Raw genomic sequence first — 222,434 nt, 5'->3', positions numbered from 1 at the left:
AAGGCTACGACCCGGCTGACCGGACGACGCTGGTGCTGGGCGCGGCGGGCGGGGTCGGCGGTGCGGTGGTCCCATTGCTGGCGGCCGCCGGTGCGCACGTGATCGCGACGGCGATCGCCGAGGACGAGCGTTACGTGCGCGAGTTGGGCGCCACCGAAGTGATCGACTACCGCGCTGTGGACACGGTGGCCGAGACCCTGCGGCGCCACCCGGACGGCGTCGACACGCTGATCAACCTCGTTCTGCCCGGCCCGGCCCTGGTCCAGGCAAGCCGGGTGCTCCGCCCCGGAGGGCAGCTACTGAACGCCGCCTTCCCCAGCCCCGAGCTCTCTGCTTTCGGCGGGGCGGACCTGACCGTTGAAACGGTCTACTGTGCCGCCCGCCCCGGCAACCTCGAACAACTCGCCAGGTATGCCTTGGACGAGGTATTGCCCTGCACGATCAGTCGACGGTACCCCCTGGCACGGGCACCCCAGGCCTACTCCGACCTGGTGGACACCCACGTGCGCGGCAAACTCGTCGTCACCATCCCGTCGATCACCTGACGGTGATCCCGCCGCCGGCCCGAACGCTTCCCAGCCTCCGGCAGCAGCGGCGCGATCACCGGCCGGCGCAGGCGCTCAGTCGTCGGTCTCCTGGGTGATGGACAGGGTGTTGCCGGACGGGTCGTTGAACCAGGCCGCGTAGTGCCCCGGCGCGTGGTGGATCGACTGGTCGTCCAGCTCCAGCCCGTCGGGGCGCTCGAACCGGACGCCGCGCGCGACCAGCTCGGTCACCAGGGCCCGGATGTCCTCGACGGTGAAGGTGAGCACCGTGAAGGACGCGGGCGTATGGTCCTCCTTGCCGTACAGCATGACCTCCACGCCGCCGGCGAGGTTCATCCGCAGCAGCCCGCCGTTGTACTCCTCGGTCACGTCGAGGCCGAGGGTCTCGCCGTAGAACTTCTTCGCCTGCGCGATGTCGAAGACCGAGTAGGTGGCCTTCGCGGGACTCTTGCCCAACATGGTGTGCTCCATTCCTCGGTGGTTCCCTAATGACTCAGCGTTGAACGCTTCTCGGCGGGCGCATCGGGGGCGGTGGCGCGCTCGCGCAGGGCCAGCGCGGCCAGCACGGCCAGGCCGAGCACCAGCACCGCACTCACGAGCGCGGTCAGGTGCAGGCCGTCGGTGAAGGCGACCCGCGCGGCCTCCATCAGCGTGCGGCCGGCCGGATCCGGCAGGCTCCCGGCCACGACGGCGGCGTCGGTGATGCTGGTGCGCGCCTTGTCCAGCGCCTCGGCCGGCACGTCGCCGCCGGTGGTCAGCTGCCGGGCATACCAGCCGGTCCCGACGCTGCCGAGCACCGCGATCCCGAGCGCGATGCCCAGGTCTCCGCTGGTCTGCACGATCGCGGCGGCGGAGCCGGCCCGCTCGGGCGGCACCGCGCCGAGGACGACGTTGTTGGCCAGCGCGCCGACCAGGCCGATGCCGAAGAACACGACCGTGGCGCCGCCGATCAGCAGCCCCAGGCCGTTGACGGGGGTCTGGGTCATGGTGGCGTAGCCGGCCGCGGCGATGATCAGGCCCGCGGTGATCACGGTGCCCGGCTGCACCTTCTGGGCCAGTGCCGGCGCGGCCATCGACCCCACGACCATGCCCATCGCGGGCGCGATGCCCCACAGCCCGGCCGACAGGGGGCTGAGCCCCTGCACGACCTGCAGGTCCAGGTTGGTCAGCAGCATGACGCCGCCCTGGGTGCCGACCGCGAACAGCAGGACCACCAGGGCCGCGCTGAACGCGGGCTTACGGAACAGCGTGAGATCCAGCAGCGGGTCGGACAGCCGGCCCTGCCGGCGGATGAACAACGCGCCCAGGACCACACCGACCACAATGGACAGCATCGGCACGACGGAGAGTCCCACGCGCACGGATTCCTTGATGCCGTAGATGATCGGCAGCACCGCGCCGAGCGAGAGCACCACGCTGAGCGGATCCAGGGTGCTGGCGTGCTCGTCGCGGAACTCCGGCAGCAGGAACGGTCCGGCGATCAGCAGCAGCACCATGACCGGCACGCCGAGCAGGAACACCGAGCCCCACCAGAACGACTGCAGCATGAGGCCGCCGACCACGGGCCCGAACGCGGCGCCGCCCATGAAGCAGCTGACATACACCGCCACGCCGACCGCGCGCTGCTTCGTGTCGGTGAAGATGTTGCTGATCAGGGCCAGCGTCGACGGTGCCAGGGTCGCCCCGGCGACGCCCATCAGCGCCCGTGCCGCGATCAGCATCCAGACCGTCGTGGAGAACGCGGCCAGCGCCGAGGCGACGGCGAAGCCGAACGCGCCGATGAACAGCAGCTTGCGGCGGCCGATCCGGTCGCCCAGCCGGCCGGCGGTGATGAGGAACCCGGAGACCAGGAAGCCGTAGATGTCGCTGATCCACAGCTGCTCGGTGCTGGTCGCGGAGAGGTCCTCGCTGAGCCGCGGGAGCGCGAGGCTCAGCACGCTCAGATCGATGGCCAGCAGCAGCGCGGGCAGCGCCAGCACCGCCAGCCCGAGCCATTTCCGCCGGTCGGCGGTCTCGTGATCGTTCATGAGGTGCCTCGCAATCTGCTCGGTCGGATCAACCTGCTCTGCGCACCCGTACCCCAATACTTAAGCACTTACTTGACTATTGGTGCAACCGGACCTACCCTCGAACGTGTGACCAGCGCTCCCGAGCCGTCGCTGGACCAGGTGTTCCAGGCGATCTCGGACCCGACCCGCCGGGGACTGGTGGAGATCCTGATCCGTGGTCCGGCCAGCGTCAGCAGCCTCGCCCGGCCGTTCGACATGACGTTGTCCGCGGTGATGCAGCACCTGCAGGTTCTGATCGACAGCGGACTGGTGACAACCGAGAAGGTCGGCCGGGTCCGCACCTGCCGGATCGACGTCACCGCGTTGCGGCGCGCCGAGGCCTGGCTCTCCGGTCAGCGCACGGTCTGGGAGCACCGGCTGGATCGTCTCGACCTGCTGCTCTCCACACCCGCACCATCCGATCGCGCTGGGAGGTCTGACATGACCGATCGATCCGTGCTCGTCTCGTCGTTCTCCATCGAGCGGACGTATCCCGCTGCCCCGGACCGGGTGTTCGCCGCCTGGGCCGACCCGCGGGCCAAGGCGCGCTGGTTCGCCGGGGCGAATGCCGAGCACCACCAACTCGATTTCCGTCCCGGCGGCGTGGAAGTGACCCGCGGGAAGAATCCCGAGGGCAAGCCGCTGACCTTCGAATCGCGCTATCACGACATAGTGCCCGCGGAGCGCATCGTCTACTCCTCGGCCCTGCTGGTCGAGCAGAACCCGGTGACCATCTCGGTCACCACCGTGCAGTTCCAGCCCGCCGACGGCGGCACGACGCTGCTGCTCACCGAGCAGGACACCTACCTCGACGGCCATGAGCAGCCCGAGTGGCGCGAGAGCGGCACGAACGGCTGGCTCACCGCACTCATGCACGAGCTGGCCGCCACGGTCACCGAAAAGCTCCCGAGAAGCCCCTGACTTCAGCCATGGGGAGGTAAGGGAGTGCTTGAAACGTTGCGTTGGTTCTCGACATAGTGTTTGACGATCTCCAGGGTCGCGCCGCCCGTTGTGGCGACGAAGTACGAGTTGGTCCACAGGGTCGGCAGCCTGGACTTGAGGTGGGGAAACTCGGCGCGGAGGAGTCGTGAAGACCGACCCTTGATCTGCTTGACGAGGCGATGGATGCCGAACTGCGGATCGCAGACGACGAGCAGGTGCACGTGATCGGGCATGGTCTCGATCGCTTCGATGGGCAAGTCCCGTTCGGCGCGCACCTCGCGGATGATTTTCTTTGAGTCGGCCATCGACCGCGCCGGTGGTGATCGGCCGCCGGTATTTCGGCACCAGACCTCGTGGAAGTTGCGGCGGTAGACGACGTTGTTGTTCGATCGGACCTCGTCCACGGCGACACCGTGTGGCCACATGTTGTACGGTGTTTGTCGTGGAGGAGACGTTGCGCTACACCTACCGTCTGCGCCCCGGCGCGACGGCGGAAGCCGCACTGCTCGCCGAATGGGGACGCTGCCGCTGGCTGTGGAACGAGGCCGTCCACCAACAGAAGATCGGCCGGAAACCCACCTTCGCCAAGCTCTGCCCGCCTACAACGTGCCGTACCACGGCTACCGCAGAAGGTGCGCGGCCGAACTCGCGAAGGCGCAGCGCAAGATGGCCCGCCGCCGCCCACCGCGAGGTCACGCCGCCTCCACGGGCTACTCGAAGGGCTACCTGCGCGCGAAACGGCAGGCCGCGAAGCTGCACAAGAAGGCCGCCCGGCAGAACCAGCACACCGCCCGCATCTGGGCCAAGGCCGTCGTCGACAACCATCAGACGATCGCCGTCGAGGACTTCAAACCGACGTTCCTCGCCAAGTCGACGATGGCGCGTAAGGCCGCCGACGCCGCGATCGGTGCGGCGAAGCGAGAACTGATCGAACGTGGCACGCGGGCGGGCCGGAGGGTGGTGCTGGTACCGCCCGCCTACACGACCATGACCTGTTCCGGGTGTTTGACGAGAGCCAAGCAAAGACTCGGGATGGGTGTACGGATCTTCGTCTGCGAGTCCTGCGGCTACACCGCTGGGCGCGACGAGAACGCTGCGAGGCTCATCCTCGCCACGGTGGAGCGTGACCGTGCTGGCGTTGATGGCGCAAGACATGCAATCACCTCCTCCGGGAGCGGGTTGCGTGCAGCCTGAGTCAGAAATCCCCCGGATTCATCCGTGGGGAAGCGTTAATCCGTGACCTTGACGGTGACCGTCTTCGGGCGCTGATATTCGTGCAGCGCCAGCACGCTGAGGTCGGTCCCGGTCCCGGAGTCGCCCCGGCCGCCGTGCGGAAGCTCGGCGGTCTGGGCGAGGTGGCAGTTCACCCAGACCTCACCCGCGTCGATCCTGGCGGCGACCCGCAGGGCCCGGCGCACGTCGCGGCTCCACACGCTGGCCGCGAGTGCCTGCGGCACGCTGTTGGCCATGGCGACTGCCTGCCCGACGTCCTCGGCGCACTGCACGGTCAGGACCGGGCCGAAGAGCTCCTCCAGCACGGCCGGGTCGTCCTCGGGCAGATCGGACAGCACGGCCGCCGCCCGCCAGTAACCGTCGCGCTCGCCGGTGCCGACCTCCACCCTGCCCTCGGTGACGTGACCGGCCCGGCTCTCCGACCGGATCCGGTCCAGCCGCCCGGCCTGCTCGGCGCTGTTCATCGGCCCGAAGTCCACGCCGGCGACCCGCCCGGCCATCGCCGCACCGAGCCGGTCCACGGCCTCGGCGTAGTTCTCCCGCAGGGTGATCACCCGGGCCGGGGCCGCGCAGCTCTGACCGGCGTTGTAGACCGCCGCCGCGGCCAGCGCCGCCCAGGTGTCCTCGGGCGCGTCCGGCAGCAGCACCACCGGGCAGTTGCCGCCCAGTTCGAGGCTCACGCGACGGACGCCGGAGCGGGCCGACACGTCCAGGCCGCCGCGGAGACTGCCGGTGAAGGCCACCGCGTCCACATCGGACCCGACCAGCAGCTGCCCGGTCGACCGGTCGCCGGGCACGACCTGCAGCACCGCGTCGCCCAGCGCCTCGGCGGCGTCCTCGGCCAGCCGCAGCGCGGAGTCCGGGGTGGTCTCGGCCGGCTTCAGCACCACGACGTTGCCGGTGGCCAGCGCCGGGGCGCACCGCCAGGCGGCCATCATCAGCGGATAGTTCCACGGCACGACCACCCCGACGACGCCGACGGGTTCCCACCGGACCCAGCTCTCGTGCCCGTCGATCAGGTGCCCGCCGGCCGGTGCCAGCGCGGCCCGGGCGGCCTGGGCGAAGTACCGGAAGAGGTCCACGACCTCGTCGACCTCGCCGGCCGCCTCGGCCAGGGGCTTGCCGGTGCCGGCCCGCTCCCGGGCCACGTAGTCGTCGTGGTGGGCGGCGATGAGGTCGGCCAGCCGGTCCAGGCGGCGGGCCCGGTCCCGGCCCGGCAGTGCCCGCCAGGCCGGTGCGGCCGTCGCCGCGGCGGCGACGGCCTTGTCGACCTCGGGCGCGCGGGAGAGGGTCGCCTCACCTCGGCGGGCCCCGGTGCGGGGATCGGTCAGCGGCGAGGTCACCTCTCGTCACCGCCGCCGACGCAGTCGTCGCACGGACAGTGCTCGCAGTCCACGTCGTGCAGCCGCGCCGGCGCCACGGCGTGCAGGTCACAGATCATGCAGGTGAGGTCGCCGAACGGGGTGACGACCTCCTCGTAGGGCACCGGGGCCATCCGGTCCTCGGCGTCGATCGCCTTGTGCGGGGAGCCGACCGCGAGGATCACATGGTCGGTGATCGCGCCGACGGCATGCGGGACGTCGCCCTCGATCAGGTAGGTCTGGCCCGCGTGGGTCTCGTGGACGCGCCCCGCGTAGGTGATGGTGCCGGACCCGGCGACGACGGTCAGGACGTGGTGGCCGGGATGGGTGTGCGGCTGGAAGCCGGCCCCGGCCGGGAGGCGGATGATGTCGGCGCCGACCGCACCGTTGGTGACCAGAGCCTCCCCGGTCGCGTCGTGGGCGCCGTGCAGCGAGACCGGTCGTTCCGAGTGTTCGAGCCGCAGGTCCGTGTGATCGTCGTGCACCTCGGCCTTGGCCCAGGTGACGATGTCCAGGTCCGGCGTCGTGTGGTCGTCCATGTCGCCCTCCGGGTTGACTCCAGAATGGGGTGGCTACGAGCGGGAGTGGGTCGGTCTATCGGCGGGCCCAGACGACGCCGCCGAGGTCGTGGCGCCCGGCGCGCAGGACGGACAGCCCGCGGTCGCGCAGGCCGGCCCCGGCCAGCAGCGCCAGCCACTGCCAGCGGCTGCGGAAGCCGCCGCGGTCCCACCAGCCGTCCCAGAGCGAGAACAGGTGATCCAGTGCCCAGGGGGTCTCGTCGGCCAGCGTCGGGCCGGCGCCCTCGGCGAGGAAGATCCGCCCGCCGTCGGCCAGCAGGGAGCGCAGCGTGGCCAGCGTCCGCGCGGGATCGTCGACGCAGTGCAGCACGTTGGTCGCGAAGATGGTGTCGAAGCGGCCCAGGCCGGCCGGCGGTGCCGCGTCGAGGTCGTAGACGACGCCCCGGCCCGGCCACTGCCCCCGCTCGACCATCTCGGGCAGCCGGTCCGACCACACGAACTCGCCGTCGACCCGGTCAGCGACCAGCGACGTGGTGTTGCCGACGCCGGTGCCCAGCTCCAGCACCCGCCCGGTCAGGGCGCCGCCGGCCTGCAGGACCTCGGCCATCAGCTGGGCGTAGTCCCCCATCGGCCACTCGGTCATCAGCCGCCGCCACAGCCCGCGGTGCTCCCGCATGAGCGCCTCTCCCCCGGTGGTGCCGTCGGCGATCGACGGCCACGCCTCGACCAGCGCGTCCAGCGCGTCGTGGGCGGCGGTCCGCAGGAACGACCGGGTGGTCACCGGTGTGGTGTGGGCGGCGACCAGCGCCTCGATCTGCTCGTAGATGTGCTTGGCCTGCGGGCAGGTGGGGTGGTGCGGGCCGGCCAGCACCGCCTGCGCGGAGGTGGCCGCGTAGTCGAGCAGTTCCTCGTAGCGGCGGCCGCTGTCGCGGCGCACCGCGAGCCGGCGCCCCATCAGGGTGCGCCGCGGCTTGCCGACCGACGTGGTCACCAGCCCGCCCGACTGCACGACCGCCGGGCGGATGCCGCCCCCGGACAGCAACGGCCGGATCGCCTCGATGTCCTGGCCGGCCAGGACGAGCCCGATCTCCTGCCCCAGCGACGGCTCGGCCACCGGCACCGCCGTGCCCACTCGCCGCCAGCGTTCTTCGAGGTCGGCCGGCTGATACTTCTCGCCGCCCCGGTTGATCGTCTCGGCCCGGCGACCGCGCAGGACGAGGTAGCCGTCGCGCAGGTCGCCGAGGTCGCCGGTGCGCAGCCAGCCGTCGCGGGTGAGCGTCCGCGACGTGGTCTTCGGGTCCTCCCAATAGCCGTCCATGAGCTCCGGCGAGCGCAGCCAGACCTCGCCGCGTTCGATGCGGACCTCGGTCTCCGGCACCGGCACGCCCACCGGGGGCACCTGCTCGACGCACTCGCGGACGAAGTCGGCGTCGTCGAGCAACGGCATCAGGGTGCTGAAGTTGATCGACTCGGTGAGCCCGAAACCCTGCCGGATCCGGGGTCCGTACCGGCGGTGGAACCGGGCCGCCACGTCGCGCGACAGCGGCGCGGCGGCGGTGATGAGGTAGTCGAGGGACTCCGGCCACTCGGGACCGGTCTCCACCAGATCGGACAGCAGCGCCGGCACGATCGATGCGGTCCGCGCGCCGCCCGCGCGCAGGGCGTCGAAGTAGGCGGCCGGGTCGGACCACTCGTGCAGCACCAGCGGACTGCCGGTGAGATGGGTGCCGTACAGCGACATCACCAGCGCGTTGCAGTGGAACAGCGGCAGGCAGGTGCCGTGCGGCCGCTGCGGCGTGATGCCGTGCAGTTCCGCGGTCTTGCGGGCGTTGCCGAGCACAGCGCGCCGGCTGAGCTTCACGCCCTTCGGCCGGCCGGTCGACCCGGACGTGAACATGATCAGGGCGAGGCCGGCGGCTTCGGGATGCTCCGGGCGGCCCGGCAGGTCGGTCACCTCGGGCGGCCGTCCCGGCCGGCCGGAGATGATCCGCGACGCCGAGACGCGCCGGGCCAGCTCGGCCACCTCCCGGTCGTCCGCCCCGGGGTGGACCGGGACGGCGACCAGTTCGGCGTCCAGGCAGTCGAGGAGCAGCTCGGCGAGCGGCTCGCTGCCGGTCTGGCGGATGACGACGCGGGCGCCCTTGTCCAGGCCCGCGAGGGCGTCGGTCTCAGGCACGTCGACCACCGTCTTTCCCCGCTGCCACGCCGACCGGCTCGGCGCGGGTTGCGGGCGCGGGCCGCCCGTACTGGTCGACTTCCTTGACGGACTCGCGCTCGGCGGACTCGCGCCCGGACAGGTCCGCTTCCGGTGCGGGGGTGCGCCCGGTGGGGTCCGACGGCGAGAACTTCCGGACCAGGGGTCGCTCGACGAGCGCGAACAGTGCCCACGACAGCCCGACGGTCAGGGCCAGCATCAGCAGGATCATCCCGGTGGCGCTCAGCGCGTTCCACTGGATGTTCTTGGCGAACCCCGGGATGAACACCTCGAGGATGATGCGATGCAGCAGATAGAAGGCGTATGCGATGGCGCCCAGCCAGAGCATCCACGGATGGCCGAGGAACGACCGCTGCCCTTCGACGTCGCGCTGGGTCAGCGCCACCGTCACCAGGATCATCGGCACGGCCGAGATCGCGACGATGCCGTACCAGTTGATCGGCAGGAAGATGCTGATCGTGTACGTGACGGCGAGGAACGGCAGGACGGCCTTCAGGCTCATCTTCGGCCACAGTCCATGCAGGACGATCCGGGCGGCCAGGCTGCCGGCGAGGCACTCCAGCGCCCGGGTGGCCGGCGAGTTGTAGACGAACCACCACTGCCAGGCCGAGGTCGGCGCGCCGATGAGCTGCGGCGGCAGCATCGGCTCGTAGGGCAGCAGCTTCGCGATGAACGGCACGGCGATCATCAGCGCGACCACGCCGGCCAGCCAGAACCACAGCCGGTCGACCCGGATCCGGTTCAGCAGCCACAACCACGCCGGGAACAGCAGCAGGAAGAACGCGTCGACCGACAGCGACCAGCTGACCGCGTTGATGCCGATGTTGATGTACGGGTTGGGCGACCACGACTGCACGAGGAACAGCGAGGGCAGCACACCGGTCGCGCCGTCCCGGAACGACCAGAGGTTCGTGAAGTCCAGCAGGACCAACATGATGAGGAACGTGACGAGGTGGTTCGGGTACAGCTTCACGATGCGCCGGAACCAGAACCGTCCCGGGCCGTCGGCCGGCCGGGCCGACCAGGTCAGCACGAAACCGGTGAGGATGAAGAAGAACGACAGGGCCAGGGCACCGACGTTGCGCGTCGCGAACGGCACGCGCTGGTCGAAGGTGCCCGGAGGAAACATGAAGGGTCCGGTGGCGTGGTAGAGGAACACCCCGAACGCGCCGATGAAGCGCATGCCCGTCAGTGATGGGAGCCGCTCCCGTGACAGCCTGAAGCTTCCGGATCGATCATCACTCGCTATCGACATCGTCGGCCTTTCCAGAAAGGGCCTCCTGCCGGGGACCGGAGTACTGGCGAATTCATCCTCACGACACCCGCCCCGCACGCGCATCTTCGGTATTGCCGTGCGCCGGTCACGACGCAGCAATCCGGAAGACGCTCCCGTCGTGGCGTGCGTGAAACGCTGAACGGCGAAGTCCGACCCGCCAACCGGGAATCGATGGGAGTCGACTCGTGACACAGCATGCAGAGATCACCCGAGTGGCCGAAGGACGGCCCGGAGTCGACGCCGAGCCGGCACCGCCCAGCAACCGCGACCGCCGGCGGCGGGTGCGCCCGGGCGTGCTCCTGGTCGCACTGTTCGTCGCGGCGTTCCTCATCGACACGCTGCCGCCATATCTCGGGCTCGACCCCGCCAAGTCACGGATCGTGCTGCGCCCCGACTTCGCCGGGCACTACACGCTGCTGATCCTGCACATCGCCGCCGGCACGATCGCGCTGTCGACGCTGTGCCTGCAGCTGTGGCCCTGGCTGCGCCGGACCCATCCGAAGGTGCACCGCACCGTCGGGCGCATCTACGTGTTCGGCGGCGCGCTGCCGTCGGCGCTGCTGGCGCTGGCCATCATGCCGCTGACCCACGGCTGGAGCGCCAACATGGGCATCACCTTCCACGCCGTGCTCTGGTTCGCGGTCACCGCCATCGGCTTCTGGCACGCCAAGCACCACCGCTACGCCCTGCACCGCCGGTTCATGCTCTACAGCGTCGCGCTGGCGCTGGGCATCCTCTGGGGCCGCGCCACGGTGAACCTGTACCTGTTGCTGCCGGTCAAGTTCGACGTCGGCTACGTCTTCGAGATGGCCCGCTGGGGCGGCTGGTTCATCAACCTGCTCGTCGTGCAGTGGTGGCTGGAGCGCACCGACAGGCGCAACGGCGTGCAGCACACGCTGCCCGCCGAGGAGCAGCGCGCCATCGACGAGCGGGCCGTGCCCGTCGGGGACCGGTGAGGTGGCGCCGTGCGCATCCTCTTCGTCACCGCGCCGTTCCGCTCGCACCTGTACGTCCAGGTCCCGCTCGCCTCGGCCCTGTACACCGCCGGGCACGACGTCAGGGTGGCCGCGTCGCCGGAGATGGCCGCGAACATCGCCGCCACCGGACTGACCGGGGTGCCGATCGGGCCGGTCGTCCCGCTGGACACCGAGATGAACGCCGCCGCGCAGGACCTCGCGGTGCTGCACCTGACCCCGGACCGCAAGAAGGCCCACCAGCGCGAGTACGCGCAGGACGATCCGGCCGCCGAACTGGCCGCCAGCATCGCGGGGATCCGGCGGCTGTTCAACCCCGACGGCGCGATCCACGACCTGGTCGCCTTCGCCGATCGCTGGCGGCCCGATCTGGTGGTCTGGGACCCGTTCGTGTACTCCGGGTCGGTGGCCGCCGCGACCAGCGGCGCCGCCAGCGCCCGCCTGCTGTTCGGCTCGGACGGCTACGGCCAGCTCCGCACCGCCTGCCGCGGGCCGGCACCGGGACCGCTGCAGGACGACCCCGTGCGCGACTGGCTGGAGCCCATCCTGCACGGCTACGGCCGCGACTACGACGAACGCACCGCGATCGGTGACTGCACCATCTTCCCGATGCCGCCGTGGGTCTGGCGCCCGGAGGGCGTCAACCACCTCACGATGCGGCACGTGCCCTACCACGGCCCGTCGATCGTCGAGCCCTGGCTCTCCGAGGACATCGGCCGGCGGCGGATCTGCGTGTCGCTCGGCCTGTCGCACCGCGACACCGCGTTCGGCTTCGAGCTGCAGGCCAGTGTCATGTTCGACGCCGTCGCCGACCTGGACGTCGAGGTCGTGGCCACGCTCAGCGCGAAGCAGGTGGCCGGGCTGCCGCGCCTGCCCGACAACGTGCGGGTCGTCGAGTTCGCGCCGCTGAACGTCCTGCTGCCCACCTGCTCGGCAATCGTCCACAGTGGAGGCGCGGGCACGTTCGCGGCCGCCGTCAAGCACGCGGTCCCGCAGCTCATCGTGCCCAACACCTACTTCAGCGAGAAGTGGTGGGGGCCCCTCGCCATGGCCAACGGCGTCGAGGAGCAGGGCGCCGGCATCTACGCCGGCGACGCCGACCAGCTCACCGCCGACGGGCTACGGGCGGATCTGCTGCGGGTGCTCGACGACGAGTCGTTCGCGGCCAACGCCCTCCGGCTGAGCGCCGGCATTCGCAGCCTGCCCACCCCCAACGAGGTGGTGCCGCTGCTGCAGGACCTGGTGCTGCGGCACCGGGAACGCTGAACCGGCCCCGTCGCCCCCAGCGGGGCGGCGGGGCCGCTGCGCGGACTCACTGCAGCCGCACCGGCACGGTGTCGAGGCCGTTCATGATGAACGTGCCCTGCGGGCGCAGGTCCTCGGCGTCGACCGCCAGGGTGATCCCCGGGAACCGCTCGAACAGCGCCGGCAGCGCCACCTGCGCCTCCAGCCGGGCCAGCGACTGGCCGATGCACCGGTAGATGCCGGCCCCGAAGGACAGGTTGTCCTTGTCCGGCCGGGTGACGTCGAACTCGCCCGGGCCCTCGTGCGCGGCCGGGTCACGGCCCACCGCCGCGAAGTTGATGAGCACCGGCTCCCCCTTGGCGATGGTGACCCCGCCCACCGTGACGTCCTCCACCGCGAAGCGGAACGGCAGGTGCGCCACGGGCGCCTCGGCGCGGAGGGTCTCGTCGATGAGGTCGTCCCAGGACGCCGAACCGTCCTCGACCAGCTTGCGCTGATCGGGCTTGGTCAGCAGCGCGGCGACCGCGTTGCCGATGAGGTTCTTCACCGGTTCGGTGCCGGTGGCCAGCATGATGTGCAACGTCCCGACGATCTCGTCCGGGCTCAGGCCGTCCGGCTGGTCCATGGTGGCGATCAGGTCCGAGGTCAGGTCGGTGCCGGGATCGCGGCGCTTGGCCTCGACGAAGTCGAGCATCTGCTGGTGCCAGCGGGCGAAGTTGGCCGCCGACTCCTCGGGGCTGATCGTGGTGTCGGAGTTGACCTCGCCGCCGCGCAGCATCTCCAGCCGGTCCTGCTCGGGCACGCCGAACAGCTCGCAGATGACCCGCGACGGCAGCGTGTGCGCGAAGCGGGACTTGATGTCGACGACCTCACCGGGGGCGGTCGCGGCCAGCTCGTCCAGCAGTGCGGCGGTGTGCTGCTCGACCCGGGGCCGCATGGCCTCGACCCGGCGCGGGGTGAACGCGTTGGCGCACGGCTTGCGCAGCCGGCTGTGGTCGTTGCCGTAGGCGGTGGTCAGGTTCTCCATCAGCACCCAGCCGATCAGCGGGAAGTCCTCGCCGACCTTCCCGGCCAGGAAGTCGTCCCAGTGCTTGCGCGGGTCCTTGGAGAAGCGCCGATCGGTGAGCACGGCCGACGCCGCGTCGTGACCGGTGACCGACCAGGCGAGGACCCCGCCCGGCAGCTCGATCCGGCTGATCGGCCCGTTGGCGTGGATCCGGCTTCCCTCGGCGTGGATGTCGTGCCCGTTGGGGTCGATGACGACAGGACATCTCGGTTCCATCAGCTACCTCCATGCACAGGCGTAATTGCCCGAGCGTATCGACGGGACCCGCTGCGCCGGTACCTTGAACGTGCGGCGTTGCCCGCCACAACTGGGCACGTTTGAAGTGGAGCCCGATCGCATTCGCGGCAATGATTGCGTCGAGTGACTCCGATCATCAGTGAGGGAGAGCCTCCGATATGGACCGGCGTAAACTTCTGGCCGGAGCGGCGCTCAGCGGCGTCGCTCTCGGTTCGTCCGGCCTGGCGACGGGGACCAGCGTGGCGGGCGCCGCCGTGCCGGCATCGTCCGACCCGCCCTTCGGCCCGGCCACCATCTCACCTGGTGACCCGCGGTACGACAGCTTCCGCACGGCATTCAACACCCGGTTCGTCGGCAGCCCAGGCAAGGTCGTCGTCATCGACGATCCGGCCCAGGTGGCCACGGTCCTCACCGGCGCGGCGGGCCGCACCTTCGCCGTCCGCGGCGGCGGGCACTGCCTGGAGAACTTCACCGCGGCGCCCGGCATCGACCTGCTGCTCGACCTGTCGGAGATGAACGCCATCTCCTACGACCCGTCGATGGGTGCTTTCGCGGTCGAGGCCGGCGCGACCCTGGGCGAGGTGTACGCGACCCTGTTCAAGGGGTGGGGCGTCACCCTGCCCGGCGGGTCCTGCCCGGACGTCGGCGTCGGCGGGCACCTGGCCGGCGGCGGCTGGGGCTTCCTGTCCCGCCGCTACGGCCTGGCCTGCGATCACCTGTACGCCGTCGAGGTCACTGTCGTCGACGCGAGCGGGCGGCCGCGGACCGTGGTGGCCACCCGGGAACCCGACGACCCGAACCGGGACCTGTGGTGGGCGCACACCGGTGGCGGAGGCGGCAACTTCGGCGTGGTGACCCGGTACTGGCTGCGGTCCGCCGGACCGGCCGCCAAGGACCCGCGCGCGCTGCTGCCGAAGGCGCCACGGGCGATGCGGCGGCGGATCCGGATGTGGTCCTGGGACACCATGACGCCGGCCGCGTTCACGAAGCTGCTGCACAACCACGCCGACTGGTTCGCGGCGAACCGCGCCCCCGGCGGCCCCGCCGCCACGGTCTGGGGCGCGCTGTTCGTCGGCCACCGCTCGGCGGGGACACTCGGCATCGTCTGCGGCATCGACGACGACATGCCGGGCGCCGCGCAACTGCTCGACGCGCACCTGTCGGCGGTCTCGGCCGGGGTGGGCCTCACGCCGGTGCTCGAGACGACCGAACAGCTGCCCTGGCTCGACCCCGCCAACTGGGTCGTCGAGCCTGCCGGCCGGCAGAAGGTGAAGAACGCGGATCTGGCCCAGGGCTTCACCGACGCGCAGATCGCCGCGCTGTGGAAGCACCTCGGCTCGACGGACTACACCAACCCGGCGGCGCTGCTGAGCCTCACCGGCTGCGGCGGCGAGATCGGCCGCCCGGCGCCCGGGTCGACCGCGACGGCCGGCCGGGACGTGCTGCTGCGCGCCTACTTCACCACCGGCAACTACACCGGCGCCGACGACCCCCACCTGAAATGGATCCGCACCATGTATCGCGACGTCTTCGCCGCCACCGGCGGCGTCCCGGTGCCGAACGGGCAGACCGCCGGGACGTACATCAACTACCCGGACGTCGACCTGGCCGACCCGGCCTGGAACACCTCGGGCGTGCCGTGGTCGACGCTCTACTACCGGGACAACTACGCGCGCCTGCAACGGGTGAAGCGGCGGTACGACCCGCGGAACCTGTTCCACCACGCCCTGTCGATCGATGGAGGCGCCTGATGGAACCGTTCAAGATCGACGTCGACCCGGCGGAACTGGCCGACCTGCACCGGCGCATCGCCGGCACCCGATGGGTGCGGCAGGCCGGTGGGGACGACTGGGACCGCGGCGTGCCCGAGTCCTACCTGCGCGAGCTCGCCGAGCACTGGCAGCGCGGATACGACTGGCCCGCCGCCCAGGACGAGCTCAACCGGATCCCCCAGTACCTGACCGGGATCGACGGCGCGACCGTCCACTTCGCACACTCCCCCTCGTCGGCGCCCGACGCCGTGCCGATCCTCATCACGTCGGGCTGGCCCGGCTCCCTCGCCGAGTTCGTCGACGTGGTCGGGCCGCTCAACGCCGAAGGCTTCCACGTCGTGATCGCGTCGATCCCGGGGTACGGGTTCTCCACGCCCCTGACCGAACCGGGCTGGGACATCCCACGGGTCGCGCGGGCCTGGCTCGAGCTGATGGACCGACTCGGCTACGACCGGTTCGTGGTCCAGGGCGGCGACTGGGGTTCGTTCGTCTCCCTGGACATCGCCCGCCTCGCACCGGAACGGGTGCTCGGCGCGCACGTCAACTTCCTGGCCGTGTTCCCGTCCGGGGATCTGGACGAGCTGGCCGGGCTCGACGACGAGGATCGGCAGCGGCTGGCCGGCCTCGGGCGGTTCGACGCCGACGGCATGGGCTATCTCAAGCTGCTGTCGACGCGGCCGCGGACCCCGGCGTACGGCCTGAACGACTCACCGGTCGGGCTGCTGGCCTGGATCGCCGAGAAGTACGAGGAGTGGTCCGGGCCGGGCGCCGGGACGATCGACAGGGATCGGCTGCTGACCACCGTGATGCTGTACTGGCTGCCCGGTGCCATCGGCTCCTCGGTGCAGATGTACTACGAGGTCGAGCGGTTGCAACGGGCGGCCGACGGACCACCGCCGCCGGTCACCGTCCCGATCGGGGTCGCGGTGTTCCCCGCCGACTGCTTCCTGCCCGTGCGGAGGCTGGCCGAGCGGGCGTATCCGAGCATCACCCGCTGGGACGAACACGACCGCGGCGGCCATTTCCCCGCGCTCGAGGTCCCGGAACTGTACGTGCGGTCGGTCGTCGACTTCGCCCGCACCCTAGGAGGGCAGACCGGTAATGAACACACACGTGGGTGAGCAGGCCGTCGTGCTCGGCGGCGGCATCGCCGGGCTCCTGGCGGCCAAGGTGCTCGCACCGGCGTTCACCAGCGTCGTGCTGGTGGACCGCGACGACCTGATCGGTGCGAGTGCGGCACGCCGCGGCGTCCCGCACGGCCGGCACGCGCACGGGCTCGTGGCGCGGGGCCACCAGATCCTGGAGGCGCAGTTCCCGGGGCTCACCGACCAGATGGTCGCCGCGGGTGTGAAACCGGGCGACTTCAACGGCGACATCCGCTGGTACATCAACGGCGCCCGGCTGCAGCCGTCGACGTCGGGGCTGCTGTCCGTCCCGGCGACGCGTCCCGTGCTCGAGAAACAGCTCCGGCTGCGGGTCCAGCAGATCCCCAACCTGACCTTCCTCCAGCGGCACGACATCCTCGGCCTGGCCACGACCGCGGACAGTGCCCGCGTGACCGGGGTGCGCGTGCAACCCCGCGACGACGCCCAGGAGCCGCGCACGCTGCGGGCCGACCTGGTGATCGACACGACCGGGCGGGGCTCACGCACGCCGGCGTGGCTCGAGGAACTCGGGTACGGCCGGCCGCCGGAGGAACGGGTCAGGATCGACCTGGCGTACACCACCCGGCACTTCCGGCTCGACCACGATCCCTTCGGCGACGACCTGGCCATCATCCCGGCGCCGACGCCGCAGCATCCCCGGGGCGCGTTCTTCTACCGGGTCCCGGGCGAGGGCAAGGTCGAGCTCTCGCTGACCGGGATGCTCGGTGACCACCCGCCGACGGACCCCGAGGGGTTCCTGGAGTTCGCCCGCTCGCTGCCGGTGCCGCAGATCTACGAGGCCGTCCGGGACGCGGAGCCGGTCGACGAGCCGGTGATGTTCCGCTTCCCGGCCAGTGTCTGGCGGCACTACGAGCGGATGTCGCGTTTCCCGGCCGGCCTGCTGGTCATGGGTGACGCCGTGTGCAGCTTCAACCCGTTGTACGCGCAGGGCATGACCGTGGCGGCGATCGAGTCGCTCACCCTCGGCAGGCACCTGGAACGCGGCCTGCCGCAGCCGCTGGCGTTCCTGCGCGACATCGCCCGGGACATCGGCCAACCGTGGGCGTTGTCGGCCGGCGCCGACCTCGCCTACCCGGGCGTCGAGGGGCGACGGACCCTCAAGACGAAGGTCATCAACGCCTACGTGGCCCGCCTCCAGCTCGCCGCGGTGCACGACGCGGTGCTCACCAACGCCTTCATCCGGGCGGCCGGCCTCATCGACCCGCCCCAGGCGCTGCTGCACCCCCGCAACCTTGTGCGCGTGCTGCGCTCGTTCTTCAGCGGCACCGCCGGCAGTTCGTCCCCCGCCGCGCCGCCGGTGCCCGTCCGGTCCGCAAGCAACTGACCTGCGGACGCACGATCGCCGGGCCCGAAACTTGGGCCCGGCGATCGTGTATTCGCGGCGTCAGTTGTCGAGTGAGCGGGCGAACGCCCGCAGGTCCTCCGCCAGCTCCCCGGGGTGTTCGAGCGCGGCGAAGTGGCCGCCCCGCTCGAACTCCGTCCAGCGGTGCAGCGTCGGCAGGATCCCTTCGGCGAAGCGGCGGATCGGGCGCACCACGTCGCCGGGGAAGACCGCGACGCCGACCGGCATGCGCAGCGGCCACGGGCCGCCCCAGGTGCGGACGAAGTCGGCGTCACGGTGGTTGTTCTCGTAGTAGATCTGCGCCGACGACCCGGCCGTGGCGGTCAGCCAGTAGATCATCACGTTGGTCAGCAGGCGGTCCCGGTCGGCGGTGTCCTCCGGCGTCTTCGACGACGCCGTCCACTCCTGGAACTTCTCCACGATCCAGGCGAGCTGCCCGACGGGGGAATCGGTCAACGCGTAGGCGACGGTCTGCGGCCTCGTCGACTGCAGCTTGCGCCACCCGGTGCCGTCCTCCTCGAACTGCATCGCGTGGGCGAGCCGGCCCTGATCGGCCTCGTCCAGGCCCTCGAACAGGGCCGGATCCTCGGGCGGGAACGTGGCCAGCATGTTGACGTGCACGCCGGCGACGCGCTCCGGGTCGGCCAGGCCGACCTGCAGCGAGATGGGCATCCCCCAGTCCCCGCCCTGGGCGATGTAGCGGTCGTAGCCCAGCTGCCGCATCAGTTCGGCCCAGGTGCGGGCCACCCGGCGCACGTCGTAGCCGGGTGTGGTCGGCGGCTCGGAGAAGCCGAACCCGGGGATGCTCGGGACGACGACGTGGAACGCGTCGGCCGGGTCGCCGCCGTGGGCCGCCGGGTCGCTCAACGGCCCGATGAGGTCCAGGAACTCCACGAACGAGCCCGGCCACCCGTGGGTCAGGATGATGGGCGTCGCGTCCGGCTCCGGCGAGCGCACGTGCAGGAAGTGCACGTTCATGCCGTCGATCTCGGTGGTGTACTGGGGGTGCCGGTTCAGTTCGGCCTCGGCGGCCCGCCAGTCGTAGCCGGTCCGCCAGTATCCGGTCAGGTCGCGCAGATAGCTCAGCGGGACGCCGCGGTCCCAGCCGACGCCGGCGATCTCCGTCGGCCAGCGGACCGCGTCGAGCCGCCGGTGCAGTTCGTCGAGCTCGGCTTGCGGGACATCGATGCGGAAGGGACGCATACGGCAGCCTCTCAGAGGTAGAGGGTGTTGGGTCCGAGGCCGCACACGAGCCGGCCGTAGAGCTCCAGGTTGGTGTTGGGGTGCATGATGGCGTGCAGGTTGACCGTCTGGACGTCGCGTTCGATGCGCTGGATCGGCACGTTGGTGTAGATGGACGAGCCGCCGCTGGCCGTGTTCAATAGGTCGACCGCCTCCTTGGCCCGCTGGCAGACCGCACCCAGGTCGAGCCGGACGCGGGCCCGCTCCTCGAGCGTCATCGGCTCGCCGGCCTCGCCGTGCGCGTCGACCAGGTCCGCCGCCCGGTAGGCGTGGAAGCCGGCCTCGTCGATCTTCACGGTCGCGTCGGCCACCTGCAGGTGGGTGATCGGCGCCTCGCTCTGGTTGGCGTAGTCGGTGTAGGTGATCTTCCGGCCGGGGAGCCGTTCCAGGAACGCCTCCTTGGCGCCCTGGGCCAGTCCCAGCGCGGGGGCGCTCACCGTCACGCACGCGGCCGACATGAACGGCACGCGGTAGATCGGCGCGTCGGCGTTGGCCAACGAGGCGTGCCGCCCCTCCTGCAGGATCGGGACCATCGGCAGGACGCGGGCCTGCGGGACGAACAGGTTCTCCGCGATCGTGGTCACGCTGCCCGAGCCGCGCAGGCCGGCGGTGTGCCAGTCGTCGACGATCTTCAGGTCGGCCAGCGGCAGGGCGACCATGACCGGCTGGGGGCCGTCCGGGCCGTCCAGCACCGCGGCGTTGGTGTTCCAGGTGCTCTGCAGCGCGCCCGTGTTGAAGGACCACTTGCCGTTGAGGATCACCCCGCCGTCGGTCGGCACGGCCATCGCACCGGGGCTGAGGATGCCGCTGATGCGCACGTCCGACCCCTCGAAGATCTCGTCCTGCACCTCGTCGGGGAACAGCCCCGCCATCCAGCTGCTGATCATCCAGACGCCGGCCGTCCACGCGGTCGAGCCGTCGGCCCGGCCGAGTTCGGACAGCACGTCGACGACGGTGCGCAGGTCGGACTCGAAGCCGCCGTAGCGGTGCGGGCGGCGCATCCGCAGGATGCCGGCGGCAGTCAGCGCCTCGATGGTCTCGTCGTGCAGTCGGCGGTTCTCCTCCTGCCACTCGGCGTTGCGGCGCAACACCGGGGCCAGGTCCCGCGCCCGCTGCAGCAGCTCCGCACGGGCCGGGATGGTGGTGGTGGTGGTCCCCATCGGTCCTCCATCGGTTGGTTTGTGGACGCATGTCCGCGCCCGGAGTCCGCCTCGGGTGACGGATTCCAGGCGCGGTGTTCTAGAGGCTCGCGATGACCTCGTGCAGGGCGGCGATCGTGCGGTCCTGCTCGTCGGTGGACAGCGCCGGGTACATCGGCAGTGAGAAGATCTCCGCGGCGAGGCGCTCGGTCACCGGCAGGGAGCCGGGGCCGTACCCGAGGTGCTGGAAGCCACTCATCGTGTGCACCGGCCAGGGGTAGCTGATGTTCAGCTCGATGTCGCGCGTCTTGAGCCGGTCGATGATGTCGTCGCGGCGCGGGTGACGCACGACGTAGAGGTAGTAGACGTGGTCGTTGCCCGCGGTGGTGGCCGGCAGGACGAGCCCGCCGGAGGTGGCGAGGTCGGACAGGCCCTTCGCGTACCGCTCGGCGACGGCGTTGCGGGCCGCGATGTAGTCGTCGAGGCGTTCCAGCTTGCGCCGCAGGATCTCCGCCTGGACCTCGTCGAGGCGGCTGTTGTGCCCCGGCGTGCGGACCACGTAGTAGACCTCCCCCATCCCGTAGTACCGCAGCTGACGCAGGTGGCGATCGGTCTCCGCGTCGTGGGTGAGGACCGCGCCGCCGTCGCCGTAGGCGCCGAGCACCTTGGTCGGGTAGAAGGAGAACGCGGCGGCGTCGCCCATCGTGCCGGCCGGGCGGCCGTGGTGGCGCGCGCCGTGCGCCTGGGCACAGTCCTCCAGGATCTTCAGGTCCCGCTCGTCGGCCAGCCGCCGCAGCGGCGCCATGTCGACGCACTGGCCGTACAGGTGCACGGGCACGATCGCCTTGGTCCGGTCGGTGACCACCGCCGCGACCTGATCGGTGTCCATGAGGTAGTCGTCCTCGCGGACGTCCACGAAGACCGGGGTCGCACCGGTCCCGTCGATCGCCACCACGGTCGGCGCCGCGGTGTTGGACACGGTGATCACCTCGTCGCCGGGGCCGACGCCGAGGGCCTGCAGGCCGAGCTTGACCGCGTTGGTGCCGTTGTCGACGCCGGTGCAGAGCCCGCCGCCGTGATATCGGGCGAACTCCTCCTCGAACTGCCGCACGCTCGCGCCGAGCACGAGCTGACCGGACCGGAACACGGTCTCGACCGCGTCCAGAATGTCGTCCCGCTCGGCCTCGAACTCCGGCAGGTAACTCCATACACGAGTGGTCATCGATGCTTCTCCCAACGATCGGGGCACCTCCTCAGATTCACATCTGCGGATCGACCGGGGCACCTTCTGCCGTGCGGTAGAGGGCCTGCCAGTAGTAGCTCCACGGCGGCGCCCACTCGTCGGCGACCGTGCGCCAGCCCGCCGCCGGGCGGTAGGCCTCGAGGAAGCGGGCCGACTGGGTGCGGACCGCCTCGCTGTCGTGGATGTCGATCACGTCGCGCACCGGGCCGGTCCGCAGCGCCATGGCCACCAGGTCCTGACCTTCGGCGTGTCCGTCGAGGCTCGGGTCGAGGTACTTGCCGACCGGGTTCTTGACGTAGAAACCGCCGCACCGCCCGGCGATGAAGGCCAGGTAATTGCCGACCACGTCGGGGTCCATCTCGGCGAACGAGTCGATGTTGAGGCACAGGTCGAAGCGGTGTCCGGCCAGTGCGTGCTCGACGTCCTCGGCCCGGACGAACGTCACCTTCGCGAACTGGCCGTCGTCGAGCACCGCATGCAGGTACGCGCGGGCCAGGTCGAGGGAGTTCTCCAGGTCGACGACGACGTAGGCGGCGACGTCGTGATTGGCCAGCACGGCGTGGCAGGTCCGCCCGTACCCGGCGCCGATCTCCAGCACCGAGGCCCCGTCCAGCGTGGCGTGGCGGCCCAGGAAGTCCAGCTCCAGCACCGCCTGCAGGTAGTCCATGTCGACGAGTTCGCCGTGCGTGCGGACCGCGATCGGGGCGCCCGTCTCGCGGCCGCGGATGCGCCGCAGCCGCTTCCAGCCTTCGTCGTCGAGCTGCTCGGCGACGTTGTGGATGAGTGCCTTGAGGTAGCGGACCCCGTTGGTCTGCGGGTTCCAGAGCGCGAGCTTGAAGTTGACGCCGCTGGACTTGAAGCCGGTGAGGGCGACGCTCGCCTCCTTGGTGACGCGGGTCCGGTGGTACGTCTGCCACAGCGGGCTGCCGCCGTACCGCTCCGTGTGCATGTTCGCCTCCTTGGTCAGTCCAGGGCGTACGCGATGTCGGTCAGGTACCGGCCGTAGTCCGACTGGCGCATCTGCTCGCCCAGCCGGTAGCACGCGTCGGCGTCGATGAAGCCCATCCGCAGCGCGATCTCCTCCAGGCACGCCACCCGCACGCCCTGCCGCTGCTCGATGACCTGGACGTACTGGCCGGCCGCGAGCAGCGAGTCGTGGGTGCCGCAGTCGAACCACGTGTTGCCGCGGCTCAGCCGGATCAGCCGGGCCCGGCCCTGCTTGAGGTATTCGCGGTTGACGTCGGTGATCTCCAGTTCGCCGCGGGCCGACGGGGTGATCCGGCGGCTGATGTCGACGACCTCGTTGTCGTAGAAGTAGAGCCCGGTGATGGCGTTGTTGGCCCGTGGCCGCAGCGGCTTCTCCTCGATGGACACGAGCATGCCGTCGCCGTCGACCTCGCCGATGCCGTAGCGCTCGGGGTCGGACACCGGGTAGCCGAACAGCGTGCACCCGTCCGGCGCCGCCGCGCACTCCTGCAGCCGCCGGGCGAATCCGGCGCCGTGGAACAGGTTGTCGCCCAGGATCAGCGCGACGTCGTCGTCGCCCACGTGCCCGGCGCCGATGCGGAAGGCGTCGGCGATGCCGCGCGGCTCGTCCTGCGCGGCGTAGGAGAGCTCGATGCCGAGCTGGTTCCCGTCGCCGAGCAGCGCGCGCAGCAGCGGCACCGTGGACGGCGTCGAGATGACGAGGATCTCGCGGATCCCGGCCAGCATCAGCACGGACAGCGGGTAGTAGACGAGCGGCTTGTTGTAGACCGACAGCAGTTGCTTGGACATGGCCCGGGTCAACGGCAGCAGTCGGCTGCCGGTGCCGCCGGCCAGCACGATCCCTTTCATGCCAGCTCCGTTCCTCGGCTCCTCTGGTTTCAGTCTCTTCGGCGCCGGCCCACCGGCGATCTCCGGTATTGCGGTGTTGCCGGCACCGGGTGCGCAATCCGGGAGATGCCGGCGCCGGCCCGGACCGGCACAGTGGGGCCGATGAACGTCACTGTGCTGGGCGCGTCCGGATTTGTCGGCTCGGCGGTGACGGCGGCGCTGGCCCGCCGTCCGATCCGGCTGCGCGCGGTCGCCCGACGACCGGCGGCGGTCCCGCCCGGCGCGCTCGCCGAGGTCGAGACCGTTGCGGCCGACCTCACCGAGCCGGGAGTCGTCGAGGCGGCAGTCGCCGGCGCGGACGCCGTCGTCCACCTGGTCCTGCACGAGTCGGGCTGGCGCGGCGCGGACGACGATCCGGACAGCGGGCGCACCAACGTGGGCATCCTGGGCGACGTCGTCCGGGCGCGGCGCGACGGATCGCGGCCGGTGGTGGTGTTCGCCGGCTCCACCTCGCAGGTCGGCCCGCCCCCGCGGGTGCCGATCGACGGCACCGAGCCCGACCGGCCAGCGACCGCCTACGACCGGCAGAAGCTCGCCGCCGAGGAACTGCTCCGCGCGGCCACCGCCGACGGTCTCGTCCGCGGCGTCACCCTGCGCCTGCCGACGATCTTCGGCGGGTCCGCGCAGGATCGCGGCGTCGTGGCGGCGATGATGCGCCGGGCGCTTGCCGGTGAGCCGCTCACGGTGTGGGCCGACGGCGCCGTCCAGCGCGACCTGCTCTACGTGGACGACACCGCCGACGCGTTCGTGGCCGCCCTCGACCACGCCGACGTGCTGGCCGGCCGGCGCTACCTGCTCGGCACCGGGGTCGGCGTGAGCCTGCGGGAGCTCTTCGGCGCCATCGCGGGGGTCGTCGCCGGGCACACCGGCCGGCCCGCGGTGCCGGTCGTGTCCGTGCCGCCGCCGCCGGGCACGGCGGCGACGGACGGGCACAGCATGGTGGTCGACGCGTCCGCGTTCCGCTCGGCCACCGGGTGGCGGCCGCTCGTGCCGCTGCCCGAAGCGCTGCGGCGCACCGTCACCGTGCTCGGCTGAGCTCGTAGTCCGGCAGGATCCCGGCGGCCAGGGCCTCGGCCAGCGTGGGTGCCTCGCGGTCCCGCTCGGACAGCACCGGCGTGATGTCCGGCGGCACCGGCAGTCCCAGCGCCGGATCCAGGGCGGACACGGCGAGCTCGTTCTCCCGCCGGTACTCGGTCGACAGCAGGTAGGTCATCACCGAGTCGTCCTCGAGCGCGACGAACGTGTGCCCGACACCGACCGGCAGGTACAGCGCGCCGGTGTCCACGTCGCCCAGCGTCACCGCGTCGTGGGCGCCGAACGTGGGACTGCCCACGCGCAGGTCCACGACGATGTCGAGCACCTTGCCGCGCGCGCAGTAGACGTATTTGGCCGTGCCCGGCGGGGTGGCCGTGAAGTGCACGCCCCGGACCACGCCGCGACGGGACACGCTGTAGCTGCACTGGGCCACCGGGAAGAGCGGCCGGCCGAGCGCCCCGACGAACACCGCCTGCTGGTACGGCGACAGGAAGACGCCGCGATCGTCCGGGAAGGCGGCGGTGGTGAACGCGAACGCACCGCCGACCCCGAGTTCCCGCACCTGCTCCGACATGAGCGATCCCATCAGCTGACGTGGACATCGGGCACGTACTGGATCCAGCGGCCGCCCGACTCCCGGAACCCCTGCTCCTTGGCCATGATCTCGTCCGCGTGGTTCCAGGCGAACAGCAGCGCGTACGGCGGGTACGGGTCGGCGAACGCCTCCGCCGGCCGGACCGGGATGTGAGTGCCGGGCGTCAGGCGTCCCTGTTTCGCCGGCGTCGTGTCGCACACGAACGAGACCAGGTCGCGGTCGATGCCGCAGAAGTTGGTCACCGTCGCGCTCTTGGCCGTGGCGCCGTAGCCGACGACCTGCTGGCCCTCCTCCCGCAGCCGCCGCAGCAGCGCCTGCAGATCGGCCAGGACCCGGGCGGTGTCGGCCGCGAACCGCCGCAGCGTCGGCAGGTCCGACAGTCCCTGGGCCCGTTCCGCCTCGATCAGGGCGCTGACCGCGTCCGACGGTGGCCGGGCGCCGGCCCGGGCGATCGTGTAGCGGACCTCGCCGCCGTGCACCGGCAGCCGCTCGACGTCGACGAGTTCCAGGCCGAAGCCGGCCACCATCGCCTGCACGGACCGGGCGGTGAAGAAGAAGAAATGCTCGTCGTAGATCTGGTCGAACGACGTCTTGGCCACGATGTCGCCGAAGTAGGGGTCCTCGAAGACGAAGATCCCGTCGTCGGCGAGGAGCCGGTCCACGCCCTCGAGGATCGAGCGCATGTACGGGATGTGGCAGATGGTGTTGGCGGCGAAGATGACGTCGGCGGGACCGTCGTTGTGCTGTGCCGCCGCCGCGCTCTCCGCGTCGAAGAAGTCGGTGAGCACGCGGACCCCGTGCTCCATCGCGGCCGCGGCCACCTTGCCCGACGGCTCGAACCCCAGATGGCGCACGCCCGCGGCCTTGACCGTCCGCAGCAGCACGCCGTCGTTGCTGCCGATCTCGACCACGAACGGATCGGGCTCGTCGGCGCAGCGGGCCAGCAGGGCGCGCGCGGTCGTCTCGAAGTGCTCCCGCATCACCGACGAGCCGGACGAGTAGTACGGGTAGTCCTCGTGGAACATCAGATCGCGCGGCACCTGCTCGACCAGCTGCACCATCGTGCACGACCGGCAGACGCCGACCGCGAGCCGGTAGAAGAACTCGACGGCGAGGTCCTGCTCGGTCAGGAACGCGTCGGACAGCGGCTGGCGGCCGAGGTCCAGGAACTCCTCGACCGCACCGTCGCAGATCTGGCAGATGGGGGGCATGGGCACTCCTAGGTCTGGTCGGTGACGGCCCGGGCGCTGACGTAGTCGTTGTCGCGCCGGCGTTGCAACGCCTGGGCGGTGAGGTAGCTGACGCCGTCGGGGTACGAGTACGGCTGCATGAACCAGCCCGCGCGCACGTCCCGGACGAGGCGGGCGAGCGGATGCGTGGCGGTGTAGGCCGCGCCGCCGACGATCGTGACGCTGTCGTTGACGATGCCGAGGGACAGCTGGTTGACCGTCATCTTGGCGCACTGGAACGGGGTCATCATCCGCCGTCCCCGTTCGGCCGGGTCGCTCTCGCCGGTGCCGTCATCCTGGGCGGCGGTCAGCGCGGCACCGGCGGTGGCGCGCATCGCGTACAGCCGGGCCTCGATCTCGGCCAGGAGCGTGGCTGCCGCGGCCGGGGGTTCGCCGGAGCCGGCGGCGAACCGGCCCACCGCGATGTCCCGGGCCTCCTGCGCGATCCCGCAGTAGATGCCCAGCATGGTGACCGAGCTGACCGTCTGACCGGCCAGGACCGCGTCGTTGTGGCCGCCGACCGGCCGGCGGGACAGGATGGCGTCCTCGGCCACCGGGCAGTCGCCGAACGCGACGTCGCACGTGCCGGAGGCGCGCATGCCCAGGCCGTTCCAGTCCTCCAGCACGGCGAGGCCGGGCGTGTCCCGGGGCAGGACGACCACGGTGAGCGCCGGTTCGCCGTCGACCCGGGTCTGGGCGTGCACGACGAAGTGGGTCGCGACCGGCGCCATGCTGACCAGCATCTTGCGCCCCGACAGCGCCCACCGGCCGGCGGCGTCCCGGCTGAGCGTGGTGACGCTGCGGGGGTGGTCCTTCACGGCGCCGCAGATCGCGGCCTCGCCGCCCGCCATGGCCCGCAGCAGCGACTCGGCCAGCCGCCGGACCGGCGGCTCGCCGTGGCGCCACTCCCAGGTGAGCGTGAGGCCCCGGCTGAGCTGGACGTGCCACGCCAGCGCGGTCGCCGCGTCGGCGGCGGCGACGGCGGCCAGCCCGGCCGCCACGTCGTGCAGCCGGGTGACGCCCAGCCCGCCGAGTTCGGCCGGCACCGTCGCTCCCATCAACCCGTCCTTGGCGAACGCGGCGAACGTCTCGACGGGGAACGCCGACCGCTCGTCGTGCTCCCGCGCCTCGGCCCGGATTCTGGCCAGGTGCGGCTCGATCAGGTCGAGCAGCGCGCGTCCCTCCTTGGTGCGCGGCACCCGCACCGCATGCTCAGTCGACATCGCGTGTCCCTCCGTGATGGCGGTCAGAACCGCACGGCACCGGTGTTGATCACCGCAAGCAGGGTCCGGGCCTGCACGTTGACGTATCGGCTGTACCGGGCGAGGGAGGCCAGCTGCCCGGGGGTGACCCAGCGGTAGCCGGCCGGCGGCTCCGTCGGGGCCTCGTGCTCGTCGGCGTTCACGACCATGTACCGGCTCTCGGCCCGCAGGAACCGGCCGCCCTCCTCGCAGTGCCGGGCCTCGTAGCGGATCCGCTCCGGTCCGGCCCGCAGCACGGTGTCCAGGAACGGCGAGCGCTGCCCGGTGAGCGGATCCACGTGATAAGCGGGCTGGTTCTGCACCGTCGGGCCGAGCTCGACGGCGTCCAGCAGCCCGCCCTCGGCCCGCGCCTTGACCAGCAGGTGCGGCACCCCACCGAACGAGCGGCACAGGAACGCGTGCACCCCCGGACCGTCCGGCTCGATCAGCGGCTGCGTCCAGGCCGTCACCTCGCGGTTGCCGGCCTCGACCGCCACCGCCACCACCCGGAAATAGTGTTCACGGTGGTGGTCCAGCTCGGTGTCGCTGCGGGTCCACCCGTCCAGCCCGTCCAGCGGCACGAGCGCCGCGCGGATGCGCTGCCGGGACCGCTCGGTGGTCAGCCACGACAGCAGGCCGGTGTCGGAGTCCAGCGCGCCGGCCTCGTCGTGGACGGTGGGCGCGCAGGCGAGCACGGTGCGGGCGTCCATGTTGACGACGTTGTCCTGCCGGAACAGCTCCCCGATCTGGCCCAGTGTCAGCCAGCGGAAGTCGTCGTCCAGCGGCACGTCGTCGTCCGTCTCGACGATCATGTTGCGGTTGGACTTCTGGAAGAACCACGAGCCGTGCTCGGACTGCAGGACGTCGGCCAGCACCCGGTGCCGGTGGAGCTGGGTGAAGTAGTCGAGGTACCGGACCGGGGCGCCGTCGTGCACCCCGGTGTAGTTGCTGTGCGTGGCCTGCACCGTCGGCGAGAGCTGGAGCAGGTTGGTGTTGCCGGGCTCCATCTTCGCCTGCATCAGGAAGTGCAGGATGCCGTCGAACTCCTTGGCCAGGATGCCGAGGATCCCGATCTCCGGCTGCACGATGATCGGCTGCTGCCAGATGGGGGTCGGGTCGTCGGCGGCGCTGACCGCCAGCCCTTCGATGGTGAAGAAGCGGCCGGTGCGGTGCCGGAGGTTTCCGGTCTCCTGGTCGAAGTCCCAGCGGTCGAGTTGGGCGAACGGGATCCGCCGGACCCGGAACTCGTGGGCCCGGCGGCGTTGCGCGAACCACGCCGGCACGTCGGCGGTCCGCAGGGACACGCCGGACGTGGCGGCGGCCGAGCGGGCGAACCGGCCGGGAAGCTCGCCGTCCTCGCGCGCCTCAAGCAGGATCTCGGTGGCCATCGGACCGCCCTCAGTTGGCCGGGCTGTTCTGGTACGCGGCCAGGCGCCATTGCCCGTCGTCCTCCTTGACGACGACCCAGGTCGCACGGATGGCCTGCGCGTCGCTCACCTGGGTGTCGCCCGAGGCGAGCACGCCGCCGTAGGTGACGATGACCGCGAGGTTGTCGCGGACGCGCAGGTCGAGTGGCTCCCCGGTGACCCGGGTGCCGAGGTAGGGACCGGCGAAGGCCTTGCTCATGAAGGCGTTGATGTCGTCGCGCCCCTTGAGGAACTGGCCCGGCAGGATCATCGTGCCGTCGGCGGTGAAGACGTCGGCGAAGGCGTCCGCATCCTGCGCCGCCCACGCGGTGACAACGCGTTGCGGGACGGCGGCGACGGCGGCGGCCTGGTTGGCCTGGTCGGCCTGGTTGGACTGGTTGGTCTGGTCGGTCGAAACTTCGGTGGTCATGCGTGGACTCTCCTCAGTGGAGTAAGGACACGGCAGTGCCTTCAGTCTGCACAGCCGCAGTCCGCGTGGGCTTCTTCCGTTGTGCGGCGAGCGCACCGCAACGTCGAAGTGGGCGCCCGTGCGGGACCGCCGGGAGAATCGATCCGGGAAGGAGCAGCCGATGTCTGCCTATGACGTTGATCCAGCCACGATGGAACCCCGCCAGTTCGCGCGACTGGTGAAGGAGACGCCGAACTCCGAGCTGCAGCAGATCATGCGGGGCGATCATCGCACCCTGTACCTCGACGGCATCTTCACCCGGATGGCGACGCTGTTCCGGCCGGACCGCGCCGGTGCACTCGACGCCGTCATCCACTGGAACATCGGCGACCGCCCGGGCGGTGGTGCCGACACCTACGAGATCGTGATCGCCGACGGCACCTGCGCGCTGTCGGAGGCACCGCGCGGCAAGCCGCGGCTGACGCTGACCGTCGGATCGATGGACTTCCTCAGGCTCATCAGTGGCAACGCCCACCCGATCGCGATGTTCATGATGGGCAAGATGAAGGCGTCGGGAGACATCCCCCTGGCCACCAAGATTCCCAGCCTGTTCGACATCCCCAAGCCCTGACGTATCGCGGCACGGCTGGAGCCGGCATCGGGTAACCGGTGCCGGCTCATGCCGTTGGGTCGCGCGAAGCGCGATGCCGGAGCGCGTCAGCCGTGGCGGTAGCGCAGGGCCGCGTGGTGCGTGTAGGCCAGGTGACGCATCGCGGTGAAGGCCACGCCGAGCATCACGCTGCGCACCACGGCCGCGGCCCGGTCGGTCCGTTCGGCGTCGGCGCCTGCGTCGTGGTGCGGCAGCAGGTCGAGGTCCTGGACCGCCAGGCGGTCGGCTGCCTCCGCGTAGGCCAGGAAGAAGTCGCTGTCGCAGGCGCCGCCGAGCTGGCGCAGGACGCCCAGGGCCTGCCCGAGCCGTTCCCGGCTCGGCGCGTCCGGCCCGACCTGCCAGCCGAGCCGGCCGACCAGATCATCCACTGTGGACCCGGTGGCCGGCTGGGCGGCCATCTCGTCCACTGTGGACTCCGTGGCCGGCTGGGCGGCGGGATCGGGCTCGGGCTCCCGGCCCAGCAGAACCCGGGCCACCTGTTCGTACAGCTCCGGCACCGGCAGCGTGTCGTCCTCCAGGACGCCCAGAATCTCCCGCACCGTGGACAGGTCCAGCCGGCTGATGGTGGTGAACGCCTTGATGAGCCGTAGCCGCCGCAGGTGCGCCGGCCCGTATTGCGCCTGGTTGCGCCCGGTCGCCCGGCCCGGCGGGAGGAGCCCCTCGCGCAGGTAGAACTTGATGGTCGGGACCGGCACGGCCGAGCTACGGCTGAGCTCCGAGATCCGCATCGCGCTCCTCGATTCCCGTCAGGCTGCGCGCCGCTCCCCGGGCACCAGCGCCGCCGCGCGGTCGCTGGACTGCGCGGCCGCTCCGGCCCGGGCCACCGCCGCCTCGCGCGAGTTGAGCAGGGCGAGCAGGACCGGCGGGTCGATGACCTGGATCGGCTTCAGCGCCAGGTCGATCTGGACCGCGGTGTCCCGGCGGATGGTCAGCGGGCCCTCGGTGCCGACGCACACGGTCGGCACCTGCGCGCGGGCCTCCGGGCAGACGCTCGTGGACTGGGCCAGCAGGTACCAGGCACCGACCGGCACCGTCTCGAAGCAGAACGGCCCCGGACGGTTGAGCACCACACAGCGAGCCGGCAGGCCCTCCGGGATCCGGTCCGGGAACAGCCCGACGAAGATCTGGTCGTCGGCCTCGGCGCACGGCGCGTCGATGTCGCCGTACACCCGGGCGTTGGACACGGCGGCGAGCTGGGTGGGCGGGTTGGTGGGGATGCGGCCGCCGAAGCCGATCTGCCGGCGGTACGTCGTCGGGGACATGCCGACGCTGCGGCTGAACCGGGAGCTGAACGTGCCGATGCTGTTGTACCCGACCCGCAGGCTGATGTCCGCGACGTTCAACGACGTGGACACCAGCAGCTGCTTGGCCCGTTGCAGGCGCAGGGCGGACAGGAAACGCCCGGGCGAGACGCCGGTGGATCGCTGGAAGATACGGGTGAAGTGGAATTTGCTGAACATGGCGGCACGTGCGATGTCGTCGATGGTCAGCTGTTCGCCGAGGTTCTCCTGCATGGTGTCGATTGCCCGCCGTACCGCCTGCTCTGCCGGATCCACAATGCCTCCGCTCACTACCGATGCGCCCGCTTCCATACATCGAGTGATGTCATCACTCCGTTTGGACGCTATCGACAGCGGCACACCCGCAGCAACTCTGTGGACTGGGTCTGGCAGATGTTCGCAATCGTGAAGATGTCCTGGTTCGGCAGATGAACGGTTGGGTAGCACCTGGACGAACGGACGATGTCCGAGATGTATCGAAGGGCTCACGCCCTCGCGGCCACCGCCCGCAACGACGAGCTTGTGCCTTCCGGCAGGTCGCCGATGTAGGTGACGGCGACACCCCGCTCCTGCGCCGTCCGGACGATGCCGGCGACGGCCCGCTCGGCGAGCGCGGCGATGGTGAGCGCGGGATTCACGGTGAGCGCGCCCGGCACCGCCGAACCGTCGGTGACGAAGATGCCGGGGTGCCCGCGCAGCTCGTGCCGGTCGTCCAGGGCCGACGTATCCGGGTCGTCACCGATGCGGCAGGACGCCAGCGGATGCACGGTGTAGGCGCCGACGAGGTCGTTGGTCCACGGCGCCACCTTGGCCAGCCCGTCGCGCTCCAGGATGTCCTTCACCGCCGCGTCGGCGAGGTTCCAGCCGCGCCAGGTGTTGGCCGTCGGCCGGTACCGCAGTGGCCCGTGGCCGAGCATCTGCTGCGAGAACCGGTGGGCGTTGCCGGTCTCCGGCGGCGGGCCGAACACGCCCTCGTTGTCGTCCTCGGACATCGTGAAGATCGTCAGCCAGGACTGCCAGCGCCGCAGCATCTCCTTCTTGCCCACGCCGAACCATCGCGGGTCGCTCTCGTCCGGCGTCTGGGCCAGGATCGTGCCGAGCCCCGGCGGGAAGTACAGCTGCTCGAGGGAGAACCGCTCGAACTCCGGAAGCGCTCCGTCCAGGCGGTCCCAGCTGGCGACGGTGGGACCCCGCCCGATCTGGTTGGCCGCGTAGGCCTGCCCGTCGCCGCGCGTGAGCCCGAGCACCTCGCGCACCCGGTCCTCGTCGAACACCGCGGTGTTGAGCCGTTCGCCGTTGCCGGAGAAGTACCGCCCGGTCGCGTGCGGCATCGCGCCCAGCGTGTCTGCGGAGCGTTGCAGGATCACCGGTGTCGCCCCGGCGCCGGCCGCGACGATGACCACCTTGGCGTCGATGGCACCGGCCTCGTGCAGGATGCGGTAGTCCGAGTCGTCCACGACGCGGAAGTGCACCCGGTAGCCGCCGTCCTCGTTGCGCGTCAGGTGCTGCACCTCGTGCAGCGGCCGGACCTGAGCGCCGTGCGCCACCGCGGCCGGCAGGTAGTTCAGCAGCAGTGAGCGCTTGGCGTCGAACCGGCAGCCCGCCATCATCCAGTTGCAGTTGGTGCACCGGTCCACGTCGACGGCCGCCGGCGAGGGGTTCGCGGTGTGTCCGGCGTGCGCGCAGGCGGCGGCGAACAGCCCACCGGCGTAGGGCACCCGGTCCCATGTCTGCATCGAGACCGGCAGCGCCTCGGACACCCGGTCGTACCACGGGTCCAGCGCGTCGCGGGTGATGGACGCCGGCCACATCCGGCGGCCGATGCTGCCGTGGCGCTCGAACACGAACCCGGGCGCCCGCGGCATCGTGGCGAAGTACACGACACTGCCGCCGCCGACGCAGTTGCCGCCGAGCACGCTCATCCCGTCGCCGACGACGAAGTCGAACACCCGCGTGTAGGACGAGCCGAGCTTGAAGTCGTGCTCGAACTCCTCGCCGGACAGATGCGGGCCACGCTCCAGCACGACCACGCGGGCCCCGCCGGCGGACAGGTGGTAGGCGGGGATCGCGCCGCCGAAGCCGCTGCCGATCACCACCACGTCAGTCGATTCGATACTGCTCATGCGGGACTCCCGGTGGCGGTCGTGTCGGGGTGCAGGTCGGCGAGCGGGCGGCCGTAGGAGTACTCGGGGAAGCGGTTCAGCCCGTCCTCCCCCGGCGGCTCGAAGCCGATGGTCAGCAGTCCTGGGTGCCCGGCGGCGAAGGCCTCGGCGGTGCCGAGGTGGCTGGCGCTGTCGAAGGCCATGTTGCTGAACAGGGCGAGCCCCACCCAGACCTGCTTCTCCGGGTGACCCGGCGTGGTGAGCTGCTGCACCAGCGCGGCCCGATGCTCGTACGGCAGCGACACGAACGCCGGCACGCCGTCGTCCAGCGCCACGCCGTTCGCCTCGGCGTAGTCGGTCGCGTGCTCGTTGAGCCCGAGGACCAGCGCGTCGAGCGCCTCGGAGATCCCGCCGGCCGGCTCCTCGAGCAGCTGCAGGGCGCCCGAGGCGACGGCGCCGCCACCGGACGCGACGCCCGCGACCGCCCGGTCGTCGGGCGAGCGCTTCTCGCCCGGGACGATCGTGTCGGCGAATGCCTCCAAGGTGGCGACCCTCGCCGGATCCTGGTTCTGCGCTTCGGTTTCCACAGCATCGCCTCCTGTACAGGGTCCTCCCATCGTCACGGCGTCCCGACAGTGGCGGCATCTTCTGCCTTGCGGTCGCGGGGGTTCTGTGCCGGTATTCCCTCTTGCGGTTCTTGCATTGTGCGCACTCGCCCGCGGCGCGTTGCAAGACTTCGACATCGATAAATACTTGAACGGCGTCGCGCCGGACGACGGAGGCGGGAAACCCGCACTGCCGAAGAAGACTGCGCACCGGCACCGGGGAAACACTTGGGTGCAGCCAACCTACGCATCGAGGAGTTCGCATGAGTATGTGGCGGTCACTGCGGCGGCGGGTGCTCACCCCGGACGTCAGCGAAACCAGCCTCGCGGTACGCGGCTTCCACGTGAAGAACGCCGAGGCACGCGACCGGCTGGAAACCGTCGGCCGATCGTTCCTCACCGGATACGCATACGCGGCCGAGGCCGCGCATGACCTCGACGCGGAGGTGGGCCTGGAAGGCGTGCCGGCACCGTTCCGCGGGTTCGCCTACGAAGGCGCCGCGATGGGCTTCGGCGTGCGCGACGGCCTGCCCCTCGGCGGGACCCGGCACGTCGAGACGTTCCTGACCGGCCGCGCCGCCCGGCATGTGTACATGGCCTACGTCGGTGTCGGCTGGGCGATGGCACGGCTGCCACGGTTGCGCTGGTCCACCCTGCACGCACCGGACCCGCTGCTGCGCTGGCTCGTGCTGGACGGCTACGGCTTCCACCAGGCGTACTTCAAGACGGACCGGTACGTGCACCAGCACTACCGCGAGGTGGACTTCCCGTGGCCCGTCGGCGGGCCGGCCGGGTACGCCGCCCGGGTCATCGACCAGGGTGTCGGCCGGGCGATGTGGTTCGTCGGCGGCACCGACGCCGAGCGCGTCCACGAGATGATCCAGCGGTTCCCGGCCGACCGGCACGCCGACCTCTACAGCGGCGCCGGGCTCGCGGCCACCTACGCCGGCGGCGCGGACGGCGCCGAGCTGGAATGGTTCCGCGACGCCGCCGGTCCGCACCGCGCCGATGTCGCGCAGGGCGCCGCGTTCGCCGCCGGCGCCCGGGTGCTCGCCGACCTCGTGGTGCCGCACAACGAGGTCGCCACGAAGGTGTTCTGCGGCATGTCCCCGGCCGAGGCGTCGCAGGTCAACGACGAGGCGCGGATTGCAACGACCGGGCTGCGCGGCGACCAGCCGGACTACGAGGCGTGGCGGCAGCGGATCCGGGGCGTGTTCGAACGGGAGGGCGACACAGTATGACCAGAATCGCAGTGGTGGGTATGGCATGCCAGTACCCGGACGCACGGTCCCCGCGCGACCTGTGGGAGAACGCGCTCGCCGGGCGGCGGGCGTTCCGGCGGCTGCCCGACGAGCGGATGCGCCTGGAGGACTACTGGGACGCGGATCCGGCCACCCCGGACCGGTTCTACGCGCGCAACGCCGCGGTCATCGACGGCTACGAGTTCGACCGGATCGCGTACAAGATCGCCGGGAGCACGTACCGCTCCACGGACCTGACGCACTGGCTCGCGCTGGACACCGCGGCGAAGGCCCTCGCCGACGCCGGGTTCCCGATGGCCGAGGGGCTGTCCCGGCAGCGCACCAGCGTCGTGGTCGGCAACAGCCTCACCGGCGAGTTCACCCGCGCCAACCAGATGCGGCTGCGCTGGCCGTACGTGCGGCGGACGCTGGCGGGCGCGCTGCGGGAGCAGGGCTGGGACGACGATCGGCTCGCCACGTTCCTGGCGGGCTTCGAGGCGACGTACAAGAGCCCGTTCCCCGAGATCGGCGAGGACTCCCTCGCCGGCGCCCTGTCCAACACCATCGCCGGGCGCATCTGCAACTACTTCGACCTCAAGGGCGGCGGCTACACCGTCGACGGCGCCTGCTCCTCGTCGCTGCTGTCGGTCGCCACGGCCTGCAAGGCGCTCCTGGACGGCGAGGTCGACACCGCCGTCGCCGGTGGCGTGGACCTGTCCATCGACCCCTTCGAAATCATCGGGTTCGCCAAGACCGGCGCGCTGGCCACCAGCGAGATGCGCGTGTACGACCGGGCGTCCAACGGCTTCTGGCCCGGCGAGGGATGCGGCATGGTCGTGCTCATGCGCGAGCCGGAGGCGGTGGCCGCCGGGCACCGCATCTACGCCTCGGTCGCTGGCTGGGGCATCTCCTCCGACGGCAAGGGCGGCATCACCCGCCCGGAGGTGAGCGGCTACCAGCTCGCGCTGCGCCGGGCGTACGGCCGCAGCGGTTTCGGCATCGAGACGGTGGGCCTGTTCGAGGGCCACGGCACCGGCACCCGCGTCGGCGACACCACCGAGCTCACCGCGCTGTCGCAGGCCAGGTCCGCCGCGGACCCCGATGCCGCGCCGGCCGCGATCGGCTCGATCAAGGGCATGATCGGCCACACCAAGGCGGCCGCAGGGGTCGCCGGGCTGATCAAGGCGGCGATGGCGGTGCACCACGAGGTGCTGCCGCCCAGCGTCGGCTGCTTCGAACCGCACGAACTGCTCGGCGGCGAGTCGTCGCTGCGGATGCTGCGCAAGGCCGAGCCGTGGCCGTCCGGCGGGCCCGTGCGGGCCGGGATCACCGCCATGGGTTTCGGCGGCATCAACGCGCACGTCGTGCTGGAGAGCCCCAAACCGCGCCGCCGCGTGCCGTTCGACAGCCGCACCAGGGCGCTGGCCGCCTCGGTCCAGGACATGGAGCTGCTGCTCGTCGACGCGGACTCCGACGGTGAACTGGTCGAGCGGCTGCACCGGCTCATCGACTTCGTGTCCGGCCTGTCCTACGCACAGCTGGCCGACCTCGCCTTCACGCTGCACCGGGAACTGCGCGACCGGCCGGTGCGGGCCGCGGTCGTGGTCTCCTCCCCCGACGACGCCGCGGAACGGCTCCGCAAGGTCTGCGAGGCCGTCGAGGCCGGTGAGACGCGCATGTTCTCCCCCGACGGGCGCTGCCTGCTCGGCCACGTCAGCGGCCCGCGCCGGATCGGCTTCCTGTTCCCGGGCCAGGGCTCCGGCCGCGGCACCAGCGGCGGTGCGCTGCGCCGCCGGTTCGCCGAGGCCGAGGAGGTCTACCTGCGCGCCGCCCTGCCGACCGGCGGGGACGTCGTGGCGACCGAGGTGGCTCAGCCGCGCATCGTCACCGGCTCGATGGCAGGCCTGCGGGTGCTGAACACGCTCGGCATCGAGGCGTCCGTCGCGGTCGGTCACAGCCTCGGCGAGATCGCCGCCCTGCACTGGGCCGGCAGCCTGGACGAGGACGAACTGCTGCGGATCGCCGCCGTGCGCGGCCGCACCATGGCCGAGCACAGTTCGTCCGGCACGATGGCGAGCATCGCCGCCTCCCCGGAGGTCGTCGAGCCGCTCATCGCCGCCGTGCCGGTCGTCGTCGCCAGCTACAACGGCCCCACCCAGACCGTCGTCGCGGGCACCGCCGACGCCGTCGCGGCCGCCTGCGACAAGGCCCGCACCGCCGGGCTCGGCACCACGCCCCTACCGGTCTCGCACGCCTTCCACTCCCCGCTCGTGGCGCCCGCCGCCGACGCGTTCGGCGCGATCCTGCGCGAGGAGCACTTCGCGCCGGTCGACCGGCAGATCGTGTCCACGATCACCGGCGACGTGCTCGCCCCGGACACCGACGTAGCCGCGCTGCTGCACCAGCAGATCACCGACCCGGTGCTGTTCAACCAGGCGGTCACCCTGGCCGCCAAGGACGTCGACCTGTTCGTCGAGGTCGGCCCGGGCCGGGTGCTCAGCACACTGGCCGAACAGTCGACCAACGTGCCCGCCGTCGCGCTGGACACCGACGACGAGTCGGCCGCCGGCCTGCTCGGCGTCGTCGGGGCCGCCTACGCCATCGGCGCCGCGAGCGTCGACGCCGCGCTGTTCCACGGCCGGCTGGTCCGGCCCCTGGAGGTCGGCGCCGAGTTCCGGTTCTTCGAGAGCCCGTGCGAGCAGGCGCCGTCGGTGACGCTGCCGCAGCACACCGGCCCGGCCGGCGCGACGCCGCCGGCGGCACCCGGCCAGGAGCGGGCCGAGTCCGGTGAACCGGTCGTCGAGCAGCTGCGCCGCATGGCCGCCGAACGCGCCGAGCTGCCGCTGGACCTGGTCCAGCCGGACAGCCGGCTCCTGGACGACCTGCACCTGAGCTCGATCACCGTCGGCCAGGTGGTCAACCAGCTCACCCAGCAGCTCAACGTGCCGGCCACCCAGCTGCCGACGAACTTCGCCATGGCGACGATCAGCGAGCTGGCCGAGGCGCTGGACACACTGGCCACGACCGACGGCACGGAGGCGGCCGCCGGGACCGACGGCGGTGCGGCCGCGGCCGAGGTGGCCGGCGCCGCGCCGTGGGTCCGCGCCTGGCGGATCGACCTCGACGTGACCGACCGGCCCGCACCGGGCGCGGCCGGGGAGCGAGGACAGTGGCAGGTGTTCGCCGAGAGCGACCACCCGTTCGCGGAACGGCTCGGCGCGGCCCTGGACCACGCCCGGCTCGGCGACGGGGTGCTGGTCTGCCTCCCGCCGCAGTCCAGCGAGGCGGTGCTGCCCTCGGTCCTGTCCGCCGCCAAGGCGGCCCTGCGCGGCGGACCCGGCACCCGGTTCGTGCTCGTCCAGCACGATCGGGGCGCGGCCGGCCTGGCCAAGACGCTGTCGCTGGAGGCGCCGCAGGTGCGCACCACCGTCATCCACACCGGCACCGACGTGGATGTCGACGTTCTTGTCGCCGAGGTGTCCGCCACCGAACGCTTCGCCGAGGTGCACCTCGACGCCGACGGCAGCCGCCGCGTGCCCACGTTGCGGGCGCTGCCGGTGCAGGCCGACCGCACCGAGGCCTACCTCGACACCGGCGACGTGCTGCTGGTGACCGGCGGCGGCAAGGGCATCTCCGCCGAGTGCGCGCTGGCGATGGCCGTGGACAGCGGCGCCGGCCTGGCGCTGCTCGGCCGCTCCGACCCGGCCGAGGACCGGGAGCTGGCCGCCAACCTCGAGCGCATCGCCGCCGCCGGCGTGACCGTGCACTACGCCCGCGCCGACGTCACCGACCCCGGGCAGGTCCGCCGCGCTGTCGACGAGCTCACCGGGGCGCTGGGCGGGATCACCGCGATCCTGCACGGCGCCGGGCGCAACGAGCCGGCCGGCATCACCGACCTCGACACCGACGCCTTCCGGGCCACGTTCGCGCCCAAGGTCGACGGCCTGCGCACCGTCGTCGACGCGGTCGGCGGGGACCAGCTGAAGCTCCTGGTGACGCTCGGCAGCATCATCGGCCGGTCCGGCCTGCGCGGCGAGGCGCACTACGCGACCGCCAACGAGTGGCTGGCCGACCTGACCACCGAGATCGGGCGACGCCACCCCGGCTGCCGCAGCCTGTGCCTGGAGTGGTCGGTCTGGTCCGGGGTCGGGATGGGCGAGCGGCTGTCGGTCGTGGAGGGCCTCACCCGCGACGGCATCACGCCGGTCACACCGGACCAGGGCGTCGCCGTCCTTCGCCGGCTGCTGGTCGACCCGGCCACCCCGCCGGTCGTGGTCATCAGCGGGCGCACCGAGGGCATCGACACGATCCGGCGCGACCTGCCCGACCTGCCGCTGCTGCGGTTCCTGGGGCGGCCGCTCGTGCGCTACCACGGCGTCGAGCTGGTCACCGAGGTCGAACTGAGCGTCGGCACCGACGTCTACCTCGCCGATCACTTCCTCGACGACAACCTGCTCTTCCCCGCGGTGTTCGGGATGGAGGCGATGGCGCAGGTCGCCGCCGCCGTCACCGGCACCGACCCGGACGAGCCCGGCGCCGCGGTGCCGGTCATCGAGGACATCCGCTTCGAACGGCCGATCGTCGTGCCGCCGCACGGCCGGACCACCATGCGCATCGCCGCGGTGGTGACCGACGACGACACGGTCACGGTCGCCATCCGCAGCTCGGAGACGGCCTTCGCGGTCGACCACTTCACCGCCCGCCTGGGTCTGCACCGCGGCGGCGCCCCGGACGGGCCGCCCGCGCAGGCCGCCGACGGACTCGCCCCGGTCCCGCTCGACCCGGCCACCGACCTCTACGGCGGGGTGATGTTCCAGGGCAAGCGGTTCCAGCGGGTGCGGCAGTACCACCGTGCCGCGGCCCGCGACGTCGACGCCGCCGTGGCGCCGGTGCCGGGGACCGACTGGTTCGCCGGGTTCGTGCCCGACGGGCTGCTGCTCGGCGACCCGGGCGTGCGGGACGCGCTCATGCACGGCAACCAGGTCTGCGTGCCGGACGCCACCCTGCTGCCCGCCGGCGTCGACCGCATCTACCCGGCCGGCGACCGGATCGCCGGGGACGAGCCGCTGCGCTACTGCGCCACCGAACGCAGCCGCGACGGCGACACCTACGTCTACGACATCGCGCTGCGCGACGACGAGGGCACGGTCGTGGAGCGCTGGGAGGGCCTGCGGCTGCGGGCGGTGCGCAAGACCGACGCGGGCGGGCCGTGGGTGCCGGCGCTGCTCGGCCCCTACCTGGAGCGGGCCTTCGAGGACGTGGCCGGCGCCCGGGTGTCGGTCGTCGTGGAACCCGACGGCCCCTCCCCCGACGCCGCTGACGGCAGCGACGGCGAACGCGGTGAGCACGTGGCCCGGCGGCGCGAACGCACCCGCCAGGCGGCGAGCCGCGTCTTCGGCCCCGGCGTCGAGCTGGCCTACCGGCCGGACGGGCGCCCCGAGGTGCCCGGAGGCCGCACGGTGTCGGCGTCGCACGCCGCCGGGCTCACGTACTTCGTGGCCGGCGACGGCGTGATCGGCTGTGATGCCGAGACCGTGACCCACCAGCCGCCCGACGCGTGGAACCGCATGCTCAACGGGCACGCCGAGGTCCTCCCGGCGATCGAGGAGGCCACCGGCGACAACACCGACACCGCCGCGACGCGGGTGTGGACGGCGATGGAGTGCCTGCACAAGGCCGGCCTGACGACGGCACAGGGCCCGCTGATGCTGCGCGACACCGGCCGGCCCGGCTGGGTCGTGTTCAACGCCGGCGACGCGGTGGTGGCGACGTTCGTCACGACCGTGTGCGATGGGACCGACCCGGTCGTGTTCGCAGTGCTCGCGCAGGGACGGCGGTGATCACCGTGGGCGACTATTACGAGCTGCGCCACACCGTCGGCTTCGAGGAGACGAACCTCGTCGGCAACGTGTACTACGTCAACTACCTGCGCTGGCAGGGCCGGTGCCGGGAGCTGTTCCTCAAGGAGCACGCGCCGGAGGTGCTGGCCGAGCTCCGGGACGACCTGAAGCTCTTCACGCTGCGCGTGGATTGCGAGTTCTTCGCCGAGATCACCGCCTTCGACGAGCTCGCAGTCCGGATGCGGTTGGTGGAGCTCGCCCAGACCCAGCTCGAATTCGGCTTCGACTACGTGCGGCTGGACCCGGGCGGCGGCGAGACGCTCGTCGCCCGGGGCTCCCAGCGGGTGGCGTGCATGCGCGGGCCGAACACCCGCACGGCACCGACCCGCGTGCCGCAATCCCTCACCGACGCGCTCAAGCCCTACCAGTGACACCGTTGCGGTCCAGCAGGAGGTCAAACGTGAAAGTGCACCCCGACCCGGCCGACACGTCGACGCTACGTCAGGTCTTCGGCACGTTCGCCACCGGCGTCACGGTCCTGACCGTCGGCGGCCAGTCCCCGCACGGGATGACGGCGAACTCGTTCACCACCGTGTCGATGGACCCGCCACTCGTCCTGGTGTGCGTCAAACGCGACGCCATCATGCATGACTCGCTCGCCGAGGCCGGCGGGTTCGCGGTCAACGTGCTGGCGTCGCAGCAGGAACCGGTCGCACGGTACTTCGCCGACCACAGCCGCCCGCTCGGGCGCGCACAGTTCGACGCCGTCGAGTGGGCGCCCGGCGAGTGCACCGGCGCGCCGCTCATCGCCGACGCCTTTGCGCACATCGAATGCGACCTGTGGCGCACCTACGACGGCGGCGACCACTCGATCTTCCTTGGGGTGCCGGTGCAGGTGCAGCGCCGCTCCGAGGAGGACGCCCTGCTGTTCCTGTGCGGCCGGTTCTGCCAACTGAACCCGACATCGACGGGATGAACCCATGACCCCAACGACCACAATGGACACCGCCCGGCGCACACCGCCCGGCCCGCCGCGCTCCGCCGCGATGCGGATGCTCATGGTGATGTCCCGCGACCGGATCGGGATGATGACGTCGGCCGTGGACAGCTACGGCGACGCGTCCCGGCTGCCGGTCGGCCCGAAGGAGCTGTACTTCTTCAACCATCCCGACACTGCCAAGCACGTGCTGGCCGACAACGCCGCCAACTACCACAAGGGCATCGGCCTGGTGCACGCCAAGAAGGCGCTCGGCGACGGCCTGCTCACCAGCGAGGGCGAGCTGTGGCGCAAGCAGCGCAAGGTGATCCAGCCGGCGTTCCAGAGCCGCCGCATCGCCGAGCAGGCCGGCGTCATCGCCGCGGAGGCGGGCGCGCTGGCCGACCGGCTGCGGGCGCGCGCCGCGGCCGGGCCGGTGGACGTCCCGCAGGAGATGACCGGGCTGACGCTCGGCGTGCTCGGCCGGACCCTGCTCGACGCCGACCTCGGCACGTTCCGCGGCATCGGCGCGGACTTCGCCGCGGTCCAGGACCAGGCGATGTTCGAGCTGGAGTCGCTCAGCGCGGTGCCGACGTGGGTGCCGCTGCCGCGCCAGCTGCGCTTCCGGCGGGCCCGCCGCCACCTGCAGGGCATCGTCGACCGGCTGGTCGCCGACCGGACCGCGGACCCGGCCGCCGCCGACCGCGTGGACGTGCTGTCGCGGCTCATCGAGTCCGCCGGCCGGGAGAGCGACCCGCGGGTCGGCCGGGAGCGGCTGCGCGACGAGCTGGTCACGCTGCTGCTCGCCGGTCATGAGACCACCGCGAGCACGCTGAGCTGGACGCTGTACCTCATCGACCGCCATCCGGAGGTGCGGGAGCGGTTGCGCGCCGAGGCGCAGGAGGTGCTCGGCGACCGCCTGCCGGTGTACGAGGACCTGACCCGGCTGCGGTACACCTCGATGGTCCTTGAGGAGGTCATGCGGCTCTACCCGCCGGTGTGGCTGCTGCCCCGCAAGGCCCTCGCCGACGACGTCGTCGGCGGCTACCACGTGCCAGCGGGCGCCGACCTGCTCGTCTGCCCGTTCACGCTGCACCGGCACCCGCGCTTCTGGGAGGACCCCGAACGGTTCGACCCGGAACGGTTCAACCCGGACGTCTCGTCGGGCCGCCCGCGGTACGCCTACATTCCGTTCGGCGCCGGGCCGCGGTTCTGCGTCGGCAACCATCTCGGGATGATGGAGGCCGCGTTCGTGATCGCGGTGCTGGCCCGCGACCTGGAGCTGACGAAGCTGCCCTCGCACGAGGTCGTGCCTGAGCCGATGCTGTCGCTGCGGATCCGCGGCGGCCTGCCGATGACGGTGCGCGCCCTGCGATGAGGCGCGGTTCAGGTGGCGTCCGGACTTCTGGTGGCTTCCGGGCTTCTGGTGGCCTCTGGGTGGCCCGGCCCGGCGTCGCAGGCGCCGGGCCGGTTCACGCCGAGGCGGCCTGCATGTCCAGCCGGCGGATCGCCCAGCGCGCGTCGAGCATCGGCAGCAGGACCGGCGGGTCGGTCAACCGCGCCGGGTTGAGCCGCACATCGGCGCCGGTGACGCAGGCGCCCGGACGGACCGTGACCGGACCGCAGGCGCCGACGCGGAGCCCTTCCGCTGGCGGGTGGTCCGCGTCCTGCTCCGGCCCGGCGGCCACGGCGTGCGTCAGCACGTGCCACCGGCCCTCCGGCACCCCGTCGATGCGGTAGGGCCCGGGCGCGGCGAGCACGACGCACCGCACCGGCCGGCCCTGCGGGATCCGATCGCTGAACAGCCCGAGGAAGGTCAGTTCCGAGCGCCGGGTGGGCCGGAACGGTCCGGTCGGACCGCGCAGGACGCAGCCCGTCACCGTGCCACCGGGCTCGCGCGGGTCGTCGCCGGGCTGCTCGACGACCCCGGCGTAGCCGCGCATCCGGCGGTACCTCGAGGGGCACACCCCGACGCTCCGGCTGAACGTGGTGCTGAAGGTCCCGACGCTCGTGTACCCGACCCGGTGGCTGACCTCGGCCACATTCAGCGACGTGGTGATCAGCAGGCGTTTGGCCTCCTGTATCCGCACCGCCGACAGGAACCGGCCCGGGGAGACCCCGGTGACCTGTTCGAAGATTCGAGTGAAATGAAATTTGCTGAACAGCGCGGTGCGCGCTATGTCCTCCACCGTGAGTGGTTCACCGAGACTCGACCGCATGGTAAGGATCGCCCGCCGGACCGCGAGCTCGTTCTGGTTCACTCCGGATGCCCCTAATCCGTTTGACGCGCACGATTCAGCGCAACCTGTGCCGAGAATCACCCGACACCGCAACATTGTCAGCGCAGCCCGCCCTGGACCCACCGCGGACCAGGCCAAGCGATCACACCGACGGCACCGCCGGGTGATCTCCACTGATACTTCTCGATGCTAACGGAGCCCCCCTCGGAGGGGCAAACGCTCAACAGACTGCATCGTCAATCTTCACTATCTGAAATGCCACTGAGCAATATTCGAGATGACGCGGCGACCCGCCCGCAACGACGATTGCTAAGGCCAAGAAATGCGTGTCGCGGTGCGCCGTGCGCCGTGCGCCACCATTCACAAATTGCCCGAGGGGGACTGTTGTCATCACAACCCGTCGGCGTGCTGCGCCGCCTCCTACCCGCGCTCTTCGTCCTCGTCCTCGTCGGTGGGCTCTACGCCTTCGCGCGACTGCCGTCCGCGTCGGCCGAGGACCGCGCGACGATGGCGTCACGGTTCCGCTTCACCGAACTGCCGATCGCGCTGCCGCCAGGGCTACCGCAGCAGAGCGTCCGCAAGGTCAACCCGAAGTACGAACACATCCAGTCATGGATCTCCTCCGTCGGCGCCGCCATCGCGGTCAACGACATCGATGACGACGGCACCGCCAACGACCTGTGCCTGGTGGACACCCGCAGCGACGAGGCCATCGTCACACCCGCGCCGGACAGCGGCGCCACCTACCAGCCCTTCGTGCTCAACCCCGCGCCGCTGCCGATGGGCCCGGCCATCGCGCCGATGGGCTGCACGCCCGGCGACTTCAACAGCGACGGGCGGATGGACCTGCTGGTCAACTACTGGGGCCGCACGCCGGTGCTGTACCTGCACCGCCAGGATGCGGACACGCTCAACCTGGCGGCGTTCCAGCCGGTCGAGCTGGTGCCCCAGGCCGCGACGGCCGACGGGATCTACACCGGTCCACTGTGGAACACCAACGCCGTGGCGGTCGCCGACTTCGACGGTGACGGGCACCCGGACATCGGCGTGTTCAACTACTTCCCGGACACCCAGGTGCTCGACACCCAGGGCCTGCCGAACGTGCAGATGAACCACTCGATGTCCCGCGCCAAGAACGCCGGCGGCGCGCACGTGCTGCGCTTCAAGTCCGCCACCGGCGGCGCCACGCCGTCAGTGACCTACGAGGAGCAGGTGGCCCTCGACCCGCGCTACGCCAGCGGCTGGACCCTCGCCGCGGCCTCCGCGGACCTCGACGGTGACCTGCTGCCCGAGCTGTACCTGGCCAACGACTTCGGCAACGACCGCTTCTTCCACAACACCTCCAAGCCCGGGCGCATCAGCTTCGAGCTCGCCGAGGGCAAGCGAGGACCGCTGACCCCGAAGTCGCTCGTGGTGGGCCACGACTCGTTCAAGGGCATGGCGATCGACTTCGCCGACCTCGAGGGCACCGGCCGCTTCGACATGTTCGTCTCCAACATCACCCAGTCCTGGGGCCTGGAGGAGAGCAACATGGTCTGGCACAACAACGCGGCCACCCCCGCCGACGCCCGCAAGAAGCTGGAGGACGGCGTGGCGCCGTTCGACAACAAGGCCGCGTCGATGAACCTGGCCTGGGTCGGCTGGGGCTGGGACGCCAAGATGGCCGACTTCGACAACAGCGGCCGGCTGTCCATCGTGCAGACGTGCGGCTTCGTCAAGGGCGACATCAACCGGTTCAACTGGCTGCAGGAGCTCGCGATGAGCAACGACCTGATGCTGCAGGAGCCGGACATGTGGCCGAAGGCGGTGCCCGGCGACGACATCTCCGGCTCCAACCCGATGGCGTTCTGGGTCCGCGAGGACAACGGCCGCTACGTCGACCTGAGCCCGGAGCTCGGCTTCGGCATCGACACGCCCACCCGCGGCGTGGCCGTGGCCGACACCAACGCCGACGGCGGGCAGGACTTCGCCGTCGCCCGGCAGTGGGGCGCGCCGGCGTACTACCGCAACGGCAAGGCCGGCAACGACAACTTCCTCGGCCTGCGCCTGTACCGGCCGGCTGAGACCACCACCACCGGGAACACCACCACCGGCACGACCGGCACGGCCACCGACACCACCGGCGCGGCTGAGGGCACGGCCACCGACACCACCGGCGCGGCTGAGGGCACGGCCACCGGCGACGCCGGAAGTCCCGGCACCCCCGCCTACGGCGCGCAGGTCCGGATCGTCACCTCCGACGGCCGCACCCAGGTCGCGCAGGTCGACGGCGGCGGCGGCCACGCCGGCCGGCGCAGCTTCGACGTCTTCTTCGGCCTCGGCACCGCCGGCACGAAGCCCGTCTCGGCCGAGCTGAGCTGGCGCGACACCAGCGGCGCCACCCACCGGCAGACGCTCGACCTGGCCGCCGGCTGGCACGACCTCATGCTGACCGATCAAGCCCGGAAGGTGCAGGCGTCATGACCGACGTGCAAGAGATCCGGACGACCGTCGACACACCGGTCGAACGGCCCACGGAACGACCCGTCGAGAAGGCCGAGCGGCCCGCGCCGCCGCGCGTGGACAAGCGCGACCCGCGGTACCTGGCGCTGCGCAACTTCGCCATCTCGATGAGCATCTTCAACATCCTGGGGTACACCGTCTTCGGCTTCGAGCAGCCGTGGACCTGGCCGCTCTTCGCGTTGGCGGTCGGCTACACCACGGAGATCACCGTCGAGCTGATCGCCGCCTGGGCCAACAAACGGCGACCCGGCTTCGCGGGCAACGGCGCCTGGGGCATGTACACGTTCCTGCTGCCCACGCACATCACCGCACTGGCGGCGAACATGCTGCTCTACGCCAACGACCTCTTCTGGCCGATCGCGTTCGCAGTCGTCGTCTCGGTGGGCCAGAAGGCCGTCCTGCAGGCGCCAATCAAGGGCCGCCTGCGCCACTTCATGAACCCGTCGAACTTCGGCATCACGGTGACGCTGCTCGCCTTCTCCTGGGTGAACATCGCCCCGCCGTACCACTTCACGGAGAACGTGCCGGACGTGATCCGGATCGTCATCCCGGTGGTCATCCTCACCGCCGGCACGATCCTCAACGCGATGCTGACGAAGAAGGTGGCGCTCATCGTCGGCTGGGTCGGATCGTTCGTCATCCAGGCCCTGATCCGGCACTACGTGTGGGACGTCGCGCTCTGGGCGGCGCTGGTGCCGATGACGGGGGTGGCCTTCATCCTCTTCACCAACTACATGATCACCGATCCGGGCACCACCCCGACCAACGCACGCGACCAGTTCATGTTCGGCTCCAGCGTCGGCATGGTGTACGGCGCACTGATGGTCTTCAACGTGGTGTACACCCTGTTCTTCGCGGTGACGATCGTCTGCCTCGCCCGGGGCCTGTTCTGGTGGGGCCGGTGGCTGCTCGAACGGCGCCGCGAACGCCAGACAGCAAAGGACGACGGCACCCTGGAACCGGCGTCCCCGCCGGCCGCGGTCGCCCTGCCCGCCACCCCCTGACCCGTCCCCCAACAGCCCGGCACGGCCGCCCCACAGGCCGTGCCGGGCTTCTCGCGTGCGCCACCCCCAACGGACAAGGTGTTGTCGGTTGCCCCGGCATAATGCGGTGATGTCGTCGTGGACGTTGGCTGCGATCGAACAGGCCTTTTTCGAAGCGTGGAGCGCCGACACGTGCATGCCCGAGGAACTTCCGGCGTGGAGCGTCCGCAACCCGGCACGCGGTCAGTGCGGTCCGACGTCCCTGGTCCTGTGCGAAATCCTCGGCGGTGACCTCGTGCGCGCCGATGTTCACCACACCGGTGTGCGCATCGGCGGCCACTACTGGAACCGCCTGCCGACCGGCCTCGACATCGACCTCACCCGTTGCCAGTTCGACGCGGATGAGGTGGTGGGTGTCGGCTGGGTCGTTGCACCACCGGAGGGCATGCGTCCTGGCCGCTGCGTTGAGCAGTGGGAACTGCTGCGGTATCGAGTCTTCACAGCACTCGGACTGCCGCTCACCCCATCCACGTCGGCGCTCACCTGACCTTGAGCTGGCTGTTCCGGTGCTCTGGATGAGGCTCAGGCCTCGGCATCGCCCGACGTCAGGTCGTACTCGTCGACGTCCAGGACTGCTCCAGTGGCCTGCAGGAAGTCGAGGACCTCGCGGTCGAGATGCCAACCGAACAGGTTCGGGGCATCAGCGGTGGCATCGCTACGGCGGTGCTGCTCGGCCTCCCGGTCGTTGAAGTAGCGCACGACTTCCAGAACGGCGGCAGGCCCTGGCTCCTCGTTGTCCAAGCGAGTGGCGAGTGCGGCGATCGCCGCAGTGTGCGGCGCGAGTCGTGCCAGGACGCGCGCAATCTGCTCGTCAACGCAGAGCCCCGGCTCGCGGCAGACAATCTTCCAACGGTGAAGGACGGGGACGGCGTTGGGCTCGGCGATGCGGCTGCCGCGGACGGTGGTCTCGTCGGGTTCGAGCCCGAGGATGGTTGCCATCTCTGCTGCGGAAGTGCTGCGGCTCGACAGCGCAAAGTAGGCATACTGGTTGACCGGCACGGGTGAAGGATAGGGGCTGTCCTGGTCCGAGGTACCTCATTATCGGACGGGACCTCGCAGGCTCACCCAGCACAGTAGAACCTACCGGGGCCGAGCGCGTTCCGGTATCGGGTGTGAAACCGACTGCGCAGCTCAACACCTGTCGGCTAACTTCGCCGGATGCGTTCCGACGACATCACGGCGTCAGCCGCGGATACCTGGACGCTCGGCGACCGCACCGTCAACCGGATGGGCTTCGGCTCGATGCGCATCACCGCGAACCCCGACCGGGAGCTCGCGATCAGGGTGCTGCGCCGGGCGGTCGAACTCGGCGTGAACCACATCGACACCGCCGCCTTCTACCTCTCCCCTGGCGGCACCCTCAACGTCGGAACCGGCCCGGTCCGTTACGCGACCGATCTGATCCGCCGAGCGCTCGCGCCATACCCGGACGACCTCGTCATCGCGACCAAGGTCGGGCCCGGCGATGACCCCTCGACCGGCTTCTACGAGGCAACCACCGCTGCCCAGTTGCGACGCCAGGTCGAAGAGAACCTCCGCCGCCTCGGCCGCGACCACCTCGACGTGGTGAATCTGCGGATCATGAAGCGATCGGGCCGGGATTCGCTCGCGGAGCGTTTCGGCGCCCTCGCACAGCTGCGTGACGCCGGGCTGATCCGCCACCTCGGGCTGTCCAACGTCCATCTGGACCATCTCGACGAGGCGCAGGCCATCGCGCCTGTCGTGGGTGTCCAGAACAGCTACGCGATCGACATCAACCGGACCGATGACGAGCTCCTCAAGATTTGCGGACAGCGAGGAGTCGCGTTCGTGCCGTTCTTCGCGATCGCCGGCGCGCAGCGCGAGGGCGGCGCGACCCGCGACCACAGCGAAGCCATCCGCGCCGTCGCCGCCGCCCATGCGGCGACGGCGCACCAGATCCGCCTGGCCTGGTCCCTGCACCAGGGACCGCACGTGCTGGCCATCCCCGGCACCGGCGACCCTGACCACCTCGTGGAGAACATCGCTGCCGGCGCGCTGAGACTGTCCGCCGACGAGTTGGCCAGGCTCGGCTGATAATCACCTGCCCACCGTCAGAGATGAGGAACGTTGAACGAGGACGCAGGTCGCGGCGGACCGATCCGGGACCTCGACGGCTGGACCATCGAACGCCTCGAAGCCTTCGCCGCCACCACGCACGGCGAGGTGCTGAATCAGGTCCGAGAGATCGCTCAAGTTCACGCCTACTACGACGACGAACCACGGCACGTGCGCCTGCGGTGGGCCAAGCTGTCCCTGCGTGCCAACGAACGGCTGCCCTGCGACGGCCCATCGGACCGCACCCGGATCGCCAACAATGCTTTCATGCTCCGCACCTGGGTCATCGAGCATCTCGGCCCTGATGCGGACCCGGACTGGGACCCCGAGGTCCTCGCCGCCGACACCCTCGCGGCGCTCACCACCGATCCCGACGACGCCCGCACGAGATCCGCGGGCTGGCACAACCTCCCGATCGAACAGATCCGCGAGCTACGCTGGCACAAGAACCTGACGGCCCACGTGGAAAGGTTCGTCGACATCCTGCAGCCCGGCCCGGTCAAGGACCGACTCGTCGTCTGGATGGAAGTGCGCAAACTGCTGCCGTGAGGCACGAAACGGACCGACGACTGAGGTCGTCGGTCCGTTCGCGGTCGAGCTTTCTACGCGCCGGTCGGGACCGGTTCGCGGAATCCTCGTGACCCCACCGGGAGGCCGGTGCACGAGCAGTCCATCGCTCGCAGTTCGCGCGGGTTGGGGCGCAGGTGCAGGTACATCGCGATCACCATCGGGACGAAGACGATCGAGTTGTAGAACAGGTGCAGCTCGACCCGCTGGAAGGCCAGCTGCAGCACGCTGGTCGGCACCGGCTGGCCCCAGAAGTTGTGATGCGTTTGCACCTGGATGAGCAGCAGGAGGTGCTCGATGTGGTGCCAGAACTGGATCGCCAGCGCCACCGTCCACCAGGTGCGGGCGCGGCCGACGAAGCCGGGTCGCAGCAGGAACAGCCCGATGAGCATGACCAGGGCATACCCGTAGTGCATCCATTCGGACGTCACGAGCCACGGGAACGGTTCGCCGAGCAGGCCGCGTGCCTTGGGCCGGGGCCAGTGCAACACCCAGATCTGCCAGGCCTGCACGAGGTGCTCGGCCCAGTGTGCGAGCACGACCACCATGAACGTGTTGAGCGCGGCCTGGTGATGCCTGCCGTTGAGCGCCGCTGTGAGACGCACAGGTCAACCTCCTTCCTCAGGGATGGGTGACTACCACCGAAGCTAAGGCCGCGTGCCCGCGCGGGGCCTCTTCGAGCGTGCGGTGTGCAGCCGCGCCGCGTCGCAGAGCAAGGCAGGAGAACCGGGATCGCCGCCGGGCGGGGTGCAATGGGCACAGAGTCGCTGGCTCTGCCGGGCGCAGAACCGCGACAACCACGGTTTCCTGCCAGAAGGAGTTCCACCGTGACGCAGACGCGCCAAGTCCCGACCCCGGTCGTCGCCCACGACCGGTCCACCGACCCGTTTCCCCCGGGCCAGACCTCGTTGTTCGTCAACGGCATCCTGCCCCGGCGGCGCTGGCTGGTGCTGCTGGTCAGCGTGGCGGTCGGCCTGTTCATCGCCTACGCCTGGTCCTCCGAGCTCGTGGACCGCGAGATCGGGTTCAACGTCGCCAACGGCATCCTCGGCCACGACGCCAGCACCACCCCGATCGACGGCATCGGCGCCGGGATCCTGTTCGCGTTCGTAACCGGGCTGGCCGGCTCGTTCACCGCCTGCAACATCGCCGTCTTCGGTGCGGTCACGCCCATGGTCGGCCACACCGCGAGCCGCTCGCAGCGGCTGCTGCAGACGCTGCGGCCGCTGGGCTGGCTGGCGGTCGGCATGATCCCGGTGTCCGCGGTGTACGGCGCGATCGTCGGCCTCGTCGGCACGCGCATGCCGCAGTTCTCCACCGCGTCCTTCGGCAGCGTCAGCCCGCGCATCCTGCAGGCGATGATCGTGTTCGGGATCATCGGGCTGGTCATGCTGATCATGGGTCTGTCGTCGCTGAAGTACATCCCGGACCCGCTCGGCCCGGTGTCGCGCCGCTTCCCGAACGCGCCGCTGGTGCTGATGGGCGTGCTCATCGGCGGGTTGCTGATCGGGCGCCCGTACCCGCTGTTCCGGACGATGTTCCGGCACGCGGCGGAGACCCACGACCCGCTGTACGGCGCGTTCGCGTTCACGCTGCAGTCCATCGGCAACATCGTGGTCATGGCATTGCTGTTCGTGGCCCTGTCGTACCTGATCGGCGGGCGGCTGCGCCGCTGGCTGGCGACGCGTCCGGCGCGCATCACGGCGTTGACCGCCGGGGCGTTCCTGATCGCGGCGGTGTTCATGCTCGGGTACTGGGAGCTGCGGCTGCTGGGCCGTTTCGGCTATGTGTGGTTCCCCACCGCACCGTGGAACGCCTGACCCGACCAATCAACGGGCTCGCGGCCTCGCGAGCCACCGGAGGTGAGCACGACATGGCTTACATCGACCTCGGCGTCGACGAGAAGACGGCGCCCGGCATCACCGGCCCGATGCGGTACCGCCCGGAGACCGCGAAGCCGCTCAATGAGCTCGCGGAGGTCCTGCTCCGGGCGCCGAACTCGTTGCCGCCCGGCGAGCGGGAGCTCATCGCGGCGTACGTGTCCGGCCTCAACCACTGCAAGTTCTGCTGCTCGTCGCACTCCGCGTTCGCCGCGGCCCAGCTCGACCAGGGCATGCCGCTGGTCGACCAGGTGCGCGCGAACCCCGACCGGGCGCCGATCTCGGCGAAGCTGCGCGCGCTGCTGCGCATCGCCGGCGCCGTCCAGGTCTCCGGTCGCGAGGTGACGCCCGCGATGATCGGCGACGCCCGTGCGCTGGGAGCCACCGACGTGGAGATCCACGACACGGTCCTCATCGCCGCGGCGTTCTGCATGTTCAACCGGTACGTGGACGGGCTCGGCACGTTCGCACCGCAGGACCCCGACGCCTACGCCGCGTCCACCGAGCTGATCGTCCGGTTCGGCTACGGGGCGGCGGCCGCGAGTCCCGCGACCGGTTGAGCTGTCCCCCGCCGGCGCAGCCGGCTCCCCCGCGAAAGGCGGATGACGATGATGACACGCACCGCACTCCGGATCGTCGGCTGCGTCGCGCTGGCCCTGGCGGGCGGGGCAGGTCTGCTGTCCCCGACGGCCGCGTGGGCACGCCGGCCGGCCGTGGTGAGCACGGCACCGGCCGACGGGGCCGCCCTGTCCACGCCGCCCGACCGGATCGAACTGTCGATGTCCGGCGCGCCGGACCCGGCGCTGTCGCACCTGAGCGTGCGCGACGGCGGCGGCGCCGAGGTGGCCGGCGGCGACCTCACGGCGGCCGGGCACGTGCTGCGGCGGCCGGTGACCGTGCAGGGCGTCGGCGACTTCACCGTCACGTACCACGTCGTGCTCAGCAACGGCGAGGAAGCGGTGGGACAGCTCAGCTTCAGCGTCGGCACCGGCGCACCGCCGGCGGCCCGGCCCGCCAACGCGGCGCCGGAGACCCATCAGCACGGCATCGATCCGTTGAACGCGATCCTGCTGATCGTCGACGGCGCCGTCGTGTTCGGTGTGCTGCTGCTGCTGATCAGCAGGCCCGGGCCGCGGTCCCAGGCACGCCGGCGCCTGTCCGGCCGCGACCCAGTGGCGGAGTGACGCTCAGCGCAAAGGCGTGCCCGATGAGCCCGGGCACGCCTCGCGCTGTCTCAGGCCGTCTCGGCCAGCCCGGCAGCCAGGTGACGGGCCGTCGTCATGCTCGCCCACGAGGTGAGGTCGACCAGCGCGGCGTCGTCGCGGCCGGGCCGGCGGTACTCCTCGATGACGGCGTCGGTGACCCGGTACGCCCCGAAAGCGCTCAGCAACACCAGCCGTGCCGCGGCCCGGTCCGCCTCGTCCAGCCCGGCGGTCCGCTCGGCCAGCCACGCCTCGCCGCCCGCGAGCGGCAGCTCGGTGACCCCGTCGGCGAGGGCCCCGGTCAGCAGTCCACGGACCGCCGGCGGGACGACGCGGGCGCCGCCCTCGTCGATCGCCGCGACCGCACGGGCGAGCGCGTCGGCGACCGGCGGGCGCCCGGCCGCCCAGGCCAGGTCCGGCGGCAACGGACGGGCCGGCAGCAGGTCGGCGCGGGCCCCGGGAGCGACCTCGCGGCGGGCGATGCGGGCCAGGACCCGCGCGGCGCCGCCCCGGACCGCCTCCCGGGCGGTGCCGGTCACCGGCGGCAGCGGCGAGTCACGCAGGAAGATGTTCACCATGCGGTTGATGTAGTGGAACGTCAGCGCCGTGCCGGCGAGTTCCGGCACCTCCTCGGCCGGGAACGCGGGGTCCGGCACGGCACCGCCCTGCGACCATCGCACCAGTGCCTGCAGACCGGGATCCGCCACGTCGGCGATCCGGCCGTCGGCGATCGCCCGGGCGTCGGTGTCCCGCAGCAGCCCGACCAGCGTCGTGCCGTGCACGTCCACGCAGTACGGGCACCGGTTCGCCAGCGACACCGCGGCCGCGACGGCCTCCTTGCGGTCCCGGCCCACCACACCCGGGGCCAGCAGGACCTCACGCAGGATCAGCCAGGTCCCGGCGAGCGTTGCCGGGACCGGTGCGTGCAGCACGAGTGGCGGCGCCAGCATCCCGAACTCGGCCTCGATCTGGCCGTACACCCGGTCCACGAGCCCGGTCGCGGAGCGCGGCCGGACCGGCTCGACGTACCGGAAATGGTCCCGTGACATCCGTCGGGTCGCGAGGGCGAACAGCGAGGTCATGTGGCGATCGTCTCCGGATGGTGGCCGCCCACGCATCTTCGGCGTTGCGCTGCACCGACTTCTCCGTGCATGCGCTATCGCGCCGCGGGACGGGCCGTGGCGGCCGGCCGGTCGAATACTGGTAGGGCGGTGCAGGGTCACCCGACCGGGTGGCCGGTGGCACCGCGTGGAACCCAGGAGGTGCAGCGGGATGATCGCCGGCCGGGTCGCTTCATCGGTGGCGCAACGTCAGGTCAGGTACGTCACGCCGGTCCAGCCGGCGGCGGCGACCGGACTGGTGTCCGAGATCTACAAACAGGTCAAGGACGAGCTGCTCCTGGTGGTGCCGCCCGCGCTGCTGCACTCGCCGATGCCCGACCTGCTGGCCGCGTACTGGGCGATCGTCCGCGAGCCGCTGCTGGTCGAGGGTGCCGTCGGCCGCGACGTCAAGGAGGCGGTGGCGGCCACCGTCGCCATGGCGAACACCTGCCCCTACTGCGTCGAGATGCACAGCGTCACCCTGTACGAACTGTCCACCGAGGTCTCCGCCGAGGCGGTCGCCACGGACCATCTGTCCGATGTGGACAATGCGCCGGTACGCGCGGCCACCACCTGGGCCCGCAGCGCGCACCTGGACACCCATCCGGGCCTCGCCGGGCACCGGCCGGGCACCGCCGGGTGGGCCGAACTGGCCGGGGTGGTGGTGGGGCTGCACTACCTCAGCCGCATGGTCAACGTGTACCTGTCCAACCACCTGCTGCCGCCGGGGCTCGGTCCGCGCGCCCGGGTGCGGTTCAAGCGCGGCGTCAGCCGGCTCATGCGGGCGACGCTGCGCACGCCGCGCACCCAGGGGCGCACGCTCTCGCTGCTGCCGCCCGCGCCGCAGCCGCCGGACGCGGGCTGGAGCGCCGGCAGCGCGGTGATGGCCGAGACCGCCGCCCGCACGTACGCGGCCTTCGACGCCGCCGGCGCGCGGTCGGTGCCGGCGGCCGTGCGCCAGATCGTGTCGGACCGGCTGGAGGGCTGGGACGGCGCGGATCCCGGCCTCGGCGCCGACTGGTGCGAGCCGCTGATCGGTCACCTGCCCGCGCCCGACCGGGCCACGGCCCGGCTCGCGCTGCTGACGGCGTTCGCCTCGTACCGGGTCGACGCCGGCACGATCGCCGAGTTCCGCCGGCACCGCCCGGGCGACCTCGCCCTGCTGGATACCACCGCCTGGGCCTCGTTCGCCGCCGCGCGGACGATCGGCGCGCGCCTGGACCCGGCCGCCGGCCAACATCGCACGGCAGGAGACGCGCCCGGTCCGCGCGTCGGGTCACGATAACGACATCGAACCCTGTCACCAGATCCCGGCTCGGATCGCGTCCGACGCAAGGAGTTCCGCACATGCCCTCGACCATCGGTTCCCTGCGCCGGTTGGCGCTCACCCCGTCCCTGGACGACGTGTCGTTCGCGAAACGGGGCTTCCCGGTCCGCCCCACCGACGCCACCCGGCGGCTGGAAGCGGTGCCGCAGGCCGTTGTCTGCGGCTTCGAATGGGCCATCGACTCACCCGGCCTGCATGACGTGCAGAGCCGGCTGGACCTGGTCGAGCCGGAGCAGCGGGGCTTCGCCTACGAGGGCGCCACGATGGCGTACACCGTCCGCGACGCGCTACCCGGCCCGCGCCGGCACCTCGCCCGCCAACTGCTGCGCGGCCCCGCGGTCCCGTACACCTTCCTGACCTACATCGGCATCGGCTTCGCGATGGCCCGGCTGCCGCGGGCGCTGTGGTCGAAGGTGCTGCCCGACCTCACCGGGACGCCGTACTTCCCGACGATGAGCTGGCTCGCCGTCGACGGGTACGGCTTCGACAAGGCCTACTTCGACACCGGCCGCTGGGTCACCGGGCAGCAACGCCCGAAGCCGTACCCGTGGCAGGGCCACCCCGGATACTTCAACCGCGCGGTCGACCAGGGCATCGGGCGGGCACTGTGGTTCATCCACGGTGGACAGACCGACGACGTGGCCGCCGCCGTGGCCGCGTTCGCCACGTCCCGGCAGGGCGACCTGTGGAGCGGCGTCGGCCTCGCCGCGAGCTTCGCCGGTGGCTGCGACGCCGCCGGCCACGCGGCGCTGCGCCGCCACGCCGCACAGCACCGGCCGCAGCTGGCGCTGGGCGCGGTGTTCGCCGCGAAGGCCCGGACGTTCGCCGGGTTCGTGCCGGCGCACACCGAGACAGCCGTGCACGGGTTCACCGAGCTGTCGGTGACGGACGCCGCGCACCTGGCCGACCAGGTCGCCGTCGGTGGCTTCGGCACCGGCCCGGAGCCGGACTACGAGGCGTGGCGGGACCGGATCCGGTCCCGGTTCGCCGCCCGCTCGGAGCCCACCAGGCTGACCGCTTCGCCGGTCCCGTGACCCGTGCCCTCGCGCGGCTTGGCACGACGGAGAACGACGCCCGGTCCGCAGCCCCCGGACGGCGGACCACGCAACCGACGACAGGAAGAGGCGAAGACGTGACCGACCAGCCGAACCCGATCCCCATGCTCGCCGCCGACGGCGCCGACGTCGACCGCCTGGTGGCCGACCTCGACGCCGCCGGCTGGGCGACGCCGACCCCGGCGCCGGGATGGACCGTCGCCCACCAGATCGCCCACCTGACCGCCACGTTCCGGCTGGCCGGGCTCGCGGCCGCACGCCCGGAGCAGTTCCAGGCCCTGTCCGCGACGCTGGGCCCCGACTTCAACGCCAACGTCGCCGCCGCGATGGCGCAGTTCCTCGCCGCCCCGCCGGAGTCGCTCCTGCAGCAGTGGCGGGCCGAGCGGGCCACGACCGAGGCAGCGCTCGCGGCCATCCCTGGTGACAAGATCGTGCCGTGGCTGGTGCGGCCCATGCCGGCCTCGGTGCTCGCCGCGGCCGGGATGATGGAGCTCTTCGCGCACGGCCAGGACATCGCGGACGGGCTTGGCGTGCGCCGCGAGTACACCGACCGGATCGCTGTCGTCGTCGCCTTCGCCGAACGCACCTGGGACTTCGGCTATCTGGGCCGCGGCCTCGAGGTGCCCGACGTCCGGCTGCGCTTCGAGCTGACCGCGCCGTCCGGCGCACTGTGGCAGTACGGCCCGGCGGACTCGACGCAGCGCGTCACCGGTTCCGCGGTCGACCTGTGCCTCCTCGTCACCCGCCGCCGGCACCGCGACGACCTGGACCTGGAAGCGTCCGGCGAGGTGGCCGACGGCTGGCTCGACGTGGCCCAGGCCTACCGCGGACCGGCGGGCGAGGGCCGGCGACCCGGCCAGTTCGCCGCGGCCCGCCGGTGACGCGGACCGTAGGTCGCAGTTGACCTTGGACGATCTGACTGGTCCCAGGCAGTCGGATTGTCCAAGGTCAACTGCCCCGCGGACGACGGGCCGGGTAACGTCCCCGCCATGCCGTTGACTCCTGCATTGACGGTCCTTGAGGGTCGCTTCGTCCGTCTCGAGCCCCTCGCGCAGTCCCATGTTCCTGCCCTGTTCGCTGCGGGCGGCCGGGACGACGAGGTCTGGCGCTGGCTGAGCGCGCCGACTCCCCATACCGAGGCGGACCTGCACGACATCGTTGCCCGCCGCCTCACGGACGTCACCGACGGCAAGCGGGTCGCGTTCGCCGTCGTGGGCCGCGAGGCGGGTGCGGCGATCGGCACCACGAATCTGCACAGCTGGCACCGCGCCGACGGCCGCATCGAGATCGGTGGCACCTGGTTCGGCCGGAAATGGTGGCGTACCGCGGCGAACACCGAAACCAAGCTCCTGACGATGACCTATGCGTTTGAGACGCTCGGCTATGCAGCCGTCGTCTGGCGGATCAGTGCGGGCAACCTCCGCTCACGAGAGGCGATCACGCGCATCGGGGCCACCCTGATCGGCCCCGAACCGGAGGCCGCCGGGCCGAGCCTGCTCCTGTACGCGATCAGCCAGGCCGAGTGGCCGGCCGCGAAGACCCGCCTGTCCGAACGCCTGGCCCGGTCCTAGCCAGTGCTATGACACGTTGAGGTGGTCCAGCGGGAGGGCGCGGAGGAAGTCCGCCGCGGCGAACGCCTGCCCGGCGGTGACCAGGCCGGTTGCCTGCACGTTGCCCTGGAGCACGCGGATGGTCGCCTCGGCTGCCATCGCCGCGCTGAATGCGTAGATGTCGCGGCCGCTCGCCGACGCCCGGTGTTCGTGGCCGTCGCGGTGGACGGCGACCTCGACCACGAAGCGTTGCTGGGAGCGGCTCGCCTCGGCACTGGTCGGCGCTATGTACAGGCAGGTGCGAATCTCCTGCGTGGGCAGGTGGCGCGCGATGGTCACGACGTCGGCGGTCGGGAACTCGGTCTCCGCCTCCTGGGCGCCGAACGGGGGCGGGAAGGTCCAGATCGCGGTCGGCGGCGGCGTGTCACCGGACCTGAGGTGCAGCCGGCCGCCGGTGAACACGACCCGCCGGCCGGCGCGGAGCTTGCCCGCCAGCCGCGATCCTCTGGTCGGCACCCAGCTGTCCAGCGCGACGGCCACGGTGACGGCGCTGGCGGGCGGGCCCGATCCGTAGGCGGCGGTGGCCAGCAGATCACCGAGCGCGCCGAAGAATCCGAGCGCGGGCGCGATCAGTACACCGGCCGGCGGTTCGGGTCCGTCGAACATCCGCCACGCCACGAGTGTCTCGCCGGCGACGTCCAGGTAGTGCACGCCCGCGCGCAGTGCCGCGTCGACCAGGGCGGGTGGGGTGTCGCCGAACGGGCCGGCGCAGTTCACCACGGCCACCACGCCGTCCAGCGCCCGGTCCAGGTCGGCGGGTGAGTCCAGGGTGGCGGGTCTCACCTGCGCACCGGGATGGTGCGCCGCGAGTGCGTGCAGGCGCCCGGCGTCCCGCCCGCTCAACACGAGCGCGACGTCGCGGCGGCGCAGTGCGGCGACCACGAACTGGGCGGTGTGGCCGTAGGCGCCGTACACGGCAACCGTAGATGGCATCTGCCGATCATGACGGCCCACGGACCAGTCGGGCAGTGTCGCAAACGTCAGCCTGCGCTAGATTCGCGACATGCGGGCACATCGAGTCGTGATGGCACTCACGCCCGGCATGCCGATCTTCGAAGCGGCGGTGCCGTGCATGATCTTCGGCGTCGACCGTTCCCACGTCGTGCGCCCCTGGTACGAGTTCTCGATCGTCGGTGTCGGCGATGGGCCCGTGCCGCTGCTGCCGGGATTCCACTTCCACCAGACGGCTTCCGACAGCGAGCTGCCGCGCGCTGACACCCTCGTCATCCCCGCCTGTCTGGACGTGCACGAGGCGCCGCCGCCAGAACTGGTCGACGTGGTCCGCTCCGCGCACCGGCGCGGCACCCGCATCCTGTCGATCTGTTCCGGAGCGTTCGTGCTCGCCGCGGCCGGCATCCTCGACGGCCGCCGGGCCACCACGCACTGGCTGCACGCCGACGAACTCGCCCGCCGCTACCCCGCCGTGACGGTCGACCCGACGGTGCTCTACATCGAGGACGGCAACGTCATCACCTCCGCCGGCACCGTCGCCGGCATCGACGCATGCCTGCACCTGGTCCGTCTCGACCACGGAGCGGCCGTCGCCGCCGAAGTCGCCCGGCGCATCGTCACACCACCACACCGCGACGGCGGGCAGGCGCAGTACATCCGACCGGCCACACCGAACTCCGGCGACGGCTGGTTCCCGCTCCTGCTCGAATGGACCGTCCAGCAGCTGCACCGGCCCCTCACCACCGCCGACCTCGCCGCCCGCGGCAACGTCAGCGTCCGCACCGTCGAACGGCGTTTCGCTGAGACGCTCGGCCTGTCACCGCTGCAGTGGCTGCTGCAGCAACGTGTGCGCCGGGCCCAGCAGCTCCTCGAGACGACCGATCAGCCGATCGCCCGGATCGCGACCGCGTGCGGCTTCGGCACACCCGCAAGCCTCAGGGCCCACTTCGCCCGTGTCGTCGGCGCCTCACCCGCGACGTACCGGCGCACCTTCTCCACCGGCGGCGGTACGGTCGGCGTGCTGGGAAGGGCCGATTGAGCAGGGTGGCGATGACTTCCAGAACGTGGCCCGACCTCGACGTGCGGCTGCTGCGGCACTTCGTCGCGGTGGCTGATGAGCTGCATTTCGGTCGAGCCGCGGCGCGGCTCTTCATCGCCCAGCAGGCGCTCAGCCGCGATGTGCAACGCCTCGAGGAGCGCGTCGGGGTCGCGTTGTTCGACCGGACGAGCCGCCGGGTCGCGCTGACCGCGGCCGGTGAGATGCTGCTGCCCCGGGCGCGGCGGCTGCTGGTCCTGCACGACGAGACGGTGCGCGAGCTGCGCGGCGGGGAGACGACGTTGCTGGTGAACGTCGTGGCGCCCGGTCTGACCCCGGCGCGGGTGCTGGCGGCCGCCCGGTCCCGGGAGCCGGCGACCGAGTTCTTCGCCCGCTTCGAGGGCGGGATGCGCCGCGCGACCTCGTTGCTCGGCGAGCATCGCCTCGATGCGACGTTCGGCCGTGGTGGCACGGCGGTGAGCGGCCTCGCCCATCGGCTGATCCGATGGGAGCCGTTGGCGTTGCTGGTGCCGGTTCGCAGCCCGCTGGCCGAGCAGTCCGCGGTGCCGCTGGCCGCCCTCCGCGATGCCCAGGTGTGCTGGCTGGCCGGGGATCACGTCACGCCGGAGTGGGAGGACGTGGCCCGGCGGCTGTTGCAGTCGTGCGGCGCCCCCGTGGACGGCGGCGGTGCACATCCGTACGTGCACAGCATCGAGGAGCTGGCGCATCACGTCCGGGTGCGGGAGTCGCCCGTGCTGACCTTGCAGGACCAGCCGCCGGTGCCCGGCGCGGTGCTACGGCCGCTGGTGGAGCCGGGTGCCGTCTATCCGTGGAGTCTGGTCTGGCGAGCCGGCGAGCATCACCGTCCCGGGTTGCGGGCGCTGCTGGAGTCGGCGGCGGAACTGGCCACCGCCGAGGGCTGGCTGACCGTGCCCGAGCTGGCGTGGCGTCCGGACGAATGATTGACAATGAAACTGCGTTGATCCGGTCGCAGCAGGTGTTGGACCGCCGGGAGCAGGCCCCGCCAGAGTGAGGGCATGTGGACCCCAACCCGACTCGCGGTCGCCGGCTGCTACGGCTTGACCGGGGTGCTCAACGCCCTGTGGGGCGCCACCCTGCCGGCCACCGACGCGCGCCTCGACCTCGGACCGGCCAGGCTCGGCGTGGCGCTGCTCGTGCTGGGACTCGGCGCTCTGGTCGCCATGCCGTTGGCCGGTGTACTGGCGGAGCGGTTCACAGGGCGTGGCCTGCTCCTGGTGGTAGCGCCACTGTTCGCCGCGTCCCTGGCGGGGCCGGCCCTGGCTGGCTCCTTCGGCACGCTGGTGGCGGCAACGCTGATCTTCGGGGTACTGCTCGGCATGGTGAACGTGGCGCTCACCGTGCAGGCCGTCGACCTCGAACGCGCCGAGCAGCGGCCGGCCATGTCGACCCTGCACGGCGTGTGGACCCTCGGCGCCCTGGGCGGCGGGGTGGTGACGGCGGCGGCACTGCGGGCCGGCGCCGACGTCAGGCTCATCATGATCATCGGTGCGGCAGCGGCCGGGCTGACCGCTGCGGGCCTGGTGCGACGCCTGCCCGTCCCGGTGTCACCAGCCGCCAGCACCGCAGACGGGCCGCCGGCACCGGGTGGCCGCGCAGGTCTGCCGCTGGTGCTGATGCTCAGCCTGATCGGCGCGGCCGCGTTCCTGACCGAGGGAGCGGCAACCGACTGGGCGGGCGTGTACACCCGCCAGGTCCTTGGCGTCGACCCCGCCACCGCCTCGCTGACCTACACGATGTTCTTCGCGGCGATGACCGCCATCCGGCTGCTCGGCGACGCGATACGATCCCGCGTCCGGGCTCCCCGGGTGGTGCTGCTGGCCGGCCTGACCGCCACGACGGGCTACGCCACGGTGCTGCTCGCGCCGGCCATCGGCGGTGCGGCGCTGCCGGTGGCGCTGAGCGGCTGGGTGCTGGTCGGCGCCGGCATGGCACTCATCTGGCCCGTCGTGTCGAGCACCCTCGGCGCCGCCTTTCCGGGGCGGGCCAAGGACCTCTCGCTGGTGACGACGATCAGCTACGGCGGCGGCCTGATCGGGCCCGCGGTCATCGGCGGGGTGGCGTCACGGGCATCGCTGCCGGTCGCGATGGCAATCCCAGCGGTCCTGGTCGCAGTGATCACCGTCATCGCGCCGCGGGTGCTTGCCGCCCTGCCGGTCGCCGTCTCCGTCCCGATCGATGCACCACTGTCAGGGCAGCCGGCGCACGGGTGACACCTCCCGCAGGTGAACGAGCACGTCCACGGCCGCGGGCAGGTTGTCGACGGTGAGGTGTTCGGCAGCGTCGCGGGCCGGGTCGTAGATACCGCTGATCACGCGGACCGTCGCGGGCGCGTTCCAGCGGCGGCAGGCCTCGGGGGTACGCAGATCGAGCCAGAGCGCCGGTTGGCCCGCCGTGCCGAGCCGGGCATCGAGCCAGTCCTGAGCCGGTGCGGGGACGTCGGCGATGCCGAGGTCCCCGTGGTGGAAGCCGATCGCCACGGCGACGTAGCCGGCGCCGTACTGCTCGCGCAGCACGGCACCGACGGTGGGCTGCGCTCCGCGCTCGGGTGCCAGGCCGAGGGTCACCGGCGTCGCCGCGGTGTGCGCGATGCCGTCCCAGTACGCGATGCGCGCGCCGGTCCGCCGCTGATGGCCGACGATGGTGGCGGCCCAGGTGCGGGCGTCTCCCGCGTAGTCGTTGCGCCCCGCGACGCTGCGTTCGTGGAAGCCGGCGATGCGGCGCATCAGCGGCAGGACGCCCTGGTCGGGCAGGTGCTCGACGATGGCGAGCGCGGCCCTGGCGTGTTCGGCGAAGGACCCGCCCGGGTGGATGCCGCGCGCGCGTTGCACGTGTTCGTCGATCTGGTGAGCGGTGCGGATGGGGTCCAGATGTGCGGCGAGCGCGGCCAGCCGGCCCGGGGCGGTGACGCGGACATGCTCGAGCACGGCGTCGTAGTCCGCGGGTCGCGCCTGGGCGGGCTTCACGCCGAGGATGCGAACCGGGTGGTCCGGGTGGTCGTGGTTGAAGGCGCGGATCCAGTCCAGTGCCTCGGCCATCTCTGCGGTACGCCACGGGCGCCAGGCACCGTCCAGTGCCGCCGCGGCGGTTCCCGCTGCACTGGTTTCCGCCGCTGGAGGTCCCGCTGCGCCATTTTCCGCTCCGCCGGTCACGAACTTGTCGAGCGCCGCGGCGACGCGGGCGTCGTCCTGCACCGCGAGTGCCCGGAAGCCGTGGCGCCGGACCAGGCGGCGGAAGAGCTGCTCGCGCACCGCGAAGGTCTCGTGGGCAAACCTGGTGGACTCGCCGAGCCCGGCGATCGTCGTGCCCGCGCCGATCCGCTCCGCCACCTGATCGAGCACGGCGTCCGGCAGCGCGGACGCCTGGGTGGTCATGCGCAAGCCCCGTCGCGAACCTGGGTCAGCGCCGCCCGTGCCGCGCTCCGCTCGGCGACATTGCGACCGCGATGGCCGGGACATGTGCCGCCGACGGGAATGCCGATCCGGACCATGACCACTCCTCGCAGCGCCCAGCTACACCGATCGGTGTAAATGCTACTGCGATCGGTGTAGTTGGTGCAACCCCGGTGCAACCGGCTAGTGGTGCAACCGGCTAGTGCTGTGTCCGCTGACGTTGGCCGGGTTTTGTCGTACCCCTGTGCTTGGGTGTCGGTATGCCTCGACGCCGGGATCCAGCTGCGGTCCGGGTGGTGCACCGCACCGCCCGGGTCGGCCTGCGCCTGACCCGGGCGCAACGGGCCCGGTGTTACGGGTTGTTGCGGTCGGCGGGTGATGTGTGGGCGTGCGTCCTGGAGGTCAATCACTGGCGGTGGCGGCACGACGCGCCGCCGGTGGTCGGGTATCAGGCGTTGTGCCGGGAGCTGTCAGCGGCCGGGCCGGGCACGTTCGGAGAGCTCGACACGACCGGGGCGAGGTCGGTGCTGCGCCGGTACTCCGACGCATGGTTCACCGCAGCGAAACGCCGCAACGCCGGTGACCTCACCGCCCGGTTCCCGCGCCGCCGGCGTGGGCTGCTGCCGGTGCGTTACTACCACGGCACCTACACCCTGGACCGGCGCAGGCTGCGACTACCGACCGCCGCCGGCAGCCCACCGTTGTGGCTGCGCCTGGACCGGGAGATGCCCTACCCGATGGAGCAGGTCCGGTCGGTGACCCTCCTCTCCGAGGGCGGCCGGTTGTGGATCGAGGTGACCGCCGAGGTCCCAGTCACCAGCTACCCGCACGGCGCGGCACCGAACCCGGGGCGGGTGGCCGGGGTCGACCTCGGCGTCATCCACCCCTACGCCGTCGCCGGACCCGACGGGCACGGACTGCTCGTATCAGGGCGGGCGATCCGCGCCGAACACCGCATGCACCTCACCGACACCAAACACCGCCAGCGGGCGACCGCCGGCCACGCCCCGAAACCCGGCCAGCGCGGGTCGAGACGCTGGCGGCACGCCCGGCGCCGCGCGCGGCTGGTGGAGGGCCGGCACCGGCGGCGGGTCCGCCAGGCGCAGCACGAGGCGGCGAAGACCGTCATCGACTGGGCCGTGCAACACAAGGTCGGAACGTTGACCGTCGGCGACCCCCGCGGCGTCCTGCAACTGCCGGCCGGGCGCAGGCACAACCTGCGGCTACGGCAGTGGCAGATCGGCCGCGCCATCAGCATGCTGCGGGACAAAGCCGAACTCGCCGGGATCGTCATGCACCTCGTCAACGAACGCGGCACCTCCTCCACCTGCCCCACCTGCCGCAACAAGATCAGCAAACCCGCCGGGAGGACGATGACCTGCCGGCCGTGCCAGCTCACCGGGCACCGTGACCTGTTCGCGGCCGCCACCATCGCCACCCGCACCCCCGGCCGGACACCGGCCACGGACGCGGGTGGCGGTTCCAGCGTCACAACAGCAACGGTCGTGCTGCCGCGGACGCTCACGCACCGTCGAGCGGGACGGCACCTCCCCGGTGCCGGACTGTCCCGGCGTGACCCACGCCGACCCACACCACACCGACCGCCACCATCACCCGTGGCGGCCGGTGCGGCACCGGCGGCGGTAGGGGTCAGTTGGCCGGCTGAGGCCCGCCCCACCACCAGCAACCCGGTGGGGAGTCGCTCGACCGCACCCCGCGGCGAGGAACCACAACACCACCCACCCGGTGAACGTTCGTGGTCACAGCACTAGAGTCTGTCGCCGTGACGGCACGGAAAGCGACCGGCCAGCCCGACAAGCGTCGGGCCATCGTGGCCGGAGCTCTGAAGCTCTTCGCCCGCGACGGCTACACCCGCGCCGCCCTGGACGCGATCGCCGCCGAGGCCGGCGTCTCCAACCGCACCATCTACAACCACTTCACCGACAAGGCCGACCTGTTCCAGGCCGTGATCCAGGACAGCACCGAGCGGGTCGCGAGCACGATGGTCGACATCATCGACCGCCACCTCACCAAGGTCACCGACCTCGAATCGGACCTGATCGACTTCGGGGTGGCCTGGCTGGGCGTGCTGACCTCCGACCTGGCCCCGCACTTCGCGCTCATCCGCCAGATCAACGCCGAGCAGGAGCACGTCCCGCCCGCCGCACTGCAGCTCTGGCGGCGGACCGGCCCGCAGCGCACCCGCCACGAACTGGCCCAGCGCCTGCGCCGCCTCGACCTCGCGCTGGACGACCCGGGACGCGCGGCCGGGCACCTGATGCTGCTCATCTCCGCCGACAACCTCGCCGACCCGCACGACCTGCACGACCAGCGCGAGACCAGAGCGATGATCACCGCCGGTGTGCAGGCCTTCCTGCACGGCTACGCGCGCCGGAGCATGCCCTGATCCCTGGATCCGGGTTACCGCCATTCGCGGTATCTGCTGTGCTTGGCGAGTGACCGCACAGGAGTCCTTCCGCGCGATGCTGCGCGACAGCATCGGCCCGGTACTGCGCGACGCGGGATTCACCGGCACGGCGCCCACCTGGTGCCTGCGGTCCGGCCGAGGCGACTTCGCCGTGGTGAATCTCGCACGTTCGCGGTGGAACACCGCCGACGAGGTGCGGTTCGATGTGAACCTGGCGTTGGTGCCGCAGCCGTGGTGGCAGTTCAGCACCCGGTTCCTGCTCGACAAGGCACCGAAGACGCCCCGCTTCCACGACGGCCTGTTCGACAAACAGAGCCACCCGGAGCGCAGATATGCCGGCTGGCAGCACCCGGTCCTCGGGCGTGAGGGCTGGGTGGTCCGGGACGCCGCCTCAGCCGACGTGTGCGTCGAGGTGCTGCGCGAGGAGCTGACCACCGTCGTGATCCCGGAACTCGTCGCCCTCCAGCACCGCGGGACACTCATCGCCACGCTTCGCGCCGAGGCTCAGGACTGGGGCGTCGCCTTCTGGCACGGCCTCCCCCGCAAGGTCGCCATCACGTTGGTCATGCTCGACGAGGGCCCGGGCCCGGAGCTCGCTGAGGCGATCAACATCGTCCGCAGCCTGCCCGCCGATCGAATCAAGGCGCGCGACGCACTCCTGGACCTCCTGATCCGCACCCAGACGCAGACCTCCACCAACACCCCGTGATTCCCGACACCCGCGCGCTGTCGACTTTGACGGCTGGCCGTGGCCGCCATACGCTCATGACAGATTTTTGAACACGTTCAAGAGCGGGTGGAGGAGAGACGCCGTGAAGGTCGTCATTCCGGGCGGCACCGGGCAGGTCGGCACGATTCTGGACCGGGCGTTGACTGCGGCGGGTCACGAGGTCGTGCTGTTGACGCGATCCCCGAGAGGCGACCGCCAGGTCCACTGGGACGGCTCGACGCCGGGAGTCTGGGTCAAGGAGATCGACGGCAGCGACGTCGTCATCAACCTGGCCGGGCGCAGTGTGAGCTGCCGGTACACCGAGAAGAACCTCGAAGCCATGATGCGCTCGCGGGTGGACTCAGCGCTGGTTGTCGGCAATGCCATCGCCGCCGCGGCCCGGCCACCCAAGGTGTGGTTGCAGATGAGCACCGCAACGATCTATGCGCACCGCTTCGACGCGGCCAACGACGAGGCCGACGGTCTGATCGGCGGCGACGAGCACGGCGTGCCGGCCTACTGGGCGTACAGCGTCAAGATCGCCCGAAACTGGGAAGCCGCGCAGGAACAGGCCACGACTCCCGGCACACGCAAGGTGGCGCTGCGGTCGGCCATGGTGATGAGCCCGGATCGCGGCGGCGTGTTCGACGTGCTGAGCCGGCTCGCACGGCTCGGGCTCGGCGGACCCGTCGCCGGCGGCAGGCAGTACGTCTCATGGATCCACGACCACGACTTCGTCCGCGCGATCCAATTCCTGATCGAGCGCAACGACCTCGCCGGGCCCGTGAATGTGGCCGCCCCCGGCCCATTGCCACATCGGGACTTCATGCGAACGTTGCGTTCGGCCGTACGGATGCCGGTCGGTCTGCCGGCCACGAAATGGATGGCCGAGATCGGCGCATTCGCGATCCGATCCGACACCGAACTGCTGCTGAAGAGCCGGCGGGTCGTTCCAGGACGGCTCACCGACGCCGGGTTCACCTTCGACCACCCACAGTGGCAGACCGCGTCCGCCGACCTGGCGTCACGGCAGCATGGATGAAGCGCGGCGCAGTCAGTGCCCGTAGGTGTGCGGCCCGCCCAGCAGGTCACTGAGGTACTCGGACTGGAGTTCGCCGGTCAGCAGGCCGGTCAGCGTGGCGGAGAATTGGTGTACCTGAGGTCTGCCCAGTCGTGCCCGGCGTTCGGAGCGCACACGTTGATGTGATCGTCGATGACGCCGGCGCCGTACGCCTCGATGAATGTCTTGTAGTCGCCGGGCAGCGTGACGCCCAGCTCCGACTCGATCGGCAACCAGTCCAACCCGGCCCTGGTCCCGGCGTTGAGTGCCGGGAGACCGAGCAGCAGTGCCAGGAATTCAGTGGCGTCCGGTGGCTGCCGGAGCCGTTCAGCGGCCCAGCCGGCGTCGTCGACCGGTCGCTGACCGGAAACGATGTCGTCCGGCCTGAGCAGCTCACCGCCAGTACCGGCGACAATGGCGTATGCCCCGGTGAGCTCGACGACGACCAGGTCCACACGTCGCTCCATCCGGCCGTGTTCACGGCAGGCACGATCGAAGCGGTCACCCGGACGAGCCCAGTGCTTCGGGTGATAGCCCGGCTCGCCGCGCAGCCGCCAGCCTCCCGGGACCGTTTCGACGGAGTCGACGGAGAAACTCAGACGCTCGTGACGCACGAGCAACAGCATGCCGCACCGATGAGTGGCCCGCCGGGCGTCGAGCGTGGAAGCACGCGAGGTCCTGGGCTGGCGGCCCCGGCCGATCGAGGAGACGCTCCTGGACACCGCGGCCAGCCTGGCCGGCCTGGGCCTACTTCGAGACGCGCAGCCGGCCGTTCAACCGGTTGCCACGCCGGTCTGCGTCTCGAGATCGGCCAGGAACCTCTCGGCGCGGCGGGCGAAGAGGTGGGCCCCCCGTTCGCCGGATCGGACCCGGGCTTCGTCGGCGGCGGCTCGCACGACGTCGACGGGTTCGCCGCGGGCGTGCAGCAGGCGCGCGCGCAGCAACAGGAGAAGTCCTTCGGCATAGCGCTGGCCGTGGGCCTTGATGGCCTGGTCGGCCCGGTCGAGGGCGGTCGCGGCCTTGTCGGGTATCTCGGCTGCCAGCCACATCTCGGCGATCAGTCCGTACCAGTAGGCGAGGCCCCATCGTGGCGGGTCGCGCAGGGTTGCAGCCAGGAGATGTTCGGCCTTGGCCGCGTTGCCGGCCGGGTCGTCGCCGGTGAGGGCACGGGCCCAGTACCAGTCCAGCCGTATATAGGCTTCCTGCGCGACGCCGGGAAGGTCGGCGTCGGCCGCGACCCACCGCTCGGTCGCGTGCATCGCCCAGGCCGCGTCACCGGCCATCGAGGCGGCCATGGTCTGGTAGCGGGTCCAGCCCGACATCTCAAAAGTGTCTCCCTCGGCCTGGTACACCGTGCCGAGCACGGACCGCGCCGTCTCGACATCGCCCTGCAGCGCGGTGATCACGGCCAGATAGCCGAACCACTCGTCCGGGATCCGCCAACGTCCGAGGTCGTGGCGGCGTCGAATCGGGGCACCCCCGACCTGGCCGGCGAGGTGGTACAGGCTTTCCTGAGCCGGCCCTGGGTGCGGGTCGGCCGAGTTCGCGAGCAGCGAGGCAACGCCGTCCACAGTGGTGCGGCCCAGCCAGCTGAAACACTGATACGCCGCGCCGATGTCGCCGACGTCCCAGTTGTACAGGCCCCAGGCCTGCCGGCCGTACGCCTGGATGATCGGGTCCGCGGACGCCTGGCCTTGCTCATGCAGCCGGCGAGCCCACATCCCACGGTCTTTCTCGGTGTTGACGTAGGCCCCGGTCATTCGAAAGAAGAGGAACTCGGCGGCGGCCGTCTCGCGGCCGAGTTTGCCGGCAAGATATGCGCCCCGTTCCAGCAGATCGAACGTCGAGCCGCCCATTCCCGGGGGCTCGACGGCGAGGAGGTTGAGCAGCGACAGGACGGACAGTTCCAGCTCCAGCAGCCCTGCCGTCCGGGCGATCTGGACGGCAGATTCCAGGTTCCGATAGGCGGCTGCGAACGCGAGCTTGGTCGCCGCGCGGCGACCGGCGCGCGCCAGTGCCTTCGCGGTGCGACCCGGGTCGGCCAGGGGGCCGGCGCCCCGCAGGTGGTAGGCGAGGCGTTCGGCGACGGACTCGTCGTCCGCGTGAATGTGTTCGAGGGCGTCGGCGACGCGCAGATGTAGCTGGACGGCCTGCTGCCGCGCAGTGGTCTCGGTGACCGACTCGCGGACCAGGTCGTGCGCGAAGCGCCACGAGAACGGGTCTTCCGGCTTGGTCTCCAGGAGACCGAGTGCTTGCAGCGGTTCGAGGCGTTCGAGGCAGTCCGCGATGTCGACGCCGATCGCCCGGGCGAGCAGGTCGAGATCCACGTCGCGGCCGATGACCGCGGCGATGCGCAGCAGGCCGTGAGCGCTGTCGTCGAGACCGGTCATCCGATCGCGGACGACGTCTCGCACGGTGGCCGGCACTCCGGTCCGTGTTGATGCGCCGCCGTCACCGAGCGAGCCGCCGTCGCTGAGCAGCCGGGACAGCTCCTGGACGAAGAACGGATTGCCGGCGGTGCGGACATGGATGTCGCGGGCGACCTCGGCACCGGGATCGTGGCCGGTTTCGCGGCGGATGAGCTCGGTCACGTCGGTCAAGCCGAGCGGGCCGAGCCGGATCCTGCGGTGGCCGGGCTGCCGGCTGGCCTCAGCCAGCACCCGCGACAGGCTGGAGCCGGGTGTGGGTGCGCGATCGCGCAGCGCGCCGATCATCACCGTGCCGGCGGGTAAACGGCTCGCCAGGTGGCCGAACAGCTGGAGCGAGGCGGCGTCGGCCCACTGCAGGTCATCGACGATCAGCAGCATGGGCCGTGGCGCCGAGGCCTGCCCGACGACGGTGACGACCTGCTCGAACAGTCGGAACTGCGCACCGCTGTCGAGAATCGCCGGCGCGGCCGCATAATCGTCGTCTCGCGATTCGAGGAGGCCGCCGACCTCACTGGCGAGCCACTTCTCCCGCAACGGCGCGGGCAGGCTGTCGAGAATCGGGCGGAGCGTCTGTTCCCAGGGCCACATCGACGGTGTTCCGTCGCCTTCCAGACACGAACCCCACACGACCAGCGCGCCACGCTGGCTCGCTTCGGCGGCGATCTCTCGCACCAGGCGGGTCTTGCCCACGCCCGGCTCGCCTTCGACGATGCGGAGCGCTGGGCTGCCGGTGAATGCCATGTCGACGGATTGCCGCAGTAGGGCGAGTTCTTCGGCCCGGCCGACCAGCCCAGCTGCCGTTCGCACCGACGCGCCGTCATCCCCACCGTCCGTACGCGCCACGAGCGGCGACGCCGAGGGCTGCGACAGCACTCGCAGGTGTGCGGCTTGCAGCTCCGGGCCAGGATCGATACCGAGCTCGTCGGCAAGGCGGGCGCGGACCTCGCGGAACAACGACAGTGCCTCCGCCTGACGTCCCGCCGCCCCGAGGGTGGAGATGAGGCTGGCCTGGACGGGTTCGTGGAACGGCGCCATCGATGCGGCCATCTGTAACGCCGCCAGCACCCGTGCCGGTCGGTGCAGCGACACGGCCAGTTCGGCCGCTTCAATGCACGCGGCGTAGAACTCCTCGTCGATGGCGGCGAAGATCGGCAGCGCGGTTGACCTGTGCGTGAACCCGTCGCCCGCACGGCCCCGCCAGACGCCGAGCGATTCGACATAGCGATCGAGCGCCAATTCAAGGCGTTGCTGTGCGAGGGCATCCTTGGCCGTCTCGACGAGTTCCCGGAAGGTGACGAGATCCAGGGTGCCGGGGGCTGCGGTGAACAGGTAGGCGTTTCCGCGGCGGTGCAGGTAGGAACCGTGTGTACGGGCGGGGACCGCAGGTTCGAGCAGTCGGCGCAGCGCGCCGACGTATTTATGGATGACGTTGAGCGCACTGCTGGGGACCTCGTCGTCCCAGATCAGGTCCATCAGCTCGCTCGTGCTGACCGGCCTACCCACCCGGGCCAGCAGCAGGGCCAGCAGATAAGCCTGTTGCCGGGGACCGGCATCCACTTCGACACCGTCGCACCACACCCGCAACGGACCAAGGACCTGAAGGCGTACGAGAGTGCCACCGGCCGGCCGATCTTCGTTGCCCGGCTGGACAAGATGAACGGGCAGGGCCACGCCGACTCCCGGGTGAAACGACAGATTGCCAGCTAAAAAAACCGTCAAGATCTTACTCTGGCAGCGCGAAACCTGCCAGGTCCACAGTCGATGTCCGGGCCAACTCTGATCGGATGCAGCCCCATCGTGGCGTTGTAGTCGTCTGCTGTGGTAGGACTCGGCTACTTCAAGATGGAGTTACCCGCTCCTGAGGTCCCGCACCAGCCGGCGGTACATCGGCCGCAGCTCGACGTCGGTCTCTGCCGATTCCTGCGGTTCAGTCCGCACGTTGGCAGGGAGGGACGGCGGCGCTTCGGTGAGCATCTCGATGCGCCGGCCGAGCGGCGGGTTGACGGCGAGCGGTGACGCGTGACGTGTCACGTCGGCTTCGCAGCGTTCCGGCATCGATGGCGTGGCCTTTGCCAGCACGTCGGCGGCGAGGGCCGGCCAGCGGGCGACTACTGCCTGGGGTTCGTCGCGCGGGACCGCGCCGCCGGAGCGGTCGCCCGCGCGGGCGTCGCGGCGCAGGACGGTGACCATCGATTCGGCGAGCAGCCGCGTGGCGAGGACCGACCGGACCTGCGGCGTTCCGGCCGCGGCGGCCGCACGGGCGTCCGCGGCGAAGACCGCTTGGAACGCGTCGGGCTGCAGCAGCGTCAGGTAGCCGAGACGCACGAGGCCGAATGCGCCCTGGAGCAGCGCCAGGAGCGGGCGGACGAGGTCGCCGACGAGATTGGTGTACGACTGTGCGTGCTGCTGGCCGATGCGCTGCGGGTTTGCCGCCATCATGGTGGTGACGTCTGCTTCGCGGCTGGCCTGCAGCCGTTTGTCTGCGGCTGGCTCGAAGATCGAAACCATGGTGGCGAGGGTGCGTTCGACGGTGCCGGTGAGCGTGGTGCGGCTCGGGTCACCGCCGCTGAACCTGGCGAGTTCCATGGCCACCAGGGCGGTGCGCTGCGCGGGGTCGAGGACCGCCCAGAGCGGGACGCCGATGCGCAGGTAGCGGCGGCGCAGCAGGCCGGCGAAGCCCGAGTCGGCGGCGAACCGGTCGTCCAGCGCGACGATGTGTGGTGCGGGCAGGTTCAGCGCGGCGGCGGTCCGGTCGATCAGCGCGTGCAGCGCGGCTGCGTCCGCGCGCCGGACGGTGACGGCGTGGCGGGGCAGGGCCGGCGGTCGGGGCAGGGTCAGCACGCCGAAGAGCAGCAGGACGGTGCCGGGCAGCAGCGCGGCGCTGGGGAACCGCACGGTGCACAACCACGCACCACACAGCAGGATCGCGAACGCCCCGACCTGCACCACGACGGCGACGACGGCGGTGGCGGCCCGACGCACCCGGCTCGGCACCAGTGACGCGCTGGCCTGCCGTCGAGCGCGGCGCGCCAACCGGACGTCGAGCCATCGCCAGCCGATGATGTCGTCCGCGCCGTCTGTCATGCGCGCATCGTCCCCTTTGACCGCTCTGCGGCGCAATCCCGGAGTGGCGTTGCGTAGGATGGCTGTCCGGAAGGCTCGACAGCAGACCGTAGGAGGGTGATGGCCCGGCCCAGCGCGCGCACGCCGACGCGTCGCGCCGACCGGCTGGCCGGAGCCCTGGCCGCCGCGGTGCTGGGCGGGCTGAGCTGGCTCGCCGCACACCTGTTGACCGGGCGGCTGCCGACCCATTCGCATCCCGGGCCGGACGGGACGACGGCGGTCGAGCACCTGCACCGCAGCCACGCCGCGGCGGTGGTCGGGTTGTTCCTGCTCGCGTCCTGTCTCGCTGCAGCCGCGGTGGTGACGTTGCCGCTGCGGCGACGGGGTGGCGACCCGGCCGGGACCGTCCGCCGGGCCAGTGCGGCATCGACCGCGACGTTCCTGCTGGTCGAGTGCGTCGATGTCGCCGTCGCCGGGAAGCATGCCGTCCCGGCGCCGATGCTGCTGTTGTACGGAGCTGCGATCCACGCGCTGGTCGGTGCCGCCGCGGGCCTGGTGTGGCAGCGGAACACCGACCGGGTGCTGCGCCTGGCGGTCCACCTGCTGCAGGCCGGCACTCCCGAGCCCGAGACCACCGCGGTCCCGCCCGCTGACGACACGCTCCCGTTGGCGACCCGCTGGCTGACCGGCTGCGCCGCGGGTCGCGCTCCTCCGGCCGCGCCGGCCTGACCGAAGCCCGCACGCGCGCCTGACGTCCTTACGCGTCAGGTGCGGTGCAGCGCTGCGCGCCCGAACGGGCCGGTGCCGCGGGTGGTCGGGCCCACTGCCGTCCGCCCACCGCCGCGCTCCAGGCAGCACGGCGGTCCTCTCCGCGGCCCGCAACGCACACGCGGGACGCCATCGCCATCAGGAGCGCGCATGTCCGCACCCACCTCGAACCCGACCCGACATCGCAGCAGACACCGGTTCGGCGGCCACGGCACCCTCGAGGCCTGCTACGCCGGCCGCGACAACGGCATCGGATGCATCCGGCTCACCTTGGCCGTGGCCGTCGTCGTCGCGCACGCCACCTCCCTCGGCTTCGGCTGGGAGGACCTCGGCCACTCGCAGTTCCGGCGACAGACCAACGTCGGCACCCTCGCCGTCTTCGGGTTCTTCGTGCTGTCCGGGCTGCTCATCACCCGCAGCGCCGCACGGACCCCGATCGGCCGGTTCGCCTGGCATCGCGCGCTGCGTATCCTGCCGGGCCTGTGGGTGTGCCTGCTCGTCACCGCGTTCGTCGTCGCGCCGGTCGTGGCGCTGCACGAACGCGGCACGCTCGCCGGGTTCCTCGACGGTCCGCGCGGACCGGTGCAGTACGTGTCGAACAACTGGTTCGTCGGGGTCCGCCAGTACGGCATCCACGACCTCCTCGCGGCCTCGACACCGTGGGGGCGGGAGACGAGCAGCAGCGTCTTCAACGGTGCGCTGTGGTCGCTGATCTACGAGTCGGCCTGCTACGCCGTGGCCGGGCTGGTCGCGGTGACCGGCGTGCTGCGGCGGGTGCCGTGGCTGCTGCCGGTCGCCGCCGCCGTCCTGTACCTCCGGATCGTCGCCGACCAGGTGCAGTCGCGGCTGCCGGTCGGGCCACCGGCCAGGCATTACGGCTCGACCACGCTGCCGTTGTTCGGTGCGGTCTCCCACCAGTGGCTGATGTACCTGGGATTCGCGTTCCTGCTCGGCGCGGTCCTCGAGGTGCACCGCACGCGGGTGCCGATCCATGACGGCCTCGGTGTCGCCGGCGTGACCGTGCTCATCGGGTCGCTGCTGCTCGGCGGGTTCTTCGTCGTCGGGCTGCCGGCCCTGGCCTACGTGCTGGTGTGGGCGGCCGTCCGGATACCCCGCCGGCTGCGCCGGGTCGGGCAGGACAACGACTACTCGTACGGCGTGTACATCTACGGGTTCGTCGTCCAGCAGGCCCTCGCCACGTTCGGCGCGGCACGGCTCGGCTACGCGGGATTCACGGCGTTGTCGCTGCTGCTCACCGCCGGCCTGGCGGTTGCCTCGTGGCACCTGGTCGAGCGGCGGACCCTGGCACTCAAAGGCTGGCGGCCCAGACGCCGATCAGGGCATCCGGACGGGCTCCAACGCGAGAGCGACTCCCCCTCCGTGCGACATCCCGTGTACCGTTCGCCCGGTTGAGCGGGAACCGCGGCATCTGGGACGATGCCGGTGTCGGACGACGATCGCAGGCGACGAAGCGGGCGGATGTGGCAGCGGACTTCACCGGACGGCTGCGCGGACTGGTGTGGTCCGCGTCGGCGCTGCTCGCCGGTGTGTGCGCGCTGCTGGTCGCGGAAGTGCTGATCGCCCGGCTGCTCACCCACGCGCACGAGGCCGCCCACGGCATGCCCGCCGGGCTGCCGCACGTCCACAATCAGGCGCTGGCGTCGGCGCTGCTGATCGGCTGCCTGCTGCTCGCCTCGACGGGCGCGGCCGCGGTGGCCGCGAGACGGCGGCACGCCACCCGGCCCGTTGTCCTGTCGGCCAGCGGCCTGTCGATCGTGTCCTTCCTCGTCGGTCATACCGTCGTGTACGGGGCTGGCAGCGTCGCCCGGACCTGGCCGCTGCTGCTCGCCGGGGCGGCGATCCACGCCGGAGTCGGTGCCTGCGCGGGGTTGCTGTGGCGGCGCTGGCTCGACGGCGTGCGCCTGCCTGTCCCGCGTCCGGTCGCAGCGCCTGCCGCGCGGCCGCCGCACAGCACCGCCCGTGGTCCGGAGCCGTTGCGCGCCCTGTGGTGGACCGCGTCGGTCTCGGGGCGCGCCCCGCCGCTGCGCCAGGTGTGACCTGCCGGGACGCCGAGCGTCCCGGGCACAACCTCCCTGCGCACCGGGCCTCGCCCGGGAGCGGACCGTCCGAGTTGCGCACCGTCGCCCGGCCGGGGCTCCCGCAGCCCGATGCCGCGCTGCGACAAAACGGACGGAGCATCTTTTGGAACCTGACAAACATGACGACGAGGAGTCGACCAGCGTCCCTGGCGCCGGAACGCTCGTGCTGATCGGTGTGGTGGGGATCCTGATCATTGTGGGCTTCCTGTACACCGTCATGACCGGTTGACGGTGGTGTGCCACCACCCCTGACGCTGTGGCGGTTGCGAGGCGGGGCACCGGCGTGCAACAGACGGTGCCCCGCCTCGACGCTCAACGTGTACGCAGAACCACGTCGGTCCCGGCGTGCCGCCAGTAGCCGATCCACCTCAGCTGTGGTGGTCGCTCGGGAGCCCGCCGAAGTTCCCGGCACCCCGCAACGGAGCCCACCCGCTACGCGCGCCTACGTGGCCGGGCCCGGGGAGGCGGTGGCCGGCACGCTGGCCTGCGCCTGGTCGCGGGCCCGGGTCAGCCGCGCGGCGGCGGCGAGGAACACCGTGGCCGCCGCGGCCAGGGCCGCGCAGACGAAGAACACGTCGGTGAATCCCAGCCACTCGGCGACCACGCCGGCGGTGGTGCCGCCGAGCAGGATGCCGACCTGGAACGAGCTGGTGTACAGGGAGGACGCCACGCCGACCCGGTCGCCCATCGCGTCCTGCAGGATGGTCACCGGAATGCTCAGGACGATCGCGGTCCAGAACGCGTTCGGCAGTTGCAGCAGCAGGAGCCCGGCCTTGGAGTGCACGAACGGCAGCGCGGCGAAGAAGATCGTGGCGCAGGCGGTGGCGGCCAGCACCAGCCGCCACTTGCCGATGCGGTCGGCGTGCCGGCCCAGCAGCAGGATCACGCCCACCTCCAGCGCGGCGCAGAAGCCGAGCAGCAGCCCGGTGAAGCCGGTGTCGAGGCCGAGGTCGCGGGTGACGAAGAGGGCGATGTTGATCTGATAGATGATGTTGACGGTCAGCATGAGCATGACGGCCAGGATGAGCAGCCACAGTGAGCGGCCGATGCCGGTGAACGGGTTGCCCTTGGCGGTGCGCTTCGTCACGGTGTCGGTGAGGTCGGGCAGCAGCCAGCGGCACACCACGCCCGAGGTCACGCAGAGCACCGCGATGATCAGGTACAGCGTCGTGAAGCCCCGGACGGCGATCAGGAAGAAGCCCAGCGGCGGTCCGACGATCCAGCAGGCCGACGTGATCGAGCGCAGCACCGAGTTGAGCAGCGTGGGGTTCAGCGCGCGGGCCGAGGCGAAGTCGCGGTTGTAGGCGAAGAGCTGCGCGAAGCCGGAGCCGCCGATGGCGAAGAGGACCGCGCCGACGGCGAAGAGCACGTAGTAGTTGCGGATCGTCGCGTAGGCGAGCGCGCCGCCGGCGGAGACGAACGAGCACAGCGTCAGCAGCGCGCGGCGGTTGCCGGTGCGGTCCGACAGTGCGCCGAGGGTCAGCCCGGCCACCACCTCCAGCAGCCCGCGGCCGGTGAAGTAGAGCCCGATCATCAGCGGGGTGGCGCCGATCGCGGTGGCGAGGAAGAGGCTCGTGGAGGTGTTCATGACGGCGCCGACGAGGCCGACGAGGGCCGTGTTGGCCATGATGCGCCGCAGGGCACCGTCGCGGATCAGGTGCGCGAGGCCCGGGTTCGTGCTGTCCATGGCGGTCACCCGTTCCCGCGCGCCGCGAGGTACTCCGCGCAGGACGGCAGGTTCTGGTCGCGGATGATCTGCTCGATGAGGAAGTTGTCGTGGTCCGGGCGCAGACGCGTGATCGGGGTGTCGTACTTGGCGGCGAAGTAGTGGTGGTTCGCCTTGGCGCTGCGGGTGTCCTCCTTGGGGTGCGGGCAGTGCACCGCGGCCGCGTCCCGGCTGAGCAGGAACCGGGCTCCGGCGCGATGCAGCCGGTACGCCAGGTCCACGTCCTCACCGCCCCAGGACCGGTACGCCTCGTCGAACATCCCGACCGCACGGGCCTGGGCCGTGTTCACCGACACGTTGCAGGTCCAGAAGACCAGCCACGGCGCCGCGAGGGTCCACAGCTGCTCGCCGTACCGCTCGTAGTAGTAGTCCCGGATGTCGGGCAGCGAGCGGTCCCGCGCGAGCCGTTCGATGGTGCCGTCCGGGTCGGCCGGGTCGACGCTGCCCGGGGGTGGCGTGTTCGTCGACGGCGCGGCCCAGACGTAGCCGATGACCGCGGCGGGGCCGGCCGTCTTCTCGTGTGCGGCGCAGTGCGCGGTCAGCGCCCGCGAGCTGAGCACCACGCCGGAGTCGACGAAGACGCTCACCGGGCCCCGCGCGTCCCGCAGGCCCAGGTTGCGCGCCTGCGCCGCCCGGAAGCCCTCGTCCTCCTGGTAGAAGTACCGGATGCGCAGCCGGTCGGCGTAGCCGGCCACCAGCGCGTCGGTGCCGTCGCTGGAGCCGTCGTCGGCCACGATCACCTCGAAGTCGTCGACCGGCATGTCCTGCCGCACGAACGAGTCGAGGGTGTACCGCAGCAGCGCGGCCCGGTTGTACGTCGGCACGATGACGGTGCAGCGCGGCGGTGCGGTCATGATGTTCTTCCCTCGTAGGCGGGTGACGGCTTCCGATTCACCAGTTCCTCGATCGCGTCGACGATCATCGGTACCGGGTCGTTCGAGACATGGTCGCGCAGCGCGCCGACGGACTTCGCATAGCGGCCCTGTGCGCACTGTTCGACGAAGTCCCGGACGGATTCCTCGCGGATGTCGTCGTTGCGGGTGCCGATTCCGTGCTGCTCGGCCGTCGCCGCGCACCAGACCTGGTCATAGGTCGGCGCCGGCACCAGGTACATCGGCACCTGGAGCAGGATGCATTCGCTGATCAGGTTGTAGCCCGCCGAGGCGAACACGTTGTCGCACCGCAGCAGATCCTGCAGGAAGCTGTCGCGGCTCGCCGGCCGGTATGAGACGTTGTCGTATTCCGAGGTGATCCCGTCGACGTTGCCCGGCAGGTACACATGCAGTTCCCGCTCCGGGAAACATCTGCCGAACACCTCGCCCAGTCGTTTCGCCAGGTGGATGTTCCGGTCGCTGAAATACTCCAGGAAATACGCGACGGAGAGGCCCGACTCGCCCCTGTCGCGTTGTTGGGCGCTCAACCGCAGCACGTCGCTGGAGATGATGGGTGGGGTGATGGTGACCCGCCGCCGGGTCCGCCCTCGCGGTGGGGCGTCGATCGGGACGAAGGATCCGCTGAACGACTGCTGGGCCCGTGGCGCGAACAGCTGCATGCGCTGCCGCTCCACGCGTGCGGAGAATCCGTGCAGATCGGGGAACTCCAGGAACCGGTACTTGCTCTGCTGTTCGAGGGTGACCAGCGGTTTGCGCTCCAGATAGGAGAAGTAGGCCGAGCACGGCTCGAAGTCGGAGATGTACAGGTCGGGTTCGCCGAACTGCTGTTTCATGGCGGTGCGGGCGGCGGCGACGGTCCGGGCGCTGCGCGCGAGCCGGGGCACCTCGGCCCGCAGGATGCCGCCCCATTGCAGGTGCCGGGGTCCCCCGAACATGCTGGGCATGACCACCTGGTAGACCGGGAACTCCAGCGGGGTGAAGATTTCCGACGCGCGGCCGGTCGCCAGGATCGCGACGGCGTTGCCCCGGCGGGCCAGCTCCCGGGCGATGCGCAGTTGCCGGGTCGAGTGTCCCGACCCGATGCCGTTGACGCCGATGCAGATCCTGGCTCCGGTCGGCTGGGTCATCGCCGCACCGCCGGCTGCGGCGCGTCCGCGGTCGTGGCGAGGTGGCGCGCGAGGCGCAGGCACAGGGCGGTCATGGTGAGCATGGGGTTCCAGGAGCCGCGGGTCGGGAACAGCGCCCCGCCGGTGACGTAGACGTTGTCGGCGTCGTGCAGGCGGCCGTCGAGGTCGGTGACCGCGTCGGGCCGGCCGCCCATCCACAGCGTCCCGGTCTCGTGGACCGCGAAGGGCATCCGCCGGTCCGCGGGCACCTCGTCCACCCACGCCTGGTCGGCGTGGGACCAGTACTCGGTCTCGGCGTCGCCGACCATCAGGGAGATCAGGTCCGCGGCGGCGCGGTCCATGGCGTCCCAGACGGCCCGGTCGGCCGGGCCGAGCCGGAAGGTGCCGACGGTGACCCCGTCGCTGTCCACGCTGATCCGGCTGGCCGGCTCGGCGTGGGAGGCCGCCAGTTCGGCGAGGCCGTGCACGAGGATGACGACGTGGCCCGGGTCGCAGACCCGCTCCGGGGTGCCGCGCCCGAACATGTCCGGCATCAGCCGGTAGATCTCCTCGAGGTCCCGGTCCGGATCGGCGGTGGCGCTGGCGCTGACGTGCAGATGGAACTGGCGGTCCCCGGTCGCGGCGTCGACGTACAGCGCGGCGAGCTCGGCGTGGTCCTCGGACAGGCCCGGGAACGCCGATCGCGGCACCCGGCAGGCGAACCAGCTCGCGGTGTTGCCGGCGAGGTTGCGGCCCACCCGGTCGGCCGCAGCCGGCAACGAGTCCAGCATCAGCCGCGTCGCCTCGGTCGTGCCCAGCGCGAGGATCACCCGCGCCGGCCCGGTCGGCAGCGTGCCGAGGCCGGTCTCCAACGCGACCGCGCGGCGCCCCTCGAAGCGCACCCGCCGCACGTGGCAGCGGGTGACCACGGCCGCGGTCTGCGGGTGCCGGCGCAGCGTCCGCAGCAGCAGCGGCACGGCGCTGAACTTCCGCGTCCCGGCGGGCCCGGGGACGCCGGCCGCCAGCTGGGCGTCGAGTTCGTCCTCCTCGACGGTGGGCAGCACGTGCGCGATGTCGCCGGCGCCGGCGTGGATGCGCTTGCGCAGCTGCCGGTGCAGTTCACCGAAGGCCGGGTTCAGCGTTTCGGCCGGCCGGACGCCGAGGAGCTCCCGCGCCGCCGGCCACTCGCGTTCGAGGTCGTCGACGACCGCGGCGGGCCAGCCGCGCAGCTGATGCCGGGCCGGTTGCGGGCAGGACCCGCTCCAGAACAGCGTGCGCCCGCCGAGGTAGGGCACCTGCGCGACCACGTCGAGGTCGCCGTCGGACCGCCACGGTGCGGCCACGGCCTGGTCCATCAGCGGCTGGTAGGCCAGGCCGAGGTTCTGCACGTGGTCCGGGAGCAGGTACGGGCCCTGCTCCAGCAGCAGCACCCTGGCCTGCGGCTGCTCCCGCAGCACCTGGTGCGCCACGATCGTGCCGGTGCAGCCGGCGCCGACGATCACGTAGTCGAACTGCCTGGCCGCGACGTCGGCGAAGTCGGCGAACAGGTGCTCGTCGACGCCTGCGGTGGTGGTGTGTGCTGTGCTCATTCGCTCGCTTCCTGCTCGGTCACAGCCACCGGCATGCGGCGGTCAGGTCGTCGTCGAGGTGCACGTCCACCGCGGCCAGCACGGCGGGGGTGGCGCAGCCCACGGCGATGGACAGGTCGGCCTCGCCGAACATGGGCAGATCACCGGCGGAGTCGCCGATGGCCACGACGTGGGCCGCGCCGAAGCGCTCGCGCGCCAGCTTGGCGTGCGGGCCCTTCTCGTGCTCGTCGACCTCGATGAGCGCGACGCCGGTGCACAGGCCGTCGACCGTGGCGAGGTCGTTGGCCACGCACCAGTCGACCCGGAACTCCTGCTCGAACCGCCGGGTGAGCACCCGCAGTCCGGTGGAGATGAGGACGATCCGGTACTCCCGCTCGCGCAGCCGCTCGAACAGCTCCGTCACGCCGGGTCGCAGCGGGACCGTGGCGGCGATCTCGCACAGCCCCGCGTATGACATCCCGGCCAGCAGCTGGGCGTCCAGGTCACAGAACTCCTGGTAGGTCAGCTCGCCGGACTGGAAGCGGTGCAGGTTCCGCTCGCCCTCGCCGGCCCAGCGGCCGTGGTGTTCGAGCAGGTACTGCCAGATGGACCGCACCGTGGTCAGGGTGCCGTCGACGTCCAGCAGCGCCAGCCGCGGCGCCGGCGGCGCGTCCGCCGTCATCACCGCACCAGCTCGCTGAAGCGCGTGCCGGGCCGCACGAGCATGTCCACGTCCCGCGGGCCGGTGGTGACCGCGCCCACCTCGGCGCCCAGGTACGCGGCGATGAACTCGACGAACTCCCGCGCCTGCACCGGCAGGTCGGCGAACGACGTGGCCGCGCGGGTGGAGCTCAGCCAGCCGTCGAAGTAGCGGTACACCGGCCGGCTCCGGCTCAGCTCGGCGTGCTCCGGCGCGAACTCGGTGATCAGTTCGCCGTCGCGTTCGTAGGCCACGCAGACGCCGACCTGCTCGAACTCGTCGAGGCAGTCCAGCTTCGTCAGCACCACCGACGTGAAGCCGTTGAGCTCCGCGGCCCAGCGGGCGTGCACCAGGTCCAGCCAGCCGCAGCGGCGGGCGCGGCCGGTGGTGGTGCCGAACTCGGCGCCGGCCGCCCGCAGCCGGGTGCCCAGTTCGGCGTGGTCCTCGGAGACGAACGCGCCGTTGCCGACCATGGTCTGGTAGACCTTCAGCACGCCGACGCGGTGGTCGATGCGGGCCAGGTCGAACCCGGCGCCGGAGGCGACCGAGTAGGCGGCCGTCGGCGCGGTCGTGACGTACGGATAGATGCCGTGCTCCAGGTCGATGACCGGCCCCTGCGCGCCCTCGAACAGCACCGACAGGCCGCTGCCGACCAGGTCGTCGATGAGCCTGACCGAGTCGACCTCACGGTCGAGGAGGAGCTTCTTGTGCTGGTCCAGCCAGCTCAGGTTCGCCTCGGCGTGCTCGGCGTCCAGATCGAAGAAGTCGACGTTGGCGCGGACCCGGTTCTCCACGGCGGACCAGTCGCGCAGGTCGGTGACCCGGATACCCACCCGGTTGACCTTGCTGATGTTCGCCGGGCCGACGCCGCGCCGGGTGGTGCCGATGGCGTCGCCGCGGCGTTCCTTCAGGCCCTCCTCGCGGGCGTCCACGAACCGGTGCAGCGGCAGGATCAGGTGCGCCCGGCCGCTGACGAACACGCGGTCGGCGATGTCGGGCATGACCGGCCCGAACGCGGTGAGCTCCTCGCCGAACCGTTCCGCGTTGAGCAGCACGCCGTTGCCGAGGATGCCGATGGTTCCGGGATGCCGCATCCCGGAGGGGATGATGTGGTTCTTGACCGTCACCTCGCGCCCGTCCGCGTCGAGGAAGACGGTGGTGTGTCCGGCGTTGTCGCCACCCTGGACGCGGACGATCACGTCGTGGGTGCGGGCCAGGCGGTCGGTCATCGCGCCCTTGCCGCCGTCTCCCTGCTGCAGATCGCCCACCCAGGTGGTCTGCGCGCGGGTCGCGCGTGGCACGCCGTCGCGGAAGACCACGGCGAGACGTTCGCGCCGGCGTCTGGCCCGCATATAGGCCAGCAGCGGTGCGTCGATGTCATCGACATGTCCCAGAGAGAAAGCATGATTCATGAGGGGACTGTCATGCATGACAGATCCCCGGCCCCCGTAGCCGTGCATCGACCATCCTTTTTGCATCAAGTTGTGAGAGCGATTTCACAACACTGCCGTGACATGCAGGTTGCGGGTCGGCAGCCATGGCAACCCGTCACACCTGAACAGCAGGTGTACCTGGCCCGAGGACCTCCAGGATTGGATGTCCGGATCCGGGACAGGTGACTCAGTCGTGCGAGAAACCGCTCTCCCAGGAGTCGATATCTCGGCCGGAACGACTGACGGTCGAACCGTATCGGAAGATCCACGCATCGGGAAGTCGCGATGCGAGGAGCGACCAGAATATGGGATCTTCATGCACGGGCGACAATGCCACGTACAGAATCGACTGCCGCCGCCCGGCAGAATCCGGTGACGGCGACAGGCAACACCACACGGCGCCGTCGCGGCGTCCGTGCCGATCGGACAGTTCCACGGGGGAGCTGCGAAAATGCTGGAACGCTATGCCCTGCCCGAGATCAGCCGGGTCTTCTCCGACGAGCACAGATTCGAGCTGTGGCGGCGCGTCGAAACCGAGGTGCTCCGCGCGCAGGCCGCACTCGGCGAGGTGCCCGAGTGGGTCGTGGACCCCGTGGGCCGCACGCCGGCGCCGCCCCCGGAGGCCGTCGCGGCCTGCGAGGCGGTGACCCGGCACGACGTCATCGCCTTCCTCACCGCCTGGTCGCGGCGGGTCGAACCACCCGAGGCCGCGGCCTACATCCACTTCGGCATGACCTCCTCGGACCTCGTCGACACCGCGCTGTCGCTGCAGCTCGTCGAGGCGAGCGACATCCTGCTGCGCAAGGCCGACACCCTCGTCGCCGTGCTGCGCGACCACGGCCTGGCCCACCGCGGCACCGTGCGGGTGGGCCGCACCCACGGCATCCACGGCGAACCGACGGTGTGGGGCCATCGCGTCGCCGACTTTGCCTTCGCCGTCGCCCGCTCACGCGACCGGCTGCGCCAGGCCGCCGACGCGGTCGCGGTCGCCAAGCTGTCCGGCCCCGTCGGCACCTACAGTTCGATCCCGGCCCCGGTCGAGAGCCGCGCGGCGGCCGCGCTCGGACTGCGGCCCGCCGACACCGCGACGCAGGTGTACCTGCGCGACAACGTGGCCGCCTGGGTCAACGCCCTCACCGTCCTGGCGACCGTCTGCGAGGCGATCGCGGTGGAGATCCGGCACGGCCAGCGCACCGAGGTGGGCGAACTCAGCGAGCGCTTCGCCGACGGGCAGAAGGGTTCCAGCGCCATGCCGCACAAGCGCAACCCGGTGACGTCCGAGCGGATCTGCGGGCTGGCCCGGATCGTGCGGGCCCAGGCGGTCCCGGTCATGGAGGGCATCGCGCTGTGGCACGAGCGGGACATCTCCCACTCCAGCGTCGAACGCATCGCGCTGCCCACCGCCGCCGTGCTCACCGACTATCTGCTGCACGCGACCGCCACCACCATGCGCGACCTGGTGGTCGACAAGGAGCGGATGTCGGCCAACGTCGACCTGACCGGAGGCCTCGTCTACAGCTCCACGGCGCTGCTCGCGCTGATCGCCGACGGTCGGCCCCGCGAGCAGGCCTACGCGCTGGTGCAGACCTCGGCCCGGCAATCCTGGCAGGACCGCCTGCCGTGGCGGGACGTGCTGCGCCGGCAGGCGAAGGAACTGGACATCGCGCTGAACGAGGAGCTCCTGGACCGGTGCTGCACCCCCGAACACCACGTGCGTGGCCTCGGTCCCGTCTTCGACCGCCTGGCGGCGCTGCGATGACGGCCACGCCCGCCCCCATGCGCTACCGGCACTCCACCCACGCCGGCAACCACGGCGACGTGTTCAAACACCTCGTCCTCAGCCGGCTGCTGCGGCACGCGCCGCGGACCGCCGGGCCCGGACTGACCTATGTGGACAGTCATGCCGGCAGCGGGCTCTACGACCTGACCGCCACGGGTGACGTCGCGGCCGGCGCGTGGACGCAGGGCATCGGCCGGCTCTGGCAGGCCACCGACGCACCCGACGCCTGCGGGGACTACCTCACCTGCATACGGGAACTCAACCCCGACGGCGTGCTGCGCTACTACCCGGGCTCACCCGAGGTCGCCCGACGGCTGACCGGACCGCACGACAGCCTGGTGCTGTGCGAGAACCAGCCCGAGGTCGGCGCGCTGCTGCGGGACAACTACCGCGGGGACCGCCGGGTCACCGCCGTCCTCGCCGACGGTTGGCAGGTGCTCGGCGCGCGACCGGCGACGCCGACCGGCCACGTGCTGCTGGTCGACCCGCCCTACCGGTCCGCCGACGATCCCGAGCGGGCGGTCGCACTCATGCGGGACGCGGTCCGCGCGGCACCCGACGCGGTGGTCGCCGTCTGGTACCCGATCGAGCACGGACTCGACCTCACCGCGTTCCACCGGTCGCTGCGCGACAGCCACCCCGCCCGCCTGCACTGCGCCGAACTGCGGGTGCAACCGGTCGCGGCCGGCCGGTGGCTGAGCGGGTCCGGCCTGGCCGTCGCCAACGCCCCCAAGGCCGTGATCGACGAACTGGCCGAACTGCTGCCGTGGCTGGCCGCGCTGCTCGACCAGGGCGACGCCGGCTGGTCGTTGCGGGCCGTGCCGGGCTGACCGCCGCGACCGGTCAGCGGGGCGCCATCCGCAGGGCACCGTCCAGGCGGATGACCTCACCGTTGAGGTAGTCGTTGGCGACGATGGACAGCACCAGGGCGGCGTACTCGGCCGGGGTGCCGAGGCGGGCCGGGAAGGGCACACCGGCGGCGAGGCCGGCGCGGTACTCCTCCGAGACGGTCTCCAGCATCGGCGTGGACATGATGCCCGGGGCGATCGTCATGACCCGGATGCCGTGCTGGGCGAGGTCGCGGGCGGCGGGCAGGGTCAGGGCGGCGATGCCACCCTTCGACGAGGCGTAGGCGGCCTGGCCGATCTGGCCGTCGTACGCGGCGACGGACGCGGTGTTCACGATCACGCCCCGCTGCCCGTGCGCGTCGGGTGCCGTCGCCGCCATCCGTTCGGCGGCCAGGGCCATGACGTTGAACGTGCCGATCAGGTTCACCTGCACGACCTTCGCGTACATGGCGAGGTCGTGCACGCCGGCGCGGCCGACGATCCGGGCCGACGGGGCGATCCCGGCGCAGTTCACCACGACCCGCAGCGGTGCGGGGCCACCAGCCGCGACCGCGACGGCATCCCGGACCGCGGAAGGATCCGTCACGTCGACGTCGATGGCGCCCTTCAGGTCGAAGCCGTGCACGGTCGCCCCGGCCGCGGTGAGCGCGGCCGCCGTGGCCGCGCCGAGACCGGACGCGGCACCGGTGACGATGGCGGCGGTGTTACTGAGGTCCACCGGATCTCCTCCAGAAAAAGTGACGGTCATGGCAGCCGTTCGTACAGCACGACCGGGTTGCCGCCCGGGTCGGTGATCAGCACCCGCCGTTCGTGCGGTCCGGTCACCACGTCCTCACCGGTGTAGCCGAGCGCGGCGAGGTCGTCGACCTGGATGCTCAGCACGGTCTGTGGCACCGGCTGCTGCGAGGCGTCCGCGAGGCCGATGGTGACCGCGCCGTCGGTGACCGCGGCGTACCGGTCACCGTCGCGGAACCGGATCGTCAGCCCGAGGTGCGTGTAGAACGCCAGCTGCTCGTCCAGCGAGGCGGCGGGGACGATGATGTGACCGATCTTCATGGGCGGAACCTCGGCATGACCTCGCGGGCGAACCGCTCGACGATCTCGATCGAGCGGGCGATGGGCAGCCCGAGCCACTGGGCCCGGAAGACGAAGTGGTTGAAGCCGGCGTCGGCGAAGTCGCGCACCTTCGCGGCGATGTCGTCGGGCGAGCCGAAGAACAGCGCCTTTTCCTTGATGCCCTCCCACTGCGTCTCGAAGTAGTCCATGCCGTACTGGACGTACTCGCCGTAGGAGCGCTGGACCGCCTCGCCGGCGATGGCGTAGGCGTCGTCGAACGAGTCGGCGACGCACAGGTCCCGGTGGATCGGGAAGACCGCGCCGTCCTCGGAGAAGCCCGCTGCTGAACGAAGGCGCCGGTAGTCGGCCAGGTTGCCGACCGCCCAGTTGCGGCGCACATTGGACGGGGCGAGCCACGGCAGCCCCTGGTTCGCGATCCGGGCGATGCCGATCGGGCCGTTGGCGCCGACCCACACCGGCGGGTGCGGCCGCTGCACCGGCAGGACGCTGCACGTCACCCCGTCGAGCTCGAAGTGCTTACCCTTGTGGGTGACCGGTGCGCCGGTCCACAGCTGCCGCATCACGTCGAGTGCCTCGTTCATCCGGGACACCCGGGTACGTCGTTCGATGCCGAACGAGGCGAACTCGTCGTCGCGGTAGCCGGAGCCGATGCCCAGGACGAACCGGCCGCCGGACATCTGGTCGATGGTGGCGATCTCCTCGGCCCAGTGCACGGGGTGCCCGAGCGGCAGGATGAGGATGCCGGTGCCGAGTTCCATCGTGCCGGAGTGGTCGATCAGGCGCGACAGCAGCGGCAGCGGCTGCGGCGTGGACAGCGACGACAGGTAGTGGTGGATGCCGAAGACCGAGTCGTAGCCGAGGTCGCGGACGTGCTGGACGTACTCGACGATCTCGCCGGTGCGCCGGTGCAGGTCGTCGCCGGGCTCGTACTGGTGGTCCAGCAGGATGCCGAACTTCACGCGGGATCCTCTTGTGACCGCGACTCGCTGAGCCGGAAGTAGGGCGCGACCATCCGGTCCCGGTCCTCGAGGGCCTGCCGGATGCCCTTCTCACGGCGCTCCTTGAGGAAGTTCCAGTCGCCTTCGTCGAAGCTGACGTTGGTGGCCCAGCCGTGCCCGACCCAGCCGGTCATCGCGCCGAGTCCCTTGCCGCGGGCCTCCATCACGACCTGCATCATCGACTTGCCCATCATCAGCGAGTCCAGGGGCATCACGGCGATCGCGTCGGTGTAGTCGTCGACCCAGCGCTGCAGGTCCTCGCGCGGGACGACCTTCGTGACCAGACCCTTGCGCTCGCCCTCCTCGGCGCCGATGGCGCGCATGGTGAGCATGACGTCCTTCATCGTGGTCAGGCCGACCTTCTCGATCCAGTGGTACATGTCCTGCGGGGCCGGGCCGAGGTAGCGGAACGCCGGATGGGTGAAGCGGGCGTCGGGCGCGGCGATGACGATGTCCGCGGACAGCGCGATCTGGAAGTGCCCGCCGTAGCAGTACCCCTGGACCTGGCAGATGGTGGCCTTCAGCGACTCGATGATCGGCCGGGTGAAGCCGGAGCTGAGGACGTTGCGGTCGGGCAGGATGCGCTGCCGTTGCGCGGGGCGGCGCCGCGACGCCTTGTCGGTGCCGGACCTGTAGCCGATGTAGTGGCCGAGTTCGGCGGCGTCCGCGCCGGTGCCGAAGTGCTCGCCCTCGCCCTTGAACACGATCACCTTGACCCGGTCGTCGGCCTCGGCCTCCCGGACCAGGTCGCCGACCCGCTCGAACGCGGCGACCGGGATCGCGTTGAGCCGGTCCGGGCGGTCGAAGGTGATGGTGGCGACGGACCGCGCCTCGTCGACGTCGTAGCGGACGTACTTGGCGAGGACCTCCGGGTCGACCTCCATGTTCTCGACGTCCCACTGGTTTTCCAGGAGCTCGGCTTCGGTCTTCTTCACGGCGATTCCTTACTGACGACGAAAAGCGGGGAACACTTCGGAGGCGAACAAGCGCAGCGAGGCGCGGACCTGCTCGGTGGGCATGCCGAGCCAGCCGGGCCGGAAGATGAGATGGTCGAAGCCCAGGTCGCGCAGGGCGCTGATGCGTTCGATGAGGAACTCGGGCGAGCCGAGCAGCAGCGTGTTGCGGACCAGCTCGTCGAACCGGTCGCGTTGCCACCGCAGCGCCGGGTACTCCGCGTAGGTGGAGTACTCGACCCGGGCGTGCGGCAACGCCTCCTCGACGGCCCGTTCCGTGCTCGGCGCGCAGTACAGCTCGACGCCGACGGGCCGCGAGATCCTGGAGACGTCGCGGCCGTACTCAGCGAGGGCGTCGTTGTAGACGGCAAGGTGCTCGGGCAGAAACCGTTTACTGGGCGAGTTGCCGGGCGCGTACCAGGCGTCGCCGAGCCGGGCGGCCCGCCGGACGGCCTTCTTGCCGCCGGCGCCGATCCAGATCGGCGGCCCGCCCGGGGTCAGCGGCCGGATGCCGATGGTGGCGCCGGTCTGCGGGTAGAACTCGCCGTCGCTGGTGACCGGTTCCCCGCTCCACAGTGCCCGGATGAGCCGCAGGCTCTCGTCCAGGCGGCGGAAGCGGGTCTCCGGGTCGATGCCGAACGCCGCGAACTCGTTGTCGCGGTAGCCGGCGCCGACGCCGAGGACGACCCGGCCGCCGGACAGGTGATCGAGGGTGGCGAACTCCTCGGCGATGTGCGCCGGGTGGAACATCGGCAGCAGCAGGATGCCGGTGCCGATGAGCATGTCGCCGGAGCGCGGGATGAGGCTCGCGGTCATCGAGATCGGCTGCGGGGTGTTGAGGTTGGACTGGAAGTGGTTGATGGTCCAGACCGAGTCGTAGCCGAGTTCGGCGGCCAGTTCGACGGTGCCGAACAGGTCGCTGAGGTGCTTGCCGAGGTCGTCGCCGTGCGGGTACTGGTGCGACGCCATGATCCCGAACTTCATCGGTGCTCCTCTGCGGCGGCCCGGCTGATCTTGCCGGTGGTGCTGCGTTCCAGGGCGGGCACGAACTCGATCCGTCGTGGGGTCTTGAAGTGGGCGAGGCGCTCCCGGGCGAACGCGACGAGCCGTTGGGCGAGGTCGTCGTCGGCGATGGTGTTGTCCTCGGCGCGCACGACGAGCGCCACCGGGATCTCGCCGAGCCGGTCGTCGGGCCGGCCGAGCACCCGCACATCATGAACGAGCGGGTGCTCCCGCAGCTCGTCCTCGATCTCCTCGGGCCACACCTGGAACCCACCACATTTGATCATGTCCCGCTTGCGCCCGACCAGGAACAGCACACCGTCGGCGTCGACGTAACCCATGTCGCCGGTGTGCACCCAGCCGTCGCGGACCAGCTCGCGGGACGCCTCGGCGTCCTCGACGTAGCCCTTGGTGAGTTCGGAACGCACGACCACCTCACCCTCGGCGCCGGTCGGCAGGGCCGTGCCGTCGCCGTCGCGGATCTCCAGGTCGACACCAGGGTAGACGCGGCCGGCGGAGCCGGGCTTCCATCGGCCGGCCTTCATGTCCCGGCTGTTCCAGCCGGCGATGTGACCGGCCTCGGTCGAGCCGTAGTTGACCAGGATCGGCACCCGGTAGCGCTCCTCGAAGGCGCGCCGGACCGGCCACGAGATCGCCTGCCCGGCCACCAGGACCGACTTCACGCCCTGGAACGGCAGGTCCCGCTCCGCGTGGACGATGTCGTAGACCATGGTCGGCAGGAAGAAGAAGTTGTCGAAGGCGAACCGGTCCATGAGCTCGGCGAGCCGGTCGACGCCGAAGCGTTCCCAGACCACCGCGGGCCGGCCGACGAAGAACGCGAAGAGCAGCGAGTGCTGGCCCCCGCTGTGGAACAACGGCAGCGCGATGAGGTTCGCCTTGGCGTCGCCGGCGGCGGTACCTTCGGCGTCACTGCCCGTGGAGACCCTGGCGAGGCGTTCCAGGGAGGCGCGGGTGCCGCCGTGGGTGACCCGGACCGACTTCGGCCGGCCGGTGGTGCCGCCGGTGGACAGGATGCAGGCCTCGGCGTCCTCGGCGACGTCCACGGCGGGGACGCTGACCTGCCGCCGCCACACCAGGTCCGGCACCCCTTCGACCGGCCCGCCGACGGCGCGGACCGCCACGGCCGCGTCCTGCGCCAGATACGCCGCGACGATCTCGGGCCGGCGCTCGTCGACGAGCAGCAGCCGCGGCCGGCTCTTGGCGAGGGACTCGGTGAGCTCGGCGGTGTTGTACAGGCTGCTGACGGTGACCGGGACGGCGCCGATCTTCCAGGCGCCGAACAGGAAGAAGACGATCTCGGGTCCGTTGGTGAGGTAGCAGGCGACCCGGTCCCCCGCAGCCACTCCTTCGGCGCGCAGGGCGGCGGCGACACCACCGGCGAGCCGGTCGACCTCTTCGAACGTCCAGGACCGGCCGTCGTCGCCGTGCAGGGCGGTCACCTGCGGCCGGTCGGCGGCGCGGCCTTCGAGGATGCGGGCGAGGTTGGTCATCGCGGCGCCCCCGCACTGACCCGCGGGATGATCTCGGCGCCGAAGCGGGCGAGCTGCTCCATGGCCTCGTCCTGGCCGGCGCCGACGAACTGGTGCCGCAGCGACACCTCGGTGATGCCGAGCTCGGTCTCCCAGCGGTGCAGCTTCGTCACGATCTCGTCCGCGGACCCGACCAGGCAGTCCTCCGCGAGGTACCGGTCCACGTCGATGGCCTGGGCGTCGTCCCAGGACTTGTAGCCGGCGTACTGGCGCTGCAGGTGCGGCCGGACCGCGGCGACGGCGGCCGCGTAGGTGTCGCCGACGCACGCCTCCCGGCTCATCGGGTAGTCCCGCGAAGGGCTGTGGCCGTGTTCGGCGAGGGTGTCGCGGTAGACGCCGAGCAGCCGGGCGAGTTCGGCGTCGTCGCCCTTCGGGCCGATGAGCCACGGGGTGTCGAGGCGGGCGGCGCGGCGCACGGCGGCCTCGGCGAACGCGCCGATCCACAGCGGCGGCCCGCCGGGCTGCGCGGGGCGCAGGGCCAGGGAGGCGCCGGGGACCTCGCCCCAGCTGCCGGCGGCGTCGAGGGTCTCGCCGCGCCACAGGGCCCGCAGCAGCGGGACGTAGTCGCTGAGCCGGCGCAGCCGGTCGTCCCACGCGACACCGAAGGCGGCGGTCTCGCGTTTGCGGTAGCCGGCGCCGAGGCCGACGGTGAGCCGGCCGCGGGTCAGCACGTCCAGCGTGGCGAGGTCCTCGGCGAGCGCGATCGGGTTGAGCAGCGGGGCGAGCAGGACGCCGAAGCCGATCCGGACCCGGCTGGTGGCCGCGGCGAGGTAGCCCGCCAGGGGGACCGGCTGGACGAACGCCGACTTGGCCAGGTAGTGGTGGCCGAGGTAGACGGCGTGGAACCCGGCCGCCTCGGCGGCGGCGGCCTGGGCGAGCACGTCGTCGAGGCCGGCGGTGGCGGACGCTGCCGGGTCGAACTGGGCGCTCAGGAAGCAGCTGATCCTCACCCGACGACCGCCGCGGTCTTGGTGCGTGCCTGGGCGCGGAAGTGCGGGATCACCTTCGCGGCGAACTCCTCCATGGAGCGCAGCGCGGCGGCGCGGTCCAGCGTCGGGATCCGCAGCCAGCCGATGTAGTGGTTGATGCCGAGCTGTTCGCGCAGCATCTCGATGGTGTCGATGACCTGCTGCGCGGAGCCGAAGTTGCCGCCGTGGGTGAGGGTCTGCTCCAGGGTGAGCAGCTCGATGTTCTTGGCGACCGCCGCGTAGTAGGCGCGTTCCTTCTCGATCGCCTCCTCCGAGCCTGGGATGACCTTGCCGACGGACTTGTAGTACTGCATCGCGGCCTGGGCGGCCTGGCGCAGGCCCGCCTCACCGTCGCCGCACCACACCTGCTGCATGAACGGCAGGTCGTAGGTGGCGATGTCGTGGCCATTGTCGCGCATGGCCTGCTGGTACAGGGCGAAGTTCTTCTGCATGATGCCCAGCGGGGTGAAGTTCGGCGAGGTGATGATCGACTCCCCGACGGCGCCGCGTTCGCGGAAGCTGTCCGGGGAGACGGTGCCCTGCAGGATCGGCGGCCCGCCGGGGGTGAACGGCCGCGGGTAGGTGGTGATGTTGTCGTAGTGGAAGATCTCGCCGTGGTAGGAGAAGTTCTCCTGCGACAGGGCGAGCCGCAGGATCTCCAGGCTCTCCTGGTAACGCTGCTTCGACTCCTCCAGGGGCACGCCGAAGCCGGCGAACTCCGACGGCTGGTAGCCGCGGCCGACGCCGATGGACACCCGGCCGCCGCTGAGCACGTCGAGGGCGGCGATGTCCTCGGCGAGGCGCAGCGGGTGGTGCAGCGGCAGCACGAGCACGGCGGTGCCGATGGTGATGCGCTTGGTCCGCTCCGCGACGGCCATGCCGAAGTTGATCGGGCTGCCGAGGATGCCGTACTTGGAGAAGTGGTGCTCGGCCAGCCAGATCGAGTCGAAGCCGAGCTCGTCGGCCAGCTGGATCTCGTCGAGCGTCTCCCGCAGCACCTGGTGGTCCGAGGTGCCCTCGTTCACCGGGAACAGGTTCATGATGCCGAACTTCACGATCTCTCCTCGTTTATTCCGACCAGCCGGTATGTTACTGCCACCGGACTGGACTCCGCAAGACAAACGCAGAGGCCAGGACGCCTATGCGAGGCGGGACTGCACCCGCAGGGCGCCGACCCGGCGGCGGTGCCAGGCGCCGGTGCCGAGCACCGCGTCGAGCACCAGCGCGCGGCGCAGGAACAGGTGCGGGTCCGCCTCCATGGTGATGCCCATGCCGCCGTGCACCTGGATGCAGCGCTCGGCGGCGAAGACCGCGGCCCGGCCCGCCGCGGCCTTGGCGGCGTGCACCTGGATCTCCGCGTCGGCGCGGCCGTTGTCGACCGCCCAACCGGCGTACAGGGTGAGGTCCCAGGCCGCCTTGCGCGCCGTGGCGGCCTCGGCGAGCTGGAACGCGACCCCCTGGTAGGAGCCGATGACCCGGCCGAACTGCTCGCGGGTGCGGGCCTGCCCGGCGGCGAGGTCGATGGCGCCCTGCGCGACCCCGCACAGTTCGGCGGCCACGACCAGGGTGGCCCGCCACGGCCCGGCGCCGGCCGGGGTCTTGTCGTCCGGCCCGGTCAGCGTCACGTCGGACAGCGGCACCGACGGGTCGAGGGACTGCCGCGCGACGATCCCCTCGGCGGCGGCGATCCCCACCCCGTCGGGCAGGAGCACCGCGAAGCCGTCGGCCTGCGCCGCGAACCGCACCAACGCGTCCATCACCGGCGTGAGCACCCGCTCCCCCGACAGGACGTCCTCGGGCACCAGGGATCCGCTGAGCAGCTGCACCGCGGCCGCGTGCGCCGGGAACCGGCTCGGCACCAGGTGCTCGCCGAGGACCTCGACGGCGACGAGCAGGTCGATGAGGTCCGAGCCGATGCCACCGGCCAGCTCCGGCACCCCGAGGAGGCCGAAGTCGCGGAGCAGCGGGCCGTCGCATGCCGGCGCCCGCCAGCCGGCGTCCAGGGCGGTGCGGGCGGTGACCCCCTCCCCCTCGGCGAGGGACCGGACGGTCTTGGCGATCTCCAGTTGTTCCTGGGTGAATGTCGCGCGCATGGCAGGGCTCCGCTCAGCGTGACCGCGGCAGGTTGAGCACCCGCTCCGCGAGGATCGACTTCTGGACTTCCTCGGTGCCGCCCTCGATGGTGTGCGCGCGGGCGCGCAGGTAGCGGCGCATCCGGGCGGCGGCGCCCGGCCCGTCCAGCAGCACCCCGCCGCTCTCGTCGAGCTGCACGGCGAGCCGGTTGGCGTTCTGCACGACCCCGGCCCACAGGCTCTTGAGCGCCGAGGTCTCCGGGCCGGGGACGCCGCCGGCCTGGGTCTCGCCGAGCATCCGCATCGAGCCGATCCGGACCGCCTCGGCGTCGCACTGCAGCTGCCCCACGGTGTCCAGGAACGCGCTGTCCCCCGCCACGCCCCGCTCGACGGCGACGTCGATGACCCGGTCGACCGCCTGCCGGGCCCACACCCACAGGTTCAGCGCCATGCTGCCGCGCTCGAACGCCAAGGTGGTGAGCGCGACCTTCCAGCCGTTGCCAACCCCGCCGAGCACGTCCTCGTCGGGCACGAACACGTCGTCCAGGAACATCTCGTTGAACTCGGTGTCCCCGTTGATCATGACGAGGGACCGCACGGTGAACCGGTCCATCGGGGCCAGCAGGTAGCTGATGCCCTGATGTTTCGGCGCGGCGGCGTCGGTACGGGCCAGCAGCAGGCACTTGCTGGCGTTGTGCGCGTTCGAGGTCCAGATCTTCGAGCCGTTGACGAGCCAGCCGCCGTCCACCTTCGTCGCGGCGGTGCGCAGGCTGGCCAGGTCGGAGCCGGAGCCGGGTTCGCTGAAGCCCTGGCACCAGTACTCGTCGCCGCGCAGGATGCCGGGCAGGTGCCGGGCCTGCTGCTCGCGGGTGCCGTGCGCGATGATCGTCGGCCCGGCCAGCATCATGCCGACGCCGTTGAGCGGGTAGGGCGCGCCGCGGACGGCGGCCTCCTCGTTGAAGATCGCCTGCGCGAGGGAGTCCAGGCCGCGGCCGCCGTGCTCGGCCGGCCACGACAGTCCGGCCCAGTTGCCGGCGCACAGCCGGTCCTGCCAGACCCGCGACCAGTGCTCGCGCTGCTCCTGGGTCAGGTCCTCCTGGTCCGGCACGTCGCGCAGCGCCTCGTCGAGCCAGCCGTCGGCCTCCCGCCGGAACGCCAGGTCGGTGTCGCTGTCATCGAAGTCCATTGGCGGAGACCTCCTCTGCCGGGGTGAGCCGGGTCTTGTACAACTTGCCGTTGGGATCCCGCGGCAGCGCCTCGTGCAGCACGTAGGTGCGGGGGCGCTTCGGTTTCGCCAGCCGGGTCTCCAGGTGCGCCCGCAGCGCCGCCACGACGGTCTCCCGGTCGGGTGCGCCGTCCAGCAGCGCGATGTGCGCCTGGGGCACCTCGCCGAACTCGGGGTCGGGCGCGCCGATGACGGCGGCGTCGGCGACCCAGTCGTGGGTGAGCAGCGTCGCCTCGATCTCGGCCGGGTAGACGTTGACCCCGCCGACCAGGATCAGCTCGGCGGCCCGGCCGGTGATGTAGAGGAAGCCGTCCTCGTCGACGTGCCCGACGTCCCAGACGGTCATCAGGCCGTCGCGGCGGGCGCCGTCGGTCTTGCCCGGGTCGTTGTGGTACTCGACCTTGTCGTTGCCCTGACGCATGTACACGATGCCGGTCTGCCCGACGGGGACCTCGAGGCCCTGCTCGTCGAGGATCTTCAGGGTCGAGATCGAGGCGGGCCGCCCGACCGTGCCGGGATGGGCCAGCCACTCGTGCGGCCGGGCGACGGTGGTGCCGACCTCGGTCGAGCCGTAGTACTCGTACACGACGGGTCCGAACCAGTCGAGGATCCGCTGCTTCACCTCCCGCGGGCACGGCGCGGCACCGTGCAGCACGTAGGCGATCGAGGAGATGTCGTAGCGCTCACGCGTCTCGCGGGGCAGCTGCAGCAGCCGGTAGAAGTGCGTCGGCACCATGCTCGTGCCGGTGACGCGCTGGTCCTGGACCCGGCGCAGGAACCCCTCCGGGGTCCAGCCGTCCATCAGGACCAGGGTGCCGCCGGCGTGCAGCGCGCCCATCGCCGGGGTGATGTTGGCGGAGTGGTAGAGCGGCGCCGAGACGAGCCACGACGCGAACGCGGACCGCTGCATCCCGAACTCGTTGAACAGCCACACGTAGGTGCGCGCGCCGGCGTCCGCGTCGATCCCGCTGAGCGGGCGCTTCACGCCCTTGGAACGGCCGGTGGTGCCGGAGGTGTACATCATCAGCGAGCCGGCCGGGGTGTCCCGCGGGCTGGTGTCGGGCATGCCGGCGGTGAGCTCGGCGAGGTCCTTGCCGTCGACGTACACGCGGACCCCGGCCGGGGCGGCGGCCTTGACCACGTCGTCGACCCGCTCCGAGCAGACGACGACCTTGGCGCCGCTGTCGGCGAGGATGTAGGCGACCTCGGGCTCGGTCAGGTGGTAGTTGAGCGTCACCAGGTACAGGCCGGACTGCATCGCGGCGAGGTACAGCGCCACCATGCCGGGGCTGTTGGTCATCACCGCCGCGACGGTGTCGCCGACCCGCAGGCCCGCACGGGTCCGCAGGCCGTGCGAGAGCCGGTTGACCTCGGCGAACAGCTCACCGTAGGAGATCCGCCGGTCATCGGCGGTCACGATCGCGCACAAGTCCGGTTCGGCGGCTGCCCACAGCCGGAAACCGGTCCGGTCCTCCGTCATCGGACTCCTTGAACTAAATTCCGACCATCCGGTATGTTGTTGCCCAACAGTAAGGGAGCTCCCCCACGATGTCCATACCCGTGAGCGAGGCGTACGCCGCCAGCTACCGCGCCCGTGAGGTGCCGGCTCCCGCCCAGGTCATCGAGGGTGTCTGGGCCGTCGCGGTGCCCCTGCACGGCAGCGCGCTGCGGGCCGTCACCGTGTTCCTGATCGAGTCCCACGCGGGCCTGATCCTGATCGACGCCGGCTACGACCACCCGTCGTGCTGGGCGTCGTTCCAGCGGTCGCTGACCGCGATCGGGCGCACCGTCGAGGCGATCTCCACCGTCCTCATCACCCACAACCACCCCGACCACGTCGGCTTCGCCGACCGGGTCCGCGCCGCGTCCGGCGCCCGGGTGCTGATGGGCGCCGCCGACGACTTCGCCGCGATGCACCGGGTCCGCGGCGCGTTCCTCGACCAGCTCGGCACCGCTCTGGACCTCACCGGCGCGCCGCAGGACGTCGTGGACGGCATGTACGCCGACGCGGTGAAGGTCGCCGAGCACCACGAGACGCTGCGCCTGGACGCCACGCTGCCCGGCGCCGACCTCGACCTCGACTTCGGCGACGTGACGATCCGCGCCGTGCCCACCCCGGGCCACACATACGGGCACACCGTCTACTACGACACCCGCGGCCTGGTCTTCACCGGCGACACGATGATGGCGGAGGGCCCGACCCAGCTCGCCATCGTCAGCCGCCCCGGCGACGATCCCGCCGGGGACCTGTTCGCGTCCCTGGACCGCATCCGCGACCTCGGCGCCACCGTCGCCTGCCCGGCCCACCAGTTCCCGTACCACGACGTCGCCGCCCGCGCCGAACAGCTCAAGGCCTTCCACCAGGCCGAGGTCGACCGGGTCCGCGACCTCATGTCGGCCGGCTCGACCGCCTGGGACGTCGCCCGCCGCATGCCGTGGAAGAAGCCGTGGGACGACCTGGGCCGCGGCACCCGCCGCTTCTCCCTCGTGCACACCCTGGCCCTCCTGCGCAGTGCGCGAAACGCACCGCGTCGTGCTGACGGTTGCTGACGCGCCCGGGGTGGCCGGGCGCGTCAGGGCCGTTCAGGTTCAGAAGGGCAGGACGAACCAGAAGAAGGTCGCCCGCGCGGTGCGACCGGCCGTGCCGGGGCCGGCCTCACCACGGTCGCGGCAGACCGCCCGGGGTACCGGCGGCGGGGCGGGTGTCGGCGGCGAGCTGGCCGTCGTGCAGGGTCAGGACCCGGTCGGCGCCGGCGATCACCTGTTCGTCGTGGCTGGCCACGACGACGGCGTGGCCCGTGTGGGCGTGCGAGCGCAGCACGTCCAGGAGCAGCTGGACGCGGGCGGGGTCCTGGTGGCCGGTCGGCTCGTCGGCGAGCAGGAGCGCGGGCGACAGGCGCAGGGCCCGGGCGAGGGACGCGCGCTGCTGCTCGCCGCCGGACACCTGCGCCGGCAGCCGGTCCGCGAGGTGGGCGAGGTCGAGGGTCCGCAGCAGCTCATCGGTCGGGTAGCCGGTGTGCGTCGACAGCAGCGCGGGCAGCTCGACGTTCTCCCGGATGCTCAGCTCCGGCAGGAGGGCGAGGGACTGCGGCACGAAGCTGGTCTCGTGCCACCGGCTGCCGAGCCGCGTCGTCACGGTGCCGGCGTCCGGGGGTTCGTGGCCGGCGAGGACGCTGATGAGCGTGGTCTTGCCCGAGCCGGACGGGCCCGCCACGACGGTCAGCTCGCCGGCGTGGATCTGCACCGAGACCCCGTCCAGCGCGGTGACCCGGCCCGCGCCCGGGTAGCGGCGCGTGACCGAGTGGGTCGCCACCACCGGTGTGGTCACATCGCCTCCCGGACGACCCGGCCGGCCTGCAGCCGGACCACCCGGTCGGCGCGCTGCCAGACGGCGGGGTCGTGGGTGGCCGCGATGACCGCCACGCCGGCGTCGGCGATGACCCGCAGGGCGGCGACCACGGCGTCGACGTTGCCGTGGTCGAGCTGGCCGGTCGGCTCGTCCGCCACCAGGACCGACGGAGGACCGACCGCGGCGAACGCGATCGCGACCCGTTGCCGCTCGCCGCCGGACAGCTGGTGGGGCAGGTGGTCCGCTCGGCCGTCGATGCCGAGCGGCGCCAGCAGCGCCTCGCCGGTCGCCTCGGCCACGCCGCGGATCTGCGCCGCGAGCCGCAGATGCTGGCGGACCGTCAGATAGGCGAGGAGGTTGTCGCCGGGGTCCTGGCGCACCAGGCCCAGCCGCGACCGGCGCAGCCGGGCCCGGCCGGCCGGCGACAGCGTGCCGATGTCCTGCCCGGCGATCGTGACCGTGCCCTCGTCCGGGCTGTCCATGCCGGTCAGCAGGCGCAGCAGGGTCGACTTGCCGGAGCCCGACGGGCCGATCACCGCGGTGATCAGGCCGGCCGGGGCGCTGACGTCGACGTCCACCAGGGCGGGCACCAGGTGGCCGTCGACCCGGTACGAGCGGGAGACCCCCACGCAGCCGGCGCCCGGTTCAGTCGATGTCACGCAGCACCTCCGAGGTCCGGCTCCGGGTGAGCCGCCAGTGGGTCACCACCGCCACCACGACGGCGAAGCAGCCGACCGCGGTGAGCAGGCCGGCCATCACCGGCCAGGGGAACGACAGCACGGTGCCCGGCGGCGCGGCCGGGTCGACGTTGAGCTGGTCGCGGACCGCGACGGCGGCGGTGACCGCCAGGCCGAGCCCGGCCGCGCACCCGGCAACGAGGGAACCCGCGAACTCCGCCAGCAGCAGCCACCCCTGCACCGCGGAGCGCAGCCCCATCAGCCGGAGCATCACGTAGCCGCGGCGCAGCACGCGCAGCCGGGACTCCAGGTACAGCAGGAAGCCCACCATCGCCACCGTCGCGGTCAGCAGCGACAGCGCGGACAGGTAGGCGAACGTGTACGTCACCGGCTGGTAGAACGTGCTCGCGTGACGGTCGTCGGCGACGGAGAACGACGCGACCCGCAGGCCCGCCGCGTCGACGGCCGCGCGGATCGGTGCCGGGTCGCCGCGCACCCACAGCTGCGGCACGGCGCGGACGAGCACCTCCTGACCGACGGTTGCCCGGTCGACGAGCAGGACCGGATACCCGCCGCGCGGAGCGGGCAGCGTCGACAGGGACGTGACCTCGAGGTCGACCGGAGGGTCGGCGCCGAACGTCATCGTGGCCACGCCGTCCGGCACCGGCGCCGATGCGATCGCCCCCTTGGCAGGTCCGCGCAGGGCACGGGTCGCCTCGGCGAGCGTGGTGTCGTCGAGGCGGTCGTCCCAGAACGCGACGTCGGCGAACGTCGCCGGGTCGACCGCCAGCAGCGACACCTGCCGGTCGTCGAGCTGCACGTAGTCCACGCGCAGCACCGGCGTGGCCCGGCCGCGGAGCGCTGCGGGGACGGCGGGGACGGCGCCCGGCTCGCCGAGGGTGATCACCACGTCGCTGCCGGCACCGAGCCTGGCCTGCGCGGCGAGCGTGGCGCTGACGGTCCTGGTCGCCGTCGCGCCGTAGCCGGCCACCGCGACGGGCACTGCCGTGATCAGGGCGAGGGTCACCGCCGCCGCGGCGGAGTGGCGCAGCCGCCGCCGGTACAGCAGCCGCACCACCGACCGCACCGCCGTCGTCGTCCGGGTCCGCCGCCGCACCGCCGCCGTCGCCAGGCGCGCGCCGAGGACGCAGAGGCCCAGCATCGCCAGCATCGGCACGACGAGCAGCTTCCCCGGCAGCTGCACCATGGTCCCGTACTGGCTGCCGAGCCGCACCATGGACCGGTCGCCGCCGGTGAACCAGTAGCCTGCCGCCGCCGCGAGCAGCAGCAGCTCCCACGGCGCCGCGGCCAGGCGGCGCCGGACCCGTGCTTCGGAAGCGGGCGCGCCGGTCAGGGGCCGGCAGGCGACGCCCGCGGTCACGCCCAGCACCGCCGTCGCGACGAGGAACGCGGACACCGCGGCGATCAGCGACTGCGCCAGCGCCGCGCCCGACACGTCGCTGCTCGGCCCCACCTGCGCGACCAGGAGCCAGGCCAGGGACCAGCCACCCACGGCACCGGCGGCGAGGGCGGGCAACGCCTCCAGCGCGGCCTTGACCCCCAGCCAGCCCGCGGTCGCGCCGAACGTGGCGAGGACGACGAGCTCCCGCTCGCGGCGACGGGCCCAGAACGCGCCCGCCGCCATCACGACCGACAGGCCCACCAGCAGACCGCCGGCGCTGATCGGCAGCACCGTGCCGCGCAGCTCCCGCTCGACCAGCGCGGCCCGCCCGGCCAGCGGTGGCAGGGCGGTGCGGTACAGGATCCGGCCCTCCTGCGTGGTGCTGCGCAACCGGTCGTGCATGCCGGTGATGCCCGCGGCCAGCCGGGTCGCCTCGGGCGCGGTCAGGTCGATCGTCGCCGGCGCCCGCTCGATGCGCTGGGCGGTCTGGATGTGTGCGCCGCTCGCGATCGCCAGCATGCTCGCCCGATCGGCCAGGAGCAGGTCGAGCACCGGCACGTCGCTGCCGAGGCCGCCCGCCTGCTGGGCCGGATCGCCGCGGTACAGCGTCGAGATGCCGCACCAGAACGGGTCGTCGCCGGACCGGTCCCGCAGGTCCCGGTAGATCGCCACGACCGGCACCGCCGTCGGCGCCCAGACCCGCCGCACGTTGTCGGCGGTCCATTCCTCGACGTTCGGGGAGATCGTGAGGGTGTCCCCGGGCCGCAGCCCGTGCTCGGCCGCGAACCGGTCGGGCAGCCACAACCCGTGACCGGGACCGCCGGCGATGCGCTGGACGTGCGCTTCGAAGCCGTTGCGCCCGGCGATGTTGACCCTGTTGTCGCCGACCGCCACCGCTGCGCTGACCAGGGTCACGGCCGGGTCGCCGAGCCCTTCCGCCGCGGCCTGCGCCTCCTGCGTCACCGCCGCCGCCAGCACGGCGGGATCGACGGGCCGCTCCGGCGCGAGCACCTGCGATCCGAGCGCCGCCGGGCACACCGAGGAGGTCCTCGCCCGCAGCGTCGCACTGCCGGCCGACGACAGGAACACCGGACCGGCCGCCGCCGGCAGGACCGCCACCGCCGTCGCGACCGCAATCGCCAGGGCCACACTGGGCCGCCGGACCAGCAACAACGGCGCGCGCCGCCACGGCGCCAGCGACAGCCAACCGCCACGAGCCAACCCGCGCATCCATCCTCCGGCCCGCACCGTATGTGACCAACAGTGTGATAGACGCGTGCCGGGCGACCCCGGTTGCGCCCGCCGCACCGGCGTGGATGTGTTCGGGCTCTGTCGTGGGAGCGGGCCGGCGTCAGGCGCCGTAGGTCCAGTCGGGGCGCATCGACGGGCGCTGGTCGCGCAGGGTGCGCTTGAGGACCTTGCCGGACGGGTTCGTCGGGAACTCGTCCACGAGGTAGATCTCCTTCGGGACCTTGAACTTCCCGAGGCGTTGCCGGGCGTGCTCCACGAGCGACTCGGCGGTCAGGCCCGGCCGGCCGATGACGAACGCGACCGGGACCTCCTGCCACTTCGGGTCCGGCGCGCCGACCACCGACGCGGCCAGGACGAGCGGGTGGTCGGCCAGGACGTTCTCGATCTCGGCGCTGGACATGTTCTCCCCGCCGCTGCGGATCATGTCCTTGAGCCGGTCCCGGATGTACAGGTAGCCGTCGGCGTCGAAGCAGCCGACGTCACCGGTGTGGAACCAGCCGCCGCGGAACGCGTGCGCGGTGGCGGCCGGGTCGTCGAGGTAGCCGGGGCTGACCTTCGGGCCGCGGGCGACGACCTCGCCGTTCTCTCCCACCGGGACGTCGTTGTCGTCGGCGTCCACGACCCGGACCTGCACCCACGGCACCGGGATCCCGACGGATCCCTGCTTGGACTCCATGTGGGCCTGGTCGAGGTAGGTGAGACCGCTGCACGTCTCGGTGAGGCCGTAGCCCTCGATCAGCCGCGCGTTCGGGAACAGCTCGCGGGCCACGGCGAACAGCGCCGAGGTGACCTGCGAGTAGATGAGCCACCGCACCGAGCCGAGGTCCGCGACCGTGTCCGACCGGCGGACCATGTCGAGCATGGTGGCGGCCATGACCATGCCGGTGATCCGCTCGGCCTCGATGGCCCGTTTCACCGACGACGGGTCGAAGCGGCGCTGCAGCACCATGCAGCCGCCGACGTGCCAGATGCCGTAGCCGGGCAGGTCGGTGCCGCCGACGTGGTACAGCGGCGCGAAGTTGAGGATCCGGTCGGTCGGGCGCAGGCCCAGCTCGACGATCTGGGCGTGCATGTTCATGTTCACGTTGCCGTGGGTGAGCATGACGCCCTTGGGCAGGCTGGTCGTGCCGGACGTGTAGATGATCCGCTGCAGGGCGTCGTCGCCGAGTTCGGCGTCGGCGACCCGCTCGCCGCGGTGCGCCGCGACGAGCGCCCGCAGGTCGCTCCAGCCCTCGATCGGCTCCAGCGCGAGCTTCCGGACCTCGGGCAGGCCCACGATCGCGGCCGCGGTCAGCTCGGCAAACTCCGGCACGGTCGCGACCGCCTGCACCCTGGCATGGCCGAGCAGCTGGGCCAGCTCGCCGGCGGTGAGCCGGTAGTTGAGCGGGACGAAGACCGCGCCGAGCTTCGACAGGGCCAGGGACAGGATGAGAAACTCGGGGACGTTGTTCGCGACAATCGCGACCCGGCTCTCCCGCGTGATGCCCTCGGCGGTCAGGCCTGCGGCGAGCGCGTTGACGTCGTCGTCGAGCTGCCGGTGGGTCCACCGCCGGCCCTCGAACACGAGCGCGTCGGCGTCACCGAACCGCAGCGCGTTGCCGCCCAGCATCGCAGCGATGTTGGCAGTGCTCATGACGACCGCAGTTCGCGCTTGAGGACCTTGCCGGAGTCGTTGCGCGGCAGGGAGGTCACCACGTCGACGTACTTCGGCACCTTGAACCCGGCCAGGTTGGCGCGGCAGTGCGACCGGATGTCCTCGCCGGTGGCCGTGGCGCCGTCGCGGAGGATGACGAAGGCCTTCGGCACCTCGTCCCACTGCGGGTCGGGAACGCCGATGACGGCGACCTCGGCGACGTCCGGGTGCTGCGCGATGACGCGTTCGATCTCGGCGCCGGCGACGTTCTCCCCGCCGGACTTGATGAGGTCGGTGCGCCGGTCGACGAACCACAGGTAGCCGTCGGCGTCGACGCGGCCGACGTCTCCGGTGAGGAACCAGCCGTCGCGTCTGGTGCGCCGGTTGGCCTCCTCGTCGTTCCAGTACCCGGGCGAGATCTTCGCGCCCCGGATGATGATCTCCCCGTCGACGCCGGGCGGGACCTCCGCGAAGTGCTCGTCGACGATCCTGATGTGCACGCCGGGGAACGCGGCGCCGAGCGCGCCCATCTTGCTCTCCTCGTGCGCGGCGTCCATGTAGCAGACACCGTTGCACAGTTCGGTCATGCCGAACGTGTCGATGAGCCGCACGTGCGGAAGCCGCCGCTTCACGTCGCGCCGGACGGTGGGAGCGACCCCGGCGAACAGCAGGTACCGCAGCGCCGACAGGTCCGGCGGCTCGGGCAGGTCAAGCAGCCCGAACAGGATCTGCGCGGCGAGGACCATGCCGGTGATGCGTTCGGCGGCCGCGATCCGGGCGATGTCGTCGGCCTTGAACGTCGGGGTGAGCACCATCGTCGCGCCCGCGGTGAAGACCGCCAGGCCGGGTGCCTCCAGTCCGCTGACGTGGAACAGCGGCGCCGAGATCAGGATCCGGTCGTGCTGGGTCAGTTCGAGCTCGAGGACCTGGGCGAGGTGGTTCGCGGTGAGGTTCCCGCAGGTGTGGATGACGCCCTTCGGGTGTGCGGTGGTGCCGGAGGTGTACAGCAGCCGGTGGATGTCCCCGGGTGCCTTCTCCGCGTCGGGGACGCGGATCCCGGCCGGTTGCCGGTCCAGCAGCCCGGCGAGCAGCTGCGCGCCCGGGACGGCCTGGTCGCCGTTGGCGACGGCGACCCGGATCCCGGTGGTGGCGACCAGGTCGGCGGCGGTGCCGGCGAAGTCGTCGTCGTAGAGCAGACCGGTGATCCCGGCCTGCTCGATGACGTAGGTCTGCTCGCTGGTGTGCAGCCGCCAGTTCAGCGGCACCGAGATCGCGCCGATCCGGGCGAGGGCGAGCAGTTCGATGACGTAGGTGGCGGTGTTGCGGCCGAGCACCCCGACCAGGTCGGCTGGGGTGATGCCGGCGGCGAGGAGGGCCGCGGCGTGCCGGTCGACGTCGGCGTCGAGCCGCGCGTAGGTCCAGCGGTCGGCGCCGTCGACCAGGGCCTCCCGGTCCGCGCGGCGCAACGCCTGCAACCGCAGGGTCTCGGCGAAGTTGCTGGCGCCCATCAGCTGCCGTTGCCGTTCCGGTGCGCCAGGATCTCCTCCCGGCTGGGCAGCGACACGAACTCGAGGAGGTTGCCGTCGAGGTCGCGGGCCGCGAACGCGGTGATGTAGCCGTAGTTCTCCAGCAGCACCCGGTTGGGCTCGCCGAGGCAGTCCGCGCCGAGCTCGGTCAGCCGCCGGTGCAGGTCACCGATCTCCTCGACCGGCACCTCGAAGCTGAGCAGGAAGGTGCCGAGTTCGAGGTGCCCGGCGGTCGCGGTGCGGGTCTTGGTGCCGTTCCACTCGATGAGCTCGAGCTGCCCGATCTTGCTCGGCCCCTGCATGTACTGCACCTTGCCGGTGGTGCCGGCGGGCAGCCCGAGCGAGACCTCGATCCCGGGCCCGCCGACGTCGGTGCGCAGGGTCTTGCGATACCCGAGGGCCTGCTCGTAGAAGTCGGCGGCTCTGTCCACATCGGACACGGTCATGGCCACGTGGTGCACTTCGCTGACCGGCATTACACGCTCACTTTCCGGAAAGGACGTTCTGGATCAGCTCGACCTCGTCGGCACCGCTCTGCGGGACGATGAAACCGTCCAGGGCGCAGATCTCGTCGAGCGAGGCGAGGATGTCGTCGGGACTCGCCGGCTCGGCGCCGCCGTACCAGCCGGGCGTCACGCCGAGGAAGATGCGCCCGACCCGGCCGCCGCCGACGGTGAGGATGTGCCGGTTGAGGGTGCACTGCTCCGAGGCGAGGAACGTGCCGACGGCGGCGACGTGCCGCGGGTCGAACCGGTCGGCGAGCTCGCCGAGCAGGCCGTCGGTCATCCGGGTCGCGGCGGTCGGGGCGATCGTGTTGACCAGGATGCCGCGGCGGGCGCCCTCCAGCGACAGCACCTGCATCAGCCCGGCGAGGCCGGCCTTCGCGGCGCCGTAGTTGGACTGGCCGAAGTTGCCGAGCAGGCCCGAGGACGAGCTGGTGAGCACGATCCGGCCGTACCCCTGCGCGGCCATGATCGGCCAGGCCGGGCGCAGCACGTTGAACGCGCCGGTGAGGTGCACGTCCAGGACCGCCTGGACGTCGTCGTCGGTGAGTTTCGCCAGGGTCCGGTCGCGCAGGATGCCGGCGTTGTGAATGACGGCGTCGACCGTGCCGAACGCGTCCACCGCGGTCCGCACGAGGGCCGCCCCGCCCGCCGACGTCGCAACCGAGTCCGTGGACGCGGTCGCGGTGCCGCCCGCGGCCCGGATCTCCTCGACCACCTGCGCCGCGGCACCGCCGGTGCCGGTGCCGTCGACGCCGCCACCCAGATCGTTGACGACGACGGACGCACCATGCTCCGCGAGGGACAGGGCGTGCGCGCGGCCGATCCCGTTGCCCGCGCCGGTGACGATCACGACCCGGCCGTCCAACCGAACCGCGCTCATCGCTCGCTGCCCAGGACGGCGACGAATGCGACGCAGGAGCCCGGCTGCCCGCCGAGGTTCTGCGCGACGGCGAGCCTCGCGTCCGGCACCTGCCGGGCCCCGGCGTCACCGCGCAGCTGGGTGAAGCACTCGAACATCATCCGCAGCCCGGTCGCGCCGATCGGGTGGCCGAAGGACTTGAGGCCGCCGTCGGTGTTGACCGGCAGCGCGCCGCCGAGGTCGTAGCGGCCGTCGAGCAGGTCCCGCCACGCTTTGCCGCGCTCGGAGAAGCCGAGGTCCTCCATGAGCACCACCTCGGTCGGGGTGAAGCAGTCGTGCACCTCGGCCAGGGAGATCTGCGCGGCCGGGTCGGTGACGCCCGCCTGCTCGTACGCCTGCCGGGCGGCGGCGACGACCTCGGGGAAGCTGGTGAAGTCGTAGCCGTCGGAGGCGAGACCCGCCCCGGACCCGGCGACGAAGCTCATCCCCTTCAGATAGACGGGCCTGCTGGTGTACCGGTGGGCGTCCTCGGCCCGCACGATGATGGCCGCCGCGGCGCCGTCGGACACGCCGGAGCAGTCCATGACGCCGAGCGGGCCGGCGATCCGCGGCGAGTTCTCGACGGTCTCGGCGGTGACGGCCCTGCGGAACTGGGCGCGGTCGTTGAGGGCGCCGTTGCTGTGGTTCTTCATCGCGACCTTCGTCAGGGCGCTGCGCATGTCGCGGGCGTCGACGCCGTACGCCTCCTGGTACGCCGGGGCGAGCAGGGAGAACCCGGCCGGTGCGGTCCAGTCGACGTCGGTGCCGTCGGCGGGCGGGTACACCGCGGACAGCCCGGAGAAGGAGGAGTCCTTGAGCTTCTCCACGCCGGTGGCCATCACCATGTCGTAGGCGCCGGAGGCGACCGCGAACACGGCGTTGCGGAACGCCTCCGAGCCGGTCGCGCAGTAGTTCTCGACCCGGGTGACGGGTTTGCCGGTCAGCCGCAGCGGCCGGGCCAGGGTCTGACCGGACATGCCGGAGCCCTGGGTGCCGACCCAGAACGCGTCGACGTCGTCGAGGGTGACCGACTCCAGCGACCCGACGCACTCCTGCACGGCGTCGACGAGCAGGTCGTCGGCGGAGGAGTTCCAGTGGTCCCGGAACGGGGTGCAGCCCATCGCGATGATCGCGACGTCGTGGGTGGTGCGCCTACTGCCCATCAGTGCTGTCCTTCCATGGGCTTCGCCGGGCGGAGTTTCCAGAAGTAGTTGTGGATCGCGTCGGTGGTCCACAGCCGCCGGAACGTCGGCGTCATCGGCATGCCGACGGTGACGTCGCCGGGCGGCACGTCGGTGGCGTAGACGCTGAGCCGGCCGCCGCCGTCGACGTCGGCGATGACGACCGCGACCTCCGGCTCCGGCATGGTCGTCAGGTGGTCGCGGGTCACCGAGACGACCCGGGCGGTCCGGTCCCGCAGCGACACCTTCGCCTCGCCCGCACCGGCGATGCCGCAGGCGGCGCAGGCCCGGGCCGGCGGGGTGGTGACCCTGCCGCAGGCGCCGCACTGGCTGCCCTCGAGGCGGTACTTCCAGCCGGCCCGGCGGTGCATCGGCGGCGCCGCCGGCGCGGGTGCCGCGGGGCGGGCCGGTCCCTGCACGTCGAGGAGTCCGCGCCAGCGCAGGTACCGGCCGTATCCGAGCTGCTGCCGCGCGGCGAGCTGCGCGCGCACCGGCGGCCCGGTCCGGGCTTCGCGGATGCCGTCGCCGACCCGGAACACGAACGCGTCGGCGCCCTCGGTCGCGGACAGCAGCAGGATCGTCTGCCCCGGTTCGGCGTCGTCGAGGGTCGCGGCGAGCAGCAGTCCCGGGTGGGCCGCGCCGGTGAACCCGGTGGCCCGTTCGAGGGCGGCGTCCGGCCCGGCGCCGCGCAGGTGCTTGCGGAGCGCGGCCGCGGCCCGCGCATTGGAGGACGACACCACGACGTGGTCGACGGCGTCCAGCGCTGCCTCGGCGAGGGCGCGGCGGGCCGCGTCCAGGCCGGCCGCGGCGAGGATCTCGGCGGTGAACCGCTCGTCCCAGACCCGGTCGTGCCGCTCGCCGGGCAGCCGCCACCGTTCGAGGATCTCGGTGGTGTGCCCGGCCCGGCCCAGCAGTGCCGCGGCCCGTGCGCCGCCACCGGCGAACGCGGCGGCGGCGTCGCCCTGGCCGAGCTCGTCGGGGGCGCCGGGGCGGGTGGTGCGCACGTCGGCTGCGGCGGCGAGGGCACCGGCCCGCAGCACCAGGTCCAGGGCGGTCGCGCCGGAGCGGTGCCCGCGCAGGTCGGCGGCGCTGACGCCGGGGTCCAGGCCGAGGGCCTCGTGCACGATCCCGGCGGCCGTCTTCGCCTCGTAGGGCGCGCTCGTCGTGGCCAGCAGCAGCGGCCCTCCGGCGGCGGTCAGGTGCCGCAGCGCCTCGACGGCCATCGTGACGACGTCCTCGTCGTAGGCGGCGACACCGCGGGACGGGCCGCCGGGCCTCGGCGGGCCGTCAGCGTCGAGACGGTTGTCGGTGAGCACGTAGGCGGGCAGGTAGGCCGCGTACGCGTCGATCCCTTCAGGCAAGGCAGGCTCCCACGGGTCAGGTCCAGGAGGGGATGGCGGCGAGCAGCCGCCGGGTGTAGTCCTGCTGCGGGCGGTCCAGCACGTCCTCGACGCCGCCCTGCTCGACCACCCGGCCGCCGCTCATCACCGCGATCCGGTCGCAGAGGTCGCTGGCCAGCATCAGGTCGTGGGTGACGAACAGCAGGCCGATGCCGAGCTCGTCGACCAGGGTGCGGAACAGGCCGACGACCTTGGTCTGGGTGGTGACGTCCAGCGCGGTGGTGCACTCGTCGGCGATGACCAGCGATGGGCGGGTGACCACGGCCAGGCCGATCGCGACCCGCTGGCGCAGCCCGCCGGACAGCTGGTGGGGGTAGCTGTCCAGGACCCGGGCCGGGTCGCTGATCCGCATCTGTGCCAGGACCTCGACCGAGCGCCGCTCCACGTCGGCCTTGGTGATGCCACGGACGTGCCGGCGCAGCACCTCGCCGAGCTGGGTGCGGACCTTCATCAGCGGGTTCAGCGACCGGGACGCGTCCTGGAAGACCATGCCGACCGCGGTGCCGCGGATGCGGCCGGTGCGGTCGACGCCGGGTGCCACCACGACGTCGCCGGCGAGTTCGACGGCGCCGGACTCGACGGTGACGTTGCGCTCGAGCAGGCCGACGACGGCGCGGGCGAGGGTCGTCTTGCCGCTGCCGGACTCGCCGACGACGCCGACGATCTGGCCGCGGCCCACCTCGAGGTCGACGCCGTCGAGCAGCCGGAGCTGCCCGGCGGCGAGCCGGGCCGAGATGGACAGGCCGGACACGTGCAGCAGGCTGGTCATCGGCGCCTCTTGCGGGGGTCGTAGTTGGTGAGCAGGGCGTCGCCGAGCAGATTGACCAGCAGCACGAGGACGGTGACCGCGAAGCCGGGGAAGAACGCGATCCACCAGGCCGTGCTCAGTTCGTCCTGGCCGGCGGCGAGCAGCGAGCCCCAGCTGTTCATCGGGGGCACCACACCCAGACCGAGGAAACTCAGGGCGCTCTCGATCAGGATCGCGGTGCCGACCTGCAGGGTGCCGAGCGCGACGATGGTGCCACCCAGGTTGGGCAGGATGTGCCGGAACACGATGCGCAGCTCCGACGCTCCGGCGGCGCGCAGGCCGAGCACGAACTGGCGCTCCCGGATGACCATCGTGGCCGAGCGGGTGACGCGGGCGCAGACGGCCCAGCCGGTGAGGGCGAGGACCAGGAACAGCACCGGCAGGGAGCTGCCGCGGTTCGCGATGATCGCCAGGGCGACGAGGATGAACGGCAGCGCGAGCTGGGCGTCGATGAGGACCGAGATGACCCGGTCGACCCAGCCGCGGAAGTACCCGGCGAGCAGGCCCAGCAGGGTGCCGGGGCCGATCGCGACGATCGCGCCGACCAGCCCGATCATGATGGTCAGCCGGCCGGCCTCGATGAACTGGGTGAACAGGTCCTGGCCGAGCTTGTCGGTGCCGAGCGGATGCGACCAGGAGCCGCCGGCCAGGAAGCCGGGCGGCTGCCGGGTCGCGTCGAGGTCCTGACCGGCGGCGGGGAGCAGGCCGGTCAGCGGCAGCAGGAACACCGCGACGGCCACCAGGGCGATCGGCAGCGCCAGCCAGAACACCGACGTTCTCCTGGCTCGGCGGGGCGTCCCGGCACCGGTGCGTTCGAGCTCGAGCTGGCTCATGCCGTCACCTCACCCTCGGGTCGACGATCGAGTGGATGACGTCGACGAGCAGATTGAGCAGGACGAAGACGAGGGCGCCGAACACGACGATCGCCTGGACGAGCGGGAAGTCGCGGAACTGGATGGCCTGCAGGGCGAGCTGGCCGAGGCCGGGCCAGGAGTACACGTATTCGACGGCGACCGCGCCGGAGAGCAGGATGCCGGTCTGCAGCACGACGATGGTGAGGATCGGCATCATGGCGTTCTTGAACGCGTGCCGCCACACCACCCGGCGGCCGGTGATGCCGCGGGCCTTGGCGGCATCGATGTACGGCTCGGCGAGGGCCTCGCTCATCGAGGCGCGGGTCAGCCGGGCGATCTGCGCCATCGGGTACACCGACATCGTCAACGCCGGCAGCACCAGGTGTGCGGGGGTGCCGGACTGCCCGGCCGGGAGCCAGCCGAGGTTCACGGCGAACAGCACCACCAGCATCATCCCGAACCAGAAGACCGGGACGGACTGGCCGAGGAGGGCGACGGTGGACGCGGCGCGGTCCCACCAGGTGCCCTCGCGCCGGGCGGCGAGCACGCCGAGCGGGACGCCGACGAGGATCGCGAGGGCCATGCCGGCCGCGACGAGCTGCAGCGTGAACGGCAGCCGGTCCATGATCATCGAGGTGTTCGGCTGGTAGAACTGCAGCGAGTTGCCGAGGTCGCCGGTGAAGACGCCCTTGAGGTAGTCGAAGTACTGCACCAGCAGGGGACGGTCGAGGCCGAGCTCGTGGCGCAGCGCCTCCCGTTGCTCGGCGGTCGCCATCGGGCCGAGGATGGTCGTCGTCGGGTCGCCGGACAGCCGGCCCAGCATGAACGCCATGCTCAGCGCGATCAGCAGCGACGCGAGCAGGGCGGCGAACCGGGCCGCGGCGCGGCGCAGGGCTCCCGACCGGTTTCCCCTCGCCGGCGGTGCGCTCTTGGCCGGCGGGCTTTTTTCGCTCACCGGCACCGGGCTGGTCGTCATTGCCGTGACCTCCATCGTGCTCCTGGCATCGCGGCGAGCAGCTCGCGGGTGTAGTCGTGCTCGGGCCGGGCGAAGACCGTCTCGCAGGGCCCGGACTCGACGACCCGGCCGTGGTGCATGACGTGCACGACGTCGCAGACCGAGCGGACCACGGCCAGGTCGTGGCTGATCATGAGCAGGGCCGCGCCGGTCGTCGCGCGGATCTCCTGGAGCAGGGCGAGCACGTCGGCCTGCACGGAGACGTCGAGGCCTGAGGTCGGCTCGTCGGCGACGATGAGCCGGGGGCGCATCAGCAGCGCCCGGGCGATGCAGACCCGTTGCGCCTGGCCGCCGGAGAGCTGGTGCGGATAGCGCTCGAGGATCGACGGGTCGAGCCGGACCCGCTCGAGCAGGTCGGTGTCCTCGATCCACGAGGTGCGCTCCGGCTGCAGGGTGCGCAGCTCCCGCAGCCCGGACCGCACGGACTGGCGGGGGTCGAGCGAGCCGTGCGGGTCCTGGAAGACCACCTGCGCCTCGGGCCGCAGCTTGCGCAGCTGCTTGCGGCCGACCGAGGACAGCGAGTGGCCGAGCAACCGGATGTCGCCGTCGCCGCGGGGGCCCAGCCCGGTCGCGGCCATCGCGAGGGTGGTCTTGCCCGAGCCCGACTCGCCGACGACCGCGACGCTCTCCCCCGCGCCGATGCGCAGCGACACGTGGTCGACGGCCCGGAACACCTCGCCGGTGCGCCGGTTGCGGTGCTCCACGACCAGGTCGTCGACCTCGAGCACCGCTGCGGTTTGATCCAGGGCACGGGGGTGCCGGGCGTCGCCGCCCGGCATCCCCTTCTGCACGACGTCGGTCATTGTCAGTGGGTCGTCTGGGTGAAGTCGACGGTGTTCAGCGGGCCGAACACCAGACCCTTGACGCCGGGGCCGGTGGCGTAGTTGAACACCTGCCGGTACAGCGGCACGTAGCAGTGCTTGTCGACCACGCCGATCGTGTTGAGCTGCTCGTAGATCGGGGCGGCCGCGGCGGCGTCGGTCTGCTCCAGGGCCTTCTGGGACAGCTCGTCGATCTGCGCGTCCGGGCAGTTGCCGGTGATGGACTTGGCCTTCATGAAGCCGCTGGCGAAGAAGTCCGGAACGGCGACGTTGGGCACGCCGGCGAAGATCGCGATGCCGGGGACCTGACGGCCGACGACCCGCTTCACCAGCGTGCCGTAGTCGATCGGCACGTAGGTGACCTTGAAGCCGGCCTTCTCGAGGGCGCCACCGACGGCCTGGGAGACCTCTTCGATGTTGGTGTACTGCGCCGCCGGGTAGTGGATCTGCACGGCCGGGGCCGCGGCACCGACGAGCTCCTTGGCCTTGGCCGGGTCGGTGCTCACACTCTGCGCCGGCTTCTGGCCGGGGCTGACGTTGAGCAGGCCGGCGTCGGCGACGGCCTGGCCGTCGAAGATGCCCTTGACGATCGCGTCGCGGTCGATGGCCAGGGCGGCCGCCTCGCGCAGCTTCGGGTCGTCGAACGGCGCCTTCGTCGAGTCGAGGAACGCAATGATCTTGATGGCGGTCTCGGTGCTCGTCACCGTGATTCCGGCCTTCTTGGCCGTGGTGGCCTGGGCCGGCGGCAGGTCGAAGGAGACGTCCACGCTCTTACTCTGGATCAGGGCGAGCCGCTGCGCGGCCTCGTTCGCCCAGGTGAACGTGATGCCCTCGTTGATCGCCTTCTTCGGGCCCCAGTAGGACGGGTTCTTCTTCACCGACATGTCGCGGCCGGCGTTGGAGCCCGCCCACACGTAGGGGCCGGTGCCGACGGGAGCGGCGGCGAAGCCCGCCGAGCCCTTCTCCGCGTAGTACTTCGGCGGCACCAGGTAGACGGTGGTGAGCAGGTCGGCGAAGTTGTACTGGGAGGTCTTGGTCTTCACTACCACGGTGGTGGCGTCCGGTGCGGCGATGTCGACCACGTTGGTGAAGTACGACTTCAGCTGCGACGCCGCGGTGTCCCGGGTGAGCGTGAGGGTGTTGGCGACCGCGGCGGCGTCGGCCTTCTCGCCGTTGCTGAAGCTGATGTCGGGCCGCACCTTGAACGTCCAGGTGGTCGCGTCGGTGCGGGTCCAGCTCGTGAGCAGGCCGGTGTCGATCGGCTTGAGGGATGCGTCGGTGTTGATCAGCGGTTCGAGCATGGTGGCCCAGACGATCTGGGCGGAGCGCGCGCCGACGATCGGGTCGAGGGTGGCGGGCTGGGCCGCGAGCAGCGCCCGGACGGTGAACGGGCCGGCCGACTGGGCGGTGCCGGGTTCCGAACCGCCACAGGCGGTGAGGCCGGCGCTCGCGAGGGCAAGGGTGGCGACCAGCGCCAGTGGCCGCCGGGATCGCAAGGAGTTCATGAGCATGTATGGACGTCCTTCACAACGATGGACCCGTCATGTCGCCGCGAGCCGCGGCCGTGACGCTCGCCACAAAGTACCGACCAGCCGGTATCAAGTCAACAGGTCGAATCGGTGTCGCGTCCGTAACGGCCGTGTGACACACCCCCGCCCGCCTGCGTCGTTGTGTTCATACCGACCGGTATGTATGATCCGCCGGTGGCCATCACCCTGACCCGCGAACACGACGGTCGCGTCGCCCGCGTCCGCTACGACAACGCGGCCCGCGGCAACTGCTTCGACGACGACGCGCTGCACCGGCTCGTCGCCACGATGGAGACCGCCGCCGCGGACGAGGCCTGCGCCGTGATCCGGCTCGACATGGCCGGCCGGCACTTCTGCGGCGGCTGGGACACCACGTCGTTCGCCGCTCTCGCCGGCACCACCCAGGAGGCCGTCGCGGCCGGGCTGCGCGACAGCGACGCCGCGCTGCACCGCATCCGGCAGCTGCCGGTGCCCGTCGTCAGCGCCGTGCGCGGGCAGGTCATCGGGTTCGGCGCCGGGCTGCTCAGCGCCGTGCACCTGCCGGTGGCCGCCACCGACGCCCGGCTGTCCCTGCCGGAGGCCCGCTTCGGCTTCGCACCCGCAGGCGTCGGCCACACGATCACCCAGGCGCTGCCCCGGCCGCACGCCTACGCGCTGCTGACCGGCGCGAGCACCGCGACCGCCGCCCAGCTGCTCGGCTGGGGCCTGGTCGCCCGGGTCGTCCCCGCCGACGACCTGGACAGCGAGGTCGACGCCCTCGTCGAGGCCCTGGCCGCGGTGCCGCCACGCACCCTGCGCGCGGTCGTCGAGGTGGTCGAGTCGAGCCTGGCGACCGGTACCCCTGAGCACGCCTACGACGTGTCGGCCCGCACGATCGTCGCGAGCGTGACGGCATGACCGGCCCGCAGCGGAGCGAGGAGCTGGTCATCATGGGCACAGCCTTCAGGTCAGGCCGACGCCGGAGCGCAGCGGAGGTGGCGGCATGACGCCGCCGTTCCAGGCCGGCGAGGCGGTGTGGGTGGAGCTGTGCACCACCGAGCCGCAGCAGGCGGAGGAGTTCTACACCGCGCTGCTCGGCTGGACCGTGCGGCACGAACAGCTCGGCGCGACCACGTATCGGATGTGCAGCGTCGACGGCCACGACGTCGCCGGCATCTCCGACGCCGCGGCGCTGCACGGCGGACGGCCACGCGGCTGGATCGCCTACTTCGCCGTCGACGACGTCACCCGGTCCGCGGAGCGGGCGGTCGCCCTCGGCGGGGAGCTCGTCACCCCGCCCCGCTACCTGCCCGCGGCCGGCACCGGCGCCGCCGTCATCGACCCGTTCGGCGCGGCGTTCGGCCTGTACCAGGGTGAGTCCCGGGCCGGGGTGCAGACGCTCAACACGGTCGGCGCGCTGTGCTGGAACGAGCTGGACACCGGCGAGCCACAACGGTCGGTGGCCTACTACCAGGACCTGTTCGGCTACACCACCCGGCACGTCGACTCGCCGACCGCCCGCCCGTACACCGTCCTCATGCTCGGCGACGTCCCGGTCGCCGGGGTCCTCGAACTGGACAACGAGTGGCCCAACATCATCCCGTCGAAGTGGATCACGTACTTCAACGTCGGGTCCCTCGACGAGGCGCTGACCCGGTTGCCCGGCCTGGGCGGCACGGCGACCGTCGGCCCCGTCGACAGCCCGCACGGACGCCTCCACCTGGTGAAGGACCCCGGTGGCCACACCCTGTGCCTGGTCCAGCTCGAAGGCGGCCTGCGTCCCAACGCTCCCCACTCCTCTCCCCCGGCGGTGGACCGATGACGACCGAGCCCTTGTTCGACTCCGCCGAGTTCCGCCAGGTGTGCGGGCACTTCCCCACCGGCGTGACCGCCGTGACCGCGACAGCACCCGACGGCGCCGTGGCCGCGCTCACGGTCAACTCGTTCACCTCGGTGTCGCTGTCCCCGGCGAAGGTCCTGTTCTGCGTGGCGACGTCGTCGTCGAGCTTCAAGGTGCTCATCGCGGCCGACCGGATCGCGATCCACATCCTCGGCCAGGACCAGGAGGACATCGCCCGGCGCTTCGCCACCTCCGGCCTGTCCGGCGCGGAGAAGCTCAGCGGCGTCGCCTGGACGCCCGGCCCGGACGGCGTACCCATGCTGCCCGGCACCCCGGCGATCCTGGCGGGCGTCCGCGACGACGTGATCACCAGCGGCGACCACGTCATCATGCTGCTGGACATCGACCACGTGCACCTGAAGCCGACGAAGGTCCCGGCCCTGTCGTTCTACCGCGGCCGCTTCGTCGCCCCGACCGGCCCGGAGTGACTCCGGCCCCAGATCACTGCTGCACTCCGGTCCTCGGCGTGCGTCGTCAGGTCCCGGCGGCTGCGTTTGGCGCCGTGTCGACGCCGGCGATCGCGGCCAGGTCCGCCTCCGGGATGTCCAGGGCCCGGGCGATGTTCCGGACCAGCACCGGGTGCGGACTGCGGGCGCCCGCGCGCAGACTGGTGACGGTCGCGATCGAGTAGCCCATCTTCGTGGCCAGATCGGTCGCCGAGATGCCACGGTTGACCATCAACCTGTGCAGGACCGCACCGAACGGATGCGGCTCCGCCCTGCCGGGCCGCCCGAGCGCCGGGCCGAGCACGGTGTCCCCGATCTTCGCCTGGAACCGCAGCAGCCGGCCACCCTCGAACCGGACTAGTGCGAAGAACGGCAGCGTCCGCCCCGCTGCATCACAAAGCTTCCCCGGTACTGACACCTCGGTGAACCTGTTCGGCTGCGTGGGCAGGTTGCTGGCGAACTCGCGGGGACGGACCGCCTCCACCTCCGTAACCTGCCAGGCGGCATTCCACCACGGGAGTTCGTGCAGCAGGTCGTCGAGGAAGCGGGCCAGCGCGGAACTGTCGACCGGCTCCGGCCGTTCCGGCACGCCGATCCACCCCGGCCAGTACGTCAAGGCCTTGAATACCGCAGGGCTCAGCACACGACCGGCGACATCCACGGTCGCAGGGTAGTTGACTTCGAGGCAGCCGAGGTTCACTCTGGATTACAGAGTTCCTTGGATTACAGAGGTGACTGATGAGCGGTACCGATGCAGACCCGGCGGCCGTCCTGGCCGAGATGGACGAGCTCAGGGCCCGCAGCCGGCGGCTCGCCCGCGGCGGCGCCTGGCTGCCGGCGCTCATCCTGGCCGCGCTGCCGCTGGTCAGCATCGGGCTCTACCGGCACCCGTTCGCGGCCGTGAACGCGTCGTCCGTCGGATACCCGTTCTGGGGCGGCCTGCCGGAGGAGCAGCGCGCCGCCCTGGCCTCCTACGTCTTCTGGATCATCGTCGCGCCGCTCGCGTTCGTGCTCGTCGCCCAGTGGTACCGGCGCCGCGAACACCACCAGGGCATCCGCGTGCCGTGGCGGGTGCCGGTGACCGCCGGGCTGGCCGCGCTGCTCTGCCTGATCGCCCTGTTCGCGGCACCGACCGGCGAGCCCGATCCCACACTGAGCGCCGCCAGCGGCCCGTGGTGGCGGGGGCTGCTCACCCCGCTGCTGAGCATCGCGGTCGCGGTGATCGCGCTCGGGGTGGTCGAGCGCAGCGTCGCCATCGCCTTGTCCGGGCTCTGGATGGCCGTGCTCGCCTGGCAGTTCTGCGCCATCGGGTTCATCGGCGGCCTGTACGACTGGCAGACCCGGATCCTGCACGGCGGCGAGGGGTCCGGCCTGGGCGGCCAGCTGACGCTGTTCGGCCTGGACCGGCCGGGACCTACCCTGATCATCATGACGCTGCCGTTGCTCCTCGTCGGCCTGCTCCGCGCCGCCCGGTCCCGCGGGCAACTGCGGTGAGCGAGGTGCCACCGCATCCCGCGGTCGGTCTGGACGACGTCATCCACCAGCGGGTCCGGCTCGGCATCCTGGTCATGCTCGCCGAGATCCGCGAGTGCGCCTTCGCCACCCTGCGCACCGAACTGCAGCTCACCGACGGCAACCTCAACCGCCACGTGCAGGTCCTCGCCGACGCCGGCCTGGTCATCGTCACCAAAGGCTACGAGGGCAACCGGCCGCGGACCTGGCTCAGGCTCACCACCGACGGCCGCCGGGCGCTGCGCGCCGAGCTGCTCGCCCTGGAGCAGCTCACCGCCCGCCTCAAGGCCGCGGACCTCGACGACCTCGAGGGCGAACAGCCGGGTCAGCTGTAGTAGCGGAAGAGGATCTCCGCGGCGCAGCAGGTCTCACCGCTGCCGGCGAACTCCACCACCACCGACGCCTTCGCCTGCACGCCGGCGGGGCGGCCGGCTTCGGCCTCGATCGGTTTCGCGGACAGCAGGGTCGCGGTGCCCTGGATCTGGACGCCGGGCGGGAGTGGTTTGACGAAGCGGACCCGGTCCAGGCCGTAGTTGACGCCCATCGAAAACGTCCGCACCTCGAGGATGTCGGCGAGCAGCCGGGGCACCAGGGCGAGGGTGAAGAAGCCGTGCACGACGGTCGAGCCGAACGGTCCGGAGCGGGCCCGTTCGACGTCGACGTGGATCCACTGGTGGTCCTCGGTGACGTCGGCGAACTGGTTCACCTGCTCCTGGGTCACCACCCGTGGCTCACTGGCGCCGAGCTCCCGGCCCACCAGTTCGAGCAGGTCGTCGGGGGTGGGCACGGTGGTGCGGTGGACGGGTCGCATGGTCACTCCGATCCGGTGGCAAGGGCGGCGACGTGCTCGCTGAGGGTGTTCCATTCGCGGTCCCACTCCGGCTCCGGTACTGCCGGCCGGGCGACCCGCAGCATCCGCCGCAGCGCCGCCTCGTCGAGGGCCGCGATCCGCGCGGCGAGCGCGTCGACGTGCGCTTCGAGGTCCGCCGCGGGGACCGCCTCGCTGACCAGGCCGCGCCGGGCGGCCTCGGCACCGGTCCAGGTGTCGCCGGTGATGAGCAGCCGCCGGGCGAGCGCCGGGCCGACGGCGCGTGGCAGCAGGACGCTGGAGCCCCAGCCCGGGACCTGGCCGGCCGCGATGTGCCGGTCGCCGATCCTCGCGGTGTCCGCGGCGACCGCGATGTCGCAGGCCAGCAGCAGCTCCAGCCCGCCGCCGAAGGCCGCACCGTTGACGGCCGCGACGGTCGGCACACCGGACGACAGCACGGCCCGGACCAGTTGCCGGCCCCGGTCCAGGAACGACCGCAGCGCGGGCAGGTCACCGAGGAGGGCGGTGGCCTCCGTGAGGTCGGCCCCGGCGCAGAAGCTGCGGCCGGTGCCGGTGAGGACGAGCACCCGTACACCGGGATCCGCGGCGGCGGCGAGCCACTCCTCGAGGCCGGTCATCACCGTCGAGTCGCACGCGTTGCCGGCGCCGGGCCGGTCGATCCGCGCCCACAGCGCCGGGCCGCGACGGGTGAGCACGACGGCGGTCACGCGACACGCACGCAGAGCTTGCCGAACGCGGTGCCGGCCAGCATCCGCGCCGCCTGGGTGGAGACGTCGGCCAGGTCCACGGTGCTGTCGACGGCCGGCCGGAGCCGGTGCTCGGTGACGAATTCGAGCAGTGCCCGGAACTCCTCCAGGGACCCCATCGTCGAGCCGTGGACGGTGATCTCGCGGGCGAACAGCCGGGTCAGGTCGAGGTTCGCGGTGAAGCCGCTGGTGCCGCCGCAGACGACGATCGTGCCGCCGACGCGGGTGGACCGGGTCGAGTGCTCGAACGTGGCGGCGCCGACGGTCTCGATGACGACGTCGACGGGTTGCGGGGTCCGGGCGCCGGTGTCGAGTGCGGCGGCGGCGCCGAGTGCCAGGGCCCGTTCCCGTTTCCGCGCCGACCGGGAGGTGACGAAAACGGTGGCGCCGGCCGCGACGGCGAGGCTCACCGCGGCGGTCGCCACGCCCCCGCCGGCGCCCTGCACCAGCACCACCTGCCCGGGCGCGAGGGCGGCCTTCGCGAACAGCATCCGGTAGGCGGTCAGCCACGCGGTCGGCAGGCTCGCCGCCTCCGCCCAGTCCAGGTGCGCCGGCCTGGCCACGACGTGCCCGGCCGGGACGTCGATGTGCTCGGCGAGCACGCCGTGGCCGGCGTCGGGCAGCAGGGTCGCGTGCGGGACGGCCCGGCCGTCGGCGGTGGGCAGCACCGGGTACACCACGACGTCCCGGCCTTCGGCGACCCCGGCGGCGTCGCTGCCGAGCACGTGCGGGCCGGGGTGCGGGCGGCGGGTGGCGCCGCGCAGGGTCCACAGGTCGTGCATGTTGAGCGCGCCGGCCCGCACGTCGACCCGGACCCAGCCGTCCGGGGTGTCGGGGGTGTCGAGCTCGCCGACCCGGATCGCGGCGGCCGGGTCGGTCGCGTCGGGCTCGGTGACGAACGCGGCCTTCACGCGGGACCGTTCCAGAACACCACGTCGGCCAGGTCGGCGCGGGCCGCGGGGCGGAAGTCGAGGCCCTTCGTGTAGGCGACCGGCAGCAGCGTGATCGGCCGCCAGTCCTCGGGCAGCCCGAGCACCTCCCGCACCTGGTCCGCCTTGTGCGCGAGGGCGGTCGCCATCACCGAGCCGAGCCCGCGGGAGCGCAGCGCCAGCTGGAACGACCAGGCGAACGGGAAGATCGAGCCGTAGTAGCCCGACGCGGTGCCGCCGACGGGGCGCTGCGGGACCGGTTTGGTGCTGCACAGCACGACCAGGACCGGCACCTCCTCCAGGTGGTCGACCAGGTGCTTGACCGCGGTGAGGATCCTGGCCTGCCGGTCCTGCGACACCGGGTCGGGCCGCACCGACGGCGACAGCCGGGTGGTCGTCGCCGCCTCACCGGTCGCGAGGGGTCCGGCGACGGTCTGATGCCAGACCTCGGTGTACAGCGCACCGATGCGGCGTTTCAGCGCCGGGTCGTCGACCGCGACGACCCGCCAGTCCTCGAGGTTGGAGCCCATCGGCGCCTGCTGGGCCAGGCGCAGGCAGTGCTCGACGACGGCGCGGTCGACGGGCCGGGTGAAGTCCAGGCGGTGGCGCACCGCGCGGGTGGTGGTCAGGACCTCGTCGATGTCGGTGATCACTGCCGGGACGGTCATACGGTGTCCTCTCCCGTCAGACGGTCGACGGATTTGTCCTGGTAGGGCAGCGGGTCGCCCCACCGGTCGAGGAAGGCGACGCTGCTGACGGGCTTGCGGGCCGCCACCTTGAAGTCGGTGCCCTGGGTGTAGGCGATCGGGAGCATGGTGATCTGCACGGCGTCCTCGGGGATGCCCAGCAGCGCGGCGGCGTGGTGCAGGTGCAGGGTGGTGATGACGGTGCCGAGCCCGCGGGCCCGCAGCGCGAGATTGAACTGCCAGATCGCCGGATACAGCGACCCGTAGACGGCCGAGTGCGTGCCGGGGCCACCCGTGGCCGGGTTGGGCCGGGTCGCGCACGGGATGACGAGATACGGCGCCCGGCCGAGGTGGTGCGCGAGGTGCTCGGCGCCGCTGAGGATCCGCGCGGTCCGGGCGCTGACGGCACCGTGCTCGTCGACCCCGCCGAGGCGGCCCCGCACGATCCGGCTCTCGGCGCCCTCGGCGCTGTGCAGCGGCTTGTGCACGTATTCGAGGTAGGCGTCCAGGTACAGCCGGGCCAGCTCGGCCTTCAGCACCGGGTCACCGACCACGACCCAGCGCCAGTCCTCGGCGGCGCCACCGGTCGGCGCCTGCAACGCCAGCTGCAGGCACTCGCCGATCACCTCGAGGGGCACCGGGCGGTCGTAGTCCAGCCGCAGCCGCACCGACCTGGTCGTGGTGAGGACGTGGTTGAGGTCGGTGAACGGCAGCCCGGTCATGCCGCCACCTCCGCTGCGCTCCGGCGTCGGCCTGACCTGAGGCTGCAATTCTGATGACCGGCTCCTCCGCTGCGCTCCGGGCCGGTCATGCGGCGTACCCCATCAGGTCGGCGATGTGCAGGGTGTCGCAGTACTCGCGGACCTGCGCGATGCCACCGGGTTGCACGTCGACGACCCAGAGGTAGCGGTTCTGGTACCGCAGCCCGCCGCCGAGGGTCGCGTCGCCGCTCGCCTCGATGGCCACGAGCGTGTCGTCGACGACCCACCGGTGTGCGGTGACCGCGACGGCCGCGGACGCGTAGGCGCCGGAGGTAATCCTGGCCCGCATCGCGGCGAGCTTGTCGGCGATGGCGACGACTCCGTGGAAGGGGCCGTTGGCGGCGATGTCGCCGCGGCGGTGCAGCCGCCCGCGCTCGCGGTCCCGGCCGGAGTCCGTCCACCAGGTCGCGTCCGCCGCGAAGAGCGCCCCGAACGCGTCGATGTCCCCCTGCTCCAGCGCCGGCCACAACGCGAGGGCCAGTTCCTCGGCCCGGCCCGCCGGCTGTTGCCCGCCGGGCTCCGGCGCGTGGTCCAGGGTGGTGCGCGGGATCGGGGCGCCGCTTCCGACGACGTGCTGGGCGTGGACGGTGTCGAGGTATTCGCGCACCGACACGATCGCCCCGGCCGCGTCGACGTCGAACACGAAGGCGTAGCGGTTGGCGTACTCCAGCCCCGAGGCGTGCACGCCGTGGCCTTCGACCTCGATGACGCACAGGCCGGTGCCGGCGATGACCCGGCGCGGGATCTGCCGGCAGCCGGTCGGGAACGCCGCCGGCCCGAGGGACCGCATCAGGGCGAGCTTGTCGTCCATGCGCATCAGCCCGTGCAGCGGGAACCGGCCGCTGCCGCCGGGCGACACCGCCGGGTCGCCGCCGCGCCGGTCCGGCCCGCTGTCGACCCACCAGGTCGCGCCGGGCGCGCACAGCCGGGCGAGCCCGCCGAGGCTGCCCCGGTCCAGTGCCGTGACGAAGTCCATGCCTGCCCGTGCCGCCCGAGTCATGCACCCTCCATCATTCCGACTGGAAGGTATCTACCACACCGAGCGCGGCGCACTCAAGGGGCCGACCCCTTTTCCGCTGGTCAGGCGTACAGGCCCTCCAGGACCATGGCGCTGAACTGGCGGGCCACCTCGTCGACGCTGAGCGGGCCACTGAGGTTGAGCCACTGGTACGCCCATGCGCACATGCCGACGAGCCCGAAGGTGGCAATGCGGGCGTCGACGTCCGCGCGGAACACGCCCCGGGTCACCCCGTCCTGCACCATCCCGGCGAACGCGGCCTCGACCAGGTCCCGCTTGCGGGTCACCTCGGCGAACAGCTCCCCCGTGAGGTAGCGCCGCTCCTGATAGAAGATCGTCACGTGGGCCCGGTACTCGGCCACGCTCGTCAGGCTGAACCGGATCAGCTCGGCCACCCGCACCTTCGGGTCGTCGCTGCCGGCCTCGATCTGCTGGATCGCGGTGAGCTGGGCCTCCAGGTACTCCTCCTGGATGTGCCGCAGCAGGTCGTCCTTGCTTTCGAAGTGGTGATAGAACGCACCCTTCGTGAGCTGCGCCTGGTCCGCGATCTCCTGCACCGACGTCCGGTCGAAGCCGCGCTTCTCGAACAGGTCCAGCGCGCTCGCGACCAGTGACCTGCGGGTGTTCTCCGGGTCATACCCGTCGGCCCACCGCTGCCGGCGGCGGGTCGACTCCGGCCGGGCGGATGTCGCACGAGCCATCTACGGCCTCCTGAATCACGGCGGACGCCAACAGCCTACCGTCCGGTCGGAAGGTTACCGCGGGGCCCTCGAACTTTTCGCTCGACAGGTTACGGCGTCGCACCGCAGTTCGGGGCCCCGGTGGTGTTCGCGCCCATCGATGATTGGTTGCGCCGGGCTTTCCGGCGGCCGGTGGTCAGGCGGTACGGCGGGCTCTGGCCAGCCACACACCGCCGAGGAATGCGGCGATCGGGCCCAGCGCCACAGCCGCGTAGCCGCCGACCACGCCGTTACCGGTGCCACGATCTCGACGACGCGGGCAGCCGGATCCACCGTTTCGGGTTGCAGCGAGACCTTCCGCCGACCCGCGTGTGGGGTGTGGTCGGCAAACGCCGGGTGGTGGAGCGGACGGACTCGTGGATGACCCGCCCCACCACCCGCAGACTCAGATGAGCAGGTCGAACGACTCCCACGGACCGACGGCGGTGCGGTTGGCGATCAGCGGCTGGGTGCCGCCGGACTCCGCCGCCACGATCCTGGCGTTTGCGCGGGCGCGGAAGCTGAGGCTGAGGTCGGCGTTGTAGATGAGGTCGAACTGTTGGGCCGGGCCGATGGAGGTGCTGTCAGCGATCAACGACGATGCACCGCCGCTGGGGGCGCTGACGTACCTGCTGTTGGCGCGGGCGCGCAGGCTCACGCTGCCGTTGGCGTTGTCGATGACGTCGAACTGCTCCCAGCCGTCGGCGACGACCCGGTTGGCGATCAGCGGCTGCGCGCCGGCGGCCTCTGCGGCGACGATCCTGCCGTTCGCGTGGGCCCGAAGGCCAATCGTCGTGGCGAAGAGGCGCCACTTCTGGTTGGTGGCGCTGCCGCAGGCCCAGAGCCGAACATTGAGGGCGTTGGCCGGATCGGCGTCCAGGCAGAGGCGGGAGTCGACGCCGCGGATGGTTCCGTCGGAGAAGAAGCGCCACTTCTGGTTGTTGCCGCCCAGACAGTCGTGGATGACGACGCGGGTGTTGTTGGTCTTGCCGAATCCGAAGGCGTCAAGGCATTTCGTGCCGTTGTAGACCGTGATCGATCCGTTCGCCTGTCTGGTCCAGCGCTGGTTGTTGGCGTTCAGACAGCCACCGACCTGCAACTGGACGTCGTTGTTCTGGGACGATCCGGGGACGTCGAGGCAGGTGCTGGTGGCGACGTTGCGCAGCTCGGTCGTGGCGGCGCCGAGCCCACCCCACGCGTACTTGAGGCGGTCCATGGCCGTGGTGTTGGGGGTCCAGAGCGGCAGGTTGTTGGAGCTGCCGTCGAACGCACCGGCGAGCCTCAGGATGTTCAGCGTGTCATGATCCGGGGTCGTGGTGCGGCCGCCGATGACGTGGCACCAGATCGCACCAAGTTTGTTGTTGCGGACGAAGTCGGTGACGGCCCGCAGGTAGGCGACCTCCTTGTCGGTCGTGCCGCTGGGGGTGGTGTTGAAGTCGACGCCGGTGTCCGCCGACGCGCCGAACTCCTCGATGACCGTCCGTGCGGCGCAGTTGCCCACGAGGGTCGTGAGGTCGTTGTACCAGTCCGTGTAGGTGCGGTTGCCGTACGGGAAGGCGTAGCGGTGCAGGCCGAGGTAGACCCCGTCGAAGCGCGGGTCGTTGCACAGCGGCCGCAGGTCGCTGCCCCAGCCGCCACCATCGAGTTGGGCACCCTCGATGAACAGCCGGTTGGCGGGCATGCCGGCCGTCGTCATACGGGTGACCCAGGTGGCGGCGAAGTTCAGCCACTGGGTGGTGTTGAAGCCGATGGGCTCGTTGATCGGGTCGAAGTAGATCAGGTCGTTGGTCCGGTACCTGGTGGCCAGGGTGTCCCACATCTGGTTGTACGTGGCCAGGAAACTGGGCGGGACCATGTTGGTGCCGTCCTGGACCCAATAGCACAGGATGACCTTGAAGCCCCTGGCGGTGGCCGCGTCGATGACGCCGTTGTAGGTGTTCCAGTTGGTGGTGGCCGGGTTGATCGGCAGCCGGACGGTGTTGGCGCCCATGTCGTTCTGGAACGCCGCGAACATGGCGTCGGCCTTGCTCCTGGCGGCGTTGTAGTCGTCGTTCGGGGACAGCCCCTGCAGGACGAGCCGATCGGGCGTGAAGTTGTCGCCGAGGCGGGACCAGTGCACGCCGCGGAAACTGCTGGGGTCGAAGCCGACAGCGGCCGTGGCCGCGGTCGGGCCGGCCACCACGATCAGCGCGACCGAGGCCAGTGTGGTCAGTGCGGCCACGACCCAGGCCAGCGCGCGGCGTCCGGGCCGGGCGCCGGTGGGGACGGAGTAGGAGGTGGGGGGTGTGCGAGCCATTGGTATTCCTTCCAGCTCGACGGGCGGTGCGGCCAGATGGGAATCGGATGGCCGGTCAATATGGCGGGTGCCGGCCAGAAATGAAACTATCGACGCTTCTGGAATGCGTCGATCGTGTCTTTCGGAACTCATCAATCTGTATGGCGAATCGTCCCGGGTGCGCGCCACCGACGGCCGCACCCGGTCCGCATCAGACGCGGTGGGATCGCCGTCTGAGCCAACGCAGGAGTCCGTCTGCGGCAGCCGCCAGGAAGATGAACGCACCGGTGACGATCTGCTGGTCGAAACTCTGCAGTCCGAGCAGGCTCATGCCGTTGGAGAGGAAGCCCAGAAACAGCACGCCGATGCCGGTGCTGAGCAGGCTCCCCCGCCCACCGGCGAGGCTGGTGCCACCCAGGACCACCGCGCCGACGATGTTGAGCAGCAACGGACTGCCCATGCTGGCGCCTGCTCCGGCGAGTCCGGAGGTCAGCACGATGCCCGCGATCGCCGAGAACAGGCCGGCGATCGCATAGGCGCTCATCGTCGTACGGGCGACATTGACACCGGCGATACGGGCGACTTCGGGATTGGCGCCCACGTGCGTGAGGCGGCGGCCCCAGGCGGTGCGCGTCAACGCGATCTGCGCGAGGACATACAGCACGACGGCGAGCCACACGGCAGCCGGAATACCGCCGGGACCGTCAATACTGAAGGTAATCAGGCCGTCCGGCACCGGACCGATCGTCCTGCCGTGGCTGAGCAGGGTCGTGCCGCCGCTCACGAGATACAGCGCGGCGAGTGTCACGGCGAACGGCACGACGTTGAGTCGCGCCACCACGACCCCGACCACGAGCCCGATCACGGTGCCCGTGAGCAGTCCCGCGGCGATGCCCCCCGGTACGCTGCCGGTACTGGTGATGACCCACGCGCCGGCGACCCCGCCGGCGCCGATCACGCTACCGGTCGACAGGTCGATCCCGCCGGTCAGGATCACGAACGTCGCGCCGATCGCCGCGATGGCGACGACCGCCGACTGGCTCAGCACGTTGATCAGGTTCGACGATGTCAGCAGGCCGTCGGTCATGGCGCTCAGGACGACGATCAGCAGTATCAGGGCGGGCAGCATGGCGAGGTCCGCCAACCAGCCGAGGTGACGAATCCGATGGCTCAGGCGCGCCGGGCGGGCGGTGGAGGGCTCCACGGCGGAGCCCCCCACCCGTTGCGGATCAGGCTGCACAGCCCCACACCTGCACGCTGGTCGTGGCGTAGTTGGCCTGGTTCAGGGTCAGCCCCTTGGCCTGGACGGCCTTCGGCGTGACCGCCTGGCCGCCCAGCGCCGTGGTGATCGCGGCGATGGACTGCTTGCCGAACTCCTCGACGGGTGTGGCGATGTCGGCGTCCAGCGTCTTTGCCTGCATGGCCTTGCAGCCGTTCTGGTCACCGTCGATGGTCACCATGAAGACGTGCCTGGGGTCACCGATCGGCGCGAGCCTGTTGGCCGCGGTCAGCGCCGACTGCACGGAAGGAAGGAGGAAGTCGGACGGGACGTAGATCGCGTTGATCGAGGGGTCCTTCTGCAGCGCGTTCGAGGTTCCGTCGAGGGCCTGTTCCGGCTTCCAGTCGGTGGGGACCTGGCTGACGATCGTGATGTTGGGTTGGTTGGCGACTGCGGCGTTGAAGCCGTCGCGCCGGCCGATCGCGTTCTGGTCCGACAGGCCGCCGACCAGCTCCAGCACTTTCAGTGGTCTGGTCCTGGCCGCCGCGAGGAACTCGTCCGCGACCAGCTTGCCGTCGGCCACCGGGTCACCGGTGATCTGGAACGTCAGGTTCTGCTGGTCGGCCACCGCACGGTCGATCGCGAGGAACGGAATCTTGTTGGCCTTGGCCAGGCTGGCCGACGAGGCGATCTGCTGGCCGTCCTGCGCGATCACGATCACCGCGTCGACCTTCTTCGTCTGGATCAGGTCCTGGATCTGGGCGGCCTGCTTCTGGGCGTCCTGATCGGCGACGCTGAAGACGACGGTGTACCCGGCGGCGTCGGCGGCCTTCTGGATCGATGCCTTCTCCGCCTGGCGGATCGCGTTGAGCAGGTCGAAGCTCACGCCGATCGTGCGTTTCTTGCCGGAGGTCGACCCGCCCGAGGCCGATCCGCCCGGGTTGTCGGTCGAACTGCATGCACCGAGTGCGAGTGATGCCACGGTGACCACGGCCAGGTACGGCACAATACCGAACAGTTTCACGATGAGTCCCTCCGAATGTGTTTTCTGCATGGCTTCAGGTGGTGTGACGTCACGCCGCCGAACGTCCACCTGGGACGGACGGGCGGCGAGCGGTCAGCCCCATCGCGCGGGCGAGGTCTCGCCAGCGCGCTCCGGCGGCGAGGACCGCCGCGAGCAGGACGCCGCCGCGCACGATGTCGAACACGTAGGGCGAGGCGCCGGAGAAGACCAGGCCGGTCTGGACGGTCGTGAGCACCAGGGCACCCAGCACGGTGCCGCCGATGCTTCCGCGCCCACCGAACAGGCTCGTTCCTCCCAGGACCACCGCCGTGATCACGGTGAGCTCGAAGCCCTGGCCGATCGACGGCTGCACGGCGCCGAGTCGGGCGGTCTGGGTGAGGGAGGCGACGGCCGCCAGCAGACCGGCCAACGTGTAGGCGCCGACGAGTACCAGCCGGACCGGCACGCCGGCGTTGACGGCCGCCTCCGGGTTGGAACCTACGGCCTGGACGTACCTGCCGAAGGTCACGCGACGGAACACGAAGGCCCCGCCGAGCGCCACGGCCGCCGCGAGCAGGACCGGCGTCGGCACGCCGAGCAGGCTCCCGGTGCCGATGCCGCGCAGGTTCTCGGGCAGGTCGATGTTCTGCTGGCCGGTGATGTGGCCGCCCGCTCCGCGGAACACCTGCATCGCGGCGAGGGTCACGATGAGCGCGGGCACCCGGGTGAAGGCAACGGCGAGGCCGTTGATCAGGCCCATGAGGACGCCCGTCGCGCAGATGGCGGCGAAGACGACGGCCGTGGGACAGCCGACGACGACCCGGCTGGACTCGATCGCCGCGGCGAGGAACAGCATCGACCCGACGGACAGGTCGATCCCCGCGGTCATGATCACATATGTCATGCCGACCGCGGCGATGATGAGCGGGCTCGCCTGGATGGCGATGTTGCGGAAGTTGGCCACCGTGCCGAACCCGGGGTAGAAGCCGGCCAGCGCCAGCAACAGGACCGCCAGCACGAACAGCAACGGCTCACGTCGAACAGCCGCGCGGAGCAGCCCGTGGACGTCGCTCATCGGCCTCACGAGGCACCGCCCGTAGCGAGCCGGATCACGTTCTCCTGCGTGGCCTGCGATCTGTCGAGGACGCCGGCGAGGCGGCCGTCGTGCATGACCCCGACCCGGTGGCTGAGCCCGAGCACCTCCTCCATCTCGGAACTGATCAGCAGGATCGACGAGCCGGCGCGGGCGAGCTCGACGAGCAGCCGGTAGATCTCCGCTTTGGCGCCCACGTCGATACCACGGGTCGGCTCGTCGAGGATGATCAGGCGCGGCCGCCGCACCAGCCACTTTCCGAGGACGACCTTCTGCTGGTTGCCGCCGCTGAGCGAGCCCCCGTCTGCACCCAGGCCGCCGCGGGCGACCAGACGCACCTTGTCGGCCAGATCATCGGTCAGGCGGCGCTCGCCGCGGCCGTCGAGCCATCCGGCCCGGCAGACCGAGTCGAGATCGACGAGGGACAGGCTTTCGCGAATGGGCCTGTCCAGGAACAGCCCTTCGTGTCGCCGGTCCTCGGTGACGAACGCCATTCCGGCCGCGACGCAGGCACGGACGTTGCCGCGGCGCAACGGCCGTCCGCCCACCTCGACCCGGCCGACGGCGCCGGCCAGGCCGAAGATCGCCCGGGCGACCTCGGTGCGGCCCGAGCCCATCAGCCCGGCCAGGCCGAAGATCTCCCCCTCGGCGATGTCGAACGAGACACCCGAGACCCGGACGTCGTCTCCCAGCTCCCGCACCGACAGCGTCTTCGCGCTCCGGGGCGGCGGGGCCACCGGGTAGCCGCGGGCGAGTTCCCGTCCGACCATGAGCGTTTCGAGCGCGCCGCGGTCGAGCTCGCCGGTCGGCCGGTCCGCCACCACCTGCCCGTCGCGCATGACCACGACGCGCTGGCTGAGCCTGGCGACCTCTTCGAGGTAGTGCGAGATGTAGAGCACGGCGACGCCGTCGGCGCGCAGCTGCTCCACGATCCGCATGATGAGCTCGCGCTCGACGAGGTTCAGCGACGCGGTCGGCTCGTCGAACACGATGGCGCGGGGCTCGGCGGCGAGTGCCTTGGCGATCTCGACGAGCTGTCGCTGCCCGGCGGGCAGGTCACGAACGATCGTTTCCGGACCGAAGCCGGCGCCGACGCGTTGGAGCACGGGTGCGGCGGCGCGCCGCAGGTGTCCGGGGCGGACCGTCGCGCTGCCAGGGGCCCGGAGCCGATCGATGAGGATGTTCTCGGCGACGCTCAGGTCCGGGAACAGGCTGGTCTCCTGGTGCACCGTGGCCACGCCGGTGTGCCTGGTCCGCCCGGCCCCTTCGATCGCCGGCGCGCCGGCGAAGCGCACGTGGCCCGAGTCGGGTCGCAGTGTCCCGCCGATGATGTTCTTGATGGTCGACTTGCCGGCACCGTTCTCCCCGACCAGCGCGACGACCTCACCGTCGGCGACGGTGAACGAGACGCCGGCCACGGCGGCGATTCCGCCGAACGACTTCGACACGTTGCTGACCGCGATCGCCGGCGCGGGATGCGTCACGGTCAGCCCGCCGTCGGGGTGGACTCGACCCGGTTCCGACGACAGGTGGCCCGCACATCGTCGCCGGGCCGTCGGCGGTGCTCGTACATCAATGCCTCCAGTGCAGTTCCGTCAAGGGGGTGTGGGGAAACTGCGGGTATTGGCCGCATCCGCCGCCAAGGTGCCGCAGACGTTACGCCCGGCGATCATGCTGGTGAAGCGCATGTTTCAGCAGGCGACGATCCGGAATTCGGATCGCCGGCTCCCGACTTCCGTGGCCCTGCCGTATCGCCGATTGCCTTTCTCTGCCAGGCAATCAATGCGGTTTCGCGGGCGGGCGGCCCGACCCGATCCATTCGCGATACGGATGGCGCCGTTCTGCAACTCACGCTCCGTCGGGAGAAGGCAGGCGATCTATCGTCGTGCCATGGCACTCCCGCTTCAGGTTTCCGAATTCGACGAACGCAACAGGCTCGCCACCCGAATCGAAGCGGCCGCCGGCCCGATCCCGACGGCCCGGCCGGAGCTGCCATGACGGCAGCCACGCCGACCGACGTCGTGGAGCCGCTGGTGCCGATGGCGGGTGTGGACGACGTCGGGCTGGTCATCAGCGACGTCGGCCGCGGAACCTCCATCCGGATCCCGGCCGGTGTGGTGGCGGCGGTCGACGACATCCCGGCCGGGCACAAGGTCGCGGTCCGCGCCATCGCCGCGGGGGCACCAGTGCACAAGTACGGCGAGGTGATCGGCATCGCCCGGGCGGACATCCCGGCGGGCGCCCACGTTCACCTGCACAACCTCGGGGTCGGCGAGCACACCGTGCGTGGCGGGCCCTCCCGCGGCGCGCCGCCGGCGTGGCGCGCGCCGGTCGCGCCGACGCGCGAGCAGTTCATGGGCTACCGGCGCGCCGACGGCCGAGCCGCGACCCGCAACTACATCGCCGTGCTGCCGACCGTCAACTGTTCGGCGACGGTGGCCCGGATGGTCGCGCAGGCCGCCAACGTCACGCACGCGGGGGTGCCGGGGCTGGACGGTGTGATCGCGCTGACGCACGACCTGGGCTGTGGCATGGCCGAGGGCACCGCCGGCGACGACATCCTGCGCCGCACGCTGCGCGGCTACGCCGGGCACGCGAACGTCGTCGCGGTGTTGACGATCAGCCTCGGCTGCGAGATCAACCAGCCTGAGCACGTCTTCGGCGGGCACCGGTCCGGCGCAACCCTTGGCATCCAGGAACTGGGCGGGACCGCCGCCACCGTCAACGTCGCGCTGGCACGCATCGAGGAGATGGTCTCCGCGGTCGCGGCCCTGCGACGCGAACCCATCCCGATCGCCGAACTGGTGCTGGGATTGCAGTGCGGCGGCAGCGACGCGTACTCGGGCCTGACCGCCAACCCGACCCTCGGGGTGGCCGCCGACCTGCTGGTCGCGGCCGGCGGCCGGGTCATCCTCGGGGAGACCCCCGAGATCTACGGCGCCGAGCACCTGCTGCGCAACCGGGCCGCCACGCCCAGGGTGGGCCGGCGCATCGACGAGCTGATCGCCTGGTGGCACGAGTACACGGCACGCAACGGCGCGGCGCTGGACAGCAACCCGTCGACGGGCAACAAGGCCGGCGGTATCACGACGATCTGGGAGAAGTCGCTGGGCGCGGTCCTCAAGGCCGGCACCAGCGTGCTCAACGACGTCGTCGACTACGCCGAGCCGGTCACCGCCGCGGGGCTGACCTTCATGGACACCCCCGGCTACGACCCGGTGTCGGCGACGGGCATGGTGGCGGGCGGGGCGAACCTGCTGGCGTTCACCACCGGACGTGGCTCGGTGTTCGGGTCCCGCCCCACACCCTGCCTCAAAATCAGCACGACGAGCCGCCTGTACCAACACATGCGCGGCGACATGGATTTTGACGCCGGCCCGGCGATGTCGCGGGACGACCAGATCCACCATGGGGTCCGGCTGTTCGAGGCCCTGGTGGACATGGCTTCCGGCACGCCCAGCAAGTCCGAGGCGCTCGGCTTCGGCACCGAGGAGATCGTGCCCTGGCGGATGGGAGCAGTCGTATGAGGTTCAGCGACAAGGTAGCCGTGGTCACCGGCGCCGATTCCGGCATCGGCCGGGCGACCGCGACGCGGCTGCTCGCCGAGGGCGCCACCGTCTTCGCCGTCGACGTGCACCACACCCAGCCGTGGCCGGAGCCGGACGCGGGCCGCCTGCACCTGCTCGACCTCGACGTCGCCGACCCCGCCGCCGGCGAGCGGCTGGACGCCCACCTGCGGGCCGCGGCCGGGCACGTCGACGTGCTGGCCAACGTCGCCGGCATCCTGCACATCGCGCCATTCCTCGAGGTCAGCCGGGAGGACTGGGACCGTGTGCTCGCGGTGAACCTGACCGGCGTGTTCTTCCTGAGCCAGACCGTCGCCCGGCTCATGGTCGAGAAGAAGACGGCAGGACGCATCGTCAACGTCTCGTCGGTCCACGCCGTGGTCTCCGAGCCGAACGCCGCGCCCTACACGGCGACCAAGGGCGGGCTGGAGGCCATGACCCGCACGATGGCATCCGAGCTGGCGCCCCACGGCATCACCGTCAACTGCGTGCGACCCGGTGCCACCAGGACCGGGATGAGCGAGCCGATCTACACCGCGCAGATCGTGCGGTCCCTGCTGGCGAAAATCCCGCTGGGCGTGATCGCACCGCCGGAATGGGTGGCCTCGGCCATCTGCTACCTCGCCTCCGACGAGGCGTGCTACACCACCGGCGCCTGTCTCGACGTCGACGGCGGATACGCCATGGACGGCTCGCTGCCCGGAACGATCTACTCATGAGCGGGCGAATCATGGTGCGGCGCCTGTGGTGCCTCATGACGACGCCGAGCGCCGGCGAGGTGCCGGCATGAGCACAGTCGCCGTGGTGACGGGAGCCGCCTCCGGCATCGGCCGCGCCACCGCCGTGTGGCTGGCCCGCGACGGCTACGAGGTCGCCATGATGGACCTGGACGCCGCCGGCCTGGCCGGGACACGGGCTCAGATCGAAGGCGCCGGCGGCAAGGCGCACGAGTTCGCGATGGACCTGTGCGACCCGCTGGCGGTCGGTTCGACCACCCGGGAGATCGCGGTGACCATCGGCGCCCCGGAGGTGCTGGTGAACGTGGCCGGCGTCGGCGTGGCCGCGACCGTGCTGGAGACCAGCGACGAGGACTGGAGCCGCGTCCTCGCGGTGAACCTCACGGGTCCGTTCCTCACGACCCGGGCGACGCTGCCGCTGATGCTCGATCGCGGCAGCGGGGTGATCGTCAACATCGCTTCGGTGGGCGGCCTGGTCGGACTTTCACGCCGGGCCGCGTACTGCGCTTCCAAGGCGGGTCTCATCGGACTCACCAAGGCGATCGCCGTGGACCACGCCCGGGAGGGCATCCGATGTGTAGCGATCTGCCCCGGCACGGTGGAAACCGAGTGGGTCGGAAAGATCCTCGCCAACGCCGCCGATCCCGCGGCCGCGCGCAACGCGATGGCGGCGCGGCAGCTCGACGGCCGCATGGGCACGCCGGACGAGATCGCCGCCATGGTCTCCTTCGTGGCCGGCCCCGACGGCCGGTTCGTCAACGGGGCGGCCCTCGTCATCGACGGCGGGATGACGGCGGCATGAGCACCGCCATAGCCGCCGGCCTGGGCGGCATCGTCGGGGCGTCGAACGTGGAGATCCGCCCGGCGGCCCTCGTGCCCTACCGGACCGACGCGACGTTCGGCTTCTCCGGCATCCCATGGGCCGTCGTCCGGCCGGCCTGCGTCGAGGAGGTGTCGCGCGTCCTTGCCTGGGCCAACCAGCGCGGCGTCCCCGTCGTGCCCCGCGGCGCGGGCACCAGCCTCGCCGCGGGTGCGGTCCCGATCCGCGGCGGCATCGTGCTCGCGCTGACCCGCATGAACCGCATCGTGTCGATCGACCCGGTCGATCTGACCGCGGTCGTCCAGCCTGGCGTCACGACGCAGGACCTGGCCCGCGCCGTGGGCGAGCACGGCCTGCACTACCCACCCGACCCCGGTAGCCAGCGCGTGTCGACGATGGGCGGCAACGTCGCCACCAACGCCGGCGGCCTGCACGGACTCAAGTACGGCAACACCGGCGGCTACGTCCTGGGTGTGCAGGCCGTCCTCGCCGACGGTGAGGTCATCCGTGCGGGTGGCCGGCTGCTCAAGGACGTCGCCGGATATGACCTCGTCCGCCTGCTCACCGGCTCGGAGGGCACCTTGGCGGTGCTGACCGAGATGACACTTGCCCTGCGCCCGGCACCGGCGGCGAGCACCACCGCACTGGCGTACTTCGCCGACCTGGAGTCGGCCAGCGACGCCGTGCGCGGCGTCATCAGCGCCGGCATCCTGCCCGCCACCCTCGAGTTCCTCGACGCGAAATGCATACAGTCCGTCGACGCCTACGCGCACCTGGGCCTGGACACGACCGCCGGCGCGATGCTGCTCTTCGGCGACGACGGCAGCGACGCCGAGGTACGGCGCACGGTGTCGGCGATGGCGGAGGTGATGCACGCGCACGGCGCCTCCTCGGTCCAGGTCGCCACCGCCGCCGCCGAGTCCGAGGCCCTGCTGACCGCGCGCCGCTGCGCCCTGCCGGCACTGGCCAGGCTGGGCGGGGCGACCATGCTGGAGGACGTCGGCGTGCCGCGCTCACGCCTGCCGGAGCTGGTCCGCCGCATCGACGCGATCGCGGAGCGGCACAAGGTCATCATGGCGACCTTCGGCCATGCCGGCGACGGCAACGCCCACCCGGTCGGCTGCTTCGACCCTGCCGATCCCGGGCAGCGTGCACGGGTCACGGCCGCCTTTGACGACATCTTCGCCACCGCCGTCGAGCTGGGCGGCACGATCACCGGCGAGCACGGCGTCGGCGCGGCGAAACTGCCGTACCTGCAGGCACAGCTCGGCCGGCAGCAGATCGCGCTGCTGGCGCGGATCAAGCACGCGTTCGACCCGGAGGGCATCCTCAACCCCGGAAAGCTCGGATCATGAAGGTCGGCCGGGAATGTAGCCACACCGGCGGAGTTCGGCCTAGACTCCCACGTCGTGATGGACCCGGGATGTCAGCGCCGCCCCGCTCCGGTGCGGGCTGATCACCGATGAACGGCGTACCGCATCCGCCCGGCCGGGGACGTCCCGCTCCCGAGGAACGCCACGAGGACGTCGACGGCATCGAACTGGCACCACGCGACCCCCGGGATGCCATGTCGCTGCAAACCGCCTGGTTGCGCAGTTTCCTCGCGGTGGCGGACAAGGGCGGCTTCGGGGCCGCCACGCTCGCGCTGCACCTGTCGCAGTCGCGGGTCAGTGCCCACATCGCGGCGCTTGAGCATGCACTCGGCGTGACGCTGTTCGATCGCAAGGCCCGCCCGATCTGCACGACCGCGGCGGGGGAACTGTTCCGCGGCCACGCCATGACCGCCCTGCTGGAACTGCAGCGCGGCATCGAGGCGGTCCGCAGCACACTGGACAACGTCGTCGCTCACATGACGGTCGGCAGCTACCCCAGCGTCAGCTCCACCTACCTGCCGGCGGTGCTGCAGGAGCTGCACACCAGGCACCCGGGCGTCACCGTTGAACTGCACGAGGGCAACGCCGCGACGCTGGAGGAAATGGTCGCGAGCGGGGTCGTCGACCTCGCTTTCCGGCCGCTGCTGCCGAAGATGCGCGAGACCACCCTCTGCCACCGCACGATCTGGCGCGAGGACATCGTCGCGGTGATGCGTGAGAACGACCCCCTCGCCGAGCGGGCCTCCGTCAGCGTCGAGGACGTCCTGGCCCGTCCGCTGATCGGCAACCCGGCCGGCAGCGAGGAGGAGGGCGGCGGATTCGACGTCCGCAACACGCTCGGTGAGGCCGCCGGGCGGGCCAGCATCGCCTACCTGACCGACCAGCCGGCGACCCTGGTCGCGCTGGTGCGGGCCGCATTCGGCATCGGCGTCATCAACCGCCTCGCGCTGCAGACCACCAGCACCGAGGGCCTGACCATCCGCACCATCGACTCGCCCAGCGCGCACCGCAACGTCGCGCTGTTCTGGCTGCGCCGGCGAGCGGACAGCGCCGTGGTGAAGGCGTTCCTTGACGCCCAGGAGCGGGCGCCGCTGCCGCCCAGCGTGCTCGCTATGTGACGGCACCGCGCCGCACCGGCGCGGTCTCCCCACGCCGCGCACGGGACAGTTCAACCAGCTGCGCCAGGTGCAGGACCCGGATCGGCAGCCCGGCCCGGCGGACTGCACCGGCGAGCTGGCGTTGGCAGCCCGGGTTCACCACGGCGAGGACGTCGAGGTCGAGGGCGGCGAGGGCGGCGATCTTCGGCGCGAGCACCCGCCGGCTGTCCCGGCCGCGCAGGATGGCGTACGTGCCGGCGGCGCCGCAGCAGTCAGCGGCGCCCGGGACCTCGACGAGGTCTCCGAGCACGGCGAGGACGGCACGCGGCTGCGTGTGGACGCCGAGCCCGTTGCGCAGGTGGCACGAGTCCTGCAGCCCGATGCGGGCCCGCCGGCCGCCGACGGTGATCGGGTGCAGGCCAACGGCCCGTTCGAGCACGAGCTCGGCGTAGTCGAGCACACGGTCCCTGCCGACGACCGACGCGAGGTGCGCCGAACACCCGCCCGCGGTCGACACGACGCGCCCGCCACCCCCGGCGAACCGGCGCGCCATCTCCTCCCCCGCGGCCGAGTCACCGTTGTGGGCGTGCAGCGCTCCGCAGCAGCCCTGATCCGCGGGCACCTCGATACCGTCGAGGGTGGCCACCGCCGCCCGGCTGACGGCGGGGTAGAGGACCCGTTCGAAGCAGCCGAGCAGGAGCCGGTCGGCGTCCGGCCGGGCCGTCGCCGCGGTGGCGGGCGCCGCCCGCCGCAGGACACCTGCGATCCGGACGAGCCACGTCCGGGCGGCGAACGCGAGCAGCGGCCGGATCCGAAGCGGGCGGCGCCGGCCGGTCCATTGCGCGTCGCGCAGCCGCTCCAGCAGCCGGCCGTAGGGGACGTCGGCGGGGCACACGGGCTCGCACGCCCGGCAGCCGAGGCAGAACGAGCCCTGCTCGCGGGCGGCGGCGTCGAAGACGTCGACCTCTCCGCTGTCGACGGCCCGCATCAACGCGATCCGGCCGCGGGGTGATGCCGCCTCGTCGCCGGTCAGGCGGTACGTGGGGCACGCCGGCAGGCAGAAGCCGCAGGAGATGCACTGACCCAGGTCGGCCGGGTCGAAGGAGGACGGCCCGCTCACACTGATCACGCCACCGACGGTAGGTTCCAGGCGCCGATGCGCACAGCGCGAGTAGCGGCAGGCCGTCATCCGATATGCGGATCGACGGCCCGCGCCGGCGCACCGCCGATCCGGTACGCGCGTTGCGCGTTGCCGCCGAAGATCTGCGCGAGCTCGTCCGGGCTCAGGTCCGGCAACGCGGCGACGAGGCCGCCGATGACCGCGTCGTAGGAGCCGGCGAGCAGGCAGACCGGCCAGTCCGAGCCGAACAGCAGGCGCCGCGGCGTGAACCAGTCCAGCACGCCGTCGACGAACGGGCGCAGGTCCCGGGGCGTCCACGTGGCCCAGTCCGCCTCGGTGACCATCCCGGACAGCTTGCAGTCCACGTTCGGCTCGGCGGCGAGCGCGGGCATCCGCAGCCGCCACGGATCGTCCCGGCCCGCGGCGATGCGCGGCTTCGCGATGTGATCGAGGACGAACCGCAGCCCGGGGAGGCTCCGGACCACGTCGGTCGCCGCCGGCAGCTCACGCGCGCGCACCAGCAGGTCGAACGTGAGGCCGCGGCGCTGCACGGCGGCGAGGCCGCGGCGCACGTCGTCGCGGCGGAGCCAGTCCGGATCGGGCTCGTCGTGGACCTGGTGGCGGATGCCGACCAGCCAGCGCCCGGACGGCCCGTCGAGCAGCTCATCGAGGTCGTCGCCCACCGCCGGGGACATCAGGTCGACCCAGCCCACCACCCCGTGCACGACCTCCGTGGCCGCCGCCACCTGCAGGAACTCGCGGGTCTCGGCAAGACTGGAGATCGTCTGGACCAGGACGGTGCCGTCGATCCCCGCGGCGTCCAGAGCCGGGCGCAGGTCGTCGGGGCCGAACGCCCGACGGACCGGATCCATGGCGTCCCCCACCATCCACGGGTACGGGTACCGGGCCGGATCCCAGAAGTGGTGGTGCGCGTCGATGCGCTTCGCCGAGCCGTCCATCGGGTGCCTCCTCGTCGCTGACCGCCGGTCGCGTCCGGGAACAGCAGAGACAATTCAGACACGGGCGGACTCGGTTGACAACGCCGAATGCTGGATGGCGTCGTTCCGTTCGGCGGATCGACCCCGCCGGCGTCGGGCCCTCATGGCGGTCCGCCTACTTCTGGTATCCGTTGTTGTCGCAGGTCCGGCGCTGCAGCACGCAGTTCTTGGTGCGCTTGTTCATGGTGGCGACGTCCCACATCACGAACGCGTCGCCGTGCATCGACGAGGCGCTCTTGCCCTCCTTGTCCGAGGACAGGTAGTAGCCCTCCTGGGTGCCCTTCGCCCCGTACTGGATGTCGAAGGTGATCGCCGGGATCCGCACCGGATGGCTGGCCGGGCAGCCGTTGCCGGAACCGAAGGCCACGTGGTCCTTGTGGTTGGGGCTGTCCAGGTGCTTGCCGTCCCAGCAGTCCGGGAACTGCAGCATGAAGTGCAGGGTGGCGGGGGCGCCGCAGATGGGCCAGTTGCCGTTGGTGCTGCGGGCGACGCCGTCCAGGTCGCCCGGCCCGTAGAACGCGCAGTAGAACTGGCCGGTCGCGCCGCGCGGCGTCGGCTGCTGCTTCTTCGCGTCGCCGGCGATCATGCGCAGGCCGTTGGGCATCGGCATCTGGCCGGTCGAGTTGCTGCGCAGCGAGCGGTAGTAGACCCGGAAGCCAGTGGTCTCCACCGGCTTGTTGGTGCCGTTCTCATACAGCGTCGGCACCCAGTACGCGGAGTGGTCCTGGACCGGCTTGCACGTGGTGGCCGTGAACTTGGTCAGGTCCGCGGACCCCGTGCCGGCGTTGACCGCCTTGTTGCCGACGAAGGAGTGCATGTGCGAGGCGCCGGCAAGACCCGGGAAGACGATCGGGTCGTCGGCCAGGGAGTGGCTGTACTGGCAGTCGGCGCGGAACTCCGGCAGGTTGCCCACGCCGGCGGGGACGGGGTCGATCGCCAGCGCCTGGTAGGCGTCGGCCTGCGCCTTCCAGGCCGACCCGACCGGGATCCAGCCGTTCACCGCTGCCTGCTCCACGGCCCCAGCGGCGGCGGAGGCCTTCGCGGACGCCGACGGCGGCGTGGACGCGGATCCGGACGGCACCGCGCTGGGCTGGTCGCTCTGCCCGGACGGCGCCGGGGCGTAGCCGGCGGCGACGGTGTCCGCGTCCGCCGGCTCGGGTCCGCTGCCGCCGGTCAGGTACACCGCCGCGGCCGCGACGACGATCCCGGCCACGGCCACACCCGCCACCAGTCCGAGCCTCCCGCGGGTGAACCACCCACCAGGACGCGCAGACGGCTCGGGTTCGCGGAACGGGGGGTACGACACAGACACACTCCAACACGCAGGACACGACGGCCGCCGGTATCGTAAATGCGTCCCCTCGCGCTCCCAAGCGTTCTAATCCGACTTTAAAAAAGATCCGGACGAATGCCGGTCACCCCTCGGGCATCAGGCCGCTCACCAGGTCGCGCAGGGTCCGCTCGAGGCGGTCCGCGGCGCCGTGTTCGAGTGCGTTGAGGATCGGCTCGCTGTGCACGGTGGCGAGCAGGACGTGGGCGAGCATGTCGTCGTCGAGGTCCGGCCGCTGCTGGTGGATCAGCCGGCTGAGGTGGCCGTGCCACGCCCGGTAGACCGGATGCTCCTCGCGCGGCTCCTGCTCCGGTGCGGTGGCGACGGGCGCCGGGCCGAGGGCGGCGAGCAGTCCCTTGTTGCGGGCGACGAGCTCGACCATGGCGCCGAGGAAGGCCAGGAGTCGTGCGCGCGGCGGGGCGCCCTCCCCCAGTGGTGGCGGGCCGCCGGTGATCGCGGTCTGCAGGTCCTGGGCGCGTTCCTGCATGAGTGCGCGCATGAGCCCGTGCCGGCTGCCGAAGCGGTGGAACACCGTGCCCTTGCCGACGCCGGCCGCCGCGGCCACCTGCTCCATCGAGATCTGCTGCGGGTGATGGTGGGCCAGCAGTTCCTCGGTGGCGCGCAGGATGGCCGCCCGGTTGCGGACCGCGTCGGCCCGGAGTCGTTCCGGTTCGGTCACCACACACCTCGACAACTGGACCGTCGGTCCAGTAACGTCCGGACCGAAATTGACTGACGGTCCACTTTAGCGGAGGAGCGACCATGCAGCGCGTCCGGTACTACGAATACGGCGGCCCGGAGGTGCTGACCGTCGAAGCTGTCGACCCGCCGGCGCCACAGGCAGGACAGGTGCTGCTGCGGACCGAGGCCGTCGGCGTCAACTTCGTCGACACCAGGTTCCGGCGCGGACCCGGCAGCGGCAGCATCTTCCAGCGCCCCCTGCCCGGACGCCCGACCGGCGACGTCGTCGGCGTGGTGGACCAGGTCGGCCCGGACGTCGACCCGCGACTGGTGGGCACGCGGGTCGCCGCGCTCGCCGAGGACGCCTACGCCGACTACGTCGTCGCCGACGCGGCGTGGCTCGCCGCCGTCCCCGACGGGCTCGAACCCGGCGACGCCAGCATGCTGGCGATGAGCGGCCCCGTCGCCCTGCGGGTCCTCCGCGCCGCGCGACCGGAGCCCGGCGAGACCATCCTGATCCACTCCGCCGCGGGCGGCATCGGCCACCTCGCCGTGCAACTCGCCAAGCACCTCGGCGCCACCGTCATCGGCACCGCCGGATCACCGGACAAGCTCGACTTCGTCACCGCCGTCGGCGCCGACGTCGCCGTCGACTACACCCGGCCCGACTGGGCCGACCAGGTCCGCGCCGCCGCTCCGGGCGGTGTCGACATCGTCCTCGACGCGGTCGGCGGGCAGATCCTGCAGGCCAGCCTCGACCTGCTCGCCCCCTTCGGCCGCGCCGTGGTCTACGGCGCCGCGACCGGAGCCCTGGAACAGATCCCCGTCGTCACCCTCTTCGCCCTGCGATCCGTCACCGGCTTCAACCTCACCGCCTGGCGCCGGGCGAACCCGGACCAGGCCCGCCACGACATGGTCCAGATCGCCGACCTGTTCCAGACCCACCGCCTGCACACCAGGGTCCACGCCAGCCTCCCGCTCGCCCAGGCCTCGACCGCCCACGAGCTCATCGAGGCCCGCCGCCACACCGGCCGCATCCTGCTCGTCCCGACGGCGGCGGACCCGACGGCGGCGGACCCGACGGCGGCGGACCCGACGGCGGCGGACCCGACGGCGGCGGACCCGACGGCGGCGGACCCGACGGCGGCGGACCCGACGGCGGCGGACCCGACGGCGGCGGAGCGGGTCAGCTGACCACGGTCAGGAAGAAGTCGCGGACGTCGCCGGCCAGCAGGTCCGGGACCTCCATCGCGGCGAAGTGGCCGCCGCGGTCGAACTCCGACCAGTGCCTGATGTCATACAGCCGCTCGGCGAGGGGTCGCACCGACTGCGTGATGTCGTGCGCGAACACCGCCACGCCGACCGGTGCCGGGCACTTCAGCGGCCCTCCCCGCGGGACGTCGTGGTGCAGCCGCGCCGAGGAGGCCGCGGTGGCGGTCAGCCAGTACAACGAGATGTCGGTGAGCATCCGGTCGTCGCTGACCGGCGTGCTGGGGTCCGTCCAGTGGGCGAAGCGTTCGGCGATCCAGGCGAGCTGACCGACCGGTGAGTCCGTCAGCGCGTAGCCGATGGTCTGCGGCGTGGCGGCCAGCAGCGCCTGGTACGGCGGGCGGTTCGCCATCAGGTGCCGGATCTTGTCCAGCCGGGCCTCGTCCGTCTCGGAGAACGTGATGCCGGCGTCCGGGTCCGGTCGGGTCGGCAGGTAGTTGACGTGCACGCCGACGACCCGCTCCGGGGCCACCGCGCCGAGCGCCAGCGAGATGCCCGCGCCGAAGTCGCCGCCCTGCGCGCCGTACCGCTCGTAGCCGAGCCGCCCCATCAGCTCGGCCCAGGCCCGCGCGATCCGGGCGACGTCCCAGCCGCCCTCGTGCGTCGGGCCGGAGAAGCCGTACCCCGGGATGGACGGGATCACCAGGTGGAAGTCGCGCGACAGCGGCTCGATCACGTCCTCGAACTCCAGGAACGAGCCGGGCCAGCCGTGGGTGAGGACCAGTGCGAGCGCGTCGGGCTTCGGGGAGCGGACGTGGACGAAGTGGATGTTCTGGCCGTCGATCTCGGTGGTGTAGTGCGGCAGCTCGTTGAGCCTGGCCTCGTGCGCGCGCCAGTCGTAGCCGGTGCGCCAGTATCCGGCCAGTTCCTGGAGCCGGGCGAGGGGGAAGCCGTAGTCCCAGCCGGCACCGGCGACCTCGTTGGGCCAGCGGGTGCGGGCGAGGCGGTCGGCGAGGTCGTCGAGGTCGGCCTGCGGGACGTCGATGCGGAAGGGCGTGATCATGACCGGACTCCAGGGTTTGGACCGAATAACGTTGGCAGGACCAACGATACCGCATTCGTTGGTACGGCCAACGATTCGTTGGCCACGTCACACCGGCTTGGCGTGGTGCTCCACGATCCGGGTCAGGAGCCGGACGAGCTGCTCCCGCTCAGCGGGCGACAGCGGGGCGCACAGGTCCTCCTGGATCTGCGCCAGGACCCCGTCGAGCCGCGCCAGGTGACGGCCTGCCGCCGGGGTCGCGGTGATGACGTTGCGCCGGCGGTCCCCGGGATCCGGGGACCGCTCGATCAACTGCTGGTCGGCCAGCTCGTTCAGGGCCGCGACGACGTCGCTGCGGTCGATGCCCGTGCGGCGCCCCAGCTCGGCCTGGCTGGCGGGCCCACCGTCGGCGAGCGCGGCCAGCAGCCGGTAGTGGTAGCCGCGCGCGTCGACCGCCGCGAACCCCTCGACCACCAGGCGATGACTGTGCGCCGAGGCCTGGTTGATCAGCCAGCTCGGCGCGCTCCTGAGACGCCCGGGTGGCGGCTGCGCGCCCGCGTTCATGACCGCAGCCTACTGGCCACCGGTCAACTCCAGGCGATGGTCCTTCCCGGCATCGGCTCCGCCAGCGCCGCCCGCCACTGCGGGGCGCAGAACGGGTCGGCGAAGTACTGGGTCTCGTGGACCACCTGCTCGCCGGCGAACTCCATGATGCTCACCGAGTACGTCGGCTTGCCGTCGTAGGTGATGACGCACTCACTCACCCACCGGTCGCCGCAGCCCGCGATGCGCAGGACGGTGAAGTGCCGATCGGCGGGGTGCTTGTCGCGTTGCGCCGCGATCGTCGCGCGGCCCTGGAACCGCTCACCCGACTGCGGGTAGTCCAGGATGGCGTCGTCGGCGTAGATCGCTTGCTCCGGGTCGGTTTCGCCGGCCTCCGACGCCCGCCAGTGCTCCACGATCGCGGCCCTGGTTCTCGTATCGAGTTCCCTAGTGGCGTAGTGCACCCTCCCAGGTACCACGCCGGCTGCCGTCAAAACCGGCCGGCATCGTAGGCCGCCTGCGCCTCGTCCACCTCGTGGATGTGGGTCTCGGCCCAGGCCTTGATCGCGGTCATGATCGGCAGCAGGCTGGCGCCCAGCGGGGTGAGCGCGTAGTCGACCCGGACCGGGACGGCCGGGGTGACCGTGCGGGCGACGAGACCGTCGCGCTCCATGGTGCGCAGGGTCTGGGTGAGCATCTTCTGGCTGACGCCGGCGAGGGTGCGGCTCAGCTCGCTGTAGCGCCGGGGACCGTCGGCGAGCGCGTTGAGCAGCAGGCTCACCCACTTGTCGCTGATCCGGTCGAGCAGCTTGCGGGCCGGGCACGTCGCCAGGTAAGCGTCGAACCGCTCACGCTCCGAAGCGCGGCGCTGCGGTGCTGTCTGCGTCGCCATGGCCTACTCCCGGGAGGGTTACGCACCTTGAGGTGCCTACTTCCCGTTAGAGAGTAGCAATGCCTACCGTCGGCGGCATGAAGGCTGTGATCATCCACTCGTACGGCGGTCCCGAGGTGCTGCGGATCGCGGAGGTGCCGGTGCCGCGGCCCGCCCGGGGACAGGTGCGGGTCCGGGTCGCCGCGGCCGCGGTCAACCCGGTCGACGTGCAGACCCGCTCCGGCGCCCTCACCCGGGCCGGCATCCTGCCGCCCCGCGAGGTCGTCGGCATCGGCTGGGACCTGTCCGGCACCGTCGACGCCGTCGGGCCCGGGGTGACCGGGTTCGCGGCCGGCGACCGCGTCGTGGGCCTCTGCGACCGGCTGCCGCTGCCGGTCAAGGCGCAGGCGGAGTACGCGGTCCTCGACGCCGGCGCGGTGGGCAGGCTCCCGCCGGACGTCGACCTGACCGCCGCCGCGACCCTGCCGCTCAACGCCCTCACCGCCGCGCAGGCCCTCGACCTGACCGGGCTCCACCCCGGGCAGACGCTGCTGGTCACCGGCGCGGCCGGCGCGGTGGGCGGCTACACGGTGGAGCTGGCCGCCCGGGCCGGGCTGCGGGTGATCGCCGTCGCGGCGGAGTCGGACGAGCACCTCGTGCGCGAGCTGGGCGCCGAACACGTCGTCGCCCGCAGCGCCGAACCGGCCCCGGCCGTGCGGGAGCTGGCACCCGGCGGGGTCGACGGCGTCGTGGACGCGGCGTCCGTGGGCATCGCCGCGCTCGACGCGGTGCGCGGCGGCGGCGCCTTCGTCGCCGTCCTGCACGGCGCGCCGCCGCCGTTGCGGGGCATCCGGGTGGCGAACGTCTGGATCCGCGCCGACGGCCCGCGCCTGGCCGCCCTCGCCGCGGCCCGGCTCCGCCTGCGCGTCGCGGACACGCTGCCACTGGACCGGGTCGCCGACGCCCACCGGGCCCTGGAAGCCGGCGGGTTGCGCGGCCGCCTGGTCCTGCTGCCCACCGCCTGACTCCCTTTGCACAGCGCCGGGATCACCACGCGGTGAACGGGAACCGCTGCGGCGCCGCGCCGTTGCAGTCCCACAGCTGCAGCCGCGTGCCGTTGGTCGTGACCCCGCCGGGCGCGTCCAGGCAGCGGCCCGAGTTCGGGTTGAGCAGCGACCCGTCGGTGCGGCGCAGCCACTGCTGGGCCGCGGTGCCGTTGCAGTCCCAGATCTGCAACGGGGTGCCGGCGGCGGTCGCCGCGCCCGGCACGTCCAGGCAGCGCCCGCGCGCCTCGGCCGAGCCGTCGGGGCGCAGCGTCCACCGCTGGACCGGCGCGTCGTTGCACTGCCACGCCTGCACCGCGGCACCGTTGGCATTGCCGCCGGCGGCCACGTCGACGCACGCGCCGCTGGAGTGCGCGAACCGGCCGGCGGAGTTCGAGGCCGGCGGCAGCAGCGCCTCGCGGTAGACCGCCCGGCAGCCGGCCCCGGTGTCGTCGGTGGTCACCTCCAGCACGCCGGCGCCGTCAACCGTGGGCACCACGACCGGGCTGTAGTTCGCGCAGACGCCGGGCCGGGGCCGGCGACCACGACCGGCGCCGCCGTGGCGTACCAGCTCCGGCCGCTGTCGAGGCTGGTGAACATGGCGGGGGCCGGCAGGTCGGTGCCGTTCGCGGCGCGGACCCGCTGCGCGATCAGCAGCACCCGGCCGGTGGCGGTCGTGGCCAGCGTCGGGGTCGCGGTCAGGTAGCGCCCGTCGGCGATGGTCACCACCGGGTCCAGCCGCGCCGGGTCGCCCCAGTTCGTCGCGTCGGCCGAGGTACGCGACCGGACCGCGCAGTCGTACTGCCCGCCGAAGCCGCACACCTCGTAGGCCAGCAGCCAACGACCGTCGGGCAGGCGGCGCACCGCGGGCATGCCGGGACGGTGCCCGGGCTGCGGGCCGGTCACGATCGGCGTCCGCGCCGACCAGGTCACCCCGTCGGTCGACACCGCCTGGACCAGGACCTGGCTGCGGCCGGGCTGGCTCTCGTCGGCGAAGTACGCGACAAGCCGCCCGCCCGGGTCGACGGCCAGCTCCGGCTCCCACAGGCCGCCGCTGGTGCCGGACCGGGCGACCGTCGACAGGAAGCGCCAGCTGCGGCCCGCGTCGGTGCTGGCCCACAACCGGACCGCCATGCGCCGCTCGCCGCCGCCGTCCTGCCCGACCGCACCGGCCCACAGCAGCGTGCCCGCGCCGAGCGCACCGACCTGCCGGGGCAGCTCGAACAGCGTCGTGCAGCACAGGCCCTGCCGCGCATCGGGATCCGCGACCGTGCCGACCCGCCGGAACCCGCCGCCGGCGTGCTCGTAGATCGCCCCGGCCGGGCCACCCGGCGGGAACTGGGTGACGGTGAGCAGCACCCGCCCGTCGGCGAGGCGGACCGCACGTGGGCACATCGCCGTGCCACCGTCCACGGGCGTGCCGGTGGCCGCGACCGCCACCGCGCCCGGCACCAGGAACGCCACCAGCGACACGACAACGCCGAAGACTCGTCTCACACCCGTCAGGCTGCGCCACACCCATCGACGCATCCATCGTTTTCGAAATATTGCGGCCCTGGACTAGGGTTCATGGGATGTCCCACGACGAGCGTGAGATCACCGCTGAACTGATCCGGGACCTGGTGCGGGAGCAGCACCCCGACCTCGCCGACCGCCCGGTGAGCCTGGGCGCCCGCGGCTGGGACAACCAGCTGTGGCGGCTCGGCGACGACCTCGCCGTCCGGCTGCCCTGGGCCACCGGGGACGCCGACGCCCTGCTGCGCAAGGAACACGCCTGGGTGCCCGCGCTGGCGCCGCGACTGCCGCTGGCGGTGCCCGTGCCCCAGCGGATCGGCGAACCCACCGCCCGGTTCCCTCGGCCCTGGCTCATCACCACCTGGGTGCCGGGCACGCCCGCCGACCGCGCCCCGGTCACGCCCGGGGCGGACGCCGCGGAGTCCCTGGCCGCGTTCCTGACCGCGTTGCACCGGCCCGCCCCCGACGGGGCGCCGACCGGCCGGGGCCGCGGCGGCCGGCTCGCCGACGTGGCCGACGGGTTCGCCAGGAGCCTCGCCGCCGCCACCGAGCTGGGGCTGATCGAGGACCTGGACGCCGTCACCGCCGCCTGGGACGACGCGGTCGCCGCGCCCGCATGGACCGGCCCGCCGCTGTGGATCCACGCGGACCTGCACCCGGCCAACGTCCTCACCGCCGGCGGCGCCATCTGCGGCGTCATCGACTTCGGCGACCTCTGCGCCGGCGACCCGGCCTGCGACCTCGCCGCCGCGTGGATCCTGCTACCGGACGGCGACCGCGACCGCTTCCACGCGGCCTACCAGCCGGCGCCGGACGCCGCGACCCTGCGCCGCGCCCGCGGCTGGGCACTGGGCCGGGCCCTCGCCGGCCTGCTCATCGGCGACAACGGCGTCCACGGCCGGCCCGGCGGCCAGCCCACCTGGGGCCCGCCCGCCCGCGCCTCCCTGCAACGCCTCATCGCCACCCGCTGAGCCCGCCCTCGCCCCTCCGCAACACCACCCGCTGAGCCGGATCACGCCCCTCCGCAACGCCGCATCGCCACCCGCTGAGCCGGCTCACGACCCGCTCAGGACCGCCGCGATCGCCGCGACCTGGCGGTGCGTGCCGTCGGCGGGCCGGTGCTGGCGCTCGACCTCCGTGAAACCGACCGCCGCCAACCGTGCGGACAACTCGTCGGCGGGCCAGCGGTAGGCCGTCGCAACCTTGTGGTCGAAGGCGCCGAGCTCGTCGTAGTCGAAGAAGCCGACCACCAGCGTGCCCCCGGGCGCCAACACCCGCCGCAGCTCCGCGAGGGCACCGTCGATCTCCTCGGGCGGCAGGTGGATCAGCGAGAACCAGGCCAGGACACCGGCGAGGGAGCCGTCCTCGAGGTCGAGGTGGCGGATCGACCCGAGCTGATACTCGCCGTCCGGGTGGGCCGCCTTCGCGTAGGCGATGAACTCGGGGACCATGTCGATCCCCCGCGCGTCGACGCCCAGCGACCGCAGGTAGCCGGTGATGTGACCGGGGCCGCAGCCCGCGTCGAGGACGGTGCCCGGCCGGATCGTCAGATGGCGGCCGATGAAGGCGAGATCTTCGGCGTGCACCTGCTCGCTGGTGCCGAACAGCCCGATGTAGATGTCGGCGATGGCGGTGTACGCGTCCCGAACCTGCTCCACAGTCACTGCGCGACTCTACGCCTCTTGCCTCAGCCGAAGGGCGAGCGCGGGGTGGACGTCAGCATCGGCGCCACGGCGGTGAGATCCACGACGGGGACGCCCGGCGCGACGTGCTGCATCGCGGCGGTCAGTGCCGCCGGGTCCACCGGGAACCCGTTGGTGGAGCGGCTGGCCGTCACCACGTCGGCCGGCACGTGCCAGATCATGCTCACGAGGTTGGCCGGGATGCGCTGCGGCAGCGGGGCCGGACCGTCGTGGCCCTCGAGGCCGACGTAGGTCTCGGTCCACAGCAGCAGGCGCACACGGAACAGGTAGACCGCCGAGATGTCCGGCCACGCCACGAAGTCGGACGTCGCGCGGTACAGCGGCGGCCGCCCGCCGAACTGGATCCCCCGCTGGTCGACCCGCAGCCCGACCTTGCCGGTCAGCGCGGCGTGGCCGTACAGCGCGAAGATGGTGCCGGACGCCGCGAAGCAGCCCGCAGCGACGAGCGGCCCCACGTCCGGGCCGCCCACGACCAGCGCGACGGTGCCCGCGATCAGGCCGGCCACCACGAGGCCCCAGACCGTCCAGCTCACGCGGTACCTGGCCTGGTACGCCACCGACTCGTTGATCATGCGCGTATCATGCCCGCCGCAGGTCGCGCAGGCAATGGATACTCACGTCATGCCGCACGGTCCTGATTTGTCGATCTCCGAGGTGATCCGCGCCGAATTGGGCGCCCCTGTCCTGGTGCGCCGGCTGGACAGCAGCCCGCGTTCCGACGTGAGTCTGGTGGAGTTCGACGGCGCGCCCGCGATCGTCAAACGCGTCACCGGCGGGCCGGACGCGGCCGACCGGTTCCGCAACGAGGTGACCGCCCTGCGCCTCGCCGGACAGGTGCGACCCAGCCCTGTCGCCGCCCTCCTCGCGGCCGACCCCGCAGACCTGGTGCTGGTGCTCGAGTACCTTTCGCACACGAGGCCGGCCGAGGTGCGCTGGACGGTGGACTACGCCGTCGCGCTGGCCCGGCTGCACACCTCCCCCACCGCCGGGTTGCCGCCCTATCGCGGTGCGGGACAGGACGACGTCGACGCGTTCCTGAGCCTGGCCCAGCGGCTCGACGTGCCCGTCCCGCCGTCCGCCGCCGACGAACTCCGCGCCGTGCTGGACCGCCTCGACGGTGATGGCGCCGGGTCGCTGCTGCACGGCGACCCGTGCCCGGACAACGCCGTGCTGACCGACGACGGGATCCGGTTCGTGGACCTGGAAGGAGCGCAGCGCGGCCCGGCCATGGTGGAGCTGGCGTACCTCCGGATCGGCTTCCCCACCTGCTGGTGCGTCACCGCGCTGCCCGCGGCGCAGATCGCGGCGGCCGAGGCGGCCTACCACGACACCCGGCGGTCACTGGGCCACCCCACGACGGGCGACGACCTCACCGACGCCTGCGTCGGCTGGCTCATCCAGGGCGACGCCCTCGTCCAACGGGCCGCCCGGCGCGGCGCCGACCATTGGGCGGCCCTGACCCGCGCAGACTGGGAATGGGGCACCGCCACCGCCCGGGAACGACTGCTGCACCGCCTCGACGTCGTCACGACCATGACCGCCGGCCACACGCAGCTGGCCGGAGTCGCCGCGTTGACGGACGCCATGCGATCCTTGGTGCGGCAGCGCTGGCCCCGGCTCTCGACCCTGCCGATGGCGCGGAACAACCCCCTGACGGCGGGCGATTGAAGGGACGGATCCCGTGGACAGTGACGCCCGGGCCCAGGTCGTCGCGGCCGTCCTGCGCGACGGCAACCGGGTGCTGCTGTGCCACAGGTCCGCCACCCGGCGCTGGGACCCCGACGTGTGGGACCTGCCGGGCGGGCACATCGAGCCCGGCGAACGGGCCGGCGCGGCGATGGTCCGTGAGCTGCGGGAGGAGCTGGGAGTCGCCGTCGCGGAACCCACCGGGCCGCCGGCGCAGCACGTCGCCGGCGCCACGTACGACCTGCAGATCTGGCTGGTCGACAGCTGGGCCGGCACCCCGGTCAACGCCGCGCCGGACGAGCACGACGCCATCGCCTGGTTCGACGCCACCGAGCTCGCCGGACTCCACCTCGCGCACGACAGCTACCTCGCGACGTTCACCTCGATACTCACCCGCCCACCACGGTGAGGTCCGGGTAGAACAGCTCCAGGCTCGCCTGCTGCTCGGGAAACATCGCGGCGAGCCGCTCCAACCGGCGCGGCGGCACCGGGGCAGCTCCGGCCGGGCTGCCGACAGGCAGCCCGGCCTGTTCGGCACGATCCAACGCCTCGTAGTAGCTGCGGTCGTCGCCGGCGACCTGTTTCAACGCACGCCGCGGAGCGAACTGGAAGCGCTCGGTCAGCAACACACTGATGTTCACCGTGCCCGCCGCGACCCCTTGGACCGCCGGGTGTCCGGCAAGGTTGTCGGGATCCGCCAACGCCAGCTCGTACCACTGCCGGCCGAGCCCCACGACCCCGGCACAGAAGTCGCTGAACGAGTCGTCGCCGCAACCGTTGTGGATCAGAAACGCCGCCATGAACAGGTCGTCACGGGCCACGTGGTACTGCAGAACGCCGAACTGGGCATCGAATTCGACAATCTCCGTGAGCGACAGCCGGACCAGCTGGTCGCGCAGCGCCACCCCAAGGCTCTCGTCCAGGTTGTCCCAGTCGGTCCCGGCCTCCGACCGCGCCGCCTCGACGATCTCCCAGCACCGCTGCGCATCCATCGCGAGATTCAAACACGCGGCGGTCGCGCTCTACAGACCACCGACCCCGCCGTCCGGCGCATAGGCTGTCGTCCGTGGTGGACTGGGTGCGGCTCGAACTGGACGTGGATCGGTTCGACGACGCGGAGTTCTCGCTGTACCTGCGGCGGGCCGAGGCGTCGGGCGCCAGGTTCACGACCCTGGCGGAGCTCGGTGACACGCCGCTGCACCTGCGCGCGCTCTACGACCTCAACAAGACGTGCTCGGCCGACATCCCGGACCGGGGCCCGTTCTACACCTACGACGAATACGTCGCCCAGCGCATCGACGTGCCGTCGTTCGACCCGGGCGGCATCGTCCTCGCGATCCACGACGGCACCTGGATCGGGATGTCCGCGACCTCGCTCCATCCGGAGCCGAGATACGCGTTCTCCGAGATGACCGGTGTGCTCGCGCCTTACCGCGGGCGGGGCCTGTCGCTGGCGTTGAAACTGCTCGCGATCCGCTTCGTCCGGGCATCCGGGTACCGGCGGCTGGTCGCGTTCCACCACCCGCGCAACGCGTCCGCGATCGCGATGAACCGCCGGCTCGGCTTCACCGACCGGGCAGCCGGCGACTGACGCGCCCGTATCCTCGGGTTGTGGCAGTCGAGGCATTCCTTTCCGCCGGTGACGTGGTGCAGGCCGATCACCCCGCGGTGCGCGCGTCCGCGGCCCGGCTCCGCGAGCGGCACGCCGGAGACGCCGGGTTCTCGCAGGCGGCGTACGAGTTCGTCCGTGACGAGGTGCGGCACTCCTTCGACGTCGACGATCCACGGGTCACCGTCACCGCCGCCGAGGTGCTCGAGCATCGGGTGGGGCTGTGTTACGCCAAGTCGCACCTGCTCGCGGCGCTGCTGCGGGCCGAAGGTGTGCCGGCCGGGCTCTGCTACCAGCGCCTCGCCACGGCGGGCGGCGGGTTCGTGCTGCACGGCCTCGTCGCGGTGCACCTCGACGGCCGGTGGCATCGCCAGGACCCGCGCGGGAACAAGCCCGGCATCGATGCCCAGTTCTCGCTCGACGGGCCGCGGCTCGCATTCGCGGTCGACCCGGCTGCCGGCGAGTGCGACTACGACGCCGTGTTCGCGACGCCGGACGCCGGGGTACTGGCCGCGCTGCGCGCAACGACCGACGTGCTGACGCTGCGCGCCGCCGGCCTGCCCGGCGAACTCAGGCGAGCTTGAGCAGCAGCTCGGACAGTTCGACCGGCATGGTGACCATGCAGTCGTGACCGGTCGGCAGCTCCCACACCGGTTGCGTCGCGGGGACGGGCCGGCGGCCCGCCGGCGCGCCGGCGACGCAGTGGATGTGGGTGCGCGCGATCGCGGCCGCGGCGGGGTTGCCGAGCCGGACGCGTTGCTGGAAGCAGCGCACCGGCTCGTCCGACAGCGTCGTGCGCAGCCAGGCGATGTCCGCCGGGTCGGTGACGCCGAAGAGGCCGGCGGGCGGCGGCAGCTCCGGCAGCGGCGGGATGCGCCAGGTGCCGGACCGGGCGGCCTGGTCGATCAGGAGTTGGGTCATGGGGATGACGTCGATCGCGTTCTCGCCGTCGTCGGGCACCATGGCGTCGAGGTGGACCAGGTGGGCGAGCCGGTCCGGGACCTGCTCGGCCACCGAGGAGATGACCATCCCGGCGTAGCTGTGCCCGACCAGCACCACCTCGGTCAGGTCCTCCTCGACGAGCAGCCGGACGATGTCGTCGACGTACGTGTCGAGTCCCACCTCCGGGCCGAGCAGGTCGGCGCGGTCGCCGTGGCCGGTCAGCGACGGCGCGAGCACCCGGTGCCCGGCCGCGACCAGCAGCGGCACCACCCGGTCCCAGCTCTGCCCGCTGTGCCAGGCGCCGTGAACCAGCAGATACGTAGACATGGTTGATCCGTCCTTCGTCAGCGTGAGGAGTGGTTCTCCCGAGTGCCTCGGTACCTTTCGAGAACCACCTCTATGATCGAGGGGCCGGCGCATCCGGCGCAATCAGGCACATTCGCGTGCCCCGGTTCCGTGGAGGTAACCATGAGCGCAGCGGAGGGCGAGGCGGCCCGGCCGACCAGTTGCCGGAACCTCATCGAGGACAAGTGGGTGCTGCGGACCGTGTCCGTCCTCGGCGCCGGGCCGCACCGCTTCACCGAGCTCAAACGCGCCATCGACGGCGTCAGCCAGCGCATGCTCACCGTCACCCTGCGCAGCCTGGAACGCGACGGCATCCTGACCAGGACCGTCCACAACGTCATGCCGCCCAACGTGACGTACCAACTGACGCCGTTGGGGACCGCATTGCTCGACGCCGCCACGCCGTTGCTGGCATGGACCACCGGCGCGCTGCCGCTCATCGACGCGGCCCGCGCCGAATACGACGCGCGCGTTCAGTAGGCGGGCCGTCTCGCTTCGACCAGGGTCCGGCTGGAGTGGGCGACGAAGGCGCCGTGCTCGCGGATGTGGGCGTCCAGCCGTTCCAGGGGTTCGCGATACCGGTCGACGGTGAAGTCGGGCACCCACCAGACGCACTTGCGCAGGATGTACACGACCGCGCCGATGTCGAAGAACTCCATCCGGCAGCGCACGGTGCGCAGGTCGACGACCTCCAGCCCGGCCGCCCGCGCCGCCGTCGCCTCGTGTCCGGGGTCGCGCCCGGTCCGCGCCAGCGGGCCGAGGAACCACTCGATGAGCTCGAACGCCGACCCCGGCCCGACGTGCTGGGCGAAGTACGTGCCGCCGCCGGCCAGCACGCGAGCGATCTCCGGCCAGTCGGGAGCCACCGGATGGCGGCTGCTCACCAGTTCGAAGCCGGCGTCGGGAAACGGCAGCGGCTTGCCCTGCTCGACGTGGACGACCTCGACGCCGCGGGGCGCCAACCGGCGGCGGGCGAGTTCGACGTTCGGCGGCCAGCCCTCGGTGACGACCATCCTCGCCGGCAGCTGCGGCGCCTCCCCGACGATCTCGCCGCCCCCGGTGTCGATGTCCAGGGCCGAGCCGACCCGGGCCAGCCGCGCCGCGAGCTGCCGCGCGTATCCCCACGGCGGCCGCTCCTCCGTCGCCCGGCCGTCGAGCCAGGCGAAGCTCCACCCGGACACGTCCACCGCGGCGGCTTCATCAACGAGGTCATTGAACGTTCGCACGTTGCCCACCAGCACCAACCTCGCCGCGATCGGCCACAGCGTCAACCGAATTCCCCGACGACAATGATCGGCATGACGGTTCGGTACGACGATGTCCTCGGCCCGCTGCAGGCGGCGTACGACGCGCGGGCGGCCTGGCGCGACGGGCTCGGCAAGGAGCCGTGGAAGCTCGCGGAGCGGCAGGCGTTCCGGGACCGGCTGGCGCCGGGCGCGCGGCTGCTGGAAATCGGCGCCGGCACCGGGCAGGACAGCGTCTACTTCCGGGACGAGGGTTTCGCCGTCGTGGCGGCCGACCTCTCCCCGGCGATGGTCGAGCACTGCCGGGCCAAGGGCCTCGAGGCGCACGTCATGGACTTCCTGCAGCTGGACGTGCCGCCCGGCTCGTTCGACGCGGTGTACACCATGAACTGCCTGCTGCACGTACCGAACCACGACCTACCCACGGTCCTCGCCGCCATCCGGGCCGTCCTGCGCCCCGGCGGGTTGTTCTTCCTCGGCGTCTACGGCGGCACCGAGAGCGCCGAGGGGGCCGTCGACAACGACGAGTACGTGCCACCGCGGTTCTTCTCGTGGCGCACCGACGAGCAGCTGCTCGGCTTCGCCTCCGCCTGGTTCGACGTGGTGGACTTCCACATCGTCGGTGAGGGCCGCGGTCACCGGTTCCAGTCCCTGACGCTGCGGCGCCCGGACCTCGTGGACAGTGGCTCGGATCACGCCGCCGGGGCCTCAGAGAGATCCCGGGGCTACCGATGGACCCCGCTGTACACACCGGTGGAAGGGGCTGCGAACTGTGGTCGTTGAGTGTGCTGTAGCGCTCTCACGCTGTTGAGTGTCGTGCGTTGCAGGTGTTGGCGGAAAGTGTCGTACCCGCGGTTCATACTGCTCGCTGACACGGTCGGGGACGGGGGTGCGCGTGGTGCAGACGGTGCAGGCGTACCGGTTCGCCCTGGACCTCACCCCGGCTCAGGAACGGGCGTTGCTGGCGCATGCGGGTGCGGCTCGGGTGGCGTTCAACTGGTCTCTGGCGCGGGTGAAGGCGGTGTTGGATCAGCGTTCGGCGGAGCGGTCCTACGGCGTGGCCGAGGAGTTGTTGACGCCGTTGGCGGGTTGGTCGTTGCCGGCGTTGCGGCGGGTGTGGAACGTGGAGAAGGGTGTGGTGGCGCCGTGGTGGCGGGAGGTGTCGAAGGAGGCGTTCAACACCGGTCTGGACGCTCTCGCCCGCGGCCTGCAGCAGTGGGGTGACTCCCGCCGCGGCCAGCGGGCCGGCCGTCCGATCGGGTTCCCACGGTTCAAGACCCGGCACCGCAGCGCACCCAGCGTCCGGTTCACGACGGGTGCGATCCGGGTGGAGCCGGACCGCAAGCATGTGGTGCTGCCGCGGCTGGGTCGGTTGAAGCTGCACGAGTCGGCGCGGAAACTCGCCCGGCGGGTGGAGGCGGGTACCGCGCGGATCATGTCCGCGACGGTCCGTCGGGCCGGCGGACGGTGGCATGTCGCGTTCACCGTCACCGTCGAGCGCACCGACCGGCGACCGGCGCAGCCCACCGCGACGGTCGGTGTTGACGTCGGCATCCGCCACCTCGCCGTACTGTCCACCGGCGACCTCATCGCCAACCCACGCCACCTCGACGCCGCGCAGGCCCGGCTGCGGGCACTCGGCCGCGCGATGGCCCGCAGGCAGGGTCCGGACCGCCGGACCGGACGGGCGCCGTCGCGGCGGTGGCGGCGGGCGTCGGCCCGGCTCGGCCGGGCACACGCCCGAGTCGCTGACCTGCGCCGTGACGGATTGCACAAACTCACCACCCGCCTTGCCTGCACCTACGGCACGGTCGTGGTGGAGGACCTGCACGTGGCGGGGATGCTGCGCAACCGGAGCCTGGCCCGGCACATCGCCGACGCCGGCTTCGCCGAGATCCGCCGGCAACTCGGCTACAAGACGGTGTGGCACGGTGGCCGGCTCGTGGTCGCCGACCGCTGGTATCCGTCCAGCAAGACCTGCTCACGCTGCGGCGCGGTGAAAGCCAAACTGCCCCTGCGCGAACGGACGTACACGTGCACCAGCTGCGACCTGGTCCTGCACCGGGACCTCAACGCCGCACACAACCTCGCCAACCTCGCCGCGAACCCCGCGGACACGGCGCAGGTGTCAACCGCCGGGAGTGGCCCGGTGGCAGGACGTGGAGCCAACCAGAAGACCCACCCCGGTGGGCAGGAGGCGAAGAACCGTCAACCCGGCACCGCACCAGCGGATCAGACCGGGACCGTCCCGTCGCAAGACAGGACTGCCGCATGAGCGCCAAAGAACACTCAGCGGCAACGGCGAGAGCGTCACGAACCTGCGGCGGGCGTTCCACCGCCAGCTCTCCTCCATGCATGCGGTCCCGGCACTGAACGCTGCCTGACGCCGGGTTGCGGGGCGGGCCCGGGGTTGGTGATGCTGTCCCGGTGCCCGCCCACCACAGCGCCTGGCGCTGGGATCCGTCGCTGTACGCCGGAGCCGCCGCCCACTACGCCGCGGGCCGGATGGCCTACCCGCCGGAGCTCGCCGGAGCCCTGGTCGCCGAGCTCGGCCTCGACGGCACGGGCACGCTGCTCGACGTCGGCTGCGGGCCGGGCTCGCTGACGCTGCTCCTCGCGGCGCGGTTCGCCCATGCGATCGGCGTCGACGCCGACCAGGGGATGCTCGACGAGGGCGCCAGGCAGGCGGCCGCGCGGCACGTGGGCAACGTCTCCTGGCGATGCCTGCGGGCCGAGGATCTACCGGCCGACCTGCCACCCGTCGACGTCATCACGCTCGCGCAATCGTTCCACTGGATGGACCGGCCACGGGTCGCCGCCGCGGCGCGCCGCCTCCTGGTGCCCGGTGAGGCTCTGGTGCCCGGTGACGCTCTGGTGCCCGGTGGCGCTCTGGTGCACGTCGGCGCGACGACCCACCGTGGCGACGGCACCGGCGGACAGAGCCCACCCTGGGACGCCATCACGGCGCTGGTCGAGACGTACCTGGGCGCCAAGCAGCCCGTCCCCGGCGACTCCCCAGGCCACGAGGACGAGATCTACCGGATGGCCGGGTTCGACGGCCCCCGCGTGATCGAGCTGCCAGGCCGCGAGGTGCGCAGGTCGGCGGCCGACATAGTCGCCGCCGTCTACTCCCTCTCGAGCTCCACTCCGCACCTGTTCGGCGACCGGTTGCCCGACTTCGACCGGGACCTCCACGCGCTGCTGGGCGGCGCCGGCTTCACCGAACGCACGCGACCGATCGTCCTGCAGATCTGGCGCTGAGCCACCGGCTACGGTGAACCGACAAAGGATCAAGCAAGAGGATGGTGCACGCGTGCGGATGCTACTGACGTCGAGCGGCCTGACCAACGACACGTTGCTGGACGCGCTCCGGGGCCTGCTGGGCAAGCCGTTCGGGGCGGCGGACGTCGTGTGCGTGCCGACCGCGTCCGTGGCGGAGTCCGGCGACCACGGCTGGCTCATCGAGCGGCTGCACCGGATGTACGGGCTCGGCTGGCGCACGTTCAATGTCCTGGAGCTCAACGGCCTGCCGCGGCAGACGGTGCTGGACCGGCTGCTGCGCGCCGACGTCATCTACGTCGAGGGCGGCAACCACTACCACCTGGCCCGCAGCATCACCGGCGCCGGCCTGGCCGACGACGTCCTTGAGGCGCTGCGCAGCCGGGTCTACGTGGGCGTGAGCGCCGGCTCGATGATCTTCAGCCAGCACCTCGACGAGCACTCCGGCGAGGTCATCGGCGACCTCGCGGACCTGCACGCCCTCGGCGCGACCGCGCTCACGCCGCCGTTCGGGCTCTTCGACTGGTATCTGAAGCCGCACCTGCACTCGCCCGACTTCCCGGAACGCGACGACGCCTGGGCCGACCGCATCGCCGCACGGGCCGACTTCCCGATCTATTTCATCGACGACGACACCGCCATCCGGGTCGTCGACGGCACGGCCGACGTGGTCACCGAAGGCCGCTGGCGGCGGCACCTGTAAACCGGCGGCATCTGTAAACCGCCGGGACCTGCAAACCGCCGGCACCCGTAACCCGCGGGCACCCGCAAATCCTCCGCCGGTGCGACGATACGGCCATGCCGTTGAACCTCGCGCTGTTCCTGGTCTTCCTCGTCGCGATCCTGGTCATCTGCATCACTCCCGGCCCCGACATGCTCTACATCGTGGCCACGTCGCTGAGCCAGGGCCCCTTCGCCGGGGTCGTCGCCTCGGTCGGCATGGCGATCGGGATGCTCGTGCACACGGTCGCGGTGACGCTGGGCCTCGGCGCGCTGCTGGCCGCGTCACCGGTGCTGTTCGGCGTGATCAGGTACGCCGGCGCGGCGTACCTGATCTACATGGGCATCCAGGCCTGGCGCAGCAGCTCCGAGCCGGCGCGGACACCCGAGGCCCAGGAGCGCACCGGCACCCGGCGGGTGCTGTGGCGGGCCACCGTCACGAACCTGCTCAACCCGAAGATCGTCCTGTTCTACCTGGCGTTCCTGCCGCAGTTCGTCGACGCCGGGCGGGGCCACCCGACCCTGCAGCTGCTCATCCTCGGTCTGACCTTCGTCGTGGTCGGGCTGCTGATCGACGCGGTCATCGGGGTCACCGCCGGCCGGCTCGGTCGCTGGCTGCAGCGGCGGGCCAGCGCCCAGACGATCCTCAACCGGATCGCCGGGACGGTCTTCATCGCGCTCGCGGTCCGGCTGGCCGCGACCTGAGCGCCGGGTGAAATGGCCCGGCGCTTGCGAACTTCGGCCCGAGCGCCCACACCGGCCGTAGATACGGTGGGCGCATGACACAACGCCTGCCGCAGGAGTTGCGGGACCTGATCGCGTCCGGACCGTTGGTGCATCTGAGCACCATCAACGCCGACGGGAGCCCGCAGGTGACCGTCGTGTGGGTCGGACTCGACGGCGACGAGCTCGTCAGCGGGCACATGTCGCGGTACGTGAAGCTGCGCAACATCGAGCGGGACCCGCGCGTGGTGCTGTCCTTCAGCGCGCCCCGGGTGCCCGGCGTGTTCCTGAACGAGTACGCCGTGCTGCATGCGCGCGCCGTCGTCGAGCCGAGCGACGCCGCCTGGGATCTGCTCAACCGGCTGACGAAGGTGTACATGTCGCCGGAGACCGAGTTTCCCGCCCCGAAGGGACCGGGGTTCATCGTGCGGTACACCGTCGAGCGCATCGGTGGCGTCGGCCCGTGGGTGCCGCCCGCACGATGAGACCTCAGCGGCGCAGCGCCTTGCGGGCGAGCGCGTTGCCGACGAACTGGCCGGCCTGGACGATGACGATGATGGTGGCGACGGTGATGTACACGACCGGCCAGTTGTACCGCTGGGAGCCGTAGGTGACGGCGAAGTCGCCGAGGCCGCCGCCGCCGAACAGGCCGGCCTGCGCGGACATGTCCACGACGCCGACGAAGATGAACGTGTAGCCGAGGATGACCGGGCCCAGGGCCTCGGGGACGACCACGGTGAGCAGGATGCTCAGCGGGCGGGCGCCGGCGGCGCGGGCCGCCTCGATGACGCCCGGCTCGACCGCCAGGAGGTTCTGCTCGATGATGCGGCTGACCGCGAACGCGGCGGCGAGGGACAGGGCGAAGGTGACCGCGTCGGTGCCGATGGTGGTGCCGATGGTGGCCAGCATGAGCGGCTGGATGGCGGTGAGGAAGATGACGAACGGGATCGGGCGGACGACGTTGACGAGGATGTTGACCGCGATGAACACGGCCCGGTTCGCCAGGAGGCTGCCGGGGCGGGTCGCGTACAGGACCAGGCCGAGGCCGAGGCCGAGCAGTCCGCCCGCCACGACCGAGATGGTGACGATGTAGAACGTCTGCCAGATCGCCTCGCGGAAAACCGGCAGGTTGGTGAGGAACTCGTCCACGTCAGCTGTCCTCCTCGCGCACGTCGACGCCGTCGGCCCGCAGCGCGGCCAGGGCGGCGTCGACACCGTCGCCGGTCAGCTCGTAGGTGAGGCTGCCGACGGGGCGTTCCTGCAGTTCGCTGATGCCGCCGAAGACGATGTCCGCGGCTACGTTGTGCGCGAGGAACGTTTTGGCCAGGGCCGTCTGGGAGCGGTCGCGGACGGCGATGGTCACGAGCCGGCCGGGGTGTCGGCGGCGCAGCCGCGCGAGGGTCTCCGCCGACGGCCGGTCCCGCAGCGCGTCGCGGACGAAGTCTGCGGCCGCGGTGGTGCGCGGGTGCGCGAACACGTCGTACAGGGTGCCGGTCTCCGCGATGCGGCCGCCTTCCATGACCGCGACCCGGTCGGCGACGGCCCGGATGACGTCGAGCTCGTGGGTGATGAGCACGACGGTGACGCCGAGCTCGCGGTTGACCCGGCCGAGCAGCGCCAGCACCTCGCCGGTGGTCTTCGGGTCGAGCGCGCTGGTTGCCTCGTCCGCCAGCAGCAGCGACGGCTCAGTGGCCAGGGCGCGGGCGATGCCGACCCGCTGCTTCTGCCCGCCGGACAGCTGCTCCGGGTGGTCGTGCGCGCGGTCGAGGAGGCCGACGAAGTCCAGCAGCCGCGCCACCCGCCGGTCCCGCTCCGGCCGGCCGACGCCGGCCACCTTCAGCGGATAGGCGACGTTGCCGGCCACGGTGCGGGAGCGGAACAGGTTGAACTGCTGGAAGATCATGCCGATGTCCCGCCGGACGCCGCGTCTGTCCCCTTCGGACAGTGCGGTGATGTCGTGCCCGCCGACGTGCACCTGGCCGCTCGTCGGCGATTCGAGGCCGTTGATGAGCCGGATCAGGGTGCTCTTGCCGGCGCCGGAGTGCCCGATGACGCCGAACACCTCACCCTTGGCGACCTCGAGGCTGACGTCGTCCAGGGCCACGACCCGGGGGCCGTTGCGCCCCCGGGTGAACGTCTTGCTGACGTGGGTCAGCCGAACATGCGGTGCGGGCACGGTCGGCGGGCCTACTTGCCCTTGCCGGCGGCGACGGCCTGGCCCTGGACCGTCTGCAGCAGCGTCTGCAGCTCGGCCGGGGCCACCTGGCGGAAGATGGCGGTGCCGCCGTTGGACTTCTGCACGCCTTCCTCGATCGCCGGGTCGTGGTACAGCTCGGCGAGCTTGCGGTAGGTCGCGTTGTCCTTGTCCGCGGCCCGCACGGCGAACACGTTGACGTAGGGCGCCGCGCTGGCGCTCGCCGGGTCGTCCTGGAAGACCGCCGCCGTGCGGGCCAGGCCCGCGCTGGTCGCGTAGTTGTTGTTCACGATCGCCGCCGCGACGGAGCCGCTCTTGAGCGCGCCCGCCGTCTGCGAGGCGTCCAGCGTCACCACGTCGACCTTCTTCGTGGCGATGTCGGAGGTGCTGGAGAACGCGCCGCCGCCGTTCTTCAGCGTGAGCAGCCCGGCCGACTGCAGGACCAGCAGCCCCCGCGCCTGGTTGATGGCGTCGTTGGGGATCGCGACCTTCGCATCGGCCGGGATGGCGCTCACCGACGTGTAGTTCAGCGAGTACAGCGGCAGCGGGTAGACCGCGGTCGCGCCGATCGGCTGCAGATCGTCCTTCGCCGTGACGTTGTAGTTGGCAAGGTACTGGATGTGCTGGAACTGGTTGAGTTCCAGCTGATTCTCTTTGAGCGCCGGGTTCGGCTGGCTGTAGTCGTTGAAGTTGACGAACGTCACGGTCACGTTCAGCCGCTGCTTGGCCAGGTCGGCGTAGGTCTTCCAGTACGGCTGCGACGCGTCGGTGACGCCGACGCGGACGGTCTTCGAGTCGCCCGAGTCGTCGCCGCGGGTGGCCGCGAAGGCCACCCCGGCCACGATGACGACCGCGGCCACGGCGCCCGCGATCCAGGGCCAGCTGCTGCGCCGGCGGGCCGGCAGCTGCGGCTGGTCGTCCGGCTGGGTGGGTTCGGGCGAGGTGGGTTGGGACATGACGGCACTCCGGGGAGGGAAAGGTGCGCGCGGTGATGTGCGCGCGGTGAGGGGGAGGGCGCGGTGGCCCACGAACGTCAGCGGCGGTGCGGTGTCACCGACACAGGCAGCTGGCGACCTGCGCGTGGTCGATCACGCGCCGGCTGGTGAGCAGCACGGTGGGGAGGCCGGACGACGCATGCATCGAGCTCTCCCCTTTCATCCCGCGCTGGACTCGCCCGTCATCCTAACCCACTATTTCGATCGACAAAGTGTGGTCTGTGTCGCCTTCAGGGGATGAGGGCGACCTTGCCGCCCGGGTGGGTGCCGCGGACCAGGTCGAGCGCCGCGAGGGCCTCGTCGAGCGGGAGGCTCCGGGCGACCGGGACGACGAGCCGGCCGTCGGCGGCCAGGTCAAGCAGCCGGGCGCGGACGGCGTCCCGGAACGCCGCGCTCGCTGGTTGCGCGCCTCCGATCGCGGTGACCCCGGCAGCCCGCGAGCGGTCCGACACGACGATCGTCACGGCGCGGCCGGCGTCGGCGAGCAGTTCGCCGACCGAGTCGATGGCCTCGTCGGTGCCGACGGTGTCGATGACCGCAGCGATGCCCTCGGGCGCGGCCGCCCGCGCCCGGTCCACGAGCCCCGGGCCGTAGGCGATCGGCTCCGCGCCGAAGCCGCGCACCAGGTCGAAGTTGCGTTCGCTCGCGGTGCCGACGACCCTGGCGCCGATGAGCCGGGCCTGCTGCAGCACGCTGACGCCGACCGCGCCGGACGCGCCGTGCACGAGGATCGTCTCGCCCTCCGCGACCCGCGTGACGTGCAGCGCCTCGGCGGCGGTCGACCCGGCGAGCAGCAGGTTGGCGGCGGCCGGGTAGTCCAGCGCTTCCGGCTTGGCGAAGACGTCCTTCGCCGGCACGGTGACCTGCGAGGCGTAGCCGCCGCTGATCCGGAACGCCACGACCGGGTCGCCGACCGTGCCGCCGCCGGAGGCGATCTCGGTGCCCGGCCCGACGGCGCTGAGCACGCCGGCGACCTCGTAGCCGATCAGCAGCGGCAGCGGCCGGTCGGGGCCGCGCTCGGCGGCGAGGTGCTTGTAGTCGGCCGGGTTCACGCCGGCAGCCCGCACGTCGATGGTGACCTCACCCGCGGCGGGTGGCGGGACGTCGGCCTCCACCAGGGTGAGCGCTTCGGGTCCGCCGAACTTCGGTGCGATCCACTGCACTGCCATGGTCGGTTCCTCTCGTTGGGTCGATCATGCGGGACGGTGTGACGGTGGGCGGTCGAGGCCGAGGTGCTCGCGCAGCGTCGCGCCGGTGTACGCGGTGCGGAACAGCCCGCGGCGGCGCAACTCGGGCACGACCAGCTCGGTGAAGTCGACCAGGGTCTCGGGCTGCCACGGGAACGAGACGTTAAACCCGTCGGCGGCACCCTGGGTGAAGTGCTCCTCGATGTGGTCGGCGACGTCGGCCGGCGTGCCGATGATCGCGCCGTCGCCGTCCGCGACGATCCGCACGAGGTCGCCGATCGTCAGGCTGTCGCGTTCGGCCTGTGCGTAGATCTCGGCCTGCGCCCCCGCGCTGCGGTTGCTCCCGGCGGGCAGCGGCGGCAGCGGGGCGTCCAGCGGCAGCCCGCCGAGGTCGACACCGGCCCAGTATGCGACGTCGGCGAGTGCGACCCGCGGGTCGAGCAGGTCGCGGACGACGGCGAAGCGGTCCTCGGCCTCGGCCCGCGTCGGGGCCACCACGGTCGCCAGCTCGGGCAGCACGAGGACCTGGTCCGGGTCGCGCCCGAACCCGGCCGCCTGGTCCTTCACGCTCGCGTAGTACGCCTGCGCGTCGATGAGCGGCAGCGCCCGGGTGAACACGACGTCGGCGATCCGCGCGGCGAGTGCCCGGCCGGGGCTGGACGAGCCGGCCTGGGCGATCACCGGACGGCCCTGCGGCGGGCGGCGGATGTTCAGCGGCCCGGCGACGTCGAAGAACTCGCCGTGATGGTGCAGCCAGTGCAGCTTGGCCGGGTCGAAGAACCGTCCGGTGGTCTGGTCGGCCCACACGGCGTCGTCGTCGAAGGAGTCCCACAGCCCGGCGACGACGTCGAAGAACTCCTCAGCGCGGCGGTACCGCACGGCGTGCGGCAGATGCGTGCCGAGGCCGAAGTTGCGGGCCTCGGCGTCGTTGAGGGACGTGACGACGTTCCAGCCGGCCCGGCCCTTGGACAGGTGGTCCAGGGAGGCGAAGACCCGGGCGACAGTGTAGGGCTGGTGGTAGGACGTCGACGCGGTCGCGACCAGCCCGATGCGGCTGGTGACGGCGCTCAGGGCGGCCAGGACGGTGGTCGGTTCGAGGGTGTCGTTGGACCACGCGACGCGTTCCGTCACCTCGGGTGGGTCGTCGGGGACGCCGAGCAGGTCGGGCAGGAACACCGAGTCGAACGTGGCCGCCTCGAGGCGGCGGACCTGTTCGGCGAGGAACGGGAAGTTGACGCCGGCATCCGGCGGGTTGCCCGGGACCCGCCACCCGGCGTGGTACTCGCCGGCGCCCTTGAGGAACCCGTTCAGGTGCAGCTGCCGGCGGGTCATCGGGGCCCCTGTCGCGTGGGGTACGGCAGGCCGAGCCGCTGGCGCAACGTGCCGTCCGGCGGCGGGCGGAACAGGCCGCGCTCGGCGAGGATCGGCAGGACCTCGGCGGTGAAGCGGTCCGCCTGCTCGGGCAGGTACGGGAAGGAGACGTTGAACCCGTCGACCGCGCCGGTCGCCCACACCTCGGCGATCCGGTCGGCGACGGTGGCCGCCGAGCCAGCGGTATCGGCGCGGGCGGAGAACCGTAGCGCCAGCTGCCGCAGCGTCAGCCGCTCGCCGCGGGCGAGCGCGAGGAGGCCGGCGCGGCGGCTCTGCGAGCGGTTGGTGTCCTCGCCGAAGTCGGGCAGCGGCTCGTCGAGGTCCAGGTCGCTGAAGTCCTCGTCGCCGAAGTTGTCCTGGACCAGGCGGCGCAGCACGTCGTCGTGGATGAGGGAGCCGAGGTCGGCGAGGATGGCGGCCGCCTCGGCGTCGGTGTCGGCGACGATCGGGGTGAGCAGCGGCCACACCCGCACGTCGCCCGGGTCGCGGCCGGCCGCGGTGACCGCGGCGTCGAGCTGCCGGCGGTACGTGACGGCGGCCTCGGTGCTGACCGGAGAGGTGAAGATGACCTCCCCGTACCGCGCGGCGAACGCCCGTCCGGTGGCCGACGCGCCGGCCTGGAAGAGGACCGGGTGGCCCTGCGGCGGGCGGGCCAGGTTCAGCGGCCCGGCGACGTCGAAGTGCTTGCCGTGGTGGTCGATCGCGCGCCGTCCGTCGCGGCGGAAGTACCGGCCCGCGGCCTTGTCGCGCAGCAGGGCGTCCTCGGCGTAGGAGTCCCACAGGCCCTTGACCACGTCGACGAACTCGGCGGCCCGCTCGTAGCGTTCCTCGTGGGAGAAGTGTTCGGCCCGCCCGAAGTTCTGCGCCTCCAGCGGCACGACGCTGGTGACGACGTTCCAGCCGGTCCGCCCGCCGGAGATGTGGTCGAGGGAGGCGAACTTGCGGGCCAGGTGGTAGGGCTCGTTGTAGCTGGTGGTGGCGGTGGCCACGAGGCCGATCCGGGAGGTCCGCTGCGACAGCGCGGCCAGCAGGGTGATCGGCTCGAGGTAGTCGGCGCGGGTCGTGCGGTGCAGGGAGTCCAGCTGGTGGCCCCAGATCGCCACGACGTCGGCGACGAACAGCGCCGCGAAGCCGGCGTCCTCGAGGGTACGGGCGAGCCGCACGTGGAAGTCGATGTCCAGTTCGCCGTCGGGGTTGGCGCGCGGGTGCCGCCAGCCGGCGATGTGGCCGCCGGAGCCGTGCACGAGCGCGCCGAACTGCAGGTGGTCAGGGCGCGGCATGGACGGCTCCGCTCAGGTGCGGGACCACCTCGGCGGCGAGGCGTTCCAGGGTGCGCAGGGCGGTGTCGATGCTGGTGCTGGCCGCCTGGACGGCGAAGACGAAGTGTTCGGCGACGCCCAGCAGCGGGTCGGCGAGCGCCGAGGCGACGACCTGCTCGGCGCTGCCGTAGTGGACGTTCAGCCCGGCCAGCACCTCGTGCGGCCCGGGGGCGGCGCCGAGGTACCGCTGCGAGAGCGGGCCTTCGGCGTACCGACGGATGTCCGGCCACAGCAGCGCCGCCTGGCTCTCCCGGTCGCCGCCCGGGGTCAGCGCGGGGAACCCGCCGCGGAACGCGGCCACCCTGGTGCCGCCGGCGGCGAGGTAGGCGTCGGCGAGCGCGCGCTGGACGTCTCCGGGGCCGATACCGACGAGCAGGCCGTGGCCGGTCGCGGCCAGTTCGGCGGCCCGCTCCGGGGTCGACGGTGACTGCCAGATCCGCTCCAGCAGCTGCGGCACGGCCGGGCTGACCCGCAGCCCGTCGGCGACCTCACCGCCGCCGAGCAGGTGCAGCAGCAGGTCGCGGTGCTCGGCGTAGAGCTCGTGCCGCCGCTCGGGGGCCTTGCCGAACGCGGCGAACTCCGGCACCGACGGCCCGCCGACGCCCAGCCCCAGTTCGAGCCGGCCGGAGGACAGCACGTCCAGCACGCCAGCGTCCTCGGCGACCCGGACCGGGTGCTCGAGGGGCAGGACGAGGACGCTGGTGCCGAGCCGGATCGTGCTGGTGGCCTCGGCCGCGGCGGCCAGCAGGACGAGTGGTGACGGCAGCAGGCCGGCGTCGTTGCCGAGGTGGTGCTGGGCGATCCAGCCGGAGGTGAACCCGAGTTCCTCGGCGGCGACGTACAGGTCGATCAGGCCGGGCAGCAGCTCCCGGGCCGGTGCGAGCCCGTGCACGTGGGTCTGGAATCCGAAGCTCATGACGCCGGCCTCCAGCCGAACTCGGGCGCGATCTCGGTGGCGATGATCTCCAGCCGGTGGATGTCCTCGGCGGCGCTGGACGCCTCGTGCTGCACGACGGGGAAGAAGTAGTCGACGTGGCCGAACAGGGCCGGGTCGCGGCGCAGGCTGTCCACGACGTCGGCGGTGCCGCCGTAGTGGACGTTGATGCGTTCGGCGAGCTGCTCGTCGTCGTGCTCGGACAGGTCGACGAAGCGCTGCACCTGCCGCCGGAACAGGGCCAGTCCACGGCCGAGGTCGGCCAGGGCCGCCGCCCGCGAGCCGCCGGGGAACACCGCCCGCGCGGCGCCGACGCGCGGACCGGGGCCGGCCGGGCCGTCACGGTAGGCGGTGCGGTACGCGTCGATGAGCGGCAGCTGGTCGTCCTCGGGCCGGTGGATGAACGTGCCGATGAACAGCCCGTCGCCGGCCGCGCCGATCCGCCGGGCCTTCTCGACCCGGGAGGTGGACTGCCAGATCCGCCGGCGCAGGTCCGGCACGGGCGGGTGCAGCGCCAGGTCGGTGCCCCGCACCGGCTTGCCCTCGATCGCGGCGTGCACGGTCTCCAGCGCCGCGTCGTAGCGTTCGTCCAGTGTCTCGGGCGTGAACCCGAACGCCGGGTATGCGGCCGCGTTGGCGCCGCCGGTGCCGAGCCCGAGCTGGACCCGGCCGCCGGACAGCTCGTCGAGCACGGCGGCGTCCTCGGCGAAGCGCAGCGGGTCTTCGAGGGCGATGGTGCTGATCGCGGTGCCCAGCTCGATCCGGCCGGTCCGGCGGGCCGCGGCGGCGAGCAGCACCAGCGGCGACGGCAGCCGCGCGCCGTCGTGGCTGAAGTGGTGCTGGGCGAGGAACACGCCGTCGTAGCCGAACTGTTCGGCGGCGGCGATCGTGTCGAGCAGGTCCGCGTACACCGCCTCGGTGGGCCGGCCGTAGCCGTGGACGTGGGTCAGGAAGCCCAGTTTGAACGGTCGGTCGGGGTCAGGCATCGGTGCTCCTTGCGGGCAGACGTGGGACCGCGGCGACGAGCCGCCGCGTGTAGGCGTGTCGGGGGTCGCCGAGGACGGCGTCGGTCGGGCCGGACTCGACGACCCGGCCCTCGTGCATGACGACCACCCGCCCGGCGAACCGTTGCACCAGGCCGAGGTCGTGCGAGACGAGGACGATCGCCAGGCCGAGGGTGGCGTTCAGGTCGCGCAGCAGGGCGATGATCTCCGCCCGGACGGTGACGTCGAGCGCCGAGGTCGGCTCGTCGCCGACGAGGAGCCTGGGCCGGTGCACGACCGCGCGGGCCAGCGCGACCCGCTGCCGCTGACCGCCGGACAGCTCGTGCGGGTAGTACGCCGCGCGGTCCGCCGCCAGGCCGACGCGGGCCAGGACGTCGGTGACGAGCCGGCGGTGGTCGCCGGGCACGCGCAGGGCCCGCAGCGGCTCGGCGACGATGTCGTGGACGCTGAAGCGGGGGTTGAGGGAGGCGTACGGGTCCTGCAGCACGATCCCGGTGGCGGCGCGCAGCCAGCGCAGCTCCCGGGCCGGCCCGGCGGTGACCGGCCGCCCGTCGAAGGTGACGGTGCCGCTGGTGGGGCGGTCCAGGGCGAGCAGGAGCCGCGCCAGGGTGGACTTGCCGGAGCCGGACTCGCCGATCACCGCGAGGATCTCGCCCTCGGCGACGTCGAGGTCCACGTCGAGGAGGGCGGGGTGCACCGGTGCCGGTCCGCCGAGGCGTTGCCGCGGCAGCCGGTACACCCGCGAAAGGCCACGGACGCTCAGCAGCGGGCCACTCATCGGTGCCCCTCGAAGGCCGGGTCGGTGAAGCCGGTCGCGTAGGCGGCCTCGGCGAGGGCGGCGGTGACCGGGTGGGCCGGCGCGGTCAGCAGGCCCTCGACGGTCGCCTCCTCCACGACCCGGCCCGCGGCGAGGACCACGGCCCTGGGCACGATCCGGGCGAGCACCGCCAGGTCGTGCGTGATGAACAGCAGTGACGCGCCGGACTCGCCGACCTCACGGTCGAACAGATCCAGGATGCCGGCCTGGATCGTCACGTCCAGGGCCGTCGTCGGTTCGTCGGCGATGATCAGCCGCGGTCCGGTGGCGAGGGCCGCCGCGATGGCGACCCGTTGCCGCTGACCGCCGGACAGCTCATGTGGATAGCGCTGCACGATGTGTTCGGGATCTGGCAGGTGTACCCGTTCCGCCAGCCGGACGGCCCGTTCCAGGGCCTGCCGTTTGGAGAAGCCGTAGTGGATGCGCAGCGACTCGCCGATCTGCGCGCCGACGCGGCGGATGGGGTTGAGCGCGGTCACGGGTTCCTGGAAGACGATGCCGGCGCGCTTGCCGCGCACGGCGGCGAGTTCCCTGTCGCCGAGCCCGACGAGCTCACGGCCGTCGAGGCGGATGCTGCCGGTGACGGTGCTGCCGGCGGGGAGCAGCCCCAGCACGGCCAGGGCGGTCAGCGACTTGCCCGAGCCCGACTCGCCGATGAGCCCGAGCCGGTCGCCGTCGCCGAGCGCCAGGCTGACCCCGTCGACGACGGTCCTGCCCCGGATCGAGATCCGCAGGTCTTCGATCGCCAGGCTCACGTGGCCGCCTCCTTCGCTGCCGGCCGAACTGCCGGCCTGCGGCGCAGGCGCGGGTCGAGGGCCTCGCGCAGCGCGTCGCCGAGCAGCGTGATGGCCAGAACGGTGAGGGCGATCGCGAGGCCGGGCCACAGCACCGACGCCGGCTGCACCGAGATGTACTGCTGCGACTCCGACAGGCTGCGCCCCCAGGACGGCGTGCCGGGGGGCGCGCCGTAGCCCAGGTAGGACAGGCTCGCCTCGGCGAGGATCGCGATGGCGGCCACATAGGACAGTTGCACGATGACGACCGGTCCGGCGCCGGGGATGACGTGCCGGGCGAGGACGCCGCCGGGCCCGACGCCGCCGGCCCTCGCCGCGAGGACGTAGTCCGACGCGAGCACACGGCGGATCTCGGGCCGCACCACACGGGCGATGTTGACGCCGACCCCGACGCCGACGGCGGTCACGACGACCGACAGCGACCCGCCGAACGCGGCGGCCAGGAGCATCGCGATGAGCAGCACGGGAAACGCGATGAGGATGTCGACGACCACGATGACGGGCTCGGCGAGCCAGCGGGGGCTCAGCGCGGTGAGCGCGGCGAGGGCGATGCCGACGGCCGCCGCGATGAGCGTCGCCCAGGTGGCGACGAGGACCGTGGTGCGGCTGCCGGCGAGGAGCCAGCTGAGGGTGTCCCGGCCGATCTGGTCCGTGCCCAGCCAGTGCTGCTGGCCGGGGCCGCGCCATCGTTCCGCGATGTCCTGCTGCAGCAGGTCGTGCGGCGTCCAGAACAGCGACAGCAGCGCCGCGCCGAAGACCGCGCCGACGACGACCGTGCCGAACCTGCCGGCCGGCCGGCGCAACAGTTCCCGGACCCAGGTGTTCATGCCGCCTCGACCTTCTGCCGCGGGTCGACGAGCCGGTGGGCGACGTCGACGAGCGTGCCGATCACCAGGACGATCCCGGTGAGGAACAGCACCTCGCCCTGCACCGCGGTCAGGTCGCGGCTGCCGACGTCGCCGACGAGCATCCGGCCGACGCCCGGCAGGTTGAACAGCGACTCGACCACCACGGCCCCGGTGACCAGTGCGGCGATCTGCAGCGCGGAGATCGACAGCAATGACAGCCCGACGTTGGGCAGCCCGTGCCGCAGCAGCGCCTGGGTGCGGGTCAGGCCGCGGGCGGCGGCAGCGCGGACGTAGTCCTGGCCGAGCGCTTCGAGGACCGCGGAGCGCACGAACCGCAGCAGCACGACGCCCTCGATGAGCCCGATGGTCAGCGCCGGCAGCAGCAGCGACCGCAGCGCCGCCAACGGTGAACTCCAGCCGTCGTCGGGGAAGCCGTTGCTCGGCAGGACGCCGAGCAGGCCGACACCGTTGCCGAGCACGATGATGAGCAGCAGGCCGAGCCACAGCGCCGGGACCGCGGCCAGGGCCTGCGACACGAAGCTGATGACCACGCCGGCCGGGCGGTCGTGCCGCAGCCCCGAGTACACGCCGAGCGTCGATGCGATGAGCGCCGCGATCACGAACGACAGGATCGTGAGCGGGACCGTCACGCTGTTGCGGTCGGCGAGCGCCGCACCGACCGCCTGGTCGGTCAGCAGCGACTCGCCCAGGTCGAGGCGGAGCAGCCCGCCCAGCCAGTGCAGGTACTGGCTGGGCAGGCTGTGGTCCAGGCCGAGCGCGGTCCGGATCCTGGCGACCTGCTCCGGGGTCGCGTTCGTCCCGCCGATGACGTGCGCGACGTCGCCCGGCAGCACCCTCAGCACGAGGAAGATCACCAGGCTGGCGACGAGCAGCCCCAGCAGGAGCAGCGCGAGCCGGCGCACCAGGAACCGGATCATGTCACCGACTGACCTTGACGTGGGTCAGGTTGAGCCGCGAGCTGGTCGAGTCCGTCGGCACGCCGGTGAGCCCCTTGCGCACGGCGGTGTTCGCCGTCGGGTTGTAGAGCCAGTCCGCCGCCGCGTCCTGCGACACGATCTGCGCCGCCTGCTGCAGCAGCGAGGCGTACGCCGATTCCGACGTCGCGGTCGTCGCCTGCTGGTACAGCTGCTGCACCTGCTTGTTGTCGTAACCGAAGTAGTACTTCGGGTTGGCCCAGTTGGAGAAGTCGCGGGCCTCGGCGTGATCGACGATGCTCAGCTGGAAGTCGTGGTTGGTGTAGACCTCCTTGAGCCAGGTCGGGAAGTCCACCGACGTCACGGTGAGCTTGATGCCGGCCTGCGCGAGCTGGCTGGTGAGCAGGCCGGGGATGGTGGTGCCGTAGAACGAGGGGATCTTCAGGGTCAGCTCCAGCCCGTTGGCGTGGCCGGCCTCGGCGAGCAGCTGCTTGGCCTTGGCGGCGTCGTGCGGGTAGAGCCCGGACAGGTCCTGGTAGCCGGGGTCGGAGTCGACGATCGGCCCGTAGAGCGTCTTGCCGGCCCCGATCGCCTTGACGATCGCGTCGTGGTCGATCGCGTGCCGCACCGCCTGCCGCACCTTCAGGTCGGTGAACGGAGCGACCCGGTTGTTGAACGCGAGCGTGAACTTGTCCGACGCGAAGCCGGTGACTACGTCGTAGTTCGGGTTGCCCTTGACCTTGGGCAGCAGGTTGGGGTCGATGCCGGCGACGTCGACGCTGCCGTCCAGGACCGCGTTGACGATCGCGTTGGTGTCGCTGAACAGTTTGAACGCGACGGAGCTGACGCCGGCCTTCTCGCCCCAGTACTTCGGGTTGCGGGTGAGGGTCAGCGTGGCGCCGGCCTTGAAACTGTCCACCAGGAACGGCCCGGACCCGACGGCCGTCGACTTGGGGTCGTTGGTCGCCTTTTCGTCGAAGACGAGGCCGGGGCGGCCCGCGAGGGTGTAGAGCAGCGCCGGGTCGGGCTGCTTGAGCTTCACCACGACCGTCTGGTCGTCGGTGGCGGTGACGGACTCGACGCTCGCGAGGGCCTGGTAGTCCTTGTACTGCTTGGCCGTGACCTGGTTGATCGACCAGGCGACGTCCTTGGCCGTCAGCGGGTCGCCGTTACTGAACATGGTGCCCGGGAAGAGGGTGAAGGTGTGCGTCAGCGAGTCCGGTGACGCCGTCCAGCTCTTGGCGATGCCGGGCAGGATCTTGCCCTTCGGGTCGCGGCTGACCAGCGGCTGGTAGACGTTGTCGATCAGTGTCTGGTCGAGCGCGGCGCCGGCGGTGCTGCGGATGTCGAGGTTGTCCGGGAACAGCTGCAGCGCGACCGTGAGCGTCTTGTCGTCGGCGGCGGCGGTGGTCTTGCCCGGTTCGTCGCTCGTGGCCCAGGCGGTGATGCCGGCAGCCGCGGCGAGCACGATGATGACGGCGGCGGCCGCGCCGATGACGGTCCTGCGTTTCCTGCGGGTCGCGGCGTTGGCCTGGCTCTGGTCGCTCAGGGTCGGGTCGGTGCTGACGGAAGGCTCATCGCTCATGACTGGATTCCTTTCCTGGGTGGGGTTCGGGGGTGGGGTCAGCGCCTACAACACATGCGCGGTCACCGCCTCGAATCCGCGCTCCAGGTCGGCGAGAAGGTCGGCGACGTCCTCGATGCCGACGGACAGCCGGATCAGGCCGGGACTGATCCCGCCGGCCAGCAGCTGCTCCCCGGTCAGGCTGGAGCTGACGGTGGAGGCCGGGTGGATGATGAGGCTGCGGACGTCGCCGATGTTGGCGAGGTGGCTGAACAGCCCGACGCCCTCCACGAACCGGCGGCCGCCTTCAAGACCCGCCGCGAGCTCGAAGGACACGACGGCGCCGGCGCCGCGCGGCAGGTACCGCTTGGCCAGGGCGGCCGACGGGCTGGACGGCAGCCCGGCGTAGTGCACCCTGGTCACCTGCGGGTGGTCCTGCAGGAACTCCGCGATCGTCTGGGCGTTGGCGACGTGCTGGCGGACCCGCAGGCTCAGCGTCTCCAGGCCCTGCAGCAGCAGGAAGCTGTTGAACGGTGACGGCGCCGGGCCGTAGCCGCGCAGCACGGTCGTGCGCAGCCGCAGCGAGTAGGCCAGCCCGAGTGCGGCGAAGCGTTCCCAGTACCCTCCGGGACCGTGGCTCGGGTCGGGGGTGTGGAAGCCGGGCCAGCGCTGCGGCTCGGCGCCGAAGTCGAAGCGGGCGCCGTCCACCACGACGCCGCCGATCGCGGTGCCGTGCCCGGCGAGGAACTTCGTCGTGGAGTGCACCACGATGTCGGCGCCGTGTTCCAGCGGGCGCAGCAGGTACGGGGTCGCGAGGGTGTTGTCCACGATGAGCGGCACCCGGGCGTCCTCGTGCGCGACCCGGGCCACCGTTTCGACGTCGAGCACCACGCCGGTCGGGTTGCCGATGCTCTCGGCGAAGAAGGCGCGGGTGTCCGGCCGGATCGCGTGGCGCCAGGCGTCCGGGTCGTTGACGTCGGACACGAACGTCGTGTCGATGCCGAGTTCGGCGAAGCGTTCGCGCAGCAGCAGCACGGTGCCGCCGTACACCTGGTCGGAGGCGACCACGTGATCGCCGCTGCGCAGCAGGTTGAGCAGGGCGAGAGTGGTCGCCGCCTGCCCGCTGGCCACGGTCACCGCCGCGGATCCGCGCTCCAGGGCCGTGATCCGCTGCTCGGCCACGACCGAGGTGGGGTTGGACAGCCGGGTGTAGGCGTGCTGCTCCAGGTCGTCCAGGCGGAACGACGCCGCCGCCTGGTCGACGCCGTCGAACACGTAGCTGGTCGTGGCGAAGATCGGGGTCGCGCGGGCGCCGGTCGCCGGGTCGGGTGCGGCGCCCGCATGCACCTGCACCGTGTCGAAGCCCCACTCAGAAGTTCCCATCGAGGACGTATATTACAGTAAACCTATCGGATAGGTAGGTGTTAGGAGTGGCACATGATCCCGGACGGGCACCCGGTGCGTCTGGTGCGGTTGCGTGGGACGTACAACCTGCGCGACACCGGCGGCAGGGTCGCCCGGACGGGTCCGACCCGGCTGGGCAAGCTCTACCGATCCGACGCGCTGCACCGGCTGGACGACGCCGACCGGCGCGAGCTCGCCGAGCGGCGCATCGGGCTGGTGGTGGACCTGCGCGACCCGTCCGAGCGGGCCGACTTCCCCAGCGACCTGCGGGGCATCGGCGCCGAGATCGTCCACGTCCCGGTGCTGGCCACCTCGCCGGCCACGTTCCTGGCCGCCGACTCGAGCCTGGATGAGTTCTACGACCACATCGTCGAGGAGCGCGGCCACGCCCTCGCCACGGCACTGCGGGTGCTGGCCCGCTCCGGCACCACGCCTGTGATCGTGCACTGCACCTCCGGCAAGGACCGCACCGGGCTGGTGGTGGCCCTGGCGCTGGCGCTGGTCGGGGTGGACCGGGCCACGGTCGTCGCCGACTACGCCGCGACCGAGCGGCACCTACCGCCGGCGCTGCTGGACGAGATCGTGGCCCACTGGCGCCGCTCGGCCGACCGCCCGGCGGTGCATCTGGAGACGCTGGTCCGGCTGAGCCCGCCGGCCGCCCTGGAGCGGATTTTCGGCCGGATCGAGGCCGGCCACGGCTCGGTGGCCGACTACGCCCGCGCGCACGGCCTCAGTGACGAGGACGTCGCGCGGCTGGCGGAGGCGCTCGTCGAGCCGATCAGTCCTTGACGAAACCCGCGATGAGGTCGGCCAGTTCGCCGGGGCGCTGCTCCTGGACGTTGTGCCGCGAGTCGACCTCGACGATCCGGGCGGCCGGCGCGTGCTGCGCGAATTCGGCGACCACGTCGTCGGGCAGGTAGCCGCCCGTGGCCCGGACCAGCAGCACCGGCACCGTCAGGGCCGCCAGCACCGGCCACAGGTCGATGAAGTCGACGCTGATCGTGGCGCCGGGAGGCGGGCTGCCGAAGTGGTGCTTGAAGACCACCGAGCCGTCCTCGCGGATCCTGGTGTTGAACAGCACGCCGCGGTCGAGCGCCGGACCGGGCCCGGCGATGCCCGCGGCGACCGCCAGTTCGGCGATCTGCGCCCGGGACTCGAACACCAGCGACCCGGAGAGGAACGAGCGCACCTGCTGGGCGTCCTGCTGGCGGATGCCCGGGGACACGTCGACCAGGACGATCCCGCGCACCGACTCCGGGCGCAGCTGGGCCACCGCGAGGGCCGTGAGGCCGCCGAGGGACTGCCCGACGAGGACCTGCGGCCGGTCGCCCGCGAGCGCCTCGATGCTCGCCAGGACGGCCGGCGCGGTGGTGCGCGGCGCGTAGTCGAAGTCGTCCCGCCAGTCGGAGTCGCCGTGGCCGGGCAGGTCGAGCACGAGCGCGGGCCGCGCCAGCCGGAGCACGGTCGCGTCCCAGGTGTGCGCGTTGAGCCCGGTGCCGTGCAGGAACGTGACGTCCGGCGCGTCGCCCCAGACCAGGGCGCTGACCCGGCCGTCAGGCGTGTCGACCTCGGCCCGGCGCACCGGCGGCAGGTCCCCGGTGTGGCCCGCCTCGCGGGCGCTGTCGGCGAGCAGTGCGAACTCGTCAGCCATGCATTATACCTATCACACCTACCGGATTAGTAGGTATTAACTCCCGCCCTTGAGATTTTTCAGCACGGCCTGGGAGATGTCCTCGAGGACGTCGAGCTGCGCGCCGGTCAGGTGGTCGATCAGCCAGGTCCGCACGTGTGCGGCCCGGACCGGCGCGGCGGCCGCGAACACGGCCCGGCCGTCGGCGGTGATCGCGTAGACCGCGCCGCGGGGCGTGTCGGCGCTCGCCTCCCGGGTGAGCAGCCCGCGCTCGACCATGCGCTGCAGGTGGTGGTGCAGCCGGCTCTTCTCCATCTGCGCGACGGCGCTGAGCTCGTACGCGCGCAACCGCCCCTCCGGGGCCTCGTCCAGGACGGTCAGCACCACGAAGTCGGCCTCGGACAGGCCGGTGTCGCGGTGCAGCTCCCGGGCCATCCGGCGCCAGAACTGGTCCTGCATCTCGAAGAAGACCTGCCACACCCGCTGTTCGCGGGGGTCGAGCCAGGCGGCGGTACCGGAACTCGTCACCGCGCGATCGTAGCAGTTGACGCATCAACTCGACCTTCCATACAGTCTGAGTTGACACGTCTACTCGAACGCGGAGGCCCCGGTGAAGTTCATGCTCCTGCCGCACGTGCCGGCTCCCGGCAGCACCACCACCGAGCAGTTGGACGAACTCGTCGAGCTCGGGGTGCTCGCGGAGCGCCTCGGGTTCGACGCCTACGGCATCGGCGAGCGCCACGACCGGCCCGCCGTCTCCTCCTCGCCCGCCGTGCTGCTCAGCCACGTCGCCGCGCACACCTCCCGGATCCGGCTGTTCACCGCGATCACCGCGATCGGCCTGCACGACCCGGTGCGCCAGTTCGAGGACTACGCGACGCTGGACCACCTGGCCCGCGGCCGGCTCGACCTGATCATCGGCAAGGGTGCGTACGCCGCGACCCAGCGGCTGTTCAACGCCACCCCCGACGACCAGTGGGACCGGCTGCGCGAGCACTACGAGCTGTTCCGCCGGCTGTGGCGCGAGGACCGGGTCACCTGGACCGGCACGCACCGCCCGCCGCTGCAGGACGCCGAGGGCCTGCCCCGGCCGCTGCAGCCGGCGATCCGGGTCTGGCACGGCAGCTCCACCAGCCGCCTGAGCACCGACCTGGCCGCCCGGCACGGCGACCCGCTCTTCTCCTCCAACGGCGCCGGCACGATCGAGCGCTACGCCGAGCTGATCCGCCACTACCGCGAACGCTTCGAAGCGCACGGCCACGACCCCGCCGACGCGCTCGTCGGCGTCGGCACCGCCGGCTACTTCGGCGCCCGCACCACCCGGGAGGCGATCGACAGGTACCGCCCGGTGTTCGAGGCGCGGCTCGCCGTCAACCGCCGCTACGACGGCGCCACCATCCACTTCGACTCGGTCGAGGACTGGGTGGAGCGCAGCTCGGTCCTGGTCGGCAGCCCGCAGCAGATCATCGACAAGATCCACGAGCAGCACCGGCACTTCGGCCACGAGATCTTCCACATCCACGTCGACCGGGCCGTGCTCGGCCGCGTCGACTTCACCGAGTCACTGGAGCTGTTCTTCGCCGAGATCGCCCCGGTCATCCGCCGCGAACTGCCCAGCCGCCCGCTGGACCGGCCCGCTGTCGCAGTCCCCTGAGATGCGCGAGCGCCAATGCGCAACCGGCGACTCAGTCGGCGAGCATCGATTCGTACGGGCCGTGCTCGCTGATCGGGCGATACGTGTCGTCGGCGGCCGCCGCGTGCAGGGCGGCGAGCAGCCCGTCCGCGGGTGGCAGGTCCAGCTGCCCGCGGACCTCGGCGCGGGTCTCGTCCAGCTCCGGGAAGTCCTCGCGGATCTCGGCGTCGCACTCGGCGAGCCACGCCGGCAGGTCGGCGTCGAACGGCCGGGACAGCGCGTCGTGCAGGCTCGGCAGGCCGACCACGAGGGCGAGCGCGCCGCGCAGGTCGTGGGCGATCAACCCGCCCTCGCCCTCCGACCCGGCGTACACCACCGCACCGGCCGGCGTCAGCAGGAACGAACCACCGGAGGCGTCACCCGCGATCGGGGTCAGCTGCACCCCATCGGCGAGGTGGACGTCTTCGACCGGGTCCAGCCGGGTGAGGTCGAAGTCGAAGTGGAGCGCCAGCTGCTCAGCGAGGCGCGGCGTCGCCCTGATCCGCGCGAGGAGATCCGTCACGCGCCCATCGTAGGTTCCGCCCACTGACGCCTGCCGGAGGCGGGCGGTGATGGAGGATGGCCGGGTGGAGGCGTTGCTGCTCGTCATCGTGCTCGGGGTGACGGTGTTGGTCGGCACGACCATGGGCCGGCGTTACAGCGTGGCGCCACCGGTGCTGCTCATCCTGTTCGGCGGGGTGCTGGCGCTGGCCCCGCCGCTGGCCGAGGTGGAGCTGCCGCCCGAGGCCGTGCTCGGGCTGTTCCTGCCCGCGGTGTTGTACTGGGAGAGCCTCAACACCAGCTGGCGGGAGATCCGGGCAAATCTGCGGGTGATCGTGCTGGCGGCGGTGGTCCTGGTGCTGGCGACGATGGCCGCCGTCTCCTACGCGCTGCAGGCGGTCGGGGTGGCCGCGGCGGCGGCCTGGATTCTCGGAGCCGTGCTCGCCCCGACGGACGCGACGGCCGTGGCCGGGCTGGCCAAGCGGATGCCGCGGCGCATCCTGACGACCCTGCGCGCGGAGAGTCTCATCAACGACGGCACGGCCCTCGTGCTGTTCGCCGTCGCCGTCGGCGTGCTCGGCGGCGCGGCGACGCCCGGCCCGCTCGGCGTCGCCGGGCGGCTGGCCTGGTCGTCCGTGGGCGGCGTCCTGGCCGGGGTGGTCGCCGCCGGCGTGGTCATCCTCATCCGGCGCCGCCTCGACGACCCGCTGCGCGAGGGCGGTCTGAGCATCCTGACGCCGTTTGGCGCGTTCGTGCTCGCCGAACTCGTGCACGCCAGCGGCGTCGTGTCCGTCGTCGTGGCCGGGCTGGTCCTGACCCAGGCGAGCCCGCGGGTCGTGCGGGCCCGGTCCCGGGTGCAGGCGTTCGCGTTCTGGGACCTCGCCACCTTCATGCTCAACGGCAGCCTGTTCGTCCTGGTGGGCATGCAGATCCCGCAGGCGGTGCGGGCGATCGAAGGGCCCGCGATCCCGCGGACGCTCGGCATCGCGCTGCTGGCGGCGGGCACCGTGATCCTCACGCGGCTGGTCTGGGTGCACGCCATGACGGGCCTGATCCGGGCCGTGGACCGGCGCGCGGTCCAGCGGACCCGGCGGGTCGGCTGGAAGGTGCGCACCGTCAACGGCTGGGCCGGTTTCCGGGGTGCCGTCTCGCTCGCCGCCGCACTGGCCGTGCCGACCGTGCTGCCCGACAAGACGCCCTTCGCCGACCGGGACCTCATCGTCTTCACGACCATCGTGGTGATCGTCGTGACGACGCTGGTCCAGGGTCTGACCCTGCCGCGAGTGATCCGCTGGGCGGGCCTGACCGCGGACGACGGACGCGCCGAGGAGACGCTGCGGGCCCAGATCGCCGCCACCAAGGCCGGCCTGGCCGCCCTGGACGGGGTCGGCCGGGAGCTCGGCGCGCCGCAGGACATCATCGACCGACTCCGCGCCGACTACGAGGACCACCTGCAGGAGATCCGCGCCAAGTCCGGCGACGACCACGAGGCCCGCCGCATGGAACAGCTCGAACGCCGCCTGCGCCTGCAGGTGCTGCACCACAAGCGCCACGCGGTCACCGCAATGCGCGACGCGAACACCATCGACGACATCGTCCTGCGGGACCTGCAGGCCGCGATGGACATCGAGGAACTGCGCCTGCTCGGACCGGCGACGCCGGAGTAGGCGCGATGGTTCACCCGGTTCAGACGGCGAAGCCACCGTCGACGGCGACGGCGGTGCCGGTGATGTACCGGCCGCCGTCGCCGGCCAGGTGCACCACCGTGGCGGCGATGTCGTCGGGCCGGCCATAGTCGCCGAGGGCGGTGGCGGAGCGTCGCGCGTCGGCGCCCGCCCCGTCCCGCGGGTTGGACTCGGTGTCGATCGGTCCGGGCTGCACGAGGTTGGCGGTGATGCCCCGCGGCCCGAGGTCGCGGGCCAGCCCCGCGGTGAGGCCGGTCAGCGCCGCCTTGCTCATGGTGAACAGCGCGAGCCCCGGTCCGGGCAACCGCCGCGTGAGGCAGGTGCCGATGCTGATGATCCGGCCACCGCTGGTCATGGTGCGGGCCGCCGCCTGGCTGGCGAGGAAGATCGAGCGCACGTTGACCGCCAGCACCCGGTCCAGGTCCTCGACGGTGACGTCGGCGATCGGACCCGCGGCGAAGGTGGCGGCGTTGTTGACGAGGATGTCCAGCCGTCCCCACGCCCCGGCCGCGCGTTCGACCGCCGCGACGGCGGCGTCCGGGTTCGCGTGGTCCGCCTCGATCACCAGCGCCCGGCCGCCGGCGGCCTCGATCTGATCGGCCACCGCCGTGGCCCGGTCCGCGGATCTGGCGTAGGTGAGCGCGACCGCCGCGCCGTCCTCGGCCAGCCGCCGGGCGATCGCCGCGCCGATCCCCCGGCTGCCCCCGGTCACCAGCGCCACCTTGCCGGCGAGTCCGCTCATGCCTGCCTCCAATTCTTTGCCGATCGACCAATAAATGGATACCAGTGCACGGAGCGGCCGGTCAAGGGGTATCTTGGTCGATCGGCAAAGAAATACTCCGGAAGGCGGGTTCGGCATGGTGGAGCGGGGCAGGCCGCGCGGCTTCGACCGGGACGTGGCACTGCGGCAGGCGATGCTGACGTTCTGGGAGCACGGCTACGAGGGCACGTCGATGACCGACCTCACCGCCGCCCTCGGCATCGCCTCGGCGAGCATCTACGCCTGCTTCGGCTCGAAGGAGCAGCTGTTCCGCGAGGCCGTCGAGCTGTACGGCACGACCGAAGGCGACCGGACGCTGCGCTGCCTGGACGAATCGGCCACGGCCCGCGACGGCATCACCGCGGCACTGGAGGTCAGCGCCGACCGGTTCGCCGATCCGGCCACCCCGCCGGGCTGCATGGTCGTGCTCGCCGCCCTCGCCGGCACGACCGGCAACGCCGACCTCCGCGACTTTCTCGCCGACCGCCGGGCGCTGGTGCAGCGGTCGTTCCGGCACCGCCTCGAACGGGCGACCCAGGAAGGCGACGTCGCCGACGGGACGGACATCGAGGCGGTGGCCGCCTTCTACACGACCGTCCTGCACGGCATGGCGGTCCAGTCGCGCGACGGTGCGACCCGGGCACAGCTGCAGGCGGTCATCTCCGGCGCCCGATCAGCCTGGGACAGCGTCGTCGGCGCGCGATCCGCGCCGTAGCACCGGCGACCGTGCTCAGTGCTCGCGGAGCAGGCGACCGGCGCCGGGGACCCGGTCGGCGATGCCGTGCTCGCGCAGCGCGTGCCAGAGCGTGGCGGCGTTGATGGCCACGACGGGCTTGCCCAGCTCCTGCTCCAGGCGGTCGGCGAGGGCGACGAACGACAGGTTGGTGCCGACCTGCACGACCGCGTCGACGTCCGGGCCGTCGAGCTGCCCGACCACGTCCCGCAGCCGGTCGTCGGGGACGCGGGCGATGTCCATGGCCGTCGGGCAGCGCAGGCCCGTGATCGCGGCGACGTCGAAGCCGGCCTCGGCGAAGAACCGGCCGACTTCACGGTCGGCGATCGGCTGGTACGGCGAAAACACCGCGATGCGCCGGCACCCGAGCTCGCGCAGCGCGGCCCGGCAGGCGCTCGCCCCGGTGGTCACCGGCAGGCCGGTGCGCTCGTGCAGGCGGCGTTCGAACGCGGCGTTGCCCTCGACGCCGCCCCAGAACGTCTCCGCGGACATGCCCATCACCATGCGGTCGGGTTCGGCGGTGAGCACGTCCCGGACCGCCGTGTCGATCGAGGCGCGGATCTGGCCGAGCAGGGCCTCGAAGCCGGCGTCGTCGCGCATCGCCGGGTCCGGGATGTACATGGAGCCGGCGCGGTAGGCCACGCCCGGCACCCGGGCGGTCCAGTAGTCGTGCTCGACGACGGTGTTGGTGCTGGGCACGACGACGCCGACGACGGCGCGCGGTCCGACGGTGTTGGTCACGGGGTCAGCCTCCGGGCGGTGCTGTCGATGATGCGGTGTGCCCTGGTGCGGGCGGCGGGCCGGTCCAGCAGCAGCGCGTCCAGCAGCAGCGGGGAGACGATCGCGGCGACCGCGTCGTCCCGGTCGGTCGCGGCCACCCCGGCGGCGCGCAGCACCGTGTGGAACGGCGCGAGCAGGTCGCCGACGTAGCGGTGGCGCAGTTGGGCGGCGGCCGGGTCGGTCGCGGCGGCCACGATCAGCGCCTGCAGGAACGCGCCGACCGGCCGGTCGCGGAGCCGGTCGCAGAGCTGGTCGACGGCGGCGTGCAGGTCGCGGGCGAGGTCGCCGGACGCCTCGCCGGGCGGCAGCGGCGCGACGTCGATCAGGGCCGCGAGGACGGCGGCCGGGGTCGGCCAGTGCCGGTAGACGGTCGAGCGGGACACGCCGGTGACCTGGTGCAGGCGTTGCGCGGTCAGCGCCGCGGCCCCCTCGGCGAGCAGCAGCTCCAGGGCCGCGGTGAGCACCACGGCCTCGGTGTCGGTGGTGGGGCCGGCGGGGCGGCCTGGTCGGGTCACGAGGTTTGACGGTACACCTTGTACTCGAAACTAGTAAGCGATACATTCCGCACCGGAAATTCAATGCCGAGTCTGGAGGCCGCATGCGCCCGCACGTGGAGATCATCGATGAGCGCGACCTCATCTGGCACGTCGCCGAGTTCCAGCACGCGACCGGCCCCGCCGAGCAGCGCAACCTCAGCTACGACGAGGAGGACGGCTCCGCCTCGCTGAAGGTCCGCTTCACCGGCGACTGGTCCCGGCCCGCCGGCGTGCACCACGCCGACACCGAGTGGTACGTCCTGTCGGGGCAGGTCGTCATCGGCGGCACCACGCTCGGCCCGCAGGGCTACTGGACCGCGCCCGCGGGCGTCTGGACACCGCCGGTCACCGCCACGGCCGGCACCGAGGTCCTGCTGTTCCGCGAGCACGGCGACTGGCACTTCGACCTCGCCGGCACCGGCCGCGACACCGTGCGGCCCGACCAGCACCTCGTCGTCCTGGACACCGCGGAGATGCCGTGGATCGACGTGAAGGACGGCAGCCCGATGCGCTTCGACCTCGGCGGCACACCCGTGCCCGGGCTCTACATCAAGCTGCTGCACCGCGACGAGAAGACCGGCTTCTACACCCGCCTGATCAAGGCCAAGCCCGGCTGGCGCGAAGTACCCCTCGCCCACCACCCGTGCTCCGAGGAGGCGTACTGCCTCGACGGCGGCTTCGACTACAACTTCGGCCGGATGTGGCCCGGCACGTACTTCTGGCGGCCACCGCTGATCCGCCACGGCGACTTCACCGCCGACGCGGAGACCGGCTGCACCTGGATCGTGCGCTCCGACGCCGACCTCGTCGACTGGTACACCGACAACGCCCGCGTCCAGATGCACGGCGACGCCACCAACTGGGGCCCCGGCCACCCGCACAGCGCCGCGCCCCGCTTCATCGAGCCGGTCCGCTCCCGCAGCATCGGCCGCTGGAGCGACCCGACGTACCAGTGACCGCCACCGCCGGTGACGACACGCCGGCACAGGATCTGGTGTTGTGCATTCTGTACCCCTCCCATATATGGTGGTGCACGCAGCTGGTTCGGCCGGTCCTCCGGGGTCGGTCGTGGCAACAGGGAACCCGGTGTGAATCCGGGACTGCCCCGCAGCGGTGAGTGGGAACGACCGCCGTCATCGAGCACTGGACCGCGAGGTCTGGGAAGCGACGGCCAGTAGGCGACCGGAAGGTCACGCCCGCGAGTCCGAAGACCTGCCAGCGCGCCGCACGCCGACCGGTGTGCGGCGGTCGGATGCCGCGCGGGTCGGCTGACGCCATCGCCGGGCGCGGTCGTGCGCCTTTCCATGGCGGCTTCCCCCTGCGTCGCTCCGGCCTTCGGTGCCCGGGACGAGGGGAACATCATGCGGGTGCGTAAGCGCGACGGCGACCTGGAGCCGGTCGACGTCAACAGGATCGTCACGGCGGTCGAGCGGTGGGCCGGCGACCTGGCCGACGTCGATCCGCTGCGGGTCGCCACGAAGACGATCAGCGGCCTGTACGACGGGGCCACGACCGCCGAGCTGGACAAGCTGTCGATCCAGACCGCGGCCGAGCTGATCGGCGAGGAGCCGCAGTACTCGCGGCTCGCGGCGCGGCTCCTGGCGGCGTACGTCGACAAGGAGGTCCGCGGCCAGGGCGTGGCGAGCTTCAGCCAGGCGATCCGGCACGCGCATCAGCAGGGGCTGATCAGCGAGGACACGGCCGGGTTCGTGGCCCGCCACGCCACGGAGCTCGACGACGCCGTCGACCCGGGCGGTGACCTGCGGTTCGAGTACTTCGGGCTGCGCACCGTCGCCGACCGGTACCTGCTGCGCCACCCCCACAGCCGGCTCGTCCTGGAGACGCCGCAGTACTGGCTGCTGCGGGTCGCGTGCGGGCTGTCGCAGACCGCGGGCGAGGCGATCGGGTTCTACCGGCTCATGTCGAGCCTCGCCTACCTGCCCAGCTCGCCGACGCTGTTCAACTCCGGCACCGCGCACACGCAGATGTCCTCGTGCTTCCTCGTCGACTCGCCCCGCGACGAGCTCGACTCGATCTACGAGCGGTACCACCAGGTCGCGAAGCTGTCGAAGTTCTCCGGCGGGATCGGCATCTCCTGGTCGCGGGTCCGCGGCCGGGGCGCGCTGATCCGCGGCACCAACGGCCGGTCCAACGGCATCGTGCCGTTCCTCAAGACCCTCGACGCCGGCGTCGCCGCGGTCAACCAGGGCGGCAGGCGCAAGGGCGCCGCGTGCGTCTACCTGGAGCCGTGGCACCCGGACGTGGAGGAGTTCCTCGAGCTGCGGGACAACACCGGCGAGGACGCCCGCCGCACCCACAACCTCAACCTCGCGAACTGGATCCCGGACGAGTTCATGCGCCGGGTGGAGGCCGACGCCGACTGGTCGCTGGTCGACCCGTCCGACGCACCTTCGTTGCCTGACCTGTTCGGGGCCGAGTTCGACGAGGCGTACCGCGCCGCCGAGAAGCACGCCGTGAAGACGGTCAAGGCCCGCGACCTGTACAGCCGGATGATGCGCACCCTGGCGCAGACCGGCAACGGGTGGATGACGTTCAAGGACCGCGCCAACGCGCTGTCGAACCAGACCGGCGAGCCCGGCAACACCATCCACCTGTCGAACCTGTGCACCGAGATCGTCGAGGTCAACAGCGACGACGAGACCGCGGTGTGCAACCTCGGCTCGATCAACCTCGGCGCGCACGTCACCGCCGGCGGCGTCGACTGGGAGAAACTGCGCGAGACCGTCCGCACCGCGGTGCGCTTCCTCGACCGGGTCATCGACGTCAACTACTACCCGTCGCCGCAGGCCGCGGCGTCGAACCCGCGGTGGCGGCCGGTCGGCCTCGGGCTGATGGGCCTGCAGGACGCCTGCTTCACGCTGCGGCTGCCGTTCGACTCGCCCGGCGCGCGGGAGCTGTCGACCCGCGTCCAGGAGGAGATCTTCCTGACCGCCCTGGAAACGTCGGCGGGGCTCGCGGAGCGGTTCGGGCCGCACCCGGCGTTCGCCGAGACCCGCGCGGCCCGCGGCGAGCTGCACCCCGACCTGTGGGGCGCCCCGGCCGAGGGCCCGCGCTGGGCCGCGCTGCGGGCCCGGGTCGCGGCGACCGGGCTGCGCAACTCGCTGCTCATCGCCATCGCGCCGACGGCCACGATCGCGTCGATCGCCGGCTGCTACGAGTGCATCGAGCCGCAGGTGTCCAACCTGTTCAAACGTGAGACCATGTCGGGTGAGTTCCTGCAGGTCAACACGCACCTGGTGGGCGAGCTCAAGGCACGCGGGCTGTGGACGGCGGCGGTCCGGGAGCAGATCAAACGGGCCGAGGGGTCGGTGCAGGACGTCGCCGAGCTGCCCGCGGACGTGCGGGAGCTGTACCGCACCGCCTGGGAGCTGCCACAGCGGGCGCTGATCGACCTGGCCGCGGCCCGGGCGCCGTACATCGACCAGTCGCAGTCGCTGAACCTGTTCCTGAGCACGCCGACCATCGGCAAGCTGTCCTCGATGTACCTGTACGCGTGGAAGGCTGGCCTGAAGACGACGTACTACCTGCGGTCCCGGCCCGCGACCCGGATCCAGCAGGCCACCGTGCCCGTGCTGACGGTCCCCGACGCGGTCGCCTGCTCGCTGGAGAACCCCGAGTCGTGCGAGGCGTGCCAGTGACCCTCCTCGACCCCGGCATGGACCTGACCCTGCGGCCGATGCGCTACCCGCAGTTCTTCGACCGGTTCAGGGACGCCATCAAGAACACCTGGACCGTCGAGGAGGTCGACCTGCACACCGACCTCGCCGACCTGGCCCGCCTGTCCCCCGCGGAACGGCACCTGGTGTCGCGGCTCGTCGCGTTCTTCGCCACCGGCGACACGATCGTCGCCAACAACCTCGTGCTCAACCTGTACCAACACGTCAACAGCCCCGAAGGCCGGCTCTACCTGTCGCGGCAGCTGTTCGAGGAGGCCGTGCACGTCCAGTTCTACCTGAACCTCCTCGACACCTACATCACCGACGACGCCGAGCGGTCCGCGGCGTTCGCGGCGGTGGAGAACATCCCGTCGATCGCCCGCAAGGCCGAGTTCTGCTTCCGCTGGATCGACTCCCTCGCCGACCTGCGCGAGCTGAAGACCCGCGACGACCGGCGGGCGTTCCTGCTCAACCTGATCTGCTTCGCGGCGTGCATCGAGGGCCTGTTCTTCTACGGCGCCTTCGCCTACGTGTACTTCCTGCGCTCCCGCGGCCTGCTGCACGGCCTCGCCTCCGGGACCAACTGGGTCTTCCGCGACGAGTCGATGCACATGGCGTTTGCGTTCGACGTGGTGGAGACCGTCCGCGCCGAGGAACCCGACCTGTTCGACGCCGGCCTGCAGGAGCAGGTCCGGCAGATGCTCGCCGAGGCCGTCGAGTGCGAGGTGCAGTTCGCCGCGGACCTCCTCACCCACGGCGTCTCCGGCATGTCGCTGCCCGACATGCGGCTGTACCTGCAGCACGTCGCCGACCGGCGGCTCGCCGTGCTGGGCATCGCGCCGATGTACGGCAGCCGCAACCCGTTCGCCTTCATGGAACTGCAGGACGTGCAGGAGCTGTCGAACTTCTTCGAGCGGCGCGTGTCGGCGTACCAGGTCGGCGTCAGCGGCACGGTCACCTTCGACGACGACTTCTGAGCGCTTTTCTGAGCGCTTTCTGAGCGCTCAGGTGCACCCGGGGGTGTCCGGTTCAGGGAAACGCTCGTCGACGAACGTGACCTGCCAGCCACCCTCGGGTTTCACCTGCCTGCCGTTGCGCCCGAACCTCAGGATTCCATGAGGTTGAGCCGCAGCCGGTCACCGCCATTCGATGAAGACAGCGGTGTCACCCAGGGCGGAGAACTCGCCGGTCCGTTCCACCTTCTTCGGCGTGGCGCCCCGCTTGGTCCCGCTGATCCAGTACTCGCGTTCGGTCCCGGCCGCGCTCAGGAAGACGACCTGCCCGCCGTCCGGGGAGATCACCATGCCGATGTTGGTCCGGTTGGTGTCGGGAAGGATGGGCTGCTGCTCCTGGCTCGTCGGGCCATCGACGGCAACCGCCGCCAGGTTCGCGTCGCCGGCGGAGCACAGCAGGGTGGTGTCGTCGAGCCAGCCCACGGCCTCCGCGCAGCCGTTGTCCGCGACCTTCGGGGTGGAGTTCGTGAGCGCCGCGGTGCCGGCCGGCACCGCGAAGACGTCGCCCTCGTTGTTGCCCGGCACCCAGCCGCTGTAGCGCTTCCCGTCGGGTGAGACCACGACGTTGTACGCGAGCAGGGCGTGGACCGGATCGCCGACCAGGAAGATCGGAAGCTCGTCGGGTGCCCTGCCGGTGCTCCGTTCCGTCAGCTTGTGGTCTCCGCCCGTCGATCGGCTGCCGACGTTCCACACGCCGCCGGCGCGGTAGCTGAACCAGATGTCCGCCCCGTCCGGGCTGAGGACCGCGCGCTGCTCCCTGGGCGTGGCACCGAAGCCGGTGTCAGTCGCCGTGAGGTCGGTGAGCTTACCGCTGCGGTCGACGAAGCCGACGTGGCTGGCGCCGTTGTTCCCGTCCCGGATGACCACGGCCATCTTCGTGAAGTTCCGGTCGAACAACGACCGGGCCAGCCGCACGGACGCCGCGTCGCCCTCACCGTCTCGGGTGCTCCTGCTCAGCGGTCCCCGCGGGTCGGACGTGCACAGTGCGATCAGACCCGAGCGGCTTTTCGGGCTGGCATCGGCCTGCTGCTCGGTGGCCAGCACACTGGCCGGCACCGCGAACTCCGCTTTCGACTCGTGCGCCCAGGTCTTCGGGTCCCAGCCGTCCACCGACACCAGCCAGCCACCGTTCGCGGCGGCCGAGCAGACGGCCGTGACCAGCAGGTTCCGGTCCCGGAACTCGGCACTCGGACCGTCGGCGGGCGTCGATGCCCGGCCCGCGCCGGCTCCCCGTGCGCCATCGTCGTCTGTTGAGCCACAGGCCGCCAGGGCGCTCACGAGGAGCGACGCGCTCAGGAGCTCGAGAACCCGCTTGTACTTCGGCATACGCCGTCAATCCTCCACTGTAGATAGTCGCGACAGTCGGTCCGGCCTATTGGTGGTGCTGCCGGCGCACCATCTCCGTGATCCAGATGGGCGCGAACGGCGACGTGCAGTTCGGCGGGGTCGGGTAGTCCTTGAGTACCTCCAACCGCTCACCGATGCCGATCGCACGGGTGCGGTGCTCGGCGTGCTCGATCCCGATCTGAGCCAGGCAGTGGTTCATCGCCCACTGCAGCCGATCCGGGGCGTCGCGCATCGTCGCCTCGATGACGTCGAGCAGTCCCGCGAGGTCGAGCCCCTCGGGCCCTTTCGCCACGCGTTCGGTGGTCAGTGCCCATCTGGCACTCGCGACCACGGGATCCGCGTCGGTGAACCAGGCCAGGCGTAGCTCTTCGGCGTGCGGGCTCTTCTTCACCACGTAGTTCACGAGCCAGTCGTGCACCTTGGGGGTGCGCGCCGCACGCAACATGACGTTCAACTCGTCACGTCCGAACGCCTTCGGGCGGCAGACCAGGATCGCCAGCAGTCTCGCCGCGGTGTCATCCGTCTCCCAGAGCTGGCGGGCAAGGTCCTGCTGCGTCTTCAGCCGCTTCGCGAGCGCGCGCAGGTTGCCGAGGTTCACACCATGATCGTCACCGTGCTTCTCGTTCACCTCGCGCACCCTCGGGTCATCGAGCCCGGCCAGCTCGGCCATCACCTCGGCCACCGTCATCTCGGCCACCTCAATCTCCTGCCTGTCACGTGGATCGCTCGCGCAGCGGGTGCCACCCGGCGTTCACCCGCGCCGCTCCGCCGTCTGCGGGCCCGTCGGCACACCTACCGCGGCTGCGCACCGGTGGTTTCGCTCGGTTTCATGCTGTCACCGATCGGGGGAAGATCCGCGGCGAGCAGCGATGCCCATGCCAGGGCGAGGGCCATCGCGGTGGCGAAGGCGGCGCCGGCCGGGCGCGATCCCTGCCCGGCGAAGATCATGATCCAGGCGACGTGGGTGGTCATCAGTGGCCGCCGGCGGTCTCGGGTGCGACGTGCTGCACCGCGAACGCGATGGCCGCGGCGAGGTCGTCGTCGCCGGCTTCCCGGACGGCCTGGATCGCGGGTCCCCAGGCGTGACAGCTACGGACGGGAGAATTCCCTGACCTCGGGGGTGCCGTGCGAGGTGGCGGAGTCGAACTGAACGCGTACACCTGGGAACCGTATTAGTGGTGGCTTAATTAAGTCAAGCCTTAAATATTGCTACCGGGCCAGGACGATCTTGCGGACCGAGGTCTCATCGAGGCGTCAACTCCTAGTAAGACGATCGGTTTATAGTGCTATTGTTCCCGGCATGGAGACCTGGGAGGCCCTTGCCGCGCGGCGCAACGTCCGGCAGTACGGTCCGGATCCGATCCCGGAGGCGGATCTCGGCCGCATCGTCGAGGCCGGGTGGCGGGCGCCGTCGGCGTCCAACCGGCAGCACCGCGACTTCGTCGTGGTCACCGACCGGGAGCAGCTGCAACGGCTGGCGACGGTGTGGCGCGGCGCGCAGCACATCGCCGGCGCGGCGGCCGCCATCGCCCTGGTGGTGCCCGACGCCGACGACGAGCGCACCCGGCTCGTCGACCAGTTCGACCTCGGCCAGGCCGCCTACGCGATCCTGCTCGCCGCCGCCGACCTCGGCATCGGCACCGGCCACTCGTCGGTGGGCGACCAGGACGAGGCGCGCGCGATCCTCGGCGTGCCGCCGGGCCGCACGATCTCCTACCTGATCGGCGTCGGCTACCCGGCCGACCGGCCGCTGCGCCCGATCGTCAAGCCTGACCGCCGCCCGATCGGGGAGGTCGTGCACCACGGCCGCTGGGGGTCGGCGTGAGCATCCGGACCCTGCATTTCCTGACGCCGGGCAACTTCGCCGACGACGACCCGTACGCGGGACTGGAAGCGACCCTGCAGCTGTTCGAGTACGGCGAGCGGCTCGGCTTCGACGGCGCCTGGATCCGCCAGCGGCACCTCGAGCACGGCGTCGGGTCCGCGGCCGTGTTCCTCGCCGCGGCCGGCCAGCGCACCAGCCGCGTGCAGCTCGGCACCGCCGTCATCCCGATCGGCTACGAGAGCCCGTTCCGGCTCGCCGAGGACCTGTCGCTGGCCGACGTGCTGTCCCAGGGCCGGCTCCAGGTCGGGTTCAGCGCCGGCACCCCACCGCACGCCGACCTCATCGGCGACCTCGTGTTCGACGGCGACTGGCGCTCGTTCGACCTGTCCTACCACCGGATCGCCCGGCTGCGGGACAACCTGCGCGGCGAGTTCATCGGCGGGCCCGACACGGTCATCCAGTCCCCCGGCAACGTCCAGCGCCCGCGCCTGCAGCCGTACAGCAAAGGGCTCGTGGACCGGCTCTGGTACGGCGGGGGCAGTCTCCGCTCGGTTCGCTGGGCGGCGTCGGCCGGCCTCAACTTCCTGGCCGGCAACATCGTCTCCGGTGAGGGCACCGACGACTTCGTGGCCGCGCAGCTCGCGCACATCCGCGAGTACCGCGCCGCCGTCGGCCGTCCGGCCCGGATCGCCGTGGGCCGGGTCGTCGTCCCCCTGGACAGCGCCGACCCCGCGACCCGCCGGCGGTACCTCGCCTATGCCGAGTCGCGCCGCGAACGCACCCTGAAGCCGCACGGCGAACGCCGCACGCTGTTCGCCCCGGACGTCATCGGCACCAGCGCCGAGATCGTGGACCGCCTGCGCGCCGACGCGGCCGTGCAGGAGGTCGACGAGCTGCGCCTCGAGCTGCCGTACGAGTTCAACCGGAGCGAGTACGAGCAGATCCTGCACGACGTGGTCCACTCGGTGGCGCCGGCGCTCGGCTGGCAGCGCTCCTGACCGCCGGGCGGCGCAGCCGGGCCAGGCGCAGCACGAGCCCGAGCTGCAGCAGCGCGCTCAGCACCATGGCCAGCCAGACCCCGGTCAGGCCGATCGCGGTGGCGAGGGACCAGCCGAGCACGGTCTGCGCGGTGATCCCGACGACGGTCACCGCGAACAGCCGCGCGCCCCGCCCGGACGCCATGAGGAAGCCGCCGAGCGCGATCACCCCGGCGATCGGCACGAGGTAGCCGCCGACGCAGCGCAGGAACACCGTGCCGGCGGCGATCACCTGGGCGTCGCCGGTGAAGAGGTGCATGAGCGGGGCCGCCGACACCGCGAACACCACGCCCGCCAGCCCGCCGGCGCCGAGGGCGAGCCGCAGGACCTGCCGCCCGATCGCCCGCCGCCGTTGCTCCACCTCGGCATCGGGGGTGGAGCCGAGCACGTGGGGCGTGTGGATCGTGGCCGCGTTGCGGATCGCGTAGAAGGCCATCGTGGCGAAGTACAGCGCCTTCATGCCGATGCCGTACGCGGCCACCGCCGTCACCCCGAAGCGGCCGACCAGCGCGACGACCGCGAGGGCACCCGCCATCCGCACGAGGAAGTCCCCGGCGATCGGCGCCCCGGTCGACACCAGTGCCCGCACCGCAGGCCCGACCGGCCCCGCCGGCTCGGGGAACGCCCGACGGCGGCGCAGGAGCAGCAGGCCGATCGCCAGCGCCACCACGCGCCCGAAGGCGGTCGCGGCGGCGGCACCCACGACGCCGCACGCCGGCACCGGACCCAATCCGTAGATCACCACGGGGTCGAGCGTCACCAGCAGGACGTTGGCGACCAGCGCCAGGCGCATCGGCGTGCGGGTGTCGCCCTGCCCGGCGAAGATGCCGTCGACGACCTGCTGGGCGTAGAAGATCGCGACGGCCGGCAGCGACACCGCGAAATACTCCACGGCCAGGTCCGCCGCGCCGGGCTCGGGCAGGAACAGGGCCGCGAGCGGGCGGCGCAACGCCCAGCAGGCGAGCACGACGACCGGCGTCAACACCGCGAAGATCCGCCAGGCCGCACCGATCGCGGCCCGCGCGCCGGCGCGGTCCCCGGCCGCGATCCGGCCCGCGAGCACCACCACGACCCCGCCGTTGACCAGCAGGATCACGCCGAGCAGGGCGTTCTCGACGTTCGTCGCGACGGCGACCGCGGCGACCGCGGCGGGGCCGAGCCGGGCCACCCAGGCCACGTCGACGATGCCGGCCACGACCGCGGAGAGCAGGGCGACGTAGTTCGGCAGGGCGAGCCGCAGCAGCGGACGGAGATGACCCACGACGTACCTCGTTTCGTAATACCTCGAATCGAGGTATCGCGAAACGATATAGGGTGGACCCGCGGACGGCAACGAGGAACGGGAGGCCGGGCATGCTCGCGCTGGCGATCCTGGGGTTTCTGCACGAGGAGCCGCTGCACGGCTACGAGCTCAAGGAGCGGATCAAGGCGCTGACCGGCCACGTGCGGGCGGTCAGCGACGGCGCGCTCTACCCGGCGATCGCCCGGCTGGAGGCGGCGGGCCAACTGGAGCGCCGGGTCGAGCCCGGCGTCGCCGCCGCGCCGCGGCAGATGCTGTCCCTGACGGAGGCCGGCGAGGCGGAGCTGCAGCGGCGCCTGCGCGAGCCGTCCGAGGTCGACATCACCGACCGGAACCGCTACTTCACCATCCTGGCCTTCCTGCGCCACCTGCCGTCCCCGGCCGCCCAGTCCGAGGTGCTGCGGCGCCGGCTGGCCTTCCTGGACGCGCCGGCCACGTTCTTCACCCAGGGCGGCCGGCGGCTGAGCTCGGCCGATGTGCCGGACCCGTTCCGCAAGGGCATGATCGAGGTGGCCAGGGCCACCCGCGACGCGGAGCGCGCCTGGCTCACCCGGACGATCACCGAGCTGGGGCTACTCCCCGAAACCGGCCCACGATGAAGGGTATGGGCCGCGGTGAGGACACCGCTGACATCGCCGGCCACGAGCGGCGGGTGGCGATCTGGGAGCAGCTCGCCCGCGAGCGCGACCTGCTGGCCGACGAGCTCGACGCCGCCGTCGACCAGCGCGATATCGACTTCGAGTCCAGGCTCAGCGACGCCGAGCGTCGCGACGCCGACATCGCCGAACGCGAGCACATCGCCGACCAGCGCGACATGGCAGCCGCCGCCCGCCATGCGCTCGCCGACGAGCGGGAGCGGCTCGCCGACGTGCGGGAACGCGCCGCCGACCGACGGGACGCGGCGGCCGACCAGCGCGAGGTCGACGCGGAGGTGCGCGGCTGGCACGGGCCGCGCAGCTGACCCGCAACCGGGTCTGCAGATCGAACGTTCGATCTCCACTCTCATTGATGTGGGACGACCGTTCTACTAAGCTCGGCGGGTGACACCGACCGCCACGCGGGAGCCCCACGCCGCCGCGACCGTGCTGTCCCACTCCTGACGCCGTGCCGCGCCGGGGCCCGTTCATCGCGCTGATCAGCGCGTATGTGGTGTCCGTGACCGGCACCTCGATGTCGGCGATCGCCATCCCGTGGCTGGTGCTCACGACGACCGGCAGCGCGGCGCAGACCGGCGTCGTGGTCTTCGCCCAACTGCTGCCCTACGTCGCCACGCAGCTGCTGGGCGGGCCGGTGGTCGACCGGCTCGGCCTGCGCCGCTCGTTCATCCGCGGCAACGCGGCCGCCGCCACCGCGATCGCGGTGATCCCCCTCTGCCACGCCCTGGACGTCCTGACGCTGCCGGTGCTCATCGGTCTGGTCGTGATCGTCGGGGTGTGCCGCGGCGTCGCCGACTGCGCCAACGGCCCGCTGGTGCCGACGACCGCCGAGGCCGGCGGGATCCCGCTGGAACGGGCCGCCGGCCTCAACGCCGGGGCCAACCGCACGGCGCTGCTCCTGGGCGCACCGCTCGCGGGCGTCCTGGTGACGCTGTTCGGATCGCCGGCGGTGGTGCTCATCGACGCGGGCACGTTCGCCGCGGCGGCGGTCATCGCCACGATCTGGATCCGGGTCCCCGAGCCTGCCCCGGTGGCGGGCACGGGCGTCCGCCGCTACCTCCGCGACCTCGGCGAAGGGCTGCGGTTCGTCCGCGGGCACCGGCTGATCCTGGGCATGATGACCATGGTCGCCGTCACCAACCTGCTCGACCAGGGCCTCGCCGAGGTGATGCTGCCGGTGTGGATCCGCGACGAGGTCGGCACCCCCGCCGTGCTCGGCCTGATCAGCGGGGTCGCCGGTGGCGCGGCGGTGCTCGGCAGCCTGCTCGGCGCCTGGCTCGGCCCGAAGCTGCCCCGGTGGTCGATGTTCAGCGTGTCCTACGTGATCAGCGGGGTGCCGCGGTTCGCCGTCCTGGCGCTGTCGGACTCACTGCCGCTGATCCTCGCCGTCTGGATCGTCGCCGAGGTGTTCAGCGGCACGCTGAACCCGGTCATGAGCGCGGTGATGTACGAGCGGATCCCGCCCGACCTGCGGGCCCGGGTGTTGGGCGTGGCCCGCTCGACCGCCTGGCTCGGCCTGCCGTTCGGCGCGCTGGCCGGCGGCTACCTCACCGAGGCGTGGGGCCTGTACCCGGCGCTGTGGGTGTTCGGCGGCGCGTACTTCGTCACCACCCTCGCGCCGTTCGTCTTCCCTTCCTGGCGCCAGTTGAACGACCGCACGCCGGCCGCCGACGAGCGACGGCCGGACGGGTCAGACGTCGCAGGTGGTGCGGCCGGCGGTGACGGGGCAGGCATGGGCGGCGAAGCCGGCGACCACGGTCACGCCGAACGCGGCGCCGGCGGCGACCGTCCGCGATGACCTGGTGAGGGCGCCGGGGCGCCGGGGTCGCCGGTGACGGCCGTCCGCCAGGAGGTGGCGAACGGGCCGGTGAAGGCGATCTGGGCGTCGGCGAGGAGACGGTGTAGGCCGCGCTGCCGTTGGTGTGGGCGAGTTCGGCGGCGGAGCACCGGCCGTCCACATCGGACTCGCTGAGCAGGACCCGGTTGCCGCCGGCCCGGAACAGCGCCGGGAACTGGTAGTTGCAGGCCAGACGTCAATGAATGGGTCAATACCCGTCAAAGACGCTTGAAATACCCTGGCCGGTCGCGGCGGGCCGTGCACAACTGCGCGCCCACCCCGGCGACGATGACTACCATGACGGGCTCAGCAATGGTTCGAGGGAGAAGTCCGTGGCACTGACCGACGATGCCATCGCAAGGATCCGCAGCATGATCCAGTCGGGTGAGCTGCCGCCGGGCACCCGCCTGCCCACGGAGCAGCAGCTGTCCGCGCAGATGGGCATCTCCCGCAGCGGGGTGCGGGAGGCGGTGAAGGTCCTCGAGGCGGCCCGGGTCCTGGACGTGCGCCGAGGCGACGGCACCTACGTCACCAGCCTGGCGCCGCGGCTCCTGCTGGAAGGCCTCGGGTTCGCCGTCGAGCTGCTCCGCGACGACACGCTGCTGGAGGTGATGGAGGTGCGGCGGATGCTCGAGCCGGTCGCGACCGGGCTCGCGGCGCTGCGGATGAGCGACAGCGACCTGGACGAGCTGGAGAAGATCCTCGACGACATGCATGAGGCGGCCGACGACGCCGAGCTGCTCATCCAGTACGACACCGCCTTCCACCGCACCGTCATCGCCGCCACGGGCAACGAGACCCTCACCTCGCTGCTCGACGGCCTGTCCAGCCGCACGGTGCGGGCCCGGGTCTGGCGGGGACTCATCGAGGGCAACTCGGCCCACATCACACTCAGCGAGCACGAGGCGATCTACCGGGCCCTGTGCGCCCGCGACCAGCTGCTGGCCCATGCGAGCGCGCTGCTGCACGTCAACACGTCCGAGGCGTGGCTGCGCACCGTCCTGTCGACGTCCTCGGACGCCCCACCCGCCGGCTGAGGCCGGCGGATGGGGCCGGCGGATGGCGCCGGCGGAGTTCACGACGGCACGGCGAGGCCGTAGGTGCGCACCGCCGTGCCGCCGAAGACCGCCGCGGACCCGGCCGCGTCCAGCGGCGGCAGCGCCTGCCGCAGCGCGTCCAGGACACCGCCGTAGTCGGCGACGAGCAGGCACACCGGCCAATCTGAGCCGAACATCAGCCGGTCCGCCCCGAACGCCGCCACGGCGGCGGCCACGAACGGCCGCAGGTCCTCGACCGTCCACTGTGCACCCGCCTCGGTGACCATGCCGGAGAGCTTGCAGGTCACGTTCGGCTGCGCGGCGAGCTCGGTGAACGGCCCGAGCCATGCGCGCAGCCCCGGCTCGCCGGCGTCGATGCGCGGCTTGCCCAGGTGGTCGAGCACGAACCGCAGCTCCGGCACCGCCTGCGCGGCCCGGGCCGCGGCGGCCAGCTGGTCGGCCCGCACGACCAGGTCGAAGGCGAGCCCGGCCGCGGCGACGGCAGCCAGGCCACGACGGACGTCCGGGCGGTCCAGGTAGTCCGGGTCCGCCTCGCCCTGCACCTGCGACCGGACGCCGACCAGGAACTCCCCGCCGCGCAGCCCGCGGTAGGCCCGCAGGGTCGCGGCGAGGTCCGGGTCGGCGACGTCGGCCCAGGCCACCACCCCGGCGATCGGCCCGCCGGTCGAGCCATCAATCGACCGGGAGTCGGCGGCGTGGCCGAGATACTCCGCCGCCTCGTCGGCGTGGCACCGCCCGCCCTCCACCAGGACGCTGTGCCGGACCCCGGCGCCGGCCAGCTCGGCGCCCAGGTCCTGCGGTGTGAAGGGCCGGCGGATCGCGGCCAGGGCCGGGTCGTCCAGCCAGGTGTACCCGCGCTCGGGCCGCCACAGGTGGTGGTGTGCGTCAACGATCACGATGCCCCCTTGCGTCAAAAGTTGCCATTCATCTGATGTCTAGCACGTTGATGCAAGACTAAGCGTGCCCTTATGTCCGGTTCATTGGTGTTTACAACGCGAGATTGTCGACCAATCTTGACGGCCTTCACCGCAGGCGTATCAAAACATCTCATCACTTCTTTGCAAATCCAGTCACCCGTTCCCCGCCAGGACGAAGGAGGAGGCGATGGCGCTCAGCACCGCGCGGCCGCACACCGCCGCGACCGGTCCACCACCCACCACCCGCGCCCGCGGCCCCCGGCTCGCGCTGGCGCTGATCCGCACCGGTCCACTGCTGATGCTCGTCGCGGTCGTCGTGACCGCCACAGCGCTGTCCCCGGTCTTCTTCACCACCCGCAACCTCGGCAACGTCCTCGCGCAGACCGCGGTCATCGCGATCCTCGCCATGGCCCAGCTGCTGGTGATCGTCACCCGTGGCATCGACCTCTCGGTCGGTTCGACGGTCGCCCTCGCCGCGGTGGTCGGCGCGCTCACCTTCGAGGCGGTGCTGTCAGCGACGCTGGTGGTGCTCGCAATGCTCGGCACCGGCCTCGCCGTCGGCACCGTCAACGGTGTCGCGCTGGTCTGGGGGCGCCTGCCGCACCCGTTCATCGTCACCCTCGCCACGCTGAGCGTCGCCCACGGCCTGGCGCTCTGGCTGGCCGGTGGGCAACCGCACCGCGGGATGCCCGACGTCGTCCAGCTCATCGGCGGCACATCGATCGGCTGGCTGCCGTGGTCGACCCTGCTCGTCGCCGCGCTCGCCCTGCTCGTGCTGCTGCTGACCACCCGTCTCGTCTGGGGACGGTGGATCTACGCCGTCGGCGGCAACCCGGACGGCGCCCGGCGCGCGGCGATCCCGGTCAACGGGGTGCTCATCTCGGTGTACGTGCTGAGCGGCCTCGCGGCCGGCATCGCCGCGATCATCACCGCCGGCCGGCTCAACGCCGGTTCACCCACCTTCGGCGAACTGGCCGAGCTCGACGCGATCGCCGCCGTGGTGATCGGCGGCGCCAGCTTCCTCGGCGGGCGCGGGTCGGTGGCCAACGCGCTCGTCGGCGCACTGATGATCGGTGTCATCCGCAACGCGATGAACCTGCTCAACGTCGACGCGTTCATCCAGCCGATCGTCATCGGCGTGGTCATCCTGATCGCCGTCGAACTCGACGTCATCCGCGGCGCCCTCGAACGGCGCTTCCAGGTGATGCAGGCGGTCGCGGCATGATCGCCGGCACCGCCCCGCCCGCCCTGCGGATCGCCGGGGCGACGAAACGGTTCGGCGCGGTCGTGGCGCTCGACGCGGTCGACCTCGAGGTCGCCCACGGCGAGGTGCTCGCGCTGCTCGGCGACAACGGCGCCGGCAAGTCGACGCTCATCAAGTGCGTCAGCGGCGTCCACCAGTTCGACGCCGGGACCGTGGAGATCGACGGCACCGCCGTCTCGCTCGGCTCCCCCGCCGACGCCCGCGGCGCCGGGATCGAGACCGTTTACCAGGACCTGGCGCTCTTCGACAACCTCGACCCGGCGGCGAACTTCTACGCGGGCCGGGAGGACGCCGGACCCCGCTGGCTGCCGCGCGGGCTGCGGCTGCTGCGCCGGCGCGCCATGTCCGACTCGACCGCCGAGGTCCTGAGCCGGTTGCAGGTAGGCCTCCCCGATCAGCGCGCCGGCGTCGGGCTGCTGTCCGGCGGGCAGCGCCAGGCCATCGCGGTGGCCCGGGCCGCCGCCTTCGCGTCGAGCATCGTCATCCTCGACGAGCCCACGGCCGCACTCGGGCTGCGCGAGTCGCGCCGGGTGCTCGACCTCATCCTGCGGCTGCGCGGCGAGGGCCGCGCGGTCATCGTCGTGTCGCACGCCATGGACCACGTCATGGAGATCGCCGACCGGGCGGTCGTCATGCGCCGGGGACGCAAGGTCGGCGAAGAGCGGCCGACGCCGGAGAACCAGCAGAAGATCGTCTCGCTGATCGTCGGCGGGGTCTGACCCCTCCCGACCCGCACAACCCCCTCATCACCATTCCCAGCGAAGGGACGAACACCCCATGGACCGTGTTCCGAGACTGGCGGCCGTACTGGCGGTGGCGCTGGCCTTACCGCTCGCCGGCTGCGGCGACAGCGGCGGCGGCAGTGACAAGGCGGCCGGCGGCGGCGCCATCAAGGTCGGCCTGATCACGAAGTTCCCCGTCGACTTCTACGACACGATGGTCGACGCGGTGAAGCAGTACGACGCGGCGCACGCCGACGTCGAGGTCGTCTACGGCCAGGGCAAGAGCGGCACCGACGACGAGGGCGAGATCGCCATCATCGAGAACATGATCACGCAGGGCGTGAAGGCGATCGCGATCACCCCGACCAGCCCCAACGTCCAGGGCGCGCTGGACAAGGCGGTGAAGGCCGGCATCAAGGTGGTGCTGATCGACAACGACATCCCCGGCTGGTCCGGCAAGTCGTCGGTCGTGGCCACGGACAACCTCGCCGGCGGCAAGCTCGCCGGGCAGTGGCTCGCCAAGCAGCTGCCGGCCGGCTCGACCATCGCGATCCTGCAGGGCCGCCTCGGCAACCCGTCCCTGGACGACCGGGTCAAGGGCCTGAAGGAGGGCCTGGCCGGTGCGGCCAAGGTCGTCGCGGAACCGGCGACGGACTGCGACGAGACCAAGGGGCTCAACGCCGCCCAGGACATCCTGACCGCCAACCCGGACGTCGCGGCCATCTACGGCGCGTGCGGCCCGCCGATCACCGGCGCGCTGCAGGCGGTCAAGGCGGCCGGCAAGAAGCCCGTCGTCGTCGGCTTCGACGCCTCGCCCGACGAGATCAAGGCGATCGAGTCCGGCACGCAGGCCGCGTCGGTCGCGCAGTTCCCGGCCAAGATGGGCTCGCTCGGCATCGAGACGGCGGTCGCGGCGGCGAAGGGCGAGACGGTCAAGCCGGCCGTCGACACCGGCACGGAGATGGTGACGAAGGACAACGTGGCGAAGTTCAAGTAGGCAACCTCCGGGAGAACCGGCGGCGCCGCGAGGGCGGTCGCGGCGCCGCCGGCCGCCACCTGAATCGCAGCTCGAACCGCGCGGGTCGCGGCACCGGCCGGTGCTGCGGCAGGACACCCGGGCCGCAGGCGGCGGGTGCCGATGTCGTGTTGCGCGTGGTCGATCGCGAGGTGCAGCCGGTCCTCGGGGGTGAGGCCGACTGTGTGGCGGGCGCCGGCCACCGCTTGCTGCGACCACAGGCGGACGGTGAAATTGAAGTCCGCGCCGTGCATGCGAAGCCGCCCTCGGAGCCGGGATCGCGCAGTACCAGGTCGCTCACGCCGACGCGGGCCCCGTTCTCCTTCCGACGGCTGGCCCAACAGGTGAGCCCCACCGGTGGCGCGGGACCGCTGAGGTCCCGCGCCACCCGGCGTCAGCGGGCCAGCCACCCGCCGTCCACCGCGAGGATCGTGCCGTGCACGTATGCGGCGGCGTCGGAGGCCAGGAACACCGTGGCCCCGGCGATGTCCTCGGGGCGGCCCCACCGGCCGGCCGGGATCCGGTCCAGGATGGCCTTGTTGCGTTCGGGCTGGTCCTGCAGCGCCTGGGTGTTGTCGGTGGCGATGTATCCGGGGGCGATGGCGTTGACGTTGACGCCCCGGCCGGCCCACTCGTTGGCCAGGGCCCGGGTCAGCCCGGCGATGCCGGACTTGGCCGCGGCGTAGCCGGGGACGTTGACGCCGCCCTGGAAGCTCAGCATCGACGCGGTGAAGATGATCCGGCCCCGGCCGCGCTGGAGCATGCCCCGGCCGACCTCACGGGCCAGGACGAACTGCGCGGAGAGGTCGACCTCCAGGACGAGGTCCCAGTCGGCGTCGCTGTGCTCGGCGGCCGGTGCCCGGCGGATGGTGCCGGCATTGTTGACCAGGATGTCCACCGGGCCCAGGGCGGCGGCGAACGCGGCCACCGCGGCCCGGTCGGCGAGGTCGACCCGGTGCGGGGTGAAGGCCCGGCCGTGCGCCTCGACCCGCCGGGCGACCTCGCTGCCGCCGTCCTCGAGGGCGGCGCTGACGCCGATGATGTCGGCGCCGGCCGCGGCGAGGGCGTCCGCCATCGCCAGGCCGATGCCGCGGCGGCAGCCGGTGACCACGGCGGTCCGTCCGGTCAGGTCGAACAGGTTCACGCGTCGCCTCCACAGTCGATGAGCACCTTGACCACGCCACCACTCTCCAGGGCGGTGAACGCCTCCGTCGCGGCCTCCAGGGGGAAGACGCGGGAGATCAGCCGGTCGACCGGGACCTCCTCGGCGGCGACCAGCCGGACCGCCTCCTCGAAGTCGGCGCGGTCGTAGACCCGCACGCCGAGGAGCTCCAGCTCGCGCCAGAAGACCCGGTGCAGGTCGACCTCGCGGGGCTTCGGGTGGATGGCGACGACGACGAGCCGGCCCCGGACGGCCAGGACGTCGGAGGCCGTGCGGACGCCGCCGGCCGAGCCGGAGACCTCGAACGCGACGGCCGCGCCCGCACCGCCGGTCCAGTCCTGCACGTGCCGCACCAGGTCGACCGCGCCCGGGTCCACGGTGGACAGTCCGAGTCCGGCCGCCACCTCGCGGCGGTGCGGGTCCAGTTCGAGGACCAGCACCTCGGCGCCGGCGGCCTGGGCGACCTTGCCGATGAGCAGTCCGACCGGGCCGGCGCCGACGACCACGGCGTGCTCACCGGCCCGCAGCCGGGACCGGCGCACGTCGTGCACGGCGACCGCGGTCGGCTCGATCAGCGCCGCCCGGTCCAGTGGCAGGTCCGCGGGGAGCCGCACGAGCACCGCGGCCGGGACCGTCCACGTGTTCTGCATGGCCCCCGGAGCGTCGATGCCGATGAAGACCAGCCGGTGGCAGATGTGCCGGTGCCCGGCCAGGCAGGCGGGGCACTGCCCACACCAGGACAGCGGCATCACGGTCACGTGGTCACCGACGGCCCAGCCGTCGACGTCCGGGCCGAGCTCGGCGATCCGGCCCGACATCTCGTGGCCGATGACGGCCGGCACGCTCACCCGGTGGTCCATGGCGCCGTGCGCGATGTGCAGGTCGGTGCCGCAGATGCCGGTGTACGCGACATCCACCCGGACCTCGCCCGGACCGGGCGGGACGGGTTCGGTGCCGGCGACCGCGAAGGTGCGGTCGCCGAGATATTGAGCGCTGCGGGTCATGTGCTCTTCTCCTCGCTGAGGTGCCAGACCTCCTGCATCGGGGCCCACCATGCGCCGTCGTCGGCGGCAACCGACTCCTGACAGGGGTCGGTCAATGCCCACCACTGCCGGGTCGTCGGGTCGGCGGCGATGCGGGCCTGGTCGGCGTCGTGGTCGTCGCCGATGTACTCGTAGTAGCCGAACAGCAGGTCGCCGTGCAGGAAGATCGTGTAGTTGCGGATGTTCGCGGCCCGCAGCGTCGCCTCGACGCCGGGCCACACCTCGGCGTGCAGGCGCAGGTACTCCTCGCGCCGCTCGGGCCGGAGGCGGATGACGGATCCGTAGCGGCGCATGTCAGCTGTTCTCCGTCCGGCCGCTGGGCCACGCGTAGCCGAGCATCGAGACCCGCAGGCCGGTGGTGCCGAGTTGGCGGTACTCCATGACGTCCTTCCAAACCCAGGAAACATCTGATGTCTTTATAGGCCAGCACCCCCTACGTGTCCATAGGACCGGCAACACCGCTGGTTAGATATGATGTCTGTCGCCTGAGATGAGGAGCCCTGAGTGGCACTGACCGACGACGCCATCACCCGGCTGCGCACGATGATCCAGCTCGGTGAGCTGCCGCCGGGTTCGCGGCTGCCGAGCGAGGCCCAGCTCTCCACGCAGATGGGGATCTCCCGCAGCGGCGTCCGGGAGGCCGTGAAGGTGCTGGAGGCGGCCCGCGTGCTGGACGTGCGGCGCGGCGACGGCACCTACGTCACCAGCCTCGCGCCGCGGCTGCTGCTGGAAGGGCTGGGCGTCGCGGTCGAGCTGCTGCGCGACGACACGCTCATGGAGGTGATGGAGGTCCGCCGGATGCTGGAGCCGGCCGCCACCGGCGTGGCCGCGCTGCGGATGTCGGACGCGGAGCTCGACGGGCTCGGGCGGATCCTGGAGGACATGCGGGCCGCCAAGGACGACGCGGAGCGGCTCATCGGCTACGACGCGGCCTTCCACCGCACCGTCATCGCCGCCACCGGCAACGAGACGCTGACCTCCCTGCTCGACGGCCTGTCCGGCCAGACCCTGCGGGCCAGGGTGTGGCGCGGGCTGATCGAAGGCAACTCGGCGCACGTCACGCTCAGCGAGCACGAGGCGATCTATCTGGCGCTGCGCTCCCGGGATCCCCTGCTCGCCCAGGCCAGCGCGCTGCTGCACGTCAATACGTCGGAGTCGTGGCTGCGCACGGTGCTGTCCGCGACGTAGGCCCGTCTCCCGATCGCGACGCCCGCGGTGGGGCCGCACAGCACCGCGGTGTGGACCGCCGACGGCGACGGGAGCAGCCGCTACCTCGCGGCCTTCGCCACCGGTGACGGGCCGCTACCCGGGTCGGTCGCGCTGGGCTCGCTGGGCTACCCGCCCGGCACCCGGGCCGTCGTGCTGCGGACCGGGCAGGACATCGGCACGCTGGCGAGCGACCTGCCGGTGACCCTGCCCGCGCACGGCACCGCCCTGGCCGGATGATGGGCGCATGACCGGTCCCGAGCGCAGCGGAGGGGCAGTCATCATGGGCTCAGTCCGGAGGTCGGGATGCCGCCGGAACGCAGCGGAGGGGACGGCATGACCGGTCAAGGGTTGGCCATGCGGCTGCATGGTGCCGGGGACCTGCGGCGCGCCGCCGAGCCCCGGCCCGTGCCCGGCGACGGGATGAGCCTGGTGCGGGTCACCGCGGTCGGCATCTGCGGCTCGGACCTGCATTGGTTCAGCCACGGCGGGATCGGTGACGCGCAACTGCGGCGGCCGATCGTCCCCGGGCACGAGTTCGCCGGCGTCGTGGAGGGCGGCCCGCTGCACGGCCGGCGGGTCGCGGTCGACCCGGCGATCCCGTGCACGCACTGTGAGCGCTGCCGCGAGGGGCACGGCAACCTCTGCCCGCAGGTCCGTTTCGCCGGGCACGGCGAAGTCGACGGGGCGCTGCAGGAGTGGATCGCCTGGCCGACCGAATTGTTGCAACTGCTGCCCGACGGCCTGTCCGACGCCGACGGCGCGATGCTGGAGCCCCTGGGCGTGGCGATCCACGCCTTCGACCTCGGGCATCTGCGCCTCGGCGGGTCGGTCGCGGTCGTCGGCTGCGGCCCGATCGGGCTGCTGCTCGTGCAGCTGGCCCAGGTCGCCGGAGCCGCCCGGGTGCTTGCCGTGGACCGCTTGGAGCACCGGGTCGCGGCGGCGCGGCGCTACGGCGCGGACGAAGCGGTGCTCGACACCGGTGAGGACGTCCTCGACGGTGCCGACACCGACGTGGTGTTCGAGGTGGCCGGCAACGACGACGCCGTGCGCACCTCGGTGCGGGCGGCCCGTCCAGGGGGCAGGGTCGTGCTCGTCGGGATCCCGGACGAGGACCAGACCACGTTCCCCGCGGGAGCGGCCCGGCGCAAGGGTTTGACGCTGGCGCTGTCCCGCCGGATGCACGACGTGTACCCACGCGCGATCGACCTGGTCCAGCGTGGCCGGATCGACGTCGGCTCACTCGTCACGCACCGCTTCACGCTGCTGGAGTCGCCGGCCGCATTCCAGACGGCGGCGGCCCGCGCCGGTATCAAAGTGCTGATCACGTCCTGATCACGTCGGCAAGGGGAGCACCTCACGGTGCTCCCTTCGTGGTGCGGTGCTGTCGCACACCACGAGCTCGACCGGGACCTGCCGGGCGGCCACCGGTTCCGGTGCTGAGTCGTTTCGTGGTCGACGCTCCTTCGATTCCTCATGCCGTCGACTCGGGCACCGCCGACCGCGTGCATCGAGGCGCCAGCCGGTCGAGGCCGCGCTGGGGTTTCCGATGCGGTCGAACTCGAGCCCGAGGCCGTCGCCGCCGTGGTCGATGCCGGCTACCTGCCCGAGGACGACGACCAGGCGGTGCTCCCGGTGCTCTTCCTCACCGGGCAGTTCGACCGGGTACGACCAGCAGGACCCAGATGGCACCAAGCTTCGCGCTACCGCTACCAGCATGAGCATTTCCAGGACGTCGCATCGCGGTCGGGACGCGCGGACCCCGGCCGCCGCCCGAGGACCTGCCGGCCTACCGGACGTCGAGCCCGCACGTCACCACGTGGCCGAGCAGCTTCACCGGAGGGCATTTCTGACCCCATATAGTTCCGGGGTGGCAGGCACCCGGCTCGGCATCGACTTCGGCACCTTCAACACCGTCGCGGTGCTCGCCACCGGCGGGGAGCCGGCCAGGCCACTGCTGTTCGACGGCTCGGAGCTGCTGCCGTCGGCGGTGTGCCGGACCGCGGACGGGGAGCTGCTGGTCGGGCGGGACGCGCTGCACGCGGCGCGGGCGCTGCCGGAGGCGTTCGAGCCCAACCCGAAACGGGTCATCGACGAGGGCATCGTCCTGCTCGGCGGGGCCGAGGTCGCCGCGGTGGACCTGGTCGCGGCCGTGTTCCGGCGGGTCGCCGTGGAGGCGTCCAGGGTCGCCGGTGAGGCGGTCGAGGACGTGACAGTCACCTGCCCGGCCGGGTGGGGGACGACCCGCCGCGGACTGCTGGCCGAGGCCGCTGCCGCCGCCGGGCTCGGGACCGTCACGCTCGTCGCGGAGCCCGTCGCCGCCGCCCACGCGTTCGCCACAGGGCTTGCCGTCGGTTCGCAGGTGGTGGTGTACGACTTCGGCGCCGGCACCTTCGACGCATCCGTCGTGCGCCGCACCGCCGACGGGTTCGAGGTGCTCGCCGAACGGGGGCTTGAGGACACCGGCGGGCTCGACGTGGACGCGGCCGTCGTCGCGTATCTCGGGACCGTCTTCGCGTCGCGGGATCCGTCGCGGTGGGCCAGGCTGGCGCAGCCGGTCACCGGCGAGGACCGGCGGCTGGCCCGGATGCTGTGGGACGACGTGCGGACCGGCAAGGAGATGCTGTCGCGGACCTCCTCGACGCTCATCCACGTGCCGCTGTTCGCCACCGACGTGCCGCTCGGGCGGGACCAGCTGGAGCAGCTCGCCCGGCCGATCCTGGACCGCACCGTCACCGCGACCCGCGCCGTCGTCCGTGCCGCCGGGGACGCGCCGGAGCGAGCTGTGTTCCTGGTGGGCGGGTCGTCCCGCATCCCCCTGGCGGCGACGCTGCTGCACCAGGCCCTGGGCGTCGCGCCGGTCGTCCGGGAGCGGCCCGAGCTGGTCGTCGCCGAGGGCAGCCTGCGCGTTGCCGCCGCTCTGGAGTCGATGGCGTTGCCGGTGATGGACCCGGCGCTCCGGCTCCCGGTCGCGGAGCCGTCGGTGGAGCTCGTGCCGTCGGACGTGACGCTCGGCTCCCCGATGCCGGAGCCAGCCGCCTCTCCTGTACCGGAGCCGACCGCCTCTCCTGTGCCGCAGCCAGCCGCGGAATCAGCGGTCTCTCCTGCGGCGGAACCAGCCGTCGCTGCGGTGCCGGCGGCGGCCGTCGCGCCGGTGCGGGAACCGGTCGATGCGCCTGCGCTGCCACCGCAGCCACCGAACCGCCGGGGCCGGCGCATGGCGATCGCCGTCGTGCTGCTCGCGGCGGTGATCGCGGCTGCCATCTATCTCCCCGGCGCCGGCAACGGTGGGGACACGCCGAACAACAGCGGCTCCTCCCCCACCGGTTCGACCTCACCGACCCCGCGGACCCCGGAGTTCCGGCAGCTCGAGACGACCGACGACAACGCCAGCTACGTGACCGGGGTCAGCGTCACGCCAGACGGGTCGTCATACGCCACCAGCAGCCTCGACGGCACGGTCCGGCTGCGCCAGCCGGGCAAGGCGGACAGCGTGGTCCTGCACGACACCAAGAACGCCCTGCAGACGGTCGACACCGTCGCGCTCAGCCCGAACGGCCAGGTCGTGGCGTTCGCCGCCGAGAGCGGCGTCACCGTCAAGGACGTCGGGTCGAAGGCCCAGATCGGCAGGATCGGCGGCGGGTACGCCGGGCCCGGCGCGTCGGTCAAGTTCAGCCCCGACGGCACCCTGCTCGCCGTCGGGCGCGCCGACGGCGGCGTGGTGCTCTGGGACGTCGCCACCCGCAAGGAGCGGCGGACCCTCGGAACCGATCGCGACGGCCTGCGCGGCATCACCTTCGACAAATCCGGCACGCTGCTCGCTGCCGCCGCGGACAGTGGCAAGGTCTGGATCTGGAACGTCACCAACGGCGCCCTCAGCAGGACCGTGCAGGCACATGCCGGCGGCGCACGGGACGTCTCGTTCAGCCCCGACGCGGCGAGGCTGGTCTCCGGCGGCTCCGACGGAATGTTCCGCGTCTGGGACGTCGCCGCCGGCACCGAGCTGAAGGCCGTCGCCTCGGGCCAGGAGAAGGTCAAAGAGGTGCTGTTCGGCCCGAACGGCACGGGGATCGTGACCACCACGTATCCGGACAACACGATGCGGCTGTGGGACGCGACGACCTACCAGCTGCTGGCGACCTCGGAGTTCACCTTCGCCTACTGCCTGACCGTGACCGCCGACGGCACGCGCCTCATCACCGGCGGCCTGGACAGCTCGACCCGCGTCTGGGACATGGCCGGCCTGCTGTGACCGTGGCGTGGAGCACGCTCTAGGGCAGCGCGTCCCGGCGAAGGGTCGTGGCGACCGCGAGGATGGTGAGTGCGGTTGCGTAGCTCGTCAGTACCAACGCTGCGGCCGCTTGGGACAGATCGACGTCCAGGGGCAGGTTGCCGAGTGCGGCGCCAGCGGTGAACGGCAACCATCGCGCGGCGTCCCGGCCGACGAGCTCCGCGACGACGCCCTCGATGAGCGCCAGCCAGGCAAGTGCCGCGGCGATCGCGGCGACCTGGTTGCGGATCACCGCGCCGACCCCGACGCCGATGGCGGCGAACACGGTGTTCCAGCAGACGGCGCCGACGACGGTCCGGGTCATCTCGGCGGTCAGCTCGAAGCGTTGCAGCACCGCGGTGGTGCCCAGCGCGACCGCCGCGCCGACGAGGCCGAAGCCCAGCCCGGCGCCGGTGTGCACGACGAGCTTGGTGGCGACGACCCGCCAGCGGTGCGGCGTGGTCAGGTACGTGTCGGTGACGGTCTGATGCCGGTACTCCCCGGCGACCGCCATGATGCCGAGTATCAGCGGGAACATGCTGGTGAGACCGACATGCGCGACGCCCTTCACCGCGTCGTCGGCGCCGCTCACCCCGAAGATCACCACGAGCTGGGCGGCGGCGAGGAGCAGCCATGGCGCTCTCGTGGTGGTGAGTTTCATGAGCTCAGCTCGTAGCATCGGTGAACGTCTCCTCAAGGGTCTTCGTCATCGCCGCGGCCGGACCGGCGTAGCGCAACCGGCCGTCGCGCACGATGACGATGTGGTCGGCGATCCGGGACACCTCGGCCAGCACGTGGCTGGAGACCACGACGGTGTGGCCGGCGGCGGCCTGGGCGGTGATCAGGTCCCGGAGCCAGGCCATGCCGCCGGGGTCGAGGCCGTTGCTGGGTTCGTCGAGCACCAGCAGCCGGGGCCGCCCTTCGCTCTCGCCGAGCAGGGCGCCCGCCAGGGCCAGCCGTTGCCGCATGCCGAGGGAGTAGCCGCCCACCCGGCGGTCCGCGGCGTCGGCGAGGCCGACCTCGCCGAGGACCTCGTCGACCCGCCGCTGCGGGATCCTGGCGGCCTGCGCGACGATCCGCAGGTGGTCGCGGCCACGGCGGCCCGGATGGAAACCGGCGGTCTCCAGGACCGCGCCGACGGTCCGCCGAGGGTCGGGGAGGTCGGCGTAGGCGCGGCCGCCGATGAGCGCGCTGCCCGCGGTCGGCCTGACCAGGCCCAGCAGCATCCGCAATGTCGTGGTCTTGCCCGATCCGTTCGGTCCCAGAAACCCGGTGACCGTCCCGGGCGGGACGTCGAAGGTGAGGTTGTCAACCGCTCTGAACTGCTTGAAGTGTTTGCTGAGTGCGTGTATTCGCACGTCGACGCCGACTGTCATGTGCCACAGGCTGCCCGGTTCCCGGGCCGGCGTCGTCGCCCCGCTGCGGGATGTCGGATACCGCGGCTGGACGACGTTTTCTGTCGTACGCCCGGTCTACGGTGTCTGCATGCGCCGCCCGTTCGTCACCGACCTCGCCATCGCCGCGGTCGTGTGCGTCGTGGCGCTGGTGACGACCCGTGGCGTGCCGGCGGCCGGTCTCGTGCCCGCCGCCGTCGCCTGCGGCGCGCTCGTCGCCCGGCGGCGCACGCCCTTCACCGTGTTCCTGGTCAGCTCCGTCGCCGCCGAGATCTATCTGGTCGTGCACCACGGCAACGGTGGTGTGCTCATCCTCGCCGCCCCGCTGATCGCGCTCTACACCCTTGCCGAGTCCGGCAGCCGCCGTCGCGCGCTGACGATCGGAGTGCTGGCGGTCCTGGCGTTCGCCGGGCTGCACATGCTCGTGAAGCCGTCGTCGTGGCTCGGCGCGGAGAATCTCGCCCTGGCCGCGTTGGGAGGTCTCGCGGTCGCGGCCGGCGACGGCGCCCGCAGCCGCCGTGAGTATCTGGCCGAGGTCGAGGCGCGAGCCCGGCAGGCCGAGCACGACCGCGACGTCGAGGCCGCCCGACGGGTCACCGACGAGCGGCTGCGTATCGCCCGCGACCTGCACGACGTGGTCGGCCATCAGCTGGCGCTGATCCACGTGCAGGCGGGCGTGGCCGCGCACCTGCTGGACGCGTCACCGGTCGGTGCCCGGGAGGCACTCGGCCACGTCCGGCACGCGAGCCAGACCGCCCTCGGCGAGCTGCGCGACACGATCGGCCTGCTCCGCCGCCCCGGCGAGCAGCTCACCCCGACCCAGCCGGTGACCGGGCTGGACGGCCTGCCCGACCTGCTCGCCACGTTCCGCCGTTCGGGGCTGATGGTGGAGGCGTCGGTGTCGGGCGACGACCACACGGTGACGGTGCCGGTCGACCTGACGGCGTATCGCGTCGTGCAGGAGGCACTGACGAACGTGCGGAAGCACGCAGGCCCGGTTCCTGTCCGTGTGACGCTGCACTTCGGCGACGACGCGTTACACATCGTCGTCGACAACTCCGCCGCCGTGGCACCTGACCAGCTGCGTGGGTCGACGCGTGGGCTAGTACGTGACTCTGTGCGTGGGCCGGTGCGGGACGCAGCGCATGGACCGGCGCGGGACGCAGCGCATGGGCCGGCGCGGGACGCAACGCATGGGCCGGCGCGACCAGACGCCGATGCGGGCGTCGATTCGGTGTCTGCCAGCGGCGGTTCGGTGCTCGACGGGCTCGGGCTGGTCGGGACGTGCGGACACCGCGGCGCCGACATGCCGATGCCCGACGGCGGCGGCGATCCGGCGCCGGGCGGGCTCGGGCCTCTCGGGATGCGCGAGTCCCACGCTGCCGAACCGATGCCCGACGGCGGCGACGATCCGGCGCCGGGCGGGCTCGGGCTGATCGGGACGTGCGGACACCGCGGCGCCGACATGCCGATGCCCGACGGCGGCGGCGATCCGGCGCCGGGCGGGCTCGGGCTTCTGGGAATGCGCGAGCCCCGCGGTGCCGACGATCCGATCTCCGACGGGGACGACGACCCGGTGCCCGGCGGGCTCGGGCTGATCGGGATGCGCGAGCCTCATGGTGCCGACGATCCGATGCCCGACGAGGACGACGATCCGGCGCCGGGCGGGCTCGGGCTGATCGGGATGCGCGAGCGGGTGGCGGCGCTGGGAGGCACACTCAGGGCCGGGCCCAACCCCGGCGGCGGCTTCCGGGTCACCGCGGTGCTGCCCAGGACGGCGCGATGAGCTTCCGCGACGGCGATGAGGAATCGGCCGGGGACGGCGGACCGATCCGGGTCCTGCTGGCTGACGATCAGCCGCTGATCCGCAGCGGGTTCCGGGTGTTCGTGGACGCGGCGGCCGACATCACCGTCGTCGGGGAGGCGTCCAACGGGCGGGAGGCGGTCGCGCTGGCGCGGAGCACCCGGGCCGACGTGGTGCTGATGGACATCCGCATGCCCGGCCTCGACGGCCTCGCCGCCACTCGCATGATCACCACCGATCCGCGACCCGCTCACCAGCGGGTGCTGATCCTGACCACGTTCGAGATCGACGACTACGTCTTCCAGGCGCTGCGGGCCGGCGCCAGTGGCTTTCTCGGCAAGAGCACCGAACCCGCCGAGCTGCTGGCCGCCATCCGTACGATCCACCGGGGCGACGCGCTGCTGTCACCGGCGGCGTTGCGTGGGCTGATCGCCCGGTTCCTGGCCCGCCCGGACCGGGCGCACACCTTTGACCGTGAGCGCCTCGTCGGCCTGACCGAACGGGAGCGCGAGGTCGTCGCCCTCGTCGCCACCGGCCGCTCGAACGACGAGATCGCCGCGCACCTCGTCGTCAGTCCGCACACCGTGAAGACCCATGTCAACCGCGCGATGATGAAGCTCGGCGCGCACGACCGCGCCCAGCTCGTCGTCGCCGCGTACGAGACCGGCCTGGCCTAGTGGTTTCCTGCGGGGACGTTCAGATGTCCCGGATTTCGGTGCTGACGCGATACTTCTGGTCGGCGTCGTGGTCGCCGTCGGTGTCCACGAGGACCAGCGAGCGCCCGCCGACCGGGTCCATCACGACCTTGTCCATGTCACCGTCGCCGTCGAGGTCGATCGCGTCGCCGAGGCCGTCGACCTCCTCGCCGAAGGCGCCGGTCTCCGTGTGGATGACCGGCAAGGTGCCCGGCTCGGTCGGGTTGTAGATGACGTCGTCGATGCGGCCGTCGTGGTCGACGTCGCGGTAGATCGTGTCGGCGACGCCGTCACCGTCACGGTCGTCGTAGAGCACGTCCGGGTCTTCGTAGATCGGCAGGTGGGGCACGTCCTGGTCGATGGTCGTGCTCTCGTCACCCGGGACGCTGTCGAGGACGGTGTGGTGGTCGTGCTCGTCGAACAGGTCGGAGTATTCGGTCATGTCCGCAGCGTGATACCGGTGCGGCGGGCCGTCATCGGACGCGGCGACAATCCGACATCGCGAGGACGAGCGGCACTGCCGGATATCAGCACACCGTGCTGCCGGCCGGGACATCGCCACCGCGGCTACCCTGGCCGACATGCACGTCAGTCTGCTCGCGAGTGCGGTGCGACCGCCGCAGATGAAGGCCGCCTCCGCTGTGAACAGTGAGGTGGAGCGGGCACACCGGGATGTCCTGCGCCGCGTGGGCGGCTGACCCGCGATGGACGACGATCTGACCATCCGGCCCATGACCACGGCGGACCGGCCGGGCATGCGCGAGTCGACCCGGGCCGCGCTCGATGACCTGCAGCGGCGCCTCGGCGCACCCGCGGAGCCCGATGGCCTGCCGGCCGCGCCGAGCTCGAGCAGCGGCGCCGCCATCGTGGGGCAACTGCTCGACCTGGACGCCGCCGGCGCGTGGGTCGCCACGGTGGACGGCCAGGTGTGCGGTGCGGCGATGGCCGGGCTGCGCGAAGGACTGTGGTACCTGGCGCACCTGCACGTCCGGCCGGGCCGGCAGGGCCGCGGCGTCGGCCGGCGACTGCTCGAAGCGGCGTTGCGTCACGGCCCCGACGCGCGCGGCCGGCTGCTGCACTCATCGCTGGATCCGCAGGCGATGCGGTGCTACCAGCGGGCCGGGTTCGCGCTCGAACCGGCCATGCAGGCGACCGGCGTGGTGCGCCGTGCCGCGCTGCCGGCCGCGGGCCGGGCCCGCGCCGGTGGCGCTGACGACCTGGACCTCGCCGCCGAGGTCGACCGCCACGTCCGCGGCGCGGCGCACGGCCCGGACCTCGAGGTGTTGCTGAGCGCCGGTGCGCGGCTGCTGGTGCTTGACGATCGCCGGGAGCGAGGTTACGTACTGATCGACGCCGGTACGCCGAAGATGCTGGCTGCCACGAGCACCGCCGCCGCCGTGGCGCTGCTCTGGGCGGCGCTCGCCGAGAGCGGTGAACACGCCGTGACGGTGGAGATCCTCCGGGCCGATCAGCAGTGGGCGATCGACGTGGTGCACCGCGCGGGGCTGAGCCTTGCCCCGATGGGGCCGCTGTTCCGTCAGGGCGACACCGGCCCGCTCACACCGTACCTGCCCCATGCCGACATCCTGTGAACCAACGTCAGGCCGACCGGGTTTCATCACGATGACGATCCATGTCGTTCGCCACCGAAGCGCCGAAGTTGACCGGCCTGGACGAGCAGCTCTTCGGCGACGGCTGAATTGCCACGGCGGTCCGTGACCGTCGACGCCGTATGCGGCCGGTGGCGTACTCCGGCCGATGTCCACGTCCCGAAACGGCGTCCGGTTCAAGCCGGCCCCGGTTGTTGCGGCAACGACAAAAATCGACGTCGCTCGTGGTCCCGAGTCGCACCTCATCGCCATCCTGAACCTGCGGTTCACGCGAATCGAGGGAGTGGTGATGCGTCGACACGGTTCAGCGGTTTCCGGGTTGCTGGTCGCGCTGCTGGCGCTCAGCGGGTGCGGCACGGACCACCGGCCGGGTGGCACCGGCCGTACGGGGCAGCCGGCCACGGCCGCGACGCCCGGACCGGCGACGTCACCGACGTCCACGGCGCCGGTGAGCTTGCAGGCGACGTTCACCGCCCCGAAGCCGGCCCACGTGCTGCAGATCGAGGTGCGCTCGGCCACCCGCACCGGCGACCGGATCGCTCTGGTGCTCGCCGGCACCTACGGCGGCACCACGACCACCCTGTGGACCTCCACGACGGTCAGGGCCGGCACCGCGGCCGCGAGTTGCAAGGTGAGCGCCGACCCCGGCTTTCCGACCGGGACGCATCGGGCCGGCAGTGTGGTCACCGGCACCTGGGCACTGACCTGCCGGGGCGACGGTCCGGTGCGGCTGGTGGTCGACCCGTTCGGTGGGCTGCTCGACAAGGACACCAGCTTCAAGATCGAGCTGCGCTGACAGTTGATCCCGGGTCAGGTTCGCTGCCGATGACCCACAGGTCACGGACCGCCGTAGCGGTGCTACGCGGTGGTGCCGAGCAGTGCGCGGGTGACCGCCTCGGCCTGCGACAGCATCTCGTCCAGGGCGGCGGCCAGGTCGTCGTCGCCCGGGTCGTGGCCGGACTCCGCGGCGATGAGCACCGAGCGGCGCAGCAGTTCCTTCACGAACGACGCGGTGACCCCCACCGCTCGTTCGGCGGCGCGGTCCAGGGCGGCCGGCGTGAACGGCAGGTCGCGGGCGTACAGGCGCATGAGGCGGCGGCGGGCCTCCTCGTCGGGCAGCGGGATCTCGACCGCCAGGTCGACCCGGCCGGGGCGCTGCGCCAGGGCGGGTTCCAGCACGCCGATCCGGTTGGTGGTGAGCAGGAACGCGACGTCCGCGTCGTCGCCGAGGCCGTCGAGGGTCTCCAGGACCTCGAACAGCAGCGGCTGCGGCCCGTGCTGCAGGTCGCGGTTCTCCGCGACGAGGTCGCAGTCCTCGAGCACGACGAGGGCCGGCTGCAGCGCCCGCGCCATCTTGGCCGCCTCGGCGACGTAGGCGATCGCCGGGCCGGCCAGCAGCACCACAGTGACGTCCGGGAGGTTCGACAGGAGGTACCGCACGGTGTGGGTCTTGCCGGTGCCGGGCGGCCCGTACAGCAAGAGCCCGCGCTTGAGGTGCTGCCCGGCGGAGCGCAGCCGGTCCCGGTGCGCGGCGATGCCGGCGACGTGGCGGTGCACCCGCTCCAGGAGTCCCACCGGCAGGATGATGTCGCCTCGCCCCACCGCGGGACGGCGGTGGAACGTGATCTGGCCGACACCGCGCTCGTACGCCGAACCGCCCAGCGACAGCACCTGCCCGCGCAGCACCGAACGCTCCAGCATCAGCGCCCGGACCGTTTCGATCAGCTCCGCCGCGGCACCGTCGACCGGGGTGACGATCTCCATCCGGGCCGTGGGCTGACCGAAGCGGAGATCGGCCGAGCGTTGCAACACCGCGACCGGCGCTCCGTCGTACACGAACAGCCGCAGTCCGAACGACACGGCCTGACGCGACGTCTCCGGCCCGGTGGCGATGCTGGCGTAGTCCACGGCGGCGACGGGGTACTGCCCGTACCGCCCGGCGTTGTGCAGGATCTCGCTCAGCGACTGGTGCCGGCGCTGCTCCCCGCCACCGACCCCGATGATCTCGTGCGCTTCGCCGCGGCGCTGCACCTCGTCGAGCGCGATGTCGAGGTCGGCGAGCTGGTGCGGCGGGACGTCCTCGGTGACGACGGGCAACCGGCGCGGGTCGGCGCCGAGGTGTTCGCTCAGGACCGGCAGGAGCGCCGGGCCGTGATCGTCCTGCCGGGCCTGGTGCTGGCTGACGACCTCCTCGAGGAACACCTTGAAGGCGGTGACGAAGTCCGACGCACGCTCATCCATGGCGCTCCCCCGAGTCTGTGGCGATGCCCGCCGATGCATCATCCCGCACCGGCCCTGCCCAGCCTGTCCCGTCGATCATCCCAGTCGTGACAGCTCGGTCGAGAGCTGCCACAGCCGGGCGGCGGCAGCAGGGTCCAGGGCGTAGGCCGCCACGCCGCGGCGGATGCCCGGCTGGTGCGGGCCGGCTTCCTGGCAGTCCTCGAAGTAGCGGCCGGTGACGCCGTCCACCAGTGGGGAGCCGGCCAGCAGGACCGAGGTGGCCGCGCCCTGCTCGATGCTCTTCCAGGACACGTCGGTGCTGGTGGGGTCGAACGACGCCGGTGCGTTGCCGAGGTCGCCGACGTGCCGGCCGAGGTTGGTCGCGGTGATCCGGCCCGGGTTGAGTGCGTTGACCGCGATGCCGTCGCCGGCCCACCGCCGGGCCGCTTCCACCGCGAACAGGACGTTGGCCGTCTTGGACTGGCCGTAGGCCAGCCACGGGTCGTACGGGCGGCGGTCGAAGTTGACGTCGTCGAAGTCGACCCCGGCGTTGACGTGGCCGACCGAGCTGACGACGACGACCCGGGACGGGCCGGCGGCGGCGAGGGCGGCGTGCAGCCCGGTCGCGAGCGCGAAGTGCCCGAGGTGGTTGACGGCGAACTGCAGCTCCCAGCCCTGCGCGGTGCGCAGCAACGGGGGCGCCATGATCCCGGCGTTGTTGACCAGCGCGTGCAGCGGGCCGGACCAGCCGGCGACGAACGCGGCCACCGAACCGGGGTCGGCGAGGTCGAGCGGGGCGACGAGCACGCGGCCGGCCGTGGCGGCGGCGACCCGCGAACCGGCGGCGACGTCCCGGACGGCGAGGGTGACCTCGGCACCGGCTGCGGCGAGGGCCCGGGCGGTCTCGGCGCCGAGACCGGACGACGCGCCGGTCACGATCATGCGCTTGCCGCTGAGGTCGACGCCGGCAAGGACCTCGGCCGCCGTGGACGTGGCACCGAATGGGATGGGCATGGCAGCACCTCCGTGGGAGTTACGCTAGAACCGGACCCGCGTCCGGTTAGCTCCGAGCGTAACCGGACCCGCGTCCGTTTACCACCCGACGGAGCTCGACGGAGGATGCGATGACCGACCGGCCGCTGCGGGCCGACGCCCGCGGCAACCAGCAGCGACTGCTGACGGTCGCCGCCGCGGCCTTCGCCCGGGACGGGACCCAGACGTCGCTCAAGGCCGTCGCCAAGGCGGCCGGCGTGGGCGTGGGCACCCTCTACCGGCACTTCCCGACCCGCGAGGCACTGGTCGAGGCGGTCTACGAGCACGAGGTCACCGTGCTGTGCGACGCCGCCGCCGAGCTGCTGCGGACACTCGGCCCGGCGGACGCGCTGCAGACCTGGATGGAGCGGTTCGTCGACTTCATGGCCGCCAAGCACGGCATGGCCGACCTGCTGCGGCCGGTGCTGCTGTCCGAGGCGGACCGCCTGCACACCCGCGCCCGGCTGCGCGCCGCGATCGCCACGCTCCTCGACGCCGGCGCGGCCGCCGGCGCGATCCGGCCCGGCGTCGACGCCAACGACGTGCTGATGGCGCTCGGCGGCGTGACCATGATCGCCGGCGAGGAGGGGCAGCGCGCGCTCGCGACCCGCCTGATCACGCTGCTTCTTCACGGTGTGCGGGCCCCCGGCCCCACCTCCTGAGACGGGTGGCGACCAGGGTCGCGAGGCCCGCGGCGGCCGTGGGCAGGAACACCGCGGGCAGGATGCCGAGCCCGTCGATGCTCGCCCCCGCGAGCGCCGAACCGGCCGAGCCGCCGACCGCCAGGGCGGTCGACAGCCAGGTGAACGCCTCGGTGCGGCGCCCGGGCGGGGCGGTGTCGTCGACGATGACGTAGCTGGCGGCGGCGACCGGGGTGAGGAACAGGCCGGCCACGCCGAACGCGAGCGCCACCGGCACGAGCCGGCCACCGGTGGCCGCCGCCACGACCGCCGGTGCCGCCAGCGCGGCGGCGAGCCGGGCCAGGGCTGACGGAAACGCGGCCCGGGAGGCGCGGAAGCTGCCGAGCACGCCACCGCAGATCCAGGCGGCCAGCAGCAGCCCGGCGACGTCGGGTGCTCCGGCGTGCGCGGCCAGGCCGGACAGCACGACGGGAAGGGCGCCGAAGATCAGGCCCTGCACCAGGGTTGCGCCGACCAGCACCCGGATGGCCGGCACCCGCAGGGCGCTGCCGGAGCGGTGCGCCCCCGGTGCCGTGCCCGCGTCGACGCGGGCGGCGAAGGCCACGAACGACACCGTGCCGAGCAGGGTCGCGGCCGCCGCGGCCCACAGGGCGGCGGCCGGCGCGAACCAGGCGATCAGCGCGCTGGCCAGCAATGGCGCGATCAGCAGCAGGATCTGCTGGATCAGGGATTCGGCGGCGTACGCGGTGCCGACGGCTGCGCTGTCCGTGACGAGCCGTGGCCACAGCGCCTTCATGCTGCCGGAGATCGGTGGGAACCCCGAGCCGGCGAGCAGGGCGCAGGCGAACAGGGCGGCGGCCGGCGCGTGGCGCAGCGCCAGCAGGGGCAGCAGGGCCAGCGCGACCGCGTACACCACGGCCGACGGGATCAGGATCGCGCCGCGGCCGAACCGGTCGAGCAGGCGGCCCTGGACCGGCGTGGTCAGGGCGTCGCCGAACGCGGTCCCGGCGGCGATGGCCCCGGCGATCGCGTAGGAGCCGGTCGTCTGGTGGATGAGGATGACGACCGCCAGCGGTGTGATGCCCTTGGGCAGCCTGGCGATCAGGGAACTGCAGGCGACGGGGAACGCGCGGCGGGACAGCAGGACGGACAGCACGGCAGGCATGGCAGCACCTCGAGGCTCACGTGGGCACGAAAAAACCGTGCCGACGTAACCCCCCAGGATTTTGTCCTTCAAGGTGTCTGCAGCTATCGCAGTCACGACGCTCGGACCAGCCCCGGGAAGCTGCCCGGCGGAACCCTAGTCGCACATCGGTCGACCCGGTGACGGTACCGCGCCGACCCGAGCGCCCGCGACCCCGCTCAGGCCCGTTCGGGCGGCGCCTCCGTCGACAGGACCGCGGGCTCCGGTGCCCGCGCCGCGGGGACGACGGGCGGCTGTTCGGTGGCGGACGCGGGTTCGACCGCGCGGCCCAGCATGGACAGCAGCATCGGGGCCAGTAGGGAGCGCACGATGAAGGCGTCGATGAGGATGCCGACCGCCAGGGCGAACGCGAGTTCCCGGAAGGGTCGCAACGGCACGAGGGCGAGCAGGCCGAGGCTCACCGCGAGGGTGATGGCCGCGGTACGGATGGCGTGTGCCGACTGTGGCAGCGTGATCGCGAGCGCCTCGCGCAACGGGCGGCCGCGGGCCTCGCGCCAGGCCGGTCCGATGCCGAAGATGTTGTAGTCCGAGCCGAGTGCCACCAGCAGGACGGCCGCCGCGAACGGGACGTAGAAGGTGAGCCCGTCGGCGTGGTAGACGTCCTGGAAGAGCCAGGTCGTCAGGCCAAGGGTGGCGCCGATGGCCAGGACGCTGCAGGCGAGCAGGCCGAGCGGGGCGATGAGCGCGCGCAGGAACAGCATCAGGAACACGAGGTTGGCGATGAGGGCCGCGACGGCGATACGGCCGAGGTCGTGGATCGTCTGGTCGACGATGACCTTGGCGACGGCGGTGTCGCCGCCCATGCTGGCCTGGGTGCCGTCGAGGCCGGCGGTGCGCAGCAGGCCGGGCAGGTCGCGGTCCAGCCGGGTCAGGGTCTGCACGGCGGTGGCGCCGAGTGGTTCGTCGGACAGGACCAGCAGGAACCGCACGGCGGTGCCGTCCTCGGCCCGGAACAGGTTGAAGCCCGGTGGGAGTTCGCCGGTGGCGGGTCCGAGGACGCCGGCGACCCCCGGCACCTGGGTGAGCGCCTGTTGCAGGGCGGCCAGTTCGGTGGCCCGGTCGGCGACGCCGGTGCCCTGCACCAGCAGCTCGGTGGGTGACAGGATGCCGTCCGCGAAACCGGTCTCCGCCTGGGTGGCCGCCTGGCGGGCCGGGTGGTTCGTCGGCAGTGCCTCGACGAACGAGAGGCCGAGCCGCATGTGCAGCGCCGGGGCGGCCATGGTGAGCAGGGCGGCGACGCACAGCAGCAGCATCGGCGCGGCGAACCAGCGGCGGGTGAGCAGCCACGACCAGCCCTTGCGGGGGCGTTCCGGCAGCGCGGCGGCGGCGACGCGGGTCCGCCGGCGGAACGGGGCCCAGAACGCGGCGGAGCCGACGATCGCCAGCAGCGCCGGCACCAGGGTGATCGCGACGAGCATGCCGATGAGGATCGCGAGGGCCATGCCCGGCCCGAACGCCCGGAACGCCGGTGAGTCGGCGACGAGCAGCGCGCCGGTGCCGGCGGCGGCGGTCGCCCCGGCGGTCGCGATGATCGGGGTGAACCGGGCGGTGGCCTGCCGGGCCGCGTCGAGCCGGGACGCGCCTTCGGCCAGCTGTGTCCGCACCGCGGAGAAATAGAAGACCACATAGTCGGTCACGACCCCGAGCAGCAGCGCGACCAGGAGCGGCTGGGTCTCCTGCGGGACCGGCACCCCCAGCCGGACCGCGGCCGCGCCGCCGATGTGCAGCGTGAGGATGATCGCGACGCCGGCGACCGCGAGGGCCAGGACCGGCGCGACGAACGAGCGGAACACGAACGCGATGATCAGGAACACCGCGATGACGGTGATGATTTCGAGCCTCGGCAGGGACGACAGCACGATGCGGGTCTGCTCGACCCGGGCCGGCACGGATCCGGTGATGCCGACCACGCCGTCGTCGGCGTCGAAGTGGTTCGCCACGAACTGTTCGGCCGCCTCGTGCTGGCCGGCGAACGTCACGCTCGGGTCGGTGAACAGCAACGTCACGATGGTCGTGCCGTCCTCGGCGGAGCCGGGGAACAGCCCGAGGGTGTTCATGACCGGCACCGCGGCGACGATCGGCTTGGCGTCCGGGTAGGCGCCGTCGGTGACCGCCTTG

General features: G+C 71.9%; 215 protein-coding genes, 2 pseudogenes and 1 riboswitch (2 of these 218 cut by a window edge). Of the genes and pseudogenes, 91 read left to right on the top strand and 126 right to left on the bottom strand.

Annotation, left to right across the window (positions count from 1 at the left end; all coding sequences use genetic code 11):
* On the top strand, positions 1 to 545 hold the 3' portion of the coding sequence (locus ACFPIJ_RS10990; RefSeq protein ID WP_380114612.1) for an NADP-dependent oxidoreductase. It extends 454 nt beyond the left edge of the window; only the last 545 of its 999 coding nucleotides appear in the window; the start codon falls outside the window, past its left edge; the stop codon is at positions 543 to 545.
* A 75-nt stretch (positions 546 to 620) separates the two neighbouring features.
* On the opposite strand, the gene ACFPIJ_RS10985 is transcribed toward ACFPIJ_RS10990, so the two are convergent.
* Entirely contained in the window at positions 621 to 1,004 is a 384-nt protein-coding gene (locus ACFPIJ_RS10985; protein ID WP_380114611.1) for a VOC family protein, read from the bottom strand.
* Between the two features lie 26 nt (positions 1,005 to 1,030).
* On the bottom strand, positions 1,031 to 2,572 hold the full coding sequence (locus tag ACFPIJ_RS10980; protein ID WP_380114610.1) for an MFS transporter: 1,542 nt from the start codon (positions 2,570 to 2,572) through the stop codon (positions 1,031 to 1,033).
* 3 nt (positions 2,573 to 2,575) lie between these two features.
* Between ACFPIJ_RS10980 and ACFPIJ_RS10975 the strand changes: the two genes are divergently transcribed.
* Positions 2,576 to 3,514 carry a metalloregulator ArsR/SmtB family transcription factor gene (locus ACFPIJ_RS10975; RefSeq protein ID WP_380114609.1) on the top strand — a complete coding sequence of 313 codons (939 nt, stop codon included), beginning with the start codon at positions 2,576 to 2,578 and terminating at the stop codon, positions 3,512 to 3,514.
* Between the two features lie 2 nt (positions 3,515 to 3,516).
* Here ACFPIJ_RS10975 and tnpA read toward each other — a convergent pair whose 3' ends face one another.
* On the bottom strand, positions 3,517 to 3,939 hold the full coding sequence (gene tnpA / locus ACFPIJ_RS10970; protein ID WP_380114608.1) for an IS200/IS605 family transposase: 423 nt from the start codon (positions 3,937 to 3,939) through the stop codon (positions 3,517 to 3,519).
* 109 nt (positions 3,940 to 4,048) lie between these two features.
* On the opposite strand from tnpA, the gene ACFPIJ_RS10965 reads away from it, so the two are divergent.
* The gene (locus ACFPIJ_RS10965; protein ID WP_380114607.1) at positions 4,049 to 4,729 is read left to right on the top strand and encodes an RNA-guided endonuclease TnpB family protein; all 681 of its coding nucleotides are present in this window, start codon (positions 4,049 to 4,051) and stop codon (positions 4,727 to 4,729) included.
* Positions 4,730 to 4,764: 35 nt separating this feature from the next.
* On the opposite strand, the gene ACFPIJ_RS10960 is transcribed toward ACFPIJ_RS10965, so the two are convergent.
* Genes ACFPIJ_RS10960 through ACFPIJ_RS10945 form a run of 4 tightly spaced genes read right to left on the bottom strand, consistent with a single transcriptional unit; the run spans position 4,765 to position 10,045 of the window.
* Entirely contained in the window at positions 4,765 to 6,111 is a 1,347-nt protein-coding gene (locus ACFPIJ_RS10960; RefSeq protein WP_380114606.1) for an aldehyde dehydrogenase family protein, read from the bottom strand.
* Positions 6,108 to 6,668 carry a cupin domain-containing protein gene (locus ACFPIJ_RS10955; protein WP_380114605.1) on the bottom strand — a complete coding sequence of 187 codons (561 nt, stop codon included), beginning with the start codon at positions 6,666 to 6,668 and terminating at the stop codon, positions 6,108 to 6,110. The genes ACFPIJ_RS10960 and ACFPIJ_RS10955 overlap by 4 nt, the downstream gene beginning before the upstream one ends.
* Positions 6,669 to 6,723: 55 nt before the next feature.
* The gene (locus ACFPIJ_RS10950) at positions 6,724 to 8,823 is read right to left on the bottom strand and encodes an AMP-binding protein (protein ID WP_380114604.1); all 2,100 of its coding nucleotides are present in this window, start codon (positions 8,821 to 8,823) and stop codon (positions 6,724 to 6,726) included.
* On the bottom strand, positions 8,816 to 10,045 hold the full coding sequence (locus ACFPIJ_RS10945) for an acyltransferase family protein (protein WP_380114603.1): 1,230 nt from the start codon (positions 10,043 to 10,045) through the stop codon (positions 8,816 to 8,818). The genes ACFPIJ_RS10950 and ACFPIJ_RS10945 overlap by 8 nt, the downstream gene beginning before the upstream one ends.
* Before the next feature lie 278 nt (positions 10,046 to 10,323).
* Here ACFPIJ_RS10945 and ACFPIJ_RS10940 point away from each other — a divergent pair, with 278 nt between their 5' ends.
* A complete protein-coding gene (locus tag ACFPIJ_RS10940) occupies positions 10,324 to 11,094 on the top strand; it encodes a DUF2306 domain-containing protein (RefSeq protein WP_380114602.1) in 771 nt (256 codons plus the stop codon).
* A gap of 9 nt (positions 11,095 to 11,103) precedes the next feature.
* Complete coding sequence (locus tag ACFPIJ_RS10935; RefSeq protein WP_380114601.1) at positions 11,104 to 12,378, top strand: glycosyltransferase; 1,275 nt, start codon at positions 11,104 to 11,106, stop codon at positions 12,376 to 12,378.
* 46 nt (positions 12,379 to 12,424) lie between these two features.
* On the opposite strand, the gene ACFPIJ_RS10930 is transcribed toward ACFPIJ_RS10935, so the two are convergent.
* Positions 12,425 to 13,639 carry a cytochrome P450 family protein gene (locus ACFPIJ_RS10930; protein ID WP_380114600.1) on the bottom strand — a complete coding sequence of 405 codons (1,215 nt, stop codon included), beginning with the start codon at positions 13,637 to 13,639 and terminating at the stop codon, positions 12,425 to 12,427.
* 179 nt (positions 13,640 to 13,818) lie between these two features.
* On the opposite strand from ACFPIJ_RS10930, the gene ACFPIJ_RS10925 reads away from it, so the two are divergent.
* From ACFPIJ_RS10925 to ACFPIJ_RS10915, 3 genes are read left to right on the top strand one after another with little or no spacing between them, the layout of a single operon-like run.
* A complete protein-coding gene (locus ACFPIJ_RS10925) occupies positions 13,819 to 15,411 on the top strand; it encodes an FAD-binding oxidoreductase (protein WP_380114599.1) in 1,593 nt (530 codons plus the stop codon).
* On the top strand, positions 15,411 to 16,553 hold the full coding sequence (locus ACFPIJ_RS10920) for an epoxide hydrolase family protein (protein WP_380114598.1): 1,143 nt from the start codon (positions 15,411 to 15,413) through the stop codon (positions 16,551 to 16,553). The genes ACFPIJ_RS10925 and ACFPIJ_RS10920 overlap by 1 nt, the downstream gene beginning before the upstream one ends.
* Positions 16,534 to 17,922 carry an FAD-dependent oxidoreductase gene (locus ACFPIJ_RS10915; protein WP_380114597.1) on the top strand — a complete coding sequence of 463 codons (1,389 nt, stop codon included), beginning with the start codon at positions 16,534 to 16,536 and terminating at the stop codon, positions 17,920 to 17,922. The genes ACFPIJ_RS10920 and ACFPIJ_RS10915 overlap by 20 nt, the downstream gene beginning before the upstream one ends.
* Before the next feature lie 60 nt (positions 17,923 to 17,982).
* Here ACFPIJ_RS10915 and ACFPIJ_RS10910 read toward each other — a convergent pair whose 3' ends face one another.
* The 5 genes from ACFPIJ_RS10910 to rfbA form a co-directional block, all read right to left on the bottom strand.
* Complete coding sequence (locus tag ACFPIJ_RS10910) at positions 17,983 to 19,143, bottom strand: epoxide hydrolase family protein (RefSeq protein ID WP_380114596.1); 1,161 nt, start codon at positions 19,141 to 19,143, stop codon at positions 17,983 to 17,985.
* Positions 19,144 to 19,154: 11 nt separating this feature from the next.
* The gene (locus ACFPIJ_RS10905) at positions 19,155 to 20,342 is read right to left on the bottom strand and encodes an acyl-CoA dehydrogenase family protein (protein ID WP_380114595.1); all 1,188 of its coding nucleotides are present in this window, start codon (positions 20,340 to 20,342) and stop codon (positions 19,155 to 19,157) included.
* Between the two features lie 79 nt (positions 20,343 to 20,421).
* Positions 20,422 to 21,543: a DegT/DnrJ/EryC1/StrS family aminotransferase gene (locus ACFPIJ_RS10900; protein WP_380114594.1), complete on the bottom strand. Its 1,122-nt coding sequence runs from the start codon at positions 21,541 to 21,543 to the stop codon at positions 20,422 to 20,424.
* Between the two features lie 37 nt (positions 21,544 to 21,580).
* Complete coding sequence (locus tag ACFPIJ_RS10895; protein ID WP_380114593.1) at positions 21,581 to 22,513, bottom strand: putative sugar O-methyltransferase; 933 nt, start codon at positions 22,511 to 22,513, stop codon at positions 21,581 to 21,583.
* Between the two features lie 14 nt (positions 22,514 to 22,527).
* Positions 22,528 to 23,400 (bottom strand): glucose-1-phosphate thymidylyltransferase RfbA, encoded by an 873-nt coding sequence (gene rfbA / locus ACFPIJ_RS10890; protein WP_380114592.1) that lies wholly within the window; start codon positions 23,398 to 23,400, stop codon positions 22,528 to 22,530.
* A gap of 141 nt (positions 23,401 to 23,541) precedes the next feature.
* Here rfbA and ACFPIJ_RS10885 point away from each other — a divergent pair, with 141 nt between their 5' ends.
* Positions 23,542 to 24,474 (top strand): NAD-dependent epimerase/dehydratase family protein, encoded by a 933-nt coding sequence (locus tag ACFPIJ_RS10885; protein WP_380114591.1) that lies wholly within the window; start codon positions 23,542 to 23,544, stop codon positions 24,472 to 24,474.
* Here the strand turns inward: ACFPIJ_RS10885 and ACFPIJ_RS10880 are convergent.
* From ACFPIJ_RS10880 to ACFPIJ_RS10860, 5 genes are read right to left on the bottom strand one after another with little or no spacing between them, the layout of a single operon-like run.
* Complete coding sequence (locus ACFPIJ_RS10880) at positions 24,458 to 25,048, bottom strand: dTDP-4-dehydrorhamnose 3,5-epimerase family protein (protein ID WP_380114590.1); 591 nt, start codon at positions 25,046 to 25,048, stop codon at positions 24,458 to 24,460. The genes ACFPIJ_RS10885 and ACFPIJ_RS10880 overlap by 17 nt on opposite strands.
* 11 nt (positions 25,049 to 25,059) lie before the next feature.
* The gene (locus ACFPIJ_RS10875; protein WP_380114589.1) at positions 25,060 to 26,280 is read right to left on the bottom strand and encodes a methyltransferase domain-containing protein; all 1,221 of its coding nucleotides are present in this window, start codon (positions 26,278 to 26,280) and stop codon (positions 25,060 to 25,062) included.
* Between the two features lie 8 nt (positions 26,281 to 26,288).
* Positions 26,289 to 27,521: an acyl-CoA dehydrogenase family protein gene (locus ACFPIJ_RS10870; protein ID WP_380114588.1), complete on the bottom strand. Its 1,233-nt coding sequence runs from the start codon at positions 27,519 to 27,521 to the stop codon at positions 26,289 to 26,291.
* A 23-nt stretch (positions 27,522 to 27,544) separates the two neighbouring features.
* Positions 27,545 to 28,927, bottom strand: coding sequence for an NDP-hexose 2,3-dehydratase family protein (locus tag ACFPIJ_RS10865; protein ID WP_380114587.1), 1,383 nt, complete (start codon positions 28,925 to 28,927; stop codon positions 27,545 to 27,547).
* 10 nt (positions 28,928 to 28,937) lie between these two features.
* Entirely contained in the window at positions 28,938 to 29,375 is a 438-nt protein-coding gene (locus ACFPIJ_RS10860; protein WP_380114586.1) for an SgcJ/EcaC family oxidoreductase, read from the bottom strand.
* Positions 29,376 to 29,535: 160 nt separating this feature from the next.
* Between ACFPIJ_RS10860 and ACFPIJ_RS10855 the strand changes: the two genes are divergently transcribed.
* Positions 29,536 to 29,985: an SCP2 sterol-binding domain-containing protein gene (locus ACFPIJ_RS10855; RefSeq protein ID WP_380114585.1), complete on the top strand. Its 450-nt coding sequence runs from the start codon at positions 29,536 to 29,538 to the stop codon at positions 29,983 to 29,985.
* Between the two features lie 86 nt (positions 29,986 to 30,071).
* On the opposite strand, the gene ACFPIJ_RS10850 is transcribed toward ACFPIJ_RS10855, so the two are convergent.
* The 4 genes from ACFPIJ_RS10850 to ACFPIJ_RS10835 all read right to left on the bottom strand — a co-directional run bounded on the left by ACFPIJ_RS10850 (position 30,072) and on the right by ACFPIJ_RS10835 (position 33,993).
* A complete protein-coding gene (locus ACFPIJ_RS10850; RefSeq protein WP_380114584.1) occupies positions 30,072 to 30,752 on the bottom strand; it encodes a MerR family transcriptional regulator in 681 nt (226 codons plus the stop codon).
* A gap of 18 nt (positions 30,753 to 30,770) precedes the next feature.
* Complete coding sequence (locus ACFPIJ_RS10845) at positions 30,771 to 31,583, bottom strand: helix-turn-helix domain-containing protein (protein WP_380114764.1); 813 nt, start codon at positions 31,581 to 31,583, stop codon at positions 30,771 to 30,773.
* A gap of 206 nt (positions 31,584 to 31,789) precedes the next feature.
* Positions 31,790 to 33,427, bottom strand: a complete 1,638-nt coding sequence (locus ACFPIJ_RS10840) for a GMC family oxidoreductase N-terminal domain-containing protein (RefSeq protein ID WP_380114583.1) — start codon at positions 33,425 to 33,427, stop codon at positions 31,790 to 31,792.
* Positions 33,424 to 33,993: a DUF5987 family protein gene (locus ACFPIJ_RS10835; protein ID WP_380114582.1), complete on the bottom strand. Its 570-nt coding sequence runs from the start codon at positions 33,991 to 33,993 to the stop codon at positions 33,424 to 33,426. The genes ACFPIJ_RS10840 and ACFPIJ_RS10835 overlap by 4 nt, the downstream gene beginning before the upstream one ends.
* Before the next feature lie 281 nt (positions 33,994 to 34,274).
* Between ACFPIJ_RS10835 and ACFPIJ_RS10830 the strand changes: the two genes are divergently transcribed.
* The 5 genes from ACFPIJ_RS10830 to ACFPIJ_RS10810 are packed head-to-tail and all read left to right on the top strand — an operon-like array spanning position 34,275 to position 43,446.
* On the top strand, positions 34,275 to 35,252 hold the full coding sequence (locus ACFPIJ_RS10830; RefSeq protein ID WP_380114581.1) for a DUF1702 family protein: 978 nt from the start codon (positions 34,275 to 34,277) through the stop codon (positions 35,250 to 35,252).
* Positions 35,249 to 41,092, top strand: a complete 5,844-nt coding sequence (locus ACFPIJ_RS10825; RefSeq protein ID WP_380114580.1) for a type I polyketide synthase — start codon at positions 35,249 to 35,251, stop codon at positions 41,090 to 41,092. The genes ACFPIJ_RS10830 and ACFPIJ_RS10825 overlap by 4 nt, the downstream gene beginning before the upstream one ends.
* 5 nt (positions 41,093 to 41,097) lie before the next feature.
* A complete protein-coding gene (locus ACFPIJ_RS10820) occupies positions 41,098 to 41,523 on the top strand; it encodes an acyl-CoA thioesterase (RefSeq protein WP_380114579.1) in 426 nt (141 codons plus the stop codon).
* 29 nt (positions 41,524 to 41,552) lie between these two features.
* Positions 41,553 to 42,068: a flavin reductase family protein gene (locus ACFPIJ_RS10815; protein ID WP_380114578.1), complete on the top strand. Its 516-nt coding sequence runs from the start codon at positions 41,553 to 41,555 to the stop codon at positions 42,066 to 42,068.
* Positions 42,069 to 42,072: 4 nt separating this feature from the next.
* Entirely contained in the window at positions 42,073 to 43,446 is a 1,374-nt protein-coding gene (locus tag ACFPIJ_RS10810; RefSeq protein ID WP_380114577.1) for a cytochrome P450, read from the top strand.
* Positions 43,447 to 43,540: 94 nt separating this feature from the next.
* Here the strand turns inward: ACFPIJ_RS10810 and ACFPIJ_RS10805 are convergent, their stop codons facing one another.
* Positions 43,541 to 44,287, bottom strand: a complete 747-nt coding sequence (locus tag ACFPIJ_RS10805) for a helix-turn-helix transcriptional regulator (protein ID WP_380114763.1) — start codon at positions 44,285 to 44,287, stop codon at positions 43,541 to 43,543.
* A gap of 327 nt (positions 44,288 to 44,614) precedes the next feature.
* On the opposite strand from ACFPIJ_RS10805, the gene ACFPIJ_RS10800 reads away from it, so the two are divergent.
* From ACFPIJ_RS10800 to ACFPIJ_RS10790, 3 genes are all read left to right on the top strand, one after another.
* A complete protein-coding gene (locus tag ACFPIJ_RS10800; protein WP_380114576.1) occupies positions 44,615 to 46,771 on the top strand; it encodes a CRTAC1 family protein in 2,157 nt (718 codons plus the stop codon).
* Complete coding sequence (locus tag ACFPIJ_RS10795) at positions 46,768 to 47,814, top strand: enediyne biosynthesis protein (RefSeq protein WP_380114575.1); 1,047 nt, start codon at positions 46,768 to 46,770, stop codon at positions 47,812 to 47,814. Before ACFPIJ_RS10800 ends, ACFPIJ_RS10795 begins: the two co-directional genes overlap by 4 nt.
* A gap of 109 nt (positions 47,815 to 47,923) precedes the next feature.
* The gene (locus ACFPIJ_RS10790) at positions 47,924 to 48,340 is read left to right on the top strand and encodes a YunG family protein (protein ID WP_380114574.1); all 417 of its coding nucleotides are present in this window, start codon (positions 47,924 to 47,926) and stop codon (positions 48,338 to 48,340) included.
* 35 nt (positions 48,341 to 48,375) lie between these two features.
* On the opposite strand, the gene ACFPIJ_RS10785 is transcribed toward ACFPIJ_RS10790, so the two are convergent.
* Complete coding sequence (locus ACFPIJ_RS10785) at positions 48,376 to 48,852, bottom strand: DUF4279 domain-containing protein (RefSeq protein ID WP_380114573.1); 477 nt, start codon at positions 48,850 to 48,852, stop codon at positions 48,376 to 48,378.
* A gap of 159 nt (positions 48,853 to 49,011) precedes the next feature.
* On the opposite strand from ACFPIJ_RS10785, the gene ACFPIJ_RS10780 reads away from it, so the two are divergent.
* Together ACFPIJ_RS10780 and ACFPIJ_RS10775 are read left to right on the top strand one after the other, a co-directional pair.
* Positions 49,012 to 49,908, top strand: coding sequence for an aldo/keto reductase (locus ACFPIJ_RS10780; RefSeq protein ID WP_380114572.1), 897 nt, complete (start codon positions 49,012 to 49,014; stop codon positions 49,906 to 49,908).
* Positions 49,909 to 49,941: 33 nt separating this feature from the next.
* A complete protein-coding gene (locus tag ACFPIJ_RS10775; RefSeq protein ID WP_380114571.1) occupies positions 49,942 to 50,478 on the top strand; it encodes a hypothetical protein in 537 nt (178 codons plus the stop codon).
* 53 nt (positions 50,479 to 50,531) lie between these two features.
* Here ACFPIJ_RS10775 and ACFPIJ_RS10770 read toward each other — a convergent pair whose 3' ends face one another.
* The gene (locus ACFPIJ_RS10770; protein WP_380114570.1) at positions 50,532 to 51,101 is read right to left on the bottom strand and encodes a hypothetical protein; all 570 of its coding nucleotides are present in this window, start codon (positions 51,099 to 51,101) and stop codon (positions 50,532 to 50,534) included.
* A 222-nt stretch (positions 51,102 to 51,323) separates the two neighbouring features.
* Between ACFPIJ_RS10770 and ACFPIJ_RS10765 the strand changes: the two genes are divergently transcribed.
* The 3 genes from ACFPIJ_RS10765 to ACFPIJ_RS10755 are packed head-to-tail and all read left to right on the top strand — an operon-like array spanning position 51,324 to position 53,560.
* A complete protein-coding gene (locus ACFPIJ_RS10765) occupies positions 51,324 to 52,316 on the top strand; it encodes a hypothetical protein (RefSeq protein WP_380114569.1) in 993 nt (330 codons plus the stop codon).
* 53 nt (positions 52,317 to 52,369) lie between these two features.
* Entirely contained in the window at positions 52,370 to 52,936 is a 567-nt protein-coding gene (locus ACFPIJ_RS10760) for a carboxymuconolactone decarboxylase family protein (RefSeq protein WP_380114568.1), read from the top strand.
* Positions 52,937 to 52,987: 51 nt separating this feature from the next.
* The gene (locus ACFPIJ_RS10755; protein WP_380114567.1) at positions 52,988 to 53,560 is read left to right on the top strand and encodes a copper resistance CopC family protein; all 573 of its coding nucleotides are present in this window, start codon (positions 52,988 to 52,990) and stop codon (positions 53,558 to 53,560) included.
* 50 nt (positions 53,561 to 53,610) lie between these two features.
* Here ACFPIJ_RS10755 and ACFPIJ_RS10750 read toward each other — a convergent pair whose 3' ends face one another.
* A complete protein-coding gene (locus tag ACFPIJ_RS10750; RefSeq protein WP_380114566.1) occupies positions 53,611 to 54,660 on the bottom strand; it encodes a carboxymuconolactone decarboxylase family protein in 1,050 nt (349 codons plus the stop codon).
* Positions 54,661 to 54,850: 190 nt separating this feature from the next.
* On the opposite strand from ACFPIJ_RS10750, the gene ACFPIJ_RS10745 reads away from it, so the two are divergent.
* From ACFPIJ_RS10745 to ACFPIJ_RS10730, 4 genes are all read left to right on the top strand, one after another.
* Entirely contained in the window at positions 54,851 to 55,963 is a 1,113-nt protein-coding gene (locus ACFPIJ_RS10745) for a carboxymuconolactone decarboxylase family protein (protein ID WP_380114565.1), read from the top strand.
* 62 nt (positions 55,964 to 56,025) lie between these two features.
* The gene (locus ACFPIJ_RS10740) at positions 56,026 to 57,039 is read left to right on the top strand and encodes a DUF1702 family protein (protein ID WP_380114564.1); all 1,014 of its coding nucleotides are present in this window, start codon (positions 56,026 to 56,028) and stop codon (positions 57,037 to 57,039) included.
* 98 nt (positions 57,040 to 57,137) lie between these two features.
* A complete protein-coding gene (locus ACFPIJ_RS10735) occupies positions 57,138 to 57,941 on the top strand; it encodes a TIGR03084 family metal-binding protein (protein ID WP_380114563.1) in 804 nt (267 codons plus the stop codon).
* Positions 57,942 to 58,049: 108 nt separating this feature from the next.
* A complete protein-coding gene (locus ACFPIJ_RS10730) occupies positions 58,050 to 58,631 on the top strand; it encodes a GNAT family N-acetyltransferase (RefSeq protein WP_380114562.1) in 582 nt (193 codons plus the stop codon).
* A 6-nt stretch (positions 58,632 to 58,637) separates the two neighbouring features.
* Here ACFPIJ_RS10730 and ACFPIJ_RS10725 read toward each other — a convergent pair whose 3' ends face one another.
* Entirely contained in the window at positions 58,638 to 59,603 is a 966-nt protein-coding gene (locus tag ACFPIJ_RS10725) for a saccharopine dehydrogenase NADP-binding domain-containing protein (protein WP_380114561.1), read from the bottom strand.
* Between the two features lie 70 nt (positions 59,604 to 59,673).
* Between ACFPIJ_RS10725 and ACFPIJ_RS10720 the strand changes: the two genes are divergently transcribed.
* The 3 genes from ACFPIJ_RS10720 (at position 59,674) to ACFPIJ_RS10710 (ending at position 62,909) form a co-directional block, all read left to right on the top strand.
* Entirely contained in the window at positions 59,674 to 60,660 is a 987-nt protein-coding gene (locus ACFPIJ_RS10720) for a helix-turn-helix domain-containing protein (protein WP_380114560.1), read from the top strand.
* Positions 60,661 to 60,671: 11 nt separating this feature from the next.
* Positions 60,672 to 61,619 (top strand): LysR family transcriptional regulator, encoded by a 948-nt coding sequence (locus tag ACFPIJ_RS10715; RefSeq protein WP_380114559.1) that lies wholly within the window; start codon positions 60,672 to 60,674, stop codon positions 61,617 to 61,619.
* Positions 61,620 to 61,694: 75 nt separating this feature from the next.
* Complete coding sequence (locus ACFPIJ_RS10710) at positions 61,695 to 62,909, top strand: MFS transporter (protein ID WP_380114558.1); 1,215 nt, start codon at positions 61,695 to 61,697, stop codon at positions 62,907 to 62,909.
* On the opposite strand, the gene ACFPIJ_RS10705 is transcribed toward ACFPIJ_RS10710, so the two are convergent.
* Positions 62,886 to 64,070, bottom strand: coding sequence for an erythromycin esterase family protein (locus tag ACFPIJ_RS10705; protein WP_380114557.1), 1,185 nt, complete (start codon positions 64,068 to 64,070; stop codon positions 62,886 to 62,888). The genes ACFPIJ_RS10710 and ACFPIJ_RS10705 overlap by 24 nt on opposite strands.
* Positions 64,071 to 64,348: 278 nt before the next feature.
* Between ACFPIJ_RS10705 and ACFPIJ_RS10700 the strand changes: the two genes are divergently transcribed.
* From ACFPIJ_RS10700 to ACFPIJ_RS10685, 4 genes are all read left to right on the top strand, one after another.
* On the top strand, positions 64,349 to 65,860 hold the full coding sequence (locus ACFPIJ_RS10700) for an RNA-guided endonuclease InsQ/TnpB family protein (protein ID WP_380114556.1): 1,512 nt from the start codon (positions 64,349 to 64,351) through the stop codon (positions 65,858 to 65,860).
* A gap of 11 nt (positions 65,861 to 65,871) precedes the next feature.
* The gene (locus ACFPIJ_RS10695; protein ID WP_380114555.1) at positions 65,872 to 66,495 is read left to right on the top strand and encodes a TetR/AcrR family transcriptional regulator; all 624 of its coding nucleotides are present in this window, start codon (positions 65,872 to 65,874) and stop codon (positions 66,493 to 66,495) included.
* 49 nt (positions 66,496 to 66,544) lie between these two features.
* The gene (locus ACFPIJ_RS10690) at positions 66,545 to 67,225 is read left to right on the top strand and encodes a DUF4304 domain-containing protein (protein WP_380114554.1); all 681 of its coding nucleotides are present in this window, start codon (positions 66,545 to 66,547) and stop codon (positions 67,223 to 67,225) included.
* A 103-nt stretch (positions 67,226 to 67,328) separates the two neighbouring features.
* Positions 67,329 to 68,267 (top strand): TIGR01777 family oxidoreductase, encoded by a 939-nt coding sequence (locus ACFPIJ_RS10685; protein WP_380114553.1) that lies wholly within the window; start codon positions 67,329 to 67,331, stop codon positions 68,265 to 68,267.
* Positions 68,268 to 68,356: 89 nt separating this feature from the next.
* On the opposite strand, the gene ACFPIJ_RS10680 is transcribed toward ACFPIJ_RS10685, so the two are convergent.
* The 3 genes from ACFPIJ_RS10680 to ACFPIJ_RS10670 form a co-directional block, all read right to left on the bottom strand.
* On the bottom strand, positions 68,357 to 68,752 hold the full coding sequence (locus ACFPIJ_RS10680) for an SMI1/KNR4 family protein (protein WP_380114552.1): 396 nt from the start codon (positions 68,750 to 68,752) through the stop codon (positions 68,357 to 68,359).
* Positions 68,753 to 69,058: 306 nt separating this feature from the next.
* Positions 69,059 to 72,433, bottom strand: a complete 3,375-nt coding sequence (locus tag ACFPIJ_RS10675) for a BTAD domain-containing putative transcriptional regulator (protein WP_380114551.1) — start codon at positions 72,431 to 72,433, stop codon at positions 69,059 to 69,061.
* Positions 72,434 to 72,562: 129 nt separating this feature from the next.
* Positions 72,563 to 73,798, bottom strand: a complete 1,236-nt coding sequence (locus ACFPIJ_RS10670) for a hypothetical protein (protein WP_380114550.1) — start codon at positions 73,796 to 73,798, stop codon at positions 72,563 to 72,565.
* A 99-nt stretch (positions 73,799 to 73,897) separates the two neighbouring features.
* On the opposite strand from ACFPIJ_RS10670, the gene ACFPIJ_RS10665 reads away from it, so the two are divergent.
* The 4 genes from ACFPIJ_RS10665 to ACFPIJ_RS10650 all read left to right on the top strand — a co-directional run bounded on the left by ACFPIJ_RS10665 (position 73,898) and on the right by ACFPIJ_RS10650 (position 76,873).
* Complete coding sequence (locus tag ACFPIJ_RS10665) at positions 73,898 to 74,506, top strand: hypothetical protein (protein ID WP_380114549.1); 609 nt, start codon at positions 73,898 to 73,900, stop codon at positions 74,504 to 74,506.
* Positions 74,507 to 74,695: 189 nt separating this feature from the next.
* A complete protein-coding gene (locus ACFPIJ_RS10660) occupies positions 74,696 to 75,958 on the top strand; it encodes an acyltransferase family protein (protein ID WP_380114548.1) in 1,263 nt (420 codons plus the stop codon).
* Positions 75,955 to 76,602, top strand: coding sequence for a hypothetical protein (locus ACFPIJ_RS10655; protein WP_380114547.1), 648 nt, complete (start codon positions 75,955 to 75,957; stop codon positions 76,600 to 76,602). The genes ACFPIJ_RS10660 and ACFPIJ_RS10655 overlap by 4 nt, the downstream gene beginning before the upstream one ends.
* Before the next feature lie 145 nt (positions 76,603 to 76,747).
* A complete protein-coding gene (locus ACFPIJ_RS10650) occupies positions 76,748 to 76,873 on the top strand; it encodes a hypothetical protein (protein ID WP_380114546.1) in 126 nt (41 codons plus the stop codon).
* A 213-nt stretch (positions 76,874 to 77,086) separates the two neighbouring features.
* Here the strand turns inward: ACFPIJ_RS10650 and ACFPIJ_RS10645 are convergent, their stop codons facing one another.
* The 6 genes from ACFPIJ_RS10645 to ACFPIJ_RS10620 are packed head-to-tail and all read right to left on the bottom strand — an operon-like array spanning position 77,087 to position 84,049.
* Complete coding sequence (locus ACFPIJ_RS10645; protein WP_380114545.1) at positions 77,087 to 78,331, bottom strand: sugar efflux transporter; 1,245 nt, start codon at positions 78,329 to 78,331, stop codon at positions 77,087 to 77,089.
* A gap of 5 nt (positions 78,332 to 78,336) precedes the next feature.
* Positions 78,337 to 79,224, bottom strand: coding sequence for a glycosyltransferase (locus tag ACFPIJ_RS10640; protein WP_380114544.1), 888 nt, complete (start codon positions 79,222 to 79,224; stop codon positions 78,337 to 78,339).
* Entirely contained in the window at positions 79,221 to 80,390 is a 1,170-nt protein-coding gene (locus tag ACFPIJ_RS10635; protein ID WP_380114543.1) for a glycosyltransferase family protein, read from the bottom strand. The genes ACFPIJ_RS10640 and ACFPIJ_RS10635 overlap by 4 nt, the downstream gene beginning before the upstream one ends.
* On the bottom strand, positions 80,387 to 81,958 hold the full coding sequence (locus tag ACFPIJ_RS10630; RefSeq protein WP_380114542.1) for a GMC oxidoreductase: 1,572 nt from the start codon (positions 81,956 to 81,958) through the stop codon (positions 80,387 to 80,389). The genes ACFPIJ_RS10635 and ACFPIJ_RS10630 overlap by 4 nt, the downstream gene beginning before the upstream one ends.
* 19 nt (positions 81,959 to 81,977) lie before the next feature.
* A complete protein-coding gene (locus ACFPIJ_RS10625; protein WP_380114541.1) occupies positions 81,978 to 82,619 on the bottom strand; it encodes an HAD family hydrolase in 642 nt (213 codons plus the stop codon).
* On the bottom strand, positions 82,619 to 84,049 hold the full coding sequence (locus ACFPIJ_RS10620; protein ID WP_380114540.1) for an adenylosuccinate synthetase: 1,431 nt from the start codon (positions 84,047 to 84,049) through the stop codon (positions 82,619 to 82,621). The genes ACFPIJ_RS10625 and ACFPIJ_RS10620 overlap by 1 nt, the downstream gene beginning before the upstream one ends.
* A gap of 472 nt (positions 84,050 to 84,521) precedes the next feature.
* Between ACFPIJ_RS10620 and purB the strand changes: the two genes are divergently transcribed.
* Both purB and rlmJ read left to right on the top strand, forming a co-directional pair.
* On the top strand, positions 84,522 to 85,829 hold the full coding sequence (gene purB, locus ACFPIJ_RS10615) for an adenylosuccinate lyase (protein ID WP_380114539.1): 1,308 nt from the start codon (positions 84,522 to 84,524) through the stop codon (positions 85,827 to 85,829).
* A complete protein-coding gene (rlmJ, locus tag ACFPIJ_RS10610) occupies positions 85,826 to 86,680 on the top strand; it encodes a 23S rRNA (adenine(2030)-N(6))-methyltransferase RlmJ (protein WP_380114538.1) in 855 nt (284 codons plus the stop codon). The genes purB and rlmJ overlap by 4 nt, the downstream gene beginning before the upstream one ends.
* A 13-nt stretch (positions 86,681 to 86,693) precedes the next feature.
* On the opposite strand, the gene ACFPIJ_RS10605 is transcribed toward rlmJ, so the two are convergent.
* The 11 genes from ACFPIJ_RS10605 to ACFPIJ_RS10555 all read right to left on the bottom strand — a co-directional run bounded on the left by ACFPIJ_RS10605 (position 86,694) and on the right by ACFPIJ_RS10555 (position 98,023).
* Positions 86,694 to 87,416, bottom strand: a complete 723-nt coding sequence (locus tag ACFPIJ_RS10605) for an SDR family NAD(P)-dependent oxidoreductase (RefSeq protein ID WP_380114537.1) — start codon at positions 87,414 to 87,416, stop codon at positions 86,694 to 86,696.
* A gap of 26 nt (positions 87,417 to 87,442) precedes the next feature.
* Positions 87,443 to 87,754: a VOC family protein gene (locus ACFPIJ_RS10600; RefSeq protein ID WP_380114536.1), complete on the bottom strand. Its 312-nt coding sequence runs from the start codon at positions 87,752 to 87,754 to the stop codon at positions 87,443 to 87,445.
* A complete protein-coding gene (locus ACFPIJ_RS10595; RefSeq protein ID WP_380114535.1) occupies positions 87,751 to 88,734 on the bottom strand; it encodes an LLM class flavin-dependent oxidoreductase in 984 nt (327 codons plus the stop codon). The genes ACFPIJ_RS10600 and ACFPIJ_RS10595 overlap by 4 nt, the downstream gene beginning before the upstream one ends.
* A complete protein-coding gene (locus ACFPIJ_RS10590) occupies positions 88,731 to 89,708 on the bottom strand; it encodes an enoyl-CoA hydratase/isomerase family protein (RefSeq protein WP_380114534.1) in 978 nt (325 codons plus the stop codon). Before ACFPIJ_RS10590 ends, ACFPIJ_RS10595 begins: the two co-directional genes overlap by 4 nt.
* A gap of 9 nt (positions 89,709 to 89,717) precedes the next feature.
* Entirely contained in the window at positions 89,718 to 90,710 is a 993-nt protein-coding gene (locus ACFPIJ_RS10585; RefSeq protein WP_380114533.1) for an LLM class flavin-dependent oxidoreductase, read from the bottom strand.
* Positions 90,707 to 92,239: a class I adenylate-forming enzyme family protein gene (locus ACFPIJ_RS10580; protein ID WP_380114532.1), complete on the bottom strand. Its 1,533-nt coding sequence runs from the start codon at positions 92,237 to 92,239 to the stop codon at positions 90,707 to 90,709. The genes ACFPIJ_RS10585 and ACFPIJ_RS10580 overlap by 4 nt, the downstream gene beginning before the upstream one ends.
* Positions 92,236 to 93,228: an LLM class flavin-dependent oxidoreductase gene (locus ACFPIJ_RS10575; RefSeq protein WP_380114531.1), complete on the bottom strand. Its 993-nt coding sequence runs from the start codon at positions 93,226 to 93,228 to the stop codon at positions 92,236 to 92,238. Before ACFPIJ_RS10575 ends, ACFPIJ_RS10580 begins: the two co-directional genes overlap by 4 nt.
* Positions 93,225 to 94,301 carry an LLM class flavin-dependent oxidoreductase gene (locus ACFPIJ_RS10570; RefSeq protein ID WP_380114530.1) on the bottom strand — a complete coding sequence of 359 codons (1,077 nt, stop codon included), beginning with the start codon at positions 94,299 to 94,301 and terminating at the stop codon, positions 93,225 to 93,227. Before ACFPIJ_RS10570 ends, ACFPIJ_RS10575 begins: the two co-directional genes overlap by 4 nt.
* Before the next feature lie 84 nt (positions 94,302 to 94,385).
* Entirely contained in the window at positions 94,386 to 95,339 is a 954-nt protein-coding gene (locus ACFPIJ_RS10565; RefSeq protein ID WP_380114529.1) for an acyl-CoA dehydrogenase family protein, read from the bottom strand.
* Between the two features lie 13 nt (positions 95,340 to 95,352).
* A complete protein-coding gene (locus ACFPIJ_RS10560; RefSeq protein WP_380114528.1) occupies positions 95,353 to 96,504 on the bottom strand; it encodes an acyl-CoA dehydrogenase family protein in 1,152 nt (383 codons plus the stop codon).
* Entirely contained in the window at positions 96,491 to 98,023 is a 1,533-nt protein-coding gene (locus tag ACFPIJ_RS10555; RefSeq protein ID WP_380114527.1) for an AMP-binding protein, read from the bottom strand. The genes ACFPIJ_RS10560 and ACFPIJ_RS10555 overlap by 14 nt, the downstream gene beginning before the upstream one ends.
* A 68-nt stretch (positions 98,024 to 98,091) precedes the next feature.
* Here ACFPIJ_RS10555 and ACFPIJ_RS10550 point away from each other — a divergent pair, with 68 nt between their 5' ends.
* Positions 98,092 to 99,093 (top strand): MBL fold metallo-hydrolase, encoded by a 1,002-nt coding sequence (locus ACFPIJ_RS10550; RefSeq protein ID WP_380114526.1) that lies wholly within the window; start codon positions 98,092 to 98,094, stop codon positions 99,091 to 99,093.
* A gap of 106 nt (positions 99,094 to 99,199) precedes the next feature.
* Here the strand turns inward: ACFPIJ_RS10550 and ACFPIJ_RS10545 are convergent, their stop codons facing one another.
* The 14 genes from ACFPIJ_RS10545 to ACFPIJ_RS10480 form a co-directional block, all read right to left on the bottom strand.
* Positions 99,200 to 99,871 (bottom strand): ABC transporter ATP-binding protein, encoded by a 672-nt coding sequence (locus tag ACFPIJ_RS10545; RefSeq protein ID WP_380114525.1) that lies wholly within the window; start codon positions 99,869 to 99,871, stop codon positions 99,200 to 99,202.
* Entirely contained in the window at positions 99,868 to 100,551 is a 684-nt protein-coding gene (locus ACFPIJ_RS10540; protein ID WP_380114524.1) for an ABC transporter ATP-binding protein, read from the bottom strand. Before ACFPIJ_RS10540 ends, ACFPIJ_RS10545 begins: the two co-directional genes overlap by 4 nt.
* Positions 100,538 to 103,201, bottom strand: coding sequence for an ABC transporter permease family protein (locus ACFPIJ_RS10535; RefSeq protein WP_380114523.1), 2,664 nt, complete (start codon positions 103,199 to 103,201; stop codon positions 100,538 to 100,540). The genes ACFPIJ_RS10540 and ACFPIJ_RS10535 overlap by 14 nt, the downstream gene beginning before the upstream one ends.
* 121 nt (positions 103,202 to 103,322) lie before the next feature.
* On the bottom strand, positions 103,323 to 104,855 hold the full coding sequence (locus tag ACFPIJ_RS10530; RefSeq protein ID WP_380114522.1) for a class I adenylate-forming enzyme family protein: 1,533 nt from the start codon (positions 104,853 to 104,855) through the stop codon (positions 103,323 to 103,325).
* Positions 104,852 to 106,363, bottom strand: a complete 1,512-nt coding sequence (locus ACFPIJ_RS10525) for a class I adenylate-forming enzyme family protein (protein ID WP_380114521.1) — start codon at positions 106,361 to 106,363, stop codon at positions 104,852 to 104,854. Before ACFPIJ_RS10525 ends, ACFPIJ_RS10530 begins: the two co-directional genes overlap by 4 nt.
* On the bottom strand, positions 106,363 to 106,857 hold the full coding sequence (locus ACFPIJ_RS10520) for a VOC family protein (protein WP_380114520.1): 495 nt from the start codon (positions 106,855 to 106,857) through the stop codon (positions 106,363 to 106,365). Before ACFPIJ_RS10520 ends, ACFPIJ_RS10525 begins: the two co-directional genes overlap by 1 nt.
* A gap of 7 nt (positions 106,858 to 106,864) precedes the next feature.
* A complete protein-coding gene (locus ACFPIJ_RS10515; protein ID WP_380114519.1) occupies positions 106,865 to 107,767 on the bottom strand; it encodes an SDR family NAD(P)-dependent oxidoreductase in 903 nt (300 codons plus the stop codon).
* The gene (locus tag ACFPIJ_RS10510; protein ID WP_380114517.1) at positions 107,764 to 108,948 is read right to left on the bottom strand and encodes an acetyl-CoA acetyltransferase; all 1,185 of its coding nucleotides are present in this window, start codon (positions 108,946 to 108,948) and stop codon (positions 107,764 to 107,766) included. Before ACFPIJ_RS10510 ends, ACFPIJ_RS10515 begins: the two co-directional genes overlap by 4 nt.
* Positions 108,948 to 110,327 (bottom strand): zinc ribbon domain-containing protein, encoded by a 1,380-nt coding sequence (locus ACFPIJ_RS10505; protein WP_380114516.1) that lies wholly within the window; start codon positions 110,325 to 110,327, stop codon positions 108,948 to 108,950. The genes ACFPIJ_RS10510 and ACFPIJ_RS10505 overlap by 1 nt, the downstream gene beginning before the upstream one ends.
* A 16-nt stretch (positions 110,328 to 110,343) precedes the next feature.
* Complete coding sequence (locus ACFPIJ_RS10500; RefSeq protein WP_380114515.1) at positions 110,344 to 111,135, bottom strand: ABC transporter ATP-binding protein; 792 nt, start codon at positions 111,133 to 111,135, stop codon at positions 110,344 to 110,346.
* On the bottom strand, positions 111,132 to 112,007 hold the full coding sequence (locus ACFPIJ_RS10495; protein WP_380114514.1) for an ABC transporter permease: 876 nt from the start codon (positions 112,005 to 112,007) through the stop codon (positions 111,132 to 111,134). The genes ACFPIJ_RS10500 and ACFPIJ_RS10495 overlap by 4 nt, the downstream gene beginning before the upstream one ends.
* A gap of 4 nt (positions 112,008 to 112,011) precedes the next feature.
* Entirely contained in the window at positions 112,012 to 113,004 is a 993-nt protein-coding gene (locus ACFPIJ_RS10490; RefSeq protein WP_380114513.1) for an ABC transporter permease, read from the bottom strand.
* Positions 113,001 to 113,846, bottom strand: coding sequence for an ABC transporter ATP-binding protein (locus ACFPIJ_RS10485; protein WP_380114512.1), 846 nt, complete (start codon positions 113,844 to 113,846; stop codon positions 113,001 to 113,003). Before ACFPIJ_RS10485 ends, ACFPIJ_RS10490 begins: the two co-directional genes overlap by 4 nt.
* Before the next feature lie 2 nt (positions 113,847 to 113,848).
* Positions 113,849 to 115,369 (bottom strand): ABC transporter substrate-binding protein, encoded by a 1,521-nt coding sequence (locus tag ACFPIJ_RS10480; protein WP_380114511.1) that lies wholly within the window; start codon positions 115,367 to 115,369, stop codon positions 113,849 to 113,851.
* Positions 115,370 to 115,567: 198 nt separating this feature from the next.
* Here ACFPIJ_RS10480 and ACFPIJ_RS10475 point away from each other — a divergent pair, with 198 nt between their 5' ends.
* From ACFPIJ_RS10475 to ACFPIJ_RS10465, 3 genes are all read left to right on the top strand, one after another.
* The gene (locus tag ACFPIJ_RS10475) at positions 115,568 to 116,290 is read left to right on the top strand and encodes an enoyl-CoA hydratase/isomerase family protein (protein ID WP_380114510.1); all 723 of its coding nucleotides are present in this window, start codon (positions 115,568 to 115,570) and stop codon (positions 116,288 to 116,290) included.
* A gap of 85 nt (positions 116,291 to 116,375) precedes the next feature.
* Positions 116,376 to 117,194 carry a VOC family protein gene (locus tag ACFPIJ_RS10470; protein ID WP_380114509.1) on the top strand — a complete coding sequence of 273 codons (819 nt, stop codon included), beginning with the start codon at positions 116,376 to 116,378 and terminating at the stop codon, positions 117,192 to 117,194.
* Positions 117,191 to 117,700, top strand: a complete 510-nt coding sequence (locus ACFPIJ_RS10465) for a flavin reductase family protein (protein WP_380114508.1) — start codon at positions 117,191 to 117,193, stop codon at positions 117,698 to 117,700. The genes ACFPIJ_RS10470 and ACFPIJ_RS10465 overlap by 4 nt, the downstream gene beginning before the upstream one ends.
* A 46-nt stretch (positions 117,701 to 117,746) precedes the next feature.
* Here ACFPIJ_RS10465 and ACFPIJ_RS10460 read toward each other — a convergent pair whose 3' ends face one another.
* Positions 117,747 to 118,379, bottom strand: a complete 633-nt coding sequence (locus ACFPIJ_RS10460; RefSeq protein WP_380114507.1) for a helix-turn-helix domain-containing protein — start codon at positions 118,377 to 118,379, stop codon at positions 117,747 to 117,749.
* A gap of 77 nt (positions 118,380 to 118,456) precedes the next feature.
* Between ACFPIJ_RS10460 and ACFPIJ_RS10455 the strand changes: the two genes are divergently transcribed.
* Complete coding sequence (locus ACFPIJ_RS10455) at positions 118,457 to 119,212, top strand: hypothetical protein (protein ID WP_380114506.1); 756 nt, start codon at positions 118,457 to 118,459, stop codon at positions 119,210 to 119,212.
* On the top strand, positions 119,209 to 119,565 hold the full coding sequence (locus ACFPIJ_RS10450; RefSeq protein WP_380114504.1) for a transcriptional regulator: 357 nt from the start codon (positions 119,209 to 119,211) through the stop codon (positions 119,563 to 119,565). The genes ACFPIJ_RS10455 and ACFPIJ_RS10450 overlap by 4 nt, the downstream gene beginning before the upstream one ends.
* Here the strand turns inward: ACFPIJ_RS10450 and ACFPIJ_RS10445 are convergent.
* The 13 genes and pseudogenes from ACFPIJ_RS10445 to ACFPIJ_RS10385 form a co-directional block, all read right to left on the bottom strand.
* The gene (locus ACFPIJ_RS10445) at positions 119,556 to 120,041 is read right to left on the bottom strand and encodes a MaoC family dehydratase (protein WP_380114503.1); all 486 of its coding nucleotides are present in this window, start codon (positions 120,039 to 120,041) and stop codon (positions 119,556 to 119,558) included. The two genes, ACFPIJ_RS10450 and ACFPIJ_RS10445, sit on opposite strands and share 10 nt — an antisense overlap.
* 2 nt (positions 120,042 to 120,043) lie before the next feature.
* Complete coding sequence (locus tag ACFPIJ_RS10440) at positions 120,044 to 120,766, bottom strand: enoyl-CoA hydratase/isomerase family protein (protein WP_380114502.1); 723 nt, start codon at positions 120,764 to 120,766, stop codon at positions 120,044 to 120,046.
* Positions 120,763 to 121,716 (bottom strand): zinc-binding dehydrogenase, encoded by a 954-nt coding sequence (locus ACFPIJ_RS10435; RefSeq protein ID WP_380114501.1) that lies wholly within the window; start codon positions 121,714 to 121,716, stop codon positions 120,763 to 120,765. Before ACFPIJ_RS10435 ends, ACFPIJ_RS10440 begins: the two co-directional genes overlap by 4 nt.
* Complete coding sequence (locus tag ACFPIJ_RS10430) at positions 121,713 to 122,402, bottom strand: nitroreductase family protein (protein WP_380114500.1); 690 nt, start codon at positions 122,400 to 122,402, stop codon at positions 121,713 to 121,715. Before ACFPIJ_RS10430 ends, ACFPIJ_RS10435 begins: the two co-directional genes overlap by 4 nt.
* Positions 122,399 to 123,142, bottom strand: coding sequence for a nitroreductase family protein (locus ACFPIJ_RS10425; RefSeq protein ID WP_380114499.1), 744 nt, complete (start codon positions 123,140 to 123,142; stop codon positions 122,399 to 122,401). Before ACFPIJ_RS10425 ends, ACFPIJ_RS10430 begins: the two co-directional genes overlap by 4 nt.
* Positions 123,143 to 123,227: 85 nt before the next feature.
* Positions 123,228 to 124,181, bottom strand: a complete 954-nt coding sequence (locus ACFPIJ_RS10420; protein ID WP_380114498.1) for a nuclear transport factor 2 family protein — start codon at positions 124,179 to 124,181, stop codon at positions 123,228 to 123,230.
* 80 nt (positions 124,182 to 124,261) lie between these two features.
* Positions 124,262 to 124,900, bottom strand: coding sequence for a TetR family transcriptional regulator (locus ACFPIJ_RS10415; protein ID WP_380114497.1), 639 nt, complete (start codon positions 124,898 to 124,900; stop codon positions 124,262 to 124,264).
* 175 nt (positions 124,901 to 125,075) lie between these two features.
* Positions 125,076 to 125,174: pseudogene (locus ACFPIJ_RS10410) on the bottom strand (DUF6223 family protein); the annotation flags it as partial.
* Positions 125,175 to 125,324: 150 nt separating this feature from the next.
* Entirely contained in the window at positions 125,325 to 127,214 is a 1,890-nt protein-coding gene (locus ACFPIJ_RS10405) for a ricin-type beta-trefoil lectin domain protein (RefSeq protein WP_380114496.1), read from the bottom strand.
* A 190-nt stretch (positions 127,215 to 127,404) separates the two neighbouring features.
* Complete coding sequence (locus ACFPIJ_RS10400; protein WP_380114495.1) at positions 127,405 to 128,397, bottom strand: ABC transporter permease; 993 nt, start codon at positions 128,395 to 128,397, stop codon at positions 127,405 to 127,407.
* A 25-nt stretch (positions 128,398 to 128,422) separates the two neighbouring features.
* Positions 128,423 to 129,436 (bottom strand): sugar ABC transporter substrate-binding protein, encoded by a 1,014-nt coding sequence (locus tag ACFPIJ_RS10395; RefSeq protein ID WP_380114494.1) that lies wholly within the window; start codon positions 129,434 to 129,436, stop codon positions 128,423 to 128,425.
* 49 nt (positions 129,437 to 129,485) lie between these two features.
* On the bottom strand, positions 129,486 to 130,490 hold the full coding sequence (locus ACFPIJ_RS10390) for an ABC transporter permease (RefSeq protein WP_380114493.1): 1,005 nt from the start codon (positions 130,488 to 130,490) through the stop codon (positions 129,486 to 129,488).
* Between the two features lie 5 nt (positions 130,491 to 130,495).
* Positions 130,496 to 131,992 (bottom strand): sugar ABC transporter ATP-binding protein, encoded by a 1,497-nt coding sequence (locus ACFPIJ_RS10385; RefSeq protein WP_380114492.1) that lies wholly within the window; start codon positions 131,990 to 131,992, stop codon positions 130,496 to 130,498.
* 121 nt (positions 131,993 to 132,113) lie between these two features.
* On the opposite strand from ACFPIJ_RS10385, the gene ACFPIJ_RS10380 reads away from it, so the two are divergent.
* From ACFPIJ_RS10380 to ACFPIJ_RS10355, 6 genes are all read left to right on the top strand, one after another.
* Positions 132,114 to 132,506, top strand: a complete 393-nt coding sequence (locus ACFPIJ_RS10380; protein ID WP_380114491.1) for a hypothetical protein — start codon at positions 132,114 to 132,116, stop codon at positions 132,504 to 132,506.
* Positions 132,503 to 134,035 (top strand): UxaA family hydrolase, encoded by a 1,533-nt coding sequence (locus ACFPIJ_RS10375; RefSeq protein ID WP_380114489.1) that lies wholly within the window; start codon positions 132,503 to 132,505, stop codon positions 134,033 to 134,035. Before ACFPIJ_RS10380 ends, ACFPIJ_RS10375 begins: the two co-directional genes overlap by 4 nt.
* Positions 134,032 to 134,793 (top strand): SDR family NAD(P)-dependent oxidoreductase, encoded by a 762-nt coding sequence (locus tag ACFPIJ_RS10370; RefSeq protein WP_380114488.1) that lies wholly within the window; start codon positions 134,032 to 134,034, stop codon positions 134,791 to 134,793. Before ACFPIJ_RS10375 ends, ACFPIJ_RS10370 begins: the two co-directional genes overlap by 4 nt.
* A 67-nt stretch (positions 134,794 to 134,860) precedes the next feature.
* Positions 134,861 to 135,613 carry an SDR family NAD(P)-dependent oxidoreductase gene (locus tag ACFPIJ_RS10365; protein ID WP_380114487.1) on the top strand — a complete coding sequence of 251 codons (753 nt, stop codon included), beginning with the start codon at positions 134,861 to 134,863 and terminating at the stop codon, positions 135,611 to 135,613.
* On the top strand, positions 135,610 to 136,986 hold the full coding sequence (locus ACFPIJ_RS10360) for an FAD-binding oxidoreductase (protein WP_380114486.1): 1,377 nt from the start codon (positions 135,610 to 135,612) through the stop codon (positions 136,984 to 136,986). Before ACFPIJ_RS10365 ends, ACFPIJ_RS10360 begins: the two co-directional genes overlap by 4 nt.
* Positions 136,987 to 137,093: 107 nt before the next feature.
* Positions 137,094 to 138,122 carry a LysR family transcriptional regulator gene (locus tag ACFPIJ_RS10355; protein WP_380114485.1) on the top strand — a complete coding sequence of 343 codons (1,029 nt, stop codon included), beginning with the start codon at positions 137,094 to 137,096 and terminating at the stop codon, positions 138,120 to 138,122.
* Here ACFPIJ_RS10355 and ACFPIJ_RS10350 read toward each other — a convergent pair.
* From ACFPIJ_RS10350 to ACFPIJ_RS10335, 4 genes are all read right to left on the bottom strand, one after another.
* Entirely contained in the window at positions 138,115 to 139,230 is a 1,116-nt protein-coding gene (locus ACFPIJ_RS10350) for a (Fe-S)-binding protein (protein WP_380114484.1), read from the bottom strand. The genes ACFPIJ_RS10355 and ACFPIJ_RS10350 overlap by 8 nt on opposite strands.
* A 56-nt stretch (positions 139,231 to 139,286) precedes the next feature.
* Positions 139,287 to 140,180 (bottom strand): amidohydrolase family protein, encoded by an 894-nt coding sequence (locus ACFPIJ_RS10345; protein WP_380114483.1) that lies wholly within the window; start codon positions 140,178 to 140,180, stop codon positions 139,287 to 139,289.
* Positions 140,181 to 140,334: 154 nt separating this feature from the next.
* On the bottom strand, positions 140,335 to 141,447 hold the full coding sequence (locus ACFPIJ_RS10340; RefSeq protein ID WP_380114482.1) for a DUF1996 domain-containing protein: 1,113 nt from the start codon (positions 141,445 to 141,447) through the stop codon (positions 140,335 to 140,337).
* A gap of 187 nt (positions 141,448 to 141,634) precedes the next feature.
* Positions 141,635 to 142,228 (bottom strand): TetR/AcrR family transcriptional regulator, encoded by a 594-nt coding sequence (locus tag ACFPIJ_RS10335; protein ID WP_380114481.1) that lies wholly within the window; start codon positions 142,226 to 142,228, stop codon positions 141,635 to 141,637.
* A gap of 83 nt (positions 142,229 to 142,311) precedes the next feature.
* Here ACFPIJ_RS10335 and ACFPIJ_RS10330 point away from each other — a divergent pair, with 83 nt between their 5' ends.
* Positions 142,312 to 143,424: a quinone oxidoreductase family protein gene (locus ACFPIJ_RS10330; RefSeq protein WP_380114480.1), complete on the top strand. Its 1,113-nt coding sequence runs from the start codon at positions 142,312 to 142,314 to the stop codon at positions 143,422 to 143,424.
* Here ACFPIJ_RS10330 and ACFPIJ_RS10325 read toward each other — a convergent pair.
* From ACFPIJ_RS10325 to ACFPIJ_RS10310, 4 genes are all read right to left on the bottom strand, one after another.
* Positions 143,417 to 144,502 (bottom strand): epoxide hydrolase family protein, encoded by a 1,086-nt coding sequence (locus ACFPIJ_RS10325; protein ID WP_380114479.1) that lies wholly within the window; start codon positions 144,500 to 144,502, stop codon positions 143,417 to 143,419. The two genes, ACFPIJ_RS10330 and ACFPIJ_RS10325, sit on opposite strands and share 8 nt — an antisense overlap.
* Before the next feature lie 87 nt (positions 144,503 to 144,589).
* Positions 144,590 to 145,045: a MarR family winged helix-turn-helix transcriptional regulator gene (locus tag ACFPIJ_RS10320; protein ID WP_380114478.1), complete on the bottom strand. Its 456-nt coding sequence runs from the start codon at positions 145,043 to 145,045 to the stop codon at positions 144,590 to 144,592.
* Positions 145,046 to 145,068: 23 nt separating this feature from the next.
* Positions 145,069 to 145,440 (bottom strand): nuclear transport factor 2 family protein, encoded by a 372-nt coding sequence (locus ACFPIJ_RS10315; protein WP_380114477.1) that lies wholly within the window; start codon positions 145,438 to 145,440, stop codon positions 145,069 to 145,071.
* 74 nt (positions 145,441 to 145,514) lie between these two features.
* Positions 145,515 to 145,916 carry a winged helix-turn-helix transcriptional regulator gene (locus ACFPIJ_RS10310; protein ID WP_380114476.1) on the bottom strand — a complete coding sequence of 134 codons (402 nt, stop codon included), beginning with the start codon at positions 145,914 to 145,916 and terminating at the stop codon, positions 145,515 to 145,517.
* A gap of 77 nt (positions 145,917 to 145,993) precedes the next feature.
* Between ACFPIJ_RS10310 and ACFPIJ_RS10305 the strand changes: the two genes are divergently transcribed.
* Positions 145,994 to 146,920 (top strand): NADP-dependent oxidoreductase, encoded by a 927-nt coding sequence (locus tag ACFPIJ_RS10305; protein ID WP_380114475.1) that lies wholly within the window; start codon positions 145,994 to 145,996, stop codon positions 146,918 to 146,920.
* Between the two features lie 22 nt (positions 146,921 to 146,942).
* Here the strand turns inward: ACFPIJ_RS10305 and ACFPIJ_RS10300 are convergent, their stop codons facing one another.
* Positions 146,943 to 147,437: an RICIN domain-containing protein gene (locus ACFPIJ_RS10300; protein ID WP_380114474.1), complete on the bottom strand. Its 495-nt coding sequence runs from the start codon at positions 147,435 to 147,437 to the stop codon at positions 146,943 to 146,945.
* Positions 147,398 to 148,435 (bottom strand): sialidase family protein, encoded by a 1,038-nt coding sequence (locus ACFPIJ_RS10295; protein ID WP_380114473.1) that lies wholly within the window; start codon positions 148,433 to 148,435, stop codon positions 147,398 to 147,400. Before ACFPIJ_RS10295 ends, ACFPIJ_RS10300 begins: the two co-directional genes overlap by 40 nt.
* Before the next feature lie 77 nt (positions 148,436 to 148,512).
* On the opposite strand from ACFPIJ_RS10295, the gene ACFPIJ_RS10290 reads away from it, so the two are divergent.
* Positions 148,513 to 149,424 (top strand): aminoglycoside phosphotransferase family protein, encoded by a 912-nt coding sequence (locus tag ACFPIJ_RS10290; protein WP_380114472.1) that lies wholly within the window; start codon positions 148,513 to 148,515, stop codon positions 149,422 to 149,424.
* Positions 149,425 to 149,508: 84 nt separating this feature from the next.
* Here the strand turns inward: ACFPIJ_RS10290 and ACFPIJ_RS10285 are convergent, their stop codons facing one another.
* Both ACFPIJ_RS10285 and ACFPIJ_RS10280 read right to left on the bottom strand, forming a co-directional pair.
* Positions 149,509 to 150,117, bottom strand: coding sequence for a class I SAM-dependent methyltransferase (locus tag ACFPIJ_RS10285; protein WP_380114471.1), 609 nt, complete (start codon positions 150,115 to 150,117; stop codon positions 149,509 to 149,511).
* A gap of 23 nt (positions 150,118 to 150,140) precedes the next feature.
* A complete protein-coding gene (locus tag ACFPIJ_RS10280) occupies positions 150,141 to 150,728 on the bottom strand; it encodes a hypothetical protein (RefSeq protein WP_380114470.1) in 588 nt (195 codons plus the stop codon).
* 49 nt (positions 150,729 to 150,777) lie between these two features.
* Here ACFPIJ_RS10280 and ACFPIJ_RS10275 point away from each other — a divergent pair, with 49 nt between their 5' ends.
* Positions 150,778 to 151,824: an aminoglycoside phosphotransferase family protein gene (locus ACFPIJ_RS10275; protein WP_380114469.1), complete on the top strand. Its 1,047-nt coding sequence runs from the start codon at positions 150,778 to 150,780 to the stop codon at positions 151,822 to 151,824.
* A 13-nt stretch (positions 151,825 to 151,837) separates the two neighbouring features.
* On the top strand, positions 151,838 to 152,251 hold the full coding sequence (locus ACFPIJ_RS10270; protein WP_380114468.1) for an NUDIX domain-containing protein: 414 nt from the start codon (positions 151,838 to 151,840) through the stop codon (positions 152,249 to 152,251).
* On the opposite strand, the gene ACFPIJ_RS10265 is transcribed toward ACFPIJ_RS10270, so the two are convergent.
* Complete coding sequence (locus tag ACFPIJ_RS10265; RefSeq protein WP_380114467.1) at positions 152,232 to 152,834, bottom strand: DUF4240 domain-containing protein; 603 nt, start codon at positions 152,832 to 152,834, stop codon at positions 152,232 to 152,234. The two genes, ACFPIJ_RS10270 and ACFPIJ_RS10265, sit on opposite strands and share 20 nt — an antisense overlap.
* Positions 152,835 to 152,908: 74 nt before the next feature.
* On the opposite strand from ACFPIJ_RS10265, the gene ACFPIJ_RS10260 reads away from it, so the two are divergent.
* Positions 152,909 to 153,433 (top strand): GNAT family N-acetyltransferase, encoded by a 525-nt coding sequence (locus ACFPIJ_RS10260; RefSeq protein WP_380114466.1) that lies wholly within the window; start codon positions 152,909 to 152,911, stop codon positions 153,431 to 153,433.
* Between the two features lie 20 nt (positions 153,434 to 153,453).
* On the top strand, positions 153,454 to 154,035 hold the full coding sequence (locus ACFPIJ_RS10255) for a transglutaminase-like domain-containing protein (protein ID WP_380114465.1): 582 nt from the start codon (positions 153,454 to 153,456) through the stop codon (positions 154,033 to 154,035).
* Here ACFPIJ_RS10255 and ACFPIJ_RS10250 read toward each other — a convergent pair.
* Entirely contained in the window at positions 154,022 to 154,720 is a 699-nt protein-coding gene (locus tag ACFPIJ_RS10250; RefSeq protein WP_380114464.1) for an alpha/beta fold hydrolase, read from the bottom strand. The genes ACFPIJ_RS10255 and ACFPIJ_RS10250 overlap by 14 nt on opposite strands.
* 141 nt (positions 154,721 to 154,861) lie before the next feature.
* Between ACFPIJ_RS10250 and ACFPIJ_RS10245 the strand changes: the two genes are divergently transcribed.
* Positions 154,862 to 155,218: a winged helix-turn-helix transcriptional regulator gene (locus tag ACFPIJ_RS10245; protein WP_380114463.1), complete on the top strand. Its 357-nt coding sequence runs from the start codon at positions 154,862 to 154,864 to the stop codon at positions 155,216 to 155,218.
* On the opposite strand, the gene ACFPIJ_RS10240 is transcribed toward ACFPIJ_RS10245, so the two are convergent.
* Positions 155,212 to 155,964: a class I SAM-dependent methyltransferase gene (locus ACFPIJ_RS10240; RefSeq protein ID WP_380114462.1), complete on the bottom strand. Its 753-nt coding sequence runs from the start codon at positions 155,962 to 155,964 to the stop codon at positions 155,212 to 155,214. The two genes, ACFPIJ_RS10245 and ACFPIJ_RS10240, sit on opposite strands and share 7 nt — an antisense overlap.
* A gap of 63 nt (positions 155,965 to 156,027) precedes the next feature.
* Between ACFPIJ_RS10240 and ACFPIJ_RS10235 the strand changes: the two are divergent.
* From ACFPIJ_RS10235 to ACFPIJ_RS10210, 6 genes and pseudogenes are all read left to right on the top strand, one after another.
* Positions 156,028 to 156,654, top strand: a pseudogene (locus ACFPIJ_RS10235) (class I SAM-dependent methyltransferase); the annotation flags it as partial.
* 226 nt (positions 156,655 to 156,880) lie between these two features.
* Positions 156,881 to 158,257, top strand: coding sequence for an IS607 family element RNA-guided endonuclease TnpB (gene tnpB, locus ACFPIJ_RS10230; protein WP_380114461.1), 1,377 nt, complete (start codon positions 156,881 to 156,883; stop codon positions 158,255 to 158,257).
* Between the two features lie 152 nt (positions 158,258 to 158,409).
* Positions 158,410 to 159,243, top strand: a complete 834-nt coding sequence (locus ACFPIJ_RS10225) for a class I SAM-dependent methyltransferase (protein ID WP_380114460.1) — start codon at positions 158,410 to 158,412, stop codon at positions 159,241 to 159,243.
* A gap of 58 nt (positions 159,244 to 159,301) precedes the next feature.
* Positions 159,302 to 159,964, top strand: coding sequence for a Type 1 glutamine amidotransferase-like domain-containing protein (locus ACFPIJ_RS10220; protein ID WP_380114762.1), 663 nt, complete (start codon positions 159,302 to 159,304; stop codon positions 159,962 to 159,964).
* A gap of 95 nt (positions 159,965 to 160,059) precedes the next feature.
* On the top strand, positions 160,060 to 160,686 hold the full coding sequence (locus ACFPIJ_RS10215) for a LysE family translocator (protein WP_380114459.1): 627 nt from the start codon (positions 160,060 to 160,062) through the stop codon (positions 160,684 to 160,686).
* A gap of 74 nt (positions 160,687 to 160,760) precedes the next feature.
* Complete coding sequence (locus tag ACFPIJ_RS10210) at positions 160,761 to 161,189, top strand: PPOX class F420-dependent oxidoreductase (RefSeq protein WP_380114458.1); 429 nt, start codon at positions 160,761 to 160,763, stop codon at positions 161,187 to 161,189.
* A 4-nt stretch (positions 161,190 to 161,193) separates the two neighbouring features.
* Here the strand turns inward: ACFPIJ_RS10210 and ACFPIJ_RS10205 are convergent, their stop codons facing one another.
* The 14 genes from ACFPIJ_RS10205 to ACFPIJ_RS10140 all read right to left on the bottom strand — a co-directional run bounded on the left by ACFPIJ_RS10205 (position 161,194) and on the right by ACFPIJ_RS10140 (position 176,049).
* On the bottom strand, positions 161,194 to 161,853 hold the full coding sequence (locus ACFPIJ_RS10205) for a methionine ABC transporter permease (protein ID WP_380114457.1): 660 nt from the start codon (positions 161,851 to 161,853) through the stop codon (positions 161,194 to 161,196).
* A gap of 1 nt (position 161,854) precedes the next feature.
* On the bottom strand, positions 161,855 to 162,880 hold the full coding sequence (locus ACFPIJ_RS10200) for a methionine ABC transporter ATP-binding protein (RefSeq protein ID WP_380114456.1): 1,026 nt from the start codon (positions 162,878 to 162,880) through the stop codon (positions 161,855 to 161,857).
* An 11-nt stretch (positions 162,881 to 162,891) separates the two neighbouring features.
* Entirely contained in the window at positions 162,892 to 163,854 is a 963-nt protein-coding gene (locus tag ACFPIJ_RS10195; protein WP_380114455.1) for a MetQ/NlpA family ABC transporter substrate-binding protein, read from the bottom strand.
* 269 nt (positions 163,855 to 164,123) lie between these two features.
* The gene (locus tag ACFPIJ_RS10190; RefSeq protein WP_380114454.1) at positions 164,124 to 165,062 is read right to left on the bottom strand and encodes an NADP-dependent oxidoreductase; all 939 of its coding nucleotides are present in this window, start codon (positions 165,060 to 165,062) and stop codon (positions 164,124 to 164,126) included.
* Between the two features lie 24 nt (positions 165,063 to 165,086).
* A complete protein-coding gene (locus ACFPIJ_RS10185) occupies positions 165,087 to 166,412 on the bottom strand; it encodes an LLM class flavin-dependent oxidoreductase (RefSeq protein WP_380114453.1) in 1,326 nt (441 codons plus the stop codon).
* Complete coding sequence (locus tag ACFPIJ_RS10180) at positions 166,409 to 167,731, bottom strand: LLM class flavin-dependent oxidoreductase (RefSeq protein WP_380114452.1); 1,323 nt, start codon at positions 167,729 to 167,731, stop codon at positions 166,409 to 166,411. Before ACFPIJ_RS10180 ends, ACFPIJ_RS10185 begins: the two co-directional genes overlap by 4 nt.
* A complete protein-coding gene (locus ACFPIJ_RS10175) occupies positions 167,718 to 168,686 on the bottom strand; it encodes an LLM class flavin-dependent oxidoreductase (RefSeq protein WP_380114451.1) in 969 nt (322 codons plus the stop codon). The genes ACFPIJ_RS10180 and ACFPIJ_RS10175 overlap by 14 nt, the downstream gene beginning before the upstream one ends.
* The gene (locus tag ACFPIJ_RS10170) at positions 168,683 to 169,690 is read right to left on the bottom strand and encodes an LLM class flavin-dependent oxidoreductase (RefSeq protein WP_380114450.1); all 1,008 of its coding nucleotides are present in this window, start codon (positions 169,688 to 169,690) and stop codon (positions 168,683 to 168,685) included. Before ACFPIJ_RS10170 ends, ACFPIJ_RS10175 begins: the two co-directional genes overlap by 4 nt.
* Positions 169,683 to 170,486 carry an ABC transporter ATP-binding protein gene (locus tag ACFPIJ_RS10165; RefSeq protein ID WP_380114449.1) on the bottom strand — a complete coding sequence of 268 codons (804 nt, stop codon included), beginning with the start codon at positions 170,484 to 170,486 and terminating at the stop codon, positions 169,683 to 169,685. Before ACFPIJ_RS10165 ends, ACFPIJ_RS10170 begins: the two co-directional genes overlap by 8 nt.
* Entirely contained in the window at positions 170,483 to 171,280 is a 798-nt protein-coding gene (locus ACFPIJ_RS10160; RefSeq protein WP_380114448.1) for an ABC transporter ATP-binding protein, read from the bottom strand. The genes ACFPIJ_RS10165 and ACFPIJ_RS10160 overlap by 4 nt, the downstream gene beginning before the upstream one ends.
* On the bottom strand, positions 171,277 to 172,146 hold the full coding sequence (locus tag ACFPIJ_RS10155; protein WP_380114447.1) for an ABC transporter permease: 870 nt from the start codon (positions 172,144 to 172,146) through the stop codon (positions 171,277 to 171,279). Before ACFPIJ_RS10155 ends, ACFPIJ_RS10160 begins: the two co-directional genes overlap by 4 nt.
* Positions 172,143 to 173,105 carry an ABC transporter permease gene (locus tag ACFPIJ_RS10150; RefSeq protein ID WP_380114445.1) on the bottom strand — a complete coding sequence of 321 codons (963 nt, stop codon included), beginning with the start codon at positions 173,103 to 173,105 and terminating at the stop codon, positions 172,143 to 172,145. The genes ACFPIJ_RS10155 and ACFPIJ_RS10150 overlap by 4 nt, the downstream gene beginning before the upstream one ends.
* A 1-nt stretch (position 173,106) precedes the next feature.
* Complete coding sequence (locus tag ACFPIJ_RS10145) at positions 173,107 to 174,687, bottom strand: ABC transporter substrate-binding protein (protein ID WP_380114444.1); 1,581 nt, start codon at positions 174,685 to 174,687, stop codon at positions 173,107 to 173,109.
* A 45-nt stretch (positions 174,688 to 174,732) separates the two neighbouring features.
* Positions 174,733 to 176,049, bottom strand: a complete 1,317-nt coding sequence (locus tag ACFPIJ_RS10140; protein ID WP_380114443.1) for an O-acetylhomoserine aminocarboxypropyltransferase/cysteine synthase family protein — start codon at positions 176,047 to 176,049, stop codon at positions 174,733 to 174,735.
* A 54-nt stretch (positions 176,050 to 176,103) separates the two neighbouring features.
* Here ACFPIJ_RS10140 and ACFPIJ_RS10135 point away from each other — a divergent pair, with 54 nt between their 5' ends.
* Positions 176,104 to 176,859 carry a tyrosine-protein phosphatase gene (locus ACFPIJ_RS10135; RefSeq protein ID WP_380114442.1) on the top strand — a complete coding sequence of 252 codons (756 nt, stop codon included), beginning with the start codon at positions 176,104 to 176,106 and terminating at the stop codon, positions 176,857 to 176,859.
* Here ACFPIJ_RS10135 and ACFPIJ_RS10130 read toward each other — a convergent pair.
* Together ACFPIJ_RS10130 and ACFPIJ_RS10125 are read right to left on the bottom strand one after the other, a co-directional pair.
* Positions 176,849 to 177,721: an alpha/beta fold hydrolase gene (locus ACFPIJ_RS10130; RefSeq protein ID WP_380114441.1), complete on the bottom strand. Its 873-nt coding sequence runs from the start codon at positions 177,719 to 177,721 to the stop codon at positions 176,849 to 176,851. The genes ACFPIJ_RS10135 and ACFPIJ_RS10130 overlap by 11 nt on opposite strands.
* Positions 177,722 to 177,757: 36 nt before the next feature.
* Positions 177,758 to 178,228 carry a MarR family winged helix-turn-helix transcriptional regulator gene (locus ACFPIJ_RS10125; protein ID WP_380114440.1) on the bottom strand — a complete coding sequence of 157 codons (471 nt, stop codon included), beginning with the start codon at positions 178,226 to 178,228 and terminating at the stop codon, positions 177,758 to 177,760.
* A 91-nt stretch (positions 178,229 to 178,319) separates the two neighbouring features.
* On the opposite strand from ACFPIJ_RS10125, the gene ACFPIJ_RS10120 reads away from it, so the two are divergent.
* Positions 178,320 to 179,354 carry an LLM class flavin-dependent oxidoreductase gene (locus ACFPIJ_RS10120; protein ID WP_380114761.1) on the top strand — a complete coding sequence of 345 codons (1,035 nt, stop codon included), beginning with the start codon at positions 178,320 to 178,322 and terminating at the stop codon, positions 179,352 to 179,354.
* A 31-nt stretch (positions 179,355 to 179,385) separates the two neighbouring features.
* Here the strand turns inward: ACFPIJ_RS10120 and ACFPIJ_RS10115 are convergent, their stop codons facing one another.
* Positions 179,386 to 179,895, bottom strand: a complete 510-nt coding sequence (locus ACFPIJ_RS10115; RefSeq protein WP_380114439.1) for a hypothetical protein — start codon at positions 179,893 to 179,895, stop codon at positions 179,386 to 179,388.
* Positions 179,896 to 179,944: 49 nt separating this feature from the next.
* Here ACFPIJ_RS10115 and ACFPIJ_RS10110 point away from each other — a divergent pair, with 49 nt between their 5' ends.
* The gene (locus tag ACFPIJ_RS10110; protein ID WP_380114760.1) at positions 179,945 to 181,540 is read left to right on the top strand and encodes a Na+/H+ antiporter; all 1,596 of its coding nucleotides are present in this window, start codon (positions 179,945 to 179,947) and stop codon (positions 181,538 to 181,540) included.
* 19 nt (positions 181,541 to 181,559) lie between these two features.
* Here the strand turns inward: ACFPIJ_RS10110 and ACFPIJ_RS10105 are convergent, their stop codons facing one another.
* On the bottom strand, positions 181,560 to 182,300 hold the full coding sequence (locus tag ACFPIJ_RS10105; RefSeq protein ID WP_380114438.1) for an SDR family NAD(P)-dependent oxidoreductase: 741 nt from the start codon (positions 182,298 to 182,300) through the stop codon (positions 181,560 to 181,562).
* Positions 182,301 to 182,415: 115 nt separating this feature from the next.
* Here ACFPIJ_RS10105 and ACFPIJ_RS10100 point away from each other — a divergent pair, with 115 nt between their 5' ends.
* Entirely contained in the window at positions 182,416 to 183,033 is a 618-nt protein-coding gene (locus ACFPIJ_RS10100) for a TetR/AcrR family transcriptional regulator (protein ID WP_380114437.1), read from the top strand.
* 15 nt (positions 183,034 to 183,048) lie between these two features.
* Here the strand turns inward: ACFPIJ_RS10100 and ACFPIJ_RS10095 are convergent, their stop codons facing one another.
* Entirely contained in the window at positions 183,049 to 183,792 is a 744-nt protein-coding gene (locus ACFPIJ_RS10095; protein WP_380114436.1) for a maleate cis-trans isomerase family protein, read from the bottom strand.
* Complete coding sequence (locus ACFPIJ_RS10090; protein WP_380114435.1) at positions 183,789 to 184,346, bottom strand: TetR/AcrR family transcriptional regulator; 558 nt, start codon at positions 184,344 to 184,346, stop codon at positions 183,789 to 183,791. The genes ACFPIJ_RS10095 and ACFPIJ_RS10090 overlap by 4 nt, the downstream gene beginning before the upstream one ends.
* Positions 184,347 to 184,429: 83 nt before the next feature.
* Here ACFPIJ_RS10090 and ACFPIJ_RS10085 point away from each other — a divergent pair, with 83 nt between their 5' ends.
* From ACFPIJ_RS10085 to ACFPIJ_RS10075, 3 genes are all read left to right on the top strand, one after another.
* On the top strand, positions 184,430 to 185,323 hold the full coding sequence (locus ACFPIJ_RS10085; protein ID WP_380114434.1) for a DUF4437 domain-containing protein: 894 nt from the start codon (positions 184,430 to 184,432) through the stop codon (positions 185,321 to 185,323).
* Positions 185,324 to 185,390: 67 nt separating this feature from the next.
* A riboswitch (cobalamin riboswitch) is annotated at positions 185,391 to 185,601 on the top strand.
* Positions 185,602 to 185,728: 127 nt separating this feature from the next.
* Positions 185,729 to 188,026 carry a ribonucleoside-diphosphate reductase subunit alpha gene (locus tag ACFPIJ_RS10080; RefSeq protein WP_380114433.1) on the top strand — a complete coding sequence of 766 codons (2,298 nt, stop codon included), beginning with the start codon at positions 185,729 to 185,731 and terminating at the stop codon, positions 188,024 to 188,026.
* A 17-nt stretch (positions 188,027 to 188,043) separates the two neighbouring features.
* Positions 188,044 to 189,021 carry a ribonucleotide-diphosphate reductase subunit beta gene (locus tag ACFPIJ_RS10075; protein ID WP_380114759.1) on the top strand — a complete coding sequence of 326 codons (978 nt, stop codon included), beginning with the start codon at positions 188,044 to 188,046 and terminating at the stop codon, positions 189,019 to 189,021.
* 159 nt (positions 189,022 to 189,180) lie between these two features.
* On the opposite strand, the gene ACFPIJ_RS10070 is transcribed toward ACFPIJ_RS10075, so the two are convergent.
* From ACFPIJ_RS10070 to ACFPIJ_RS10060, 3 genes are all read right to left on the bottom strand, one after another.
* Positions 189,181 to 190,383, bottom strand: a complete 1,203-nt coding sequence (locus ACFPIJ_RS10070) for a hypothetical protein (protein WP_380114432.1) — start codon at positions 190,381 to 190,383, stop codon at positions 189,181 to 189,183.
* Between the two features lie 46 nt (positions 190,384 to 190,429).
* On the bottom strand, positions 190,430 to 191,101 hold the full coding sequence (locus tag ACFPIJ_RS10065) for a DNA alkylation repair protein (RefSeq protein WP_380114431.1): 672 nt from the start codon (positions 191,099 to 191,101) through the stop codon (positions 190,430 to 190,432).
* 95 nt (positions 191,102 to 191,196) lie between these two features.
* Complete coding sequence (locus ACFPIJ_RS10060; protein WP_380114430.1) at positions 191,197 to 191,376, bottom strand: hypothetical protein; 180 nt, start codon at positions 191,374 to 191,376, stop codon at positions 191,197 to 191,199.
* A 328-nt stretch (positions 191,377 to 191,704) separates the two neighbouring features.
* Here ACFPIJ_RS10060 and ACFPIJ_RS10055 point away from each other — a divergent pair, with 328 nt between their 5' ends.
* Both ACFPIJ_RS10055 and ACFPIJ_RS10050 read left to right on the top strand, forming a co-directional pair.
* A complete protein-coding gene (locus ACFPIJ_RS10055; protein ID WP_380114429.1) occupies positions 191,705 to 192,229 on the top strand; it encodes a nitroreductase family protein in 525 nt (174 codons plus the stop codon).
* Positions 192,226 to 193,227: an LLM class flavin-dependent oxidoreductase gene (locus ACFPIJ_RS10050; protein WP_380114428.1), complete on the top strand. Its 1,002-nt coding sequence runs from the start codon at positions 192,226 to 192,228 to the stop codon at positions 193,225 to 193,227. Before ACFPIJ_RS10055 ends, ACFPIJ_RS10050 begins: the two co-directional genes overlap by 4 nt.
* On the opposite strand, the gene ACFPIJ_RS10045 is transcribed toward ACFPIJ_RS10050, so the two are convergent.
* On the bottom strand, positions 193,148 to 194,527 hold the full coding sequence (locus ACFPIJ_RS10045) for an MATE family efflux transporter (RefSeq protein WP_380114427.1): 1,380 nt from the start codon (positions 194,525 to 194,527) through the stop codon (positions 193,148 to 193,150). The genes ACFPIJ_RS10050 and ACFPIJ_RS10045 overlap by 80 nt on opposite strands.
* 92 nt (positions 194,528 to 194,619) lie before the next feature.
* Between ACFPIJ_RS10045 and ACFPIJ_RS10040 the strand changes: the two genes are divergently transcribed.
* The 4 genes from ACFPIJ_RS10040 (at position 194,620) to ACFPIJ_RS10025 (ending at position 198,096) form a co-directional block, all read left to right on the top strand.
* Entirely contained in the window at positions 194,620 to 195,165 is a 546-nt protein-coding gene (locus ACFPIJ_RS10040; RefSeq protein ID WP_380114426.1) for a PadR family transcriptional regulator, read from the top strand.
* Between the two features lie 5 nt (positions 195,166 to 195,170).
* On the top strand, positions 195,171 to 195,527 hold the full coding sequence (locus ACFPIJ_RS10035) for a hypothetical protein (protein WP_380114425.1): 357 nt from the start codon (positions 195,171 to 195,173) through the stop codon (positions 195,525 to 195,527).
* A gap of 143 nt (positions 195,528 to 195,670) precedes the next feature.
* Positions 195,671 to 197,020 (top strand): MFS transporter, encoded by a 1,350-nt coding sequence (locus ACFPIJ_RS10030; RefSeq protein WP_380114424.1) that lies wholly within the window; start codon positions 195,671 to 195,673, stop codon positions 197,018 to 197,020.
* Positions 197,021 to 197,391: 371 nt separating this feature from the next.
* On the top strand, positions 197,392 to 198,096 hold the full coding sequence (locus tag ACFPIJ_RS10025; protein ID WP_380114423.1) for a FadR/GntR family transcriptional regulator: 705 nt from the start codon (positions 197,392 to 197,394) through the stop codon (positions 198,094 to 198,096).
* 38 nt (positions 198,097 to 198,134) lie between these two features.
* Here ACFPIJ_RS10025 and ACFPIJ_RS10020 read toward each other — a convergent pair whose 3' ends face one another.
* Positions 198,135 to 199,013: an amidohydrolase family protein gene (locus ACFPIJ_RS10020; RefSeq protein WP_380114422.1), complete on the bottom strand. Its 879-nt coding sequence runs from the start codon at positions 199,011 to 199,013 to the stop codon at positions 198,135 to 198,137.
* Positions 199,014 to 199,221: 208 nt separating this feature from the next.
* Here ACFPIJ_RS10020 and ACFPIJ_RS10015 point away from each other — a divergent pair, with 208 nt between their 5' ends.
* Genes ACFPIJ_RS10015 through ACFPIJ_RS10005 form a run of 3 tightly spaced genes read left to right on the top strand, consistent with a single transcriptional unit; the run spans position 199,222 to position 202,017 of the window.
* Complete coding sequence (locus ACFPIJ_RS10015; protein ID WP_380114421.1) at positions 199,222 to 200,259, top strand: ABC transporter permease; 1,038 nt, start codon at positions 199,222 to 199,224, stop codon at positions 200,257 to 200,259.
* Positions 200,256 to 201,017, top strand: a complete 762-nt coding sequence (locus ACFPIJ_RS10010; RefSeq protein WP_380114420.1) for an ATP-binding cassette domain-containing protein — start codon at positions 200,256 to 200,258, stop codon at positions 201,015 to 201,017. The genes ACFPIJ_RS10015 and ACFPIJ_RS10010 overlap by 4 nt, the downstream gene beginning before the upstream one ends.
* 58 nt (positions 201,018 to 201,075) lie before the next feature.
* Positions 201,076 to 202,017, top strand: coding sequence for a sugar ABC transporter substrate-binding protein (locus tag ACFPIJ_RS10005; RefSeq protein WP_380114418.1), 942 nt, complete (start codon positions 201,076 to 201,078; stop codon positions 202,015 to 202,017).
* Between the two features lie 412 nt (positions 202,018 to 202,429).
* Here the strand turns inward: ACFPIJ_RS10005 and ACFPIJ_RS10000 are convergent, their stop codons facing one another.
* The 3 genes from ACFPIJ_RS10000 to ACFPIJ_RS09990 are packed head-to-tail and all read right to left on the bottom strand — an operon-like array spanning position 202,430 to position 204,533.
* On the bottom strand, positions 202,430 to 203,179 hold the full coding sequence (locus ACFPIJ_RS10000; RefSeq protein ID WP_203848803.1) for an SDR family oxidoreductase: 750 nt from the start codon (positions 203,177 to 203,179) through the stop codon (positions 202,430 to 202,432).
* Positions 203,176 to 204,201 carry a zinc-dependent alcohol dehydrogenase gene (locus tag ACFPIJ_RS09995; RefSeq protein ID WP_380114417.1) on the bottom strand — a complete coding sequence of 342 codons (1,026 nt, stop codon included), beginning with the start codon at positions 204,199 to 204,201 and terminating at the stop codon, positions 203,176 to 203,178. The genes ACFPIJ_RS10000 and ACFPIJ_RS09995 overlap by 4 nt, the downstream gene beginning before the upstream one ends.
* A complete protein-coding gene (locus ACFPIJ_RS09990) occupies positions 204,198 to 204,533 on the bottom strand; it encodes an L-rhamnose mutarotase (protein WP_380114416.1) in 336 nt (111 codons plus the stop codon). The genes ACFPIJ_RS09995 and ACFPIJ_RS09990 overlap by 4 nt, the downstream gene beginning before the upstream one ends.
* A 211-nt stretch (positions 204,534 to 204,744) precedes the next feature.
* Between ACFPIJ_RS09990 and ACFPIJ_RS09985 the strand changes: the two genes are divergently transcribed.
* The 4 genes from ACFPIJ_RS09985 to ACFPIJ_RS09970 all read left to right on the top strand — a co-directional run bounded on the left by ACFPIJ_RS09985 (position 204,745) and on the right by ACFPIJ_RS09970 (position 209,698).
* Positions 204,745 to 205,428 carry a FadR/GntR family transcriptional regulator gene (locus tag ACFPIJ_RS09985; RefSeq protein ID WP_380114415.1) on the top strand — a complete coding sequence of 228 codons (684 nt, stop codon included), beginning with the start codon at positions 204,745 to 204,747 and terminating at the stop codon, positions 205,426 to 205,428.
* Positions 205,429 to 205,476: 48 nt separating this feature from the next.
* On the top strand, positions 205,477 to 205,686 hold the full coding sequence (locus ACFPIJ_RS09980) for a hypothetical protein (protein WP_380114414.1): 210 nt from the start codon (positions 205,477 to 205,479) through the stop codon (positions 205,684 to 205,686).
* A 117-nt stretch (positions 205,687 to 205,803) separates the two neighbouring features.
* Complete coding sequence (locus tag ACFPIJ_RS09975; RefSeq protein WP_380114413.1) at positions 205,804 to 206,781, top strand: zinc-binding dehydrogenase; 978 nt, start codon at positions 205,804 to 205,806, stop codon at positions 206,779 to 206,781.
* Between the two features lie 535 nt (positions 206,782 to 207,316).
* The gene (locus ACFPIJ_RS09970) at positions 207,317 to 209,698 is read left to right on the top strand and encodes an Hsp70 family protein (RefSeq protein ID WP_380114412.1); all 2,382 of its coding nucleotides are present in this window, start codon (positions 207,317 to 207,319) and stop codon (positions 209,696 to 209,698) included.
* A 19-nt stretch (positions 209,699 to 209,717) separates the two neighbouring features.
* Here the strand turns inward: ACFPIJ_RS09970 and ACFPIJ_RS09965 are convergent, their stop codons facing one another.
* Both ACFPIJ_RS09965 and ACFPIJ_RS09960 read right to left on the bottom strand, forming a co-directional pair.
* Positions 209,718 to 210,377 carry an ABC transporter permease subunit gene (locus tag ACFPIJ_RS09965; protein WP_380114411.1) on the bottom strand — a complete coding sequence of 220 codons (660 nt, stop codon included), beginning with the start codon at positions 210,375 to 210,377 and terminating at the stop codon, positions 209,718 to 209,720.
* Between the two features lie 4 nt (positions 210,378 to 210,381).
* Positions 210,382 to 211,092, bottom strand: coding sequence for an ABC transporter ATP-binding protein (locus tag ACFPIJ_RS09960; protein WP_380114410.1), 711 nt, complete (start codon positions 211,090 to 211,092; stop codon positions 210,382 to 210,384).
* Between the two features lie 109 nt (positions 211,093 to 211,201).
* On the opposite strand from ACFPIJ_RS09960, the gene ACFPIJ_RS09955 reads away from it, so the two are divergent.
* Positions 211,202 to 212,896, top strand: coding sequence for an ATP-binding protein (locus ACFPIJ_RS09955; protein ID WP_380114409.1), 1,695 nt, complete (start codon positions 211,202 to 211,204; stop codon positions 212,894 to 212,896).
* Positions 212,893 to 213,591 carry a response regulator transcription factor gene (locus tag ACFPIJ_RS09950; RefSeq protein WP_380114408.1) on the top strand — a complete coding sequence of 233 codons (699 nt, stop codon included), beginning with the start codon at positions 212,893 to 212,895 and terminating at the stop codon, positions 213,589 to 213,591. The genes ACFPIJ_RS09955 and ACFPIJ_RS09950 overlap by 4 nt, the downstream gene beginning before the upstream one ends.
* Before the next feature lie 19 nt (positions 213,592 to 213,610).
* Here the strand turns inward: ACFPIJ_RS09950 and ACFPIJ_RS09945 are convergent, their stop codons facing one another.
* On the bottom strand, positions 213,611 to 214,051 hold the full coding sequence (locus ACFPIJ_RS09945; protein ID WP_380114407.1) for a hypothetical protein: 441 nt from the start codon (positions 214,049 to 214,051) through the stop codon (positions 213,611 to 213,613).
* Between the two features lie 289 nt (positions 214,052 to 214,340).
* Here ACFPIJ_RS09945 and ACFPIJ_RS09940 point away from each other — a divergent pair, with 289 nt between their 5' ends.
* Both ACFPIJ_RS09940 and ACFPIJ_RS09935 read left to right on the top strand, forming a co-directional pair.
* Positions 214,341 to 215,201: a GNAT family N-acetyltransferase gene (locus ACFPIJ_RS09940; protein WP_380114406.1), complete on the top strand. Its 861-nt coding sequence runs from the start codon at positions 214,341 to 214,343 to the stop codon at positions 215,199 to 215,201.
* 307 nt (positions 215,202 to 215,508) lie between these two features.
* The gene (locus tag ACFPIJ_RS09935; protein WP_380114405.1) at positions 215,509 to 216,015 is read left to right on the top strand and encodes a hypothetical protein; all 507 of its coding nucleotides are present in this window, start codon (positions 215,509 to 215,511) and stop codon (positions 216,013 to 216,015) included.
* A 62-nt stretch (positions 216,016 to 216,077) separates the two neighbouring features.
* Here ACFPIJ_RS09935 and ACFPIJ_RS09930 read toward each other — a convergent pair whose 3' ends face one another.
* Together ACFPIJ_RS09930 and ACFPIJ_RS09925 are read right to left on the bottom strand one after the other, a co-directional pair.
* A complete protein-coding gene (locus ACFPIJ_RS09930) occupies positions 216,078 to 217,460 on the bottom strand; it encodes an AAA family ATPase (RefSeq protein WP_380114404.1) in 1,383 nt (460 codons plus the stop codon).
* A gap of 75 nt (positions 217,461 to 217,535) precedes the next feature.
* Positions 217,536 to 218,453 carry an SDR family NAD(P)-dependent oxidoreductase gene (locus tag ACFPIJ_RS09925; protein ID WP_380114403.1) on the bottom strand — a complete coding sequence of 306 codons (918 nt, stop codon included), beginning with the start codon at positions 218,451 to 218,453 and terminating at the stop codon, positions 217,536 to 217,538.
* Positions 218,454 to 218,563: 110 nt separating this feature from the next.
* Here ACFPIJ_RS09925 and ACFPIJ_RS09920 point away from each other — a divergent pair, with 110 nt between their 5' ends.
* Positions 218,564 to 219,133 carry a TetR/AcrR family transcriptional regulator gene (locus ACFPIJ_RS09920; RefSeq protein WP_380114402.1) on the top strand — a complete coding sequence of 190 codons (570 nt, stop codon included), beginning with the start codon at positions 218,564 to 218,566 and terminating at the stop codon, positions 219,131 to 219,133.
* On the opposite strand, the gene ACFPIJ_RS09915 is transcribed toward ACFPIJ_RS09920, so the two are convergent.
* Together ACFPIJ_RS09915 and ACFPIJ_RS09910 are read right to left on the bottom strand one after the other, a co-directional pair.
* The gene (locus tag ACFPIJ_RS09915; protein WP_380114401.1) at positions 219,087 to 220,277 is read right to left on the bottom strand and encodes an MFS transporter; all 1,191 of its coding nucleotides are present in this window, start codon (positions 220,275 to 220,277) and stop codon (positions 219,087 to 219,089) included. The two genes, ACFPIJ_RS09920 and ACFPIJ_RS09915, sit on opposite strands and share 47 nt — an antisense overlap.
* Before the next feature lie 197 nt (positions 220,278 to 220,474).
* Positions 220,475 to 222,434: the 3' portion of an MMPL family transporter gene (locus tag ACFPIJ_RS09910; RefSeq protein WP_380114400.1), read on the bottom strand. It continues 329 nt past the right edge of the window; 1,960 of the gene's 2,289 nt are visible here — the last part of the coding sequence; its start codon lies off the right edge, out of view; its stop codon occupies positions 220,475 to 220,477.

This window comes from Dactylosporangium cerinum, from assembly GCF_042653625.1.
In the GTDB taxonomy this organism is placed as follows: Bacteria; Actinomycetota; Actinomycetes; order Mycobacteriales; family Micromonosporaceae; genus Dactylosporangium; species Dactylosporangium cerinum.
This window is presented reverse-complemented; position numbering and strand designations above follow the sequence as displayed.

Excerpts from the sequence above, each read along its gene's own strand:
- ACFPIJ_RS10985 (WP_380114611.1), bottom strand. The coding sequence starts at position 1,004 with ATGTTGGGCAAGAGTCCCGCGAAGGCCACCTACTCGGTCTTCGACATC.
- ACFPIJ_RS10980 (WP_380114610.1), bottom strand. The coding sequence starts at position 2,572 with ATGAACGATCACGAGACCGCCGACCGGCGGAAATGGCTCGGGCTGGCG.
- ACFPIJ_RS10965 (WP_380114607.1), top strand. The coding sequence starts at position 4,049 with ATGGGGACGCTGCCGCTGGCTGTGGAACGAGGCCGTCCACCAACAGAA.
- ACFPIJ_RS10955 (WP_380114605.1), bottom strand. The coding sequence starts at position 6,668 with ATGGACGACCACACGACGCCGGACCTGGACATCGTCACCTGGGCCAAG.
- ACFPIJ_RS10945 (WP_380114603.1), bottom strand. The coding sequence starts at position 10,045 with ATGCGCTTCATCGGCGCGTTCGGGGTGTTCCTCTACCACGCCACCGGA.
- ACFPIJ_RS10930 (WP_380114600.1), bottom strand. The coding sequence starts at position 13,639 with ATGGAACCGAGATGTCCTGTCGTCATCGACCCCAACGGGCACGACATC.
- ACFPIJ_RS10925 (WP_380114599.1), top strand. The coding sequence starts at position 13,819 with ATGGACCGGCGTAAACTTCTGGCCGGAGCGGCGCTCAGCGGCGTCGCT.
- ACFPIJ_RS10920 (WP_380114598.1), top strand. The coding sequence starts at position 15,411 with ATGGAACCGTTCAAGATCGACGTCGACCCGGCGGAACTGGCCGACCTG.
- ACFPIJ_RS10915 (WP_380114597.1), top strand. The coding sequence starts at position 16,534 with ATGAACACACACGTGGGTGAGCAGGCCGTCGTGCTCGGCGGCGGCATC.
- ACFPIJ_RS10910 (WP_380114596.1), bottom strand. The coding sequence starts at position 19,143 with ATGCGTCCCTTCCGCATCGATGTCCCGCAAGCCGAGCTCGACGAACTG.
- ACFPIJ_RS10905 (WP_380114595.1), bottom strand. The coding sequence starts at position 20,342 with ATGGGGACCACCACCACCACCATCCCGGCCCGTGCGGAGCTGCTGCAG.
- ACFPIJ_RS10900 (WP_380114594.1), bottom strand. The coding sequence starts at position 21,543 with ATGACCACTCGTGTATGGAGTTACCTGCCGGAGTTCGAGGCCGAGCGG.
- ACFPIJ_RS10895 (WP_380114593.1), bottom strand. The coding sequence starts at position 22,513 with ATGCACACGGAGCGGTACGGCGGCAGCCCGCTGTGGCAGACGTACCAC.
- rfbA (WP_380114592.1), bottom strand. The coding sequence starts at position 23,400 with ATGAAAGGGATCGTGCTGGCCGGCGGCACCGGCAGCCGACTGCTGCCG.
- ACFPIJ_RS10885 (WP_380114591.1), top strand. The coding sequence starts at position 23,542 with ATGAACGTCACTGTGCTGGGCGCGTCCGGATTTGTCGGCTCGGCGGTG.
- ACFPIJ_RS10880 (WP_380114590.1), bottom strand. The coding sequence starts at position 25,048 with ATGTCGGAGCAGGTGCGGGAACTCGGGGTCGGCGGTGCGTTCGCGTTC.
- ACFPIJ_RS10875 (WP_380114589.1), bottom strand. The coding sequence starts at position 26,280 with ATGCCCCCCATCTGCCAGATCTGCGACGGTGCGGTCGAGGAGTTCCTG.
- ACFPIJ_RS10870 (WP_380114588.1), bottom strand. The coding sequence starts at position 27,521 with ATGTCGACTGAGCATGCGGTGCGGGTGCCGCGCACCAAGGAGGGACGC.
- ACFPIJ_RS10865 (WP_380114587.1), bottom strand. The coding sequence starts at position 28,927 with ATGGCCACCGAGATCCTGCTTGAGGCGCGCGAGGACGGCGAGCTTCCC.
- ACFPIJ_RS10860 (WP_380114586.1), bottom strand. The coding sequence starts at position 29,375 with ATGACCACCGAAGTTTCGACCGACCAGACCAACCAGTCCAACCAGGCC.
- ACFPIJ_RS10855 (WP_380114585.1), top strand. The coding sequence starts at position 29,536 with ATGTCTGCCTATGACGTTGATCCAGCCACGATGGAACCCCGCCAGTTC.
- ACFPIJ_RS10850 (WP_380114584.1), bottom strand. The coding sequence starts at position 30,752 with ATGCGGATCTCGGAGCTCAGCCGTAGCTCGGCCGTGCCGGTCCCGACC.
- ACFPIJ_RS10840 (WP_380114583.1), bottom strand. The coding sequence starts at position 33,427 with ATGAGCAGTATCGAATCGACTGACGTGGTGGTGATCGGCAGCGGCTTC.
- ACFPIJ_RS10830 (WP_380114581.1), top strand. The coding sequence starts at position 34,275 with ATGAGTATGTGGCGGTCACTGCGGCGGCGGGTGCTCACCCCGGACGTC.
- ACFPIJ_RS10825 (WP_380114580.1), top strand. The coding sequence starts at position 35,249 with ATGACCAGAATCGCAGTGGTGGGTATGGCATGCCAGTACCCGGACGCA.
- ACFPIJ_RS10810 (WP_380114577.1), top strand. The coding sequence starts at position 42,073 with ATGACCCCAACGACCACAATGGACACCGCCCGGCGCACACCGCCCGGC.
- ACFPIJ_RS10805 (WP_380114763.1), bottom strand. The coding sequence starts at position 44,287 with ATGCGGTCGAGTCTCGGTGAACCACTCACGGTGGAGGACATAGCGCGC.
- ACFPIJ_RS10795 (WP_380114575.1), top strand. The coding sequence starts at position 46,768 with ATGACCGACGTGCAAGAGATCCGGACGACCGTCGACACACCGGTCGAA.
- ACFPIJ_RS10790 (WP_380114574.1), top strand. The coding sequence starts at position 47,924 with ATGTCGTCGTGGACGTTGGCTGCGATCGAACAGGCCTTTTTCGAAGCG.
- ACFPIJ_RS10780 (WP_380114572.1), top strand. The coding sequence starts at position 49,012 with ATGCGTTCCGACGACATCACGGCGTCAGCCGCGGATACCTGGACGCTC.
- ACFPIJ_RS10760 (WP_380114568.1), top strand. The coding sequence starts at position 52,370 with ATGGCTTACATCGACCTCGGCGTCGACGAGAAGACGGCGCCCGGCATC.
- ACFPIJ_RS10755 (WP_380114567.1), top strand. The coding sequence starts at position 52,988 with ATGACACGCACCGCACTCCGGATCGTCGGCTGCGTCGCGCTGGCCCTG.
- ACFPIJ_RS10750 (WP_380114566.1), bottom strand. The coding sequence starts at position 54,660 with ATGACCTCGCTGTTCGCCCTCGCGACCCGACGGATGTCACGGGACCAT.
- ACFPIJ_RS10745 (WP_380114565.1), top strand. The coding sequence starts at position 54,851 with ATGATCGCCGGCCGGGTCGCTTCATCGGTGGCGCAACGTCAGGTCAGG.
- ACFPIJ_RS10740 (WP_380114564.1), top strand. The coding sequence starts at position 56,026 with ATGCCCTCGACCATCGGTTCCCTGCGCCGGTTGGCGCTCACCCCGTCC.
- ACFPIJ_RS10730 (WP_380114562.1), top strand. The coding sequence starts at position 58,050 with ATGCCGTTGACTCCTGCATTGACGGTCCTTGAGGGTCGCTTCGTCCGT.
- ACFPIJ_RS10725 (WP_380114561.1), bottom strand. The coding sequence starts at position 59,603 with ATGCCATCTACGGTTGCCGTGTACGGCGCCTACGGCCACACCGCCCAG.
- ACFPIJ_RS10720 (WP_380114560.1), top strand. The coding sequence starts at position 59,674 with ATGCGGGCACATCGAGTCGTGATGGCACTCACGCCCGGCATGCCGATC.
- ACFPIJ_RS10715 (WP_380114559.1), top strand. The coding sequence starts at position 60,672 with ATGACTTCCAGAACGTGGCCCGACCTCGACGTGCGGCTGCTGCGGCAC.
- ACFPIJ_RS10710 (WP_380114558.1), top strand. The coding sequence starts at position 61,695 with ATGTGGACCCCAACCCGACTCGCGGTCGCCGGCTGCTACGGCTTGACC.
- ACFPIJ_RS10705 (WP_380114557.1), bottom strand. The coding sequence starts at position 64,070 with ATGACCACCCAGGCGTCCGCGCTGCCGGACGCCGTGCTCGATCAGGTG.
- ACFPIJ_RS10700 (WP_380114556.1), top strand. The coding sequence starts at position 64,349 with ATGCCTCGACGCCGGGATCCAGCTGCGGTCCGGGTGGTGCACCGCACC.
- ACFPIJ_RS10680 (WP_380114552.1), bottom strand. The coding sequence starts at position 68,752 with ATGGAGCGACGTGTGGACCTGGTCGTCGTCGAGCTCACCGGGGCATAC.
- ACFPIJ_RS10670 (WP_380114550.1), bottom strand. The coding sequence starts at position 73,798 with ATGACAGACGGCGCGGACGACATCATCGGCTGGCGATGGCTCGACGTC.
- ACFPIJ_RS10665 (WP_380114549.1), top strand. The coding sequence starts at position 73,898 with ATGGCCCGGCCCAGCGCGCGCACGCCGACGCGTCGCGCCGACCGGCTG.
- ACFPIJ_RS10660 (WP_380114548.1), top strand. The coding sequence starts at position 74,696 with ATGTCCGCACCCACCTCGAACCCGACCCGACATCGCAGCAGACACCGG.
- ACFPIJ_RS10645 (WP_380114545.1), bottom strand. The coding sequence starts at position 78,331 with ATGGACAGCACGAACCCGGGCCTCGCGCACCTGATCCGCGACGGTGCC.
- ACFPIJ_RS10640 (WP_380114544.1), bottom strand. The coding sequence starts at position 79,224 with ATGACCGCACCGCCGCGCTGCACCGTCATCGTGCCGACGTACAACCGG.
- ACFPIJ_RS10635 (WP_380114543.1), bottom strand. The coding sequence starts at position 80,390 with ATGACCCAGCCGACCGGAGCCAGGATCTGCATCGGCGTCAACGGCATC.
- ACFPIJ_RS10630 (WP_380114542.1), bottom strand. The coding sequence starts at position 81,958 with ATGAGCACAGCACACACCACCACCGCAGGCGTCGACGAGCACCTGTTC.
- ACFPIJ_RS10625 (WP_380114541.1), bottom strand. The coding sequence starts at position 82,619 with ATGACGGCGGACGCGCCGCCGGCGCCGCGGCTGGCGCTGCTGGACGTC.
- ACFPIJ_RS10620 (WP_380114540.1), bottom strand. The coding sequence starts at position 84,049 with ATGAATCATGCTTTCTCTCTGGGACATGTCGATGACATCGACGCACCG.
- purB (WP_380114539.1), top strand. The coding sequence starts at position 84,522 with ATGCTGGAACGCTATGCCCTGCCCGAGATCAGCCGGGTCTTCTCCGAC.
- rlmJ (WP_380114538.1), top strand. The coding sequence starts at position 85,826 with ATGACGGCCACGCCCGCCCCCATGCGCTACCGGCACTCCACCCACGCC.
- ACFPIJ_RS10600 (WP_380114536.1), bottom strand. The coding sequence starts at position 87,754 with ATGAAGATCGGTCACATCATCGTCCCCGCCGCCTCGCTGGACGAGCAG.
- ACFPIJ_RS10585 (WP_380114533.1), bottom strand. The coding sequence starts at position 90,710 with ATGAAGTTCGGGATCATGGCGTCGCACCAGTACCCGCACGGCGACGAC.
- ACFPIJ_RS10580 (WP_380114532.1), bottom strand. The coding sequence starts at position 92,239 with ATGACCAACCTCGCCCGCATCCTCGAAGGCCGCGCCGCCGACCGGCCG.
- ACFPIJ_RS10565 (WP_380114529.1), bottom strand. The coding sequence starts at position 95,339 with ATGCGCGCGACATTCACCCAGGAACAACTGGAGATCGCCAAGACCGTC.
- ACFPIJ_RS10560 (WP_380114528.1), bottom strand. The coding sequence starts at position 96,504 with ATGGACTTCGATGACAGCGACACCGACCTGGCGTTCCGGCGGGAGGCC.
- ACFPIJ_RS10555 (WP_380114527.1), bottom strand. The coding sequence starts at position 98,023 with ATGACGGAGGACCGGACCGGTTTCCGGCTGTGGGCAGCCGCCGAACCG.
- ACFPIJ_RS10550 (WP_380114526.1), top strand. The coding sequence starts at position 98,092 with ATGTCCATACCCGTGAGCGAGGCGTACGCCGCCAGCTACCGCGCCCGT.
- ACFPIJ_RS10535 (WP_380114523.1), bottom strand. The coding sequence starts at position 103,201 with ATGCGCGGGTTGGCTCGTGGCGGTTGGCTGTCGCTGGCGCCGTGGCGG.
- ACFPIJ_RS10530 (WP_380114522.1), bottom strand. The coding sequence starts at position 104,855 with ATGAGCACTGCCAACATCGCTGCGATGCTGGGCGGCAACGCGCTGCGG.
- ACFPIJ_RS10525 (WP_380114521.1), bottom strand. The coding sequence starts at position 106,363 with ATGGGCGCCAGCAACTTCGCCGAGACCCTGCGGTTGCAGGCGTTGCGC.
- ACFPIJ_RS10520 (WP_380114520.1), bottom strand. The coding sequence starts at position 106,857 with ATGCCGGTCAGCGAAGTGCACCACGTGGCCATGACCGTGTCCGATGTG.
- ACFPIJ_RS10515 (WP_380114519.1), bottom strand. The coding sequence starts at position 107,767 with ATGAGCGCGGTTCGGTTGGACGGCCGGGTCGTGATCGTCACCGGCGCG.
- ACFPIJ_RS10510 (WP_380114517.1), bottom strand. The coding sequence starts at position 108,948 with ATGGGCAGTAGGCGCACCACCCACGACGTCGCGATCATCGCGATGGGC.
- ACFPIJ_RS10500 (WP_380114515.1), bottom strand. The coding sequence starts at position 111,135 with ATGACCAGCCTGCTGCACGTGTCCGGCCTGTCCATCTCGGCCCGGCTC.
- ACFPIJ_RS10495 (WP_380114514.1), bottom strand. The coding sequence starts at position 112,007 with ATGAGCCAGCTCGAGCTCGAACGCACCGGTGCCGGGACGCCCCGCCGA.
- ACFPIJ_RS10490 (WP_380114513.1), bottom strand. The coding sequence starts at position 113,004 with ATGACGACCAGCCCGGTGCCGGTGAGCGAAAAAAGCCCGCCGGCCAAG.
- ACFPIJ_RS10485 (WP_380114512.1), bottom strand. The coding sequence starts at position 113,846 with ATGACCGACGTCGTGCAGAAGGGGATGCCGGGCGGCGACGCCCGGCAC.
- ACFPIJ_RS10480 (WP_380114511.1), bottom strand. The coding sequence starts at position 115,369 with ATGAACTCCTTGCGATCCCGGCGGCCACTGGCGCTGGTCGCCACCCTT.
- ACFPIJ_RS10470 (WP_380114509.1), top strand. The coding sequence starts at position 116,376 with ATGACGCCGCCGTTCCAGGCCGGCGAGGCGGTGTGGGTGGAGCTGTGC.
- ACFPIJ_RS10465 (WP_380114508.1), top strand. The coding sequence starts at position 117,191 with ATGACGACCGAGCCCTTGTTCGACTCCGCCGAGTTCCGCCAGGTGTGC.
- ACFPIJ_RS10455 (WP_380114506.1), top strand. The coding sequence starts at position 118,457 with ATGAGCGGTACCGATGCAGACCCGGCGGCCGTCCTGGCCGAGATGGAC.
- ACFPIJ_RS10445 (WP_380114503.1), bottom strand. The coding sequence starts at position 120,041 with ATGCGACCCGTCCACCGCACCACCGTGCCCACCCCCGACGACCTGCTC.
- ACFPIJ_RS10430 (WP_380114500.1), bottom strand. The coding sequence starts at position 122,402 with ATGACCGTCCCGGCAGTGATCACCGACATCGACGAGGTCCTGACCACC.
- ACFPIJ_RS10425 (WP_380114499.1), bottom strand. The coding sequence starts at position 123,142 with ATGACCGGGCTGCCGTTCACCGACCTCAACCACGTCCTCACCACGACC.
- ACFPIJ_RS10420 (WP_380114498.1), bottom strand. The coding sequence starts at position 124,181 with ATGACTCGGGCGGCACGGGCAGGCATGGACTTCGTCACGGCACTGGAC.
- ACFPIJ_RS10415 (WP_380114497.1), bottom strand. The coding sequence starts at position 124,900 with ATGGCTCGTGCGACATCCGCCCGGCCGGAGTCGACCCGCCGCCGGCAG.
- ACFPIJ_RS10405 (WP_380114496.1), bottom strand. The coding sequence starts at position 127,214 with ATGGCTCGCACACCCCCCACCTCCTACTCCGTCCCCACCGGCGCCCGG.
- ACFPIJ_RS10390 (WP_380114493.1), bottom strand. The coding sequence starts at position 130,490 with ATGAGCGACGTCCACGGGCTGCTCCGCGCGGCTGTTCGACGTGAGCCG.
- ACFPIJ_RS10375 (WP_380114489.1), top strand. The coding sequence starts at position 132,503 with ATGACGGCAGCCACGCCGACCGACGTCGTGGAGCCGCTGGTGCCGATG.
- ACFPIJ_RS10370 (WP_380114488.1), top strand. The coding sequence starts at position 134,032 with ATGAGGTTCAGCGACAAGGTAGCCGTGGTCACCGGCGCCGATTCCGGC.
- ACFPIJ_RS10365 (WP_380114487.1), top strand. The coding sequence starts at position 134,861 with ATGAGCACAGTCGCCGTGGTGACGGGAGCCGCCTCCGGCATCGGCCGC.
- ACFPIJ_RS10360 (WP_380114486.1), top strand. The coding sequence starts at position 135,610 with ATGAGCACCGCCATAGCCGCCGGCCTGGGCGGCATCGTCGGGGCGTCG.
- ACFPIJ_RS10355 (WP_380114485.1), top strand. The coding sequence starts at position 137,094 with ATGAACGGCGTACCGCATCCGCCCGGCCGGGGACGTCCCGCTCCCGAG.
- ACFPIJ_RS10345 (WP_380114483.1), bottom strand. The coding sequence starts at position 140,180 with ATGGACGGCTCGGCGAAGCGCATCGACGCGCACCACCACTTCTGGGAT.
- ACFPIJ_RS10330 (WP_380114480.1), top strand. The coding sequence starts at position 142,312 with ATGCAGCGCGTCCGGTACTACGAATACGGCGGCCCGGAGGTGCTGACC.
- ACFPIJ_RS10325 (WP_380114479.1), bottom strand. The coding sequence starts at position 144,502 with ATGATCACGCCCTTCCGCATCGACGTCCCGCAGGCCGACCTCGACGAC.
- ACFPIJ_RS10320 (WP_380114478.1), bottom strand. The coding sequence starts at position 145,045 with ATGAACGCGGGCGCGCAGCCGCCACCCGGGCGTCTCAGGAGCGCGCCG.
- ACFPIJ_RS10310 (WP_380114476.1), bottom strand. The coding sequence starts at position 145,916 with ATGGCGACGCAGACAGCACCGCAGCGCCGCGCTTCGGAGCGTGAGCGG.
- ACFPIJ_RS10305 (WP_380114475.1), top strand. The coding sequence starts at position 145,994 with ATGAAGGCTGTGATCATCCACTCGTACGGCGGTCCCGAGGTGCTGCGG.
- ACFPIJ_RS10290 (WP_380114472.1), top strand. The coding sequence starts at position 148,513 with ATGTCCCACGACGAGCGTGAGATCACCGCTGAACTGATCCGGGACCTG.
- ACFPIJ_RS10280 (WP_380114470.1), bottom strand. The coding sequence starts at position 150,728 with ATGATCAACGAGTCGGTGGCGTACCAGGCCAGGTACCGCGTGAGCTGG.
- ACFPIJ_RS10275 (WP_380114469.1), top strand. The coding sequence starts at position 150,778 with ATGCCGCACGGTCCTGATTTGTCGATCTCCGAGGTGATCCGCGCCGAA.
- ACFPIJ_RS10265 (WP_380114467.1), bottom strand. The coding sequence starts at position 152,834 with ATGGATGCGCAGCGGTGCTGGGAGATCGTCGAGGCGGCGCGGTCGGAG.
- ACFPIJ_RS10250 (WP_380114464.1), bottom strand. The coding sequence starts at position 154,720 with ATGTCTACGTATCTGCTGGTTCACGGCGCCTGGCACAGCGGGCAGAGC.
- ACFPIJ_RS10245 (WP_380114463.1), top strand. The coding sequence starts at position 154,862 with ATGAGCGCAGCGGAGGGCGAGGCGGCCCGGCCGACCAGTTGCCGGAAC.
- ACFPIJ_RS10220 (WP_380114762.1), top strand. The coding sequence starts at position 159,302 with ATGCTACTGACGTCGAGCGGCCTGACCAACGACACGTTGCTGGACGCG.
- ACFPIJ_RS10215 (WP_380114459.1), top strand. The coding sequence starts at position 160,060 with ATGCCGTTGAACCTCGCGCTGTTCCTGGTCTTCCTCGTCGCGATCCTG.
- ACFPIJ_RS10210 (WP_380114458.1), top strand. The coding sequence starts at position 160,761 with ATGACACAACGCCTGCCGCAGGAGTTGCGGGACCTGATCGCGTCCGGA.
- ACFPIJ_RS10195 (WP_380114455.1), bottom strand. The coding sequence starts at position 163,854 with ATGTCCCAACCCACCTCGCCCGAACCCACCCAGCCGGACGACCAGCCG.
- ACFPIJ_RS10190 (WP_380114454.1), bottom strand. The coding sequence starts at position 165,062 with ATGGCAGTGCAGTGGATCGCACCGAAGTTCGGCGGACCCGAAGCGCTC.
- ACFPIJ_RS10185 (WP_380114453.1), bottom strand. The coding sequence starts at position 166,412 with ATGACCCGCCGGCAGCTGCACCTGAACGGGTTCCTCAAGGGCGCCGGC.
- ACFPIJ_RS10180 (WP_380114452.1), bottom strand. The coding sequence starts at position 167,731 with ATGCCGCGCCCTGACCACCTGCAGTTCGGCGCGCTCGTGCACGGCTCC.
- ACFPIJ_RS10175 (WP_380114451.1), bottom strand. The coding sequence starts at position 168,686 with ATGAGCTTCGGATTCCAGACCCACGTGCACGGGCTCGCACCGGCCCGG.
- ACFPIJ_RS10170 (WP_380114450.1), bottom strand. The coding sequence starts at position 169,690 with ATGCCTGACCCCGACCGACCGTTCAAACTGGGCTTCCTGACCCACGTC.
- ACFPIJ_RS10165 (WP_380114449.1), bottom strand. The coding sequence starts at position 170,486 with ATGAGTGGCCCGCTGCTGAGCGTCCGTGGCCTTTCGCGGGTGTACCGG.
- ACFPIJ_RS10155 (WP_380114447.1), bottom strand. The coding sequence starts at position 172,146 with ATGAACACCTGGGTCCGGGAACTGTTGCGCCGGCCGGCCGGCAGGTTC.
- ACFPIJ_RS10150 (WP_380114445.1), bottom strand. The coding sequence starts at position 173,105 with ATGATCCGGTTCCTGGTGCGCCGGCTCGCGCTGCTCCTGCTGGGGCTG.
- ACFPIJ_RS10145 (WP_380114444.1), bottom strand. The coding sequence starts at position 174,687 with ATGAGCGATGAGCCTTCCGTCAGCACCGACCCGACCCTGAGCGACCAG.
- ACFPIJ_RS10140 (WP_380114443.1), bottom strand. The coding sequence starts at position 176,049 with ATGGGAACTTCTGAGTGGGGCTTCGACACGGTGCAGGTGCATGCGGGC.
- ACFPIJ_RS10135 (WP_380114442.1), top strand. The coding sequence starts at position 176,104 with ATGATCCCGGACGGGCACCCGGTGCGTCTGGTGCGGTTGCGTGGGACG.
- ACFPIJ_RS10130 (WP_380114441.1), bottom strand. The coding sequence starts at position 177,721 with ATGGCTGACGAGTTCGCACTGCTCGCCGACAGCGCCCGCGAGGCGGGC.
- ACFPIJ_RS10120 (WP_380114761.1), top strand. The coding sequence starts at position 178,320 with ATGCTCCTGCCGCACGTGCCGGCTCCCGGCAGCACCACCACCGAGCAG.
- ACFPIJ_RS10110 (WP_380114760.1), top strand. The coding sequence starts at position 179,945 with ATGGAGGATGGCCGGGTGGAGGCGTTGCTGCTCGTCATCGTGCTCGGG.
- ACFPIJ_RS10105 (WP_380114438.1), bottom strand. The coding sequence starts at position 182,300 with ATGAGCGGACTCGCCGGCAAGGTGGCGCTGGTGACCGGGGGCAGCCGG.
- ACFPIJ_RS10100 (WP_380114437.1), top strand. The coding sequence starts at position 182,416 with ATGGTGGAGCGGGGCAGGCCGCGCGGCTTCGACCGGGACGTGGCACTG.
- ACFPIJ_RS10085 (WP_380114434.1), top strand. The coding sequence starts at position 184,430 with ATGCGCCCGCACGTGGAGATCATCGATGAGCGCGACCTCATCTGGCAC.
- ACFPIJ_RS10080 (WP_380114433.1), top strand. The coding sequence starts at position 185,729 with ATGCGGGTGCGTAAGCGCGACGGCGACCTGGAGCCGGTCGACGTCAAC.
- ACFPIJ_RS10075 (WP_380114759.1), top strand. The coding sequence starts at position 188,044 with ATGGACCTGACCCTGCGGCCGATGCGCTACCCGCAGTTCTTCGACCGG.
- ACFPIJ_RS10070 (WP_380114432.1), bottom strand. The coding sequence starts at position 190,383 with ATGCCGAAGTACAAGCGGGTTCTCGAGCTCCTGAGCGCGTCGCTCCTC.
- ACFPIJ_RS10060 (WP_380114430.1), bottom strand. The coding sequence starts at position 191,376 with ATGACCACCCACGTCGCCTGGATCATGATCTTCGCCGGGCAGGGATCG.
- ACFPIJ_RS10055 (WP_380114429.1), top strand. The coding sequence starts at position 191,705 with ATGGAGACCTGGGAGGCCCTTGCCGCGCGGCGCAACGTCCGGCAGTAC.
- ACFPIJ_RS10040 (WP_380114426.1), top strand. The coding sequence starts at position 194,620 with ATGCTCGCGCTGGCGATCCTGGGGTTTCTGCACGAGGAGCCGCTGCAC.
- ACFPIJ_RS10035 (WP_380114425.1), top strand. The coding sequence starts at position 195,171 with ATGGGCCGCGGTGAGGACACCGCTGACATCGCCGGCCACGAGCGGCGG.
- ACFPIJ_RS10015 (WP_380114421.1), top strand. The coding sequence starts at position 199,222 with ATGGCGCTCAGCACCGCGCGGCCGCACACCGCCGCGACCGGTCCACCA.
- ACFPIJ_RS10010 (WP_380114420.1), top strand. The coding sequence starts at position 200,256 with ATGATCGCCGGCACCGCCCCGCCCGCCCTGCGGATCGCCGGGGCGACG.
- ACFPIJ_RS10005 (WP_380114418.1), top strand. The coding sequence starts at position 201,076 with ATGGACCGTGTTCCGAGACTGGCGGCCGTACTGGCGGTGGCGCTGGCC.
- ACFPIJ_RS09995 (WP_380114417.1), bottom strand. The coding sequence starts at position 204,201 with ATGACCCGCAGCGCTCAATATCTCGGCGACCGCACCTTCGCGGTCGCC.
- ACFPIJ_RS09990 (WP_380114416.1), bottom strand. The coding sequence starts at position 204,533 with ATGCGCCGCTACGGATCCGTCATCCGCCTCCGGCCCGAGCGGCGCGAG.
- ACFPIJ_RS09975 (WP_380114413.1), top strand. The coding sequence starts at position 205,804 with ATGCGGCTGCATGGTGCCGGGGACCTGCGGCGCGCCGCCGAGCCCCGG.
- ACFPIJ_RS09965 (WP_380114411.1), bottom strand. The coding sequence starts at position 210,377 with ATGAAACTCACCACCACGAGAGCGCCATGGCTGCTCCTCGCCGCCGCC.
- ACFPIJ_RS09960 (WP_380114410.1), bottom strand. The coding sequence starts at position 211,092 with ATGACAGTCGGCGTCGACGTGCGAATACACGCACTCAGCAAACACTTC.
- ACFPIJ_RS09955 (WP_380114409.1), top strand. The coding sequence starts at position 211,202 with ATGCGCCGCCCGTTCGTCACCGACCTCGCCATCGCCGCGGTCGTGTGC.
- ACFPIJ_RS09950 (WP_380114408.1), top strand. The coding sequence starts at position 212,893 with ATGAGCTTCCGCGACGGCGATGAGGAATCGGCCGGGGACGGCGGACCG.
- ACFPIJ_RS09945 (WP_380114407.1), bottom strand. The coding sequence starts at position 214,051 with ATGACCGAATACTCCGACCTGTTCGACGAGCACGACCACCACACCGTC.
- ACFPIJ_RS09940 (WP_380114406.1), top strand. The coding sequence starts at position 214,341 with ATGACCACGGCGGACCGGCCGGGCATGCGCGAGTCGACCCGGGCCGCG.
- ACFPIJ_RS09935 (WP_380114405.1), top strand. The coding sequence starts at position 215,509 with ATGCGTCGACACGGTTCAGCGGTTTCCGGGTTGCTGGTCGCGCTGCTG.
- ACFPIJ_RS09930 (WP_380114404.1), bottom strand. The coding sequence starts at position 217,460 with ATGGATGAGCGTGCGTCGGACTTCGTCACCGCCTTCAAGGTGTTCCTC.
- ACFPIJ_RS09925 (WP_380114403.1), bottom strand. The coding sequence starts at position 218,453 with ATGCCCATCCCATTCGGTGCCACGTCCACGGCGGCCGAGGTCCTTGCC.
- ACFPIJ_RS09920 (WP_380114402.1), top strand. The coding sequence starts at position 218,564 with ATGACCGACCGGCCGCTGCGGGCCGACGCCCGCGGCAACCAGCAGCGA.
- ACFPIJ_RS09915 (WP_380114401.1), bottom strand. The coding sequence starts at position 220,277 with ATGCCTGCCGTGCTGTCCGTCCTGCTGTCCCGCCGCGCGTTCCCCGTC.